Annotated in this window: 205 protein-coding genes, 3 tRNA genes and 1 riboswitch (1 of these 209 cut by a window edge); of the genes, 105 read left to right on the forward strand and 103 right to left on the reverse strand. The window is 60.3% G+C overall.

Annotation, left to right across the window (positions count from 1 at the left end):
- Positions 1–443: 443 nt before the first annotated feature.
- Complete coding sequence (locus OHL16_RS14930; protein ID WP_263367987.1) at positions 444–1,157, forward strand: tyrosine-type recombinase/integrase; 714 nt, start codon at positions 444–446, stop codon at positions 1,155–1,157.
- An 83-nt stretch (positions 1,158–1,240) separates the two neighbouring features.
- On the opposite strand, the gene OHL16_RS14935 is transcribed toward OHL16_RS14930, so the two are convergent.
- From OHL16_RS14935 to tyrS, 5 genes are all read right to left on the reverse strand, one after another.
- Positions 1,241–1,317: transfer RNA gene (locus OHL16_RS14935), tRNA-Pro, on the reverse strand.
- A gap of 88 nt (positions 1,318–1,405) precedes the next feature.
- Positions 1,406–1,678: an oxidative damage protection protein gene (locus tag OHL16_RS14940; protein WP_263367988.1), complete on the reverse strand. Its 273-nt coding sequence runs from the start codon at positions 1,676–1,678 to the stop codon at positions 1,406–1,408.
- Positions 1,679–1,751: 73 nt separating this feature from the next.
- A complete protein-coding gene (locus OHL16_RS14945) occupies positions 1,752–4,421 on the reverse strand; it encodes a ribonuclease R family protein (protein ID WP_263367989.1) in 2,670 nt (889 codons plus the stop codon).
- Positions 4,422–4,456: 35 nt separating this feature from the next.
- Entirely contained in the window at positions 4,457–5,293 is an 837-nt protein-coding gene (locus OHL16_RS14950; RefSeq protein ID WP_263367990.1) for a hypothetical protein, read from the reverse strand.
- 92 nt (positions 5,294–5,385) lie between these two features.
- On the reverse strand, positions 5,386–6,642 hold the full coding sequence (tyrS, locus tag OHL16_RS14955; RefSeq protein WP_263367991.1) for a tyrosine--tRNA ligase: 1,257 nt from the start codon (positions 6,640–6,642) through the stop codon (positions 5,386–5,388).
- Between the two features lie 313 nt (positions 6,643–6,955).
- Between tyrS and OHL16_RS14960 the strand changes: the two genes are divergently transcribed.
- On the forward strand, positions 6,956–7,384 hold the full coding sequence (locus tag OHL16_RS14960; protein WP_263367992.1) for a DUF2256 and DUF3253 domain-containing protein: 429 nt from the start codon (positions 6,956–6,958) through the stop codon (positions 7,382–7,384).
- Positions 7,385–7,448: 64 nt separating this feature from the next.
- Here OHL16_RS14960 and OHL16_RS14965 read toward each other — a convergent pair whose 3' ends face one another.
- Both OHL16_RS14965 and OHL16_RS14970 read right to left on the reverse strand, forming a co-directional pair.
- Entirely contained in the window at positions 7,449–8,003 is a 555-nt protein-coding gene (locus OHL16_RS14965) for a YybH family protein (protein WP_263367993.1), read from the reverse strand.
- Between the two features lie 231 nt (positions 8,004–8,234).
- Positions 8,235–9,248 carry a VTT domain-containing protein gene (locus OHL16_RS14970; RefSeq protein ID WP_263367994.1) on the reverse strand — a complete coding sequence of 338 codons (1,014 nt, stop codon included), beginning with the start codon at positions 9,246–9,248 and terminating at the stop codon, positions 8,235–8,237.
- Between the two features lie 117 nt (positions 9,249–9,365).
- Here OHL16_RS14970 and OHL16_RS14975 point away from each other — a divergent pair, with 117 nt between their 5' ends.
- Together OHL16_RS14975 and rpmB are read left to right on the forward strand one after the other, a co-directional pair.
- Complete coding sequence (locus tag OHL16_RS14975) at positions 9,366–9,806, forward strand: MmcQ/YjbR family DNA-binding protein (protein ID WP_263367995.1); 441 nt, start codon at positions 9,366–9,368, stop codon at positions 9,804–9,806.
- Positions 9,807–10,342: 536 nt separating this feature from the next.
- Positions 10,343–10,531: a 50S ribosomal protein L28 gene (gene rpmB / locus OHL16_RS14980; RefSeq protein WP_263367996.1), complete on the forward strand. Its 189-nt coding sequence runs from the start codon at positions 10,343–10,345 to the stop codon at positions 10,529–10,531.
- Positions 10,532–10,645: 114 nt separating this feature from the next.
- Here the strand turns inward: rpmB and msrB are convergent, their stop codons facing one another.
- Complete coding sequence (gene msrB, locus OHL16_RS14985; RefSeq protein ID WP_263367997.1) at positions 10,646–11,056, reverse strand: peptide-methionine (R)-S-oxide reductase MsrB; 411 nt, start codon at positions 11,054–11,056, stop codon at positions 10,646–10,648.
- Positions 11,057–11,090: 34 nt separating this feature from the next.
- The gene (locus tag OHL16_RS14990; RefSeq protein ID WP_263367998.1) at positions 11,091–11,498 is read right to left on the reverse strand and encodes a RidA family protein; all 408 of its coding nucleotides are present in this window, start codon (positions 11,496–11,498) and stop codon (positions 11,091–11,093) included.
- A gap of 129 nt (positions 11,499–11,627) precedes the next feature.
- On the opposite strand from OHL16_RS14990, the gene OHL16_RS14995 reads away from it, so the two are divergent.
- The 4 genes from OHL16_RS14995 to OHL16_RS15010 all read left to right on the forward strand — a co-directional run bounded on the left by OHL16_RS14995 (position 11,628) and on the right by OHL16_RS15010 (position 13,714).
- Positions 11,628–12,062 (forward strand): YidB family protein, encoded by a 435-nt coding sequence (locus OHL16_RS14995; RefSeq protein ID WP_396127206.1) that lies wholly within the window; start codon positions 11,628–11,630, stop codon positions 12,060–12,062.
- A 77-nt stretch (positions 12,063–12,139) separates the two neighbouring features.
- Positions 12,140–12,532, forward strand: a complete 393-nt coding sequence (locus OHL16_RS15000; RefSeq protein WP_263368000.1) for a LysM peptidoglycan-binding domain-containing protein — start codon at positions 12,140–12,142, stop codon at positions 12,530–12,532.
- Positions 12,533–12,710: 178 nt separating this feature from the next.
- The gene (locus tag OHL16_RS15005; protein ID WP_263368001.1) at positions 12,711–13,064 is read left to right on the forward strand and encodes a YXWGXW repeat-containing protein; all 354 of its coding nucleotides are present in this window, start codon (positions 12,711–12,713) and stop codon (positions 13,062–13,064) included.
- 227 nt (positions 13,065–13,291) lie between these two features.
- Positions 13,292–13,714 (forward strand): hypothetical protein, encoded by a 423-nt coding sequence (locus tag OHL16_RS15010; protein ID WP_263368002.1) that lies wholly within the window; start codon positions 13,292–13,294, stop codon positions 13,712–13,714.
- Between the two features lie 131 nt (positions 13,715–13,845).
- Here the strand turns inward: OHL16_RS15010 and OHL16_RS15015 are convergent, their stop codons facing one another.
- Positions 13,846–14,244 carry a VOC family protein gene (locus OHL16_RS15015; RefSeq protein WP_263368003.1) on the reverse strand — a complete coding sequence of 133 codons (399 nt, stop codon included), beginning with the start codon at positions 14,242–14,244 and terminating at the stop codon, positions 13,846–13,848.
- Between the two features lie 104 nt (positions 14,245–14,348).
- Here OHL16_RS15015 and OHL16_RS15020 point away from each other — a divergent pair, with 104 nt between their 5' ends.
- Both OHL16_RS15020 and OHL16_RS15025 read left to right on the forward strand, forming a co-directional pair.
- Positions 14,349–16,520, forward strand: a complete 2,172-nt coding sequence (locus OHL16_RS15020) for a prolyl oligopeptidase family serine peptidase (protein ID WP_263368004.1) — start codon at positions 14,349–14,351, stop codon at positions 16,518–16,520.
- Positions 16,521–16,696: 176 nt separating this feature from the next.
- Positions 16,697–16,879: a hypothetical protein gene (locus OHL16_RS15025; RefSeq protein WP_263368005.1), complete on the forward strand. Its 183-nt coding sequence runs from the start codon at positions 16,697–16,699 to the stop codon at positions 16,877–16,879.
- Here the strand turns inward: OHL16_RS15025 and OHL16_RS15030 are convergent.
- From OHL16_RS15030 to OHL16_RS15040, 3 genes are all read right to left on the reverse strand, one after another.
- The gene (locus OHL16_RS15030; protein WP_263368006.1) at positions 16,876–17,559 is read right to left on the reverse strand and encodes a phosphoribosylanthranilate isomerase; all 684 of its coding nucleotides are present in this window, start codon (positions 17,557–17,559) and stop codon (positions 16,876–16,878) included. The genes OHL16_RS15025 and OHL16_RS15030 overlap by 4 nt on opposite strands.
- A gap of 3 nt (positions 17,560–17,562) precedes the next feature.
- A complete protein-coding gene (trpC, locus tag OHL16_RS15035) occupies positions 17,563–18,369 on the reverse strand; it encodes an indole-3-glycerol phosphate synthase TrpC (RefSeq protein WP_263368007.1) in 807 nt (268 codons plus the stop codon).
- Between the two features lie 158 nt (positions 18,370–18,527).
- Positions 18,528–18,614: transfer RNA gene (locus OHL16_RS15040), tRNA-Leu, on the reverse strand.
- Positions 18,615–18,818: 204 nt separating this feature from the next.
- Here OHL16_RS15040 and OHL16_RS15045 point away from each other — a divergent pair.
- A complete protein-coding gene (locus OHL16_RS15045; RefSeq protein ID WP_263368008.1) occupies positions 18,819–19,082 on the forward strand; it encodes a hypothetical protein in 264 nt (87 codons plus the stop codon).
- Positions 19,083–19,100: 18 nt separating this feature from the next.
- Here the strand turns inward: OHL16_RS15045 and OHL16_RS15050 are convergent, their stop codons facing one another.
- Positions 19,101–19,688 carry a response regulator gene (locus tag OHL16_RS15050; protein WP_263368009.1) on the reverse strand — a complete coding sequence of 196 codons (588 nt, stop codon included), beginning with the start codon at positions 19,686–19,688 and terminating at the stop codon, positions 19,101–19,103.
- 321 nt (positions 19,689–20,009) lie between these two features.
- On the opposite strand from OHL16_RS15050, the gene infC reads away from it, so the two are divergent.
- From infC to OHL16_RS15075, 5 genes are all read left to right on the forward strand, one after another.
- Complete coding sequence (gene infC, locus OHL16_RS15055) at positions 20,010–20,588, forward strand: translation initiation factor IF-3 (RefSeq protein ID WP_263368494.1); 579 nt, start codon at positions 20,010–20,012, stop codon at positions 20,586–20,588.
- A gap of 346 nt (positions 20,589–20,934) precedes the next feature.
- Complete coding sequence (locus OHL16_RS15060) at positions 20,935–21,105, forward strand: hypothetical protein (protein ID WP_263368010.1); 171 nt, start codon at positions 20,935–20,937, stop codon at positions 21,103–21,105.
- 66 nt (positions 21,106–21,171) lie between these two features.
- A complete protein-coding gene (locus OHL16_RS15065; RefSeq protein WP_263368011.1) occupies positions 21,172–21,342 on the forward strand; it encodes a hypothetical protein in 171 nt (56 codons plus the stop codon).
- A 59-nt stretch (positions 21,343–21,401) separates the two neighbouring features.
- Positions 21,402–21,572, forward strand: a complete 171-nt coding sequence (locus OHL16_RS15070; RefSeq protein WP_263368012.1) for a hypothetical protein — start codon at positions 21,402–21,404, stop codon at positions 21,570–21,572.
- 138 nt (positions 21,573–21,710) lie between these two features.
- On the forward strand, positions 21,711–22,613 hold the full coding sequence (locus OHL16_RS15075; protein WP_263368013.1) for a hypothetical protein: 903 nt from the start codon (positions 21,711–21,713) through the stop codon (positions 22,611–22,613).
- A gap of 100 nt (positions 22,614–22,713) precedes the next feature.
- Here OHL16_RS15075 and OHL16_RS15080 read toward each other — a convergent pair whose 3' ends face one another.
- Complete coding sequence (locus OHL16_RS15080) at positions 22,714–24,621, reverse strand: 30S ribosomal protein S1 (RefSeq protein ID WP_263368014.1); 1,908 nt, start codon at positions 24,619–24,621, stop codon at positions 22,714–22,716.
- Between the two features lie 294 nt (positions 24,622–24,915).
- On the opposite strand from OHL16_RS15080, the gene OHL16_RS15085 reads away from it, so the two are divergent.
- On the forward strand, positions 24,916–25,530 hold the full coding sequence (locus tag OHL16_RS15085) for an HIT family protein (protein ID WP_317891074.1): 615 nt from the start codon (positions 24,916–24,918) through the stop codon (positions 25,528–25,530).
- Positions 25,531–26,003: 473 nt separating this feature from the next.
- Here the strand turns inward: OHL16_RS15085 and OHL16_RS15090 are convergent, their stop codons facing one another.
- From OHL16_RS15090 to OHL16_RS15100, 3 genes are all read right to left on the reverse strand, one after another.
- Entirely contained in the window at positions 26,004–26,567 is a 564-nt protein-coding gene (locus OHL16_RS15090) for a nuclear transport factor 2 family protein (RefSeq protein WP_263368015.1), read from the reverse strand.
- A gap of 86 nt (positions 26,568–26,653) precedes the next feature.
- Positions 26,654–26,938, reverse strand: coding sequence for a putative quinol monooxygenase (locus tag OHL16_RS15095; RefSeq protein WP_263368016.1), 285 nt, complete (start codon positions 26,936–26,938; stop codon positions 26,654–26,656).
- Positions 26,939–26,941: 3 nt separating this feature from the next.
- Positions 26,942–28,252 carry an adenylosuccinate synthase gene (locus OHL16_RS15100; RefSeq protein ID WP_263368017.1) on the reverse strand — a complete coding sequence of 437 codons (1,311 nt, stop codon included), beginning with the start codon at positions 28,250–28,252 and terminating at the stop codon, positions 26,942–26,944.
- 231 nt (positions 28,253–28,483) lie between these two features.
- Between OHL16_RS15100 and OHL16_RS15105 the strand changes: the two genes are divergently transcribed.
- The gene (locus tag OHL16_RS15105; protein ID WP_263368018.1) at positions 28,484–30,535 is read left to right on the forward strand and encodes a spermidine synthase; all 2,052 of its coding nucleotides are present in this window, start codon (positions 28,484–28,486) and stop codon (positions 30,533–30,535) included.
- Position 30,536: 1 nt separating this feature from the next.
- On the opposite strand, the gene OHL16_RS15110 is transcribed toward OHL16_RS15105, so the two are convergent.
- Positions 30,537–31,499: a YncE family protein gene (locus tag OHL16_RS15110; RefSeq protein WP_263368019.1), complete on the reverse strand. Its 963-nt coding sequence runs from the start codon at positions 31,497–31,499 to the stop codon at positions 30,537–30,539.
- Between the two features lie 107 nt (positions 31,500–31,606).
- Between OHL16_RS15110 and mutM the strand changes: the two genes are divergently transcribed.
- Positions 31,607–32,413 (forward strand): bifunctional DNA-formamidopyrimidine glycosylase/DNA-(apurinic or apyrimidinic site) lyase, encoded by an 807-nt coding sequence (gene mutM / locus OHL16_RS15115; protein ID WP_263368020.1) that lies wholly within the window; start codon positions 31,607–31,609, stop codon positions 32,411–32,413.
- 72 nt (positions 32,414–32,485) lie between these two features.
- On the opposite strand, the gene OHL16_RS15120 is transcribed toward mutM, so the two are convergent.
- Together OHL16_RS15120 and sthA are read right to left on the reverse strand one after the other, a co-directional pair.
- Positions 32,486–33,406: an ROK family protein gene (locus tag OHL16_RS15120; RefSeq protein ID WP_263368021.1), complete on the reverse strand. Its 921-nt coding sequence runs from the start codon at positions 33,404–33,406 to the stop codon at positions 32,486–32,488.
- A 43-nt stretch (positions 33,407–33,449) separates the two neighbouring features.
- Complete coding sequence (gene sthA, locus OHL16_RS15125) at positions 33,450–34,847, reverse strand: Si-specific NAD(P)(+) transhydrogenase (RefSeq protein ID WP_263368496.1); 1,398 nt, start codon at positions 34,845–34,847, stop codon at positions 33,450–33,452.
- 145 nt (positions 34,848–34,992) lie between these two features.
- On the opposite strand from sthA, the gene OHL16_RS15130 reads away from it, so the two are divergent.
- Entirely contained in the window at positions 34,993–35,613 is a 621-nt protein-coding gene (locus OHL16_RS15130; protein WP_263368022.1) for a thiamine phosphate synthase, read from the forward strand.
- Between the two features lie 26 nt (positions 35,614–35,639).
- Here the strand turns inward: OHL16_RS15130 and OHL16_RS15135 are convergent, their stop codons facing one another.
- A complete protein-coding gene (locus OHL16_RS15135) occupies positions 35,640–36,140 on the reverse strand; it encodes a hypothetical protein (RefSeq protein WP_263368023.1) in 501 nt (166 codons plus the stop codon).
- A gap of 37 nt (positions 36,141–36,177) precedes the next feature.
- On the opposite strand from OHL16_RS15135, the gene OHL16_RS15140 reads away from it, so the two are divergent.
- From OHL16_RS15140 to plsX, 5 genes are all read left to right on the forward strand, one after another.
- The gene (locus OHL16_RS15140; protein WP_263368024.1) at positions 36,178–36,687 is read left to right on the forward strand and encodes a PadR family transcriptional regulator; all 510 of its coding nucleotides are present in this window, start codon (positions 36,178–36,180) and stop codon (positions 36,685–36,687) included.
- Positions 36,688–36,719: 32 nt separating this feature from the next.
- Positions 36,720–37,295 carry a methyltransferase family protein gene (locus OHL16_RS15145; protein ID WP_263368025.1) on the forward strand — a complete coding sequence of 192 codons (576 nt, stop codon included), beginning with the start codon at positions 36,720–36,722 and terminating at the stop codon, positions 37,293–37,295.
- Positions 37,296–37,322: 27 nt separating this feature from the next.
- On the forward strand, positions 37,323–37,898 hold the full coding sequence (locus OHL16_RS15150; RefSeq protein WP_263368026.1) for a YceD family protein: 576 nt from the start codon (positions 37,323–37,325) through the stop codon (positions 37,896–37,898).
- Between the two features lie 70 nt (positions 37,899–37,968).
- Complete coding sequence (rpmF, locus tag OHL16_RS15155; RefSeq protein WP_263368027.1) at positions 37,969–38,154, forward strand: 50S ribosomal protein L32; 186 nt, start codon at positions 37,969–37,971, stop codon at positions 38,152–38,154.
- Between the two features lie 33 nt (positions 38,155–38,187).
- Positions 38,188–39,270, forward strand: coding sequence for a phosphate acyltransferase PlsX (gene plsX / locus OHL16_RS15160; protein ID WP_263368028.1), 1,083 nt, complete (start codon positions 38,188–38,190; stop codon positions 39,268–39,270).
- On the opposite strand, the gene pdxR is transcribed toward plsX, so the two are convergent.
- Positions 39,271–40,803 (reverse strand): MocR-like pyridoxine biosynthesis transcription factor PdxR, encoded by a 1,533-nt coding sequence (gene pdxR, locus OHL16_RS15165; protein ID WP_263368029.1) that lies wholly within the window; start codon positions 40,801–40,803, stop codon positions 39,271–39,273.
- A gap of 104 nt (positions 40,804–40,907) precedes the next feature.
- Here pdxR and OHL16_RS15170 point away from each other — a divergent pair, with 104 nt between their 5' ends.
- Genes OHL16_RS15170 through OHL16_RS15180 form a run of 3 tightly spaced genes read left to right on the forward strand, consistent with a single transcriptional unit; the run spans position 40,908 to position 42,410 of the window.
- Entirely contained in the window at positions 40,908–41,399 is a 492-nt protein-coding gene (locus OHL16_RS15170) for a cupin domain-containing protein (RefSeq protein WP_263368030.1), read from the forward strand.
- On the forward strand, positions 41,396–41,881 hold the full coding sequence (locus OHL16_RS15175) for a DoxX protein (protein ID WP_263368031.1): 486 nt from the start codon (positions 41,396–41,398) through the stop codon (positions 41,879–41,881). The genes OHL16_RS15170 and OHL16_RS15175 overlap by 4 nt, the downstream gene beginning before the upstream one ends.
- Before the next feature lie 52 nt (positions 41,882–41,933).
- Entirely contained in the window at positions 41,934–42,410 is a 477-nt protein-coding gene (locus OHL16_RS15180) for a carboxymuconolactone decarboxylase family protein (RefSeq protein ID WP_263368032.1), read from the forward strand.
- A 157-nt stretch (positions 42,411–42,567) separates the two neighbouring features.
- On the opposite strand, the gene OHL16_RS15185 is transcribed toward OHL16_RS15180, so the two are convergent.
- Both OHL16_RS15185 and OHL16_RS15190 read right to left on the reverse strand, forming a co-directional pair.
- Complete coding sequence (locus tag OHL16_RS15185; RefSeq protein WP_263368033.1) at positions 42,568–43,005, reverse strand: lysozyme; 438 nt, start codon at positions 43,003–43,005, stop codon at positions 42,568–42,570.
- Between the two features lie 522 nt (positions 43,006–43,527).
- Positions 43,528–43,995: a GatB/YqeY domain-containing protein gene (locus OHL16_RS15190; protein WP_263368034.1), complete on the reverse strand. Its 468-nt coding sequence runs from the start codon at positions 43,993–43,995 to the stop codon at positions 43,528–43,530.
- Between the two features lie 249 nt (positions 43,996–44,244).
- Between OHL16_RS15190 and OHL16_RS15195 the strand changes: the two genes are divergently transcribed.
- From OHL16_RS15195 to OHL16_RS15230, 8 genes are all read left to right on the forward strand, one after another.
- The gene (locus tag OHL16_RS15195) at positions 44,245–45,420 is read left to right on the forward strand and encodes a pyridoxal-phosphate-dependent aminotransferase family protein (protein WP_263368035.1); all 1,176 of its coding nucleotides are present in this window, start codon (positions 44,245–44,247) and stop codon (positions 45,418–45,420) included.
- A gap of 38 nt (positions 45,421–45,458) precedes the next feature.
- Positions 45,459–45,860 carry a hypothetical protein gene (locus OHL16_RS15200; protein WP_263368036.1) on the forward strand — a complete coding sequence of 134 codons (402 nt, stop codon included), beginning with the start codon at positions 45,459–45,461 and terminating at the stop codon, positions 45,858–45,860.
- Positions 45,860–47,038: a glutathionylspermidine synthase family protein gene (locus OHL16_RS15205; RefSeq protein ID WP_263368497.1), complete on the forward strand. Its 1,179-nt coding sequence runs from the start codon at positions 45,860–45,862 to the stop codon at positions 47,036–47,038. The genes OHL16_RS15200 and OHL16_RS15205 overlap by 1 nt, the downstream gene beginning before the upstream one ends.
- A 66-nt stretch (positions 47,039–47,104) precedes the next feature.
- Positions 47,105–47,401, forward strand: a complete 297-nt coding sequence (locus OHL16_RS15210) for a type II toxin-antitoxin system TacA family antitoxin (RefSeq protein ID WP_263368037.1) — start codon at positions 47,105–47,107, stop codon at positions 47,399–47,401.
- Between the two features lie 3 nt (positions 47,402–47,404).
- Positions 47,405–47,914 carry a GNAT family N-acetyltransferase gene (locus tag OHL16_RS15215; RefSeq protein WP_263368038.1) on the forward strand — a complete coding sequence of 170 codons (510 nt, stop codon included), beginning with the start codon at positions 47,405–47,407 and terminating at the stop codon, positions 47,912–47,914.
- Between the two features lie 66 nt (positions 47,915–47,980).
- Positions 47,981–49,609: a phosphoglycerate dehydrogenase gene (serA, locus tag OHL16_RS15220; RefSeq protein ID WP_263368039.1), complete on the forward strand. Its 1,629-nt coding sequence runs from the start codon at positions 47,981–47,983 to the stop codon at positions 49,607–49,609.
- Between the two features lie 129 nt (positions 49,610–49,738).
- The gene (locus OHL16_RS15225; RefSeq protein ID WP_263368040.1) at positions 49,739–50,380 is read left to right on the forward strand and encodes a hypothetical protein; all 642 of its coding nucleotides are present in this window, start codon (positions 49,739–49,741) and stop codon (positions 50,378–50,380) included.
- Between the two features lie 82 nt (positions 50,381–50,462).
- Positions 50,463–50,783, forward strand: a complete 321-nt coding sequence (locus tag OHL16_RS15230; protein WP_263368041.1) for an FmdB family zinc ribbon protein — start codon at positions 50,463–50,465, stop codon at positions 50,781–50,783.
- Positions 50,784–50,793: 10 nt separating this feature from the next.
- Here OHL16_RS15230 and OHL16_RS15235 read toward each other — a convergent pair whose 3' ends face one another.
- The 3 genes from OHL16_RS15235 to galU all read right to left on the reverse strand — a co-directional run bounded on the left by OHL16_RS15235 (position 50,794) and on the right by galU (position 54,458).
- The gene (locus OHL16_RS15235) at positions 50,794–52,329 is read right to left on the reverse strand and encodes a hypothetical protein (RefSeq protein ID WP_263368042.1); all 1,536 of its coding nucleotides are present in this window, start codon (positions 52,327–52,329) and stop codon (positions 50,794–50,796) included.
- An 81-nt stretch (positions 52,330–52,410) separates the two neighbouring features.
- On the reverse strand, positions 52,411–53,466 hold the full coding sequence (locus OHL16_RS15240) for an alkene reductase (RefSeq protein ID WP_263368043.1): 1,056 nt from the start codon (positions 53,464–53,466) through the stop codon (positions 52,411–52,413).
- A gap of 116 nt (positions 53,467–53,582) precedes the next feature.
- Entirely contained in the window at positions 53,583–54,458 is an 876-nt protein-coding gene (gene galU, locus OHL16_RS15245) for a UTP--glucose-1-phosphate uridylyltransferase GalU (protein WP_263368044.1), read from the reverse strand.
- 172 nt (positions 54,459–54,630) lie between these two features.
- Here galU and OHL16_RS15250 point away from each other — a divergent pair, with 172 nt between their 5' ends.
- A complete protein-coding gene (locus OHL16_RS15250; protein WP_263368045.1) occupies positions 54,631–55,656 on the forward strand; it encodes an acyltransferase family protein in 1,026 nt (341 codons plus the stop codon).
- Positions 55,657–55,665: 9 nt separating this feature from the next.
- Here OHL16_RS15250 and OHL16_RS15255 read toward each other — a convergent pair whose 3' ends face one another.
- The 4 genes from OHL16_RS15255 to mfd all read right to left on the reverse strand — a co-directional run bounded on the left by OHL16_RS15255 (position 55,666) and on the right by mfd (position 62,254).
- A complete protein-coding gene (locus tag OHL16_RS15255; RefSeq protein WP_263368046.1) occupies positions 55,666–57,447 on the reverse strand; it encodes a DUF885 domain-containing protein in 1,782 nt (593 codons plus the stop codon).
- A 63-nt stretch (positions 57,448–57,510) separates the two neighbouring features.
- Complete coding sequence (locus OHL16_RS15260) at positions 57,511–58,041, reverse strand: DUF3224 domain-containing protein (protein WP_263368047.1); 531 nt, start codon at positions 58,039–58,041, stop codon at positions 57,511–57,513.
- A gap of 10 nt (positions 58,042–58,051) precedes the next feature.
- The gene (locus OHL16_RS15265) at positions 58,052–58,531 is read right to left on the reverse strand and encodes a cupin domain-containing protein (protein WP_263368048.1); all 480 of its coding nucleotides are present in this window, start codon (positions 58,529–58,531) and stop codon (positions 58,052–58,054) included.
- Between the two features lie 48 nt (positions 58,532–58,579).
- Positions 58,580–62,254 (reverse strand): transcription-repair coupling factor, encoded by a 3,675-nt coding sequence (gene mfd, locus OHL16_RS15270; RefSeq protein ID WP_263368049.1) that lies wholly within the window; start codon positions 62,252–62,254, stop codon positions 58,580–58,582.
- A 145-nt stretch (positions 62,255–62,399) separates the two neighbouring features.
- Between mfd and OHL16_RS15275 the strand changes: the two genes are divergently transcribed.
- On the forward strand, positions 62,400–63,395 hold the full coding sequence (locus OHL16_RS15275) for a substrate-binding domain-containing protein (RefSeq protein WP_263368050.1): 996 nt from the start codon (positions 62,400–62,402) through the stop codon (positions 63,393–63,395).
- Positions 63,396–63,642: 247 nt separating this feature from the next.
- Positions 63,643–64,647 carry a substrate-binding domain-containing protein gene (locus tag OHL16_RS15280; protein WP_263368051.1) on the forward strand — a complete coding sequence of 335 codons (1,005 nt, stop codon included), beginning with the start codon at positions 63,643–63,645 and terminating at the stop codon, positions 64,645–64,647.
- Positions 64,648–64,678: 31 nt separating this feature from the next.
- Here the strand turns inward: OHL16_RS15280 and OHL16_RS15285 are convergent, their stop codons facing one another.
- Entirely contained in the window at positions 64,679–65,509 is an 831-nt protein-coding gene (locus OHL16_RS15285) for an O-methyltransferase (RefSeq protein ID WP_263368052.1), read from the reverse strand.
- 128 nt (positions 65,510–65,637) lie between these two features.
- On the opposite strand from OHL16_RS15285, the gene gatB reads away from it, so the two are divergent.
- The 14 genes from gatB to OHL16_RS15355 all read left to right on the forward strand — a co-directional run bounded on the left by gatB (position 65,638) and on the right by OHL16_RS15355 (position 83,088).
- Positions 65,638–67,116 carry an Asp-tRNA(Asn)/Glu-tRNA(Gln) amidotransferase subunit GatB gene (gene gatB, locus OHL16_RS15290; RefSeq protein WP_263368053.1) on the forward strand — a complete coding sequence of 493 codons (1,479 nt, stop codon included), beginning with the start codon at positions 65,638–65,640 and terminating at the stop codon, positions 67,114–67,116.
- A 506-nt stretch (positions 67,117–67,622) separates the two neighbouring features.
- Positions 67,623–68,117, forward strand: a complete 495-nt coding sequence (locus OHL16_RS15295) for a Dps family protein (RefSeq protein WP_263368054.1) — start codon at positions 67,623–67,625, stop codon at positions 68,115–68,117.
- 90 nt (positions 68,118–68,207) lie between these two features.
- On the forward strand, positions 68,208–69,161 hold the full coding sequence (locus OHL16_RS15300; protein WP_263368055.1) for a ring-cleaving dioxygenase: 954 nt from the start codon (positions 68,208–68,210) through the stop codon (positions 69,159–69,161).
- Positions 69,158–69,820: an alpha/beta hydrolase gene (locus tag OHL16_RS15305; protein WP_263368056.1), complete on the forward strand. Its 663-nt coding sequence runs from the start codon at positions 69,158–69,160 to the stop codon at positions 69,818–69,820. Before OHL16_RS15300 ends, OHL16_RS15305 begins: the two co-directional genes overlap by 4 nt.
- A 31-nt stretch (positions 69,821–69,851) precedes the next feature.
- Complete coding sequence (locus tag OHL16_RS15310; protein ID WP_263368057.1) at positions 69,852–70,709, forward strand: ATP-binding response regulator; 858 nt, start codon at positions 69,852–69,854, stop codon at positions 70,707–70,709.
- Positions 70,710–70,741: 32 nt separating this feature from the next.
- Complete coding sequence (locus OHL16_RS15315) at positions 70,742–72,334, forward strand: phytoene desaturase family protein (protein WP_263368058.1); 1,593 nt, start codon at positions 70,742–70,744, stop codon at positions 72,332–72,334.
- 84 nt (positions 72,335–72,418) lie between these two features.
- The gene (locus OHL16_RS15320; protein WP_263368059.1) at positions 72,419–76,036 is read left to right on the forward strand and encodes a hydantoinase B/oxoprolinase family protein; all 3,618 of its coding nucleotides are present in this window, start codon (positions 72,419–72,421) and stop codon (positions 76,034–76,036) included.
- Positions 76,033–77,298, forward strand: coding sequence for an MFS transporter (locus OHL16_RS15325; protein WP_263368060.1), 1,266 nt, complete (start codon positions 76,033–76,035; stop codon positions 77,296–77,298). The genes OHL16_RS15320 and OHL16_RS15325 overlap by 4 nt, the downstream gene beginning before the upstream one ends.
- 422 nt (positions 77,299–77,720) lie before the next feature.
- Positions 77,721–78,431, forward strand: a complete 711-nt coding sequence (locus OHL16_RS15330) for an LVIVD repeat-containing protein (protein ID WP_263368061.1) — start codon at positions 77,721–77,723, stop codon at positions 78,429–78,431.
- Between the two features lie 113 nt (positions 78,432–78,544).
- Positions 78,545–79,789, forward strand: coding sequence for a molybdopterin-dependent oxidoreductase (locus OHL16_RS15335; RefSeq protein ID WP_263368062.1), 1,245 nt, complete (start codon positions 78,545–78,547; stop codon positions 79,787–79,789).
- Positions 79,789–80,205, forward strand: a complete 417-nt coding sequence (locus OHL16_RS15340) for a hypothetical protein (protein WP_263368063.1) — start codon at positions 79,789–79,791, stop codon at positions 80,203–80,205. Before OHL16_RS15335 ends, OHL16_RS15340 begins: the two co-directional genes overlap by 1 nt.
- Positions 80,206–80,264: 59 nt before the next feature.
- On the forward strand, positions 80,265–80,567 hold the full coding sequence (locus tag OHL16_RS15345) for a hypothetical protein (RefSeq protein WP_263368518.1): 303 nt from the start codon (positions 80,265–80,267) through the stop codon (positions 80,565–80,567).
- Positions 80,519–82,912 carry a cbb3-type cytochrome c oxidase subunit I gene (locus OHL16_RS15350; RefSeq protein WP_263368498.1) on the forward strand — a complete coding sequence of 798 codons (2,394 nt, stop codon included), beginning with the start codon at positions 80,519–80,521 and terminating at the stop codon, positions 82,910–82,912. The genes OHL16_RS15345 and OHL16_RS15350 overlap by 49 nt, the downstream gene beginning before the upstream one ends.
- A gap of 17 nt (positions 82,913–82,929) precedes the next feature.
- Positions 82,930–83,088, forward strand: coding sequence for a hypothetical protein (locus OHL16_RS15355; RefSeq protein WP_263368064.1), 159 nt, complete (start codon positions 82,930–82,932; stop codon positions 83,086–83,088).
- A 91-nt stretch (positions 83,089–83,179) separates the two neighbouring features.
- Here OHL16_RS15355 and OHL16_RS15360 read toward each other — a convergent pair whose 3' ends face one another.
- Together OHL16_RS15360 and OHL16_RS15365 are read right to left on the reverse strand one after the other, a co-directional pair.
- Complete coding sequence (locus OHL16_RS15360) at positions 83,180–83,878, reverse strand: response regulator transcription factor (protein ID WP_263368065.1); 699 nt, start codon at positions 83,876–83,878, stop codon at positions 83,180–83,182.
- Position 83,879: 1 nt separating this feature from the next.
- Positions 83,880–85,334 carry a sensor histidine kinase gene (locus OHL16_RS15365; RefSeq protein ID WP_263368066.1) on the reverse strand — a complete coding sequence of 485 codons (1,455 nt, stop codon included), beginning with the start codon at positions 85,332–85,334 and terminating at the stop codon, positions 83,880–83,882.
- 382 nt (positions 85,335–85,716) lie between these two features.
- Here OHL16_RS15365 and OHL16_RS15370 point away from each other — a divergent pair, with 382 nt between their 5' ends.
- On the forward strand, positions 85,717–89,013 hold the full coding sequence (locus OHL16_RS15370) for a TonB-dependent receptor (RefSeq protein ID WP_263368067.1): 3,297 nt from the start codon (positions 85,717–85,719) through the stop codon (positions 89,011–89,013).
- A 938-nt stretch (positions 89,014–89,951) separates the two neighbouring features.
- A complete protein-coding gene (kdpA, locus tag OHL16_RS15375) occupies positions 89,952–91,670 on the forward strand; it encodes a potassium-transporting ATPase subunit KdpA (protein ID WP_263368068.1) in 1,719 nt (572 codons plus the stop codon).
- Positions 91,671–92,505: 835 nt separating this feature from the next.
- Here kdpA and OHL16_RS15380 read toward each other — a convergent pair.
- The 3 genes from OHL16_RS15380 to OHL16_RS20345 all read right to left on the reverse strand — a co-directional run bounded on the left by OHL16_RS15380 (position 92,506) and on the right by OHL16_RS20345 (position 94,968).
- Positions 92,506–93,300 (reverse strand): HD domain-containing protein, encoded by a 795-nt coding sequence (locus tag OHL16_RS15380; protein WP_263368069.1) that lies wholly within the window; start codon positions 93,298–93,300, stop codon positions 92,506–92,508.
- A gap of 106 nt (positions 93,301–93,406) precedes the next feature.
- Complete coding sequence (locus OHL16_RS15385; RefSeq protein ID WP_263368070.1) at positions 93,407–94,354, reverse strand: GlxA family transcriptional regulator; 948 nt, start codon at positions 94,352–94,354, stop codon at positions 93,407–93,409.
- Between the two features lie 317 nt (positions 94,355–94,671).
- Positions 94,672–94,968, reverse strand: a complete 297-nt coding sequence (locus OHL16_RS20345; RefSeq protein WP_396127216.1) for a peptidoglycan-binding domain-containing protein — start codon at positions 94,966–94,968, stop codon at positions 94,672–94,674.
- Positions 94,950–95,148, forward strand: a riboswitch (cobalamin riboswitch). Its footprint overlaps the gene before it by 19 nt.
- Before the next feature lie 145 nt (positions 95,149–95,293).
- Between OHL16_RS20345 and metE the strand changes: the two genes are divergently transcribed.
- Both metE and queD read left to right on the forward strand, forming a co-directional pair.
- Positions 95,294–97,573 carry a 5-methyltetrahydropteroyltriglutamate--homocysteine S-methyltransferase gene (gene metE / locus OHL16_RS15390; RefSeq protein WP_263368071.1) on the forward strand — a complete coding sequence of 760 codons (2,280 nt, stop codon included), beginning with the start codon at positions 95,294–95,296 and terminating at the stop codon, positions 97,571–97,573.
- A 111-nt stretch (positions 97,574–97,684) separates the two neighbouring features.
- Positions 97,685–98,062, forward strand: coding sequence for a 6-carboxytetrahydropterin synthase QueD (gene queD / locus OHL16_RS15395; RefSeq protein ID WP_263368072.1), 378 nt, complete (start codon positions 97,685–97,687; stop codon positions 98,060–98,062).
- A 483-nt stretch (positions 98,063–98,545) separates the two neighbouring features.
- Here queD and OHL16_RS15400 read toward each other — a convergent pair.
- Together OHL16_RS15400 and OHL16_RS15405 are read right to left on the reverse strand one after the other, a co-directional pair.
- A tRNA-Cys gene (locus OHL16_RS15400) sits at positions 98,546–98,621 on the reverse strand.
- Between the two features lie 51 nt (positions 98,622–98,672).
- Complete coding sequence (locus tag OHL16_RS15405) at positions 98,673–99,329, reverse strand: peroxiredoxin (RefSeq protein ID WP_263368073.1); 657 nt, start codon at positions 99,327–99,329, stop codon at positions 98,673–98,675.
- 317 nt (positions 99,330–99,646) lie between these two features.
- On the opposite strand from OHL16_RS15405, the gene OHL16_RS15410 reads away from it, so the two are divergent.
- Entirely contained in the window at positions 99,647–100,585 is a 939-nt protein-coding gene (locus OHL16_RS15410; RefSeq protein ID WP_263368074.1) for a PhzF family phenazine biosynthesis protein, read from the forward strand.
- A gap of 664 nt (positions 100,586–101,249) precedes the next feature.
- On the forward strand, positions 101,250–101,687 hold the full coding sequence (locus OHL16_RS15415) for a response regulator (protein ID WP_263368499.1): 438 nt from the start codon (positions 101,250–101,252) through the stop codon (positions 101,685–101,687).
- Between the two features lie 25 nt (positions 101,688–101,712).
- On the opposite strand, the gene recG is transcribed toward OHL16_RS15415, so the two are convergent.
- Complete coding sequence (gene recG / locus OHL16_RS15420; protein WP_263368075.1) at positions 101,713–104,043, reverse strand: ATP-dependent DNA helicase RecG; 2,331 nt, start codon at positions 104,041–104,043, stop codon at positions 101,713–101,715.
- 159 nt (positions 104,044–104,202) lie between these two features.
- Between recG and OHL16_RS15425 the strand changes: the two genes are divergently transcribed.
- The 6 genes from OHL16_RS15425 (at position 104,203) to OHL16_RS15450 (ending at position 111,970) form a co-directional block, all read left to right on the forward strand.
- A complete protein-coding gene (locus OHL16_RS15425; RefSeq protein WP_263368076.1) occupies positions 104,203–105,132 on the forward strand; it encodes an ABC transporter ATP-binding protein in 930 nt (309 codons plus the stop codon).
- The gene (locus tag OHL16_RS15430) at positions 105,125–106,363 is read left to right on the forward strand and encodes an ABC transporter permease (protein WP_263368077.1); all 1,239 of its coding nucleotides are present in this window, start codon (positions 105,125–105,127) and stop codon (positions 106,361–106,363) included. Before OHL16_RS15425 ends, OHL16_RS15430 begins: the two co-directional genes overlap by 8 nt.
- Before the next feature lie 49 nt (positions 106,364–106,412).
- Positions 106,413–107,084, forward strand: a complete 672-nt coding sequence (locus tag OHL16_RS15435; RefSeq protein ID WP_263368078.1) for a lysophospholipid acyltransferase family protein — start codon at positions 106,413–106,415, stop codon at positions 107,082–107,084.
- Positions 107,081–108,187 (forward strand): tRNA preQ1(34) S-adenosylmethionine ribosyltransferase-isomerase QueA, encoded by a 1,107-nt coding sequence (gene queA / locus OHL16_RS15440; RefSeq protein WP_263368079.1) that lies wholly within the window; start codon positions 107,081–107,083, stop codon positions 108,185–108,187. Before OHL16_RS15435 ends, queA begins: the two co-directional genes overlap by 4 nt.
- Before the next feature lie 40 nt (positions 108,188–108,227).
- Positions 108,228–111,062, forward strand: coding sequence for a DNA polymerase I (gene polA, locus OHL16_RS15445; protein ID WP_263368080.1), 2,835 nt, complete (start codon positions 108,228–108,230; stop codon positions 111,060–111,062).
- 173 nt (positions 111,063–111,235) lie between these two features.
- Positions 111,236–111,970 (forward strand): tetratricopeptide repeat protein, encoded by a 735-nt coding sequence (locus OHL16_RS15450; RefSeq protein WP_263368081.1) that lies wholly within the window; start codon positions 111,236–111,238, stop codon positions 111,968–111,970.
- 8 nt (positions 111,971–111,978) lie between these two features.
- On the opposite strand, the gene OHL16_RS15455 is transcribed toward OHL16_RS15450, so the two are convergent.
- On the reverse strand, positions 111,979–113,166 hold the full coding sequence (locus tag OHL16_RS15455; RefSeq protein WP_263368082.1) for a potassium channel family protein: 1,188 nt from the start codon (positions 113,164–113,166) through the stop codon (positions 111,979–111,981).
- A gap of 225 nt (positions 113,167–113,391) precedes the next feature.
- Here OHL16_RS15455 and OHL16_RS15460 point away from each other — a divergent pair, with 225 nt between their 5' ends.
- Genes OHL16_RS15460 through glmM form a run of 4 tightly spaced genes read left to right on the forward strand, consistent with a single transcriptional unit; the run spans position 113,392 to position 116,956 of the window.
- Complete coding sequence (locus OHL16_RS15460; protein WP_263368083.1) at positions 113,392–113,778, forward strand: response regulator; 387 nt, start codon at positions 113,392–113,394, stop codon at positions 113,776–113,778.
- On the forward strand, positions 113,771–113,995 hold the full coding sequence (locus tag OHL16_RS15465; protein ID WP_263368084.1) for a DUF2905 domain-containing protein: 225 nt from the start codon (positions 113,771–113,773) through the stop codon (positions 113,993–113,995). Before OHL16_RS15460 ends, OHL16_RS15465 begins: the two co-directional genes overlap by 8 nt.
- A gap of 40 nt (positions 113,996–114,035) precedes the next feature.
- A complete protein-coding gene (gene xseA, locus OHL16_RS15470) occupies positions 114,036–115,610 on the forward strand; it encodes an exodeoxyribonuclease VII large subunit (RefSeq protein WP_263368085.1) in 1,575 nt (524 codons plus the stop codon).
- On the forward strand, positions 115,607–116,956 hold the full coding sequence (glmM, locus tag OHL16_RS15475; protein WP_263368086.1) for a phosphoglucosamine mutase: 1,350 nt from the start codon (positions 115,607–115,609) through the stop codon (positions 116,954–116,956). The genes xseA and glmM overlap by 4 nt, the downstream gene beginning before the upstream one ends.
- Before the next feature lie 14 nt (positions 116,957–116,970).
- Here the strand turns inward: glmM and OHL16_RS15480 are convergent, their stop codons facing one another.
- Together OHL16_RS15480 and OHL16_RS15485 are read right to left on the reverse strand one after the other, a co-directional pair.
- Positions 116,971–118,275: a DUF3999 domain-containing protein gene (locus OHL16_RS15480; protein ID WP_263368087.1), complete on the reverse strand. Its 1,305-nt coding sequence runs from the start codon at positions 118,273–118,275 to the stop codon at positions 116,971–116,973.
- On the reverse strand, positions 118,272–120,470 hold the full coding sequence (locus OHL16_RS15485; RefSeq protein ID WP_263368088.1) for a DUF2339 domain-containing protein: 2,199 nt from the start codon (positions 120,468–120,470) through the stop codon (positions 118,272–118,274). The genes OHL16_RS15480 and OHL16_RS15485 overlap by 4 nt, the downstream gene beginning before the upstream one ends.
- Positions 120,471–120,558: 88 nt before the next feature.
- Between OHL16_RS15485 and OHL16_RS15490 the strand changes: the two genes are divergently transcribed.
- Genes OHL16_RS15490 through OHL16_RS15500 form a run of 3 tightly spaced genes read left to right on the forward strand, consistent with a single transcriptional unit; the run spans position 120,559 to position 123,102 of the window.
- Positions 120,559–121,320, forward strand: a complete 762-nt coding sequence (locus OHL16_RS15490; RefSeq protein ID WP_263368089.1) for a response regulator — start codon at positions 120,559–120,561, stop codon at positions 121,318–121,320.
- Complete coding sequence (locus OHL16_RS15495) at positions 121,313–122,020, forward strand: response regulator (RefSeq protein ID WP_263368090.1); 708 nt, start codon at positions 121,313–121,315, stop codon at positions 122,018–122,020. The genes OHL16_RS15490 and OHL16_RS15495 overlap by 8 nt, the downstream gene beginning before the upstream one ends.
- A gap of 50 nt (positions 122,021–122,070) precedes the next feature.
- Positions 122,071–123,102, forward strand: a complete 1,032-nt coding sequence (locus OHL16_RS15500; RefSeq protein WP_263368091.1) for a YpdA family putative bacillithiol disulfide reductase — start codon at positions 122,071–122,073, stop codon at positions 123,100–123,102.
- Positions 123,103–123,116: 14 nt separating this feature from the next.
- Here OHL16_RS15500 and OHL16_RS15505 read toward each other — a convergent pair whose 3' ends face one another.
- From OHL16_RS15505 to OHL16_RS15520, 4 genes are all read right to left on the reverse strand, one after another.
- Positions 123,117–123,923, reverse strand: a complete 807-nt coding sequence (locus tag OHL16_RS15505; protein WP_263368500.1) for an ABC transporter permease — start codon at positions 123,921–123,923, stop codon at positions 123,117–123,119.
- Positions 123,924–124,018: 95 nt separating this feature from the next.
- Positions 124,019–124,960: an ABC transporter ATP-binding protein gene (locus tag OHL16_RS15510; RefSeq protein ID WP_263368092.1), complete on the reverse strand. Its 942-nt coding sequence runs from the start codon at positions 124,958–124,960 to the stop codon at positions 124,019–124,021.
- Positions 124,961–125,035: 75 nt separating this feature from the next.
- Positions 125,036–126,238: an efflux RND transporter periplasmic adaptor subunit gene (locus OHL16_RS15515; RefSeq protein ID WP_263368093.1), complete on the reverse strand. Its 1,203-nt coding sequence runs from the start codon at positions 126,236–126,238 to the stop codon at positions 125,036–125,038.
- A gap of 42 nt (positions 126,239–126,280) precedes the next feature.
- Positions 126,281–129,502, reverse strand: a complete 3,222-nt coding sequence (locus tag OHL16_RS15520) for an efflux RND transporter permease subunit (RefSeq protein WP_263368094.1) — start codon at positions 129,500–129,502, stop codon at positions 126,281–126,283.
- A gap of 244 nt (positions 129,503–129,746) precedes the next feature.
- On the opposite strand from OHL16_RS15520, the gene OHL16_RS15525 reads away from it, so the two are divergent.
- A complete protein-coding gene (locus tag OHL16_RS15525) occupies positions 129,747–129,995 on the forward strand; it encodes a hypothetical protein (RefSeq protein ID WP_263368095.1) in 249 nt (82 codons plus the stop codon).
- Between the two features lie 18 nt (positions 129,996–130,013).
- Here OHL16_RS15525 and OHL16_RS15530 read toward each other — a convergent pair whose 3' ends face one another.
- The 3 genes from OHL16_RS15530 to OHL16_RS15540 all read right to left on the reverse strand — a co-directional run bounded on the left by OHL16_RS15530 (position 130,014) and on the right by OHL16_RS15540 (position 133,444).
- Positions 130,014–130,787 carry an SDR family NAD(P)-dependent oxidoreductase gene (locus OHL16_RS15530; RefSeq protein ID WP_263368096.1) on the reverse strand — a complete coding sequence of 258 codons (774 nt, stop codon included), beginning with the start codon at positions 130,785–130,787 and terminating at the stop codon, positions 130,014–130,016.
- A 65-nt stretch (positions 130,788–130,852) separates the two neighbouring features.
- The gene (locus tag OHL16_RS15535) at positions 130,853–132,511 is read right to left on the reverse strand and encodes an OmpA family protein (protein ID WP_263368097.1); all 1,659 of its coding nucleotides are present in this window, start codon (positions 132,509–132,511) and stop codon (positions 130,853–130,855) included.
- Positions 132,512–132,712: 201 nt separating this feature from the next.
- Complete coding sequence (locus OHL16_RS15540) at positions 132,713–133,444, reverse strand: GvpL/GvpF family gas vesicle protein (protein ID WP_263368098.1); 732 nt, start codon at positions 133,442–133,444, stop codon at positions 132,713–132,715.
- 561 nt (positions 133,445–134,005) lie between these two features.
- Here OHL16_RS15540 and OHL16_RS15545 point away from each other — a divergent pair.
- Positions 134,006–135,157 (forward strand): DUF481 domain-containing protein, encoded by a 1,152-nt coding sequence (locus OHL16_RS15545; RefSeq protein ID WP_263368099.1) that lies wholly within the window; start codon positions 134,006–134,008, stop codon positions 135,155–135,157.
- Positions 135,158–135,322: 165 nt separating this feature from the next.
- On the opposite strand, the gene OHL16_RS15550 is transcribed toward OHL16_RS15545, so the two are convergent.
- Positions 135,323–135,871, reverse strand: a complete 549-nt coding sequence (locus OHL16_RS15550; RefSeq protein ID WP_263368100.1) for a c-type cytochrome — start codon at positions 135,869–135,871, stop codon at positions 135,323–135,325.
- A 177-nt stretch (positions 135,872–136,048) separates the two neighbouring features.
- On the opposite strand from OHL16_RS15550, the gene OHL16_RS15555 reads away from it, so the two are divergent.
- The 3 genes from OHL16_RS15555 to OHL16_RS15565 all read left to right on the forward strand — a co-directional run bounded on the left by OHL16_RS15555 (position 136,049) and on the right by OHL16_RS15565 (position 141,119).
- Entirely contained in the window at positions 136,049–136,747 is a 699-nt protein-coding gene (locus OHL16_RS15555; protein WP_263368101.1) for an outer membrane protein, read from the forward strand.
- A 159-nt stretch (positions 136,748–136,906) separates the two neighbouring features.
- Entirely contained in the window at positions 136,907–138,442 is a 1,536-nt protein-coding gene (locus OHL16_RS15560; protein WP_263368102.1) for a fumarate hydratase, read from the forward strand.
- Between the two features lie 202 nt (positions 138,443–138,644).
- Positions 138,645–141,119, forward strand: coding sequence for a TonB-dependent receptor (locus tag OHL16_RS15565; protein WP_263368103.1), 2,475 nt, complete (start codon positions 138,645–138,647; stop codon positions 141,117–141,119).
- A gap of 581 nt (positions 141,120–141,700) precedes the next feature.
- On the opposite strand, the gene OHL16_RS15570 is transcribed toward OHL16_RS15565, so the two are convergent.
- Together OHL16_RS15570 and pgsA are read right to left on the reverse strand one after the other, a co-directional pair.
- A complete protein-coding gene (locus tag OHL16_RS15570) occupies positions 141,701–142,408 on the reverse strand; it encodes an FkbM family methyltransferase (protein ID WP_263368104.1) in 708 nt (235 codons plus the stop codon).
- A 174-nt stretch (positions 142,409–142,582) separates the two neighbouring features.
- Entirely contained in the window at positions 142,583–143,284 is a 702-nt protein-coding gene (gene pgsA / locus OHL16_RS15575) for a CDP-diacylglycerol--glycerol-3-phosphate 3-phosphatidyltransferase (RefSeq protein ID WP_263368105.1), read from the reverse strand.
- A 231-nt stretch (positions 143,285–143,515) separates the two neighbouring features.
- Between pgsA and OHL16_RS15580 the strand changes: the two genes are divergently transcribed.
- Entirely contained in the window at positions 143,516–144,718 is a 1,203-nt protein-coding gene (locus OHL16_RS15580) for an Ig-like domain-containing protein (RefSeq protein ID WP_263368106.1), read from the forward strand.
- A gap of 50 nt (positions 144,719–144,768) precedes the next feature.
- Here OHL16_RS15580 and OHL16_RS15585 read toward each other — a convergent pair whose 3' ends face one another.
- A complete protein-coding gene (locus OHL16_RS15585) occupies positions 144,769–146,034 on the reverse strand; it encodes a Glu/Leu/Phe/Val family dehydrogenase (RefSeq protein ID WP_263368107.1) in 1,266 nt (421 codons plus the stop codon).
- A 234-nt stretch (positions 146,035–146,268) separates the two neighbouring features.
- On the opposite strand from OHL16_RS15585, the gene trpE reads away from it, so the two are divergent.
- Positions 146,269–147,786: an anthranilate synthase component I gene (gene trpE, locus OHL16_RS15590; RefSeq protein WP_263368108.1), complete on the forward strand. Its 1,518-nt coding sequence runs from the start codon at positions 146,269–146,271 to the stop codon at positions 147,784–147,786.
- A gap of 43 nt (positions 147,787–147,829) precedes the next feature.
- Positions 147,830–148,405 (forward strand): anthranilate synthase component II, encoded by a 576-nt coding sequence (locus OHL16_RS15595; protein WP_263368109.1) that lies wholly within the window; start codon positions 147,830–147,832, stop codon positions 148,403–148,405.
- 3 nt (positions 148,406–148,408) lie between these two features.
- Here OHL16_RS15595 and OHL16_RS15600 read toward each other — a convergent pair whose 3' ends face one another.
- The gene (locus tag OHL16_RS15600; protein ID WP_263368110.1) at positions 148,409–149,041 is read right to left on the reverse strand and encodes a class I SAM-dependent methyltransferase; all 633 of its coding nucleotides are present in this window, start codon (positions 149,039–149,041) and stop codon (positions 148,409–148,411) included.
- Positions 149,042–149,153: 112 nt separating this feature from the next.
- Here OHL16_RS15600 and OHL16_RS15605 point away from each other — a divergent pair, with 112 nt between their 5' ends.
- The 4 genes from OHL16_RS15605 to OHL16_RS15620 all read left to right on the forward strand — a co-directional run bounded on the left by OHL16_RS15605 (position 149,154) and on the right by OHL16_RS15620 (position 151,799).
- Complete coding sequence (locus OHL16_RS15605; RefSeq protein ID WP_263368111.1) at positions 149,154–150,173, forward strand: nuclease; 1,020 nt, start codon at positions 149,154–149,156, stop codon at positions 150,171–150,173.
- 129 nt (positions 150,174–150,302) lie between these two features.
- Positions 150,303–150,863 (forward strand): elongation factor P, encoded by a 561-nt coding sequence (gene efp, locus OHL16_RS15610; protein WP_263368112.1) that lies wholly within the window; start codon positions 150,303–150,305, stop codon positions 150,861–150,863.
- A 108-nt stretch (positions 150,864–150,971) separates the two neighbouring features.
- On the forward strand, positions 150,972–151,253 hold the full coding sequence (locus OHL16_RS15615) for an acylphosphatase (RefSeq protein WP_263368113.1): 282 nt from the start codon (positions 150,972–150,974) through the stop codon (positions 151,251–151,253).
- A gap of 6 nt (positions 151,254–151,259) precedes the next feature.
- The gene (locus tag OHL16_RS15620; protein WP_263368114.1) at positions 151,260–151,799 is read left to right on the forward strand and encodes an adenine phosphoribosyltransferase; all 540 of its coding nucleotides are present in this window, start codon (positions 151,260–151,262) and stop codon (positions 151,797–151,799) included.
- A gap of 4 nt (positions 151,800–151,803) precedes the next feature.
- Here OHL16_RS15620 and OHL16_RS15625 read toward each other — a convergent pair whose 3' ends face one another.
- From OHL16_RS15625 to OHL16_RS15635, 3 genes are read right to left on the reverse strand one after another with little or no spacing between them, the layout of a single operon-like run.
- Positions 151,804–152,070 (reverse strand): hypothetical protein, encoded by a 267-nt coding sequence (locus tag OHL16_RS15625; protein WP_263368115.1) that lies wholly within the window; start codon positions 152,068–152,070, stop codon positions 151,804–151,806.
- 5 nt (positions 152,071–152,075) lie between these two features.
- Positions 152,076–153,284, reverse strand: a complete 1,209-nt coding sequence (locus OHL16_RS15630; RefSeq protein WP_263368116.1) for a lactonase family protein — start codon at positions 153,282–153,284, stop codon at positions 152,076–152,078.
- Between the two features lie 19 nt (positions 153,285–153,303).
- Positions 153,304–153,735, reverse strand: coding sequence for a hypothetical protein (locus tag OHL16_RS15635; protein ID WP_263368117.1), 432 nt, complete (start codon positions 153,733–153,735; stop codon positions 153,304–153,306).
- 113 nt (positions 153,736–153,848) lie between these two features.
- Between OHL16_RS15635 and OHL16_RS15640 the strand changes: the two genes are divergently transcribed.
- Positions 153,849–155,354: a multicopper oxidase family protein gene (locus OHL16_RS15640; protein WP_263368118.1), complete on the forward strand. Its 1,506-nt coding sequence runs from the start codon at positions 153,849–153,851 to the stop codon at positions 155,352–155,354.
- Between the two features lie 296 nt (positions 155,355–155,650).
- On the opposite strand, the gene OHL16_RS15645 is transcribed toward OHL16_RS15640, so the two are convergent.
- From OHL16_RS15645 to OHL16_RS15755, 23 genes are all read right to left on the reverse strand, one after another.
- Positions 155,651–158,314 carry a DNA translocase FtsK gene (locus tag OHL16_RS15645; protein WP_263368119.1) on the reverse strand — a complete coding sequence of 888 codons (2,664 nt, stop codon included), beginning with the start codon at positions 158,312–158,314 and terminating at the stop codon, positions 155,651–155,653.
- 210 nt (positions 158,315–158,524) lie between these two features.
- On the reverse strand, positions 158,525–159,409 hold the full coding sequence (locus tag OHL16_RS15650) for an undecaprenyl-diphosphate phosphatase (protein ID WP_263368120.1): 885 nt from the start codon (positions 159,407–159,409) through the stop codon (positions 158,525–158,527).
- 119 nt (positions 159,410–159,528) lie between these two features.
- A complete protein-coding gene (locus tag OHL16_RS15655) occupies positions 159,529–160,587 on the reverse strand; it encodes a hypothetical protein (protein ID WP_263368121.1) in 1,059 nt (352 codons plus the stop codon).
- The gene (locus tag OHL16_RS15660) at positions 160,584–161,612 is read right to left on the reverse strand and encodes a threonine ammonia-lyase (RefSeq protein WP_263368122.1); all 1,029 of its coding nucleotides are present in this window, start codon (positions 161,610–161,612) and stop codon (positions 160,584–160,586) included. Before OHL16_RS15660 ends, OHL16_RS15655 begins: the two co-directional genes overlap by 4 nt.
- A gap of 56 nt (positions 161,613–161,668) precedes the next feature.
- Entirely contained in the window at positions 161,669–163,939 is a 2,271-nt protein-coding gene (locus tag OHL16_RS15665) for a patatin-like phospholipase family protein (RefSeq protein WP_263368123.1), read from the reverse strand.
- A gap of 180 nt (positions 163,940–164,119) precedes the next feature.
- On the reverse strand, positions 164,120–165,784 hold the full coding sequence (locus tag OHL16_RS15670; protein ID WP_263368124.1) for a ribonuclease J: 1,665 nt from the start codon (positions 165,782–165,784) through the stop codon (positions 164,120–164,122).
- Between the two features lie 73 nt (positions 165,785–165,857).
- Positions 165,858–166,712, reverse strand: coding sequence for a 2,3,4,5-tetrahydropyridine-2,6-dicarboxylate N-succinyltransferase (locus OHL16_RS15675; protein WP_263368125.1), 855 nt, complete (start codon positions 166,710–166,712; stop codon positions 165,858–165,860).
- A gap of 44 nt (positions 166,713–166,756) precedes the next feature.
- Positions 166,757–167,674, reverse strand: coding sequence for a 4-hydroxy-tetrahydrodipicolinate synthase (dapA, locus tag OHL16_RS15680; protein WP_263368126.1), 918 nt, complete (start codon positions 167,672–167,674; stop codon positions 166,757–166,759).
- Between the two features lie 105 nt (positions 167,675–167,779).
- On the reverse strand, positions 167,780–169,042 hold the full coding sequence (locus OHL16_RS15685) for a pyridoxal phosphate-dependent aminotransferase (RefSeq protein ID WP_263368127.1): 1,263 nt from the start codon (positions 169,040–169,042) through the stop codon (positions 167,780–167,782).
- A gap of 269 nt (positions 169,043–169,311) precedes the next feature.
- Positions 169,312–170,586, reverse strand: coding sequence for an aminopeptidase (locus OHL16_RS15690; RefSeq protein WP_263368128.1), 1,275 nt, complete (start codon positions 170,584–170,586; stop codon positions 169,312–169,314).
- A gap of 30 nt (positions 170,587–170,616) precedes the next feature.
- Entirely contained in the window at positions 170,617–171,303 is a 687-nt protein-coding gene (gene dapB, locus OHL16_RS15695) for a 4-hydroxy-tetrahydrodipicolinate reductase (RefSeq protein ID WP_263368129.1), read from the reverse strand.
- Positions 171,304–171,315: 12 nt separating this feature from the next.
- Positions 171,316–172,731 (reverse strand): lysine-sensitive aspartokinase 3, encoded by a 1,416-nt coding sequence (lysC, locus tag OHL16_RS15700; protein ID WP_263368501.1) that lies wholly within the window; start codon positions 172,729–172,731, stop codon positions 171,316–171,318.
- 26 nt (positions 172,732–172,757) lie between these two features.
- Positions 172,758–173,867 carry an aspartate-semialdehyde dehydrogenase gene (asd, locus tag OHL16_RS15705; protein WP_263368130.1) on the reverse strand — a complete coding sequence of 370 codons (1,110 nt, stop codon included), beginning with the start codon at positions 173,865–173,867 and terminating at the stop codon, positions 172,758–172,760.
- Positions 173,868–173,948: 81 nt separating this feature from the next.
- On the reverse strand, positions 173,949–174,308 hold the full coding sequence (locus tag OHL16_RS15710) for a hypothetical protein (RefSeq protein WP_263368131.1): 360 nt from the start codon (positions 174,306–174,308) through the stop codon (positions 173,949–173,951).
- A 13-nt stretch (positions 174,309–174,321) separates the two neighbouring features.
- Entirely contained in the window at positions 174,322–175,134 is an 813-nt protein-coding gene (locus tag OHL16_RS15715; RefSeq protein ID WP_263368132.1) for a carboxypeptidase regulatory-like domain-containing protein, read from the reverse strand.
- Between the two features lie 25 nt (positions 175,135–175,159).
- Positions 175,160–176,203, reverse strand: a complete 1,044-nt coding sequence (locus OHL16_RS15720) for an isocitrate dehydrogenase (NAD(+)) (RefSeq protein WP_263368133.1) — start codon at positions 176,201–176,203, stop codon at positions 175,160–175,162.
- An 11-nt stretch (positions 176,204–176,214) separates the two neighbouring features.
- Entirely contained in the window at positions 176,215–176,688 is a 474-nt protein-coding gene (nrdR, locus tag OHL16_RS15725; RefSeq protein ID WP_263368134.1) for a transcriptional regulator NrdR, read from the reverse strand.
- A gap of 149 nt (positions 176,689–176,837) precedes the next feature.
- Positions 176,838–177,884, reverse strand: coding sequence for a lysylphosphatidylglycerol synthase transmembrane domain-containing protein (locus tag OHL16_RS15730; RefSeq protein ID WP_263368135.1), 1,047 nt, complete (start codon positions 177,882–177,884; stop codon positions 176,838–176,840).
- 40 nt (positions 177,885–177,924) lie between these two features.
- Positions 177,925–178,647, reverse strand: coding sequence for a lytic transglycosylase domain-containing protein (locus OHL16_RS15735; protein ID WP_317891076.1), 723 nt, complete (start codon positions 178,645–178,647; stop codon positions 177,925–177,927).
- A 182-nt stretch (positions 178,648–178,829) separates the two neighbouring features.
- Positions 178,830–179,816, reverse strand: coding sequence for an HAD-IIB family hydrolase (locus tag OHL16_RS15740; RefSeq protein WP_263368136.1), 987 nt, complete (start codon positions 179,814–179,816; stop codon positions 178,830–178,832).
- 624 nt (positions 179,817–180,440) lie between these two features.
- Positions 180,441–181,817 carry a hemolysin family protein gene (locus OHL16_RS15745; protein WP_263368137.1) on the reverse strand — a complete coding sequence of 459 codons (1,377 nt, stop codon included), beginning with the start codon at positions 181,815–181,817 and terminating at the stop codon, positions 180,441–180,443.
- The gene (ybeY, locus tag OHL16_RS15750; RefSeq protein ID WP_263368138.1) at positions 181,814–182,290 is read right to left on the reverse strand and encodes an rRNA maturation RNase YbeY; all 477 of its coding nucleotides are present in this window, start codon (positions 182,288–182,290) and stop codon (positions 181,814–181,816) included. The genes OHL16_RS15745 and ybeY overlap by 4 nt, the downstream gene beginning before the upstream one ends.
- Positions 182,291–182,345: 55 nt before the next feature.
- The gene (locus tag OHL16_RS15755; protein ID WP_263368139.1) at positions 182,346–183,389 is read right to left on the reverse strand and encodes a PhoH family protein; all 1,044 of its coding nucleotides are present in this window, start codon (positions 183,387–183,389) and stop codon (positions 182,346–182,348) included.
- Positions 183,390–183,803: 414 nt separating this feature from the next.
- Between OHL16_RS15755 and rpsT the strand changes: the two genes are divergently transcribed.
- The gene (rpsT, locus tag OHL16_RS15760) at positions 183,804–184,082 is read left to right on the forward strand and encodes a 30S ribosomal protein S20 (RefSeq protein ID WP_263368140.1); all 279 of its coding nucleotides are present in this window, start codon (positions 183,804–183,806) and stop codon (positions 184,080–184,082) included.
- Between the two features lie 79 nt (positions 184,083–184,161).
- Here the strand turns inward: rpsT and OHL16_RS15765 are convergent, their stop codons facing one another.
- On the reverse strand, positions 184,162–185,844 hold the full coding sequence (locus OHL16_RS15765; RefSeq protein ID WP_263368141.1) for a hypothetical protein: 1,683 nt from the start codon (positions 185,842–185,844) through the stop codon (positions 184,162–184,164).
- 174 nt (positions 185,845–186,018) lie between these two features.
- Here OHL16_RS15765 and OHL16_RS15770 point away from each other — a divergent pair, with 174 nt between their 5' ends.
- Both OHL16_RS15770 and OHL16_RS15775 read left to right on the forward strand, forming a co-directional pair.
- The gene (locus OHL16_RS15770) at positions 186,019–188,127 is read left to right on the forward strand and encodes a M13 family metallopeptidase (RefSeq protein WP_263368142.1); all 2,109 of its coding nucleotides are present in this window, start codon (positions 186,019–186,021) and stop codon (positions 188,125–188,127) included.
- 73 nt (positions 188,128–188,200) lie between these two features.
- Positions 188,201–189,121 (forward strand): DMT family transporter, encoded by a 921-nt coding sequence (locus tag OHL16_RS15775; protein ID WP_263368143.1) that lies wholly within the window; start codon positions 188,201–188,203, stop codon positions 189,119–189,121.
- A gap of 1 nt (position 189,122) precedes the next feature.
- Here the strand turns inward: OHL16_RS15775 and OHL16_RS15780 are convergent, their stop codons facing one another.
- From OHL16_RS15780 to OHL16_RS15800, 5 genes are all read right to left on the reverse strand, one after another.
- Positions 189,123–190,487, reverse strand: coding sequence for an MATE family efflux transporter (locus OHL16_RS15780; protein WP_263368144.1), 1,365 nt, complete (start codon positions 190,485–190,487; stop codon positions 189,123–189,125).
- A 350-nt stretch (positions 190,488–190,837) separates the two neighbouring features.
- On the reverse strand, positions 190,838–191,629 hold the full coding sequence (locus OHL16_RS15785) for an MOSC domain-containing protein (protein WP_263368145.1): 792 nt from the start codon (positions 191,627–191,629) through the stop codon (positions 190,838–190,840).
- A gap of 150 nt (positions 191,630–191,779) precedes the next feature.
- Entirely contained in the window at positions 191,780–192,322 is a 543-nt protein-coding gene (locus tag OHL16_RS15790; protein ID WP_263368146.1) for a hypothetical protein, read from the reverse strand.
- 182 nt (positions 192,323–192,504) lie between these two features.
- Entirely contained in the window at positions 192,505–193,779 is a 1,275-nt protein-coding gene (locus tag OHL16_RS15795; protein ID WP_263368147.1) for a threonine synthase, read from the reverse strand.
- Between the two features lie 521 nt (positions 193,780–194,300).
- Entirely contained in the window at positions 194,301–195,365 is a 1,065-nt protein-coding gene (locus OHL16_RS15800) for a rod shape-determining protein (RefSeq protein WP_317891077.1), read from the reverse strand.
- Between the two features lie 266 nt (positions 195,366–195,631).
- Here OHL16_RS15800 and ald point away from each other — a divergent pair, with 266 nt between their 5' ends.
- Genes ald through OHL16_RS15815 form a run of 3 tightly spaced genes read left to right on the forward strand, consistent with a single transcriptional unit; the run spans position 195,632 to position 200,544 of the window.
- Positions 195,632–196,744 (forward strand): alanine dehydrogenase, encoded by a 1,113-nt coding sequence (gene ald, locus OHL16_RS15805; RefSeq protein ID WP_263368148.1) that lies wholly within the window; start codon positions 195,632–195,634, stop codon positions 196,742–196,744.
- Between the two features lie 15 nt (positions 196,745–196,759).
- Entirely contained in the window at positions 196,760–199,159 is a 2,400-nt protein-coding gene (locus OHL16_RS15810) for a sensor histidine kinase (RefSeq protein ID WP_263368149.1), read from the forward strand.
- Positions 199,156–200,544, forward strand: a complete 1,389-nt coding sequence (locus OHL16_RS15815; RefSeq protein ID WP_263368150.1) for a sigma-54-dependent transcriptional regulator — start codon at positions 199,156–199,158, stop codon at positions 200,542–200,544. The genes OHL16_RS15810 and OHL16_RS15815 overlap by 4 nt, the downstream gene beginning before the upstream one ends.
- A gap of 34 nt (positions 200,545–200,578) precedes the next feature.
- Here OHL16_RS15815 and OHL16_RS15820 read toward each other — a convergent pair whose 3' ends face one another.
- Positions 200,579–201,115 carry a GNAT family N-acetyltransferase gene (locus tag OHL16_RS15820; RefSeq protein ID WP_263368151.1) on the reverse strand — a complete coding sequence of 179 codons (537 nt, stop codon included), beginning with the start codon at positions 201,113–201,115 and terminating at the stop codon, positions 200,579–200,581.
- Positions 201,116–201,230: 115 nt separating this feature from the next.
- Positions 201,231–202,280, reverse strand: a complete 1,050-nt coding sequence (gene era, locus OHL16_RS15825; protein ID WP_263368152.1) for a GTPase Era — start codon at positions 202,278–202,280, stop codon at positions 201,231–201,233.
- 140 nt (positions 202,281–202,420) lie between these two features.
- Between era and mreC the strand changes: the two genes are divergently transcribed.
- From mreC to OHL16_RS15855, 6 genes are all read left to right on the forward strand, one after another.
- The gene (gene mreC / locus OHL16_RS15830) at positions 202,421–203,656 is read left to right on the forward strand and encodes a rod shape-determining protein MreC (RefSeq protein ID WP_263368153.1); all 1,236 of its coding nucleotides are present in this window, start codon (positions 202,421–202,423) and stop codon (positions 203,654–203,656) included.
- 8 nt (positions 203,657–203,664) lie between these two features.
- The gene (gene mreD, locus OHL16_RS15835; RefSeq protein ID WP_263368154.1) at positions 203,665–204,189 is read left to right on the forward strand and encodes a rod shape-determining protein MreD; all 525 of its coding nucleotides are present in this window, start codon (positions 203,665–203,667) and stop codon (positions 204,187–204,189) included.
- A 45-nt stretch (positions 204,190–204,234) separates the two neighbouring features.
- Positions 204,235–206,160, forward strand: coding sequence for a penicillin-binding protein 2 (gene mrdA, locus OHL16_RS15840; RefSeq protein WP_263368155.1), 1,926 nt, complete (start codon positions 204,235–204,237; stop codon positions 206,158–206,160).
- A 30-nt stretch (positions 206,161–206,190) separates the two neighbouring features.
- Positions 206,191–207,291, forward strand: coding sequence for a rod shape-determining protein RodA (gene rodA / locus OHL16_RS15845; RefSeq protein WP_263368156.1), 1,101 nt, complete (start codon positions 206,191–206,193; stop codon positions 207,289–207,291).
- A 560-nt stretch (positions 207,292–207,851) separates the two neighbouring features.
- Entirely contained in the window at positions 207,852–211,118 is a 3,267-nt protein-coding gene (locus tag OHL16_RS15850; protein ID WP_263368157.1) for an Rne/Rng family ribonuclease, read from the forward strand.
- Between the two features lie 231 nt (positions 211,119–211,349).
- A complete protein-coding gene (locus OHL16_RS15855; RefSeq protein ID WP_263368158.1) occupies positions 211,350–212,327 on the forward strand; it encodes an outer membrane beta-barrel protein in 978 nt (325 codons plus the stop codon).
- 86 nt (positions 212,328–212,413) lie between these two features.
- Here the strand turns inward: OHL16_RS15855 and OHL16_RS15860 are convergent, their stop codons facing one another.
- Positions 212,414–213,781, reverse strand: coding sequence for an aminopeptidase P N-terminal domain-containing protein (locus tag OHL16_RS15860; protein ID WP_396127207.1), 1,368 nt, complete (start codon positions 213,779–213,781; stop codon positions 212,414–212,416).
- A gap of 11 nt (positions 213,782–213,792) precedes the next feature.
- Entirely contained in the window at positions 213,793–215,409 is a 1,617-nt protein-coding gene (locus tag OHL16_RS15865; RefSeq protein ID WP_263368160.1) for a cellulose synthase family protein, read from the reverse strand.
- Positions 215,410–215,542: 133 nt separating this feature from the next.
- On the opposite strand from OHL16_RS15865, the gene OHL16_RS15870 reads away from it, so the two are divergent.
- The gene (locus OHL16_RS15870; RefSeq protein WP_263368161.1) at positions 215,543–215,962 is read left to right on the forward strand and encodes a nuclear transport factor 2 family protein; all 420 of its coding nucleotides are present in this window, start codon (positions 215,543–215,545) and stop codon (positions 215,960–215,962) included.
- On the opposite strand, the gene mqnC is transcribed toward OHL16_RS15870, so the two are convergent.
- Genes mqnC through OHL16_RS15885 form a run of 3 tightly spaced genes read right to left on the reverse strand, consistent with a single transcriptional unit; the run spans position 215,959 to position 217,880 of the window.
- On the reverse strand, positions 215,959–217,005 hold the full coding sequence (mqnC, locus tag OHL16_RS15875; protein ID WP_263368162.1) for a cyclic dehypoxanthinyl futalosine synthase: 1,047 nt from the start codon (positions 217,003–217,005) through the stop codon (positions 215,959–215,961). The genes OHL16_RS15870 and mqnC overlap by 4 nt on opposite strands.
- A 16-nt stretch (positions 217,006–217,021) precedes the next feature.
- Positions 217,022–217,414 (reverse strand): hypothetical protein, encoded by a 393-nt coding sequence (locus OHL16_RS15880; protein WP_263368163.1) that lies wholly within the window; start codon positions 217,412–217,414, stop codon positions 217,022–217,024.
- Complete coding sequence (locus OHL16_RS15885) at positions 217,404–217,880, reverse strand: vitamin K epoxide reductase family protein (protein WP_263368164.1); 477 nt, start codon at positions 217,878–217,880, stop codon at positions 217,404–217,406. Before OHL16_RS15885 ends, OHL16_RS15880 begins: the two co-directional genes overlap by 11 nt.
- A gap of 438 nt (positions 217,881–218,318) precedes the next feature.
- Here OHL16_RS15885 and OHL16_RS15890 point away from each other — a divergent pair, with 438 nt between their 5' ends.
- The 3 genes from OHL16_RS15890 (at position 218,319) to OHL16_RS15900 (ending at position 220,923) form a co-directional block, all read left to right on the forward strand.
- Positions 218,319–219,188 carry an alpha/beta fold hydrolase gene (locus OHL16_RS15890; protein ID WP_263368165.1) on the forward strand — a complete coding sequence of 290 codons (870 nt, stop codon included), beginning with the start codon at positions 218,319–218,321 and terminating at the stop codon, positions 219,186–219,188.
- Between the two features lie 160 nt (positions 219,189–219,348).
- A complete protein-coding gene (locus OHL16_RS15895; RefSeq protein ID WP_263368166.1) occupies positions 219,349–220,266 on the forward strand; it encodes a metallophosphoesterase family protein in 918 nt (305 codons plus the stop codon).
- A 231-nt stretch (positions 220,267–220,497) separates the two neighbouring features.
- On the forward strand, positions 220,498–220,923 hold the full coding sequence (locus OHL16_RS15900; RefSeq protein WP_263368167.1) for a DUF4870 domain-containing protein: 426 nt from the start codon (positions 220,498–220,500) through the stop codon (positions 220,921–220,923).
- 274 nt (positions 220,924–221,197) lie between these two features.
- On the opposite strand, the gene OHL16_RS15905 is transcribed toward OHL16_RS15900, so the two are convergent.
- Positions 221,198–222,046 (reverse strand): DNA-methyltransferase, encoded by an 849-nt coding sequence (locus tag OHL16_RS15905; RefSeq protein WP_263368168.1) that lies wholly within the window; start codon positions 222,044–222,046, stop codon positions 221,198–221,200.
- 88 nt (positions 222,047–222,134) lie between these two features.
- Between OHL16_RS15905 and OHL16_RS15910 the strand changes: the two genes are divergently transcribed.
- From OHL16_RS15910 to OHL16_RS15920, 3 genes are all read left to right on the forward strand, one after another.
- Positions 222,135–222,968 carry a PP2C family protein-serine/threonine phosphatase gene (locus OHL16_RS15910; protein ID WP_263368169.1) on the forward strand — a complete coding sequence of 278 codons (834 nt, stop codon included), beginning with the start codon at positions 222,135–222,137 and terminating at the stop codon, positions 222,966–222,968.
- 31 nt (positions 222,969–222,999) lie between these two features.
- Complete coding sequence (locus tag OHL16_RS15915; protein WP_263368170.1) at positions 223,000–223,506, forward strand: GNAT family N-acetyltransferase; 507 nt, start codon at positions 223,000–223,002, stop codon at positions 223,504–223,506.
- Between the two features lie 124 nt (positions 223,507–223,630).
- Complete coding sequence (locus tag OHL16_RS15920) at positions 223,631–224,035, forward strand: helix-turn-helix domain-containing protein (RefSeq protein ID WP_263368171.1); 405 nt, start codon at positions 223,631–223,633, stop codon at positions 224,033–224,035.
- Between the two features lie 135 nt (positions 224,036–224,170).
- Here OHL16_RS15920 and OHL16_RS15925 read toward each other — a convergent pair whose 3' ends face one another.
- From OHL16_RS15925 to OHL16_RS15935, 3 genes are all read right to left on the reverse strand, one after another.
- Positions 224,171–224,992: a rhomboid family intramembrane serine protease gene (locus OHL16_RS15925; RefSeq protein ID WP_263368172.1), complete on the reverse strand. Its 822-nt coding sequence runs from the start codon at positions 224,990–224,992 to the stop codon at positions 224,171–224,173.
- A gap of 93 nt (positions 224,993–225,085) precedes the next feature.
- Entirely contained in the window at positions 225,086–225,565 is a 480-nt protein-coding gene (locus OHL16_RS15930; protein ID WP_263368173.1) for a hypothetical protein, read from the reverse strand.
- A 110-nt stretch (positions 225,566–225,675) separates the two neighbouring features.
- Complete coding sequence (locus tag OHL16_RS15935; protein WP_263368174.1) at positions 225,676–226,659, reverse strand: MBL fold metallo-hydrolase; 984 nt, start codon at positions 226,657–226,659, stop codon at positions 225,676–225,678.
- Positions 226,660–226,995: 336 nt separating this feature from the next.
- Here OHL16_RS15935 and OHL16_RS15940 point away from each other — a divergent pair, with 336 nt between their 5' ends.
- Entirely contained in the window at positions 226,996–227,682 is a 687-nt protein-coding gene (locus OHL16_RS15940) for a PEP-CTERM sorting domain-containing protein (RefSeq protein WP_263368175.1), read from the forward strand.
- Between the two features lie 82 nt (positions 227,683–227,764).
- On the opposite strand, the gene OHL16_RS15945 is transcribed toward OHL16_RS15940, so the two are convergent.
- From OHL16_RS15945 to OHL16_RS15960, 4 genes are all read right to left on the reverse strand, one after another.
- Positions 227,765–228,016, reverse strand: coding sequence for a hypothetical protein (locus OHL16_RS15945; RefSeq protein WP_263368176.1), 252 nt, complete (start codon positions 228,014–228,016; stop codon positions 227,765–227,767).
- Positions 228,013–228,474 (reverse strand): MaoC family dehydratase, encoded by a 462-nt coding sequence (locus OHL16_RS15950; RefSeq protein ID WP_263368177.1) that lies wholly within the window; start codon positions 228,472–228,474, stop codon positions 228,013–228,015. The genes OHL16_RS15945 and OHL16_RS15950 overlap by 4 nt, the downstream gene beginning before the upstream one ends.
- A gap of 496 nt (positions 228,475–228,970) precedes the next feature.
- Positions 228,971–229,867, reverse strand: a complete 897-nt coding sequence (locus OHL16_RS15955; protein ID WP_263368178.1) for a hypothetical protein — start codon at positions 229,865–229,867, stop codon at positions 228,971–228,973.
- 170 nt (positions 229,868–230,037) lie between these two features.
- Positions 230,038–230,686, reverse strand: the 3' portion of a protein-coding gene (locus tag OHL16_RS15960; RefSeq protein ID WP_263368179.1) for a 3-hydroxybutyryl-CoA dehydrogenase. The gene runs 206 nt beyond the window's last position; the window shows 649 of its 855 coding nt (coding positions 207–855); the start codon falls outside the window, past its right edge — the gene reads right to left on this strand; it ends in the stop codon at positions 230,038–230,040.

Here is a 230,686-nt window from a genome sequence, read left to right on the forward strand (position 1 = left end):
CAAGGAAGAGTTCGACTTGCGCTCGACGCCTTCTGCCACCCGAAATTCACGTCAAGTCTCACTCGTTCAACCGGAGGGAACAGGCAAAAAGCGCTCATTGAACCCGACTCTGCTCGTTCCGAGGATTAGTAACGACAAACCCGTTCGTGTTGAGTGAGGCGTTACTTATTAGGTCCGCAGTCCCATTTTCCAGAGTGCCAGCAACTTATCTGCGGCTAGCCCAGAGATGTTCTGATCCTTGGTTCTGCATTTGCGCCGAAAGGCTGCCAGTTCTACAAGCCCTGAGGATTCCGATAGCTTTTCAAAGAGCCGTGGATGCACTCGGCGGATATACGACCTCATGGCGCGGTCGTGAATGCCAAATCTAAACGGAATCTGCTGGCAACGCTTCAGCGATGTCCAGAAACTCAAGTCAGGACACCCGATATAAGACCAAAGGTGTCATGAGCATCTTGTTCCAACATGCGATGAGGTATGAATGGGCGACAACCAACCCCATTCGACTTGTCCGGCAGAGTGCTCTGCCGCTACAGGAAGAGATTGTTTTGGAACCTGTAGAGATTGCAGCACTCCTCGCGGAACTTCGTGACCCTTTCCGCACCCTCATCCTATTAGCATCCGTCACTGGACTGCGGCGAGGAGAGTTGTTCGGGTTGAAATGGGAGGACGTGGACTTCCACGAGGCAGAGATAAGAGTTGTTCGGTCAGTGGTGGATCAGGTCGAGGGACCACCGAAGACTCTAGCCTCACGTCGCCCACTGCCCTTGTCTCCCGAGTTGGCCGCGTCTCTTGAGAACTGGAAGAAGCAAACCAGCTACTCCGGCTCTGAAGACTGGGTGTTTGCTAGCCCACTTGCCCTTGGCAGAAAACCCTACTGGCCGGATGCCGTGCTCAAGCGGCACATCTTTCCAGCAGCGGTAAGGGCAGGGATCACGAAGCGGATAGGCTGGCATAGCTTCCGGCGAACGCTCGCAACCTTGCTGCAATCCTCGGGAGCGTCGGTAAAGACGACGCAAGAGCTTATGCGTCACTCTTCACCCGTGATGACCCTTGGAACGTATGCCAAGGCAGTGACAGCAGACAAGCGACACGCTCAAGACGCTATCGCTGCTTTGTTTGTAGGGAAGGCGGGTAACGCATCTATTGCTCAATCATGAGGTAACGAAGCCATTGGACCTTTATTGGACCTTCGCTTCAGCTTACTGGACCCAAATTACCGAGCTAACTGATTGAAAATAAATGGTCGGGACGACTAGATTCGAACTAGCGACCTCACCCACCCCAAGGGTGCGCTCTACCAGGCTGAGCCACGTCCCGACTTTGTTGGCGCGCCGTCCAGGGTGGACGACGCCGGGGTCATTTGCAGAATTCAGTTTACCACTAACCGGCCTGTTCGAGCCGGAGCCTACTGCGCAGGCGGGACGTACTCCTTCGGCAGTGCGCCGCCCTCGCCGAAGAAAAACTCGTTCATCTGCTCCACCAGAAACTCCTGTGCCTCGCGCGTCCACGGCTGCAGCCGGTACTCGTTCAGCAGCATCTTCTGGCGCTCCACCCACTCGCCCCAGGCCTTCTTCGAGACGTTCTTGTAGATCTTCTGGCCAAAATCAGAGTCGAACGGAGGCTCATCCAGCCCCTCCATCTCCGCCTTGTACTTCGTGCAAAACACCATGTGTGCCATTCGTGCGAATTAACTCCTTTAGGAACTTTAATTTTACGATGTTCCGCCATAATCTGCCCGGAGGCAGCCTCAATCAGCGCTGCTTGCCCTTTGCCTTCTTGTTGCGCGTTCGCGTCTTCGCCTTGGACTTCGGCCTCGGCTTCGCGGGCCGAACCTCGTCACCGTCGCGCGGCGCCTTCTTCGATCTCCGGAGCGACCGCGGTGCATTCGCATCGTCGTACTCGCTAGGCAGCAGGGCAAACTGCAGCCGGCGCTGCTGCCGGTCGATCCGGTCCAGCAGCACGCGAACCCTTTGGCCCATCCTGAAGACGCGCCCGTTCCGCGCACCCACGATCTGCCGGTCCGTATCGCGAAAGACGTAGCGGTCGTCCATCAGCGTGCCAATCGGCACCAGACCCTCGATGAACAGCTCGTTCAGCTCCACGAAGAAGCCGTACTTTGTGCACGAGAGGATGATCGCGTCAAAGTCCTCGCCGACGCGATCCTGCATGAACTTGATCTTCTTCCACTCGATCAGCTCACGCTCCGCGTCATCGGCGCGCCGCTCTGCCTCGCTCGACTCCCGCGCAATCGCCTCCAGCTCGTCTTCCGGCAATGGCCCGTCGTCTTCATGCCGCGCCGAATGCGTCGCAGCCTTCCCGCCCCAGGGCTGAGGCTCACTGCTTAGAATCGCTGCACCCCGCGGGTCTGCGCCTGCATGCAGCAGTTCGCGCAGCAGCCGATGCACAATCAGGTCCGGATAGCGCCGAATCGGCGACGTGAAGTGCGTGTAGCTCGGCGACGCCAGCGCGAAGTGGCCGACATTCTTCTCGCTGTACCGAGCCTGCTTCAGCGACCGCAGCATCAGGTACGCCAGAATCCGCTCCTCCGGCTTGCCCGCAATCTTAGCCGTAAGCCGCTGGTACATCTGCGGAGTCACGGCAATCGACTCGGCCACCTCATGCACCTTCGCCGCGCGCCCGCTGCCACGCGACTCCCTGCGGTCGGCCTTCATCTGCACACGCCGGACGGGAAGGTTGCCAAGGCCCAGCGTCTGACCGAACTGCGCCGCCGTCTCCTCAAACTCCACAATGCGCTTCGGATCAGGAGTCTCGTGAATCCGGTAGATTCCCGGAATCTCCTGCGCTTCGATCCAGTGCGCGACGCACTCGTTAGCCGACAGCATGAACTCCTCGATCAGCCGGTGCGACCAGCCGCGCTCCGACCGCACAATCGCCTCCATGTTCCCATCCGGGTCGAAGAGGATCACTGGCTCCGGAAGGTCGAAGTCAATCGACCCGCGCCGCTTCCGCTTCGCATTCAGCTTCAGCGCCAGTTCATGCATCCGCTCGAACTCCGGCACCAGTTCCATGAACTCTTCGCGCACGGCTGCATCGCCGTCTAGGATCGCCTGTACCTGCGTGTACGTCATGCGACGGGCGCTGCGAATGATGCCTTCGCCGACCGCATATCCCAGCACCTCGCCGCGGGCGTCGATCTCCATCACGCAGCTCAGCACCAGCCGGTCCTCATTCGGCCTCAGGCTGCACATATCGCTTGAAAGTTCCTGCGGCAGCATCGGAACCGCGCGGTCTGGAAAGTAAACCGAAGTCCCGCGCAGTCGCGCCTCCAGATCGAGCGTTGTCCCCGGCCTCACATAGTGGCCCACATCGGCGATGTGCACCTGCAGCTCCCAGTTGCCGTTCGCAAGCGGTCGAACCAGGACAGCATCGTCGAAGTCCCGTGCCGTCTCGCCGTCGATCGTCACAATCGGAAGCCCGCGAAAGTCCTGCCGCCGCGCTCGCTCGCTCTCACTCAGCGTCGCAACCGTCCTCTTCGCCGCATCCTCGGCCTCCACGAGCACATTCGCCGGAAACACATGCGGCAGACGATGCTTGCGAATCACGATCTCGACATCCACCCCAAACGCATCCGGAGGCCCCAGCACCTCGATCACTCTCCCACGCGCAGGCCGGCCCGGAGCAGGGAAGTCCATGATCTCGACATCGACCGCCAGACCCTCCAGTGAATCCTCATCGCCCGCATTCCACGCAAAGCCGCGACGGGCCTCGTCACCAAGCACACGATGCGGAGTCCCCAGCGGCGTCGCGACAACCTCCGCGCTCTCAGGAATCAGGATCGCCCCACCGCCTGGCGAGCCAGCCATCCGCTCATCGAGCGGAGTTACATAGTTTCCGCGTAGCAGTGTGTTCTCCCACGGACTCTGCCGATGCGTCCGCGCGTAGTGAAAGATCCCCACCACAGTAGGATTCCGCCGCGTCAGTACCCGCGCCACGCGTCCCGAACGCCTGCCATCGCGCCCGCGCTGCGCCTCGTCGACCAGCACCTCGTCGCCTTGCATTGCACCGTTCAGCTCATTCGGCGGAATGAAGATGTCGTCCTCGCGCCCTGCGCCATCGTTCGGCCGCACAAACGCATACCCATCGCGATGCAGATCGATCTTTCCCGCCACCAGCCGGTCGCGCGTCGTGCGAAATCCATCGCCCGCATCGCTCGCTGACGAACGTACCCGAGCCGTCTTCTCCGGAGCGGCCGAAGGGAGCGCCCACTGTTCGCGGTCCAGCTTCACCAGTGCACCTCGCGCCGTCATACGCGCAAGCTGCTCCAGCAGCAGCCTGCGCTCGCGGCCTCCACCCAGCCCAAGCTCGCGAATTAGCTGCTTGTACCCTGCGCGTTGTCCCGCCGAGCGCTCAATGCGCTGCAGCAGTTCGCGATCTGTCTGTTGATATGGATGTCCCGGCATTCCACCAAGAATAGCGCGTCGGAGTGGCCCCTACGTCACCGCTGTGCCGAAAGCGACGTCGGCTCTGCCTTCAGCATAGTCGCCGCCTGCTGCAGCGTCGTCGCGGGAGGCGTGGGCCTGAACTCGCTCTTCACCTCATCCTCCTGCTCGCTGATGCTCTTGAACAGCAGCGCTCGTCCGTTGATGTGCACATGCGACTCCGTAATCTGCCACACCCCGGGAGCAAGCTCGCGCCGCTCCACGTTGAACGTGCCGCCCTCATTCATCCTGCCCAGCAGGCCAAAGCCGAACTTCACGTCGTGGATCAGCCGGCCTTTGATCGTCTGAAGCCGATTCTGCGTCTTGTCCACGACAATCTCGCCCGCCATCGCCGCAAACACACGTGCCTCCATGCTCGGCGGGCTGAAGTCAGGATTCGGCGTGAAGCCCAGCGTCACCGCCTGAGGCGTCTCGCTCTTCACCGTCCACAAAAAGGCATCCGGCAGCATGCGCAACATATTCTCCGCGCGCTTGTCGTCCTGTTCGCTGTCTTTGTGCTGCTTCGCCTGCAGGCCCGGATCGTTCACAAACGACCTTATCCGTTCATCCTCCGCGCGAAGCTCATCCGGACTCAGTGGCCGCCCATTCGCCCGCAGCTTCTTCTTCACCGAACCATGGTCCGTCTCGACGACATGGTACAGCGCCTCGCCGTCAGGCTTGCGGTCCAGGTCGCGATACTGCCAGCGCGAGTGGTCATCACGATCGGCGACAAGCTCCGTCTGCACCGCCGTTCGCACGATCGCCTGGGCCTTCGCGTCCTGTCTCTGTTGCGCGTGCAGCAAGACCGGGAGAAAACAGGAAGCTAAACCAAATACAATCCAACCGGTTCGCATCGGGCTATCAGACTCCTCAAAACCGCTGCCTCTTGGATGCACTTTACCGCACTTTGTCACTATCCGCCCGTAAATCTTGCATTCCCCGCAAGTTACTCTACCCACTCCACGCGAACACTCCGCTTGCCCAGCCGCAGGATCGGGCTTTCACCCAGCGCGTTCCGGCTCAACAGCTTCCCGTTGAACTTCTCTCCATTCACGCTCACCGCGTTCTCCGTCAGCTTGCGCGTCGCCTCACCCGCCGACGCCGCCAGCCCAGCAAGATGCAGCAGTTTCGCCACCTTCAGCGCAGCGCCGTCGTCCGTTGCAGCCATCAGACCCTCCGCATTGAGCGGGATATGCACTACCGGAACATGCGTCGCCACGCCCTTTTGCTGAAACTGCGTCGCCCAGCCCTCCGCCGCAGCATCGGCCTCAGCCTGCGAGTGGAAGTCCGTTGTAATCGCATGCGCCAGGTTCTTCTTTGCCTGCATCGGATGCAGCCTTCCGCCCGCGACATCCTCCTGCATCGCGGCAATCTCCGACCCGCGCAGATCTGTCAGCAGCGTCCAGTACTTCCACATTAACTCGTCGGAGATCGACATCAGCTTCCCGTACATCTCCGCCGCCGGCTCATGAATCCCAATCGCGTTCCCCAGCGACTTCGACATCTTCTGCACGCCGTCCAGACCCTCAAGGATCGGCGTCATCAAAATAATCTGCTGCGGCTGGCCAAAGTGCCGCTGCAGATCGCGCCCGCGCATCAGGTTGAACTTCTGGTCGGTCCCGCCCAGCTCGACGTCCGCGCTTAGAGCGACGCTATCGTACCCCTGCGCAATCGGATAGATCATCTCGTGCAGCGAGATCGGCTGCTCCTCATTGAACCGCTTATGAAAGTCCTCGCGCTCCAGCATCTGCGACACCGTGAACTGCCCCAGCAACTTCACCATGTCGTAGTAGCTCAGCTTATCCAGCCATTCGGAGTTGTACCGCACCTCCGTCTTCACCGGGTCCAGAATCTTGAACACCTGCTCCTTGTACGTCTCTGCGTTCGCCGCAATCTGCTCCGGAGTCAGCGGCTTCCGCGTCACATTCCGCCCGGTCGGGTCGCCAATCAGCGCCGTAGAGTCGCCAATCAAGAAAATAACGGTGTGCCCCAGGTCCTGAAAGTGCTTCAGCTTCCGGATCAGCACCGTATGCCCCAGGTGCAGGTCCGGAGCCGTAGGATCAAACCCAGCCTTGATCCGCATCGGACGACCCGAAGCAATCGACTGCGTGATGCGCTCTTTCAGAGCCTCCAGCGGAACAATCTCCGCCGCACCCTTGGTAATAAGGTCAAGCTGATCTTCAAGCGAAGGAAACGTAGACATATCTCTCAAGTATAAAGACATCGAAAGAGCTCGAACGTCCACAAGTTAGTGAGCTTTACGACCTTGCTAAGGTAGGCAATCGCGCAGAGCGCGATCCGCTGTTGCCTTTGCTGTTGCTTGTTTCACGTTGTCATTCTGAGCAGCAGCCTACCCTGAGCGTAGTCGAACGGGAAGAACCCCCGCATTTTGCCAGAAGCGCCACAAATGTCGTAAGTAAAGTAAGGTCTGGAGAGCTAGCGCCGTCGTCTGTCGGAGTAGCCGAAATCTACTATGAGCAAATCGGTACACCAGCGCAGGCTCTTTAGTTGACTTCATGCCCGACCGCAAACCCAAACCGGACCGCCCCACTCCACACAAGGAAAAGCTCTGCAAGACCTGCAAGCGCCCATTCCATTGGACCGAGCAAAACGCCCGCGACTGGGACATCCTCAAATACTGCAGCGAAGCCTGCAGCGGCTACCACCCCGGCGAAAAAGACGCCGCCCTCGAAGCCGCCATCCTTGAGCTCCTGGCCGAACGTGATCCAGGCAAAACCATCTGCCCCTCCGAGGCCGCGAAACTGGTAGCCGGCAACGCCCGCGAAAAATCCCACTCGGCCCGCCGCGACTGGGAGTCCCTCGTGGAGCCCGCCCGCGCCGCCGCCCGCCGCCTCGTCGCCCAGGGCCGCATCCTCATCACGCAGCACAACCGCCCCGTCGACCCCGCCACCACAAAGGGCCCCATCCGTTTACGACTCCGCTAAAGCAAGATCTCTCGACAAGGCGGGTGCCCTATTCTTCGCGGATACTGACTTGCTCCCGACTCTCTTACTTCTTCTTCATATTCTTCGAAGCCGGAGCCTCAGGCACCGCCACCGGCAAGTCAGAGTTCCACGTATCCTGCACGGCCTTCCACTTGCCGTCCGCCTGCTTCTTCCATACGCATAGATACTTGCCGCGGTCAGAGACTGGTTTGCCCTGGGCATCCTGCATCGTCAGCGAATACGTCCCCATGGTGTAGGCAATATCGCCAGAAGCCGCGGCCTCCGCCTTCGTTGTCTGCCACGAGACGTTTCTCCCCGGCCCCACCATCCCGGCCCACCCAGCACGAATCGCCTGTTTATCCGTGAGCATCGGTCCATTCGGCGGCAATACAACAGCATCATCGCTGTAGTACGAGACCGTACCATCCACATCATGCGCGGCAGCAGACTTGGACCACTGCGAGTCAAGATCCCGAATCGCCTGCGCATCCGCCGCCCGCGTATCCGCCGGGGCCTGCCGATTGCATCCCGCGCCAAACACCAGCGCCGCAAAACACCCGCACAAAGCCGCCCCCAGAACCATCTTCGATCCCTGTCTCATTTCGCGACGAATCGTCATTTGTAGTTCCTCCGGCCATGCAAACTACCACAGCCCGGCCTTCGCAGTCAGAACAAATTACGCCGCGCGCGCACCCAAAGCACGGGTGCCCCATCGTTCGCAGCTTCATCGCGAATCGGGGTCCCCAGTGAGCTTGCTCACTGGGGTGAGGAAGGGTGGGAAAGCAAACCACCCACCCAGCCCCAACCTCGCCGTTGCCTTTGTCTTTTCCCTGAGCCCTAAGCCCTATACTCACCCGCCTACACCCGAAGCCGGAAGCGGCTGCCATTCCGGAGACATCTCGACCCCCAGTCGCGTCAGCTCCGTCCGTGGATCGGCAAACTGATCACTCAGTGGAAAACCGCGGGCCTTCCACGCCTCCAGACCGCCCGCCAGAACATGGACACGTTGAAGTCCGTGCTTACGCATCGCCGCCGCCACACGCGCGCTCACGAAGCTATTCTGGGAGCGGCAGTAGACCACCATGTCAACGTCGTCGGGCACACGGAAATGCTTCTTGCGCCGAATCTCGTTTGGAACGAGGCGCACTGCTCCCGGGATTCCGGACACTCCCTGAGGATCTTCCTCGAAGCGCAGCAGGTCGATGATGGCGATCTTATCGCCGTGATTCAGCCGTTCTTTCAGTTGTTCCGGAGTGATCTGCAGATGTTGAAGCGATTGAATCATTCGCACGAGCGGCACAAGCTTCCAGACGAAAAGCAGCACGAGGGGAACGCCGAACGCCAAAGTCAATGCAGTGGCGTAGACCGAGATATAACGCTCAACCCTGTACAGGCTCTCCGCGAAGAGAAAGCCGCAACTGATGTATGCGCCCGCCCAAAGTAATGCGCCTCCGCAGTCATGAACCAGGAAGGCCGTTCGCGAAGCTCCCAGCATCCCGGCCAGCGGGGGAGTGATGCCATCGAGGCCTGGAAAGAATTTGGCAATCAGAAGAAGCCGAACTCCCCTCTTCTCGAAGGCTGCCCTCCCACGTCGAATGCAGTAACTGGGGTCGTTCGCCAGAGTGCATAGCAATCGCACCACCCGCTTACCGCTTACACGGCCAGTTTCGAACCAGACTAGGTCAGCCAGAACACATCCCAGGATAGCCACCAGCAGAATTCCGACGTAGCTCAACTTGCCGGAGCCTGCCAACGTTCCTCCGGACAGGAGAAACAGAATAGCCGGAACCGGAAGCCAGAGCTGACGTGCGAGGACCGCAATAAAAATGATGGGATAGGTGATGTGGGCCAGATAGTAGTTCATACACATCCTGCCGCTGAAATTTCTTGGCCTGCCAGCTAAGTTTTCCGCGCCTCACTTCTCCATTTCGAAACGCGCGTGAAATGTTCAAATTGCCTCTCATACTTATACTCTCCTCAAATGGACGCCGAGCGCATCCGAGCCTTCCTCCTCACCCTCCCCCACGTCGCCGAGACCATGCAGTGGGGAGCCAACCTCGTCTTCTGGGCCGGAGACAAAGCCATCGGCGGCAAGATGTTTGCCCTCGTCAACCTCGATAGCGACGATCGACACGGAGCCGTCATCTCCTGGGCCGCCGGCCCCGAGCGCTACTCTGAACTCCTCGAACTCGATGGCCTCTTCCCCGCGCCCTATCTCGCCCGAGCCCACTGGGTCGCCGCCCAACGCTGGGACGTCTTCAGCCCCGCCGAGTGGCAGCACGAACTCACCCAGGCTCACCGGCACATCTTCAACAAACTCCCACCCCGCACCCGCGCCGTCCTCGCCATGCCCACCCGCGAGCGCAACCGCCTCATCGCCGACCGCAAGCGCCTCCTCAAATCCCAGGGCCGAATCCGCTAAACGCCTGTTCACGCTCACCGAATGACCTTGGTTGTCATTCCGACCGGAGCGCAGCGGAGTGGAGGAATCTGCTTTTTTCCAAGGCAAAAATCCTGTCAAGCCCCCAAACCAACTAAGTCACTCAAACAAAACGACATGCAAGTGGCAGAGTAGTTTCCTCCATTTTGCTAAAATGAAATCACAGGAAACGAGAGGGCCCCGGAATCAACCGGGGCCCTCACTTTTCCCCCCGTAAACCGCCTGTTTTCAATATTTTAACCCATAAATCCTGAAGAATGAATATTTTACGAAGAGTAAATCGAATAAGATATTGAATAAAAACCACTTATATCAAAGGTGAGGGGGAGGGGGTACCCATTAGAATGGTCCCAATTGAGCCTGCCGCCTCAGCGTGGTACGATAGAAAATCGGCAGACTACCGGGCACACCGGTAGAGGCCAGCGGATTTCCGCTCTTGCCTGCCACCTCCTGACATAAGCGCGGTTTTTTATCGCACCTCAGGATGTCTCTGCGATTCAAGATTGGAGCTCTTCGTCATGGCACAAGTATGTGAATTCTGCGGCAAGGGACCGCAGTTCGGAAACAACATCTCGCACGCCCACAACACCACCCGCCGTCGGTGGAACGTCAACCTGCAGGCCGTCAAGGCTGTCGTCAACGGTGCCAGCAAACGCGTGCGCGTCTGCACCAGCTGCATCAAGACCGGCAAGATCGTAAAGGGCTAAGCCAGGAAGTTCAGAGAAACAGAAACGCCCCATCGGCATCGCAGCCGAGTGGGGCGTTTTCCTGTCTTTCCAATTGTTTCATTCGCGCCGATCCGCGTTTAATCCGCGGTCGTCTTATTGCTTCTCGAATCCCAGCGAAGCGCTGTTGATGCAGTAGCGCATTCCAGTCGGTCGCGGCCCATCGGGGAAGACGTGTCCCAGGTGCGCGCCGCACTTCGCGCAGGTCACCTCGATCCGCTTCATGCCATGCGTGTTGTCTTCGTGCGCTTCAATCGCCTCTGCTGAGATCGGCAGCCAGAAGCTAGGCCAGCCGCTGCCGGACTCGAACTTCTTGTCCGACGTAAACAGTGGAGCGTTGCACGCCGCGCAGTGGTAGACACCAGTCTCGTGGTTATCCAGCAGAGCGCCGGTGAAGGCCCGCTCCGTGCCTTTCTCGCGCATGATGTGGAACTGCTCGGGCGTCAGCAACTCGCGCCACTCCGCCTCGGTCTTGTGGATCTTTTCAGCCCTTGTCGTCTCAGCCATTTGTCCCTCCTCGGATTAGATGCGGAGGCGCGAACTACGCTCCGGCTTCCTTGGCGATGACCTCAATCTCTACCAGCGCGTCCTTCGGCAGCGCCGCAACGGCGACGGTCGAGCGGGCCGGGGGAACGACTCCATCCGGAGCGAGGTACTTCGCATAAATCTCGTTCATCGCGGCGAAGTCGCCCATGCTTTTTAGAAAGACGGTCGTCTTGACCACATGCACAAGGTCGAGTCCAGCCTCGGCCAGTACGGCCTTCACGTTCTCGAGTACCCGTATGGTCTGCTCCTTGACGCCTCCGGCGACGAGCTGGCCGGTCGCCGGATCCAACCCTACCTGTCCGGAGGCAAACAGCGTGTCTCCCACGCGTACGGCCTGCGAGTAGGGGCCAATGGCGGCCGGAGCTTCTTTAGTCGAAATTGCAGTCTTATTCTGAGTTCCCATATCCGCAAGTCTATCGCTGAACGCTCGGCAAAGCACAGAGTCGGGCGCAGAGAGTTGCGGCAACCCGAAAGCCAGGACTTCGCTTCCAAGTGAAGACTCACAGCAACACAGGCCCCAAAACGCAGGACATTGATTCAACCCCGAGGTGACATAATGGGAATTCTCGATTCGCTTCAGTCTCTAGCAGGACAAGCCGGCGATGCTGCGCAAACAGACAACGCAAAGGTCGCAGGCGGTCTCATTCAGGCCCTTACGTCGCATCCGGAAGGCATTCAGGGCATTCTTAACAGCCTGACCGCGAATGGCATGGCGCAGCACGTCAGCGACTGGGCCAAAGGGCAGGGAACAACGGCCACACCAGAGCAGGTCCAGCAGGGTCTGGGCGGTTCGGGCTTCCTCGAGAAGATCGCCGAGCACGCCGGAGTCTCTCCAGCCGTTGCGACGACGGCGCTTGCCACAATCCTTCCAATGGCGATCCAGCAGTTCGCGCCTAACGGACAGGCGACCGAACAGAGCGCGCTTGGCGACCTTGCTAAGCAATTCCTTGGGAAGCTCGTCTCCTAGGCGCTGGCTGTCTCAGGTTTGTCTCTAACGAACGCAAACATCACAACAGGTTGGCGCGAGCCAATCGGAGGAACAACATGGCTAATCTCGAACAATTGAAGCAGAAGTATAGCCCCGTTATTTCAACGATCCAGGAGTTTGGCGAGTTCGGGGCCAAGCTCGATGCAGTGGATCTCGCCGGAGAGCAGTTGCACATCAAAGGGTCCGTCCCTTCACAGGTAATCGCGAACCGCGTCTGGGATGTGATCAAGCAGGTCGATCCCACCTACTCCGATCTGAAGCACGAGATCGCGACAACGGGCGGAGCGGACCAGCCGTACACGGTCAAGGCCGGCGACAGCCTCTCGAAGGTGAGCAAGCTGTTCTACGGAAACGTCAACAAGTACAACGAGATCGCGCGGGCCAATGGAATCTCTGACCCGAACCTGATCCGGGTTGGACAGCGGATCAATGTTCCGCCTCTGAGCTGACCTCACCTTTTCCAGAAAAAGCCGCGGCGTCCTGCCGCGGCTTTCTGTTGTTTTTGGTAGCGTCAGAATCGCGCAATCCGTGTTCCTTCCTTTGGGCTAGGGCAAATCAAGAGACACAGCCCGGTACGACGAGATGGCATTCAGATCAGGCAGCAACACAGTACTGGAGACTAAAACGATGAAAGCAAAATGGTTGTACGGCGGTATTCTGGCTTCGGCATTTGCGACTCCAGCATTTGGACAGGTGTCATTCGGCGTCACCATAGGTACTCCTCCGCCTCCGCTGCGTTATGAGGTACGCCCGGCGATTCCCGCACCGGGCTATGTCTGGCAGAGCGGCTACTGGGTGATTCGCGGCCACCGCTGGGTCTGGGTTCCGGGCGTGTGGGTGCAACCCCCTTATCCGGGAGCGTATTGGTCCCATCCCCACTACGACCGCTATTCCGACGGCTGGCATGTGCATGAGGGCCACTGGGACCGCGAGGACCACGACGACCATTATTGGGAGAACCATGGCCATCACGAGAGATAAGAATGGGAGGCCCGGCTTCGGTCGGACCCCTTTGCTTCTCGGCTGATATCAACCAGATGCGCAGCGTTCTGGCGGCTCAGTTGCAACAATTATCTGTAGCAGACACGTAATCAATAATTTAGCTGCCGTCTGTAGAAAATTGCACCGTACACCCGGAGAATTTTACCCAGTCTTCGAACGATGTTTCCGGGGCGGACGTCAGGCAAAATAAAGAAAGAAGGATAAGGATGAAAGCAACCTGGTTCCTCAGCACAGTACTGGCTGCCTCGGCGCTATCGGCTCCCGCATTCGGGCAAGTCTCAATTGGCGTCACCATCGGTACACCACCTCCGCCAATTCAATACGAGGTCGCTCCTCCGCCTCCTCAAGTGGGTTATGTTTGGATCGGTGGCTACTGGACGCCCAATGACGGCCGCTATGTTTGGTATCCGGGACGCTGGGTGCGGCCGCCCTACGAAGATGGGGAGTGGCGCGCGGCGCGGTGGGAGCACGGCGATCATGGCTGGCGCTACCGCGAGGGATACTGGGCTCATCATGACAACGGTCGTCACGAGGGTTGGGGCCACCACGGCGACTGGGACGATGAGGACGGCGACCATCACGGTCATGGTCATGCCTACGGTCATTACAAGCATGGCCACGACGATTAGCTGGTGAGGCTGTACCGCGGAGATTAACGAAACAAGGGAGCGGAAATTCGCTCCAGAGAGGCCCGGTTCCGACCGGGCCTCTTCTCATGAAAGGTGCTTATCTTCTCTTCGCAAGGGATACGCAAATGTGATTAGGCCAGATTAAGTTGCCACGAGACGCCGTAGCGATCGCTGACCCACGCGAATTTGCGGCTGAAGCCGTAGTCGTCGAGCGGCATGAAGGTACTTCCGCCCTCCGAGAGTGCCGAGGAGAGCCGGACGATCTCGCCCTCCGATTCGCAGTTAACAAAGAGCGAGAACGCCGGTGTGAAGGAGAATCCATGCTTGACGATGCTGTCGATGCAGAGGATTGTCTGGCCGCCGATGGAAAAGCTCGCACGCATCACCGAGCCTTCTTTTCCCGCCTCGTCAGGACCGTAGCGAAGGATCTCGAGGACCTGTGCGCCATCGAACAAGGAGACGTAGAAGTTCATCGCCTCTTCGGCTTTACCTTCAAACATGAGAAACGGCTGAACCCTGGTATTTGCCATTCTGTCCGCGCTTTCGTCCGGGTTGAGTCTTACCGCAAGCGATGAGGGTTGCGGTGAGCTATAGTCCGATTAACTACCTTACCTCCTGCTGAGGTTGTTGCGAGATGACACTGATGAAGATTGCTGCTGCTGCCCTGCTCTCTGCCGATATGACGATGAACGCAAGCGCCGCCGAGAAGGGAACTCTGCTGAATTACCCCAAAGCTCATACGGTCGAGCAAGTGGACGACTACTTCGGCACAAAGGTGCATGACCCGTATCGCTGGATGGAGAACGTGGACTCGCCTGAGGTGAAGAGCTGGGTCGAGGAAGAGAACACGCTGACGCAGAGCTGGCTGAACCAGGTTCCCGGACGCGAGGCGATGCACCGGCGAATGATGGAACTGGTGAACTTCGAGCGCTACACGGCTCCGGTGCGCAAGGGCGCGCGCTACTTCTACTCGCACAACAAAGGGCTGCAGAACCAGAACGTCCTGTACTGGCAGGAGGGCCTGAACGGCGAGCCGAAGGTGCTGCTCGATCCCAACACAATGTCCGCCGATGGCACGGTAGCGTTGAGCGGGATGAGCGTCACCGACGACGGCAGGCTCGCGGCCTACTCGATCGCCGACGCCGGCAGCGACTGGGTGAAGTGGTATGTGCGCGACGTGGCGACGGGGAAGGACCTGACGGACGTCATCGAGTGGTCGAAGTTCAGCTCGGCCTCGTGGCTCAAAGATGGGTCTGGGTTCTTTTACGAGGGCTACGACAAGCCCGGGGCTGACGCGCTGAAGGCGGCCAACTACTATCACAAGATCTTCTTTCACAAGCTGGGCACGCCGCAGAGCGACGACAAACTCATCTTCGACCGCCCGGACGACAAAGAGATGAACCTCGGCGCCGCAGTGACCGACGACGGGCGCTACCTGCTGATCTTTGAGAGCAAGGGCGCGAGCCCAGATAACGCGCTGGTGATCAAGGACCTCATGCATCCCGAGGTGCCTGTGATTACCATTGCGGCGACGCCCGATGCGCACTACTCCCCCATCGACAATGATGGCACGACGCTCTGGATGCACACGACGAAGGACGCACCTAACGGAAGGGTCGTCGCGGTCGACCTGAATCATCCTGATCGCGCGAACTGGAAGACAGTGATCGCGGAGACGAAGAATTCGCTCGACAGTGTGACGATGGTGAACGACACGCTGATCGCCAACTATCTGGCCGACGCCCAGAGCATGGTAGAGCTGCACACGCGCGACGGCAGACTGCTTGAACGGCTCGTGCTGCCGGCGATCGGGACGGCGGTGGGTTTCGTTGGCAAGCGCACCGACAACGAGACATTCTTCCAGTTCACGAACTTCACGACGCCGCCGACGATCTACCGGCTCGACATGAAGACGCGCACCGAGACGATCTACAGGCAGCCGAAGCTGAAGTTCGACCCGAACGAATACGAGACCACGCAGGTCTTTTATACGGGCAAGGATGGCACGCGCGTGCCGATGTTCATGAGCCACAAAAAGGGACTGAAGCTTGACGGCACAGCGCCGACGCTACTGTACGGATACGGCGGCTTCAACCTCTCGCTGCAGCCGGAGTTTTCCGCCGCGAACCTGCTGTGGATGGAGATGGGGGGCGTGTACACACAGCCCAGCCTGCGCGGCGGCGGTGAGTACGGCGAGGCGTGGCATCTGGCAGGCACGAAGCTGAACAAGCAGAATGTCTTCGACGACTTCATCGCGGCGGCCGAGTGGCTGATCGCGAATAAGTACACCTCGACGCCGAAGCTGGCTATCTCAGGCGGCAGCAACGGCGGGCTGCTCGTCGGGGCGTGTGAGATCCAGCGGCCTGACCTGTTCGGCGCAGCACTGGCGGCGGTGGGCGTGATGGACATGCTGCGATTCGACAAGTTCACCATCGGGTGGGCCTGGAAGACGGACTACGGAGCACCGTCGGAGAACGAGGCTGAGTTCCGGGCGATCTACAAGTACTCGCCGCTCCAGAACCTCAAGCCCGGCGTCGAGTACCCTCCGACCCTGATTACGACGGCGGACCACGACGATAGGGTCTTCCCGGCGCACAGCTTCAAGTTCGCCGCGGCGATGCAGGCGGTACAGGCCGGTCCGAATCCAGTGCTGATTCGCGTGGAGACGAGAGCTGGCCACGGCGGTGGGATGCCGTTGTCCAAGCGCGTGGAGCTGGCTGTCGACCAGTTTGCGTTTCTGGTGAAGGAGTTGAAAATGCATCCGGTTCTACGGGATCAGTCACTTTCGGGGACGTCCGGGGAGTGACCAGAGAGTTTACCCGAAGGGTTGATTCGTACTGACGGAACCTGTTTTGGGCCATACTAACCCCGTATCCCGTTCGCGATGTGGAGGCGTGTCTCTGCTGCAGGGGCAGACGGTGATTTTTGAATCCGAAGCCACTTCCGCCGCGTCCTATAAAACGAAGCGAGCGAAACACTTCTATGAGACGGAAGACACTCATTGCGATGTTGTTGGCACTGACGCCGGGACTGGCCTTCGCCAACTCGAAGACGTCCAGTGTGCATATGCGGCCGCAACTGTTCCATGACCGCTCTCCGAGGATTCACTCCCACGCGGCGCAGCCTCACCACGTCTCCGCTGTCGCGGTTCGTGCCGCGAGCTAACCTGGAACGCGACGCGGCTCCCGCGCATTCCTGAGAAAAGCAGCGAGTTTGTCCGGGCTTTTGCGGCCAGGCTCGGCCTCGACGCCGCTGGCAACATCGACTCCCCAGGGATCAAGCGCCTGAATCGCCTCAGCGATGTTTTCCGGACGTAGTCCTCCGGCGACGATCAGCTTTAGGCTGCCAGCGTTGGCCGCGAGCACCGCGCGCGCAGCGCTCCAGTCGAAGGAGACACCGGTCCCTCCCAGAGCCGCACCAACTTTTGAGTCCACAAGAACACGATCGACCACACCAGCAGCCGCAATCTCGCGAAGCTGACGGGCCACCTCACCCGCGCTCTCACCGCTCGCATCGACGATCCAGTGGATGGTCTGGATGAGCGTGATACCGCTGCCGAGGCGCGCTCTCAGTCTTGCGGCGAGCGCGGGATCAACTCCGCCGTGAAGCTGCACGCCGCTGAGGCCCGCCTGCTCGATGGTGCGAACGATATCGTCCTCGTCGCGGGTGTGAAAGACACCGACGCGCTCGACGGTCCTGGGCAGATGCGGAGTGATCTGCGCGATCTGTTCCACGGTGACGCGGCGTGAGCTGGGCGCGAAGACGAAGCCGAGAGCATCGGCGCCAAGACTCGCGGCCAACTGCGCGTCCTCAAGATTCGTATTGGCGCAGATCTTGATCCACATGGCTTATTGGTCGATGGAATAGTCGCGATCGAGCAGCGTGGCAAGCGCGGCAGCAGGGTCTGGCTGACGCATGAGCGTCTCTCCGATGAGGAAGGCCTGGTAGCCGGCCTTGCGAAGACGTGCGATCTCGGCGGAGTTGCGAATGCCGCTCTCGGCGACCATCACGGCGTCGGCAGGCTTCCAGAGAGCAAGCTCCAGCGGGAGCTCGGGGTTCATCGCAAAGGTGCGGAGGTCGCGGCTGTTGACGCCGATGAGCTCGAAGCCAAGCGCGACGGCGCGCTCCATCTCAGAGCGGCTGTGCACCTCGCACAGCACGTCAAGACCGAGGGCCTCAGCCTCGTCGGCAAGTGTGGTGAGGACCTTGTCGTCCTTGTGTGCCGCAACGATCAGCAGGATGGCGTCGGCTCCGGAGGCGCGGGCCTCGAGAATCTGGAAGGGGTCGAGAATGAAGTCCTTGCGCAGGCAGGGAATCTGAACGGCATTCGAGGCCTCTTCGAGGTTGGCAAGCGAGCCTTGGAAGAACTCCTCATCCGTGAGGACGGAGAGCGCGGCGGCTCCGGCGGCCTCGAGAGCCCTGGCGAGTGCGGCAGGATAGAAATCCGCGCGAATGAGCCCCTTCGAGGGCGAGGCCTTCTTGATCTCCGAGATGATGGCCGGGCCCGTTGCGGCTACAGTGCGCAGCCGCTCGGTGAACCCTCGCGGTGTGTGGGCGGCGGCCTTGCGCTCCAACAGGCCGTAGTCCGCTCCGGCTTTGCGGGCGTTCACCTCCAGCAGCGTATGGGCGAGAATCTGCTCAAGCTGTGTAGGCATGTTCTCCTTAGTCTACCGGTTATGGTCACTCATCTGCCGGTTTTCAGTGGTATGCGGCAGCTATCGTGCTCCAAAGGCGGAGCTTCTGGCGCAAGAGCCTGGCTGAAAAGGCAAAAGGGAGTAACCTGTCCCGGTCGCTCCCTTTTGCTCCAATCCTGTGGTGCCGAAGGGGGGACTCGAACCCCCACACCCTTGCGAGTACATGGACCTGAACCATGCGCGTCTGCCAATTCCGCCACTTCGGCAACGGTCATGAACGCCCCTGCCATGGATGGCCGAAACCGTTAACCGCGAGTCTTTAGTTTTTCAAAGATGCTCTATGATGTCAATTCGCCGAGCTCTCTCGATGCGTGTGGGCAAGGCTATTTGTTAGGTGTTTGGACTTCGGAAAGGAGACCAATTTTGTGACAACGGCGTCTATCTCTAGGAATGAGACCTATTTTCCCAAGATGACCGAACCCAGGAAGAATTCCAATCCAGGCTTGTCCGACAACGAGACGATTCCCGAAGATCTCGCTGTTGAGATTCGCAAGCTGGCACATGAGTTGAGTAATGCCCTTGAGATCATCGTCCAGACCAGCTATCTCCTGGGTACTACCGAGATGAAAGAGCCAGCCACCAATTGGCTGCGCATGATGGACGACGGTGTCCAGAAAGCAATGGACATCAGCCTGACGCTGCGCGGTTTCATCAAGGACCACACCGCAGACTAGAGAGCATGCGCCGATTCGCTACGGCTTTCGACTTGAGAGTTTCTTCCTCATAGTCTTTGCGGCTGCTCTCTGGACCGGCTTCTTCGCGAGTCCGGAGGCTGGAGCCTTCTTCGACGATTTTTTCGCAGACTTGGCGGGTTTGTGAGAGGACTGTGCGGACAGACTGGCGCGCGTCTTCTTCGTAGCCTTCTCAGCAGAGGAGCCTTCGGCCCGGGAAGGACCGGCTGAATTAGCCTTCGCAGCTTCGTGAACTGTCAGCAGATTTTCGATCTGCTCGAGCAGTATGCGCGTGTGCATGGGCTTGACCAGCATCTTGTCGGCTCCCAACTCCTGCCAGTCTTCGTCCGCGAGAGGGAAGGCGCTGAGCAGAGCGACCGCCGGCTGGCAGGCAGCAGCACGCGCAGCCTTGATCACCTCGGCGCCAGAAGCATCGCTCTCCATACGCATGTCGGAGATCACCATGTGGTACTCGTGTGAGCGCAGCTTGAGCTTGCCCTCCCGCGCTGAGGCGGCAGTATCCACGTCAAACCCGCTGATCTCGAGCACCGCCTTCAGAGTCAGCAGAACGGCCACTTCATCGTCCACGAGCAGGATGCGACGCTTCATGCGACTTCCTTTCACACAGTCGTTCCCTCGGGGCGACAAAGCCAATCCCACATGGGGTGAGAACTGTGACGCTCCTTACAATACAGATTTAGAGTCAGATTGGTATATGAGTCAACCAAGCTCGAGTGTGTAAAAAATCCTGGTCTCGGCACACATCGCGTGTTCATCCATTTGCATCTGACGAGGTGCTACACTACAGAGTACGAGCAGCCTGTTGGTCAGGCTGATCCTTAACCCCAAACCCAAAATGCATAGCGAGCCAGTGAGCCGCTGTGGAGGCGACCTATTCCACCGATCGATAAGCGTTCTGCCAAGTCATTCATCCGTACCAACGAACGTATCCGCGCACGCGAAGTCCGCGTGATTGACGAGAACGGAGAACAGCTTGGAGTAATGGCCCCTTTTGAGGCGCTGAAGATTGCACGTGAGCGCTCGCTCGATCTGGTTGAGATCTCGCCCAACGCCGTCCCCCCGGTGTGCAAGATTCAGGACTACGGCAAGTTCCTCTACGAGAAGGACAAGAGCGAGCGCGCCGCCCGCAAGAAGCAGAAGGTCATCACCATCAAAGAGGTTAAGTTCTCCGTCACGGTGGATGAGCACGACTACCAGACGAAGAAGAACCAGGCGATCCGCTTTCTGGGTGATGGTGACAAGGTCAAGGCCTCGCTGCGCTTCAAGGGCCGCCAGATGGCGCACCGCGATCTGGGCTACAAGATCATCAACCGGCTGATTATGGATGTCGGAGAGGCCGGATTGGTGGAGTTCATGCCTCGCATGGAAGGAACCACCCTGCATGCGATCCTAGCGCCAGCCAAGAAATCTGAGGCTGCTCCGAAGAAGCCTGCGGGCAAGCCGGGCGACGCCCCGGCAAGTCAGGCCCCCACAGCAGCGCAGGCCTGACCTTCAGGAAGCAGCGTGGCTTCCCGCTAAAACTCACTCCTAATCTCTTGTCAGCGCTTCAGGCGAAGCGCGCGCTTCCGTGCGTTTCAAAATGGGATCTTTAAGCCTCTTTGCAGGATTTTTCCCTGAAAAGTCCTGCCAGGATCACCATTACTGCCTGTGCGCTCCCCTGTCGGTGACCCAAAAAACAGGGTACGTAATGGTTACCTCAGTAACAAACGATGTTTAATACTTTCCTATATATCTCATTCTAATGGACTTACGTTCCGCATCATTTTATTGTCTTCCTATCTGGCGTGTCCAGAGAAATCTTCAGTCAGTAAATACAACTTTTGGGGTAATAACCATGAAGGTAATCATCCGCGCAGTCGTCGTCGCCCTCGTTCTTACCGGAGCCATTGCATCCACTCAGGTCTCCTCGGCCTCCACCAAGACCGTTGCCATCGCTAAGACCAGTGCTATGCCGATTCCTGTGTGCGCTCCCGACGATCCGAACGCGTGTGGATTGGGCAGGTAACTTTCCACCGCCCGTCAAGTTTCCGTAGGTATCTGGTAACCGATTTATTTACAAAAGGATAAATACATGAAGCACATTGTTCGCGCCACCGTCATCGCCCTCGTACTCACCGGTGCAGTTGCCACCACGCACGCCTCCTCGGCCTCCACCAAGACTGTGGCTGTCGCCAAGACCAGCGCGATGCCGATCCCTGTGTGCGCTCCCGACGATCCGAACGCCTGCGGATTGGGCCGATAGTCAGCCGACCAGTCTCTGGATTTCTCTTGTAACAGCTTTATTTTCATAAGGATAAATCAGTGAAGCACATCGTACGCGCTACCGTCGTCGCCCTCGTCCTCACCGGTACAGTTGCCTCCACGCATGCGTCCTCAGCTGCGACTAAGACTGTGGCTGTCGCCAAGACCAGCGCGATGCCGATCCCTGTGTGCGCTCCCGACGATCCGAACGCCTGCGGGCTCGGTAGGTAGCTGAGATTTAGTTCCGGCAAAGCGTGAAACAGGCGCTTCGGGTTAGGTGCTGCAGAATTTTGCATAGTTTTGCAAATAAAGGGTTGTATCCGCTTCGAGGATAGGCTAGCCTGACTGCTAGTCGAACGAGGACGGACCATGACCCAAAGCTTCCTGATCAATACGCTTTGCTATCTGGAACCGATTTTGTGTGCAGTTGCCCTTGTGATGCTGCTGCGTAGTAAGGCGGCCAGCAAGTTTGCATTTCTCGCAGCGTTATTGTCCGTCAAGATTTTGTCGGGGGCAGCGTGTAATTCGCTCCTCTATCTAGTTGATCGTGGTCTTGAACGCCACCTCGCTTATCAGGCCTACTTCTACATCTACTGGATCAGCTACGCCCTAGAGGCCATTCTTTCTCTTTTGGTCATTTACAGCATCTTCAAGCTGGCGATGGCTCCTCTGAAGGGACTTCAGACATTGGGAATGCTCATCTTCCGCTGGGTTGCGGCGATCTCAATTGCAGTGGCCATCGGTGTTGCAGTCAACCCGCACACCACAGGCACCAAGTTTATGGTGGCGATGGTCACTCAGCTACAGCAGACATCCAGTATTCTTACACTTTGCCTCCTGTTGTTCGTCTGCTTCGCAATTCGCCCGATGGGGTTGTCCTATCGCAGCCGTATCTTCGGAGTCAGCTTTGGGCTCGGCTTGATTGCGACGATCAGCCTGGTCGACTCGGCATGGATCGCACATAGCCACGCAGTGTACTCAACGATCAATATCGTCAACGGGATATCTGTCTGCCTGACGCTCTGTGTCTGGTCGGCGTACTTTGCCTTCCCGGAGCCAAAGCGGCGGTTCGTGGTTCTGCCGACCACGTCGCCCTTCCTTCGCTGGAACCAGATCTCGATGGCCTTGGGCGACGATCCCGGCTATGTGGCGATTGGCGGCATCGCGCCGGAGCTCTTCGCGCCGGCCGAGCTTGAGGTCATGCGCCGCGCCTCCGCAAAGATGACGTCGAATCTCGAAGCACCGAACGCGGTTCAGTCCATCTCGGCATAGAGGCCTTTCAAGCGGAGCTGCCGAGCCAGCCTCATCAGTAATATAGAAACAAGAAGGGCCGCCCAACCGGGCGGCCCTTTGATCTGCTCTTTGAGGAGAGTTACTCGCGCTCAGAGCGCTTCCAGTTGATGAGATCGCCCAGCGTTGTGCTGCTCGACGAGGACGAGGAGCTCTTGTGATCGCGCTCCTTGTAGCTCTCCACTTCGGCGCGGCTGGCCTCTTCGCCGACGGCGCGGATGCTCAGACCGACCTTCTTCTCGTCCTGGTTCATCTTGACGATCTTGAACTCGTGCTCCGAGTCCACATCAAGCTTGACCGGGATGTTGTTCTGGTCGACGGCCTCGGAGACGTGGCACAGGCCCTCGACTCCCTCGGCGATCTCGATGAAGGCTCCGAACTGCGCGGTGCGCAGAACCTTGCCCTTGACGACGTCGCCGACGCGGTGCTGCGCGAAGAACGTCTCCCAGACATCGGGCTGGAGCTGCTTGACGCCGAGCGACAGGCGGCGATTCTCGGGCTCGACACCCAAAACGACTGCCTTGACCTTCTCACCCTTCTTGAGGACCTCGGAGGGGTGCTTGATCCGCTTCGTCCAGCTCAGGTTCGAGACGTGGACGAGACCGTCGATACCGTCCTCGATCTCGATGAAGGCTCCGAAGTCGGTGAGGTTGCGCACGCGGCCTTCGACGACAGCACCTGTGGGGTACTTGTCTTCGAGCTGCTCCCAGGGGTTGTCCTGGAGCTGCTTCATGCCGAGCGAGATGCGGCGGTCGTTCGGGTTGACGCTCAGGATGATGGTCTCAACCTCGTCGCCGGGCTTAACCATCTTCGAGGGGTGCTTCATCCGCTTAGACCAGGTCATCTCTGAGACGTGAACGAGACCCTCGATGCCCTGCTCGAGCTCGACGAAGGCACCGTAGTCTGTCACCGAGAGGACGCGGCCGCGAACGTGCGCGCCGATCGGATAGCGCTCCGTGGCGTCGAGCCATGGATCAGGCGTGAGCTGCTTGAAGCCGAGCGAGACGCGCTGCTTGTCCTTGTCGAACTTCAGAACCTTGACCTGGATCTCGTCGCCGACGTTGACCAGGTCGCGGGGGTGCGTCAGGCGGCCCCAGCTCATATCCGTGATGTGAAGCAGGCCATCGATGCCGCCCAGATCGACGAACGCACCGTAGTCGGTGAGGTTCTTGACGGTTCCGGTCAGAATGTTGCCCTCCTCAAGGGTGGCGAGCGTCACCGACTTGCGGGCGGTCTGCTCCTCCTCGAGGATCTCCTTGCGGCTGATGACGACGTTGCCACGCTTCTTGTTCAGCTTGATGACGCGGACTTCGATCTCGGTGCCGATGTAGCCATCAAGGTTGCGAACGGGGCGAATCTCGACCTGCGAACCGGGGAGAAACGCCTTGATACCGATATCGACGGTGAGGCCGCCCTTGACGCGGCTGAGAACCATGCCCTTGACTGGGATCTTGTCGTTGGCTGCCTGCTCGAGCTTGTCCCAGACCTTGTGGCGGAGAGCTTTCTCATAGCTGACCAGATAGCCACCCTCGGGCTCCTCGCGCTCAACCACGACCTCAACCTGATCACCGGCCTGGAACTTGGGGGCGCCATTGATGTCAAGCACCTGGTCCAGTGGGATCAGGCCTTCCGATTTCAGCCCAATATCGACAACGACGTGTTTGTCGGTAATCTTGACGACGGTTCCCGTAACGATCACCTCTTCGGCGCTCAGGCTCTGAGCGGCGGCGGACTCGGCAGCCTGCTCGCGGTCAAAGTCGGCCAGAGCGGCAGCGAAGTCGGCAGAGTCGTAATCGGGTTCATCGTGGACGGCGGTCGCGGTGGCTGGCTTAGCAGCTTCACCCGATGCCGTGTGGGCGTTCTCGTGCGGTTGGGTTGCGGTGGATTCGGTCGACAGTTCGGTATGCTCCGCTGTCGCTTCGGGCGCTAGGACTTCCAGATCAGTGGTCAGGGGTTTGCTCTCGTGGTGGGGATGAAGGTTGTCTACCATGTGCATGCGGACTCCGGGAACCAAGGCTTCCTTCGATTGCGGGCGATGCTTGCTTCGGGAGCCATCACTGGTTAGATGACTCTGTCCCCGTCGCAGCTTCAGCTGGCAGGAAGGAGTACTTCAACGAGAGGAGCGGCTGCACTTGGTTCCCACACGCAGTGGCTCACCTATTAACGATAGAACTTCGTCTCCCGTACGTCAACCGAACGCCGGTAAACACGAGCATTTTAACCGCCACGTCATGACGCAGTGGACAGGTTTGCATGCAGTCTCAAGCTGAATGAAGACCCGTTCATGCATCGATGGTGGAAGAACGCCATTTATACTCCGCGATATATGGATCGTCTCTGGACTCCGTGGCGCTATGCCTACATCACCCGGTCAGACCCGCAATCACGCACCGGAGTGCCCCCTGAGTTGAGCGCCTGGCCGGCCGCTGAGGACAAGCATTGTGTCTTCTGCAACATGGTCGCCGCAACCGATTACGCCATCACGCACGGCATGCAGCCGGAGATCGCGGAGAAGGCCGCGCGCATCGTCCATCGCGGGAAGTTCTGCTTCATCTGCCTCAACGCCTACCCTTACTCCACAGGACACATGCTGGTGACGCCCTACCAGCACATCGATTCGCTCGCCAAACTGCCCGCCGATGCGGCCCAGGAACTGATGCGGCTGACCCAGCGCACTGAGGAGGTGCTCAACCGCGTCTACAGCCCCAATGGAATCAATCTAGGGATGAATCTCGGCGAGGCCGCCGGTGCCGGGATCGCCGGGCATATCCATCTGCACTCGCTCCCGCGCTGGATTGGAGACACCAACTTCATGACTGTGACCGCAGAGACACGCGTGCTGCCAGAGGCGCTGGATGTAACTTGGGATAGGATTCACGCAGGATTCATGGCACAATGATGCAACGCAAATACAGTCGAAGTCCGTCCTAGTACAGAAATGCCGGTTGAAAGCTTACCGCATGGGAGGAAGGACAATGAGCAATCTACCCCGCTCTGCACCTGCTTCTGATCGCCCCGGCTTCTCCTCCTTGCAGGCCCCGTTTGGCAGGCGAGGAGCTGAGCCTCGACCGTATCTCGTATCTACTCAAGCCCGTCGGGCTGGCGCGCCGCCGCCGTGTCCCCAACCGCTGTTTCCCCATGAGTCCGAGGACGCACGTCTGACCGGAACCACACGCTCCCTCTATCGCAGACTTCTTGCTCTGAATCTGCCTTGCAACCCACAGAGCCTCGTCGCCACCTCGGAGTCGATTGCGACCAAACCACCTCGAGCCGTATAGACGCGGACAAAATTCATCCACAGACGAGCAAAGCGACGATAAGAAAGGCCCTGATGGATGACAGGGCCTTTCCATTTTGCAGTGCGTCCGACTCTCAGTTGCTTCCTGGACCCAAGGGTTCCGCTCCGGCAGGCGGCATCGCGATCCCGCTGGACTGGTTGGTCCTATTCCGATGAGGCGCAATGCGCGTGGCCTCAAAACTTGTAACCTTCCATCCGTCGGAGGGGACTCGCCGGTAGATTCGCGTATAGCGGTACTGGCCTTTGACCGAGACGCCTTCATTGGTGCCTTCGAGGTCGGCAACCGAGGTGACGATGGCCACCGAGTCGACCAGCTTCACCTTCATGTCGCTCAACTCGAGCCTGGAGATCACAAACTTGCGGGTGCGGACGCGCTCCAGTTGCTGGGCCTTGGTGTTCAGCTGGCCAGACATCGAGATTCCGATGAAATCGTCGGCGAGCATCTTGTCCATGGCCGCGTAGTCGCCTGTCAGCAGCACCGTGCGCCACTTCTCCTCAAGGATCTCAACCTGCTTCTTCACGTCGTGTTTCTTCTCGTGATGCTGAGGTGCCGCGAAGGCGCGAGGAGTTCCTGCTCCTCCTGCAACCAGGCTGCAGAGAGCGATGGCCACGACAACAAGAGCGCGATTCGACCTCACACGGTTCACCATGGCGTACCGGATAGTAGACCGGTTCCGCCACAGTGTCAAAACAACTTTCGTTGTACCTCAGGATTGCAGGGTATTTAGCAGAGGGAGGTCAGGTTCTCGACTTGCCGGTCACGTGTCTTCAGGTAAAGTGCGCCGGTGGCGTACCGGCGGAAGTGAGGCGAGTTGCGGTGATGCTCCAGCGCCGCCTCGTCCACGTACTGCTCGTAGATCACGATCGTAGACGAGTCCTCAACGAAATGCGGGATATAGCTCACGCAGCCGGGCTCCTGGCGGGAGGCGGCCGTAAGCTTCTGCAGGATCTCGGCCACCTCGTCGCGGTCCCTGGCGTCGAAGGTCGAGCGGACTGTAAAGCTGATCATGCCCTATGCCTCCAGCGCCGCTTCGAAGCCGGGAAGCGTAATGGTGTGGTCGCGATCCGGCCCGGTCGAAACCATGCCGATCTTCGCGCCGGACTCCTTCTCGAGGAAGTGCAAGTACTCCTGCGCGAGCGGCGGCAGCTTGTCGAACTCAGTGATTCCCGCCGTCGAGGTCTTCCAGCCCTTCAGCTTCGTGTAGACCGGCTCGATCGTGTCGAATCCGCGCATGTCTGCCGGGATGACTTCGGTCAGCTTGCCGTCGACCTTGTAGTGCGTGCAGACCGGGATCTCCTCGCACTCATCGAGCACGTCCATCTTGGTGACGACAAGCCACTCGGTCGAGTTGATCATGTTGCTGTAGCGCAGCAGCGGCAGGTCGAGCCAGCCGCAGCGCCGCGGGCGGCCTGTCACAGCACCGTACTCCTGGCCGCGCGCACGCAGCAGATCGGCCGAGTTGTCGTGGATCTCGGTCGGGAAGGGGCCTTCTCCGACGCGCGTCACATAGGCCTTGGTCACTCCGATCACGGTGCCGATCGCGGTCGGTCCTACGCCCGTTCCCGTCACGGCTCCGCCGGCCGTAGCCGACGACGAGGTCACGAACGGATACGTCCCATGGTCGATGTCCAGCAGCGCGCCCTGCGCTCCCTCGAACATCACCTTGCCGCCGTTGCGCAGCTCATTGTTCAGGAGTACGGCGGTGTCGGTCACAAACGGAGCCACCTGCTCCGCGGCGCGGGAGTACTCCTCATACATCGTCTTCGGGTCGAGCGGCTCGGTGCCGAACAGCGCATGCGCGATGGTGTTCTTCTCGTGGCAGGCGTTCTCGATGTGCGTGCGCAGCAGCGCCGAGTTCAGCAGGTCAACGACGCGCAACCCGCTACGGTGCATTTTGTCCTCATAGGCCGGGCCGATGCCGCGGCTGGTCGTGCCTATCTTTGTGCGTCCGGGAGCGTTCTCCGCCGCCAGCTCGATCATGCGGTGATAGGGAAGAATCACCTGCGCGCGATTGGAGACGAAGAGTTGCCCGTCCACTGGCAGACCAGCGTCCTTCAGCTTCTTCACCTCGCTCAGAAAGGCCATCGGGTCCAGCACCACGCCGTTGCCGATTACGCCCTTGGTCTCCGGCCGCAGGACGCCGCAGGGGATCAACTGCAGGACGAACTTCTTGCCCTTGATGATGACCGTGTGGCCGGCGTTGTGGCCGCCCGCATAGCGCGCCACGACGGAGAACCTCTCCGACAGCACATCCACAATCTTGCCTTTGCCCTCATCGCCCCACTGGGCACCCAGAATGACCGCTGATTTGCGTTGACTCACGACGAATATGTCTCCAAAGAGGATGGATCCTGAACAGGAAGGCGTGCAGGCTGACCAGGCACACCATCTAGCATCATATCGTGTTCAGGGAGAGTACGAATTTCGGGCCCTTATCCCTGCAGAGTCCACAGGCAGGGAAGACGCCTGGGCCGCTCGAGCGTACAGGCTGAGGTTTTTTGCGAGAATCGCGGGGCAGGGCAGGGTATGCTCGTGAGGTTGTTCCCGGTCTCCATGCGCTCATCTCGTCTGTTGTACGGCACGGTCGCCGCACTCTCGGCCTTCCTGCTATTTGCCGTCGAACCCATCGCGGCGCGGCAGCTGCTGCCGGGTCTCGGAGGCTCTTCGGCGGTATGGATTACCTGCCTCGTCTTCTTTCAGGCCGTGCTGCTCGCCGGATATCTGTACGCGCACTGGGTCTCAAGGCTCGCGGCGGGCGCGCAGCGAGGAGTCCATCTGGCACTGCTGGCCGCTGCCGCTATCCAGACGATTCTCTCGGAGGCGCTGCGGCCGGGGACTGCCGGAGGAGCCACACATCCTGTCGCAACCGTTTTCGTGTTCCTGACCCTGACCATCGGGCTGCCGTTCCTGCTGCTCGCCTCGACCAGCCCCTTGTTGCAGCTGTGGCTCTACCGCAGCGAATCGCTCATGAGCACAAATGAGCGAGGTGTCTGGTACAGGCTCTTTGCCCTCTCGAACGCCGGGTCTCTTTTGGCGCTGCTTGCGTACCCATCGCTGATTGAGCCACACCTGACGCTCTACCACCAGCGCGTGCTGTGGAGGCTGGGGTTCGTCGTCTTCGCGGTGTCCTCGGCGCTGCTTCTGACTAAGATTCGCGCGGCTGCAGCCGTCGCAGCGAAAGGTGCGGTTGAAGCGCCACCAGCCTCAACGCGACAGAAGTGGCTCTGGTTTCTGCTCCCCATGGCTGCGGCGATGCAGTTGAGCTCTGTTACCAGTCATCTGACGATGAATATCGCCGCCATCCCGCTGCTCTGGGTGCTGCCGCTCGCCGTCTACCTCGTCACATTCATCGCCGCATTTGAGAGGCCGTCACTCTACCGGCGCGGCGTCGTCACGAGGCTTCTGATCGTCATGCTTGCAAGCCTCGGATACGCCCTCTCGAAGGCCGACTTCAGCCTTCCCATCGACCTCAGCATCCTCTTCTTCCTGCTTGAGTGCTTCGTCGCCTGCTTCTTCTGCCACGCCGAGGCCTACGCCCTACGTCCGCAGCGGGCCTCCCAGACGACGCTCTTCTACCTGCTGGTCGCAGCCGGAGGAGCCGCGGGGACATTCTTCATCGGCATCGCCTGTCCGCTGCTCTTTGCCGCCAACTACGACCTCGCCCTTGCGTTTCTTGCCACGGCTGCTCTCGCGCTTGTGGTGACCTGGAACGACGGCAGGACGCAGCGCCTGCTGTGGGCCACCGGCACGGTGCTGCTGCTCGCGCTGGCCCTGATGCTGCGTACCGTCTATTCGCGCCAGGCCCTCGTCGAGACGCGCAACTTCTACGGATCCCTCCGCGTGACCCAGAAGGACATGCCGGAGCAGCATGTGCCAATTCGCACGCTGCTCAACGGAGCCATTCAGCACGGCTCGCAGATCTTCGCGCCCGAGTTCGACAGGCTCCCTACGACCTACTACGCGAAGGACTCCGGCGTTGGACTTGTTCTGCGCCACTGCTGCGATGGCCGCGCGCGCCACGTGGGAGTCGTCGGACTCGGAGCCGGAACCCTCGCGGTCTACGGACGCCCAGGTGACCGCTTCCGCTTCTATGAACTCAACCCGGCAGTACGGCCCATCGCGCAGAACCTCTTCACCTACCTGCGCGACTCGTCCGCCAGCATCACCTTCGCTGAAGGCGACGCCCGCACGTCGCTGGCCGGCGAGCCTCCACAGGGCTTCGACGTGTTCGTCGTCGATGCCTTTTCCGGCGACGCGATCCCGCTCCATCTGCTGACGACGCAGGCGCTCGAACTCTACCGGCGTCACCTTGCTCCGGGCGGGGTGCTGGCGTTTCACGTCTCCAACCAGTACCTCGACCTCGCTCCTGAACTGGCGCAACTGGCTGACGCGGCAAGTATGCAGGCGCGCGCGATCGATACTCAGCCCAACGAGGTGAACGGCGAATTCCGCGCTGAGTGGATTCTGATGACCGCCGATCCTGCCTTCTTCCTCAAGCCGGAGATTGCTGCGGCGGCGACGCCGATCGCTCCCCAGCCAGGAGTGCGCCCATGGACCGACGACTACTCAAGCCTGTTGCCGGTGCTGCGCCTGGTGAGCCACTAGCTCAACGCACCCACGCGAGACCGTCGGCGTCCTTGCCTGCATCGATCAACTTGCTCACCTTCCATTGCTGCAGGTCGATGGCGGCAACCTGATCTTTGCCTGAGCACGACACATACGCCGTCCTGCCATCCGGACTCACCAGAACCTCGCTCGGCATGCTCGGCACGTCCAGTGTCCGCGCCACCTGCATCGTCTTCAGATCGACCACGGACACTTTGCCGTTCTGTCGCAGGCAGACCAGCAGCCAGCGGCCATCGGGAGTCGTGGCTGTGCCATAACCGACAAATGGCAGCGCGACCCACGACCTCACCTTGTTCGTCGCCGTGTCGATCACAGCCAATTGCGGCTTCGTCTGGTCCGCCGTAAACACCATGCTTCCATCACGCGACATCGAGATGCGCTGCGTCATCCCTGAGACAGGAATCACCGCAATCGTCTTGCGCCCCACCATGTCGAGCACCGACACCGTCCCCGGCCCCACGTTCGCCGTATAGCCTCGCTTGCCGTCTTTTGAAAGCACCAGCATGTGCGACTGTTCCTGCCCCGTAGGTATACTGCCGACAATCTTCAGCGACTTCGGATCGATAATGCTCACCGTCTTGTCCAACTCAGTCGTCACATAGAGCATGCCGTTGTTGGGGTCGTAGACGACGCAATGCGGCCGTACGCCGTGGCCGAAGTCGATCCTGCCGGTGATCTTTCTGCTCGCGAGGTCGATGACGGAGACGACCTGCCCATCCGTCCCCGGCCGCCCCACGCCGGAGTCGCCATAGATCGGCACAAACGCCGTCTTGCCATCCGGAGTTGCCACAACCTCGTGCCCAGTTACACCACCAACCTTGATCGCGAAGATCTGCTTACCGGCAACCGGATCGATCAGGCTAAGGCTCTGATCGTGCTGATTAGCAACCAGCAACGTCTGCGACATAGCTGCGAGAGGCAGACCAGCAACCAGACTTCCCATCAACACACACACCAACGAAGGCTTTCTCATAGTGGAGGAAAGTATAGTGAGCCTCGCCATAGAACGTCAGCTAAAACCTTGCCCGTGCCGACCTATACTCGAAATGCATGCCGGAACTACCCGAAGTTGAAACCATTGCGAACGGCGTTCACGCCCGCATACGCGGTCAGGCGATTCGCTCAGTCTGGACCAGCAACAAGCCCCAGACCTTCAAGTCCTCGCCCGAGACCATCGCCGAGACCCTCACCGGAGCGCGTATCGAGCGCGTCCATCGCGTCGGTAAGACAGTCGTCGCCGACCTCGCGCGCACCTCAGGCCCCGCGCAGTTCATCATCCACCTCGGCATGACCGGACGCCTGCTCGTCTCCGCACCTGAGACCCCCATTCCGCCGCACACGCACGCCATCCTTAAGCTGAGCGGCGGACAGGAGCTGCGCTTCGTCGATGCCAGGCGCTTCGGCCGCCTCTCCGTTCAGGACGCAGCCTACACGGGGCCAGGGAGCGAGCCGCTCACCATCCCGCTTGAAGATTTCATCGCGCTCTTTCGCAATCGCAAGACCCCCATCAAGGCCGCGCTGCTCAACCAGAGCCTGCTGCATGGCGTCGGCAACATCTACGCCGACGAGGCGCTCTTCCACGCAGGAATCCGCCCGCGCCGGCACGCCGGCCGCCTCACCCGCGCCGAACTCACCCGCCTCCGCGCCGCGCTTGTCAAAGTTCTGAAGAAGGCCATCAAGCTGGGCGGTTCATCGGTCTCCGATTACGTGGACGCCGACGGCGTCGCCGGATTCTTCCAGCTTCACCACTACGTCTACTCACGCACCGGAGAGCCCTGCCGCACCTGCGGCACGCCCATCGAGCGCATCGTCATCGGAGGGCGAAGCACCCACTTCTGCCCCACCTGCCAGCGATGACACCCGACCACCGATTGACACGGATGATCGCAGATGCCCTGTTGCGCAACGATCTACAAGACAAATCCGTGTTCATCCAACCAAATCCGCGGTCGCTCTACGACCGGCCGCCTGCTCCGCCGTGACCACCGACCCGATGACCCGCGTCTCGGGGCTCTCCTCGACGACCTCGATCGAGTAGCCCTGGAGCGGGCTCATCTTCACCATCTGCTGCATGTAGTCGCGCAACATCGGCAGATCGACGAAGTGCACGTTGAAGCCGGTGAGGAAGAATTTGCCCGGCCCGGCCATGTGGACTGAGGTCGCAGTGGCCGCGGCCAGCGCCTTGTGCCACAGCCGTTTGAAATCGAGGCAGCGCTGGTCGCCCTTCTTCGCGGCCTCAAAGACCTCTTCCGGCTCCATGTCGAGGAAGCGCAGCCGCATGGCCCTGTGGCCCATCACGCCCTCCAGATGCCCGCGCCCGCCGCAGCCACAGAACCGCTCCTTCTCGTCGAGAGTGATGATCGTGTGCCCGCCCTCCCAGACGCCCGGCGCAAAAGGATACAGCCCGAAGCCGATGCCGACTCCCAGCGTCCACACCCGGAGCATCGTGTCCAGCTTGCCGTGTTTGGCGGCGAGGCCTGCCGCTACCCCGTCGGCGTCGTTCAGAATCGTCACCGGCGCTCCGATGCCTTGCTGCCTCAACTGCGCACTCAGCAGGTCCTCGATCCGCGCGCCCTTCAACTGCGGCAGGTTCGGGGCCTCCTCGATGACACCGTTCTTTACCAGGCCAGGCACCGCGACTCCCACAGCCGCGATGTCCTTATCGCCATTGGCCAAGCGGAGAATCTCGTCGCAGATCGTCTGGACCAGGGTGTCGGTCGGCATCTCGATCAGCGCCCCGATGTCGTCCTCATCCGCCGGAAAGCGCTGCAACTCTCCCACGAGCTTATGGTCCACCACAAGCCCGGCCAGAATCTGTTCCGAAAGCGTGACCCCAATCGACTTTGCCATTGCTCATCCGCCTCACATGGACCGGCTTCGGCCGCGTGAAAAGCTATTCGAACTTGCTCACGCGGTTCAATCCGTTGAAAGCCGCCACTTTATAACATTCCGCGAGCGTTGGGTAGTTGAATACCGTATCCACGAAATATTCAATCGTCCCGCCGAGCGCCATGACGGCCTGTCCAATGTGTAGCAGTTCGCTGGCTCCCTCGCCTATGACGTGCACTCCGAGGATCGAGTGGTTCTCACGGTGGAAGATCAGCTTCAGCCTGCCCGTCGTGTCGCCGCGAATCTGGCCTCGCGCAATCTCGCGATAATATGCCACTCCCACTTCGTAGGGGACGTCCTCTTCGGTAAGCTGTTCCTCGGTTTTGCCAATAAAGCTGATCTCCGGGATCGTATAAATGCCGTACGGATAAAAGCTCGGGTTGGAAAGAACCGTCTCGTCCCCAAACGCCCGCGCCGCCGCAATCCGGCCCTGCTCCATCGAGACCGAGGCCAGCGACGGGAACCCGATCACGTCGCCCACGGCGAAGATGTTCGGAGTCTTCGTCCGGAAGTCCTTGTCCACCGGAATGCGGCCACGCTTGTCCGCCTCGATCCCTACCGCGGGCAGGTTCAGCTCGTCCACGTTGCCCTGTCGGCCTACGGCATACAGCAGCGCGTCACCCTGGACCTTCTTCTTGCTCTCGAGGTTCGCCACAACGGAACAGTCGGTAGTCTCTTCGACGCTCTCCACTTCTTCGTTCAACCGCATGGTCACGCGGGAATCGCGCAGGTGGTAGCTCAGCGCCTCAATGATCTCCTGGTCGGCAAACTCCAGCAGTTTTGGCCGGCGTTCAATCAGGGTCACGCGTACGCCCAGAGCGGCAAACATGCACGTGTACTCCACCCCGATCACGCCGCCGCCGACCACGATCATGGTCTTCGGCAGGTTCACGAGGTCCAGCACAAGGTCGCTGTTGATGATCGTCTTGCCGTTGATGGGAACTTTGGGCGAGGTCGCGGGCTTGGTCCCCGTCCCAATCAGCACGTTGGCTGTTTCGTAGACCGTCGAGCCCTTCGAGTTCGTCACCTTGACGTGGTTCGGGCCCTCGAAGCTCGCCACGCCGGTCAACATCTCAATGTTGTTCCGCGAGAGTTGCGCCTCGGTCACGTCGATCTCGGTCTTGATCACATGCTGCACGCGGAACGCCAGGTCCGCCATGGTGATCTTTTCCTTGACCCGGTAGTTCATCCCGTAGATCGACTTGTAGTTATAGCCCGAAAGATGAAGCACGGCTTCGCGCATCGTCTTCGAAGGGATGGTCCCGGTGTTGATCGACACACCTCCCACCACCTCGCGCATCTCTACCAGGGCCACCTTCTTGCCCAGCTTCGAGGCATAAATGGCGGCGCGCTGCCCGGCCGGACCGGACCCGATGACGATCAGATCGTACACACTACCCATAAGCTCCAGACTCGTGCGCCGTAAGCGCATCGGGGGCCAGTCTCGTTATCGTTGACGCGGTTCCCCTACCTAAAACCTACCACACAGAGATGAGTCTCCCGGCCTGCTGCGATGCCCCGACTTTTCTCTCGTTACACTTATCGGCATGCTCCGCTGCGCGATCACGGACCGAACCCTCTGGACCGGCGGCGAGGCCGAGCATCAGGCCGCCCTCGTCCGGCAGGCCGCCCTCTGGACGCAGCAGGGCATCGACCTCATCCAGCTCCGGGAAAAGGACCTGCCCGCCGAAGCCCTCGCCTCACTCGCCCGCCAGGTCCTTGAAGCCGTCCGGGCCGAACACGCCCCGCCCCGCCCCACCCGCCTGCTCATCAACTCCAACGTCGAAGTAGCGCTGGCGGTCGCAGCCCACGGGGTCCACCTGACGCCGCGCCCAGCCACCACGCCGGTCGAGATTCGCCGTCTCTACGCCGAGGCCAGGCTCCCCGCACCCGTCATCAGCATCTCGTGCCACACCCTCGCGGAGGTCGAGCAGGCCCGCGCCAGTCAGGTCGACGCCATCCTGTTCGCGCCGGTCTTCGGCAAGACGATCGAAGGCGAGGTCGTCACTCAGGCTGCGGGCCTGGAAGCCCTGAAGGCGGCCTGCCTCGCAGCAGCGCCTGTTCCGGTCTACGCGCTCGGTGGAGTCACCCACGAGAATGCCTCCCTGTGCCTCGAAGCCGGAGCCGCCGGAATCGCCGGCATCCGGCTCTTTCACCAGGCATCTTAGAACCGCTCGTCTGCCGAAGCTCATAGCTACTGCTTGTTGTAGACGGTCTTCGTGTCAAATTCGCCCGCGCTCATACTGACGTGCGTCTCCTTGCGGAGCACCTTGCCGTCCGAAGAGACCGTGTAGCGGGCCGTAACGGTGCCTTCTGAGCCCTGAAAGCTGACCTTCTGGGTTACGACCAGCGTCGAACCCTGCCACTCACCCTTCACGCTCAGGATGCGAAACGGAGCGTCGTCAGGAAAGGAACCGTTGGCAAGCGGCATGGCCTCGCCTCCCGCCTGGAAGCGCAGCGTGTAGTTCTGGCGGGTCTCTTCGCGCTCGAGCGTGACGGCAATGGCAAACTCATCGCCCGCCTGCGTGACGACCTCAACCTGCCGGATCGGCGGAGGGACGCTTCCGAAGTCACTCTGTGCGGCATTCAGCTTCCACGTGCCGCCCAGGTTGGGATGTGCCGAGGGCCGCGCGCTTGTCTGCGCTGGAGCGAAGGAAGCAGTCAACAGAACGGTGAGGGGGACGAACTTTTTCATTGACAACTCCGGCAAATAGGTAAATATTGACACTGTAATGAATGACATAATAATTCTGAGCCTGTTGCTCGAAGGTCCAAAGCACGGATACCGCCTCAAGCAGGACGCTGCCATGTTCACCTCGCAGGGACAGCTTCATAACAATACCGTCTATCCGCTGCTCAACCGCTTTTTGAAGAGCGGATGGATCACGCAGCGCGAGGCCGACGGAGAACGCGGACAGACGCGCCTTCTCTACGAGCTTACGGCTGCGGGCCGACAGGCGCTGACCGCGAGGCTCAATGAGTTCTCCGAAGCCGATGCTGCCAACGAGAACGCCTTCCGACTCCGCGTCGGGCTCTTCAGCGAAATAGAGCCCGTGGACCGCGAGCGGATACTTCGACTGCGGGATGCGTATCTTGCTGGAAGGCTCGAACGGCTGGAGCATATCGCCGGAGCGCACGCCCTGACAGGATGGCCGGCGAGGACCTTCGATTACGTCGCGAGCGAGGTGGCGGAGGAACGTAAGTGGATCGCTGGGCTGATGACGAAGATTCAAGAGGACTGACTTCGAGTACTGATTCAACCAAGGAGATCGTTATGGCAAATCTGATTCTCTGGAATGAAGCGAATACGCTGTGGATGGTCTTCGCGCTCTACTTTGCGGCGAGATATCGTCCAGTCCAGGTCAAGCGTGATGGCGGCTTCCACATCTTCTCGCTGGAGCGCATGTGGCTGTTGCTTGCTGCGTTGCTGATCTTCTTTCCTCGTAGTCACCTCTCTTACCTTGCTGCGCCGCTTCATGTGAGCAGAGCCCTTGCGATGGCCGGTTTCTGCCTTACAGTCGCCGGGCTTGCGTTCTCAGCCTGGGCGCGCGATGTGCTCGGCAGCAACTGGAGCGGGAGGGTGATCATTCAGGACCACCACCAGCTCATCACGGCAGGTCCTTACGCGTATGTGAGACACCCGCTCTACACGGGATTGCTGATTGCGATGGCTGGCACGGTGCTCATCTCGGGGGCGCTCGGAGCGGTCCTGGGATTCTTCTCCGCGATCATCTTCTTCAATGCCAAGGCCGGGCGTGAGGAGCGGATCCTCGAGTCCGAATTCGGCTCAATCTATACGAACTATCGCGCACACACCGGCAAACTGCTGCCTCGCATCGCGCACGTCTAGTTCGCCTATTTGACCTGCAGCGTGGACGTGCTTACGCTTAACAGTGTGCTGATTACTCCGATTCAACTCGTCGATGAGCCCCTAACGATTGACGAGACAATCTCCCCCGGAACGCTTGACTATGCCCCCGACGTTCGCCAGGTGAGCCCGATGCCTGTGACCGGAGAGGCTGACCTGATCGTCGAACACCGTGGGCCTGAAGGGGATGTCAACGACATCCGCCTGCGGGCCGGGTACAAGGGCGACTTTGAGATTCTGTGCGCCCGCTGCGTCGAGCCGGTGCCCCAGGCGCTCTCAGGGGAGTTCGACCTGCTCTTCCGGCCTGCCGAGGTGGACGAGAACCCCGGCGAGCATGCAATTACCCCGGAGGAGACCGAAATCGGGTATTATCAGGGGAGCGGTCTTTTGCTCGAGGATGTGGTTCGCGAGCAGGTGTTACTCTCCCTGCCGAGCCGCACTCTCTGCAAACCGGACTGCAAAGGGCTTTGCCCGCGCTGTGGCCAGAATCTGAATAACGCAACCTGTTCCTGTGGGGAGTCGCCGAGCGATCCACGCTGGAACACACTTGCGGATCTCGCCGGCAAGCTCGAGCTCAAGCACTAAGCCAAGTTTTTTTGCACCGTCGCCCTCGCCTTGCGCCTGGCCGCCGGGCGCGACTGAAAGGGATACTGCAATGCCTAATCCAAAACGGCGCCACTCCAAGCAACGGACTGCCAAGCGCCGCAGCCACGACTTCCTTACGCCGGCCGGCCTCTCCGAGTGCCCGAACTGCCACGAGCGCAAGCTTCCTCATCGCGCCTGCAAGAAGTGCGGCACGTACAAGGGCCGTGACGTCCTTGTAACCAAGGAAGCCAGCTAACCATCCCACAGCAACCCTGTTATCGTCTTCAAGATGCCAATTGACATCGTCGTAGACGCGATGGGTTCCGATAGGGCCCCCGAACCAGAGATTCGCGGGGCCATTCTGGCTGCGCGTCAGCTTGACGTCCGGGTCCACCTCGCTGGGCCCGAGGACGTTCTGCGCCCAATCCTTCGCCAACATCTTCATGGACAGCATCTCCCCGTCTTCATTGTTCCTGCGTCGGAGTGGATCACGATGGACGACAAGGCCGCTCAGGCGGTTCGGACCAAGCGCGACTCCTCGATGCGGGTTGGGCTGAAGATGGTCCGCGAGGGACTGGCGCCGTCCTCGGCTCCACATCACGGCCACCACGGACATCACCACGGGCCATCAGGGCCGGGCAAGGCTGCGGGTTTCTTCACCGCGGGCAATACCGGTGCGGCGATGGCTACGGCCAAGATGGTGCTGGGCATGTTGTCGGGCATCGACCGGCCGGCGCTGGCGACGATCATTCCGACGGTGCGCGGCGTTCCTTCGCTGCTGCTCGACGTTGGGGCCAATGTGGACTCCGATCCGGACAACCTCGTGCAGTTCGCGGTGATGGGGCACATGTATGCGAAGAACGTGCTGAAGATTCCGAATCCTCGCGTCGGGCTGCTCTCGATCGGCGAGGAGGATTCCAAAGGCAATGCGCTGACTCGCGACACGCTGCCGCTGCTGCGCGCGCTTCAGGGGATCAACTTCATCGGCAATGTTGAGGGGCGCGACCTGTTCAACGGCCACACCGATGTTTCTGTCTGCGACGGCTTTGTGGGCAACGTCACGCTGAAGAGCATCGAAGGCGCGGCGAAGCTGTTCAGCTCGTCGCTGCGTGAGAGTTTGAAGTCGACCGTTACCTCACAGGTAGGCGCGTTGCTCTCCCGCCGCGCCTTCGAGGACTTCAAGAAGCGGCTCGACTACTCGGAGTACGGAGGCGCTCCGCTGCTGGGAGTTCGCGGCGTGTGCATCGTCGGGCATGGATCGTCGAACGAGAAGGCGATCATGAACGGCATTCGCGTGGCCGCTGAGTTTGCCCATGCCGAAGTGAACGCGAACATCGAAGCGGCACTGAGCACTTCGGCGCCGACTGCCTGATCAGCCCGTCAGTCTCTCCACTGCTTGCGGCATGGTTTCGAGCACGCGTGCCAGCTCTTCAACGCCGCGTTTGATCTCTCTTTCGTCGATTGCGGCAAAGCCCAATTGCAGCCCTTCCTGCTCGTTGGGCTTCGTTGTTCGGCGCTCCTTGCCTTGTTTATTTCGGGAGTAGAGGCCGGGAATCGAGATCACCTCGAGCCCACGCTTCCACGCAGCCTCTGCGGCCTCGCGCCCGTTGACGCCCGGCCTGAGCCAGCCAACGGTCTGCAGGCCGGCCTCGATCTCGGAGATCTTCAGGAGCCCCGCAAGGTTGCGTTTGCCATTCTCGAGCAGCACCCCAAGCCGCTCCGAGTAAACCTCGCGCATCCGCCTGAGGTGGCGGCCGAGATGCCCCTCTGCGATGAAGTCGCACAGTACGGTCTGTTCCAATAGCGCGGAGTGGCGGTTGATGAGCGACTTCGCCGCAGCGAATCGGTCCACCAGATCCAACGGAACCACCATGTATCCCAGCCGTAGCGAGGGAAACAGGACCTTGCTGAAGCTACCGGCCAGCAACACAACGCCGTTCTGGTCGAGTCCCTGCAATACAGGAACTGGGCGGCCAGAGTAGCGGTATTCGCCGTCGTAGTCGTCCTCGAAGATCAGCGTGCCGGACCTCCGGGCCCATTCGAGCAGCGCGAGTCTTCGCGGCAGGCTCATCGTCATGCCGAGCGGGGCCTGGTGCGCCGGCGTGGTGTAGACGAGCCGCGCTCCGTGATGCCGCGCGCCCGGAAGCTTCATGCCTTCCTTGTCCACTGCGAGCGGGCAGATCTTCGCCCGCATTGCCTCGAAGATCTTCGTCGCACCGAAGTAGCCGGGATCTTCCATGCAGACCCGATCGCCGGGATTGAGCAACAGCCGTGCCGACAGATCGAGCGCTTCCTGTACGCCGGAGAGGACGATGACCTGCTCGGCGGTGCAGACGGCTCCGCGTGAGGTGGTGAGGTAGTGAGCGATGGCCTCACGCAGTGGCGGGTAACCTAAAGCATCGGTGCCAGTCAGCAGGCCGACCGACGTGCGTCTGAGTCGGCGGTTAGCGAGCTGCGCCCATAGCGTTACAGGAAACAGATCGACTGCGGGAAGGTTTGCGCGAAAGGCGCGTGTGGCGCGATTGGGAAAGTTAGGGAACGGCTGCACTAGCTTTCCGTAGTCGGTAAGCCGGCGGCGTGTCTGTTGCTGGGGCGCGGACCTTCGTGCTGTTTCGCGCCTCACTTCGAGCAACTCTTCCGGCAGCACTTTGCTGACGTAGGTCCCGGAGCCGATGCTGCCTTCGACGTAGCCTTCGGCCTTCAGCTCTTCGAATGCGGTGACGATGGTGCCGCGTGAGAGCTTGTACTGGCTGGCGAGATCGCGTGTTGCGGGAAGCCTGGTTCCTGGGCGAAGGCGGCCTTCGAGGATCTCATCGCGCAGCGAGCTGTACAGCCAGCGATAGGCCGGAACGCCCTTGTCGTGTTGAGGCAGCAGCATCTCGATTGCGGTAGAGCGCTTCGCCATGGCAGTTTCGGCCTTTGTAAAGTGGTACAGAGAGAATAGCGTAAATGGCTCTTCATAACAGGTCTACTCTCGCTTAATTTTGACTCCAGAGAAGGAGGGTTGTGATGGCTGTCTTCGATCACTGGGCTTACATCTTTGCGTTGATCCTGCATGCTCCGCTGCGGCTGGAGGCTGCAGTTGTTGCGCCGCCGCGGGAGGCTCAGGCAGCGCAGCATGGGTCCACTGCGCGCACCCGCACGGTCCTCTCGCAGCCGCTACCGAAGCTCGATGGGGACCATCTTGCCGTGCACATGGTCGAGGTCCGTTACGGCCCCGGTGAATCCAACGCAGCTCACAGCCACCCTTGCCCTGTCATCGGCTATGTCCTTACCGGCGCCGTGCGCATGCAGGTGCAAGATCCAGGGAGTGTGCAACCCGGCCCAGTCACCGTGTACCGCGCAGGCGAGAGTTTTTATGAGGCTCCCAACGGCCGCCATCTGGTCTCCGCCAACGCCAGCCAGACTGAGCCAACGACCTTCCTCGCTACCTTCGTCTGTGACCACCCCACAGAACTCAGCGTTCCTGCTCCGTCCACGAAAGGAGATTCACGTCCATGAGCACTTTTCCAGCGGCTCACCACATCGAAGCCTTTGCACTGCGGCTTCGGCGTCTTCAGCCGTTCGCCATCCGCTACGCCCAGATCGCCCTTGGGGTCACCTTCCTTTCTGCGGTTGCTGACCGCTTTGGTCTCCTCGGCCGCTACGGAGGATGGGGCAACTTTGCTAACTTCACGGCGTACACCGCTAAGGTCCTGGCCTTCCTGCCTGCGTCCACGATTCCCTTCTTCGCCTGGGCGGCCACTATTGGCGAGATCGTCTTCGGCCTCGCACTCATCCTCTACGGTGTTCTCCCTGCTCGCATTGTCCGCGCCAGTGCCTGGCCCCGCTACGTGGCGCTCGGCTCCTCCATCCTTCTTCTGCTCTTTGCCATTTCGATGGCCATCTCGCTCGGCCTAAAGAAGCCGCTCGACTACTCCGTCTTCTCTGCCTCAGCCGGAGCTCTTTTGCTCGCCGTCTTTCCAGACCGCACTTGTGAGTGACAAGCGAGACCGTCGGCCAATCAACCTTCTAAACCCACAAAGGAGAAGCACCATGCAGCCACGTTTCAACTACGCCAAGCTCTCCCCCGTCGGCTACCATGCCATGCTCGGCCTCGAAAAGTATCTCGCCCAGTGCGGACTTGAAGAAGGCCTGATCCACCTGGTCAAACTGCGCGTCTCGCAGATCAATGGCTGCGCCTTCTGCCTCGACATGCACTGGAAGGACCTTCGCGCCCTCGGAGAAAGCGAGCAGCGCCTCTACTCCCTCGACGCCTGGCGCGAGTGCCCCTACTACACCGATCGCGAGCGCGCCGCCCTCGCCTGGGCCGAGGCGGTGACCCAGATCACGAGCGGGCACGCCTCGGACGCGGTGTATGAGGAGGCTCGCGCGCACCTGAGCGAGAAGGAGATCTCGGACCTGACGTTTGCGATTGTGACGATCAATGCGTGGAACCGGCTGGCGATCTCGAACCGCACGGTTCCGGGAGAGTATCAACCGGCAAAACGGCACGAGACGGTCAGCGTCTAGCTGCCTTCATTCCCACCCGAGCAGCGGCGGAGCGGCAACGAAAAGCAGATTCCTCCGCTTCGCTGCGGAATGACAACCAGAAAAAATACGGAATGACAACCAGAAAGAATACGGAATGACAACCAGGAGAATGCGGAATAGCGGCAGGCAGAGCTCTTCACGAGCTGAAGAGCTTTGCTTCGGCTTGGCGGCGGCGCAGGAGGCCGGGGACGACGGTTCCGCGTATGTGGTCCCAGAGGATGAACTGGCCGGCGGCGGAGGCGAGGTCTCCGGCGTTGACTGCGCGCAGAAGCGTGGAGTGGGCGAGCGTCGCCAGGCCGAGGTTGAAGGTGAAGTCGACGAGCGCGTCGAAGTGGTTCTGGTGGATTGGCGCGGTGACGAGGCGGTTGACGCCGGTGACGGCGTGGGCGAGGTCGCTGAGGAGGAAGGTTGTGGCCTGGTCCTCGGTGATGGTGAGGCCCGGGTGGACGCCGCGGCCGGTGTGGCCGTAACCGATGGTCGAGACGCCTGCGGAGTCGGGGTAGGCGTTGAGTCGGAGGCCCTCGAAGGATTTGGTGAGGGCGAAGCCGGCCTCGCTGTAGGTAAAGTTCGACATCTGCATTCTCCTTTTTTGCAGGTTGAGGGGTACCCCCCCCGGGTTTTCTCGTAAAATATTCAATCGACGCGACTTAGGCTTGGATCTGTAGCGTAAAATATTCCATCCAAAGGACTTAATGCTCAAAATATTCAAAACAAATGGGTTATGGGTTAAATGGAAAAATCCCCGGATGTCCGGGGCTTACCTGTTTTCCTGGCTGTTTCTATTTTATCGGATTGAGGGAAACTACTCTGCCACGGCGATCTGGTTTGTTTTGTGTGGCTTAGGCTGTTTGGGGGCTTGACAGATTATCTGTGGAAAACTTTGACGGGGCAGCTTTCCCTAAGTGTCGGTGCCCTCCGGGAAGGAAAGCAGATTCCTCCACTCCGCTTCGCTTCGGTCGGAATGACAACTAGAACGGCAACGGCAAAGGCAAAGGCAACGGCAACGACGAACGCGAAGGACGCGAAGGGAAACGCGAAGGACGCAGAGGCGATGCGCGGCGGATTGGCTGTGTAGGGAGCGTTGTTTTGTTGTTGGCTACTTTGCGAGTTCGGCTTTGACGATTTCGCTGACCAGCTTGCCGTCGGCGCGGAGGCCGTTGGCGAGGATGTACTGCTGGACGACCCTCATGGCGGGTCCCATGTCTTTGGGGCCGGGTCTGACTCCGTTGACCGTAAGCTGGTCGATGACCTCGTGGACGACGGTGCGGATCTGGTCTTCGCTGGCGGCCTGCGGGAGGTAGGTTTCAATCATGGCGATCTCGTCCCGCTCCTTCGCGGCGAGTTCGGGGCGGTTGCCTTTGAGGAAGGACTCGACGGACTCCTTGCGCTGCTTGATGAGGGTGGAGAGGATCTGCGTCTCTTCTGCGTCGGTGAGTTCGGCGCGCTTGTCGATCGCCTTGCTCTTGAGAGCGGACTTGACCATGCGTAGGGTGGTGAGGCGGTGCTCTTCTTTGGCCTTCATGGCGGCGATGATGTCGGCGTCGATCTTTTTACTGATGCTCATTCTTAATCTCCCGTGATACAGCAAAGAGCCGGGGCTAAAGCCCTCTTTTGTGGAATCGCTAGTCGCAGGGCTGAAGCCCTGCGCTCCCTCCGAAAGAACAATGGTTCTTCGTAGGATTGGAAGCACCTGTGCTCCCTCCGAAAGAACAATGGTTCTTCGTAAGCATGGAAGCCCCTGCACTCCCTACTCTCACTCAACTCTTTATGATAGAACGCCGGGCGGTTGGGGCGTGGTCGATACAATGGAGGCATGATCCGGAAGACACGTCTGTTTACTCCAGGCCCTACGCCGCTGCTTCCTGCCGCCCAGTTCGCCATGGCGGCCGCTGATGTTCACCACCGTACTCCTGAGTTTCGCGCGCTGTACACCCGTGTTCTGGCGCAGCTGAAGGAGTTTGTGGGGACAAAGAATGATGTGATTATCCTGTCGAGCTCGGGGACGGGCGCGATGGAGGCTTCAGTTTCGAACCTGACCTCGCCGGGCGACCGCGTGCTGGTGTTGACGGCGGGCAAGTTTGGCGAGCGCTGGACGGCGCTGGCCAAGGCCTTCGGCTGCGAGGTGGATGTGGTGAGCGCGCCGTACGGCAAGACGTTCTCGCTGGATGAGGTGGCCGCGGCGCTGAAGCTGGAGACGCGCGCGGTGTTCATGCAGGCCAATGAGACCTCGACGGGCGTGCGCCACGATGTGCAGGGAGTGGCGAAGCTGCTGAAGGACAGAGGTAGCGAGGCGCTGCTGATTGTCGATGGCATTACTGGATTGGGCACGTCGCACCTGGATATGGATGGCTGGGGCGTGGATGTGCTGATCGGCGGCTCGCAGAAGGCGGTGATGATTCCTCCGGGGCTGAGCTATCTGGCGGTGAGCGATCGCGCGTGGGACCGCATGGAGGCGACGTACAATCCGCGGTACTACTTCGACCTGCGCAAGGAGCGCAAGAACGCGAAGAATGGTGAAAGCGCGTATACGCCTGCTGTGGCGCTGATTGCTGCTCTGGGCGCGGCGCTGGATTACATTGCCGCGCAGGCAGATGGCAACCTTGTGGAGGGTCGCAAGAAGCTGGTCGACAACGCGGAGACGATTGCCGCGATGACTCGGGCGGCTGTCGAGGCGCTGGGGATGAAGATCTTCTGCGAATCGCCAGGTGCTGCGGCTACGGCTGTGCTGCCTCCGGCGGGCGTTGATTCGGGAGTGGTGGTGAAAGAGCTGAAGTCGCGGTTTGCGGCGATCATCACGAACGGACAGGGCGAGATGAAGGGGCAGATCTTCCGGATTGCTCACCTGGGCTTCTTTGACTATCTGGATACCATCGCGCTGATTGGGGCGCTGGAGCAGGTGGTGGCGAAGTCACTACCGACTCCGGGGTTTGCGTTCGGCAATGGTCTGATTGCCGCGCAGAAGGTCTACGCCGAGAGAACCTCAAAATAAATTGCAACTGAAGTCGGTCGTTATGAAAGAATGCGCCGATGCGTAAGTCCAGACATGTTGCTGCACCTCTGCTTGCGGCGGCCGCCATTGCGATGATGAGCGGCTGCCACAAGCCTGAGATGCAGCGTTGTGTGGATGAGAACAATCGCGTGGTGGACGACAGCCTGTGCGCGAACCAGCCCCCGGGAGCGCAGAATCAAAATCCGAACGGCACCGGGTATTTTCCCAATATTTATCGCTACTACTACGGCGGGTGGGGCGGATATGACCGCGGGACGATGGTGGGAGGCGGCAGCTATGCGCCGGTTTCAGGCCACAGTTACGCAGACTCGTCGGGGCATGGGACGGTGCGGGGTGGCTTTGGGAGTTCGATGAGCGATAGCGGCGGGCATGACAGCAGCGCGCAGGGCAGCGGACGGGGCGGCGGGGCGGGGTCGTGATGCAGCGGATTGCGCTTGCGCCGAGGGACGGCTGGCAGCGGAAGGTGGAAGCTGCAGGGCTGGTGTTTCATTCGCCTGAGGGCGAGGGAATGGACCGGCCTTACTGGGATGAGTCTGCGGCATACCAGTTTTCGGCGGCGGAGATCGACCGGCTGGAGGCTGCGGGGAATGAGCTGCAGGAGATGTGTCTGGCGGCGGCGCAGCATGTGATCGATAACAAGCGGTATGCGGAGCTGGGGATTCCCGCGGAGGCCGTGGCGGCGATTGAGTGGGCGTGGGAGGCGGAGCCGCCGGCTATCTATGGGCGGTTCGATGTGGCGTATGACGGGGATGGGCCTCCGAAGCTGCTGGAGTACAACGCAGACACGCCGACGGCGCTGTTGGAGGCGGCGGTGATTCAGTGGTCGTGGCTGGAGGAGCAGTTTCCGAGCGCGGACCAGTTCAACTCGATCCACGACAAGCTGATTGCGAAGTGGAAGGATGTGGATCCGTATCTGTCGAAGCCGGTGTATTTCGCCGGGCTGGACAATGCGGAGGACCAGTTGACGCTGGCGTATCTGCGCGACACGGCGGAGCAGGCCGGGGTGAAGACGCGGCAGATGCTGATGGAGGAGATTGGGTGGAATGAGGAGCGGCAGGGGTTTGTCGATCCGGATGAGCAGCAGATGTTCTCGGTGTTCAAGCTGTATCCGTGGGAGCTGATGGTCGCGGAAGAGTTCGGGCCGGCGGCGCTCAGGACGTACCAGAGCATGCGATGGATGGAGCCGGTGTGGAAGATGCTGCTTTCGAACAAGGGGATTCTGCCGGTGTTGTGGGAGATGTATCCGGGGCATGAGCTGCTGCTTGAGGCGCACTTTGCCAACGAGGGGGGCCGCAATACGCATGGGATGAGGGACTATGTTCGCAAGCCGCTGTTCTCGCGGGAGGGCGAGAATATTACGGTGGTGCGCGATGGTGCGACGGAGTATTCGACCGGTGGGCGATACACGGGAGCGGAGATCGTGCAGGCGCTGGGGCCTGAGGCCGCGTTTGCGGACAATTTGAGGCCGGGGGCGACGCGGCATCCGGTGCTGGGGCTGTGGATGGTGGACCAGGAGTGTTGTGGGATGGGGATTCGCGAGTCTTCGGGGCCGATAACGAATAATCTGAGTTCGTTTGTTCCGCACTATTTTGTCTGAGCGCGAAAATGCGTTGAATCTACCAGGCCCGATTTTTGTCATACACTGTATGTACGGAGACTTTTCATGCCTTCCACATTACTCAAAACACGTTCTGAACGGCTCAACGTTCGTGTGACCGAAGCACAAGCCAGACTCATTAAACTGGCGGCCAAGCAGAGGAGCGCCAACGTCTCGAGTTTTCTTGTAGAGAGCGCCTGTCTTCGCGCCGAAGAGGAACTTGCCTCGCAGAGGCATTTTGTTTACACCGAGGAGCAATGGGCCGCCTTCACTGCTGCGTTGGATGCTCCAGCAAAGGTGAAGCCCCGGCTTCGTAAGCTGCTGACGGAACCAAGCGTGCTCGAACGGAGATCCCGTCGATAGCCCATGCTTGAGGAGTTTCAGATAGAGCTTCTTTCAAAGAAGCACGATTCAGGAGCCTTCGACTGTGGAGGTCATGAGTCATTGAACATTTGGCTCAAACGGCATGCCCTGCAAAGCCAGTCCAACGACAGCGCTCGAACCTATGTCCTTCATCGCCGAAACGTTGTATGTGGTTACTATGCCATCTGCGCCGCCAGCATTGAGCGCGATCGGGCAACGCTTCGCGCTGCTCAGGGGCAGGCGAGTCATCCCGTACCACTAAGCCTTATCGGACGTTTAGCGATTGACCGGCATGAACAAGGAAAAGGCTTTGGCAGCGCGCTCCTCAAAGATGCCCTGGTTCGCATCGAACGGGCAGCGGAGATAATCGGCATCCGCGCGGTGCTTGTCCATGCCATAGACGAAGCAGCACGAGATTTTTATGAGAGATTCGATTTTGAGCGATGTCCTGGCGACGATCTTCATCTGATGCTGCTGATGAAAGACCTTCGCAAGAGCCTTTTGGTCCGATGAGAAGCGATGACTCCGGCGATTCTCTAAAATGAACCTAAACCGACGTATCAACTCAAAGAGGTCATCTTGAAGATCGTTCTTGCTGAGAAAGTTTCTCCTGCCACCCTTGCTGTCTTCAAACAGGAACCGGGTTGGAATGTCGTGACCGCAGACCAGATTAAGAATGGTCTTGCGGCAGAGCTTGCGGACGCGGATGCGCTGGTTGTGCGCTCGGCGGTGCAGGTGGATGCAAAGCTGCTGGAAGCCGCGCCGAAGCTTCGGGTTGTGGGCCGGGCCGGCGTTGGCGTCGACAACATCGAAACGGACGCGGCGACGCGGCGGGGCATCGTGGTGATGAATACGCCAGGCGCGAATGCTGTGGCCGTCGCCGAGTTGACGCTGGGGTTGATGATCTCGCTGGCCCGGTCGGTGCCGCGGGCGAACGCGACGATGCACCAGGGCAAGTGGGAGAAGAAGTCGCTGCAGGGGCAGGAGCTGCGCGGCAAGACGCTGGGCATCGTGGGACTGGGGCGCATCGGGCTCGAGGTGGCGCGAAGGGCGCGGAGCTTCGGGATGGAGCTGATCGGCTATGACCCGTTTATCGCGCCGGTGATTGCGCGCGAGAACGATGTGACGCTGGTGCCGATCGAGGAGATCTTCAGGCGGTCGGACTATCTGACGCTGCATGTGGGGCTGACGACGCAGACCGAGGGAATGATTAACGCGACCTCGCTTGCGGTGATGAAGAAGGGCGTGCGGATCATTAATTGCGCACGTGGCGAGCTGATCGTCGAGAATGATCTGGCGCAGGCGTTGAAGGAGGGCAAGGTCGGCGGCGCAGCGCTGGATGTCTTCCACAAGGAGCCGCTGAAGGAGTCGCCGTTCTTCGAGCAGGAGAATGTGATTCTGTCGCCGCATATTGCGGGCTCGACAGATGAGGCGCAGGAGGCGATCGGGATTCAGCTGGCGATGCAGGTCCGCGACTACCTGAAGCTGGGTGTGGTGCAGAATGCGGTGAACCTGCCGTCGCTGACTCATGAAGAGTACAAGGAGGTTTCGCCGTATATCGAGATGGCGGAGCGGCTGGGACGGTTCCTCTCGCATGGGACTCCGGGGAATCTGGAGAATATTCAGATCGCCTATACCGGTCGGATCGCTGCTGGCAAGACGGACCTGATTCGCAATGCTGCGATTGCCGGGATCTTTGCGGGTTCGGAGGGCAACAACGAAAACGGCAGTACCGCGAACCGGATCAACGCGGCGGCGATTGCGCAGGAGCGCGGGATTCGGATTCAGGAGGACAAGAAAGAGTTTACGGTGGGCGGAGCGGGTTCGGTGCTGAAGCTGGTGCTGCACTCCTCGGAGGGCGATACGAGCGGATCGGCGACGGTGCTGCATGGCAACTCGCCGCGGCTGCTGACGTATGACGGGATCGACATCGAGGCCCCGTTGACGGGGACGCTGGTGGCGATTCGCAATCATGACGTTCCGGGTGTAGTGGGACGCATCGGAACGATTCTGGGCGACAACGCGGTGAACATCGCGAACTTCGCGCTGGGACGGTCGATCCGGTCTCAGCGGGTTCCGCAGGGACAGGCGCTGGCCGTGGTGCAGATCGATGTTGCGAATGCCGCGGCTGCGACCGCTGCCGTGGAGGCGCTGCGCAAGGTGGAGGCGATTGCGAGCGTACGCCTGATTGAGCTGGGCAAGCTGTAGGCTGCCCGTACAGTGCAGAAAGCAGAGGGCCGGCTGAATACCGGCCTTCTGTTTTTGGAATGGCGGGATTGGTTGGTATTCTAGGTTCAGAACATATTTCTTTTTTACTTTTTAGAGGTCATCTTTTTCGTGCCATCTACTGCTTCTTCCCCTGCAACTATTAGCGAGATTGAACAGACGATTCAATCCGGACTTGAGGCCCTTCGCCGTGCGCCCCTGAACGATACGATTACGGCGGCGTTGAAATTTCTGATTCCGGAGGGATTTGCTCCGGTCGTGCAGCTTGAGGAAGAGGGACGCAAGAAGCGGAGCAATGCTTCGGCGTCGCACTGGGACCCCAAGAAGGGCGAGATTGTGATTTACTTTGAGCCGATTGCGACGGCTCGGGTAGCGCGTCCGCAGAGCGCGCAGCCGGTGGCGACCGGACGGGTTGCGAAGCAGCAGGTGAACGAGCCGGCAGAGGCAACCGCAGAGGAGCTGAAGCAGTGCTGCGATGCGCTGGCGCAGGCAGAGAGCGAGGGCAAGCCATTCCTTTCGCTGAAATGGTTCCGCGATACGGCGCTGCCTTCGTACTCGTTCCCATGGACGATTGCGCCGGCTTCGCGGCAGCGGGTGCTGACGAAGGCGATTGAGAGCGGAGTGGTTGTACTGGGGAAGATCCCCAATCCGAAGTCGATTGAGTTTCCGACGACGACGATCAGCCTGAATCGCACGAGCGAAGGACAGGACAAGGACGCGGAGGACTGGGAGACGGTTTCAGTCGAAGAGTAGCCCGCGAGACCGATGCCCCGCGTTGATTTTTGATGGAACAGGCCTACGCCGGTTCCGGCAGTTGAACGAGAGGACTTTCGCAATGCCGCTTTACGAATACGAATGCACCGAGTGTCACGAACGCACCGAGAGGAGGCAGAAGTTCTCCGACCCGGAGATCACGATCTGCCCGCACTGCAACGGACACCTGGAGCGCGTGCTCTCGGTCCCGGCGGTGAGCTTCAAGGGTGGCGGGTGGTACTCGGACCTGTACTCGAGCGCGAAGCCGAAGGCTGCCGGCGATAGCAAGAGCACGTCGCCGGACTCGGCGAGCGCTTCGAGTGCGCCGGCCTCATCAACGGCGTCGTCTTCGTCATCGACCGCCTCCTCCACGACGACGGCAGCGAGTTCATCCAGCAAGTAGAGAGCCGCTCTTACTCCGCGCGGCGTCGGCGGAAGAGCAGGATGCCGAGAAGCGAGACGAGTCCGGTTGCTCCAATGAGGCGCAGGGTCATCTTACGAATCCATGAGGGCGTGCGTTCGAGTGAGCCATCCTGCCATGCGTCGTGGACGGTGACGAGATCGCCGGCGAGGCCAGGGATGGTGATGGCGTCGAAGTTGGCGGTAGGGAGCGAGCCAAAGATGCGCTCGGGGCTGGGCGGTACGCCGTTGCGGTCTGTGGGGAGGGCCTGAAGGAGCGCGTTGATCTCGCCGTCGCGAGGGTCGTTGAAGAGCGAGTCATCGGCAGTGTTGGGGAAGAGGGTGTCGTGGCCGGTCATCTTTCTCTCGATGGCGGCGACGCCATCCTGGCAGACGCCGAGGGTGTAGTAACCGCCGAAGGGGAGATCGGGGCGCGCGAGGTGCTGGCGCATATAGGCGACGACCATGAGGCCGGTGAGGCGTGTGACCTCGATGGCGTTGGCGTCGCGGTATTCGTGGGCGTGGCGGCCGAGGACCCAGGCCTGGTCGAGCGTGTCCATGGTGCGGAACTCGGCTTTGCCGTCGATGCCGAAGTAGTAGCTGACGTTGGCGTTGATGCCGGGCCTGTCTTTCGGGGCCCGAATCTGCCACTCGTACTCGGCATGGCTGACGGGGACGAGGAGCGAGCGTTTGGTTCCGGGGATGCCGATCTGGGAGTCGATCCAGAAGGGCATCATGACGTCATCGCCTTTGAAGTGAAAATGGCCGAAGTTGGCGAAGTAGCGGGAGTCGTAGACGAGGACGGTGTGGCCGGTGGCGGTGAGGGCTTCGATGAGCGCTTGCGGGGTGGTTGCGCTGTTGCCGCCGATCTGGGCGGTGACGGTTGCGGAGTTCTCGAGTGCGTTCAGGCTGAGGCGGTTGAGGACGTCGGCCATGCGCTGGCTCTCGGCGTGCATCGGTGCGAGGGTTGGGTTGGGACCGTCGCCGCGGACGACGCCGGAGCCGAGGTCGCTAACGATGCCATCGGCTGTAAAGCCTGGGAGGGTTGAGGGGTGGTCGAGGGAGACGGTCTCGGATTTGTCGAGGGTGTAGGGACCGAGGTCGATGTACTCCCTGGCGTGGCCAGGCTGTGTGGGGGCCGTGCTGACGGTTCCGGAGGGTGCGCCGGCGTGAAGGGCGGTTTCGGTCGCTGGATTGTTTTTTGAGACGGCTTTGCTGACGACGCGCACGGTGGGGTTGATCCCGGTCATGGTCCAGCCGGGGAAGCGGTCGAGGTGCTGCCAGTCCTTGCCGAGGATGAGCTCGCGCAGGCGATTGAGGAGTGCGGGCGTGAGGAGGGCCGGGCCCTGCTTGCCGTCTCGGTTGAGCTGGGCGAGGAGAGCTTCGGTGAAGCCGGGAGTCGCCGAGAGCTCGCGCATCATCTGTGCGAGGAGGACGGTGTTCGGTGGCATGGGGGCATCGGGAACCACGTAGGGCGCGTCTCCTCTGCATCCGAGCAGCGCCAACAGTAGTACCACATAGGCGTAGCGGGAGCGGGTTCCTGTTCGCATTTGCCTATTAAAGCCCAAATGAGGGGACCGAGCCTACACCTCAAGGGAAGAGCCGATCCTGTCAGAAAGGGAGCCGTCAGATCAGCCAGCGAGTGCGGGATAGTCGACGTAACCATGAGGACCGGAAGCATAGAACGTATGCGGCTCAGGATGGTTCAATGGAGCGTTCTTCGCGAATCGTGCCGGAAGATCGGGATTCGCGATGAAGAGCTTCCCAAATGCCACCGCGTCGGCCTTGCCCTCATCAAGCAGTTGCTGTCCGGTCTTCTGATCGATGGCTTCATTGGCGACGAAGATTCCGCCAAAGACCTGCTTGAGATCGGGGCCGAGGCTGTCCGGACCCACATGCTCGCGAGCAGCAATGAAGGCAAGTTTGCGCTTCCCGAGCTCGCGCGCGGCGTAGGTGAAGGTGGCGGTGGGGTTGGAGTCGGAGATGCCGTGCGCGTCGCCGCGCGGGGCAAGGTGCATGCCGACGCGGCCGGGGCCAAAGACGGAGATGGCAGCATCGGCTGCTTCGAGCATGAGGCGGGCGCGGTTTTCGATGGGGCCGCCGTACTCGTCGGTGCGGTGGTTGGAGCCGTCCTGAAGGAACTGGTCGAGCAGGTAGCCGTTGGCTCCGTGGAGTTCGACGCCGTCGAAGCCCGCGAGCTTTGCGTTCTGGGCGGCGCGACGGAAGGCCTCGATGGTCTGCTTGATCTCTTCGATGGTGAGGGCGCGGGGTGTGGGGTATGGGCGCTGCGGGCGGAGGAGGCTGACGTTGCCGGTGGCCGCGATGGCGCTGGGAGCGACGGGCTGGCGGCCGCCGAGAAGCTCGGGGTCGGAGATGCGGCCGACGTGCCAGATCTGTGCGAAGATCCGGCCTCCTGCATTGTGCACCGCTGCCGTAATCGGCTTCCACGCCTCCACCTGTTGCTGCGACCACAACCCAGGCACATTTGCGTAGCCGACGCCGAGCGGATCGACGGGGATGCCCTCGGAGATAATGAGGCCCGCCGAGGCACGCTGCGCGTAGTACTCCGCCATCATGGGAGTGGGGATGTGATCCGATGTGCCGCGAAGGCGCGTGAGCGGCGCCATGAAGATGCGGTTGGGAAGATGAAGGTCACCAAGCTGAATAGGGTCGAAGAGCGAAGGCATCCAGTTTTCTCCGTACGGTGGGTACGGCAGATTGGATGATTCAGGAAACGTGAAAGATGCTCCACAGGGAAGACCGGTTCGCGACGCTCGAACCGGTCAGTCCAGGCTGAGGATCCTTAGAACGGAAACGACTTGAGCCATGCGCGGAAGTCTGCGCCTAGCTGGTTGTTCTTGAGGCCGAACTCGACTGTCGCCTTCAGGAAGCCGAGCTTGTCGCCGGCGTCGTGACGTTTGCCCTCGTAGCTGAAGCCGTACACCTTCTCGTGCTGCAGCAGTGCCTTGATGCCGTCGGTGAGCTGCAGTTCGCCGCCAGCGCCAGGCGTAATACGCTCAAGCATCTCGAAGATGCGTGGCGTGAGAATGTAGCGGCCGATGATCGCGTTCTGCGATGGGGCCTCTTCCGGCCGTGGCTTCTCGACCATGTCCTTGACGGCAAGCAGCCGTGGATTCTTCGCATCCGGAGTGCAGTCGAGACATCCGTACGACGAGATGGCCGGTCCCGGAACAACTTCGGAGCCGAGAATCGTGGACTGCGTCTCGTTGAACGCCGCCACCATCTGCTTCATGCAGGGAATCTTCGCGTCCACTATGTCGTCCGGCAGCAGCACCGCGAAGGGCTCGTCGCCGACGAGCTCTTTGGCCTGCAGCACAGCGTGGCCGAGGCCGAGGGGTTCAGACTGCCGCGTGTAAGTAATCTTGGCAAGCTTCGAGACAGAGCGTGCAACCTCGAGCAGCGCAGTCTTGTTCTTCGCGGCGAGCGTCGCCTCAAGCTCGAAGGACTTGTCGAAGTGGTCTTCCATTGTCGTCTTGCCGCGACCGGTGACGATGATGATCTCTGTGCAGCCCGCAGCTACGGCCTCTTCGACACCGTACTGGATCAGCGGCTTGTCGACCAGGCACAGCATCTCCTTGGGAGTTGCTTTGGTTGCGGGGAGAAATCGTGTGCCGAGACCTGCGGCGGGAATTACAGCTTTGCGGATTTTTTGAGTCATGTATTCCTTGGATGCAATTCGATTGTTGAAATGCTAGCAAAGCCAGTGATGTGGAAGGCATAGCACCGTTGGGGCAGGGCAGTGGCATAAGAGTTCGCGCACTCGCTATCACCAGGTCGCGGGATGAATCGGTCCTTGTGCTGTGGTAGCTTAGGGCTTGGATCAACCCACGGTGAAGACGCAGACGCATGGACGTATTCCGCAGCTGGACGGTGTTCGTGCGGTCGCGATTCTGATGGTATTTCTGAATCACGCTTTTCGAGTCAAGCTCATGTGGATGGGCGTCGATCTGTTCTTCGTCCTCTCAGGTTTCCTGATCACCGGAATCCTGCTCAAGCAACGGACGAAGGAGATGGGGCGTTACTTCAAGGAGTTCTACGCGCGCCGCGTGCGCCGAATTCTGCCGCCGTATCTGCTGCTGCTGGTGGTGGCGACAGCGGTGTTCGGCTTCGCGTGGATGCGGCACATCTACCTTTACTTCGGCCTGATGAACTTCATGCTGGCATTTCAGCTTCCAATGCCAAGCAGCTTGTCTGTGCTCTGGTCGCTTGCGGTCGAGGAGCAGTTTTACCTGCTGTGGCCGTTTGCCGTGTATCTGCTGAGCGAGGCCGCGCTCGGATGGACGACCGTAGCGCTGATCGTGGCTGCCCCGATCCTCCGCTTCACGTGCACGCCGCTGTTTGCCAATTACTGGCCGATCTATTCGCTCACGCCCTTTCGCATGGACCTGCTACTGATCGGCGGGCTGCTGGCGATCGGCTGGCGCAACCACCGCGCGACCATCGAGCGTTACGGACACTATGGCCTGGCAATGCCGTTTCTCGCGGCCGCATTGCTGTACTACGCGGCGAACCGTTACCACTTTACGACCACGACCAACTCGCCGGGCGCGAATGCGCTGATCTACGAGTTGAGCCTTATAGCATGCGCTGGATTCGTCCTATGGGCGCTGAGCGGGCGGTGGGTGAAGGTCCTGACGCTGCCTCCGATCACCTACCTTGGGCGTATCAGCTATACGGTCTATCTCATCCACACCACCGCGCTGCTGCTGGCACACGAGCATCTGTCGCACTACCTGGCCGTCGTCGCAGGGACAACGGGCACACTGATCTACGCAGAGTTGTCGTGGCGCTTCCTTGAGGAGCCGCTGCTAGGCCGGCAGCCCAAGGAAGCTTCAGTTGTTGTGGTGGCCGACTAACCCGCCGGGCTAGAGTACTGGCGAGTCGTCGTGAAGCATGGTCTTACGGATGATCTTGACCGGAGCAAAACCCTGCCGCATGAACGCGTCGTGGAAGTTCTGAAGATTGAAGGCCGCTCCCTGCTTCTTCTTCACGTCCTCGCGGAGCTTCATGATCTCGAGCTTTCCGAGCGTGTAGTAAAGATAGGTTGCGTCGGCAGTCCCGCGCTTGGTCTCGACCAAGCCAACGGAGTGGGACTGGTATCCCTCTTTGACGAAGAAGTCCACGGCCTGATCGAAGGTGAACTGACCCGTGTGCAGCTTGATCGAATTCACGAAACGTGCGTCGCGCAGCAGCGCATCCTGCAACTGGCCGAGCTTGATCAGCCTGGCCTCGCGAACCTGCTCCGGAGTCGCGTTCGCAGGTGCCGCAGCGTATCCTTCATCGAGCATCATCTGTTCGGTGTAGTGGGCCCAGCCCTCAATATTGGTGTTCGCGCCAATCACTTTGCGGATGTTCGACGGAAACTGCGGCATCCAGAGGAACTGCGTGTAATGGCCGGGGTATGCTTCGTGCACTGAGGTCGAGACGATCGTGCCTACGTTGAAGCTGGCCATATGCTCGGCAAGATGCGCCGCTGTCCAGTTTTTCTCCGGCAGCGTCACGTTGAAGTACGCCTTTGTCGAATGGGTCTCAAACGGGCCCGGGGGATCCATTGAGGCAAGCGTAGTCGCGCGCATGAAGGGCGGTGTCTCCTCGAGCGTTGGCTGTACGGTCGAAGGGATCGTGATGATGTGGTGGGTGTTGATAAACGCGATCAGCGAGTCGAACGTGTTGTGGAACGAATCGAGCAGCTTGTCCGGCGCCGGATGAATCGTGGCCAGCTCAGCCAGAACCTCGGTCGGAGTCTTTGTCGGGTCGATCTCCTTCGCAATGCGCGCGAATTCAGCCTGGTTCTTGTGCAGATCGGCATACGCAATGTCGAGCAGGCGATCGAGCGGAATATCCACCATCTCGTCGTAGGAGAGCTTCTTCGCGAAGGTCTCTGCGCCAAATCGGAAGTCGCCGTTCGAGCGAGGCATAAGATCACTCTTCATCCACGCGCCGTACTCCCTGAGGGCCTGGATGACCGCCCCATTCGACTTGTCGAAGGCCGCGCGGGTGGCGGGATCCGTCACATCCTTGAAGGCCTTCGGAACATCGCTCACGAAGAAGCTCACGAGGCCCTCGATCTGCTCGAGTGCAATCTCGGTGTAGATGCGTGGCGGGTTCTTCAGGTTCCTGCGTGCCTCTTCCAGCACCTGCGGCATCTGCTTCTCGCGCTCGATCAACGCACGCAGCCGAACATCTGCGGGAGCATAGTTGCGTTCCATGATCACAAAGGCCGAGTTCGTAATCCCAGAAGAGTATGCGTCCGGGTTCTTCTCCCAGGGGCGAATCACCTCAAGCGTCAGCAGGCTCGAACGAATGCTGTTGAGCAGCATGGCATAGTCAGCCGCGGGACTGGCATCAAGCGCCGAGGGGTCGATCGCAGCGAGCTTCTTCTCGTACTCATGCAGCGCGGCGGTCTGTTTCTGAATGGTGGCCGGGGAGTAGTCCTCGAGCTGCGAGTCGTATTGATGCAGACCCGCCTGTGTTCCCAGCGTCGGCGAGAAGTGAAAGTAGACGTCGGAGAAGTACCGGTCTGCCAGAAAGCTGAACGACTGAGCGGCTCCGTCAGCCGAGAGGCTCTGAGCTGGTGCCGGAGCACATGAGGTCGATGCGAGCATAATCGCTCCAAGAATGGTTGTGGCGGCGTGTTTGCGGGTCATAGCCTGTACTGTGAGTCTACAGACTCCAAGCGGCCTCGCGCACGCTGGATCACTGCGTTTGCGCTACCGAGTTTCGGGCAGCGAGTAGTTGAAATCGTAAGAGTGCTTGCCGTCGACGATATTGATCGTCATCCTTCCCACCAGTCCGGTGAGTTGCCCAGTGCCGGAGTCGGGCACCACTGTTATCGAGAGCGACGGCACTCCCCGGTTCATCACGCCTGTGTGCTGCAGCACGAAGGTCCCGGTGTGTCCTCGCAGCGTGCCGCTGACTACCTCAATGGCGACATAGCCCGCTGAGCCCTTGGTTGCGGTCGAAGCCGAGAGCATCTCGCCCTTGCTTGTAGCCTCCAGATCGCCGTGGAAATGCTTGTCGATAGTCATGCGGCCGAGGCTGGGATCGATCCCGAGGCTGGGATCGATCTTGTCGTCCGCGGGTGCCAGCGTGACTTCGAAAAGTCCGGTAGCATGCATGGACATAGCGGTCTCGTTCCTGGTTGACATTGGGGCCGAGAAGCGGGTCTGCGCGTGCGCCGCGACGAGCGGGAGACAAAGAAGAAACGCAGCAATTGGCACCGCGCGGCGGCGCAGAAACATGGGGGCTCCGTCAAACGACGATGCGTCCAATATGATCCTTCGGTAAAGGGTATTCGTCATTGTGCGCACTGATTGAGGGGAAGACGCCGTACCGCACCATCACCTCGCTAATGCCAGCAATGTCCGGAGGCCCTTCAGGGTTGAAGTGCATGCTCAACTCGCGAAAGAACCCCGACCCCAAGACTCCGGGCGTATGCATACACATCATCCGGGCGGTGGTGTCCCCAAGATTTGTATAGAAGTGCGGGGTGCCCCTGGGAACAAAAAGCGTGTCCCCGGGCTCGACGGGAATCTCCTTGCCATCCAGAGTCCAGGTGACAACCCCGTTCATCCCGAAGACGGTCTCGTCATATTTGCGATGAATGTGAGGGAGGCGAACATTTGCATGCGGGGGAATCGTCACCTCGTACAGATCCAGGCTCCCCGCCGTTTCGTGCCTGGTCTTGATGAAGGTAATGCTCATCTCGCCAACGCGAATCGTCTCATGCATGGGAGCACCTCCAGATGAAGGAATCATACTCCTGCACCAGACTCGCAATCAGCGAACCGCTTTAGAGGTATCCAAGGCATCCAGCAGCTCGCGCGTTTCGACAAGAACATCCTCCGCCTTTGCGCTTGTAAGCGGCCAGCGCAGAACACCCTGCGGGCTGAACTGCGCGCCCCGCCTGGCGTTTCGGCTGACCAGCTTCATCAGCACGCCGGGATCGACAACGCGGCCGCTGTCAGTCGCTCCGTCTGCCGGTTCGGCAAATTTGATGTGGAGCATCTCCACGAAGCTCTTCACCTTGTTGTGTTCGACCTGCGTCCGCTTGCGGTCCATCTGCGCAATCCCGAGCTGCTGGCACTGCAGCCGCAATTCACCCGCCGCCAGCAGGTTGAGCACTGACTCCGGCGGCGTGCCATACCTGTCCTGCAACTCATCGCGAACCCCCGCAAGCTCTTCGAAGGTCTCCGCGCCAGCGATACGCTTGTACATCCGCAGCCGCTGGTTCTCCTCGGGAATGTAGTCCGAATCGATGCGCACACTGATGCCAAGATTGAGCACTGTCGCCGCATGCGCCGGCTTCTCTCCCTCGCCCTTGATCTTTCGCACGGCTTCTTCGAGCATCGTCGTATACATCTCAAACCCGATGGCCTCGATGTGGCCTGACTGTTCGCCGCCCAACATGTTTCCAGCGCCGCGAAGCTCCAGGTCGAGCGCGGCGATCTTGAAGCCCGCGCCAAGGTCAGAAAACTCCTTCAGCGCAGCTAACCTGCGCCGCGCAATCTCCGTCAGCTCTGTCTCCGGCGGAATCAGCAGATACGCGTAGGCGCGCCGGTTCGAGCGTCCAACACGCCCGCGCAATTGATATAGCTCCGAGAGCCCATGCCGGTCCGCGCGATTCACGACGATGGTGTTGGCCAGCGGAATGTCCAACCCGTTCTCGATGATCGACGTCGCCACCAGCACGTCGTACTCGTGGTTCATGAAGGCCAGCATCACGCGCTCCAGCTCTGCCTCAGGAAGCTGTCCGTGTCCAACTACGACGCGCGCCTGCGGCGCCAGCTCGCGAATCTTCGCGGCAAGGTCGTAGATCGTCTCCACGCGATTGTGAACGAAGTACGTTTGCCCGCCGCGCTCCAGCTCCATCTCGATCGCCGTCCGCACCAGCTTCTCATCGAACTTAGCGACGATCGTCTGGATCGCCATGCGGTCCTTCGGCGGCGTCTCGATCACGCTCATATCGCGCAGCCCGATGAGCGACATGTGTAGCGTGCGTGGAATCGGCGTCGCCGACATGCTCAGCACATCAATCGCAGCGCGCATGTGCTTCAGGCGCTCCTTGTGCCGCACGCCGAACCGCTGCTCCTCGTCGACGACGAGCAGCCCCAGATCCTGAAACTTCAGGTCCTTCGAGAGAATCCGGTGCGTCCCGATGAGAATATCGACCTTGCCCTGCTCGACCTTCTCAAGAATCTCCTTCTGCTCCTTCGCCGTGCGGAACCGCGAGATCATCTCGACCGTGACGGGAAAGTTCGCAAACCTCCGCTTGAAGCTCTCGTAGTGCTGGAAGCTCAGCACGGTGGTCGGCGTCAGTACAGCCACCTGCTTCGAGTCCTGTACGGCCTTGAACGCCGCACGCATGGCGACTTCGGTCTTGCCGTAGCCCACGTCGCCGCACAGCAGCCGGTCCATCGGCTGCGTCGACTCCATATCGGCCTTGATGTCTGCAATCGCCGAGAGCTGATCGTCGGTCTCGTTGAAGTCGAAGGCGTCCTCGAACTCGCGCTGCATATTCGTGTCAGCCGAAAATGGCGTGCCCTGTGTCGCCTCTCGCTGCGCATACAGCTTCAGCAACTCGGCGGCCATGTCGGCCATCGCCTTCTTCACGCGGGCCTTGGTCTTCTGCCAGCCCTGCGTGCCCAGCTTGTTGAGCTGCGGCGCAGGCCCCGTCTCCGTCGAGCGGTACTTCTGAATCAGGTCCAGCCGCGTCAGGGGAACATACAGCTTCGCTTCATCCGCGAACTCCAGGATCATCAGCTCCAGCGGAGGCGCGTCGTTTTCCTCAATGACTCGTAGCCCGCAGTAGCGTGAGATGCCATGCTCGACGTGGACGACATAATCGCCTACTGCAAGATCGCGGAAGTCCGAGATGAACGCGGCAGCCTTCGATCTCCCACGGCGAGCCGGCCGCACCGTAACATCCGCCTCGTCCGACAGATCCTGCGCGCCGAAGATCACCATCTGCCGCGCCGTCGCCTTGTCGAGGTCGAGAATCTGCACGCCCGCCGCAATCGTCGTCTTCACGATCACCGGTGTCCGCAGATCTCCCGCCAGATAGCTCGACTCTGAGTACACCGTGGAGGATCCATGCTCGATGCGGGACCCAAGCCGGTAGGGAATCTGGTACTCCTGCAGCATCCCGGCCAGCCGCTCCACCTCGCCCTGGTTCGGAGCCGTCAGCAGAATCCGCGCCTCCTGCCGCATTAGCGACTGCAGCGCATCCACCAGCGCCGGGATCGATCCGTGGAACCGCTGCGTTGGCCGCGTCGCAAAGTCCACCTCCGAGAGCTCGCTGCGGTCCGCCTCCAGCACATCCACCGCGCCGAGCTGATCGAGGTCGCACCCCGTCGTGCGCCGCAGCCGGTCCTCAAGGTCCCACGGCGAGAGATAGACATCCTCCGGCCGTACGAGCGACCCGATTCCGGAGCGGTCGTGCCGCTGCTCGACCTTGTTCCACCAGCGCTCGCCCTGGTTCTTCACCATCGCCGGCTCTTCGACGAAGACCCGCGTGGACGTCCCCATCAGGTCCAGGAGCGTCTGGTTTGCGCCTGCCACGGGAGCGAAAAACTCCCACCCCGGAAATACGGTCGCCTCGCCCGTCCGTGTGGCAACGTGCGTCTGCAACTCCACCGGCTCCTCGCCCCCCTCCAGCGCCGCACCGGCCGAGCCTGCGCGAGTCAGCCGCGCGTTGATCGCTCCGAGCACGCGTTCGTCGACAGGCACCTCCGTCAGCGGCAGCAGTAGCGCCTCGTCCACAGACGACGAAGACCGCTGCGTCTCCGGATCGAACCGCCGGATCGCCTCGATCTCATCACCGAAGAAGTCGATGCGCACCGGCCGCTCCTGCTCCGGGCTGTAGACATCGATGATGCCGCCGCGAATCGTTACCTGCCCGGGCATCTCCACGACGTCAACGCGTGTGTAGCCCACCGCGAGCAGGTGCTCTACCAGCATCTCCGGAAGGTGCTCCTCGCCCACGCGAATCCGCAACGCCAGCGCCGCGTAGAAGTCCCGGGCAAACAGCCGCATACACGCCGCCTCGATGGGCGCGATTACCAGCCGCGGCCCGTGTGCCGTCTGCGAGCAGATCTTCCAGAGGGTCGCCGCGCGCGTCTCCTGGATCTCCGGATGAGGCGAAAGATTTTCGAAAGGAAGCACATCGTGCGCCGGCAGCCGCAATACATCCTCTGCATTCAGCGCGCCGGTCAGCTCGCAGGCAGCGAGCACGCCCGCATGCAGGGCCTCAGCTGCCTTATTGTCCGAGACAATTATCAGCGCGGGAGTACTCGCCGCGCGGACAAAGTAGGGAAGGTAGAGCGCCCGCGCCGTTGCCGTCAGTCCAGAGACACGACGACGCCCCGATCCGCCGCTCAGATGGCGGCGTACTCGCTCAAACGGCTCACTGTGTTCCAAGTCCGCGAGTAACTCGCGGACGAAGGGTAAAACCATGCTGTTTTGATTTTAGTCGACCCCAAATGCCAATTATCCCCATATAGGAGTAATATTTCGCCGCCGTGGTTAATTTATCCTGCGGCGCTGCCCGATTTATCGGGTACGAGATAACTCGGATGGCATGTTTCGCTGGAGGTTTCCGATGCGGATGTGGACCAGAGTGATTCTCTTCGGACTGATCGCAGTCACGCTTCCTGTCCTGCAGGGCTGCACGCGCCACAGCAAGAGCGAGCGGTACTATATGGTCGCGACGAACACCGACCTTCCGTACTGGAAGACGGCTGCTGCCGGATTTCAAAAGGCAGGGGCGCGGTATGGCGTTACGACCGATGTGAGGGGGCCGACGAAGTTCGATCCACAGGCTGAGGTGGATGAGTTTCGCAAAGTTGTGGCGCTGAAGCCTACGGGGATACTTGTCTCAGTTGCAAGTTCGAAGTTGATGACTCCGGAGATCGATGCTGCGATTGCGGCGGGGATACCGGTGATCACGATGGACTCGGATGCACCGGAGAGCAAACGGCTGTACTTCATCGGGACGGAAAACCTGGAGGCGGGACAGCTGGGTGGCCATCGCGTGGCGGCACAGTTGAACGGCAAGGGGAATGTTGTGTTCATCACTAATCCGGGGCAGCCGAATCTGGATGAACGTTTGAAGGGCTATAAAGATGTGTTTTCATCGTACCCGGGGATCAAGGTGGTGGATGTCTTCGACATGCACGGGGACTCGGGAACGGCAATGGATAAAGCGCCTGAGTACCTTGCCCGAACGGGGGCCAACAAGGTGGATGCGATTGTGTGCCTTGAGTCCTCATCGGGTAAAGATGTGGGGGAGGTATTGAAGCGGACCAATACGAAGGACCGACTGCTAGTGACTATGGACGTGGCGGTTGGGACTTTGCTGCTCGTGAAGGACGGGATCATCGATTCGACGATTTCGCAGAAGCCCTACACAATGGGTCTTCTTGGTTTGAAGGCGCTGGATGAGGTTCATCACTACCCAGTGAAGCCGCTTTCGCAGGACTATGGGCTCGATCCGTTTTCGCCGTTCCCTTTTAATATCGACACGGGGGTATCGCTCGTCGATAAGACCAATGTGGATCCGCTTCTGGATCGGGTCCGTGCTGTAGAGCTGCAGTAGGATCTCTTGCCGGCACACTGGCCACGTGGCAGAGCGCTTACGTATGCGGTCTGGAACTTAGACGACTAGGTGTGCGGACCTGTGCTTTGGATTGCACGTAGCTGTGGGCCTCGACGATCTGTGAAAGGGAGGTTTTGTCGATACAAGGCTTGAAGGGACCGGTGGCGAGGTGGTCGAAGATGTGCTGCCTGGAGGAGACTGCGGGATCGCGTGGATTCGGACAGAAAAATCCAGATGGAGGATGATCATGAGCAAGTTGAGCGAACGGGTAATTTTTGCGCTTCTGGCAGGCGTACTTCCACTGCTTACAGGTTGCACGCGACACAGCAAAAGCGAGCATTATTACCTCATCACCGTGAACGTCGACCTGCCCTACTGGAAGACGGCCGAAGCTGGATTCCTGAAGGCCGCCTTCGTCCTCGGCGTCACAGCCGAGATGCTCGGCCCCAAGAATTTTGATCCCCAGGCCGAGGCCGACGAGCTCCACAGCATAATCGCGCGCAAACCTGCGGGAATCCTCGTCTCAGTCACCAACCCGAAGCTGCTTGGCCCTCAGATCGACGCCGCGGTCGCAGCGGGCATCCCCGTCATCACCATAGACTCCGACGCCCCCTCGAGCCACCGCCTCTACTTCATCGGGACGAACAACCTTCAGGCAGGGAGACTCGGCGGCGCGAGAGTCGCCGCCATGCTCAACGGCAAGGGCAATGTTGTCTTCTTCACCATGCCCGGCCAGCCGAACCTCGATGAGCGGCTCAAGGGTTACAAGGACGTCTTCTCCGGATTCCCCGGAATCAAGGTCGTCGAGGTTTTCGACATGAAGGGCGACGCAGGCCTCGCCATGGACAAGGCCGCCGAATACCTCGGACGCAAGGGCGCTGACAGGATCGACGCGCTCGTCTGCCTGCAGTCCTCCGCCGGCAGGGACGTGGGCGAGTCGCTGCGCCGCGTCGAAGCCAACGGCGATCCCGGCCGTCTGCTCGTCACCATGGACACCGATGAGGCAACACTGCAGCTCGTCAAGGACGGCATCATCGACTCCACCATCTCGCAGAAGCCTTACACCATGGCCCTCATGGGCCTCAAGGCGCTGGACGACATCCACCACTACCCCGTCAAACCCCTCGGCGAAGACTATGAGCTCGATCCCTTCGCCCCGTACCCCTCCTTCATCGACACCGGCGTCCTGCTCATCGACAAGACCAACGTTGAAGGCGTCCTCACCCGCCGGGAGACGGCAGGGCAGGAGTAGTCAGCGAATTTGGGGGCCCACAACCTGTTTTTTAGGCTTCGGCCGGATCGCGCCGGTAGATCACCTGCTGGCTTCCCGCAATGCGATAGAGCGGCAGTGTCTGGCTCAGTTCCATCAGGTACTGCTCCACGCCCTCGACAAACCAGCTGTAGTCATCCCACACAATGACGCCGGCGGGCGAAAGAATCTTGAGCGCCGTCTCCGTATCGGCCTTGATGCACTCGTAGGAGTGCCCGCCGTCGATGAAGCAGAGGTCGGTTCCGTTGAGAAAAGCAGGCGGCTGAAACCCGATGGAGTTGCCGCGAAGCTGGTGAATGCGCCGGGCGGCGGGATGCCCCTGAAACGCGAAGCCTGTCGAAGTGCGCGAGAGCCTCACCCACTCCTTGTCCCCTCGGCTCAGCGTGTTCACCTCGGACTCGCCGTACTCCTCCGGCAGATCGAGCGTATAGACCTCGGCTTCCGGAGCATTCAGGGCCATCGTCAGCGTCGAGACGCCGCGAAACGTCCCACTCTCAAAGATCTTGCGTGGTTTCAGCGCGCTGGCGATCGTGGCCAGCAGCGTATACGGAACCACGAAACCCAGCCCCGAGAGGCTGATCGTGTCGATAGGCGGCAGAACGATATTGGGCGGCTCCGCGCAGCCCAGGAACGACGCGAGTTCCGCGTGCTGGATGGACGGCAGCGGGTCGCGCGCATCGAAGGCGTGCTGCCGCACATTGCGCCCGAGCTGCACAACATATCCGCGTTTCCTGCGATCGGCCAACCGCACCGTTCCCAGCTCAACCAGGTCGCGAAGCATCGGAACCAGGTGGCGCGAATCCACTCCATAACTGCGGATCTTCGGGGGAGGTTGCTGCTTCATCGGAGGCCCTCACATCGCTGCTCGAATCTCTGGTCGATCTCTCACGACCGGCGATCTCTGGGCAATTTTCTCACAGCGACGCGACCCGCCTGTCGCGCCTGCAGCCGCTTGGTAGAATCATCCTGAGTATGTCCACCGCAACCGCGCTCTCGCCCGAGGTTCTCGCCAAGTATCAGCCCGTCATCGGCCTTGAGGTCCACGTTCAGCTCCTCACCGAGACCAAGGCCTTCTGCGGCTGCATCAACCAGTATGGCGGCGAGCCCAATACGCACGTCTGCCCCACCTGCCTCGGCCTGCCCGGCGCGCTGCCTGTGCTCAACCGCCGCGCAGTGGAGTTCGCCGTGCTTGCGGCCAAGTCCCTCAACTGCGAGATCCGCGAGACCAGCATCTTCTCGCGCAAGAACTACTTCTACCCCGACTCGCCCAAGGGGTACCAGATCTCGCAGTTCGACAGGCCGCTCGCCGAACACGGCTGGATCGAAATTCCCGACGCCAACGGGAACGCGAAGCGCATCGGCATCACGCGCCTCCACATGGAGGAGGACGCCGGCAAGAGCCTCCACGACGGTTTCGCCGACTCCATCTCGCGCACCTACATCGACCTCAATCGCTGCGGAACCCCGCTCATCGAGATCGTCTCCGAGCCCGACATTCGCACGCCCGACGAGGCTTACGAGTACCTCACACGGCTCAAGGAGATTCTGCTCTACACCGGCGTCAGCGACTGCAACATGGAAGAGGGGAGCCTGCGGTGTGACGCGAATGTGAGCGTCATGCTCAAGGGCGCCGACAAGTTCGGCACCAAGGCTGAGGTCAAGAATGTCAACTCGTTCCGCTACATACGCGCCGCGCTCGAGTACGAGATCGAGCGCCAGATCGGAGTTCTCGAAGACGGCGGCCGCGTTGTGCAGGAGTCGCGCCTCTGGAACAACGCCGAGGGCCGGACGTTTTCCATGCGGAGCAAGGAGCAGGCCCACGACTACCGCTACTTCCCCGAGCCCGACCTTCCGCCGCTGGTTGTCGGTTCTGACTGGCAGGCCGAGATCTTCAAGCAACTCCCTGAGTTGCCCGAGGCACGCCGCGCCCGCATGATCGCCGACTACGGCCTCTCCGAGCAGGACGCCGCCACGCTCGGCGCCACCCGCGACTTTGCCGACCGCTTTGAGGCCGCCGCGAAGAAGGCGAAGTCGCCTAAGCGCGTCGCCGCAATCCTGCTCTCTGAGATCACCATGCGTCTGCGCGCCGCCGGCCTCGCCGACGACCAGTCGCCGGTCTCGCTTGACGGGATCGTACTCGCCGCCGACCTTGCCGAATCCGGTGAGATCTCCAGCAAGATCCTCAAGCAACTGCTCGACACAAGCTTCGCCGAGGGCAAGGACTTCCCCGAGATCTACGAACGCGACAAGCCGCAGCAGATCTCCGACGCCTCAGCCATCGAGACGATGATCGATGAGGTCATCGCCGCCAATCCCAAGCAGGTCGAGCAGTACCGTGGCGGCAAAAAGACCGTCGCCGCCTTCTTTGTCGGCCAGGTCATGCGCCTCTCCAAGGGCCAGGCCAATCCTGCGCTGCTCAATGAACTTGTCGTGAAGAAACTCGACAGCTAGTCCGGCAGGGGAGCAGATTCCTCCCCATTCGGCTTCGCTCAGGGCAGGCTGCTGCGGTCGGCGGGTTGAGAATCATACGGCAGGGCAGGAGTGGCTCCGCAGAGGAATAGAGCGAGAGCGGCTCCAGCCAGGGTGTACAGACGTAGACGCATCTCCGTCGCTCCACAGGGGCTAAGAAAACAAGCCGGTGCCGCAGAGAGTACGACGGCACCAGCGATTAAGAGTAGCAAGGGCTAGAAGTTGGACGTGGACGGCCAGCTCAATCTCACGGTGGCTCCGGGGAACCTTCTTGTCGTGAACACGCAGAGCTCTTCGGTCAATATCTACTCCCCTCGATATCAAGTAGGGTTCAGGCTCAACCGATGGTGAGGCATGGGTTGCCGTTCGCCGGCCGTGCTTTGTATTGGCGTTGTATCGTTTCCTCCGACTTGTCGGGCTCCTGCCACCGTCGAAAATCCTTTTACAATCAGATGCATCCAATAGTCGCAGTGAGAGGAGATCCATTAATGAAAAGAGCGACGTCGCCCGGGACAGCTTCCAGTTTGAGCGCAGAGGGAATCGAAGAGATCGGCCGCACTCTCTATGCACTGCTGGCAGATGTGTTTGCGCTGTACCTAAAGACCAAGAATTTCCACTGGCATATGAGTGGCCCGCACTTTCGTGACTACCACCTGCTGCTGGATGAGCAGGGCGAACAGATCTTTGCCATGACGGATGACATCGCAGAGCGCGCACGGAAGCTTGGAACGACGACGATCCGCTCCATCAGCGACATCGCGCAGCATCAGCGCCTGGAGGACAACAACAAGGCGCAGGTGGCGCCTCGGGCGATGCTCACGGAGCTTTGCAGCGACAACGCGCGGCTCACCGGATTCATGCGCGAGGCCCACGATATCTGCGACGAACACAAGGATGTCGCCACCGCCAGCTTACTTGAGAACTGGATCGACGAGACAGAACGCCGTACGTGGTTCCTGGCGGAGACGCTCAAGGCAGTATGAAGCGATATTCCAGCGGCACTGCTTGTGTGGTGCTGAAGTCAACGAGTACGGCGATTCAGGTTTCGCCGTACTGGAAGAAAGAGGTCCGCAATGCCGAAACCTATCGTGGGTCTTCATCACGTGACTGCTATTGCGTCCGATCCACAGCGCAACCTGGATTTCTACACAGAGACCTTGGGGCTGCGCTTCGTCAAACGTACCGTCAACTTCGATGATCCGGGCACGTATCACTTTTACTTTGGCGATGATGAGGGCACGCCGGGCACGATTCTTACCTTCTTCCCCTGGGCAAGAGCAGCGCGCGGAGTGGCAGGCGCGGGCGAGGTGACGAAGACAGCCTACAGCGTTCCGCTGACGTCGCTGGACTACTGGGAGAAGAGACTGCGTGAGAATCACCTTCCGGTGGAGCGCACAGGGAAGCGGTTTAACGAAGAGGTGCTTACTTTTGCAGACCCGGACGGCATGAAGATTGAGATCGTCGGGCATGCGGATGCCCCTTCGGTGAAGGTTCCGCGATATGCCTCGGTGCCTGCGGAACATGCGCTGCGTGGATTCTTTGGCGTCACCCTGTATCTGCACAGTGCCGAAGAGACCGCGAAGATTCTTGGTGTAATGGGCTTCCGGAAGATTGCAGAAGAGGGAAACCGCCAGCGGTTCTCCGCGGAAGGCAACGCTCTGGGAAATCACATTGATCTTGTCATCGATCCGAAGGCGAGCCACGGCCGCATGGGCGCTGGCAGCGTGCACCATATCGCCTTTCGCATAGCGGATGATGCGTCGCAACTCGAGTGGAAGAGCGTGCTTGGGAAGTATGTCGAAGTGACGCCAGTGCAGGAACGGACTTACTTTCAGTCCGTTTACTTTCGTGAGCCGGGCGGGGTGCTGTTTGAGCTGGCGACCGATCCTCCGGGCTTCCTGTGGGATGAGCCGATTGAGTCGCTCGGCGAGGAGTTGCGCATTCCGCCATGGCTGGAAGGGCATCGCAGCGTGATCGAGCAGCGCCTCCTGCCGATCGAGCTTCACAAGGCAGTGACGACGGCATGAGCAACGATCCGCATCAGGCGCAGCCTGTACTCCATGCTGGCGTGCCGCTCGCGGAGGCCAGCGGAGCTGTTGTCTTAGTGCATGGGCGTGGCGGGTCGGCTGAGGACATCCTCAGTCTCTCGCAGCCCCTGTACCACTCGCAGCTCGCGTACCTGGCGCCGCAGGCGGCAGGACGTACCTGGTATCCGTATTCGTTTCTCGCACCGATTGCTGAGAACGAGCCATGGCTCACCTCGGCGATCAGGAAGATCGCAGCGACGGTCCAGACTGCAATCGACGCGGGCGTTCCACGGGATCGCATCTTTGTGTGTGGATTTTCGCAGGGGGCGTGTCTCGCGACGGAGTTTGTTGCGCGCAATCCTGCCAGATATGCGGGACTAATTGGGTTCACCGGCGGATTGATCGGACCTCCTGAGGCAGACCTCGCGCACGCGGGAGATCTCGCAGGGACTCCGGTCTTTCTTGGCTCGAGCGATCCGGACCCACATGTTCCATGGAAGCGGGTTGAGGCGACGGCAAAGAGATTGCGCGAGATGAATGCTGTGGTCACGACTCGTCGATACGAAGGAATGCCGCACACGATCAATCCCGAGGAACTGGAGTTCGGGAGGCGGCTTATTCACGACGTGCTTGAGGGAAAGATACCTGCGTCGAGATAGGCCGCATTAGTTCATTACCTCGGAGCACCATATGAGCCGGGTCCTTGTGATTGGAAGTGACACCCAGGTGAGCCGCGAGATCGGCGATGCGCTCTCTGCCGCCGCTTTCCCCATGGAGTATTCGGCCGGGCACGCCGACACCCTGCAGCGATTGCGTAAGCGATCGTTTGGGGTCGTAATCACCCATCCCGACAGCGCTGTCGATGAAGACCTGGCGCTGTTGGAGGAGATGCGCGGCATCAGGCCGGGGGTAAAGTGTATCCTCCTGGCTCGTCAAAGCACTCCGGACGACGTGATCGCGGCCCTGCGTGCTCGGGTATTCGCTTGCTTCACACCTCCGTTTGATCCTTGCGAGATCGCGAACCTGGCCTGTAGCGCGGCGTCTGACAGCCAATGGCGAGACGACATACATGTTCTATCGGCCAGGCCCGGCTGGGTGTCCGTCCGCATACATTGCCGCCTCATCACAGCGGAGCGCCTCATGACTTTTGCGAAAGAGCTTAACGCTCAATTGCCTGAGAACGCGCTGCAGGAGATGATGCTGGCGTTGCGAGAGATATTGATGAACGCCATGGAGCACGGAGCGGCGTTTAATCCTGAACAGATTGTCGAGGTCACCGCCGTTCGCACCGGAAGAGCACTAGTGTTTTACGTGCGTGACCCTGGGGCTGGCTTCCGCCCTGGATCTCTTACTCACACGGCTATCGCAAATCCGCCTCATGATCCCACAGCTCACCTTGTGCAGCGTGAAGCAGAAGGAATGCGCGTCGGGGGATACGGTCTTCTTGTGGCGGGCGGCACTGTGGACGAGTTGATCTACAGTGAGATCGGGAATGAGGTGTTACTCATTAAGTACCTGGATTCCGCCTCGGATGCCACTACTGCATAGCCACCCATCGTTTCCGTGTAGATACTGTGAGGATGAGTTCCCCCACAGCGGCTACTCTCGGCGAAATAGGCTTGCCGGCGCCTGTACATGAGCTGGCCTCGCGCGTCTGGGATGTAATCGTCGTTGGAGCAGGTCACAACGGACTTGCCTGTGCAACCTATCTGGCGCGGTCGGGCAAGCGCGTACTTGTGCTTGAGAGCCGCAGGCGTGTGGGTGGCGCCTGCACCATTGAGGAGCCTTTTCCCGGCGTGCGCATGTCTCCATGCGCTTATCTGGCCGGCCTGCTGCATCCGCTTGTCGTCTCAGAATTGGATTTGCCGAGGCGCGGCTTTCAGTGGACTGCAGCGGTCAATGGACTGTTCGTTCCATTTCTTGACGGCTCCAGTATTCAACTCTGGGACGATGATCCGCGGTGCGAGGAGGAGATTCGCAACTTCTCCCACCGGGATGTAGAGGGCTGGCGTGCAATGAGCGATGTCATTCGCAGGTTGCGCGATACCTTGCGGCCAGCGAGCGACAGAGACATGTGGATTGGCGAGCCTCCCACACGCGAGCAGATTGAAGAGCGGCTTCATGCCGACGAGGAGGCGAGGCACGTACTCTTCGACTGGTCGATGGCTGAATTCGTCGAACACTACCTGATCGATGAGCGCCTGCAGACCGCGTACTTTGGACAGGGAGTGATTGGTACGAACGCGAGCCCGTTCACCGCTGGTACGGCTTCAATTCGATTTCATCATTCTTCCGGCCGGCTTGGCGGAATGCCTGGTATGTGGGGCTATGTGAAAGGCGGCATGGGCATGGTCTCGTTTTACTTTTGCGATGCCGCACGTGAAGCGGGAGCGGTCGTTGCTACCGGTATTCCTGTCGCGCAGATCATTCCGGGAGATGGTGTCGTCCTCGAGGGCGGCGAACGTATCTCTGCCCCGGTAGTGATCTCAAACGCCGACCCGCGGCAAACGCAGAAATTGCTGGGAACTGCGGCGGACTCTGCGTGGAGCAAGCGTGTAGACGAGATTCCAATCGAAGGTTGCACCGTGAAAATGAATGTACTGCTTCGTGAACTGCCCGACTTCACGGCCCGCCCGGGAAAGGATCAGCCGCATCATTACGGGCAGATCAATGCGCCTCTTACCAAAGCTGAGTGGAAGGCCGCCTTCGCCGCTGCACAACGAGGTGAACTGCCAGAATCCCTGTGGTGCGAGTTGTACTGCCAAAGCGTCCACGATGCGACGGTTGCTCCAACTGGGCAACACACGATGAGTGTCTTTGCGCAATATGTTCCCTACACGTTTTCGCGCGGCACATGGGATGAACGGCGGGAAGAAGTGCGCCAACTCGTAGTGAGGTCTCTCGCGCGCTTTTGTTCCAATATGAGCAATGCGGTGTTGGACACGCAGGTATTGGGTCCTCCGGATATCGAGCGTAAGGTGGGTCTGACGGGCGGTCATATCTTTCAGGGTGAATGCCTGCCTGCATACATGTGGTCCAATCGGCTGTCTGTACGCACGCCGATGCAGGGCGTCTATCTTTGCGGAGCGTGCACGCACCCAGGCGGCAGCGTAATCGGCATCAACGGTCGTAATGCCGCGATGGCTGTGTTGAAGGACGCTGAAAAGAAATAGCTCCGCCCGCGCGAATTCCTCAAGTATTCTGCGCACACATTCCTTTAGCGTTTTTTCAACAGCAGTGGTTAGTAGAGGCGGCGAATGATTCGACTTGGTGTGGACACAGGCGGGACGTTTACCGATCTGGTGCGGCTTGATGCCCGCGGACTTACGGTTCACAAGGTGCGCTCTACCCCCGACGACCCGGCTCGCGCCATCCTCTCTGGTATCGGGGAGTTGATGGGGAGCGATCCGGTCTCCGAGGTGATTCACGGGTCGACCGTGGCCACCAACGCACTACTCGAGCGCAAAGGCGCCCGCGTCGCATTGGTAACTACGAAGGGATTTGAAGATGTTCTTGCGATCGGACGACAGACCCGAAACGAACTCTATAACTTCCAGGTACTCGGCAAACGGCCCATGATAGGTCCTGGCCTCACCTTTGATTTGGCCGAACGGCTTGACTGTCACGGCAATGTGCTGGAGGCCTTGCAAACGCAGGAACTGGAAGATCTGACCGAAAAGCTACATCAGGCCAAAGTGGACTGTGTGGCAGTGTGTCTTCTCCACTCGTACGCAAATCCGCTCCATGAGCAGCAGGTTGCGCGTCATCTTGAGCAAGCCGGCTTTGCTGTCTCAGCCTCGCATAGCGTTCTGCCGGAGTATCGCGAGTATGAGCGCTGGAGCACGACAGTGGTCAACGCCTACGTCACCCCCACAATGTCGCGCTATCTTACGACGCTGGAGAAGGGACTTGCTGGAACGCGATTGCACATCATGCAATCGAACGGCGGCTCCATCTCTGCTGCGCAGGCTCGCAGTTCCGCTGTGCGCACCATCCTCTCCGGCCCTGCCGCGGGCGCTATAGGAGCACAAGCGATTGCTCGCGCCTCCGGTTTTGATCGGGTGATTCTCTTCGACATGGGCGGGACCTCCACTGATGTAAGCCTCATCGACGGCCAGTTGGGTACGACGAACGAGTCCACCATAGGAGACTTTCCCGTCCGTCTGCCGATGCTCGACATCCACTCGGTCGGCGCCGGTGGGGGTTCGATCGCTTACGTGGATAGCGGTGGCTCGTTGCGTGTCGGCCCACGCAGTGCGGGCGCCGATCCAGGACCGGTCTGTTACGGCAAGGGAGACGAGCTTACCGTCACCGATGCGAACCTGCTGCTGGGCCGTCTCGATCCGATGTATTTTCTCGGTGGCCGCATGCCGCTTGATGTCGAACGCACCTCGGAACGCGCGAGGGTCTTCGCAGATAAGCTTCAGCTCACCCCCACACGGCTGGCGGAGGGAATCGTCCAGATTGCCAACGCCAACATGGAGCGTGCGATTCGGGCTGTCTCGGTCCAGCGCGGCTACGATCCGCGTGAGTTCGCGCTGCTGGCCTTCGGCGGGGCAGGAGGCATGCACGCTTGTGAGATTGCAGACACGCTTGCTATCGGGACGGTGATTGTTCCCGAACATGGCGGCGTCCTCTCGGCGCTTGGCATGCTGCTCGCAGACGTGAGAAGAGACTACTCGCAGACCGTCCTGAGGCCCTCCAACGTCATCAGCTTCTCTGATCTGCAGCAGTATCTGGCTCCATTGGTTCAGCAGGCCCAGGCAGACCTCGCCGGAGAGGGCTTTGGGCCGCCGAATATCGTCATTGAGTGCTCGCTGGATATTCGCTATCAGGGGCAGTCCTATGAGATCAACGTTCCCCTCACTCCCGCCTTCAACGCGGAGTTCAGCCGTCAACACGAGCGGCTCTATGGGTATTCAAATACCTCGCGCATCACTGAGGTGGTCAACGTCCGCGTCAACGCCGCCGGCATAACGCAGAAGCACACGTTTCCTTCTCCACAGGCTGTCCCCAAACCCTTGCCACCGCCAGTCAGCACGCGCTCCGCATGGTTTGCAGGCCGCCCGTGGGAGACGGCGATCTACCACCGAAAGACATTGCTCCCCGGCATGGAGGGACAGGGACCGGCGATCGTTACGAGCGGGGAGTCCACCGTGGTCATCACGCCGCACTATCGTTTCCGGATCGACGGCGTGGGAACCCTGGTTGCCACACGCATCGTAGCGGCTGGGAAGGATCAGCTCGCTGAGATGTCCGCAGCGGAGCGCAGTGAGCCCTCTCAAAAGACTCTTGATCCCATAGAATTCGAGATCTTCAAAAACATCTTCCTCTCCATCGCGGAGGAGATGGGAATTACACTCTGCCGGACCGGCTTCTCGCCCAACATCAAGGAGCGGTTGGACTACTCCTGCGCCATCTACGATGAGCATGGCCAGACCATTGCGCAGGGCGATCACATGCCCGTGCATCTGGGCGCCATGCCGCTCTCCGTGCAGGCTGCGATCCAGCACGTGAGCATGGAGCCCGGCGACGTCGTCATTCTCAACGATCCCTTCCAGGGCGGCACCCACCTTCCCGACATCACGCTGGTGCAGCCCATCTTTCTCGAGGGAGAGCCGGCCCCGGCGTTCTATGTTGCTAATCGTGCCCACCATTCCGATGTAGGTGGCATCAGCGCCGGCTCGATGCCGCTCGCTCAGGAGGTCTTCCAAGAGGGACTCATCCTTCCTCCGATCAAACTCGTGCGTCGCGGTGAGATCTGCCAGGATGTGATGGCGCTGATTCTGGCGAATGTGAGGACGCCCGCCGAGCGCGAAGGCGATCTTAGCGCGCAGATCGCATCGAACCGGGTTGCGGAGACCCGGCTGCGGGGGCTGGTTGCGCGTTATGGGCTCGAGCGCGTTCGCAGATATGCTCGCGCAACGCAGGACTACGCCGAGCGCATTCTCCGTCATACCATCTCCGCCATTCCTGACGGCGAATACAGCTTTGAAGACGTGATGGACGACGATGGCTTCAGCCGCCAGCGCATCGGCATTCGCGCCACAGTCCGCATCAAGGGCGACGAGGCTGAAGTAGACTTCACCGGAACCGATCTCCAGACAAACGGCGGCATAAACGCAAACTTCGCCATTACTCTTTCGGCAACGCTCTATTGTTTTCGCTGCCTCGTCCAGCAGGATGTCTTGTATAACTCAGGCATCTCGCGTCCTATCCGCGTGATCGCTCCCCGTGGGATGATCGTAAACGCAGAGCACCCGGCGGCGGTGGCAGGCGGCAATGTGGAGACCTCGCAGCGAATTACGGACGTTGTCCTCGGAGCGCTCGCGCAGGCGCTGCCCCACATCATTCCCGCAGCCAGCCAGGGAACTATGAACAATGTCACGCTGGGAGGAAGGCGGCCGGACGATGACTCTCCCTTCGCCTACTACGAGACCATCGGCGGCGGTATGGGAGGCCGCAACGGCCTGTCTGGTCTGAGCGGTGTTCACACGCACATGAGCAACACGCGCAATACGCCGATCGAAGCTATCGAACATTACCTCCCGGTCCGCATCCGCCGCTATTCGCTGCGACAGGGCAGCGGTGGGGCTGGCCGCTATCCCGGAGGAGAAGGCATCCTGCGTGAGTATGAGATGTTGACCGAAACGTCCATCACGCTGCTCAGCGAACGCCGCACCAGTCACCCCTACGGAGCGCAAGGCGGCGAATCCGGCGGCTGCGGACGGAACACGGTCCTGCATGCCGGCGGCTCCGTCGAGACGCTGCCCGCCAAAGTGCGGCTCGAACTCAAGCCCGGCGATCATCTTCGCATCGAGACGCCCGGCGGAGGCGGATTCGGGGCCGCGAATGCCGATAAGGTCGCCAGATGAGCGAAACTTCGCAGATGAGCGAACCCTCGCGGCCAGACTATTTTGATTGGTGGCGTCAGTCCACTCCCGAGGCACGACGCGCTCTGGCCGCGGCGTCTTTCGGCTGGATGCTGGACTCCTTTGACGTGATGCTTTATGCGCTCGTCCTGGCTTCGCTCATCGTAGATCTTGGGCTCAGCAAACTGACAGCCGGTGTCCTCGGTTCCATCACCCTGCTCGCCGCGGCAGCGGGCGGCCTGGTCTTCGGGGTTATTGCAGACCGCTACGGCCGCATCCGGGCCCTGATCGGCAGCGTACTCATCTACGCCGTCTTCACGGCGGCTTGCGGCTTCGCTCAAAACGTGGTCCAGCTTGCGCTATTCCGTATCCTGCTTGGCCTCGGTATGGGTGGCGAGTGGGCAAGCGGCGCCGCGCTCGTATCGGAGACATGGCCCGACAAACACCGTGGCAAGGCGCTTGGAATCATGCAGAGCTCCTGGGCCGTTGGCTATGCTCTCGCAGCTCTGGCCGCCGGTCTGATCCTGCCGTGGAAAGGCTGGCGCGCCGTTTTCTTTGTAGGAATTCTGCCTGCCTTCTTTACGTTGCTGGTGCGCCGTGGCGTGGAAGAACCTGAAGTATGGAAGCGCAGCGCAGTTTCCAGCGAAGGCTCCGTGCACCGCTTTCGCCGCATCTTTCAGCGTGACTTGCGACCCGTCACCATCGCCGTTACGCTCATGAATGCCTGCACGCTGTTTGCGTGGTGGGGCTTCAATCTGTGGGTTCCTGCCTATCTCTCATTGCCTCGCGATCGAGGCGGAGTGGGGCTCTCAGCTCATGCTATGTCCGGTACGGTGATCGGTATGCAGGTTGGCATGTGGCTTGGCTACGTTAGCTTCGGTTTTCTGAGCGACCTTTTTGGGCGCAAGCGCTGCTACGTCCTTTATCTGATATTGGCAGCACTCCTTATGTTTTTCTACGCGCGGGTACACACATCATGGTTGCTCATGGCACTCGGTCCGGTGGTGGCATTCTTCGGTACCGGTTATTACACCGGGTTCGCCGCGGTGACGGCGGAGATCTACGAAACCCGAATCCGCGCTACGGCACAAGGTTTTACCTACAACGCTGGCCGTATTGCAAGCGCTGCCGCTCCATTTGCGGTTGGGAGTATGGCTCAACGGCACGGATTTGGCATCGCATTTGCCATAGCTGGAACCGCGTTCGTTATGGCTGCGCTTTGTTGGATTTGGATTCCCGAGACAAAGGGTAGGCCACTGATATAGTGGCGCTCACCTCTTTGAGAAGGTGAACGGGGAATCCCCAATGCTGGCGACAGGTTCGGGTCGCCACGCACGCAACGCAAGCGCTTTCCCCTTGAACACGTACCTGCTATATCATCATGTGCGCGAGTGGTACTGTACTTCGTGAATGTCAGTTTGTGGGTGTCTTGTCCCCCACTTGGACAACCTGGTCAGACCGCACTCCGCGCTGGGATAAACCGTCAGCGCTGGAGGCGTCGATGATCGCAAATGACATGGGGCACGGAGAAGTGGGCAACCACTTCGTGCTTCCCACTCCTCCCCCCTCGACGACTGTTAACTATCAACGCCGATGACTGCGCCTCGCTGACTATCCACTGGGACAAAGGATCGGTTAGGCCAGATGTGTTCCATTCACACGAATACTCGTTTGAAAGGACAAAGCCATGAATACGAAATCCGCAACCTTCAGCATTGCCATCGCAGCTACCTTCCTGAGCAGTGCCCTTGTTGTGAGTACTGCCAAGGCCGAGATAGTCTCGCATTCCAAGGACATCATCGTTGACAAACCGGCCGATTTGCCTGAACCGACGCAGGTGCCTGGAATTGCCTTCCAACTGCATTCCGGAGTTAACGGCGGCACATATCTTTACATCGAACAGCACGGCGGTGATCACCTCGTTGTACTCGACGTTACCGATCCCGCGCAGACAAAGACGGTGAGAGTCGTCAATCTCACGGTTCCTGGGCCGTTCGATTTTGTGCGGCCACTGGGCGGCACGGCGATGCTAGTCCGCTTCCGCAACAATTTGGGAGTGGCCGTACTCGATTTACGGAACGCAAGGGAGCCTGTGCTCAAGACCGTAAGTGGTTTGCAATATCCCGGCCACACCGAACCACTTGGAGAAACGGGCTTTCTGATGGTGAATGAGCGCCACGTGGATGCACAGACGACTCCACGAGATTATCAAGTGGTTGACACCTCCAATCCCGCAGACCCTGTCCTTCTAGACACGGTAAAGCTGGTGAGCAATAAGGCTACTCGCGACGAGACAGGGACTACCTTCCTTCTCGGCTCAGAGGGGTTGACGATCATCCGCCGTCCACGCGTGGAAGCGGAGTATAAAGTCCAGCAGGACACCAAGAAGGCGAACTAGAAGTTCGTCTACTGGAGCGATTCGATGCTCTTCCTGGACGGGCAAGTACCCCAAACCGATGATTGTTTCCGTGGGTGACAACGCGGGTGTCACCCACATCGGGAGGGAGTTGTATGCGAGCGCAGACGAAATACCAAAGGCGGGAGTTTCTCCAGTCTTCGGGAATGCTTGGCTTCAGCGCGTTTCTCGCCGCGTGCAAGACTGGCTCGGTGGCGCGGACTGTGATCAATGCCGATCTATCTGACGACTATGGAGTGCGACATAACACCAGAACCTGGGCGAGGTATCCAGAGAAGTGTGACCTGATCATGCTGGCGGACCGGCCACCTCTGCTGGAGACGCCGATGCATTACTTCCTGCAGGATTTGACGCCTAACGAAGCCTATTTTGTGAGGTGGCACTATGCTGGACTACCGACGCGCGTCGATCTGCGAACGTTCAGGGTGCAGGTGATTGGCGCTGTCAATCGACCGCTACAGCTATCGTTCGACGATCTGCGCACCAAGTGTGAGCCCGTGACGATGGTTGCATTCAGTCAGTGTGCGGGAAACTCGCGCAGTTTCTTCAGGCCGCAGGTTCCGGGCGCGCAGTGGACGGACGGAGCCATGGGAAACGCTCGTTACGTCGGGGCTCGATTGAAGGATGTGCTGAAAGCCGCTGAGGTCAAGCCCGGAGCAGTCGAGGCCAGTTTTCGCGGGCTGGATGTTCCTCCGCTGGAATCCTCTCCGCACTTTGAGAAACCACTGACGATCGATTACGCGCTAAACGGCGATTCCATTATTGCCTACGAGATGAATGGCGAGCCAATGCCCATGCTGAATGGCTTTCCTGTCCGGCTTGTTGTGCCGGGCTGGTTTGCGACGTACTGGGTCAAGGCGCTCAGCCAAATCACTGTTCGCACAGAACCGCTGCACAATTTCTGGGTCGATACGGGATACCGCATCCCTGCCGCGCCAGAGCACTCCGAAGATCCAAAGCATCCGAGCGAGCAGACGATTCCGCTCACGGACTATCCAACCCGTGCAATCATCATCACGCCAGAAGCAACCACGAAGTTGAAGAGCGGCGCGACGGTCAAGATCGAGGGCATCGCAGTCGACAACGGCGCAGGCATCCGGCGCGTCGAGGTGTCAACAGACGGCGGACGGACCTGGACCGATGCGGCACTGGATCGCGTAATCGACAAATACTCCTGGAGGCGATGGCGGATGAGTTGGCAGCCAGCGCAGAGGGGGCGGTACAGCCTGCAGTCCCGTGCTACCAACGCATCCGGAGAGACACAGCCTGGCTACGAGTGGAATCATGGCGGATACCACCGCAGGACAATCCAAACGCTCGATGTGGAAGTGGTGTCGTAATGCAGACACTACGGGTTCTCGGGGTTTTATTCATTATCGCCGTAGCCATCCTGATCTATGCCCTTTGGGGGCGTGCAGGCCGCGAGCGAGACGCGGCGTCTACCGCGGCCGTTCCCGATATCCCGGTTTCCCGCCTTACTGAGATGCAGCCGGTGAAGACGATCGAGCTCGAGTACCACCAACCCGATCTGCCACCTGGACCGGGACACGATGTCTTCGCGACGCAATGCGTTATCTGCCATTCACCCCGCTATGTGGTGAACCAGCCGGTCTTTCCACGAAAGGTATGGACGACGGAAGTACACAAGATGGTGAAGTCCTATGGAGCACCAATCGATCCTGGTCAGGAGAAAGAGATTGTGAACTATCTGGTCAGTTGGCATGGCACCGAAGATCCGCCGCCCACGCCGTATTAGTCGTCCAATTCGCCATTCAAGCTTCGGGAGCCTCCACGCTTGCAAGCAGGAGACAGAAAGTGACTGATAGACAACAGGATACGGACGGCGTCCGCACCGCAGGTAATCCATCGTTGGCCTCAACGCTGCCGCGCACTGACTACGATTTGATTCGATGGCACGCGCATGCCGCGATGGTCACTGTGCTGATTGCTGCGCTCTTCGGAATTATGGTGGCAACGAAGTTCAATTTCCCCACATTTTGGGGGGCCACGCATGGGAGACATGGGGCAGACTTCGCTACAACCACACGCAAGGGATCTTCTTCGGTTGGCTGGGAAATGCATTCATCGCGTTCTGCTACTACGTTGTACCTCGGCTGACGAATCAGCCAGTCACGAGCCGCCGGCTAGGCTGGGGCATGTTCTGGCTATGGAATCTCGTTACCGTGCTGCCGGGATGGATCCTGGTTTGCGCGGGGTTTAGCCAGCCGCTTGAGTGGGCTGAGTTCCCGCTTATTGTGGACGTGTTCGTCGTCCTTGCCTTTGTACTGATTCTTGTGCAGTTCGTGAAGCCATTTTTGAGTGGGCCGGCAGGCGACCTCTACGTTTCGGGTTGGTATATCGTCGGCGGTCTCGTGTTCACGACCCTTGCCTATCCAATCGGCAATCTTGTGCCGGAGCTTGTGGCGGGAGCGAAGGGCGCTGCCTTCAGCGGATTGTGGATTCACGATGCGGTCGGGCTATTTGTTACACCGTTGGCTCTTTCGATGGCGTATTGCGTGATCCCCGCGGTGACGCGAAGGCCAATCTTCAGTCACTTCGTCTCGATGATGGGATTTTGGCTGCTCTTCTTCATCTATCCGCTGAACGGGACGCATCACTATGTCTACTCGGCAATTCCGATGAGCGCGCAGAGAGGCGCAATCATTGCTTCCGTTTACCTTGGACTTAGCGTGATTCTGGTTGTCACCAATCTGCTGCTGTCACTGCGTGGCTCCAGCGGCAAGGTGGGAGCCGACGTTCCGTTACGCTTCATCTGGTTCGGCGTTGTGGCGTACTTGATCGTGAGTCTGCAGGGATCGATGCAGGCCCTTATGCCGGTCAATCGCTTTATTCATTTCTCCGACTGGGTAATTGGCCACTCGCATTTGGCGATGATCGGCTTTGCGAGCTTCTGCGTTGCCGGCGCTCTGTCGCATATCTGGAGCAAACTGCCTGGAGTCCGGTACAACGCGCGAACGATGGGATGGGCCTATTGGCTCCTCGCCTTCGGTCTGGCACTGATGGTGTTCGATCTGACCGCAGCCGGACTGGTTGAAGGCCAAATGTGGGTCAGCCGCGCTCCCTGGATAGACTCGGTCCGGGCAATGTATCCATTCTGGCTTACTCGCGCCTTGTCAGGACTTCCGATCATCTCAGCCTTTGTGCTCTTCTGGATCAGTCTTTTAACCGGGCCGCGGAATGCATCAGCGCCCACCTCCATCGCGGGTAGCCTGCCCCCCGCTGCCCTTCATAGTGCCCCCTCCATCCTCGGGTATGCGTTTGTTATTGCATTTGTGGCGGGCGTTGGCTTCTTCGTTTTTTCGTTTGTTGTTCTCGGCATCATTCCCGCACAACAGCTTCAGGCGGATATCAATCGGACCGCTCCACATTCTATGCAACGGTTGACGGCTGCCGAAGAGCATGGCCGCCAGATCTACGGCCGCGAAGGATGTGCCTACTGTCATACCGAACAAGTGCGCGCGATCGCCGCCGATGTCCGTCGCTTCGGCGCTCCCACCGCGGCCTGGGAGACGCAGTACGACTATCCGCATCTCTGGGGAACACGGCGTATCGGACCGGATCTTTCTCGCGAACATGGACTTCGCACAGATGACTGGCATTATGTTCACCTTTTCAATCCTCGGGCAACTGTCCCTGACTCGATTATGCCTGGATACCCGTGGATGTTCAGCGGCTCTGCTGCGAAGCCGAACAAGGATGCTCTAGACCTGGTCTCCTATTTGCGATCGCTGGGGCGGGAGCGTGAGCTGGCCGGAGACAAAGGCGGTGCGCAGGTCGATCAGGGGATGGCGATGGAAATGAGCTCCAGCTACTCCGCACCAGGCATTCCCGATACGAGACCGCAGATCACCGTCGGCGGCATCGATACGGATGCTCCCATTTTCGCAATGGGTTCAATGCCCGATGCGACAAAGTACAAGCATGGAAGGGATGTCTTCCCGCACCATCGGCGTTCACTCCATGGCAGCCAGAGCAGTTGTGCAGGTCTACTGCCGCATCCGATCGATTTGCACGCAGAGCACTACTCTGACAGCCATCTGGCGACAGTGCTCTGGGACGGTGTCTACGGTTCCGCTATGCCGGCGTGGAGACAGCTTGATAAGGCTGATCTCGATGCGGTTGCCGCGTATGTGCAATCATTGCAGGCGAAGGTCGCAAAGGTTGCGCTTTCACAGCAGGAAATGGACGCAGCCTCGAGACTCTTTGCGGCCAATTGTGTGAGCTGTCATGGGAGCCATGGAGATGGCAATGGAGCGGCTGCCGGAGCACTCAAGCCGTCCCCCGTCAACTTCCATGCTCGTCAGCCTTCGAACGACAGAGCATGGACAGTGCTGGAGCAAGGCATCCCTGGCAGCGCGATGCCTGCATGGAAGAACCGCTTGAGCAGCGATGAGCGACGGCTGCTTGTCCAGTATGTTCAAAGCATCTACGACGGAGGCTAAAAGGAGGCGACAACGCAATGATCAACATCATCGTCGGCATCATTACCGCAATGGCGGTCGGTTTTCTCGTCTTCTGGATATTCCGGCCATCGTTTCGCAGGTGGGTGGAGTTACCGAAGTACAAGATGCTTGAGGAGGAGAGGCGATTCTCTGACGTTCGACGCGACCAAGACTAGTCCGCGCGAGCAACGATCCCGTCAGAAGGGGAATGCAGTGGTGACGGGAAGGGCTACTCCTACTCCCTAACTTCGCTGGGGAAGGCATGGGCTATGGCTCGCGAAAGCGGTATCCGATATGGCTGTCTGTCAGGAGATACATTGGGTCCGCGGCATTGTCTTCGAGTTTCTTACGGAGCTGACCGATGAGAACGCGCAAATACGCGCGGTCGTTTCCGGAGCCGGGGCCACGCAAGGCAGCAAGTAATCGAGCATGTGTAACCGGACGGCCCGCGTGTGTCATCAGAAGCTGAAGAGCATCGAACTCGCGCGGCGTCAGGTGTACCTCAACTCCGGCTCGTTCGACACGCCGTCGAACAGGATCGAGCATGATTGTTCCGTTGATGATTGCCATCTCTGCCGGTATCTCAGGTGCCCGAAATCGGCGAATAGCGGCACGGATTCTGGCTGTCAACTCGCGTGTCTGAAATGGCTTGGTCACGTAGTCGTCAGCGCCAACCTCCAATGCCTCAACCTTGTCATCTTCGCCATCGCGGACAGACAGCATAAGAATCGGTAGCCTTGTGAAGCTGCGCCGGATGCGCCGGCAGGTCTCGATGCCCCCGATTCCCGGCATATTGATGTCGAGGAGTACGGCCTCATAATCAACCATGCGCAGACGTACGAGGGCATCCTCTCCGGTGCTCGCCTCAGCTACATCGAATCCGAGAACATCGAGGGTAGTGCGTAGACTGCGTCGCAGCGCGGAGTCGTCTTCTACAATCAGTAATCTTCCTTGTGAATCGACCACCTCAGGCCTCCTTGCAAATATGCGGCAGAGCAAAAAAGAACGTCGTGCCTGTCTCCGGATCACTTTCAACCCACACTCTGCCGCGGTGGGCTTCAGCAATTCGTTTAGTCACAGACAGACCGATGCCCGTTCCGGATGCTTTATGTTGAGATCCTGGGGATCGATAAAAACGCTGAAAGATCCGCAACCTCTCTTCAGGGGCAATAAAGGATCCTTCGTTCTTTACGCAGAATAAGATCTCAGAGTCCGTTGACGTCACACGAAACGTTATTGGCGATGAGGGGCTTGCATATTTCGCAGCGTTGTCAAGCATCTGGAGAATGGCCATTTGGAGCAAATGGGCATCCGCCCACACATCGCTCCCCGACGTCTCGTCGATGAGATCCAAAAAATGCTCCGTCAAAGCTGGAGCGGTTTCCTTTCTACAGAACCGGAACAGTTGACCCAGGCAGATCCTCTCGTGATCCACCTCTAAATGTCCCTCATCCAATTTTGCAGTCTGCAGCACCTGGGTGGTCAGCCTAGCCAGGCGTGTTGCCTGTTCATCGATGAGAGACAAAAGTTCTCTCTCCGGGCATTCAAGCCTGTTGATCTCCAACAATCCCGAGCTTGCGCTCTGGATCGTTGCCAACGGCGTTTTGAACGCGTGGGCCAGTCCGTCGAGAACAGCGGATCGGAGCTGCTCGCTCCGCTTTGCGGCTTCAGCGTTACTCTCCGCTATAAAGGAATGCGCTCTTTCCAGGGCGATCGCCGAAAGCGATGCAATCGCGTCCACAGATCGCGGATCGAGTTGGCGTTCCTGAGACGAGCCTGCGATGTAAAGCGCACCGACAGGTCTGGTCCCAAGTCTCAACACCCGCTTGAATTTGCAAGCATCTAAGTCGTTCTCATGAAGTTCATTGAAATAGGTGGCGCGAACTTCGTCATCTGGGACGATATCTTTCCCCGCCTTGTCCATTCGCACTTCGCGTGCGTCCCACAGGGCCACAGCATCAACCTTAAAGGTGTCTGCGATCAGACTCGTAAGCTGTGCGCCGACTTCCTTGCGTCGGTCCAACATGATGATGTCCCGGCTCGTAAGGTAAAGCCTCTCCAATTTCGTTCGCTCGCTCTCGGTCTGTGCAGCTTTTCGCTTGATGCGATCCGCAAAGTGGCCAGCCGTCACGGCGATAACCACAAATATCCCTGACGAGATCCAGTCCTGAGGGTCCCGCTCGTAAAGAGAGAAGATCGGCGCCATGTAGAAGTAGTCCAGACAAGCGACCGCCAATACTGATGCGACAGCCGCTTCAGGAAATCCGCACAGGAACGCAATCAGCATCACGAGAACAAGTTCGACGAGACCTGCGGTCAATGCCTTGCCGTGGCCCAGGTAGACGACGCCGGTTAGCAATGGGACGATGGGGACGATTCCCGCGGCTCGCAGCAGGCGCTTGGCTACTTGCGTGTACTTCATCTCTAAAGATCAGGATACTGCTAATTTCTTGAGGCTTCCTCTCGGTGTTCGTTCTGAAATCAAAAAGTTGTAAGCAAACCGTAAAAGTCATGTTCTCAGTTATGCCGTAGTTACGGGAGGCGCTCTTTCATGAGATGTGTAGCCAGTTGTCATGGCAGATAGGAGAACACTCATGGCCTCTCCCAGAGGATCCATACGTCCCGTTTCAGAAGTAGCTTCGCATTCTTTGATGTGCTTGCATTTGGAGGCAGTACTTTTGCTTGAGCAGCAGACTGCGGTATCGCGTGAAAGAAACAGAGAGCACTCTCTGACGCCTCGTTCACGAGCAGCTCAGAAGCGTCGCCTACTAGGCGGGTTTGTTGTCGCGTTCGGACTGCTTTGCATGAGCCCCGCTCGTTCGGCGGCACAGTCTACGTTCGGGAGCATACGAGGAACCGCCCAGGATATCTCTGGCGCTGGAATCCCAGATACGCAGATTACGCTGCACAGCATTGATGAAAATACTGACCGTGTGGTGAAGACGGATGGTACGGGCAGCTATGCGTTTGAGAATATCCTTGCTAGCAGATACACCATCCAGGCGCAGCACGACGGATTTGCTGATACGGTGATCTCCGGCATCACCTTGGCCTCCAGGCAGGACCTTCGGTACACACTCTCGATGAAAATTGCCGAACAGTCTTCCACTGTGGAGGTGACCTCTTCTGCAAATCAGATCAACACCGAAAATGCAGTGCTCGGCGATTCGAAAGGCACCGCGGAGATCGGTCAGCTGCCGCTTAACTTCCGCGCCTCGAGCACTAGCCCTCTGGCAGCACTGGCAACGTCTGCTAATGTGCAGCAGGACAGCCAGGGAAATGTCGCCGTGGGCGGCGCAACGTCGAACATGGTCGGGTTTTCGGTCGATGGCATCTCGACGGCGAATGTCTTCAACGCTGCTGCGGGAGCCAACCCTTACCCGTCGTCCGAAGGAATTGCAGAGCTCAAGGTCACTGCCTACAACAATAATGCTGAGTTCTCGCAGGTAGGAGACGTGACATTCACGACCAAGGGTGGAACGAACACGTTTCATGGGAGCCTCTTCGAGTATCTCCAGAACGACGCGCTCGATGCTCACGTATATAACTTCGCACAGAAGGCCCCAAAGCGCTTCAACACCTTTGGCGGCAGTATCGGCGGCCCGTTGTTGATTCCGCACTTTTACAACGGGCACGACAAGACGTTCTTCTTCTTCGACTATGAGGGCAACCGGAGACGGACCGCGCAGGCGCAGCAGTATGCGGTGCCGAGCGTCCTGGACAGGATGGGAGATCTCAGAGATATGGGAGGTCCGGTAATTCCGCAGTCGAGAATCAACCCCTTCGCTACCGCGCTGCTGAATAAATATTACCCGCTGCCCAATCTGCCCAATGTGCCGGTTGGCCAACCTAATTACCAGACGCTCGTTCCTATTCCATCGAACACAGACGGCTTCGATGCCCGCATCGATCAGGTCATTAACTCGAAGCAGCAGGTGTATGCGCGCTTCAACCGGAAGAACCTGTTGGTGAATGTGGTCAACCCGTTGCTGCCCAATGACGTGGACACTGAGCATGACCGCAGCTTCCTGATCTCCCATAACTATGTGATCAGCAACCGGCTGCTGAATGAGTTTCGCTTTGGCTACACGGATACGACCCTCGCCCCAAACTTCCCGATCGTAGGTGCTGCAGCTCTCCAGGGGTTGAATCTTCAGGTAGGTGGCGATCAGGGTGTTGACGTTTCGAACCACCCAACCGATCAAGGCTTCCCCAGCATCAACTTCTCTGATGGAACAGGCTTCCAATCCATTGGTAGAGACCACGTCGGCCCCACGCAGTCTTTTACCAAGCAGATTGCGGACAACGTCACGTACAGCCGGGGTAGGCACACTATTCGTGCTGGAGTGGATGTCCGCTGGGTACGCTTTGTCGTGCCTGAGATCGAGACGCCTTCCGACGACTACGGCCTATTCACTTTCAATCAAGGCATCTTCACTGGAAACGCCTTCGGCGACCTCCTGATCGGCGCGCCGAACACCGCCTACTTTGCCGTGACGGGTCCGAAAGACGATGCCAGCGGCGTTCAGACCGGGATCTATGGCCAGGATCAATGGCAAGTCAATGACCGTCTTACGCTCAACTTCGGTCTGCGCTGGGAACTGCTCTCTCCCTTTGTCGACAAGAACAACATCTCGGCTAACTTCGACCCGAACTACCAGGGGCCCGGTGCGAACGGGCAGGGTGCAATCATCATTGGCAATTTCGGCCTCAAGCCAGCCCAAGCCTTCCTTGCTTCGTTCAATGCCTGTGGTCTCGGAGCGGTCAATCCGAACTACAATCCCGCTACTTGTACTCCAGTGGTGACTAACAGCCAGGCAGGACTGCCGGCGGGTCTTCGGCAGCGCTATCTTCGCAACTTCGATCCGCGGGTCAGCGTTGCATACCGTCCGTTCAAGGACAACAAGACAGTCGTCCGTGCTGGGTTTGGCATCTTTACGGTCACCGCGCTCGGACAGCTTCAGAACAATATGGAGAGCACTCCGCAGGCCTCTGTTTACAACTGGCAGAACAACAACGGAGGCACGCCGCTCTTCACGTTCCCACATGTTACCCCGCCAGGTGCCGGACTGCAGTTTGGCGGTGGACTGTTCGAACAAGGCGTCGATCCGCACTACCGCGATGCTCAATCGGCACAGTGGAACCTCACTGTCGAACGGGAGCTTACCTCCAATACCTCCGTCCGGATGAGTTACATCGGGATGAACTCCTACCGCCTCAACGTGAGCGTAAACCTGAACCAGGCGAAGCCCACTACTTCCAGCACTCCAAATCCAGTGCCGTTCCAGAACTGGGGCGTCATCTATTCGACCTATAACCTGGGCAAACAGAACTACCAGGGAATGGAACTCGAGGCAACGCACAGAATGGCCCGGGGCCTGTCTTATAAGGCGAACTACGCCTGGACGCATAACATCAGCGACGCACAGGGCGATGCACCCACTGCATTCCAGGGCGAAACCCGCTACGGACTTGCGGATCTGAATCGCTTCGACATCAACGCAAACCGCGGCAATGTCGTTGGAACGCGGCGTCAGCGCTTTCTGGTAACAGGAACGTATGAGCTGCCCTTCGGCAAGGGCCGGCAGTGGTTGAACTCTTCGCCTGTCGTGGGCGGTATCCTCGGTGGTTGGAGTGTCAACACGATCACGCTGTTGGAGACAGGGCCGTACCTGACCCCGACCGATAGCGTAACCGCTGACCAGACCAATACGAACCCTTCTGCAGCTGGATCGATTGTTCGCCCGGACCGGATCGGCAATCCGATTCCTGCTCACCGTTCGTCGAGCAATTACTTCAACCTCAACGCGTTTGAACACACGCCGGCTAATGCAGGGCGGGTTGGCAACGCAGGAGTCGGGAGTCTGGAGGCGCCTGGCACCATCGCAGTCAGTGCGGGTCTCGCGAAGCTCATTGCAGTCAGGGAGAGCTGGCGTCTGCGGTTCGAATCGACGTTCACGAACGTGTTGAACCGTACCAACTACGCGCCACCTGCGACGAACATAAGCAACCAGACCTCGTTTGGGGTGCTAAACCAAGCGCAGACGGCAGAAAATGCGGGTAACCGGACGGGTCAAGTCGCTCTGCGGCTTGAGTTCTAGGGCTCACTTGGGGGCAAAGCCAGCTGGTGCCGAGCTGGACCGGAGTATCGAGATACTCCGGTCCAGCCTGCGGCAGCCGCTTCAAATCCAGTGTTCTCCATCTTATTGGATGCAACCCTCCTTGATTTTGAGGTGAGTGATGAGTTTGTTATGGACAGGTGTATGCCGGATATATTTCAACGCCTACACAGAAGCGCCTTTGTTTTGGTCCGTTGATAACGGAGACAGTGCCACCGAGGTTAAGTGTCCGCGCGTAGAAATGACTGGCAACTTTGAGACTGTAGTGATGCCTGAGCAAAAAGTACAGCCGCGTGCGTGGCTTTGCTTCAAACAGGCGAGCGTCTACAAGCTACGTGACGGGGCTGTTGTCGTGATTGGCCGGGCGACTGCATCATTGAGCAGTCGGAGCGGCGATGAAACTGCGTCTCTGGGAAGAGCAACCTCTGAGACGTGTACGAACTCTTTATGACATTGCTACACCTTTTTTATGCAACGGTTGGTTGAATTGCGAAATATGGCGCTCACGCCCTGCCGCCACGGAGTTCCAGGTCGCCACAATAGTCCGGGCGCCACTGCTCCGCAGGCGTCCTCCGTCAGCTTTTCTCACCGTACAAGCCGAGACCGTCACCTCGGCCACCTTGTCCACACCGCTTTTCGCTCCAACTAGCCCTGAATGCCTTGCACAAATCAAAGCTCAGAAGCCTCATCTGGGCAGAGGATGTCAACGAGCCCGGTCGAAAGGCCTCTCATCCTCAAGAGAGGGAAGCCGACACCAGTAATTTGGCGCGACTGACAGCCGGCCTCGTGAGTTCCCTGAAAATCTCAGCTAATGAACAGCCGTTGCTAAATCTGACGGCGACAAGCATGAAACGTCCTGAGCCCAGGCTAGGGGCGCATCACAAAGAGCATAAGTTCTAGCCTGCTCCTGAGGAGCCACGATGGATTTCCATAGTATCTTGCAATACGTTATCTTCCTGGCTGTTGCAACCGCCCTGGTGAGGCCATTGGGCGGGTACATAGAGAAGGTCTTTTCCAGACAGACGACCGTGCTGGATCGACTATGCGTTCCAGTCGAGCGGCTTATATACCGTGTTGCGGACATTGATTCAAATGTGGAGATGACCTCCACTCAGTACGCAGTGTGTTTTGTGCTCTTTAGTCTGGCCGGCACGCTTTTGTTATATGCCATTCTCAGATTGCAGCGTTTCCTGCCATGGTTCTTTCCTCAGTACTTCACCACGCCGCTATCCCCGGATTTATCTCTCAATACAGCGATCAGCTTCTCGACCACCACGACCTGGCAAGCGTACGCCGGCGAGAACACGATGAGTTACTTCAGCCAGATGGTAGGTCTTTGCGCACAGAACTTCCTGGCCGGCGCAGCTGGACTCGCTATAGGTATAGCTTTCATCAGGGGCTTTGCTCGTCAACTCACAGACACGCTTGGCAATTTCTGGGTTGATACTACTCGCGCATTGCTTTGGATCCTTTTGCCGGGTGCTCTGGTCGGGGCCATGCTGCTCGTATGGCAGGGAGTTCCGATGAACTTCCACCATTACGTGGTTGCGTCTTCTCTCGAGGGCTCCAAGCAGGTGATTCCGCAAGGGCCTGTCGCAGCACTTGAGTTCATCAAGAATCTGGGGACGAACGGAGGTGGCTTCTTCAACACGAATGGTGCTCATCCCTACGAAAACCCCACACCGCTAACCAACTTCATGGAAATGCTGGCTATCGTGCTCTTGCCGGCGGCCTTAACGAACACCTTCGGCAGAATGATTCGCCAACCCCGCCAGGGCTGGTTGCTTTACTCCGTGATGGTCCTCCTGTTCACCATTGGATTGATCTCAGTACACCTCTTTGAACAACACGGAAACCCACGTCTCGGCGGCGTCGACTACCACAACAGTGTGTCTCAAGCCGGCGGAAACATGGAAGGGAAAGAGGTCCGCTTTGGCATCGCCGGCTCTACGTTAACCGCTGTCGTGACGTCAAACACCGCTACTGGATCGAACAACTCGATGCACGACAGTTACACCTCCTTTGGAGGGCTGGTCCTCCTAGTCAATCTTCTGCTCGGGGAACTTGTCTTCGGAGGTCTCGGCACAGGTATCTACAGCATGGTGATGATTGCTGCCATCGCCGTGTTTCTGGCGGGTCTTATGGTAGGTCGTACTCCGGAATATCTCGGTAAGAAGATAGGTCCGGCGGAAAACAAATTGATCATCCTCTACGCCCTGGCTGCCCCGGCGACCATCCTTTCGCTGACCGCGCTTGCTATTAGTACCAAAGCCGGACTCGCCGGCCTGACCACTAACGCGGGACCCCACGGTCTTACTGAAATTCTCTTTGCTTACTCGTCCTGCTTTGCCAACAATGGACAAAGTTTCGCAGGTCTCAGCGCCAATACCGTTTTCTATAACATCACTACTGCGCTGGCCATGATGGCGGGGAGGTTTGGATTGGCAGTTCCGGCCCTGGCTTGTGCGGGTTTGTTCGCACGGCAGAGAAATACACCCTCCTCAACGGGAACTCTTCGCACAGACGGTCTTACATTTGGGATTTTCCTGACCGTCTGTCTAATAGTGGTGACTGCGCTGAGCTATCTTCCGGTACTAGTCCTCGGCCCCGTGCTTGAGCATTTGATGTTCGGAATTTAGAGCGCGAGCATCGCACACAACTCTGGCGGTGGCTGAGAGGGAGGGCGGAGGACGGCGTGAACGGCTCTGTCAGCCTGTTCGATCCGTTTGGGACCGAGTTGAGTCTTGAGCTGTTCATACTGCTTATCGAGATCGACCACACAGGAAGAAAAGCTGGTGTGTTCGAAGGGCGCTGGCTCTGCTCCGAGTGTCTTTATATAGAGTGCAAGCCTCATGGCTGGGCCCCTGTTTATCTTGTGGGTAGAGTCAAGGCGATCTCATCTGCAGCGAGGCGGTGTAGGGGAGCGCCCCGCTGGGAAGTGAGAGTATAGGCGAATACGCAACCGAGGAAACAAGGCCCCAGTTGCCCCCCATGCTCTGTTTTGCCTATACAGCGGTCGGATTCTGAGAGCAGATTATATAAAATGGTGTTGAATGGTATTTTCTATAACAGGTATAAGTCATTATTTTGTTGGAGCACCGAATGGGATTTGAACAATCAAGCATGAGATGATAGTCGCGGAAGTGGGGGCCACTCATGTGCCAATGCAAATTCTTTGTCTTCAGATAGAGCGCGACAACATCTGCCAAGAGAGTTCTAAGTTCAACTGAGATCACCGAGACTCCAGCCGGTGTGATTTCAATGACTTTCTGCGTCTCCTTCGTCGATTTTGCTGCTGCAGCAGTCCTCATAACAGTTACTTGTTTCGGGTAAGGTATCCACAACGAGCGAAAGAACTTGCGCCAGACCTTTTTACCGTTTCAACTGGGAAATCGATCACAACTGAATCCCTTCGTCTTAAGCGCGAGACGGGAGTGTCGACTGGCACGTCACCCCCGTCAGATCGCGGTGCAACTAGGAGTTCTGAAACAGGGAGTTTTGAATCTGTTCGTGGAAGTTGCTCCGCTTGTAATTACGAATGAAGTGCGAGCAGATGTCCTCGTTGCAGGTGCCCTCGGTTGTCTGGGTCTTGTGCTCAAAACCGCCGAGGAATGCCTTCGCGATATCCTGCTTGAAGTTCACACGAGGATACTGCGCGACAATCTCCTTGCGCAGCTCTTCGGGAAATGTCTCGTACCCGATTCCGAGTACATCCAGGCCAACACCGTTGTAAAGAAGTTCTACCTCGATCGGCTTGTAGGCGGCGATGCCGGGCGTCGTGTGGAGAGAGATGGCGTCCCACGCCACCTGGATACGCGCGGCAGGTACATTGTGGTGTTCGAGGAACTGGCGAACGGCGTTCGCGCTGTCGACCTCGAAACGATCATCGGCGCTCGAGAACTTCTTCAATAACCCCATGTCGTGGAATGCTGCGCAAACAAAGAGCAGCTCCTGATCGTACTTGTGACCCGTCTGGCGGCCCAGTTCGTTCGCCCAGAAGAAGACGCGGTGCGAGTGATTGAACAGCAAAGGAGTGCTGAACTCATGAAGGAGACCGGTCGCCTCACGCGTCAATTGCGTGTCGGGAACGCCAGGCTGTGCGTGCTGATACATGGACTGCGGTGTCGGTACGGGAAGGATAACTTTAGGGCGGCGAAAAGTAGGACGGTTTTCTGCTGTCTGTGCTTCTGCGTCTTTGACCAATGTGCCGCCGATTGCACTTGCTCCCGCGGCAACAGTGGTCGTCTTCAAAAACGAACGTCGTGTCATCGTCTATCTCCTAAGCGGATCGTCACGCTTCAAGACAAGCTTAGGTTTGATAGGTCGAGGTAACAACGACGTCGTTCCGACACTTTCGGACATCGAGGAAGAGGAATTAGTGTTTCACGCGTTTGAATCGTTCGGTGTATTCACCGGCGGTAATGCCAATCACGCGCTGGAAGGTTCGACGCATCGAATCCGCAGATCTGAAACCGCATGCGTCAGCGATCTCCTTCAAGCCCATAGACGAACTATCGATCATCTGCTGTGCGGCTTCCACCCGCAGTCGATCCACAAACTGCCCTGGATTCATCTTCATCTCACGAAGGCAAACTCGTGAAAAGTGTCTTGGGCTCATTCCTATCCTGTCGGCCAGAGCTTCGACAGAAAGGTCTGCTCGTAGATTCTCAAGCATGTAGACTTGCAGCTCTCGTAGAGGTTCGTAGGTTGTCGCTTGGCGAGAGAGCATGTGGCTGTACTGTGCCTGACCGCCTGGTCGAACAAGGAACATGACCAGTTGCCGCGCCACCGCAAGGGCGGTCTGGTGCCCGTGGTCTTCCTCCACCAATGCAAGGGAAAGATCAATTCCAGCCGTGATGCCAGCCGAAGTATAGATTGGCCCATCGCGAAGAAAAATGGGATTTGGCAGAACGTTCACTTTGGGAAACTCTCGCGCAAGCCGGTCGCAGAAGCTCCAATGCGTCACAACGCGCTTTCCATCGAGGAGACCTGCGGCCGCAAGAATGAAAGCTCCTGTGCAGATCGAGGCTACGCGACGAGATCTGCTTGCTGCCTCCGAAATCCAGCGAAGATACGCATCGTCGTACTTGCCACACTCCGCTCCCGGACCACCTGCAACGACAAGGGTGTCGATTGGACCGGAGACACTGTCGTGAGGCACTGCGCCTCCCAGGTTAATGCCTCGATTGGTCTGGAGCTCATGCGAACCGTCGGTGGTGACAACCACCACCTGATAATCCGGAACATTCGAGAAGACCTCGAGTGGACCGGTCACGTCGAGGACCTGGACTGGCTGTGGACCGCTGATAACAATTCTTCGCATGATTGTGTCTCCGGGCTTTTCTTCATGCTTGCCAGCATTCATTCTGCAGGCTCCGTGCTCGCGATTCCGTACAAGGAATTACGAGAGATCCCACGTACGATAAACGAAGCAATTCCGGGGTGGGTAGCAGGGTGCGGAATCGGCTTGGGGAGGCCCCGGTGGGAGGGTGGAGCATGGAAATATCCAAGGGCAACGGGGAGAGGCGAGGAAGAAATCCACAGAGTGGGCGGGGGAAATTCGCTTCCGTACCACTTTCCGCATGCTGAAGGCTCAAAACCGACCCAGGCTTTCGTCTGGTGTGGCGGACTTGGCGGCGGTCATATCGGAGGCAAGGTGTTCCGAAGCTGCGCAACGGTTCCCGCGTCAATCGACGTCGTCACCGGCAAGTTGTTTAGTGATTGAAACTCCGCGAGTGCGGAAAGGGTTTGTCTACCTGCTACCCAGTCAACGGGTCCGGGGTGGAAACCTAGATAGATCAGGCACAGTCGCGCATCGCGGGCAAGGAGGTCAGGGAGCGGACCAACAGAAAACTTCTGAAACTCTCCGTTTAGTCGACTATCGTATCGCTTAGGTTCTGGGTATAGAGTGCCCGCATGTAAAATGAGCGAGTGCAGGTCAAACCCTGATTGGGGTTTGTTAAACGGGAAGCTGGTGTGAACCCAGCGCTGTCCCGCAGCGGTGATGGGAACGAAACGTTGCACGGCGAGAGCCACGCACTGTCTCAGTTGAGATGGGAAGCGGCAACAGAGTAGGTCGCCCAAAGTCCGAAAACCGGCCTGCCGCCACCACCATGGAAGCGCTGGACGCTGACCGTGGGTGCGTTGAGGACACCGTTCTCGTGGATTGGACCGGTAGCCACTGCATCTTCTGCCTGCGTTCTTGATTCAGGTGGAGCTTGCCTGCGCATAGGTGGTTCTTTCGTTGTGAGGAGAGAACCGAATGGTTGCAGACAGCAAAACATCACACTTTGAAAAACTGAGGAGCGCGAATCTGGGCTTTCCCAGGATGGGCCGTCAACGCGAACTGAAGTTTGCGCTGGAAGGCTACTGGGCGGGGAAACGCACGGAACAGGAGCTTCTGGACACTGCCTCTGCCCTGCGAAAAGAGCATTGGAAACTCCAGCAGGCGGCAGGTATCCATTTCATTCCGTCCAATGATTTCTCTCTCTACGATCAGGTGCTCGACGCCCTGGTTCTTGTGGGTGCGACGCCAGAGCGCTTTGGCAACGGGCCGGTAACGCTGGAGCGGTATTTCGCCATGGCGCGCAACTGTCGCGAACAGACGGCGATGGAGATGACGAAGTGGTTTGATACCAACTACCACTATCTCGTCCCCGAGTGGAGTGCAGGTATCTCCTTTCAAATAGATACGACGAAACTGCTCGGTGAAGTACGTGAGGCCCATTCGCTCGGTATCGAGACCAGACCCGTGCTTATAGGACCCCTGACACTGCTCCTGCTCGGCAAAGGGGTCGATGGCTTCGATCCGATGATGTTGCTGCCGAAGCTGACCGCCGCATATAAGCGAATTTTGAAAGCGCTTGTGGCAGAAGGTATCAAGTGGATTCAGATTGATGAGCCAATGCTCGTAACCGACCTGGAGGCAAGCGCGAGGGATGCTTATCGGCAGGTCTATGCAGAGCTGAAGTCAGTTCCCTTAAATCTCATGCTGACCACTTACTTCGATTCGGTCGGTGACAATCTGCAAACGGCAATCGAACTTGACACTGCCGGCCTTCATATCGATGTTGTCCGAGCACCGGAACAACTTAGGGTGACTCTTGGAGCGTTGAAGCCGGAACAGATCTTGAGCGTGGGCTGCGTCGAAGGGCGCAACATCTGGCTGACAGATTTCTCGTCCGTTACTCCATTGTTGGATGAGGCCGTCAGCCAACTTGGTCCGGATCGAGTGCTTATTGCCCCCTCCTGCTCTCTGCTGCATGCGCCTCATGATCTTCGTAGTGAAGTAAAGCTGTCACCGCGCATCAAGGGCTGGCTGCGCTTCGCGGAAGAAAAACTTGCGGAGATTGTCGCTTTGACCAGCCACGACGAGGCAGCATACCAGGCCAATGCCGCCGCTGTGGCCGATCGGGGGGTCGCAGAAACAACGAGCAATCCAAAGGTCCGTACTGCTCTGGCTGCGCTTCAGGATCAGGACTTCCGACGCAGATCACCGTACCCCCAACGCGCCCTTGTCCAGCGCAAGGAACTAGGGCTTCCTCTCCTGCCGACCACGACCATTGGCTCCTTTCCGCAGACGGCAGAGGTTCGCAAGCATCGTGCTGCCGCGAAGCACGGACACGAAACGGTTGAGACGTATGAAGCCTTCCTCAAGGAAACTATTGCACAGTGCATCCGCGAGCAGGAGCGTATCGGTCTCGATGTGCTCGTGCATGGAGAGTTTGAACGCAATGACATGGTTGAGTATTTCGCCGAGTTCCTGGATGGGTTCGCCTTCACAGAGAACGGCTGGGTGCAGAGCTATGGTTCGCGTTGCGTGAAGCCACCTGTCATCTATGGCGATGTATCCCGCCCGGCACCGATGACGCTGAAGTGGACAGACTACGCTCGTTCGCTCACGTCCCGCCCCCTCAAGGGAATGCTTACTGGTCCGATCACCATTCTGCAATGGTCGTTCGTCCGCAATGATATTCCACGCCGGCAGACGGCATGGCAGATTGCGCTTGCATTGCGGGACGAAGTTGAGGACCTCGAAGCGGCCGGCATCCGAATCATCCAGGTAGATGAACCCGCTCTGCGCGAGGGTCTCCCGCTCCGGTGCGCGGACTGGCCAGCCTATCTTGAATGGGCCGTCAAGGCGTTCAAGTTGGCTACTAGCGGGGTTGGAGACGAAACGCAGATTCACACGCATATGTGCTACTGCGAGTTCGAAGATATTCTCCCGTCCATTGCAGCCCTCGACGCCGATGTCATCTCAATGGAGTCGGCCCGTTCTCGGATGGAATTGCTCGAAGCGTTCCGCGCTCATAAGTATCCGAACGAAATTGGGCCGGGTGTGTATGACATCCATTCTCCAAGAGTGCCCTCCGCCGATGAAATGCGGGAGCTGCTCACGTTGGCCCTCGATGTCTTGAAGCCAGAACAGGTCTGGGTCAACCCGGATTGTGGACTCAAGACGCGCGGCTGGCCCGAGACCGTGTCTGCGCTCGAGAACATGTGCAGAGCCGCATCCGAGCTGCGGGTGCAGATCAGCGCGTAGCGAAAACGGCTGGACGGGGACCGGCATTACCTCGTCCGGCCCACCTTCGGATCGAGAGTGAGGGCATGACATGGGTCGCTGCAAGCCGATTGACAACACGAATCGAGGTCTATGTACGAAGTAACAGTCGAAGCAACATTCTCTTCAGGTCATTACCTGAGGGATTATCACGGAAAATGTGAAAACCCACACGGGCACAACTATAGGGTATTGGTCACATTGGTCGGAAAAGAGCTGGATAGTAGTGGGCTACTGCTCGACTTCAAAGAACTTAAACGACTCCTTCGTCCTATCGTTGAATACCTCGATCACAACATGATTAACGAACTGGAGCCGTTTACGGTGTTGAATCCGTCGGCGGAAAATCTGGCCCGGTACTTCTTCGACCAGACAAATACCCGACTCCTTGAATTGACCAGGGGACGTGTTCGGGTCGCCCAGAGCACCGTCTTTGAGACGGACTCATCGGCGGCAACTTACAGGGAATGATACCGCCTTGAAACAACGTCGGAAGGCTTAACTGGCGACTTCAGAGCAATGCACTCATTGAAGACGGCGCAGGCCGACTAGTCCTCATAAACGCGCTTGTGTTTACTTTCGCGGTGCGTTGCTTCTTTCTTATGTGTTTGGTGAATGACGTTCCAAGATCTCACTATGCAAAACACTCGTTCATCGCCTGCCCTTTGAGCAGCTTCCTGTGAGCCCGGGCGCTGTTCTTTATCTATGCATCACCCGCTCTGATACGATATCAATCGCACCCTCCACGGCCTTCTGAACTCGCAAACAGGTTGGCAGCCGCTTGGGACATCCACAGTCTCACTCGCAAGGACCTATCCGACCCTCGGCGTCTGATCCGTCTTCTCGGGCTTCCGGAGAATGTCCGTGTCTTGAGCTTGCGCGTCCCATTTACGGTAACGTGTAGCGAAACTCCCATGCAAAACGAGAGAAACGGATATAAGTGCTTTATTTTGTTGGAGCACCGAGAGGGAATTGAACCCTCGAATACTGGTTTTGCAGACCAGCGCGTTAGCCACTTCGCCATCGGTGCTCTTGCTCCGCCGCGCAGATTGCGCGGCAGAGTCGCTCTATGCAACTTAGTCTACTGCGGCTGGGACGTTGTGCGGAGATAAGGTTTGACGGTCTTATAGCCCGGGAAGATCTTCGCAGCCTCTTCGTTAGAGACCGCCCCGGTGATGATGACGTCCTCACCCTGCCTCCAGTTCGCCGGTGTCGCCACCTTATGCTTGGCTGTCAGCTGAATTGAGTCCAGTACGCGGATAATTTCGTCGAAGTTGCGTCCAGTGGTCATCGGATAGGCGAGCAGCAGCTTGATGCGCTTGTCTGGCCCAATCACGAACACCATGCGCACCGTGGCATTGTCGGCCGGTGTGCGGCCTTCGCAGCTGTCGCCGGCGTCGCCCGGCAGCATGTCATAGAGCTTCGCTACCTTCAGCTCCGTGTCGGCGATGACGGGGTAGTTGATGGTGGCGCCGGTCACCTCCTTGATGTCCTGAGCCCACTTGGTGTGGTTGTCGACGGGGTCGACGCTCAAGCCAATCACCTTGGCTCCGCGCGCCGCGAACTGCTGCTCGAGTGAGGCAACCACTCCCAACTCGGTGGTGCACACCGGCGTGAAGTCCTTGGGGTGGGAGAAGAGGACGGCCCAGTTGTCGCCGATCCACTGGTGAAAGCTGATCGGGCCCTGCGTGGTTTCGGCAGTGAAGTCAGGAGCTACATCGTTGATACGGAGTGACATGTCGAGTTCCCTCTGTGGGGTCTCCCCCAACGCTTCTTTCTTTAGGTATTAAACTTCAAATCAAAACCGGGTGTCTTAAACCTGAAACCCACCCGGCGCGGTGGCTCTGGTGGGCTCTGTGGTGCTGCTCGAAGATGCTTACTTCGATTGGCTCATCCACACACCCGTGCCGGGCTACAGCAACAGCAGCAGCGCATGGTGGTCGGGTTGGGCGTCATCGTCATTCGCTAAACTTTGTACCGCGGCCAGCGCAGGCTAGCATGGGGCAGGTTTGCCCCACTGCGGTCTAACCAAACCATAGACTTGAGGTGAGCGTCATGTCAACCTTTCCGCCCCCGCCCACTGCCCACACTGCCTACGACTTCGCCCAGGTCGATGTCTTCGCCGAGCGCCCGATGGAGGGCAATCAGCTCGCGGTATTCTGCGATGCACGCGGCCTCTCAACTGAGGAGATGCAGACGATTGCCCGCGAGACGAACCTCTCCGAGACGACCTTCATCCTGCCTCGCGAGGCTGCGGTGGAACGAGAGCGCGGCGTACGGGTCCGCATCTTCACGACGCAGGAAGAACTGCCCTTTGCGGGGCATCCCACGCTTGGCACTGCGAGCTGGCTCTACTGGAACCATCCTGTGCTCCGCGGTGCGGACGTGATCACGCTGGAGCTTGGCGTGGGGCCGATCCCTGTACGGTTCACTCCGTCCGAGCCCAACCAGCATGGCGTCTTTGGCACGATGCGGCAGAACGATCCCGTCTTCGGAGCGTTTCTTCGCGACCACGCGGCGCTGGCTCCCATCCTGCATCTCGGGACGGACGATCTCGATCCCGATCTGCCCATCCAGATGGTGACGACGGGCAACCCATTCTGCATCGTTCCGTTGCGATCGCTCGAAGCCGCCTCACGACTGGCCCTGTCGCAGAGCGCCGAGGTGCGCGCTTACCTGCAACGCACCGGTGCAAAGTTCTTCTACTTCATCACGCGAGCTGAAGCCGGCTCCGGCGCAGACTGGCACGCGAGGATGCAGTTCTACAACGGAGAAGATCCTGCTACTGGATCGGCTGCTGGACCCGCAATTGCTTACCTCGTTCGTAATGGAGCGGCGGCGAGCGGAAAGACGATCGTCATCGAGCAGGGAGTTGAGATGCTGCGGCCGAGCCGGCTTCATGTCTCCGCGACACTCTCGGGTGACAGTGTGACGAATGTGTTCGTCGGAGGGCGCACCATTCCTGTTGCAATGGGACGCCTTTTCCTGCCGTGATGCACGCGATTTCAACAGGGCTATGGCATGAATCCCCAGCAATGGCGCGCCTTTGGAAGAAGCGGTGGATGTGCAAGAGCTAATCTTGCGCATCTTCGCCCTAACTTCGCCATTGCAATGCGGTGCAAGTCTTCATACTCTTGGCAAGCGTCGATGATGATTTGCACGCAACATGAGCGTCATCACCGATGAGTTCTTTCGCCTGGTATTAACGACAACTTGAGTTGAGAGACGCTTGACTGTCGCACAGTCGCGACTCCGCGTGCGCATTATTACTCTGCCTGCAAAAGCAGCTGAGGTTGAAACCGGCCTTGCCGGCTTCGCCCCTGTTGTACTAGCAGCGGAACGATCTCTGCGCTAAGCGGAGCTCCGCGTGGCAACCTGCGCTGGCTCTTGCATCTCTCTCGCCCCGCGGTCCGGCGGCTTCGCCGCCGGACAGTGGCTCTGTTCCCTCTGGGAGCGGACAGGAGAGTCTTGTCTCTTCTGTCCGCCGACCTCGAGGGAGCGGTCGACCCAATGCGCTCTGGAGTACGCATCCGGCCGGACCGAGGGGCAATGTGTATGAACCTCCGGATCGGTGTGCCTGCAAACCAGCAGGTGCGCCGAGCTGGCTTATCGGCCGGAGCCGTCCACAAGGATGGCCTCTGGCAGAAGCGAGACTGAATTGCGTCCCAAGAAGACGATCCTCTGTGTAGATGACAACGAACAAGTCCTCTCTGTCCGCACCTTTCTACTTGAAACACGTGGCTACCGGGTGATTCCAGTTCTCTCGGCGCAACATGCGCTTGAGGTTGTGGAGCAGTCGCTTCCAGGCTCGATCGATCTGCTGCTCTGCGATCTGCTGATGCCGCAGATGGACGGCAACGAACTGGTTCGCCGCGCCAAGCAACTCCACCCGTCACTCCCTGCGATGATTGTCTCCGGCACGGTCGCCTCGTTCGATCGCGCCTGCTGCGCCGATGTCTTTCTTCCCAAGGGCGGTTGCTCGCCAGCCGAGATGATCGAGCGGATTCGCGTGCTCGTCGCCCGCAAGCGTGGCCCGAAGAAGGTTCACACCTTGCCGCAGGTTTCTCCTGTCCTTGCCAGTGCTGTCGCTTCGTAGAAGGAGTGCGTAGGGTTTAGAGGCCCTACGCTTCAACCAGGCCGTAGCGCCGCTGCCACTGCTGCTTTAGCCTGCTCCAGACGGCGTCGCGGTCTTCAGTCAAGAGCGCGGGATCTGGGTGGTGGACAAAACGCGCAGCCTCAACCTTGGCCAACTCCAGCAGCGCGCGGTCGCGCACGAGGTTGGCGACGCGGAACTCCGGCATACCGGCCTGCCGTGTGCCAAAGAACTCGCCCGGCCCGCGTTGCGCAAGATCAAGCTCGGCGAGTTCGAATCCGTTCTGCGTCGCGACCATGGCGTTCAAGCGGGCCTCGGCCTGCTCGCTTACATGGCCGCCGGTCATCAGGATGCAGTAGCTCTTTGCGGGTCCGCGGCCCACGCGTCCGCGGAGTTGGTGCATCTGCGCGAGACCGAAGCGTTCGGCGTGCTCAATGACCATCACGGAGGCGTTCGGAACATCGACGCCCACTTCGATGACGGTCGTCGCGATCAACACATCGATCTCGCCGCGCTGGAACCGGCGCATCACGATTTCTTTCTCGTCGGCGCTCAGTCTGCCGTGCAGGAGCCCGAGACGCAGGCCAGCGAGCGCTCCCTGGCGCAGCTCTTCGTGCATTTCTGTAGCTGCGCGCAGCGCCTTCTTCGGCGCGAACAGCTTTTCGGTCTTCGCCGCTTTGCCAGGCTTTGCCATGGCTGCCTTCGTGCCGCGACGCGTTTTTGAAGTGCTGGTGTTCTGCGGCTCCTGCTCTTCGGGCTCCTCTGGAGCGAAGTCCAGCTCAGGCTGATCGTCGCGCCCGCCCTCGATCACCGGATACACGATATAGGCCTGCCTGCCCGCTTCGACCTGCTTGCGGACGAAGTCCCAGACATCTCCGGCGCGCTCCTCAGTCGTGCGCCGCGTCACGATGGGCGAGCGTCCGGGCGGCAGTTCATCGATCACGCTTGCTTCAAGGTCGCCATAGAGAGTGAGTGCGAGGGTTCGCGGAATCGGCGTTGCCGTCATCACGAGGACATCAGGCTCCGATGCGCTGCCGTTGGGTCCGGGCTTCTTCATCAGCCGGAACCGCTGCTGCACGCCGAACCGATGCTGTTCGTCAACGATCACAAGGCCAAGGTTGTCGAAGTCAACCTTCTCTTCGATTAGCGCATGCGTTCCGATGGCGAGCTCCGTCTCGCCGCGATAGATTCTTCCTCGTGCTTCGCGCTTGGCTGCTTCGTCGAGCGAGCCCGTCAGCAGCGACACGCGATACGGTCTGCCTGTGCGCGGTGAGATGGCGTCGCCGAGCAGCTTGCGCGCCGAGAGATAGTGCTGCGTCGCGAGGATCTCCGTCGGCGCCATCATCGCCACCTGAAAGCCGTTCTCGATTGCGACCAGAGCGGCCTGCATGGCCACGATCGTTTTGCCCGAGCCAACGTCGCCCTGCAGCAATCGCCGCATCGGCTGCGGGCGCCGCATGTCCTCAACGATCTCGCCCAACACGCGCTTCTGCGCTCCGGTGGGGTGGAAGGGAAGCACCTGCTTGATCGCCGTGCGCACCTTTTCGTTCGTCTTGAAGGCCGTTCCCGCGCGCTCGCGCAGCCTTCTGCGCTTGAGCTCGAGGCCAAGCTCAAGGTAGAAGAGCTCTTCGAAGATCAAGCGCCTGTGTCCGGGCGTCGTCGCGGACATCAACTCAGTAATCGGAGTCCCTGCCTCGGGGAAGTGCACGGAACGCAGCGCCTCAAGCCTTCCGGGCAGATGCAGCCGCTTAAGCAGCGCCGGCGGAAGAGTCTCCGGCACACGGTTTTCGGCGGAGCCCAGCTCTGCAAGCAGACCCCACACGACTCGCCGCAGCCAACGCGAGGTCAGTTTCGCTCCCCAGGCCGTCGTGCCTCCCAGAAACTCGTAGACCGGAACGATGCGCCCCACCTCGAGCATCACAAACTCGGCTTCGGGCGAGTCAGCCGCCGGAAGAATCTCAAACTGCGGCTGGATCATCTTGAACTTGCCCGCGTTGGAGCGCGAGGCCTCCAGCTTGCCGTAGAGCGCGACCATCTGCCCCACGTGGAACTTGTCCTTCAGATAGCTGCCGTGGAACCACAGACATTTCACCGTGTCCAGCCCCTGGCCTACGGTCATCTCGAAGATGGGCATCGACCGCGTCCGCAAAAGCACCGTGCCGCGCACCTCACCGATCACCGACGCCATCGCGCCGGCCTTCAACTGGCTGATCGGCACTGGATTCAAACGGTCTTCGTAGCGAAAGGGCAGGTGGTACAGAAGGTCTTCGACGGTCTCAACGCCACGTTTCGCGAGCGCTTCCGCGACGCGCTCCCCAACGCGCTTGATGAATTTGATCGGAGTCGAAAGTTCCAGCACAGACCGATGCTACCAAGTCACCCGTGCGGTCGCCGCTTTATTGCTTGTCAGCCAACAGGTTATCCCGGTAAATTCGGCACGACAGGCCCGTCCGTCTTCTACCTGCCCCGCACGCCGGAGCCGAAGGGCCCTTAGAACGTACTGGTAAACTAGCCATTCATGCCTATCGTAGAACTCCAGCATGTCCGCAAAGCCTACGACACGAAGATCGCGGTAGACGATCTCTCCTTCCGTATTGAGCCGGGCAGCATGTTCGGTCTTCTTGGCCCCAATGGCTCCGGCAAGACATCCTCCATTCGCATGATGATCGGCATTACGGTGCCTGACTCCGGTAGCGTGCGCATCTTCGATCAGCCTTTTGATCGCAAGAACCTGCGCCGGGTGGGCTATCTGCCTGAGGAGCGAGGCCTTTACAAGAAGATGAAGGTCATCGACCAGCTCGCCTTTCTCGGCCAGCTTCACGGACTGGACGCCGGGACCGCCAACCGGCGGGCTCTCAACTGGTGTGAACGTATGGAGATCACTGAGGCGATCCCGAAGAAGACCGAAGAGCTCTCCAAGGGCATGCAGCAGAAGATCCAGTTTATCTCGGCGCTGCTCCACGAGCCTGAGCTCATCATTATGGACGAGCCATTCAGCGGTCTTGATCCTGTCAATGCAACGCTGCTGATGGATACGCTTGTCGATCTCCATCAGCAGGGCCGCACCGTGTTGTTCTCAACCCACCGCATGGATCAGGTTGAGAAGCTGTGCGACGCCATATGCCTCATTCATCGGGGCCGCCCAGTGCTGGGCGGCGGGATGCGCGAGATCAAGGCGCGCTATCCGGCGAACCGTGTCCAGATGGTCTTCACCGGCGACGCTTCGTTCCTCCATCATCCATCGGTGGAGAGCGCAAAAAATTACAACGGCATGGCGGAGATCAAGCTCCACGAGGGCGCCGATGCGCAGGCCCTGCTGGCCGAGGCCGTTCAGAAGGCGAGCATCACGCGGTTCGAAGTGATGGAGCCCACCCTCGAGGAGATCTTCATCGAAAAGGTGACGGCAGAATCAACGGAAGACACCGCCGGAGAGAGAGTCAATGCATAACGTCTGGCTGATTGCGAAGCGGGAGTATCTGGAGCGGGTCCGCACCAAGGCCTTCCTGATCTCCACGATCCTCATCCCGGTACTCATGGGGGGCGGCATCGTTGGCTCCATCGTGCTCGGCGACAGGACCAAGTCGACCTCGCACATCACCGTCGTCTCGCCGGACCAGCGACTTGCGACCGACCTGCAAGCCGAGCTGCAGAACGGCAGGGACAGCAGCATGAAGGTCGATGTGATCTCGCCCGGAAACAGCGGGACACGCGAGACCCTCGACCAGATGCTCTCCGAGAAACAGATTGACGGCTATCTGTGGATTATCCCCGCAGCCAGCCCCAAGGAGCGTCCGGCGTTCACCTTTACGCCGCGTTCGGCAGGTGATTACAGCACCAAAGGCGTTATTGTCTCGGCGCTCCATAATGTGTTGATCCGCGAGAGCCTCACTCATGAGGGCATGGTTGCCTCGGAAGTCGACTCGCTGATCGAGCCCGTCCAGGTTGACACCACGCAGGCCGGCAAAAATGCCGACACGACTTCGAGCTTCGTTGCCATCTACGTTCTTTTCTTCCTCATGTACATGGTCATTCTGCTGTACGGCATGAATGTTGCCCGTTCCATCATTGAGGAGAAGACCTCGCGGGTCTTTGAGGTTCTGCTGGCCACCATCCGGCCAGAGGAGATGATGGCCGGCAAGGTCATCGGCGTGGGATCAGTCGGGCTCACCCAGGTCGCTGTCTGGCTGCTCACTGCGGGCATTCTCACCAGCAGCTCCCTCGTGACCGCGCTCGCCGGCGACAAGGTCCACGTCACGCTGAATGCGATGCAGATCATCTTCTTCGTCGTTTACTTCCTGCTCGGCTACCTGCTCTACTCTTCCATCGCTGCCGCCCTCGGAGCCATGGTCAACTCCGAGCAGGAGCTGCAACAGCTAAACATGCTGCTCGTGATGCCCCTTGCGGGATGTTTCTTCGCGATGGTCCCTGTGATTACAAATCCCAGCGGCCCGCTCGCGCGTGCTCTTTCACTCATTCCGTTCTGCACGCCGCTCATCATGTACCTGCGTATCTCGCTGGCGACGCCGCCTGCGTGGGAGATTGCCCTCTCCATTGTCCTGATGATCGCAACCATCTACGCGATTCTCTGGGTCGCGAGCCGAATCTACCGCGTGGGGATTCTGATGTACGGCAAACGGCCGAACCTGCCGGAGATTCTTCGCTGGCTCAAATACAGCTAGACTTCGATCTTCTGCTCGGGAACAAGGGCAGGGAAGTAAACTCATTTTCGTGCCCCACGTCTACACGCTGAAGCAGCGCCTCACCCTCGCCATCGTTCCCCGGCTGGCGTACATGGCCATCTGCCTGCTTGGCGTTACGCTGCGCTTTGAAGATGTTTGCGAACCGGGAGCCTCCACTGCGTATCACACGCCGCCGCCCCTCATCTATGCTTTGTGGCATCGCTGCATGCTGGCCTGCGCGTGGCGCTTCAGAAACGGCGGCATACGAATCCTCGTCAGCCGCAGCTTCGACGGAGAACTGATCACCCGCACCGTCAAGCCGCTTGGCATTGTGGCAGTGCGCGGCTCAAGCTCCCGCGACGGCGCCGCAGGCCTGCGCAACATGCAGCGTGCCTACCTGGAGAACAACTACTGCGTCATCACCGCCGACGGTCCACGCGGCCCCGCCCAGGTTGCCAAGGCCGGAGTCGCGCAGCTGGGCAAGCTCGTTGATGCGCCTGTTGGGGCCATTTACGTCCACCCGCACCGTGCCTGGACGCTGCGCTCATGGGACCGCTTCCTGATCCCCAAGCCCTTCTCTCGCGTCACTGTTGCGTGGGCTGCTCCCGTTCCAGCCGAACAGGCCGCCGTTCAGGCCGCTCTCGATCGCGCCGTCAAGCTCGCTGAGGCGCGGAGTGAGAAGCGCGACGATTCATCGCAGACTAAACTTGTAACTGAGTGAGGGTCTCCGACTTCCATTTCGATCTTCCCGAAGGGCTCATCGCTCAGGAGCCGCCTCCCGTCCGTGGTTCCAGCCGCATGCTCGTCCTCGACCGGCAGGCCGGCGACTACCGCGACGACTTCTTCCGCAGCCTTCCAACATTGCTCCGCCGCGGCGATCTGCTCATCCTGAACGACAGCCGTGTCATTCCGGCCCGCCTGTACGCCACACGCGCCCGCAGCCGGCACACCCAGGCCAGCTCGCCCGACCCCAGCGGCCGCATTGAGGTCTTGCTGACTCAACACCTCGGCGCGGACGACTGGACCGCGCTCGTTCGTCCCGGCCGCAAGGTTCAGCCTGGCGATCGCCTCAACTTCACCTCACCCGGCGATTCTGTTCCGCTGCTTGAAGCTGAGATTCTCACCGCCGCAGACTTCGGCGAGCGCACGCTGCGCTTTACGCACACGCCTGACTTCCAGGCTATCCTCGAGCGCATCGGCCACATGCCGCTTCCTCCCTACATCCATCGCAACGATAGCCAGCAGGACCGCGAGCGCTATCAAACCATCTACTCCCACGACCCCGGCAGCGCCGCCGCTCCCACGGCGGGCCTCCACTTCACGCCTGAGATCCTCGCTCAACTCAAGCAACACGGCGTTCAGGTTGAGACCATCACTCTCCACGTGGGCCTCGGCACCTTCCAGCCGGTTCACGTGCAGAACGTCGAAGAGATCCACCTTCACGCCGAGCGCTATACTCTCCCCGAGGCGACCGCCGAGGCCATCAACACGGCCCTCCGCGAAGGCCGGCGCATCATCGCCGCCGGAACCACGACCACGCGCACGCTTGAGCACTGCGCTCACATCGCCAGCACGGACGCCTTCGAGCCGCACACCGGCCTCCGCCTTCACCCGCACTCCGGCGAGACGAGCATCTTCCTCAGCCCAGGCTACCGCTTCCGGGTCGTCAGCGGCCTTCTCACCAACTTTCACCTTCCGGAGTCGACCCTGCTGATGCTGGTCAGCGCGTTTGCCGGGCGGGAACTGGTGCTCGCCGCCTACGCCCACGCTGTGCGCGAGCGCTACCGCTTCTTCTCCTACGGCGACTGCATGCTCATCCTCTGAAAGAACCGCTGCCACGGGACGCGCTACCATCAAGAAGGCTATGGCAAAGACACAGACAAAGACCGCCAACACAGCAACGCAAAAAGCCGAAGAGAAGCCTCCTATCTATCTGCTCGACTCGATGGCCTTCATCTTCCGTGCCTACCACGCCATGCAGCGCCAGCGGCCCATGTCCACGCGCACGGGCATCCCCACGGCGGCAACGTATGTCTTCGTCAACATGATCAACAAGCTGCGCAAGGACTTTCAGCCGCAGTATCTTGCAGCCGTCTACGATCTCTCCGGCCCCGTCTTTCGCGACGAGCGCGCCAAAGAGATGAAGCCGCTGCGCAAGTTCAACGTGAAGACACAGCAGTTCGAGGAGGTCGATTACGCGGGCTACAAGGCGAACCGCACCGAGATGCCCGCCGACCTCACGCAGCAGCTTCCCTTCATCCGGCGCGCCCTCGAGTCCTTCCGGATTCCGATTCTCAGCTACGAAGGCTTCGAGGCCGACGATGTGATCGGCACGCTCTCGCACAAGCTCTCCGCGCTCGGTCACAAGGTCTTCGTCGTCTCCTCCGACAAGGACATGATGCAGCTCGTCAACGATTCGGTCAGCATCCTCAATCCAACGAAGGACAACCTCGTCCTCGATCCTGCCGGAGTCGAAGCGGCCCTCGGCGTGCCGCCCCAGCGCGTCATCGACGTCATGGCCCTGCGCGGCGACGCCATCGACAATATCCCTGGAGCGCCGGGCATCGGCGACAAGGGCTCCGTTGAACTGATCCAGCAGTTCGGCTCTGTCGAGGCCGCCCTCGATGGAGCGGACGAGGTCAAGCGCAAGACCTACCGCGAGTCTCTCAAGAACAATCGCGACAACATCCTTCTCTCGAAGGAACTTGTCACCATCCACACCGAGGTTCCCATCGAGTTCTCGCTCGACGAGATGCGCACGCAGTCGCCCGATATTCCAGCCTGCCGGGAGCTCTTCTCCGAACTCGAGTTCACCACGCTGCTCAAAGAACTCGCTCCCGCCGCCGACAACACTCCGGTTAACTACAACACGAGCCCGACTGAGTCTGAGATCAAAGCTCTGCTCGCCGAAGCGCGCGCTCTCAACAGCAACACCGGCAAGCCCAAAGGTTTCGCCCTCGCTCTCTTTGAGGACGCAAAGGCAATCGCAGCGGAGGTCGCTGCCGAGCCCGGCGAGGAAAGCGCCGAACCCGAACCGCCTCCCGCGGAAAACCTCTCGCTCTTTGGAGCCGCAGCCCCGACGCCTCTTGCGCTGGCCGGCACACCTGCTCCGCAGGACGCAGCCTACAAGCTCGGTCTTGCAGTCGACGCGACGACGGCGCTTGAGGTCTCACTCGACGGGCCCAGCGTTCGCGAGGCCCTGCTCGACCCATCACTGCCGAAAGACGTCCACGACCTCAAAGCGGTCCATCGCGCGCTCGAGCCACACGGCATCACGCTGGCTGGCGTTCGCGACGAGGTCATGCTGTTGAGCTATCTCGTCAACCCAACCCACGGCTCGCATACGCTTGCCGACGTCACCGCCCGTTTCACCAGCCGCGCCCTCACCCATGCGCCGGAGACGCTTCTTCCCGAGGCTGCCGATGCCGTCTGCCGCATCGCGCCCATCCTGCACGCTGAGATTGAGAACGCAAAGCTGACCGAGGTCTACCAGACGATCGATCTGCCCCTCGTCCCCGTTCTCCTGCGCATGGAACAGGCAGGCGTTCGCATCGATTCTGGCGTGCTTGGAGAGATGGCGAACCGCCTCTCCGTCGAGATCGACAATCTGGCCGAGCGCATTTATACGGAGTCCGGCCACCGCTTCAACATCAACTCGCCCAAGCAGCTCGGCGACGTGCTCTTCAACAAGATGCTCCTCCCCAAGCCGATGAAGTACGGCAAGGGCCGCGTCGTCTCCACCGCGCAGGACGTCCTCGAGGAGCTTGCCGAGCATCACACCGTCCCCGCGCTTGTGCTCGAATACCGCCAGCTCGCCAAACTCAAATCCACCTATCTCGACCAGCTACCCCAGCTCGCCGACCAGCAGGGAAGAATCCACACCACCTTCAACCAGGTAGGCACTGCTACCGGTCGCCTTTCGAGCACCAATCCCAACCTGCAGAACATCCCCGTGCGTACGGCTGTCGGCCGCGAGATCCGCGCCGCCTTCATCGCTGCGCCGGGAAACCTGCTTATGTCGGCCGACTACTCGCAGATTGAGCTGCGCTTGATGGCCCACTTCTCGCAGGACCCGCTGCTGCTCGACGCCTACCGCACCGGGAAAGACATCCACACTCTCACTGCCAGCGAAGTCTTCGGCGTCCCTGCCGACGCCATGGACAAGGAGACGCGCAATCGCGCCAAGGCTGTGAACTTCGGCATCGTCTACGGCATCAGCCCCTTCGGCCTCGCCGCACAACTCGGCATCGACCAGAAGACCGCCCGCGAGTACATCGAGCGCTACTTCGAGCGTTACGCCGGCGTCCAGCGCTTCATCGAGCAGACCCTCGAGACAGTCCGCCGCGATCAGGCCGTCCGGACCTTCTTCGGCCGCGTCCGCCCCATCCCCGACATCCAGTCGCGCAATCCCAACATGCGCGGCTTCGCCGAACGCACAGCGGTCAACACACCTCTCCAGGGAACAGCCGCAGACCTCATCAAGCTCGCGATGTTGCGAATCGACGCCGAAATCACCCGCCGCAATCTTCGCTCGCGCATGATTCTCCAGGTCCACGACGAGCTGCTCTTCGATGTCGCTCCTAATGAGTCTGGCGAGCTTCAGGCCATGGTCAAGCAGGAGATGGAGCACGTTGCCGAGTTCTCAGTTCCCATCGTCGCCGAGGTTGGGGTCGGCCAGAACTGGCGCGATCTCAAATAACGGAAGAGCGGTACCTGCAAGTTATGACTTCTCCAGCACTTCTGCCGCTGAAGATGTGGCACGCATTTGGGAGAGGTAACTGATAAACTTAAGGTTCTGCGCTGACTCTACGCGCAAACCTGTCTCGCGGACGTACCGACGCGCTGCGAGCCGACAAAGGAAGAATAGATCAAGTGGATCAGCAGACCCGCCAAGCTCTCAAGCACGATCAGTTCGTCGATACCGCCCAGCACGGCCTCGAATGGGCCAGCGAGCATCGCCGCTCCGTCATCACCTCCAGCGTGAGTGCGCTCGTCGCCATCATCGTCATTGTTCTCGGTGCGCTCCTGTACAACCATCGCGCCGACCAGGCCGCGACCGAGTTCGGCAACGCAATGCAGACCTACCAGACGCCTCTCGCGCAGCCCGGCCAACCCGTGCCTCCCGGCGTCAAGACCTTCCCTTCGGCCGCCGAGCGCGCCAAGGCAGCTAATCAGCTCTTCATGCAGGTGGCCGACCGCTACGGCATGACCCCCGGTGGAAGGCTCGCCCGCTACTTCGGCGGCCTAACCTATCTTGAGGAGGGGCAGAACGCCTCGGCCGAGAGCACGCTCAAGCAGGTCGCCGATGGCTGGAACAGCGATCTCTCTACGCTGGGCAAGCTCGCCCTCGCGCAGCTCTATCGCCAGACGGGCCGCTCTCAGCAGGCCATCGACCTCTACAACCAGATCGCCGCCAAGCCGTCAGCTTCTGTTCCCGCAGGTACTGCACAGCTGCAGCTCGCGGAGCTCTACGAGAGCCAGAATCAGCCCGAGCAGGCGAAGAAAATCTACGCTCAGCTGAAGGACAAGGACGCGAAGGGCCCTGCCGGAATGATCGCCGCGCAGAAGCTGAACCCCGCTCCTGCCGTTGGCCCGATGATGCGGTAACTTCTTCCTCAGTGGCCGTGGTCGTCGTGGTGCAGGAGGGCCCAGGTGCTGCGCTTTCCTGCACTGGCCTCGGCCTCCGAGCGCAGCTGCGTCAGCACAGACCACTGATCTTTATCCTTACGCTCCGGAACCCACGGAGGCAGAGGCATCCGCAGATAGTCTGAGAGCGCGCCTGCAGCCTGCTCGTAGCGTGCGCGGATTGTGTGCAGCCGGCGTGCCGAATCGGCGTCGCCGCATATCCGCAGGTTCGCATCTACAAGTGCGTGGCACAAACGTTCAAACTCTCCCGGCGGGAGCCTGTCCTTGCCCTCCTGCAGCTTCCAGATCTCCTTGTCCTGGACGTGAAAGACCTGGCCAAGATCAATCAGTGCGTGTCTCGCCATCACAAACGTAAGCTGGGCCTGCCGCGAGGGTGCTCCTTCCAGCACGGAGATCAGCAGCGCGCAGGTGTCCAGGATTGCCACCAGAGCCGAGAGCCAGCTCTGTGTGTCATGCTGCGACCGGTAGTAGCAGAGAATCGGATAGGAGATATGCGACTCCAGAATCTCGGCCGACCAGCGCTCCCACTCTTCGAGCAGCTTGGTCATGGCCTCTTCGCCACCCTCGAAACCATGCCTCCGCAGCAGCTCAGCAGCCGTCGGAGGAGACCCGGCGCGCGCATCCAGCAGTGCTATGTTCACCTCGCGCTTTGAGAATGACTGGTACAGCACCGGCAGGTAGCCGATGACGAGTGCAATAAATCCAAGTCCAACCCCCGACTCGAGGACAATCAGGCTCCTTGCCGCGAGCTTGTGCGGCAGCACGTCGCCAATCCCCAGCGTAAACAGCGTTGTTCCACTGACATATAGGTCTGTCTCGTACGGGGAGGAGGCTTTTGCCGGCCCTCCCATGGGATCGTGGAACGGCGACCCGAGGCCATAAAAAAGAAAGCTGAACCCGAAAACGAGCAGTGCGCCCCATAGCAGCAGGAGAAGAATCAGCGACAGCGGCCCAAATATGCTATAGATCTGCTCCCGGGCCTTCGCGTCCTTCATTCGCTGCCCCATCGCTGCCCACCACGCCCAGCCGAACGTGAGGAAGAGCCGGGTGATCCGGAAGCGCCCGGAAGGCCTGCGGGGTAGAACAATCGTCTGGAAGGCATCCACAAAGACGCTCAGGCAGCAGACCATTCCCGCAATTATTGCAACAAGATGCACGGAATCTCTCCTCTCCAATCGACGGCGTGCGTCAACCTTATCAGAGTGCCAACGTTTTCGACTTGGCTACGTCTGTCACAATAGATAAGCCTTCACTTCATTTTGATGTCCTTTGTCTCCACCAAATCTGCCGGAATTTCATTGGACATCATTCATGCTCTCAGCCTAAGCTTGCACCACATTGCAGCTTGGCAGCCTGAGTGATGAAGCACGAAGGGAGCCTCTATGCAGCGCGTTCTGGTCGTTGACGACGATCGTGTTGTCGCCGACACACTGGCCCTCATCTTCGAGAGGAGCGGCTTCAGCGTGCGGGTGGCTTACGGCGCCGAAGAGGCCATGTGCTTGGCCCATGAGTTCACGCCAGATCTTCTGCTCTGCGACATCGCCATGCCGGGTCGTGACGGCATCTCTCTTATGCGCGATGTGACCAGGGAGTTGCCCTCGTGCCGCATCATTGTCCTCACCGGCTTCTACTCCAACCTCAACCATGTGCGCGAACAGGCTGGCAAATTGCCACAGCCCGTCGGAATCTTCACCAAACCCTGCGAGCCCGCGGAGCTCATCCGCGAGGCCAACTCCATGCTGGCGTCACACCGTCGTAGTCATGTCTGAACTCGGCCGCATCTTCGTCTTCTTCGGCTTGCTCTTTCTCGTCGTAGGCCTCATCGCGATGGGGCTGGGTCGCCTCCATCTGCCGCTTGGCCGACTGCCCGGAGACTTCACCTGGCGGGGCCGTGGCTGGACGATCTCGGTTCCGCTGGCCACCTGTCTTGTATTCAGCCTCGTCCTCAGTCTCATCTTCTGGGTAGTCAACCGTTTGCATCGCTAGCGAAGAAACGGCCCGCCTCGTCCTGCTAGACTCAGGCGGTATGCCCCCGAAGGGAGACAAGCCGGGAGACAAGCCGCCGACTCTCGCCAGCCTCCGCGCCAGCCGCGGCCGGCAGCGCTCTGCTGCGCGCACGGCGACCTCATCGTCCCAGCATTCCGAGTCTCTCCAGACCGACTTTCTCTTCGAAGCATACGAGCAGACGCCTGAACCTCCTCCTCCGCCCCCGGTAAGCCCCGCAGTGCCGGCAGCCCCCGCTCTCCCCACCGAGCGCCTCATCTGGACTGTCCACGACCTCGTCAGCCGCATCCGCCTTCACGTCGAGACCACCTACTCCGACCTCTGGGTCGAGGGCGAAATCTCCAACTGCCGCTCCGCCCCCTCGGGCCATATCTACTTCACCCTCAAGGACGGCGAGGCACAGCTTCCTGTCGTCCTCTTCCGCCGCCAGGCGTCTCTGCTGCGCTTCCGTCCCGCCGATGGCCTTGCCGTGCTGGTGCGCGGGCGCATCTCGGTCTACGAGAGCCGCGGCCAGCTCCAGCTCATCGCCGAGACCCTTGAGCCACGCGGGGCCGGAGCCCTTCAACTCGCCTTCGAACAGCTCAAGGCACGCCTCCTCGCCGAAGGACTCTTCGACGCCGCGCGCAAGCGGCCGCTGCCTGCCTTCCCGCAGAGAGTAGGCATCGTCACCTCGCCCACCGGAGCCGTCATCCGCGACATCGTCACCGTCGTCCGTCGCCGCCACGCCCGGCTCAACCTGCTCGTCTACCCTGCGACCATGCAGGGCAGCTCGTGTCCAGGCTCGGTAGCCGAGGGTATCCGCTGGTTCAACCGCCACTCGTCGCTCGTCGATCTCATCCTGATCGCCCGCGGCGGAGGCTCTCTCGAAGACCTCGCAGGCTTCAACGACGAGGCCCTGGCCCGCGTCATCGCCGCCTCCGGGCTCCCCATCGTCTCCGCAATCGGTCACGAGACTGACTTCACGATCGCCGACTTTGTCGCTGACCTTCGCGCGCCCACTCCCTCAGCCGCCGCCGAGCTCATCACTGCTGCCCAGCACCGCATCGAGGAGCGCCTTGAAGCCCTCGACCTCCGTGCCCGCCGCGCCGTCAGCTTTCAGCTCATCGAAGCCCATCGCCGCTACGCCCGCCTCTCGGCCGAATCGGTGCTGCGCCGCCTGCGCGACTCCATCGGCGGCCGCGTTCAGCGCCTGGACGAGCTCGACCTCCGCCGCGACGCCGCCGCGCAACGCCGCCTCCGCGCTCCAACGCAAAGGCTCGCCGCCCTCACCGACCGTCTTCGCCACCAGGACGTCACCCTCCGCGCGGCCGCCTCGCGTCGTCGTCTCGAACGCAGCACCAGCAGGCTCGATCATCTCGCCTCACAGCTCACTGCAGAGCGGCGAAACCGCCTCAGTGCGGCCAGCGCGCGACTGCACGCACTCTCGCCCCTCAACGTCCTCGCTCGCGGCTATGCTCTTGTCTACGCAGCCGATGGAACCCTCCTGCGCTCCGCTGCCGACACGGCCCCCGGGCGGACCATCCGCGCTCGACTCTCGCAGGGCAGCCTCGAAGCGCAGGTAACCGACACCAAACTAACGGAGAAAAGCACCACATGAAGAAGCTCTTCGGCACCGACGGCATCCGCTCCGTCGCAGGCCAGTACCCCCTCGATCCCCCCACCGTCTACGCGATTGGCATCGCGTTGGCCCACTCGTTGGCGGTCACATCGCCCTCGCCGCGGGTCATTCTCGGCATGGACACCCGCGAGTCCGGCTCCTGGATCGCCGCCACGCTCACCGCCGGCCTCACCGCGGGAGGCGCCTCCGTCGAGAGCGCGGGAATCATCACAACTCCGGCCATCGCTTTCCTCACCCGGGCCCACAGCTTCTCCGCTGGCGTCGTCATCTCCGCCTCGCACAATCCCTGGGAGGACAACGGCATCAAGGTCTTCGGCCCCGACGGCTACAAGCTCCCCGACGCTACCGAGCTCGCTATTGAAGGCGAGATCTTCCGCCGCCTTCAGTCTTCGGGAGACGCCGAGCCTCCGAAGGCCACAGCTCCCGAGGTCAATGAAGCCGACCGCGCCGAATACATTCGTTTCCTCCTCGCCTCCGTCCCCGGCCTCTCGCTCGACGGCCGCCGCATCGTCATCGACTGCGCCAACGGTGCCGCCTCTGCCGTCGCTCCTCAACTCTTCACTGGCCTCGGCGGCGAGGTCATCATCACCCACGCCAGCCCCGACGGCCGCAACATCAACGAGCACTGTGGCGCTCTGCACCCCGAGATCGTCGCCGCGACGGTGAAGCACCAGAAGGCATCGCTTGGAATCACCTTCGACGGCGACGCCGACCGCTCGCTCTTCGCCGACGAGCATGGCAACGTCATCAATGGCGACGCCGTCCTCCTGCTCGCTGCGCGCGACCTGCAGGCACGCGGCCTGCTCACCAACTCCACCGTTGTCGCCACCACGATGTCCAACATGGGCCTCGAGGCCGCTCTCAAGCGCTCGAATATCCAGATGCTCCGCGCCCCTGTTGGCGACAAGTACGTCCTCGAGCAGATGCTCTCCACCAACGCCGCGCTCGGCGGCGAGCAGTCCGGCCACATCATCTTCTCCGGCCGCTCCACTACGGGCGACGGACTCCTCACCGCGCTTCTTCTGCTCGATATCGTCCATCGTAGCGGCAAGACCCTCGCCGAGCTCGTCGCCGATCTCAAGGTCTTCCCGCAGGTCATCGTCAACGTCAAGGTCCGCGAGAAGAAACCACTCGATGCCATTCCGTCGGTCGCTGCCGCCATCGCTGCCGCAGAAAAAGAGCTCGCCGACTCAGGCCGCGTCGTTATACGCTACTCCGGCACCGAGGCCCTCGCTCGCGTCATGATCGAAGCCGAGTCCGAACCGCTCATGCGCCACCACGCCGACACCATCGCCAACGCCATCCGCGCCGAGCTTGGCGTCTGATCCAGGTAAACGCGTTAGTGATGGTGGTGCAGATGCTTTGACGAGCGCAGGGCAACCAGTGCCAGCACGCAAATCACGGCCAGCAATCCAACCCAGAGCAGTTCCGGGTGTCGTTCCGTGATGGCCCGCGTGTCCGGACGCGTGTGAAACGCACGGTTCGCCGTCTCCGGGCCAAGCGTGACCGCGTGTGCTGCGCCCGAGGGAGAGAAGATGCGCGCGTAATCGTACTCAGGTGCAACCAGCGCGGGATCGCCATAGAAGAGGAGATAGTTCCCCGCCGCAGGAGCATCGAAGCAGAGCTCGCGCTCCCGCATCTCAAGCCGAACCGCTGTAATCGGTAGCGGAGCATCGTCGCCGTTGTTGACCGTCACCTCGACGCTGCCCGGCCCCTGCAGATTTGAGCCGAGCGTGGCCGGTACGCTGAGCTGCTGCTGGCGAATCTCGCGGCCGCCTTGATTCAGCCGGACCCGAAGGATCGTGCCGGCGATCCTCTCGCTGGCCGTCTCCGGCGTTCCCTCCGGACGATCCGAGACGACAACGTCGCGGCTGAAGTTGGCCTTGAACTCGGGCGCAAGCTCGAAGCTGACGCGCTCCACCGGCACACGCTCCGGCAACGCAAGCTTAGCGATGGTCTGGCGGCCCCTCTGCGTCACAGAGTGGGTCTCGGCAGAGAGAGCAAAGAGCGACTGCGCCTCGCGGCTGGGAGGAACGGTAGCTCCGCGAACCATCTGCGGCGTGGCCGTGAACGGATGCGCGCCAGAAGCAGGCGAGGCCGTCAGCTCAACATGCAGGTAAGGGAAGCTCGACTCCTGCAACTGCAGCGTCGTGCTCCGCGAGAGATGCTGCGAGCGAAGATCGAAGAGTGTAAACTCGCCGAGCCTTGTGAGTGAAGAAGAGTTGGCAGCGTTGCTCCCGGAGACGACAGCCGTCGCGAGGAAGTCCTGCCCCGCGAGGTCGAGCGCGACATCCGTATACGGCCGTTCAGGCATCACGAGATCGAAGACGATCCCTTGTCCGCGCTGCCCCAGGTTCATCACCGTAGCGGTCTCGCTGTCGGGCTGCACCGGCTCGCTCAAAGTAATGGCGTAAGGGATCTCTCGTTCCCTGGGGCCAGCAGAAGCAGCATAGACGCGAAGGTCTTTGAGCGAGGCCGCGGCATGGGCGAAGGTGGCCGCGTCGAGAACAGCGCAGCTCTGCCCGGCGCCAGGCACCGCAATCATCCGCTGATACCGAAGATACTGACGGTCGGCGGTTTGCACCGAGGCCACAGGAGCAACGGCCTGCCAAAGCAAAAGAGCTAGGACGGGAAAAATCTTCACTGGCTGGGTCCTGTGTCCTGTCGGGGCTTTGTGTTGGAGTCGTGACTCTCGCGCAGCGCGAGCCAGTCCTTCTGGTACGCGAAGCTGATGGCCATCAGCAGCGCGCCCAGTCCCATGAAGCTCACAACGCGATAGCCCTCATTGAGGTTGCGCATGTCATAGAGAAACGTCTTCAGAATGGTGAAGACGAGAAGCACGAGCGCCTGCCAGCGAATGAACGCCGTTCGCCGCCAGAAGCCCAGGGCCAGCAGCAGCCCGCCGTAGGCCATCAGGAAGGCCGAGACAGCCAGCGCCTGCTGCAACTCCGCCTCGAGAGAGGTCGCCGTATTCGGCCACAGCGCCTCAATCTCGCGCACACCTGCAATCACCGCAATCAGGTTGATGACGATCACTGACGCCCCGGCCAGTTGCTGCCAGAAGGCTGTGCTTTGATCGCTGCGCCCAATACGGTGCACCACCCAGGCGACCAGGCCAATCACTGCCATTGCAATCAGGCACATCGCAAAGTCAGGATTGAAGAATGGCACTTGCGCAACATATAGCGAGCGTCCGGTAACGATCTCGCGCAGGCACAGCAGCGCCGCGATCAGGTCAACAGCGAGCAGGCAGGCCACGCTGAAACGCATCCAGTCAGAAAACGCGGCCACGGCTGGCGTCATCGCCCCGCCGGTCCGTTGCGCATGGAATGCGACCCACGCCGCTCCGGCCAACGCCGCGATGCCGATCAACGCAGCCGAGAGGTCCGAGTTGAAAAGCGGGCGATGCACCGCAGCATCGAACCAGAACGGCGAGCTGATCAAACCGCTCAGCCCCAGCACAAAGGCTCCCGCAGAGAGCCATCGCAGCACGCGCGACGGGGAAGCGGCGCCGTCCTCAGACGCTGGTGCCGCGACCCGCGCAGCGACCCACGCCAGCGCAAGGCCCTCTACTAGCCAGGCCACTGTTATCCAATGGCCGCTGGCCTTTAGAGGAATCGCAATGGTCAGCAGGACGACCGCGATGGAAAGGTGGATCGCCGCCGCAACCTCGCTCTGCGGAAGGCGCATGAGGGCGAGGTAGAACGCGCCGAGAGCGACCATCAGCCACGGCAACCACGCGCTGTGGCCCGCGTCGTGAAACACGGAGTAGAACGCCAGAGCGCCGAAGGCGGCATTCCACAGGGGCAGAAGAATCTGCCTCTTGATGCGACCCGTACCGAGCCTCCCAAACGATTCCTCGGAGGGAGTAGGTACGATGGCCGCCACGCCCCTCTGGATCGGAACACTCGCAAAGACGAGAAAGAAGAGCCCGATGAAAATCGAGGTGACAGCAAACTCGCCCGCTGCAAAGAAACGTAAATCCCAGCCAATAAAGTACGCGACCGTCGCGGGAAAGGCTCCCAGCAGAAGGCGAGACCACGGTTTCACCCGAACCAGCGCGACGGTGGCAACATCGATCGCCAGGATATAGCTGAAGAGAAAAATCTCGTGGTTGCCGCCGGTCGAGAGCAGCAGAGGCGTCGCAAAGCCTCCTGCCAACGCATAGGCGGCCAGCAACTCTGCATCCTGTGCCCACGCCATATACGCGTTCCACGCGGTTACCAGAATCATCCCTGCCAGCGCCGCGTCCGCAGGCAGCAGGTGATAAAGCTGAAACGCCGCCCAGAGCGCGAGGTACAGCACGCCGCTGCCGACAGCCTTGAGCGAATACGAAAACGCCGGGAAGCCTTTGCGGCGAAAGCGCTCCGACCAGACGACCAGACCCGCCCCGGCGACAAGCCCGGCGAGGATGCGGCCGACCGGCCCGATCCAGTGCCTGCTGAAGGCCAGCTGCATGAACCCCGCAGCGCCGATGAGCAGGGCCAGAATGCCAATACGATTGAAGATCTGTGCGCCCAGCCTGCTCTCCAGCGACGGAGAGGGGGCCTGCATCGCTGCACGGTTCAATGAGGGAAGGGAAGGCGGCGGAGGAGCAGGCCTCGCTGCAAATGGTGGAGGCGGCGGAGGGACCGAACCCTGTTCTTCAACGCGCGGCGCCGGGGAAGGGAGAGCCTCAGATACAGGCCCGGCCGCCACCGGCGGCGCTGAAGCCTCACGCAGGCCAGCCAACTGCCGTTCCAGCGCGGCGACGCGGCCAGAGAGTAATGCCAGCTCGGCCGCCAGGTCTCGTTCCTTCCCGCTCTCGCCGGGTTGACGCTGAAGATCCTCCGGACCCATGGCAACTACTGTACCCCGTGTCCCTTTCGAGTGGCATGGAAAACATGCACTTGATACCCTTTGCGCGAAAGGAACTGTGAAGCCTTTGATGCGAGTGCTCGTTGTAGATGACGATATCGTGAGCCGGGAGCTTCTCATCCTGCTGCTCCGGCGACAGGGTTATTCGGTGGATGGAACCGACTCCGGTGAGCGCGCGCTCGACCTGCTGAAGTCAGCCAGAGTCTCTCCGCCCAACATCGTGCTCGCCGATCTTCAGATGCCTGGTATCACCGGCACGGAGCTCGCGGGCGCTCTACGCCACGTCTGCGGCAACGGGACAACGCTGTTGGCCATGAGTGGCAGCCCGCCCATCGGCACGGCCTCCCAGGGCTACGACGATTTTCTGCTGAAGCCATTCACGATGGAGACATTCACGGCCGTGGTGACCCGCGGCCGCAGCACTCAGCCCTCGAAACCGGTTCACAGTCATGTAACGGTGCTCGACGAAGCTACCTATGAAAAGCTCTCGCAATCGATGAAGCCGGAGAAGCTGAAGAGCCTGTACCATCTCTGTCTTGGAGACGCGAAGCAGCGAATCGCTGCGATGCGTCAGGCCGCTGCCGCCGGCGACAACGCGTCCTACAAGCGAGAGGCGCATGCCATCAAGGGAGGCTGCGGCATGGTCGGCGCGATGGAGTTGCAAAGTCTTGCAACTGCAATGGAAAACAAGGGGTTAGCTGCTAATCATGTAGCTACGCTCGATGAATTCCTTCTGGCCTGCGAGCGCCTGGAGGTTATGCTGAACGCACGCGAAAACGCAAGCATCACCACAAGTACCAGAGGTAGTTCAGGAGAAGCCGCGCATGAGTGAAGCCGAGAAAAAGTCCATCGGGGTCGCAGGGGCAGTAGCGCCCATCCGCATCGTCGTCGCCGACGACCATCCAGTCGTACGCTTCGGCGTCAAGAACATGCTGGAGAGCGAGCCGGGCTTTGAAGTGGTCGGCGAGGCCAACGATGGCGACGACGCCATCACGCAGTCCCTCGAACTCGAGCCCGACATTCTGCTCCTCGATCTTCAGATGCCGCGCCTTCCTGGTCTCGAAGCCATGCGCGCCATTATGAGCAAGTCGCCGCGTGTGAAAATTCTCCTCCTCACCAGCACCATCTCGACCCAGCAGATCATCGAGGCCCTGCAGATCGGCGCCCGCGGCATCGTCCTCAAGGATTCGGTCGCCGCGGACCTCCCCAAGTCGCTCCGCGCCGTCCTCTCCGGCGACTACTGGATCGGCGGCGAGCGTGTCGTCAATCTTGTCGCCGCGCTGAACGAGCTGATGAAGCAGGCTGCAGCCACCTCCGACAAGAAGACCTACGGCCTCACGCCCCGCGAGCTCGAAGTCGTGACCTGCATCGTCGAAGGCTGCAGCAACAAGGATGTCGCCAAGCAGTTCGCCATCAGCGAGGAGACGGTCAAGCGGCACCTGTCGAACATCTTCGACAAGACCGGCGTCTCAACGCGCCTCGAACTCGCGCTCTTTGCCATCGCGCACAAGCTGGTTACGCTCGAAAACTAAGCAACATCCCATCAACCGAGGCTCGCTCGACATTTCAGTAAGATGGAAGTATGAGCGAAAGCCACGCCAGAGACACCACCGAACCGCAGGCAGACCTTCTTGTCATCGGAGCCGGACCCACCGGCATGGCCTGTGCGATCGAGGCGCAGCGTGCCGGATTCAAAGCCGTGCTCGTCGATAAAGGCTGTCTCTGCAACTCGCTCTTCCACTACCCGGCGCACATGACCTTCTTCACCACGCCGGAGCTGCTGGAGATCGGTGACATCCCATTTTCCAGCCCCAACCAGAAGCCGAACCGCAACGAGGCGCTCGAATACTACCGCAAGGTCTCCGAGCATTATCACCTCGACGTGCGGCAGTACGAGAACGTCGAGCGCGTCACCGGCTCCGACGGAAGTTTCGTCGTCCACACCACCGATCGCTTCGGCCGCCCTCTCGCGCATCGCGCCCGCAAGCTCGTCATCGCGACCGGTTACTACGATCTGCCGAACTACCTCAACATTCCGGGTGAAGATCTGAATAAGGTGCGGCACTATTACGACGAGCCGCATCCGTTCTTCGGGCTCGACGTCGTCGTGATCGGCGGCAAGAACTCCGCTGCAATCGCCGCGCTCGATCTCTGGCGGCACGGAGCGCGAGTGACGCTCGTGCATCGCGGCCCCGAGATGCACCGTCACGTAAAGTACTGGATCCTGCCCGACATCAACAACCGCATCAAGAACGGCGAGCTCACCGCCTACTTCAACAGCAGCGTGACCCACATCGCAGAGGACGAGATCACACTCGCCACCCCACAGGGTCTACTGACGATTCCGAACCACTTCGTCTTCGCCCTCACGGGCTATCATCCTGACTTTGAGTTCATTGAGCGTCTCGGCATCAAGCTCGACGAAGACAACCATCGCACGCCGGTCTGCGATCCCGTAACGCTTGAGAGCAACGTCCCCGGAATCTACCTTGCGGGCGTCGTCATCGCAGGCGAGCGCACCAACGAGATATTCATCGAAAACGGGCGCTTTCACGGACAGCAGATCGCCGCCGATCTGCAGGCGAAAAACGTCTCCGCCTCGGTCTTCGATTAAGTCAGAACGACCCGCTACCCGATAATCCGGCGCAGGAACCCCCGAATCCCGAGCCACGTCAGCAGCACAAGGAAGAACACCAGCATGCCGAGAATCAGCACCGGTGACATATGCGGCAGCGCCGGCGTTAGCGCCGAGCGCAGGCCCTCGCTCATGTAAACGATCGGATTGACCAGGACTCCGAGCTGCAGCCATCGGATGTGATTGAGCGCAGCCCACGGATAGTACACGCAGCCCAGAAAGGTGATCGGCATCACGACGACGCCGAAGATCAAGCCGATCTGCTGCGGCTTGACCGTCGTGCCAATGGTCAACCCGAGCGCGCCCGAGGTCACGCTCGCCAGCACAAGCACCAGGATGAGGTAAGGCCAGCTCGCAACGTGCGCCACGACCGGCGTAGTCGGGATGTAGTAGGCCAGCGGAAAGACCACCGCTGCCGCGATGATGCTCTGCATCGCCGAGAAGCAGATCTTCTCGATCGCAACCGCCGCCACCGGCAGCGGACACATCACGCGGTCGTCAATCTCACGCGTAATGCCGAACTCCTGCGCCAGCGGAAGCGCAACCGCAGCAATCCCGCTGAACATAATCGCCACGGCCATCAGCCCGGGTAGAAGAACCGTGCTGAAGTTTCCTCCTGCCATCGCAGCCGTTGGGTTCATCGCCGCGCCGCCGCTCATGTGCGGCATGATGAACGTGAAGACGAACAGGAACAGCATCGGATTCATGCAGACGCGGATGACGAAAGGGAAGAGCTCGCGCCGCAGCACATGAAGATCGCGCAGGAACAGACCGGCAAACGCACGCGCATACTGCGTCATCGTTGAGCGTGAGCCGCCAGGGCCAGACGACGCCTGCAGTTGAGTGCGAGAGGCCTTCGCTCCGAGTGGTTCGAGTTGTGTCGTAGGCGTCATAACTACTCGCGAAGGTCTCTTCCCGTGAGCCGGATAAAGACCGTCTCCAGGCTGGTTTCCGTGATGGTCAGATCGCGCAGGCCGTAAGGGTCGGCGGCGTTGACGACCTCCGAGATCAAACCCTCGGTGCCCTCTGCAAGAATCCGAACTCCTGTAGCTGTCGTCTCAACGCTGGCGACTCCGGGGCGGCGTTCAAGCTCCTCAACCAGAACCGGAATCCCTTGCTGGCTGCGAAGATCAAGCTCGTACACCCGCTGCGCGCCAACCGAGTTCTTGAGCGCAGCAGGCGTGTCCTCCACCAGAATCTTTCCGTGGTCGATGATGGCGACGCGGTCGCAGAGCTCGTCGGCCTCTTCCATGTAGTGCGTAGTCAGCACGACGGTGATGCCCTCTTCGCGCAGGCCGCGCACCGCCTCCCACATCGCGATGCGGCTCTGCGGATCGAGCCCTGCGCTCGGCTCATCCAGAAAGAGCACCTTGGGATGGTGTGCGATTGCGCGCGCAATCTGAACGCGCTGCGCCAGGCCACCCGAGAGCTGTGACGGATACGCATCGGCGCGCTCCGTAAGGTGAAACTGCTCCAGAAGCTGGTTCGTCCGTTGCTTCGCATCCGCCCGCGAAAATCCGAAGAACAGGCAGTGGAAGTAGATGTTCTCGTAGATCGTGCACGCTCGGTCGAGTGTGTTGTACTGCGGCACCACGCCGATGCCCCGCCGTGCCGCCGCCGGCGCTTCGATCACATCGATGCCCGCAATCCGCACCCTGCCTGCGGTTGGCAGCGCGCGCGTCGTGCAGATGCTGATTGTCGTGGTCTTTCCCGCGCCGTTAGGCCCCAGAAGACCATACAACTCGCCTTCCTGCACGCCAAGGTCGATGCCGTCGACAGCGACAACGCGTTGTTTGCCGTCATACACCTTGCGGAGCCCTTCGATCTCAACAATCACGGTTATCTTTCCTCCGTAGCCCCTATGCGCGGCCTGCCGCCCCAACACTTCAGATTATATGCATCGCCGTGTCAATCAACGCTGCTGCGGCTGAACCTTCGCCCCATCCGTGACCGCGTCTCCCGGGCTCAGCACAACAACATCGCCGGCCTTCAATCCGCCGACGACTTCAGTCTGCGTCCCCAGATCCCGCCCCAGCACGATCGACCGGAAGTGAGCAATATTATTGCTATCCACCACTACTGCCTGCGGCCCCGAGGTGCGGATGACCAGCGCGTTTGCCGGAAGCAGCACAGGAGCCGGACCGCCTCGCGGCAGATCGAAGATGACCGTCGCATACATGCCCGGCAGAATATGCCCGTCGTTCCTCAGGTCCACCTCCACCAACAGTGTGCGCGTGCTGGGATCGATGCTCTGGCTCGTGCGCGCAACCCTCCCGGTATAAACCTTCCCGGGAAGCTCACGAAGCGCAACCCTGGCAAGGGAGTCCTTCCTCAGCCCCACAGCGCTGGCCTGCGGCACGCTCACGAAGACGCGGATGGTATCTGCCTGACCGATGGTAAACATCTGGGTCACGCTGTTCTGGCTGCCCGAACTGATTAGCGAACCGGTATCGACCGAGCGCGACAGAATAATGCCGTTGAACGGAGCGACCACGCGGGCGAACGAAACCTGTTCTGTAAGGCTGCGGACATTGGCCTCGCCCGCCGCAATGTTGGCCTGCGCGGCGGCGACGGAAGCGGCATCCGCCCCGGCCTGGGCATATCTCTGGTCAGCATCCTGCTGCGCCACCACGCCCTCCTTCTGCAGGTTCTGCCACCGTTCATTTGTCACTTTGGAAAGCGCCGCGTTGGCCTGCGCCTGAGCCAGCTGCGCCTTGTTCTGGGCAACCGTTGCCCTCGCCTGCATCAGCGCCTGGTCGGTCTGCGGATCGTCGATCACCGCCAGCAGTTGCCCCTTGTGTACGTGGTCGCCGATATCGACATACCGGGCCTTCAGGTAGCCGGAGGTACGCGCATAGATAGGAGTCTGATCAAACGCCTGCACGGTCGCTGGAAGCTCAATATGGCCACCGCTCTCGCCCTCCTTGAGGACCGTGGTCATCACCGTGGGCGGCCCTGCGGCCTCCTTGGCCTCAGCCTCCAGTGCATCTCTGTGGCGCAGCTTCGGCAGCAGGAACATAATGCCGACCAGAATCAGCATGAGAAAAAACGCCGCCGCACCAATGTAGGGTGCTCGGCTTGAGGATTGCGTTCCGGTCTGGGCGTTGTGCGTCATCGTTCTCTCTCAGGATAGGGTGTTTCGTGATATCTACGGTGGCTACTCCGGCAACTCTTCGATCCGCATCGTCTCCGGATCATGCCGGCGCAGACGGCTGTAGATAATGGGCACCACCAGCAGCGTGGTAAACGTAGCGACGATCAGGCCGCCGATCACCGCGCGTCCCAGCGGAGCATTCTGCTCACCGCCTTCGCCCATGCCCAGTGACATCGGCAACATGCCGATGATCATGGCCAGTGCCGTCATCAGCACAGGACGCAGACGCGTCACGCCCGCCGCCGCTGCGGCCTCCAGCGCATTCATACCGGCCCTGCGCTGGTCGTTGGCGAACGTCACGATCAGGATGGAGTTCGCCGTCGCCACGCCGATCGTCATAATGGCCCCCATCAGCGAAGGCACGCTGAAGGTCGTTCCCGAAAGGAAGAGCATCCATAGAATGCCGCACGCCGCGCCCGGCAGCGCCGTCAGGATGATGAACGGGTCCAGCCAGCTCTGGAAGTTGACGACCATCAGCAGGTAGACCAGCAGCACAGCAAAGATCATCCCCAGTCCAAGGCCCGTGAAGGAGTCGCGCATGCTCGAAACCTGCCCGCGCATCGTGATCTGCGTGCCCGGTGGAACCTGCTTGCGATACTTGTCGATGATCTTGTCGATGTCGCGCGCCACGCCGCCCAGGTCGCGTCTGCTCGCCGAGGCGAAGACGTCGAAGACGGGCTGCACGTTGTAGTGGTTCGTCACCGCCGGACTGGTCGCGCGATCCACGCGCGCCAGGTTGTTCAGCAACTGCGGCCCGGGAGCGAAGCTGCTCGTATTCGCGGCAGGACTGTTATTCGCCGTGATTGGGATGCTCTCCAGCGCGGCAAGTGAGTCCAGTTTGTACTGAGGAGTCTGCACCACTACCTGATAGTTGACGCCGTTCTCCGGGTTCAGCCAGTAGTTCGGGGTCGCCTGCCCGCTGCCCGACAGCGCATACAGCATGCTGTTGGCGACGCTCGCCTCCGTCAGGCCAATCGTCTGGGCGCGGCTGCGATCGACGTTCACGCGAAACTCCGGAGCGTACACCACCTGGTTGATGTGGACGTCGACGGCTCCCGGCACTCCGGCGACCTCCCGCCTGACTTTCTGCGCCAGAGCGTAGTTCGCATAAAACTGTCGTCCGCTGATCTGGATATCGATCGGCGCAGGCAGGCCGAAGTTTAAAATCTGATTAACGATGTCGGAAGCCTGAAAGTAGAACGTCACATCGGGAAACTTCTTGCGAAGAATCTCCCGCAGTCGTATCCGGTATCCCATTGTCGGATGGTGCTTCTCGTTGAGCGCGACCAGGATCTCGCCATCCTGCACATCGGTCAGGCTTCCATCGCCGAAGGCCAGATTGAAGCTGCCATTCGGGATGCCGATGTCATCGAGGACCAGGGACAACTCGCTGGCTGGAATCTCCTGGCGAATCGTCGCATCGATCTCGCCAAAGATGCGCTCGACCTCCTCAATGCGCGTCCCCGGAGCCGTGCGCACATGCAGGCGGAACGTGCCCGCATCGACGGCAGGGAAGAAGTCCTGCCCGATAAATGGAGCGAGGCAGGCCGAGAGCAACGCGAACAGCGCAAAGCATCCCAGCGAGAACGCGGCATGTTCCAGCACCCAGTGCAGCACCTTCTGGTAGCGCTGGCGAAACCGCTCGAACGCTGCATTGAAGCGGAAGTGAAGCCTCCAGAACAGGCCCGGCTTCGTCTTCTCCACGTAGCCGGCCTCGTGCTCCGCGTGGTCCTGATACATCTCCACCTCGCTGGCCAGCAGGAACTTGACCATCGTGGGAACCAGCGTGCGGGAGAGCAGATACGACGCCAGCATCGCAAACACCACCGCCATCCCGAGCGGAGTGAAAAGACTCTTGGCTGCGCCCGACAGAAAGACCACCGGCACGAAGACAATGCAGATCGCCAGCGTCGAGACAAAGGCGGGAACCGCGATCTGCGCTGCGCCATCCAGAATCGCAGGCTCGATCTCCTTGCCCAGTCCCAGATTGCGGTGGATGTTTTCAATCTCCACCGTGGCGTCGTCCACCAGAATGCCGACCGCCAGTCCAAGTCCTCCCAGCGTCATCGTGTTCAGCGTCTGGCCCAGGAACTTCAGCACGATGATCGACGTCAGGATCGACAGCGGAATCGAGATGGCAACAATCACCGTGCTGCGCCAGCTGCCGAGGAACAGCAGAATCATCAGCGCCGTGAGGGTCGCGGCAATCACGGCTTCCTTCACCACTCCCTGCAGCGCCGCGCGAACGAAGATCGACTGGTCGAACTGCAGATCGATCCTGAGGTCCCGTGACAGCCCTGCCTGGATCAGAGGCATCCGCTCGCGCACACGCTTGACGATATCCAGTGTCGATGCCGAAGCCGCTTTTAGGATGGTCAACAGTACCGCGCGTTGCCCGTTGACGCGCACGATATTCTGCTGAATCGCTGCGCCATCGTGCACCTGGCCGATGTCGCGTATATAGATCATCGCGCCATTGATGCTCTTGATAGGAAGCTCATTGAGCTGATTGAGAATCTGCGGACTCGCGTTCGTGCGGACAATATAGTCCGTCGTTCCCACCTTCGCCGTTCCCGCCGGCAGAATCAGGTTCTGCGCCGTCAGCGCATTGACCACGTCGGTTGGCGAAAGGCCCTTAGCGTATAGCTGCCCGAGGTCAAGGTCCACCATAATCTGCCGCGACTTGCCGCCATACGGCGCCGGAACCTGCGCTCCCTGTACCGTAGCCAGTTGCGTGCGCACAAATTGCAGGCCAAGGTCATAGAGGTCAGACTCGGAGAGCTTGTCGCTCGAAAGGACCGCCTGCAGAATCGGCACATTCGACGCGCTGAACTGCAGAATGAAGGGCGGCGTTGTGCCCGGAGGAAGGACGCGCAGAATCGTCTGATTCACCGCCGTCACCTGCGCGACCGCGGCCTCGATCTTCGTGCCCGGCTGGAAGAAGACCTTGATGATGGAGACACCGCTGACGGACTGCGACTCGAGGTGCTCGATGTCGTTCACAGTCGTCGTCATCGCGCGTTCACTTATGGTCGTGAACCGCTTCTCCATCTCGTCGGGGCTCGTTCCTGAGTAGCTCCATACCATCGTCACCACGGGAATATCGATGGTCGGAAAGATGTCCGTGCTCATCGTCTCGATGCTCACGATGCCGAGGACGAGAATCAACACTGACATCACGACGAAGGTGTACGGCCGCCGTAGCGCCAGTCGAACAATCCACATATCAGCTTCCTTGGTGTGTGCAGGTCTGACCTTACGACGAAACCTGCACCGGTTTGGTTTCAGCGAGAACTCAGCCCGAGAATCCAGCATTGGATCGATCGTGCGATTAACGGTTTCGCCGACCCGAATCGGCCCTGTTGGCCCGACACTCCCACGCATGAGTTCCTTAGAGGTTGCATCTTATTGTTTTTGCGGCACATCCTTTAAGCATAGGACTTTACATTCGACGGCGTAGAATGACTATATGTCGCGTGGATGGGAGAGCAAATCAGTGGAAGAACAGCAATCACAGGCAGACGCACCCAAGCCCGATAGTTCCGCCGCTCGCACCGAAGACGCCGAGCGCAAACGGCAGCGGCAGGCACTTGAGCTGCAACGCGAACGCATCCTCTCGGAGCGGACCTCCAGCCCGCACCGGCGATCGGCTTTGGCTTACGCCCTGGCCGACATCGAGGAGAAGCTTGCCGAACTCGGCTGGTCCGTGCATATGTAACTGTGGCGCTGCTGCGCTTCAGCTATGTCGATGAAAGACCACCGAGTTGGCCTGGTCGATCGTCGTCATAACTACCGTGTGGATGTTGACATGCGCCGGGCGCGAGGCCGCCCACACGATGGCATCCGCCAGGTCCTCCGGCTGAAGCGGCGTAATGTTCTGGTACACCTTCTCCGCCCGCTCCCTATCGCCACGAAACCTCACTTCGCTGAACTCCGTCTCCACCATCCCCGCATCCACTGACGTCACGCGCACCGGCGTTCCCATCAGATCGATCTTCAGCCCTTCGCTGATCGACTTCTCCGCCGCCTTCGTTGCGCAGTACACCGCGCCATTCGCATACGTAATATAGGCCGCCGTCGATCCCAGGTTGACGACATGGCCCCGGCCCCGCGACACCATTCCCGGCACGACGGCGCGTGTCACATACAGCAGCCCCTTAACATTGGTGTCGATCATCTCTTCCCAGTTCTGCGGATCGTCCTCGTAGACCTTGGTCAGCCCTCGGCTCAGGCCGGCGTTGTTCACCAGAACATCGATCTCGCTCCACTCGGCCGGCAGCGCCGCAATCGCTGCCTCAACTGCCGCGCGGTCCTGAACGTCGACCTCAAAGCTCGCAACAGCCTTTGCTCCAGCTGCCGTCAGTGAAGGCTCCAGCTCCTTGAGCCGGTCCACACGCCGCGCACACACTAGCACCCGCGAGCCCTCGCGTGCAAAAGCCATAGCGGTCGCCCGGCCAATTCCGGAGCTCGCGCCCGTAATCAAGACTGTCTTCCCTTGTAGAGATCCCATGCCTTCTTATAACCAAAAAACGAAGAGGCCGCACGAAGCGGCCTCTTCCGTCATTCCCCCGTGCATTACTGCGGCGGGGTTGAGGTTCCCGTCTCTGCAGCAGCACCAGGCGCAGCAGCGGCCTCCGAATCCTCCGGCGCGCTCGACTGCACGCCGATCGCGTCGCCTGAGACGACGAGCTGCACGCGCCGGTTCTGCGCGCGTCCTGCCGCTGTCTTGTTATCGGCGACCGGCTTGTTCTCGCCATACCCGGCCGCCGCAATGTTGCCCTCTGCGACGCCTTGTCCCACCAGGAACTCCCGCACGGCGCCGGCCCGGTTCTCCGAGAGCTTCTGGTTAAACTCCGGGGTGCCCGTGCTGTCTGTATAGCCCTCAACCTGCAGCTTCAGCCCTGGGTACGCCTGCAGAATGCCCGCCACCTTCGCCAGGCTGATCTGCGTATTCGGCTTCAGCGTGTACTTGCCCGTATCGAACAGCACGTCCGACATATTCACAATCAGGCCGCGCGCCGTCTCGCTCGTCGCAAGCACGCTGTTCAACTGCGAGCGCAGCTTCTCGCGGGCTTCGGTTGCGCTCTGTGCGCTCTTTGCAGACTCCGCGGCCTTGGCCTGGGCGGCTGCAGCTTCTGCCTCCGCGCGGGCGCGCTCGGCGTCGGCCTGGGCCTTGGCGGCCGCGGCGCGCTCTGCCTCAAGCTGGGCCTGTTGTGCCTGCAGTTGCGCCTGCTGTGCCTGCATCTGTGCCTGCTGCGCCTGCAACTGGGCCTGCTGCGCCTGAGTCTCCGCATCGCGCTTGGCCATCTCGGCGTTCATCTGACGCTCCGCAGCCTGCTTGCGCAGCGTCACCAGCCGGGCATCCTCGGAGCGTTGCACCGCCTGGCGCGCGAAGGTGATTTCCATCTTGCGGTCCGGTTTCTTGCCGCGATCGATATCAGCCGCATTCTTCAGGTCCTGCATCGCCTCGCGCAGGATGTCCGGAGCATATTTATCTGCCTCAGCCTGCTGCGCAATGCGAACTGCATTGTTGGCCTGGTAGAACTCAAGCGGAGACTTCTCATTCCGCGTAATCGGATTCGCGATCGTCTTCGCTCCATCGGTCTCCGCATACGTTCCACGCGGAAGCAGCAGATAGTGCGCGTTCACCTTCTCCAGAACGCCGTTTGTCTTGTCTTGAAGGATCTGGTTCTGCAGCACAACCACGTCGCTCGGCTGCGTCACGGAGAAGTAAGGCTCCGCCGTCACCACAAGCCCAAACGACTGCAGCGCCGTCGTCACCGTAATGTCGTTCTTCGTACCTGCCGGTAGAACCTCGCCCAGGTTACTCGGGCGGCCATCGGGAGTAATCGCCCACAGCACATAGGTCAGGTACTCCGCGCCAAAGCTATTGGCAGGCGGCAATCCCTGAAACCTTGCTTCGATCACAATGCCGCCGCGCTCGCTGGTCACCTTCGCCTCGCCCTTGGCCAGTGGCAGCAGAGTCGTTCCCTTGAACGCAAGCATCGTATAGCCGGTGCGATGCAGGAAGTTCACCGCGTCCAGATCGCGCTGCACCACCTTCACCCGGTACAGGTAGACGCCATCGTCCTGCTTTGTAATTGCATTCTCTTTTTGCTCCGGCGAGGTCTGCGCAGTTGGATTTGCTTCCTGAGCATGGAGGACGCCCGAGTAGTTGGGGAGGATCAGACCCATCAAAGCCAGGGCCGAAAAAAACCGTTCATTCGTTCTCATGGGGATGCTTTCTCCTTGGTAGTGCGGCAAGTGCCGCTTGTAAGGTACTAAGGTAATTTACTGACAGCAACCACTATTTAGATGCGATGCGTCTGCCGGGGGAAAAGGCAGCCTGCAAGCCCTACAAAATAAACGCCCCGCATTTCGTCGCCTGCTGGCGGCAAAATGCGGAGCGCGATATGTGAGCCCTGCGTAACGTTGTCAGGCCGAGTGTTGCGCGCCTGAGCGATGCACAAAGTGGTACGGAGGCCACGGGCCCGAAAGCTGCATCTGGCACTCCTTCATCTGCTGGGTCGCCGACGTGTACTTGTTCTGGTATCGCTCCACGGTCTTGTGGTCGATCAGGTGGGCGATGTCCAGAAGCATCTTGCCCGAATCCGTCCGCTTGCAGGTGATCTCCTCGGCGAGCGGAAGGAACATGCGGTGCATCTGGACCGAAAGCGCGCGCGCCTTCGACTGACGCTCTCGCTGGCGACTCGCGCTCTCACGAAGGCTGGTCAGGTACTGCTGACCCACCGTCATGTTGCGCGTCGTCGTGCCGGGGCAGGTGTCGTCGACGAGTACCTTCAGGTGCATCTCGGCCTTGCCACGCAGCCGCTCGACGTTGGCCAGGAAGTGCCGTTGGTTTGACCGCACCGAGCGACGCAGCGCGTCGTCATCTTCAAAGGTTGTACCAAAGCGGAAGGGAAGTACGGTTGAATGTTTGAAGCACTCAGCGATAACGCGGGCGTGGTCCTTCTGGGCCTGCTGGTCCAGGCGGGCACTGTCCTCGGCGTTGTGCTCCGAGACGACGATGGCTAACTCACTTGCGGGAAAGAGGAATGTTTGGTTTCCGAACAGCCCGGCGACCCCGGTCAAGGGCATCGGACGTCGGTGCCGGCAAAGTTCCGGAAAGGACTGTCTCTCTGCAATACAGTATGCGTACCATGCCATGTTTTTCTCTTCCTTCCAAAGCGCGCTAAAGGGTAGAACCGCCCCCTTCAGGGAAGTTGATAAGTAACTCAGACGGATACGAAAGTTGTCTGGAAACAATTCATTCGCAATGGTTTTGAATTCCCGGCCGGTTCGGGCATTTTCGAACCGTACCGTTCCGAGCAGGATAGTATGCCTATTCGAAGACGATTGGCAACAGTTCCCTTCAAAAAATCTCCGCCAGTCACGGGGCACTCTGCCCTCTAACTTCCCTCTGCAACCTGACTAAATTGCAGCCCACCATAAGATACGCAAATATCGAGCCCGGGCTTCGCTCTGCGTGTCTTTGCATTAATCTCACCCCTCCAGACCCCCGTTTTGTCCTGTCCGCGACTTGATTTTGAAGCCGCGACGAGTTCGCCCTCCCAGTCGTCTCGTGTCGATCAGGCGCGGCCCACCTGCCTGTCCCACGCAAAGTCTTTCCAGTAACACCAACAAGAGCCTCGGCGGGGAAGCTCCATAAGTCCCGTGCCGCGCTATCTTGGACGGATGAATTCACGCCAGGAACCGAAGCGATTCAGGATGCGTGCTCTCTGGAGCCTCGCCGCGTTGGGCCTTGCCTCGGCGCTCTTCTTTCAAACGGCGGTCGCACAGGCTCCCGCCCCGGACGAGATCGTCTTCAAGAACGGCGAGCGGCTCATGGGAACTCTCGAAAACGGCGTCGGCAACACAGTCATCTTCAAGAGCGAATCCGTCGGCGAGGTCACCGTCTCTCTCGACAAGGTCAAGGAACTGCGGTCCCGCGGCAACTTCGTCGTGCTCAAGGCTGGTGAAAAGATTACCCGCACCTCCAAGACTCCCGGCGCCATCGCCTTCGGCGAGTCAACCGTGACGGCCCGCCCCTCCGGTAGAGCGCCAGAGACCGTCGCCAACAAGGACCTCGCCTACATCATCGATAGCGCCACCTTCCAGAAAGAAGTCATCGAAAACCCCGGGCCCCTCCAGGGCTGGAACGGATCCATCACCGGAGGAGCCACCGTCCTCGACTCCTCCTCCTACGGCCAGACCCTCACCCTCGGCATCGGCCTCATTCGAGCCATCCCCTCAGTCCCCTACCTTCCTGCGCGAACCCGCACCACCTTCAACCTTCTCGAAACCTACGGCAAGCTGACCCAGCCCGTTATCCCGCAGACCAAACCACCCTCACCCGACTCCGTCGCCAAGACCAACATCTTCCACACCGACTTCGAGCACGACAAGTACCTCACCCCGCGCTTCTACATGCTCGGTGACCTCTCTTACGACCACAACTACTCTCAGGGGCTCGACCTCCAGCAGATCTACGGTGGAGGTCTCGGTTACACCGTCTTCCAGACCCCCATCCAAGAGCTCGACTTCAAGACTGACATCCACTACGAGCGCCAGAACTTCGTCCAGTACCCTCCGCCCAAGGTCTCCACCCCCAACCAGAACCTCATCGGCTCCACCTTCGGCGAGGCGTACAAGCGCAACCTGCCCTACAAGCTCCTCTTCACCGAGAGCGGAACCTACATCCAGTCCTGGAACAACACCCACGCCTACTCGGCGATCTTCGCTTCGGGCCTGACGCTGCCCACCTACAAGCGCCTCAGCCTCAGCGTGAACCTGCTCGACACCTACCTCAACAATCCGGCCTTCGGTTACCAGAAGAACAGCCTGCAGTTCGTCACCGGCGTCACCTACACGCTCCACTAGGGCGCGAATCACGGATCCATTCCAACATAAGGCTGTCATCCCGACCGGAGCGCAGCGGAGTGGAGGGATCTGCTGTTCGAGCAGCCCAGCTAGGGACGACACACCAACAAAAAGGCGAACGACCCAAGCCTCGGATCGTCCGCCTTCTCTCTTACAATCTCCGTCTCACTGCCCCTGCAAAATCTTCATCACCGGATCTGGCATCTCCTTGTCGGCATTCTTCAGCAGCAACGAAACCTGCCACATCTGCGTGTCCGACAGCACATGCCTGTACGACGGCATCCCCGTCAGCCGAATCCCATTCGCCACCTTCCAGTAGGTCTCACCCGGCGCATCATCGCTCACCCCGACGACGTTATTGCGCGCGTGCTTCTTCCACAATTGCGGCGCCGCAGGATACATCGACTTCGCAAACGGCACATCGTGTCCCGGAGTCCCATGGCAGCCCGCGCACTGCGTCTTGTAGACCTGCGCGCCGCCTTCAAACACATCCTCGCCGATGCCGAACGGCGCGTCTTTCTTCTCGCGTTCGATCCGCCCCTCGAGCGGCAACCGCACAATCTGCTTCTCCATCGGCAGCGGAGCATCCGCCACCGCCACCGGCAGCGGACCGAACCGCAGGTACAGAAACAGCCCCGCGGCCGCAGCTGCCACTCCCAGCAGAAAGCCCAGAAACACCTTGCCGAATCCACCGCCGCTGCTCTTCTTGGCCATAACCTATGTCACCTTTAATGAAGCGATTCTCTCCGCCGGCCGCCGCCGAAACCCTCTTCCGATGTTCTAATAAGAGTTGGCCCGCGGTTCGAGTCCAGGCGGCGCGCCTCAGGTTCCACAATAGCAAGAGCTCAGCATGTGCAGGAGTATTGGTTGATGTTCGGTTTCAGGATCAGTGTGAAGTCTGTAGCAACCCTTTTTATTGCGACCCTTGTCATTGGCGGAGCAGGCCACCTGCAGGCGCAGGTCAGCCGCCGGCCCCGCCACGAGTCCACCGCCAACCGCAAGGAACGCATCCAGCGCATCATCCATGACACCTACAGCCACCGCTATGAGGTCGCCGGCGGCGGCGGATACCTCCGCTTCCGCTCCGGCGAGACCCTCCAGAAGAACAACGAAGTCACCTTCTGGATGACCGGCACTCGCTACTTCAACCCCAAGCTCGGCATCACCGCCGACATCCGCGGGGCCTACGGCCACGCCAAGGTAGGCAACACCGCCTTCAACATCCCCAACCCGCAGATCTCCCAGTACAACTTCATGGCCGGCCCCACCTACCGCATCTACTCCAGGCAGAAGTACGCCGTCAGCATCTACGGAGTCGGCGGCGCCGCCCTCGGCAAGTTCGACACCGGCTCCAAAGGCATCCCCTCATCTGAACTCCACCTATGGGAGACCGGCTACCGCCCCGCCTTCAGCGTCGGAGCCAACCTCGACTACAACTTCTTCCCCAACTTCGCCATGCGCATCTCGCCCACCTACGTCGGAGGCCTCTACCGCCTCTCACCCAACGACACAGTCACCTCCAAGGGCTCTATCCAGAACAACGTCGGCTTCAACATAGGCCTCCTCTACCGCTTCGGCCGCATCAAGTAGCTCGCAGTCCATTCGAGCGGAGCTCGATCGGTCGCGCTTAAGGGCACGGCTTCAGCCGTGCCCTTAAGCGCACTCCCATGAAACATCCTTCGATAACCGCGCACCTGCGCCGATGTACGGCGACAATCGCTATATCAGCCGCCTAGAATTGATGGTGACATGGCCACCATCAAGCAATCCGACTTCATCCAGTCCGTAGCCGACGCCCTCCAGTACATCAGCTACTACCACCCCGAGGACTTCATCACCAACCTCACCCGCGCCTACGAGCTGGAAGAATCCCCCGCCGCAAAGGACGCCATGGCTCAGATCCTCATCAACTCGCGCATGTGCGCCGAGGGCCACCGCCCCGTCTGCCAGGACACCGGCATCGTCACCGCATTCATCAAGCTCGGCATGGAGACCCGCTGGGACAACGACGGCCAGCCTCTGATGACCGTCCAGCAGATGGCCGACGAGGGCGTCCGCCGCGCCTACCTCCTCCCGGACAACAAGCTCCGCGCCAGCATCCTCGCCGACCCTGCCTTCTCCCGCAAGAACACCGGCGACAACACCCCCTCCGTCGTCTCCGTCGAGATGGTTCCCGGCGGCGAGGTCGACGTCACCGTAGCAGCCAAGGGCGGCGGCTCCGAGGCCAAATCCAAGTTCGCCATGCTCAACCCCTCCGACTCCATCGTCGATTGGGTCCTCAAGACCGTCCCCACCATGGGCGCCGGCTGGTGTCCTCCCGGCATGCTCGGCATCGGCATCGGAGGCACCGCCGAAAAGGCGATGGTCATGGCCAAAGAGTCCCTCATGGACCCCATCGACATGCAGGAGCTCAAGGCCCGCGGCCCGCAGAACAAGATCGAAGCCCTCCGCATCGAGCTGCACGACAAGATCAACCGGCTCGGCATCGGAGCCCAGGGGCTCGGCGGCCTCACCACCGTCCTCGACGTCAAGATTCTCGACTACCCCACCCACGCGGCCAACCTCCCCATCGCCATGATCCCCAACTGCGCCGCCACCCGCCACGCGCACATCCACCTCGATGGCTCAGGCCCCGTCGCGCTCGATCCACCATCGCTCGACGCCTGGCCACAGCTCACCTACGACGTCTCCAAAGCCACGCGAGTCAACCTCGATGGCATCACCCACGAAGAAGTAAAGACCTGGAAGCCCGGCGAGGTCCTCCTCCTCTCGGGCAAGCTTCTCACTGGCCGCGACGCCGCCCACAAGCGCATGACCGACATGCTCAACCGCGGCGAAAAGCTCCCGGTCGACCTCAAGGGCCGCTTCATCTACTACGTCGGCCCGGTCGACGCCGTCCGCGACGAGGCCGTAGGCCCCGCGGGCCCCACCACCGCCACCCGCATGGACAAGTTCACCCGCCAGATGCTCGATCAGACCGGCGTCCTCGGCATGATTGGCAAAGCCGAGCGCGGCCCCGCCGCCGTCGAGGCCATCCACGACCACGAGGCCGTTTACCTCATGGCCGTCGGAGGAGCCGCCTACCTCGTCTCCAAAGCCATCAAGAGCAGCCGCGTCCTCGCCTTCGAAGACCTCGGCATGGAGGCCATCTACGAGTTCGACGTCAAGGACATGCCCGTCACCGTAGCCGTAGACTCCCGCGGAGTAAGCGTCCACAACACCGGCCCCGCCGAGTGGAAAGCCCGCATAGCCGGCGAACTCGCAGGGGTCCCCATCCTCCAGTAGCGCAGCCAGCCTTCTACGGCGGTCATTCTGAGCGAAGCGAAGAATCCCCGCAGTTCGCACAGCGCGCCACAGCAGATCGGGTGCACCATCCATCGCGGTTTCATCGCGATGGGTGGGAATGAATCCTGTCCGGACGCATCCGCAAAAATTTGTCTCAAATTCCAACCTGACAAACTACCTGCGAAGCGTTTACATAATCCTCATGCCGCCTTCCCGACTGGCAAGCGGAATCATCCTCGGACTCTCTCTCCTTTGCTGCACGGGCCTCGCAACGGGACAGACACCCGCACCCTATTCGCAGGTCGCCCTCGCCGTAATCGATGAGAACGGACTCCCCGTCCCCGACGCCCAGGTCATCATCTCTGAGCCGGGACGCAATGCCGTTCAACTCCAAACCAATTACGCCGGCCGCTGCGCCTACGCGTTACATCAGGACGCTCCTTACCAGATTCGCGTAGAAAAACCCGGCTTCTATCGAGCTCTCGAAGAGAACGCTGACGCGCACCAGAAAACCGCTGAGGTCATTCTGGCCCATGAACAGATCGTGCGTCAGGAAGTTGATGTCGTCGCCTCAACCACCGGAATCGATCCTCAGCAGATCTCTGACAACAGCACGATGAACACGCCCGAGATCGTCAACATCCCTTATCCAACCTCGCGCGACATTCGCAACCTCCTCCCATTCAATCCAGGTGTCGTGCAGGACAACTTCGGTCGAATCCACGTCGCCGGATCGGAGAGCTACGCCACCCTCGATCTCTTCGACGGATTCGACATTCGCTCGCCCGTAAGCGGCGCGCTGGCCATGCGCGTCAGCCCCGACGCCGTCCGCACCATCGACGTAGAAACAACACGCTACCCGGTCCGCTTCGGCCGAGCCACAGGAGGCGTCGTGGCCTTCTACACCGGCATGGGAGATAACCGTTTCCGCCTCAACGCCACCGACTTCATCCCTTCGTTTCACCAGATCAACGGAATTCGTTTCGACAAGTTCGTCCCCCGCCTCAGCTTCTCCGGCCCGATCGTCCGCAACCGCGCCTGGTTCTTCGATGGAGTTGAAGTCGAGTACGACAACATCTACATCAAGGAACTCCCCGCCGATGCCGATACAAACCACCTCACGCGCGGCAGCAACTTGCTTAAGGCGCAAGTCAACCTTACCTCGGCGAACATCCTCTCCGGCGGCTTGCTCTTCAACGGCTACCATTCCCCATACGACGGCATCTCGCCCTTAGTCCCGCAGCAGAGCACAACCAAACGCGACACCACCGCCTGGCTCCCTTACATCCGCGACCAGCACAGCTTCCACAACGGAGCCGTGCTCGAAGCAGGCTTCGGAGTCGTCCGTTTCCGCGACTCCTACGAGCCACATGGAAACAGCCCCTACCAACTCACTCCAGAAATCGCCAAAGGCAGCTACTTCGAAAACCAGACCTCCCATTCGCGCCGCGAGCAGGCAATCGCGACCCTGTATCTGCCGCCACGAAACCTCCACGGTCGTCATGACCTGATGGCCGGAATCGAACTCAACCACATCACCTTCGACAGCGAGACTTCCCGCGCGCCGGTCAACTACCTGCGAGAAGATGGAACCCTCCTCCGCCAAAGCACCTTCCCCACGATCTCCCCATATACTCGCCACAACCTGGAAACAGGTGCCTACATTCAGGACCGTTGGCTCGCCCACCCAGGGCTGCTCGTCGAACCCGGCCTGCGTTTCGACTGGGACGAGATCATCCGCCGCCCGCTCTTCTCGCCCCGCATCGCCTTCGTGTACTCGCCGCCCGGAGCCGAATCATCACTGAAGCTATCAGCCGGCATCGGCCTCTACTACGAACACACTCAGCTTGAATACCTCACGCGGTCTCTCGCCGGAGTTCGCTACGACACCTACTACGCCGCCAACGGAGTAACGCCAATCCCTCCTCCGCTGCCAACCGTCTTTACAACAACTCAGTCCTCGCTCACCCAGACGCACGCTCTCAACTGGAGCATCGGCATCGAGAAAAAACTGCCGCACGAGATCTACGCCAGCGTGAACTTCCTCGACAAGCGCATCTACGACGGCTTCGTCTACGCCAACCAGAACGGCCCAGCCGCGCTATCAGGCACCTACCTGCTGACCAACCAAAGACAAGACCACTACCACTCGATCGAAGTCGACGCGCGGCACACCTTCGCGCGGGATTACACACTCTTCGCCTCCTACACCCACTCCTCGGCCCGCACGAACGCCGCTCTCGACTACGTCCCCACCATCTCGGTCCTCGGTCCGCAGCAAAGCGCCCCTCTCCCATGGGATGTCCCCAATCGCCTGATCTCCTGGGGATGGCTGCCCTTCCCATTGCAAAGGCTCAAAAAGAGCTGGGACCTCGTCTACACCCTCGACTGGCACTCCGGATTCCCATACACCCCCGTCAACGCCAACCGCCAGGTCGTAGGAGCAGCAGGCTCAGGAAAATTCCCCGACTACGTCTCCTTCAGCCCCGGCATCGAATGGAAGTTCCACCTCCGCGGAGCCTACTTCGGACTGCGAGGAGTCATGGAAAACGCCACAGACAGCAAAAATCCATTGACTGTATACAACGTCGTCGATTCACCCCAATACGGAACCTTCAGCCAATATCTGGGAAGAGCCCTGACCGGCCGCATCCGGCTCATCGGAAGAGTGAAATAAAAATTCAGAGAGGGATAAGCGAGCGATCACCGTCGCCGTAAAAGACGTCCCTACGGAAGGGGACGGCTTCAGCCGCGCCGGAATTTCGCTTCTAGGTACCCCGAGGCTTTAGCCTCGGGTCTCTCAAGCACGCCGCGAAGCGGCAACCGCTCTGCCGAAGGCCTGAGCGAAGTCCGAAAGACGAAGCGACTAGATTTTGCCTCTAACGATGCCAAGAGCATACGAATCAGTAACTTGGAAAAGCATGCCCCAAAATCCCAGCAAACTCCATGTCAAGCCTCCAAACCACTCAACCCAATAAAAACAAACAACTTCCTCGTGGCAGAGCAGTTTCCCCAATTTGCTAAAATAGAGAAATAGATACAAAAGCAATAGAGAAATAGATACAAAAGCCCCGGGTATCCGGGGCTCCATTGTTTAACCCACAAATCTACGAGTTCGACGGACGGGATATGTCGGTGACCGTGGCAGTGGTCAGCAAGGGCACGAGCGTGCACAAGACGTGGCCAAGGGAGTGGTCGCGCAGGCGGGAACTCCGATTCTGCAGTGATGGAACTGGGGGTTGTCGGCAGGTAATCTCGCTAGTTTGCCAGTGTTGATAGCCGCTTGGTGGAGGAGCTTGAGAGCTGTCTATACCGCGAGTCGTCGAGGAGAAAGGTATAGTCGCCGCGACGTTTGTGGACAATTTTGTAGCCGGCTTTGCGCATCCTCGTGATCATCCTGGCGGTCTGCCGGGGCTTCAACCAGGGGTGAAACTCGACGCATATCTGCCGGACGGGAATTTGTTCGGACAATACCTGGTCGATCACTTCGTACTCGAATCCTTCGATATCCATCTTTAGGAGATCGATGCTTGTGTGACCGTTATCGGACATGATGGTTGATAGCTTTACGCAGGGAAATTGCACTTTATCGATCCCTTCCTGGGGGACGGAGTAGGAACCTTCCTCAAAATCCTTTGGTACTGAAAACTCAATGGCGCCAGTCTCTGCGGCAAGTCCGATTGGGAAAAAGTGCATGTTGCGCAGGTCGCTTTTCGCAATGGTGGCGCATCCGGTGGGAGAGGGATCGAAGAGTAGAACCGGCTCTTTCGTTGTCCTGGCAAGCTCAAGCTCGAAGGATATGCCCAGGCCGACTCCGGCGCAGTATGCCACCTCCGTTGGATGCCCGGTATTGATGAACCAGCCGCTGCTTTCATTGCCGACAAGCTGCATATCGGGAGATGAAGAACAGAAGAAGCTGTCAACCGTTTTGCGAGCCTTACTGCGTAGCCATGTTTCAAATCGCATGGCCTAATAGAAATAGACAAATGGCTCCGGGTTGTCCCAGGCTCCATTGCTTAACTCGCAACTCGTTTGTTTTTAATACTTTGCACGTAAACCTTTTAGATGGAATACTTTACCATCAAAGTCCAAGCCTAAGTCTTGTAGATAGAATACTTTGCGCAAAAACAGGGGGGAGGGTCACACAATCCGGGAAGGATGCTCCGGAGAAGGCGGAGCAGGCTTCTTCCGGCTGAGCACCACCCGCCGGCGACGCTGCCGCTCGGCCGCATGATCGATCTTCTTCCAGAAGGCGACAAAGTAGTCCACCGCCGAGATGATCGACACGGTAGTCATCCAGTAGATCGCCGTAAGCGCAATAAACCGCACCGCGATGATGAAGCCGCCGCCCAGACTCGGGAACCAGATCCAGTAGTCCCAGCGGTGCGCCAGAATCGCAGCCACAACCGAGACGATCTGGATCACCGTCTTCAGCTTTCCGATCTCGCTGGCTTCAATTGTGAATCCTTCGGCCGCTGCAATCGACCGCAGCCCCGAGACCAGAAACTCCCGCCCGATCACCAGCACGGCAATCCACGGCGGCACAATCCGCGGGTTATACGCCACCAGCACAATGTAAGCCGCCGAAACCAGCAGCTTGTCGGCCAGCGGATCGAGCAGCATCCCCATCGTTGTGATCTGCCCGCGCTTCCGCGCCAGATAGCCGTCGAGCCCGTCCGTGATGCTCGCAAGAATAAAGACGATCGAAGCGATGATCTCCTGCTCGCCGCCCTTCAGGCCCGCCTCGCCGTGGCCCTGAAACGGGAACACAGGCGACAGAATCCAGATGAGCAGCGGGATGCATGCAATCCGACTCATCGTGATGGAATTTGGCAGGTTCATCGGGGTGTCGTCTACGAACAAACCGGTGGCGAAAGTGTTCGCACCAGACAATAGCATTCTGCCACACTGAGCCGCGACTCGCGATGCACCAGAGATCGCACCGGGCGCAGCCGAACCTCGGAACGGGAATCCAGCAGCCTGGTTTCTTTGAAGGCCACTCTCACATTCGGCTCTCCAGCCGATAGAGACAGTGTCTGCCCAGCCCGCTGGGAGCCTTCAAGGGGATTTGCGATGCCGTTTCGACATCTTGCCTGTCTGTCCGCCGTTCTGCTTACCGCCTCGGCCGCACAGGCGCTGGAGCGGCCAGCCGCTCCGCGCAACGCGACGCTGACGCCGACCAACCTCGTCCTGACCATCGCGACACCAACGACGATGGTCTACGGTCAGGTCGTCGACGGCTCAGCCCAGGTCACAGCCAGCGACGGTAGCATAATGACCGGCACGATCACCTTCTACGACGGAGCGGTCAACCTCTGCGTCCTTGAGATCGCTCCGGCGGCAAGCTGTCCGGCAAGCGCTGGCGAGGGCTTCGCTGCCGGCGCCCACGTGCTCACGGCGGTCTACTCGGGAGATGCTACCCACGCGCCCTCGACCTCGAACGCCGTCACCATCACAGTCCTCCAGGACACAACCACGGCAACTCTCACCAGCTCAGCCAATCCCGCCACAGCAGGGCAGGGAATCGTCTTCACCGCAAGCATTCAGGGCACGCACGCCACGCCAGCCGGAACCGCCACCTTCCTCGACGGAGGCGCAGTACTCGGAACCGCCCCGCTGGATGCGACCGGCACGGCAACCCTGAACACCGCAGCGCTCGCCGCCGGAAACCACATGGTCACCGTGACCTATGCCGCGACTCCCAACTTCACCGCAGCCACCACCCTGCCGCTGAGCCAAACGATTCAACCGGCAGCCGTTGTTCCGCCCACCAAGCCGTCCTTCACAGTCGGCGTCGGCACCGTGACTGTGCGTGTAGGCGAGAAGGCCGCGGTCCCCGTAACAGTAGTGCCAGCCAACGGCTTCAGCCAGCCGGTGAATCTGGCCTGTACCAACCTGCCCGACGAGACGACCTGCGCCTTCGGAGCCGTGACGATCCCCTCCGGCGGTGGTGCGACGATGCTTACCCTGAGCACCGCTGCGCCGCACGACTGCGGTGCGACGGCTCCCTACGGAAGCGCGAGCCTGCCCTATGCAGCACCGGCCGCGGCGGGGCTGCTCGTGCTGCTCCTTCCCGGGAGACGCCGTCCGTTGCGTGGACTTGTGGCGACGTTGATAGCCTTGAGCGGCCTGGCCGGAATGACCGGCTGCGGGACCGGCAACTGCACCGACTTCGGAACGCGCCCCGGAACCTACACGATCTCGGTGACGGGAACCTCGACCGGAGCGACTCCGGCGACGGTATCGCAGAAGGTCGTCGTCAGGGTAACGATTTAAAACGGAAGAGGCAGCGCGAGGCCGCCTCTTCCGTCCAGCCGGGAACTTGCTTAGGCGTAGATTCCGCGCTGTTTGGTGGTATAGGCGACGCGGTCGATCGCGAGCATATAGGCCGCAATGCGATTGTTCACGCGGTGGTTCTCCGCGTAGGCGATCACATCGCGGAAGCTCTCCGACATGATGCTGTCGAGCCGCTGGTTGACCTCGGCCTCCGTCCAGAAGTAGCCCATGCGGTCCTGTACCCACTCGAAGTAGCTGGTGGTCACGCCGCCTGCGTTGGCGAGGATGTCCGGGATGATGAAGACGCGCTTGTCGCCGAGAATCTCGTCGGCAACCGTGGTCGTCGGCCCGTTGGCGCCCTCGCACAGGATGCGGCAGCGGATCTTGTCCGCATTGCGGCTGGTGATGACGTTCTCGGTCGCCGCAGGGATCAGGATCTCGCACTCGCGCGTCAGCAGCTCGGCGCTATCGATGGCCTCGGCCTCGCGGAAGCCGTTAATCGTACCGGCGTTCTTGCGGTGCTCGATGAGAGCGGGAATATCGATGCCCTTCGCGTTGTAGAGCCCACCGTCCCACTCGGCGATGCCGATGATGGTGTAGCCCTTCCTCTGCAGCAGCTTCGCGGAGTTGGAGCCGACGTTGCCGAAACCCTGGATGATGACGCGGCAGCCGTCAACGGCGATGCCCAGATGCTTCAGAGCTTCGTCGCAGACGACGGAGACGCCGCGGCCGGTAGCTTCGGTGCGTCCGCGCGAGCCGCCGATGTTCACCGGCTTGCCGGTGACGACGGAGGTGACGGTCTGGCGCATGTGCATGGAGTAGGTGTCCATGATCCAGGCCATCGTCTGCTCGTTGGTGTTCATGTCGGGAGCGGGGACGTCTTTTTCAGGGCCGATGAACTCGATGAGTTCAGCGGTGTAGCGGCGGGTCACGCGTTCGAGCTCGCCCTGCGACATCTTCTTGGGGTTGCAGATCACCCCGCCCTTGGCTCCGCCAAACGGGATGTTGACGACCGCGCACTTCCAGGTCATCCAGCTTGCGAGCGCGCGGACCTCGTCGAGCGAGACATCCGGGGAATAGCGGATGCCGCCCTTCGCAGGCCCGCGGGCGATGGAGTGCTGGACGCGGTAGCCGGTGAAGACTTCAATGGAGCCGTCGTCCATGGTGACGGGAATGTGAACGATGATCTCGCGAGAGGGATAACGAAGGACCTTCCAGATTCCCTGGTCGAGGTTAAGTTTCTTTGCTGCGAAGTCGAAGCGAGCTGCCTGGGCTTCCCAGGGATTGGTCTCCTGCTCAATGCTGAGAGTCTGCATAACTGGTTCTTGTTCCCTTTTCTTCTCTGTTGCTGGTATCAGCGATTCTCCGGCCATAGTCTTTGCCCTCGTGGAAAGCAAACATACAGCTTGTGCCAGGCCGGTCTGTGGCCCAAACCCGATGGAGTATAGGCCTCTAAAGTGACGATTCGCAAACGCCAGCCATAGCACAAACGGGGAATAGTAGGAAGTGGGCGGGACGTTGTCAAGCTGGCAGTTATCATGAGAACAATCATGCCTTCCGCTGAAGCCCGATCTCTGCCTTCCGCCCGCGACTTTGCAGCGTTGAGCCGCAAGCATACGCTTGTCCCCGTTTACCGAACCGTGACCGCAGACCTGGAGACGCCTGTGTCCGCGTTTCTGCGAATCGCGGCCGAGGAGCCGGAGGCGTTTCTGCTGGAGTCGGTTGAGGGCGGCGAGCACGTAGGCCGTTATACCTTCATCGGAATACAGCCCTATAAAAAGATGTTGGCGCGAGGCCACGAGATTACGGTTGAGGAAGGGAAGCGGCGGCGCAGCTTTACGGGAGACATCTTCGAGGAACTGAAGCAGGCGCTGGGTGGACATACGCCGGCGCGGCTGCCGGGTCTGCCGCCGTTTACCGCCGGGGCGGTGGGCTTTTTCGCTTACGATGTCGTGAGGCTCATCGAGAAGCTGCCCGCTACTGCGAAGGATGAGCTTGGCGTTCCCGACGCATGCCTGATGTTCTTCGACCAGGTACTCGCCTTCGACCACGTCAAGAAAGAGATTCACCTGATGGTGACCGCCGACCTTACGCGCGAGAAAAAGGAAGGGGCGTACCAGCGCGCTGTGCAGCGTCTGAATCGTCTGGAACGCAGACTCGCAGGCGCACTGCCGAAACCCAGCAGGAAAAAGCCAGGAGGCAAACTAAAGCTTATACCGCGAACCCCAAAGGCGACATTTCTCAAGTCGGTCGAGAAGACCAAGGAGTACATCGCCGCAGGGGATGTCTTTCAGTGCGTGCTCTCGCAGCGGTTCGACTGTGAGCCGGGAGTCGATGCCTTTGAGGTCTATCGCTCGCTGCGCATCGTGAATCCTTCGCCGTACATGTACTTTCTCCGCTTCGGGCTGGATGATGACTCCTCGAAGAAGAACGCCGCGACGCACCACATCGTGGGCTCGTCGCCGGAACTGCTGGTGCGAGTGCACGGCCGTGAGGTGGAGTACAGGCCGATTGCGGGCACGAGGCCGCGTAGCGCCGACGAGGTCGAGGACCGCGCCATTGAAGCTGAGCTGCGTTCCGACGAGAAGGAGCTCGCCGAGCACATCATGTTGGTGGATCTTGGCCGCAACGACGTTGGCCGTGTCAGTGAGTTCGGCAGCGTTAAGGTGAAGGACTTGATGTTTGTCGAGCGCTACAGCCACGTGATGCATCTGGTCACTGCTCTTGAGGGCAAGTTGAAATCCGGCCTCGGCTCCATCGACGCATTTCGTGCGTGCTTCCCAGCGGGGACCCTGAGCGGTGCCCCGAAGATCCGTGCCATGGAGATCATCGAAGAGCTCGAGCCGGCCCGCCGCGGCGTCTATGGCGGCAGCATCCTCTACGCGGACTTCAGCGGCAACCTTGATTCATGCATTACCATCCGCACGCTGTACATGAACGGCAAGCAGGGGCATATTCAAGCAGGGGCGGGGGTTGTTGCGGACTCGGTTCCGGAGAAGGAGTTTGAGGAGTGCAGGAACAAGGCGCAGGCGGTGGTGAGGGCGATTGAGCGCGCACGGCAGCAGTAGCGCAAACGCAGCAGCCGACGGTGTTGCGGCGTAAAATCAACCTATGGTCTTCGTCCTCGACAACTACGACTCCTTCACCTACAACCTGGTGCAGTACATGGGCGAGCTGGGCGCGGAGATCGTCGTTCACCGCAACGATGAGCTCACTCCCGCCCAGGTGGAGGCGCTGGGGCCGGACAGGATTCTCATCTCGCCGGGGCCATGCACTCCGCAGGATGCTGGCATCAGCATCGACCTTATTCGTCACTTTGCGCAGGCGAAGAAGCAGATTCCAATTCTCGGAGTCTGCCTTGGGCATCAAGCCATCGGCGCGGCCTTCGGCGGTCAGGTGGTCCGTGCGGCGAAGCTGATGCACGGCAAGACCAGCGAGATCGAGCACGACGGCAAGACCATCTTTCGCGGGATTCCCCCGAAGATGACCTGCACGCGGTATCACTCGCTGATTGTGGCCGACGAGGGACTGCCGAAGGAGCTTGAGGTCTCGGCGCGAACCCTCGACGGCGAGACGATCATGGCGCTGCGGCACCGCGATCTGCCGATTGAGGGTGTCCAGTTTCACCCGGAGAGCGTGCTGACGACGCACGGCAAGCAACTCATCGAAAATTTCCTGAAGATGTAGACGTCAGGGACGCTTGCAGTCCACACCGAGGCAGCCGGTCCAGCGTCCTTCAGACTCGACCTCGCTGAAGCGCGGGTCCGGCGAATCCCCGAGCTGCGCGCGGCGGATGTTGGTGAATCCTGCCTCGGCAAGCTGTTCTGCGATGCCTTTGTAGTCCCACATCCACAGATGCCGCGCGCGGCCGAAGAGGGCCGTCGGCATCGCCCGGAGACCGCGCGGGAGATTCGTCTCGCCGAGGTAGGTCTCACGCATGAAGCGCGAGGATGCCTCTGGACTGGGATCGTTTACATAGCTCTTGATGAGCTGTTCAAGATCAGGCAGGACCAGCCGGAAGGTTCCGCCCGGACGCAGGTAGTTGAAGACGTTCCGGACGGCGACGCGAAACTCTTCGAGGGTCATGTGCTCCAGAACGTGCGAACAGTAGACCGCGTCAGCCGACTGTGGCGGAACAGGCAGTCCCTTGATCACGTCGCCGTATTGAATGTTTCTGGGATAGTCAGGAAAACCTCGCTTCACGAGCAGCGGTGTGAGGAAGGGAAACCGGCTCTGTAACCAGAAAGCAGGGCCCGCATCGAAGTTTTTCCAGGTTGCCGGAGCACACATTCCACACCCAAACTGCACGTATTGGCGATCCATAGGCCGTATTATACAAAGCGTGAAGTAAGCTTCGAATGCTGTGAGTGTGTCGCGTTCCAACGTATTTCGATATGCTTCTGCAATGCACCACGCTGACGAAACGAGGGAAGGGATGAAGGCTGGTTGGTTCACGATCTGCCGGCTCGTTCCTGCTCTATTCCTGGTCGCCGTGGCGCGCGGGCAGCAGCCGATCGGCACGGTCGGAGTGCAGGATGCGACAGTTGCCGGCTCTCTCGAAGTGACCAATGGACGTGCGGTGCTGGTAGGGAGCACGACGGTAACGGCGCGAGAGCACACGGCTGAGGTCACGCTCAGCCGTGGCGGCGAGATTCGCGTCTGCGCTACCAGCGGATTGCACGTCACGGCAGGCAAGAGCGCAGAAGGTACCATGCCGTTGATGCTGGCACTTGATCGCGGAGCCATTGAAGTTCACATGTCCGCAACAGCAAACGATGTCGTGATGACGCCGGACCTGCGCTTTTCCATGCGCGTTGCCGGCCCGCTCGATCTGCGGATTCGCGTGGCTCCGAACGGCGATACTTGCGTGGAGAACCGAGGCGGGCAGGCTCCCGCTCTGAACATCGCAGACCAGTTTGGGGAGGCGTCGTATGTACTGCTTCCCGATCAGCACGTGTTGTTTGAGCACGGCAGCCTCAAAGAGGTAGTGGACCACGAGAGCTCGCCGTGCGGCTGTCCTCCCGATCCAGTGGTCTCGGTGGCGGACGGAGGTAACACTTCGGCCACGCCCGCCGCTCCAGGAGCCGCGGTGTCCACAAAGGCTGTCGAGGAGGAACATCCCTTCCCGGCGGCCATCAGCGACGGGCTCGCTCCAGGAAGTGCTGTGCCTCAGGCCGAGGCCGTTCACGCGCAGGTCACGACGACCATGAGCTACGGCACATCGGAAAGCGAAGGCGGGACGGGAGCGCCGCACGCTGCTGCCTCTGCTCCGTCCGGTGCCGGCGCGGGAGCCGTCCCGATAGCACCAGTCCCAAGTGCCGCCCCTGCAACGACGGCTACCGCCGTGGCGCCCGTGGAGACAACGGCCCAGGCGCCTCCGCCTCCGCCCGCCCCTGCGCCGCACGGCGTATTTCATTCGATTGGCCGCTTCTTCAAGCGGCTCTTTGGCGGCTGATCAGGAGCCTGACGACCGCCTTCGGTCCTCTAGCTGCGTTACAATAGAAGGGTTGTGGAGATGGGACTGCCGCCGTGGCGCGCCCTCCACGCACAACCAACACAACCGTTAGAGATCAGGGGTTTTCTTATGTCGATTCCCGCTACGCAGATGCGCCCGGGCATGATTATCAAGTTCAAGGACGACCTTCACCTCGTCTTCTCCGTGGAGCATCGCACGCCCGGTAACCTCCGTGCGTTCATCCAGGCCAAGCTCCGCAATATCCGCACCGGCGCGATGTTCGTCGAGCGCTTCCGCTCGCCGGACCCCATCGAGCGCGTCGTCGTGGACGAGGTCAAGATGGAGTTCCTCTACAACGACGGGGATGACTACTACTTCATGGACATGGAGAGCTTCGAACAGACGCACCTCAAGCGCGAGACGCTCGGCGACGCGGTGGACTATCTGCTGCCGAACCTGACCATCGCCGTGAGCTTCCACGACGGCAAGGCCGTAGGCATTGAACTGCCCGGCGTCGTCGAGATGACGGTGGTCGAGACCGAGCCGGGCATCAAGTCGGCGACGGCGTCCTCCGTCACCAAGCCTGCCAAGCTCGAGACCGGGCTGGTCGTGCAGGTTCCGCCGTTCATCAACGAGGGCGAGAAGATCCGCGTCGATACCGCCGAAGGCGCGTACATGAGCCGGGCGTAACGATTCGCAGAGGAATCACATACAGAGGCAGAGTGACAACTCTGCCTCTTCGCCTCTCATCAGCAGATTCTTGCAAGGCGAAAGTCGCTCTGCGACACTGAGGACTCCATGGTCTGCCATTACCTCGTCAAAGGCCGCGTTCAGGGCGTCGGATTCCGCTGGTTTGTGCAGCAGGAGGCCGCGGAGATTGGCCTGCGTGGCTGGGTGCGAAATACGGACGACGGCCATGTTGAGGTGGTCGCTGCCGGCAGCCCCGAGGATATAGCCGACCTGAAAGCCGCGCTCAGGAAGGGATCGCGAGGCAGCCGTGTGGACGCTGTCATTGAACATGAATTGACCGATAGCGAAGGCGAGAAACTCGGTCCATTTGAGATTGAAGGAGCCTGGTAAGAACGAATGTCGACCCCGATCAACTGCGATTCCCTCAAGCCGCTCATCAGGACAGTTCCGGATTTTCCCAAGCCAGGCATCCTGTTCTACGACATCACGACATTGCTCAAGGACAAGACCGGCTTCGCGCAGCTGATTGATGTCTTCGCCGCCTACTACATCGGCAAGGAGATCGACCTTGTGCTGGGCATCGAGGCGCGCGGCTTCATCTTTGGCCCCGCTCTGGCTTACCGTCTCAATGCCGGGTTTGTGCCGGTGCGCAAGCCGAAGAAGCTGCCCGCAGCAACTGCACGAGTGAGCTACGACCTCGAGTACGGCACAGATTCACTGGAAATTCATCTGGACGCGATTCAGCCCGGTCAGCGCGTGATCATCGTCGATGACCTGCTGGCGACCGGCGGAACGATGCAAGCGACCGTGCAGCTAGTCAGGCAGCTTGGAGGCGTCATCGCCGGTCTGGGATTTGCGATCGAGCTAGACTTTCTGAAGGGCCGTGCGAAGTTTCCCGAGTACGACGTATTCAGCCTTTTGCACTACGACGAGTAGAGACTCAAGCGGCCGTCTCGGTAATGCGGAGGCGGTCTTCCGGTGCGAGGTAGCCTTTGCGGCGGAACCAGTCTTCCATGCCTGTCTGCAGCCGCTCGAGCGGAACGCGATAGCCGGCTTCGAGAACGCCGTCCTCAACTGGCAGAGTATCGTCAAAGACCGCGTCGTTGGTGAAGTTCCGCATAGCAAAGCTATCGATCCACTTGATGGGGCACCGCTCGGCGCTGCCCGAAAGATCAACGCGTTCAACCACAAGACGGCGCGCAAACATAGCTCTCAGGCGAAGAGACTGAACATGGGTGAGTCGACGTTGACTGTCTGAACGGGCCCGGTAAGCTGCCCCGAGCCAGGATCGCGGCGGAAGACTGTCACCGTAGCCGAGTTCTGATTGCCGCAGAGGATCCAGCGCCCCGTCTGGTCCATCACAAAGTGGCGCGGTGTCTTGCCTCCGCAGGCGATGCGCTGCACGACTGACAGTGAGCCGTCCTTGGGACGGATGGCGAAGACGACAAGCGTGTCCTCGCCGCGGTTGCTGGCGTAGAGAAAGCTCCCGTCCGGAGAGACCGCGACTTCAGAGCCTGTGTTCTTCCCCGTAAAGTCCGGAGCCACCGTGCTGATGTGGAAGTTCGCGTTCACCAGCAGTCCCTTGGGGGTGTCGGTGGACTGCGTCGTCGACCACAGATAGTGGTCGATCGTGGAATCGAGCTCGCAGATGCCGTAGACCCAGCGACAGTTGGGATGGAACGCGACATGGCGCGTGCCGGAACCGGGACGGTTGTTGCGAAAGAGATACGGATCGCTTGTGGCCAGTTGCGCGGTTCGGGGATCGATCGAGAAGACGGCAATGTCGTCAGAACCAAGATCACTTGCCAGCAGAAATCGGTTGTCGGGCGAGATCGTGGCGGAATGGACGTGGGGCCCATCTTGTCGCGCTGCGTTCGGACCACGCTTGCCGAACTTCGAGGCATGAAAGTCGATGCGGTCGACCGGTTGACTCAGCGTGCCGTCGGGCGCAATCCGGTAGGACGCAAGCGTACCCCCGGAATAGTTCGCTACAAATGCGGATTTTCCGGTCGAGTCGACGGAGACGTAGCAGGGACCGGCGCCACCGGAGGGAACCTGCCCAATCTGCCGAAGCGCTCCTGTCTTCGGATCCATGGCGAAGGTCGTGACAGCATCGCTTGAGTCGTTCGTCTCGTTCACTGCATAAAGAAAGCGGCGTCCGCTCTGGGAGATTGGCGCGAGAGCAAGGTAGGAGGGCCGCGGCGTAACTGCCGCAAGGGTAGGAGGTGTAAGGTGGCCGCTTGCAGGATCGAATCGCGACTGATAGATCCCCTTGCTGACTCCTTTGCTCGTGTCGGTTCCAAAGTAGACAAAGACGGGGGCCGGAGGTGCAGGCGGCTTTTTCCTGAAGGGGAAAGCCGCGTCATGCATTACGGCGGCGAAGGCCGGAAACGTGACGAGGAATCGGCGGCGCGTGAGCATCAGGAGGGTCTCTCGCTGGTTAAGCTGGTTCGCCTGGCAGGTGAATCGACATCTCGTCTTCAGGACGAATGTCCGCGTTGATCACGGGAAGGCTGGGGAGCTTGGTCGTGTGGCCGGCCTCGTGAACGACGGCATCGGCGTGCTCCAGGACCTCATCGACCGTCATGGTGTACATCTCGCGCCCGTTGTCGTAGCCGGATTCGATGGCGTGCTTCAGGTAGCGGCCTGCGGCCTGTGCAGCCAGGTAGTCAGTGATGACGTGGCCTGTGCGGCGCTTCTGCTCGACCCATGCTGCATTCGGCATGGCAATCCACACCGGCTTGTCGTTGACGGAGAAGCGGATATCGGTCGCGTCGGCATGGCGGGTTGCGATGGCAACGATCGTCCCCTTCCAGGAACAGTGAAGCTGCTCCCCGGTCCAGCGGTCAGTCACTTCGAAGTCTTCATACATAGCAACTCTAGCTTAGTTGTATTGGGGAGGGATGGGCAAGGCGGGCCTCGGTGTCCCCGGCGGGCTATTCTTCCACTACGGCAAAAATCGTCTGGGCCGTAACGAGGAGTTTTATGTCGCCACCTGCATATTCCCGAAGGGACTTTCTTAAAGCCGCGGGAATCATCGCCGGAGGCCCTCTGCTGCCTCATGCGAGCTTCTGCCAATCGATCACCGATGCCGCGAAGGGATCTGTTCCACTCAACGACGGCCCCGCTGACTATGCTCTAACGATTGCAACGACGCCAGTTGAGCTTGCCTCCAACCGCATCCTCTCGACGAAGACCTATAGCGGTCAGTTCCCCGGTCCGCTCCTCCGCCTTAAGGAAGGGCAGAAAGTGACGATCGATGTTCACAACCAGACGGACACACCGGAGCAGTTGCACTGGCATGGTCAGTTCGTCTCTGGAGACGTGGACGGCGCTGCAGAGGAGGGAACTCCATTTATCCCCCCCCATGGCAGCCGCCGCATCACGTTCACCCCTGGGCCTTCGGGTCTTCGCTTCTACCACACGCACGTGCGCGCAGGAGCAGACCTGAACGCAGGCCAATACAGCGGGCTGGTCGGGCCTGTCTACATCGAACCAAGGGACAATCCAGGCGCGTACGACCGCGAGGTTTTTCTGACCATGAAGGAATTTCAGCCTGCGTTGAGCCGCGGCGGCGACATGGCGATGGACTTTTTGTCACCCGCAGCCGTCGTCAAAGAACTCAAAGATAGAGGCGAACAGGCGATGAACGCGTCCCTTGCGAAGGGCGCGGCCCATGGCTTCGAGGTCGGTTATGACGCGTTCACGATCAACGGCAGAATGCTCGGCCATGGCGAGCCTATCCGGGTGAAACAGGGCGAGCGAGTGCTGTTCCATGTGTTGAATGGAAGCGCTGGAGAGATACGCAGTCTCGCACTGCCGGGCCACAGCTTCACGATTGTTGCGATGGACGGCAACCGGCTTCCCAGGCCAGTCCGCGTGCCAGGGTTGTGGCTCGGAACGGCGGAACGCATCTCAGCCATCGTTGAAATGAACCACCCCGGCGTCTGGGTGATGGGTGATCTCTCAGACGATGACCGTCATCACGGCATGGGGATCGTAGTCGAGTACGCCGGATACAAGGGGAAGCCGCAGTGGGTCGCTCCCAGGCCATTCAAATGGAACTACGCGCACTTCGGCGTTCCAACTGACTCTGTGATCGAGCCGGACGAGACCTTCAACATGCTCTTCGAAAAGCAGAACGCCGCCGCGGACGGATTCAATCTCTGGACGATCAATGGCGTTGCATATCCCTCTGCCCAGATGATGGCTCCGGCGTTATTTCACGTGCGCGAAGGCAAACGGTATCGTCTGAGGATGCGTAATGCCAGTGACGATATCCACCCGATTCACCTGCATCGGCACAGCTTCGAGCTGAGACGCATCTCAGGACAACCCAGCTCGGGCGTGATGAAGGACGTCGTGATGGTCGGAGGCTTCCAGGAGGTTGAGGTCGATTTTGTAGCCAACAATCCCGGGCCGACTCTCTTCCACTGCCACCAGCAGCTGCACATGGATTTCGGTTTCATGGCGCTGTTCGACTACACCTAGCCAATCTTCCCAAGAGCTCCGATTTCCCACAGAAATCCTTGTCAAGCCCCAAAATCACTTAATTCGTTCAAAACAAAAAGGATTACAAGTGGCATGATAGTTTCCGTGGTTTGCTAAACTAGAAGTAGCAAAGAAACAGAGCCTCGGCACAGCCGGGGCTCTATCTTTTTCTGACAACTCATCTGCAATGAATACTTTAGGAGGAATAGCCGCAAAAAAGCTGTACTTCACGGTATAAGTCCAAACCTAAACAACCTATTATGAATATTTTGCGCAAATTGCACGGGTGTGGGAGTCTACCGCATTGCCGCATCCACCTCGCTGATCCAGTTCGGAGACTTCAGCAGTTCGCGCGGCTTCGAGCCATCGGCAGGACCCACTAAGCCGTCGTTGTACATCATGTCGATCAGGTGGGCGGCGCGCCCATAGCCGATGCGCAGCCTCCGCTGCAGCAGGGAAGTGCTTGCCTTGCCGAACTCGAAGACGAGGCGCACAGCGTCGTCGTACATGGGGTCGTCGGCCTCGCCTTCTGAGTTGCCGTCGATCTCCTTGCCGGCTTCATCCTTCGGGCCTTCGAGGAAGCCGTGGACGTACTCGGCCTCGCCCTGCGCCTTCCAGAACTCGGTTACAGCGGCGATCTCTTTCTCCGTGACAAAGGGCGCGTGGACGCGCTGCACACGGCTCGTTCCCGGTGGCAGGTACAGCATGTCGCCGCGGCCCAGCAGGCTCTCGGCGCCGTTCGAGTCGATGATGGTGCGCGAGTCAACCTTGGTGGCGAGGCGGAAGCTCATGCGCGTCGGTACGTTGGCCTTGATGAGGCCCGTGATCACGTCCACCGAAGGCCGCTGCGTCGCCAGCACCAGGTGGATGCCGACGGCGCGAGCCATCTGCGCGAGCCGCGTGATCGCCTCTTCCACGTTGGCGCGGTCGAGCATCATCAGGTCGGCCAGCTCGTCGATGACGATAATGATGTAGGGCAGCGGCTCCTGGTTGACATCCTCGAAGAGGTGTCCGCTGCCGCTGTCGAAGAGCTTGTTGAACTGGTCGATGTTGCGGACGTGGTTCGCCGCCAGCAGTTTCAGACGCCGCTCCATCTCGCGCACAGCGTTCCTGAGCGCGTTGGCCGCAAGCTTCGCTTCGGTGATGATCGGCGTGAAGAGGTGCGGGATGCCCTCGTACATGCCTAGCTCGACGCGCTTGGGATCGACGAGGATCATGCGGACCTGCTCGGGCGTCGACTTGAACAGCACGCTCATAATCATCGCGTTGATCGCGACCGATTTACCCGATCCTGTGGAACCTGCAATGAGAACGTGCGGCATCGCAGCGAGATCGGCCGTTACGATGCGGCCGTTGATGTCCTTGCCCAACGCGATCGGCAGCCGCGACTTCGACTGCGCGAAGCTCTCGCATTCGACAACGTCGCGCAGCCAGATCGTCTCGCGCTCACTGTTCGGAACCTGGATGCCGACCGTGCTCTTGCCCGCCATGCGCTCGATCAGGATGCTCTCGGCGGCCATGGCCAGACAGAGGTCGTCGGCCAGTCCGGTGACGCGCGCGTACTTCACGCCCGCGTCCGGCTTGAACTCGAAGGTCGTCACGACTGGGCCGGGGTTGATCTGCGTCACCTGCCCATCGACGTCGAACTCGGCGCACTTCTCCACCAGCACACGGGCCTCTTCGCGCAGTTCGTCCTCGCGCACGGTAGACTGCTCGTCGCTGTGGTAGAGCAGGGAAGAAGGCGGCAGCTTGTAGCCGCGAATGCTCTTGGGAGTAATTGCAACTGCCTTGATGTCCGCATCCGCGCGCTTGCCGAAGGAGATCCCATCCTCGGGTGCTGGGGCCGGTGCTGCGCCCGGTCTCATCTCGACAAGCTTCCTGGTCATACGCTGCTCTGGCTCTACAGCAGGCAGCGGAGGCTCCGGCTCGTCGTCTGCGCGCAGGTGGAAACCATGATCGTGGAAGTTCGAAGTATCGTCGATTGCGCGCACAGGAGCCGCAGCCTTTGCCAGCGCGTCGGCAAACGGAGCTGCCGCGGCGGTCGCTGTTCTCAGCGGCGTCACTGGAGGAGCATCCACCAGCGTCCGCGGCATGGCGTGCCACACGGAGGCGTCTCCGTCATGCGCGGCGGCCTCCTCTTCAGGCGTCATCTGGATCGGCTTCGTAATCTTCCTGCGGCCAAGCCAGCCGAAGAGACCTCCCAGCAGCGTCGAACTCCGCCGCTGAGCGTCTGCGTCAGCCTCGGCAGCCTTCTGCTCGGCAAGCTCGCGCGCCTGTTGCGCCTTCAGTTCGGCTCGCTCCCGCTTGCTGGTGAAGGCCTCAGCCGCATCAACCTCTGCGCCGCGACGGCTCGCGCGCCACTGCGACCAGCGGTCCCACATCCGCGCCAGGAAGCCGAAGCGCATCGTCGCCCACTCGCGCGCCGTATTGAAGGTGAAGGTCGTAGCCAGATAGAGCGACAGCGCAACCATCAGCGCCAGCACGATCGACGCGCCGGGCAAGTTGAGGTAGTGCACCATGACATCGGCGAGCAGGCGGCCAGTCGTGCCAGCAATTGGAAGAGCTCCACGCCACAGGAGGTTCCCGGGCAGCAGCGCGATGGCGGCCGGTCCGAAGACAACCCACATCGCAAGACCCACCGACTTGGCAAGCGGCGATCCTGCGGGCCGCGAGCGCATCCAGCACAGCCCCAGCCGGCCAATCACCAATGGCAGAAAGAACGCAGCTATGCCGATCAACTGCAGCATCGCGTCCGAGAGGTAAGCTCCCACGAGGCCGGTCCAGTTGTGCGCGGGACGGCCCACGGCATAGCCGCCCACGGTGTTGAACGAGCGGTCCGTCGGGGTATAGCTCGACAGCGCCAGCAGCAGCAGGCTTGCCGCCACCAGCATCATCAGGCCGAGAATCTCGTTCAGTCGGCGGTGGCGGGTCGGTGCGGAGACAAGTCTTAGGGTCTTCATCAGGGGTAAGCGCAGCCTCTCTCGCGCCGGCGCAGGCCCTCTGCACACGGGCGGTCTACACCGAGGCCGAGAACCACCAGAGCACCTCCGATTATCCCAGACGGATCTCGTAACCCCGTCTGCTAAAAAGGGAAAACTCCCGGTAGGTATCCGGTTACAAACCATCGGCCGGACCCGTGTGGGTCCGGCCGCATCCCCTTGCAAATCTTCTTAGTAGCCGATGTGGTGTAGGTAGAAGACGGCCACAGAGGCCACCACGCAGTAGATCCCAAACAGATACCAGCGCCCCGCCTCAAGCCATGCGCTCAGCCACCTCAGCGCCACAAGCCCGGCGAAGAAGGCAAACACCGCGCCCAGCAGGCTTGTGACCACGCTGCCGTGCAGATCGATCGGCGTCCCCGCCGCAGCAGCCTCGTGCGATGCCTTCAACAGCCGCAGCGCCTCGCGAGCGACGACCGGCGGAGTCAGCACCACGGCTAGCGCAAAGCTGAACCGTTCCGCCCGCTCCTTGCTCGCGCCCGTCAGCATGCCGGTCGAGATCGTCGCCCCCGAGCGCGAGAACCCGCGAAACGGCAGGCACAGCCCCTGCACGAAGCCCATCCATCCGGCCTGCCGCATCGTCACGCTGTCGCCGTAGAACTTCTGTTGCGCTGCGGCAAGGCGCCTCTCCATCAGTCCGGCGATCAGGATGAGAACTCCCGCCGCCAGCAGTGCCGGAGCAATCAACTCAAGATGGCTGAACAGGTCCTCGATCTGCGCCTTCGGTGCTCCCTTGAACACCGTCTTCTCAATTGCCTTCTGCAGAATGACGCCGATGATACCGGTCAGCAATGTCGCCCAGATTACGCGAATCGCAAATCGCTTGAAAGCATCCGAGCTTGCGAAGTACGTCCGCTTCCACTGGTTCCAGAAATACGCGATTACGGCGAACATCGTGCCCGTGTGCAGCATCACGAGCAGCAGCGTCATCTGTGGGGAGGAGGGATCAAGCCCCATCAGCTTCTCCGCTACAACAACGTGGGCCGAACTCGAGACGGGCAACAGTTCTGCCAGTCCTTGCACAATCGCAAGCACAATGACTTTCAAAATAGGCATAGTCCAATGCTACATGCTCCACCTCAAGACAAGATGAAGAGGATCGTAGCCAGGAGAGTACCTTTTCGAACACCGCCGAAGCCTCAACTCCGCGCCGCGGCCAACGTCACGACCTTGCCTCAGTCCCGGTCGTTGCCATAGATCGGAATCCCCTGCTGCACGCGATAAGCGATGCTGGCCCCGCGCGCAGCGTAGTCCGTCTGCGGATACTTCGCCTTCAAATCCTCGGCCAACGCCTGGGCCCGCGATGCGGCTGCGCCGGCCCTCTTCTTGTCGTCCTGAACTGTGTACATCGCCACCACCACGCCCTCGCGATAGATCGCGTTGTAGAGCGCCTCTGCGGCCTTCGGCCCGTCTGGATACTGTCGGGCGTACTTCTCATACAACCCTGCCTCCATCTCCGGACACTTCGGCAGGCCCTGCCAGTCGCCGCACATCTTGTTGTCGAGCAACTCGTAGGCCGCTAACGCCGCATACTTTGTCCCCTGATAATTCTTGATGACTTTCTTCATATCGCCGTCGAAGATCTGCGGCCGCAGGGAAGCATCCTGCTCCTTGGCCGAGGGCAGCGTGCTGATATCGCGCCGCTCAAGCTGCCAGCGAATATCCGCCGAGCGCCATGCCGCCTCAGCAGCCAACGGCGACTGCGGATAGTAGTCCGCCACACGCCGGTAGATCAGATGCGCAGCCATCGCCGCTCCCTTGCGGGCGTTCGGACGTGACGCCTCGTCTTCGAGGTTCGCCGCCGCTCCAAAGAGAATCGCATCGCCGCCAGGAGTCGTCGGTGTCACAATCCCTTTGTCGCGAATCCATCCCGAGGCTGGCGTTACAGTCTCATCTTCGCTGAACTCCGGCTTATCTTCCGCGTCGTCCTCGACGTCCGTGTTGGCAAACACCTTCACCCACGGCCCGCTGCGCTCAACAATCACGACCTCGTGGCCCGGCGTCACCAGCGAGACCCTCTGCGAGTCCGCGTCCGACGCAACGTACACATTTGCCTCGTGCAGCACTGTGGCCCGCGCAGAGCGATCGTAACCGGACTTGCTCTTGTCGGGCTTCTGCGCCCACGTCGCACCGCAACCGGCCAGCAAGGCCACGCCCAATGCTGCCCTCTTCAGCCAGCGATTCGTCATCAGTTCGTTAGACGCGGTCCGCACGCCTGTGGGGGCCATGGTCATCCGACCCGCTCCATCATCTCGCTCTCCAGGCGCTCCCGAAGGGAAGGCTCAAGATTGCCCCCGCTCAACACCACGGCCACCTTCTTCACGCTGGGCAATTCGCGTGCGTGATAAAGTGCTGCCGCAAGCGTCACCGCCCCGCTCGGCTCAGGAACGAGCTTCGTCGTGGTCAGCATCACCCGCATCGCCGCCAGAATTTCGTCTTCCTTCACGGTGACGATGCCATCCACATACCGCATCACGTGCTCGAAGTTCAGCACGCCCAGGCTCTGCGTGCGCAGCCCGTCACAAATCGTCCGCGTCGTCTTCTCCGCCGGCCACTCCACCAGCTTCTTCGAGTAGAAGCTCTCGTGCGCATCGGCGGCCAGCTCGGGCTCCGCGCCCCACACTTTCACGTCAGGTCTGGCGAGCCCTGCCCCTGCCGCCAGCTTCACGGCAGTTGCGATGCCGCTCAGCAAACCGCCGCCGCTTACTGGCGAAACCACAAGGTCCACATCGGGCAACTGTTCCACAATCTCCAGTCCGCACGTCGCCTGCCCGGCAATGATCTCCCGCGCATCGTACGGCGGAATCATCGCGTAGCCGAACTGCGCGACCAACTCCTCAGCCTTCAGCTTCCGCTCGGACGAAGCCGGCCCGACCTCCACAATCTCCGCTCCCAGCGCGCGCGTCGCGGCCTTCTTCACCTCAGGAGCGTTCGACGGCATCACAATCACCGCCTTCGTCCCCAGCGCCCGTGCCGCATACGAGACCCCCTGCGCATGATTACCACTGGAATAAGTGATCACGCCGCGCTTTAGAGCCTCCGGCGAAAGCTGCGACACCATGTTGTATGCCCCGCGCAGCTTAAAGCTGCCAATCGGCTGCTCGCTCTCTGCCTTGATGTAGAGATCGAACTCCGGCTCAGCAACCTTGGCCATGCGCAGCCGCGCGCGTTCCACGCGATAGAGCGGCGTCCTCACGGCGACTCCTGCAATCCGCTCTTTCGCGGTCCGAATCTCATCCAGCGTCACAAACTCAGTCATTTCAATCTCCGCTGAGGCAATGATAACGTTGCCCCGCGCGGAAGCGAATAATCCGCCTAGAACACACGCCCCACCCCGAAGTACCACTTCCTGTGGTCGCTGTCGCCGATGCTCAAGCCGCCATACACCGGCCCGATCAACGTCTTGATCACAACCAGCCCGGCAACGTCATTCGGCAGCGTCGGCGTCTGTGAATTGCCGCCGTACATCTTGCCGATCTCGTACAATCCGCCCGCATAGATTGCATCCGCAAACACAGGATTCAAACGCACCAGGCGATATAGATACCCCACCTGGCCGAGAACATAGTCCGTGCCAAGGAGCTCGTTCTGGCCGTAGGCACTCAGCCTCAGAGGCCCGCCCAGGGTCAGGCCGGCAAGGCCCAGATTATCAGTGCCAAAGCTCGTTCCTCCCTGGACGACCCCGTAAAGAATTCCCCGAGACCGGATCGGGACAAAATGGGCCAAAACCCCAATCATCTGCGAGTACCCACCTGAACCAAACGGGCGCTTCGTGTAGTAGCTATAAACGTTCTGCAGAATGGTTCCGCGCGTAGGTACGACCACATCGTCCTGACCCAGGTACTGGAACTTCACGTTCGTTGCAAGCGGCGTCAGCGTAAACGCCTGCTGAGCGGCTGTTCCGACTGTGGCTCGTTCGCTGAACCACTGGTAGTCCTCGCCAACGCGCAGTTCCGTTCGCGTATTGAACTGGTAGCCAAGGTCGACTCCCAGACCATTTCTTTTCTCTTTATATTGCTCCAGCTGAGTGCTGCCCTGATAATAGGCGTTGACCAGATGAGATAGGTAAGCGTGCGGAGCCACAAAGGCATGCGACCCGGTTTTCAGCGGCTTGTACAACTCACCGCTCAATCCGGCAATTTGCCCGACCATCCCGGTCACGCGCAACTCTGAGTCCGGCCCCGTCAGGCCGAAGAATGTTGCTCTGCCTCCTAATCCGAGCTGCACATTGTTGGAATCGTTGGCAAGAATCGTCACTCCTAAGTTCAGAAACGGCGGCCCGTAGCCCTTGTCCCGCGCACGTATCAGCAGGCCCGGCTTGCCATCTCTGTCCACGATGTTGTAGTTGATCGTCGAGAAGATTCCGGTTCCCTGCAGGTCGGCAATGCTCGTCTTGAGCTTGTCTGCATCGATCGGTTCGCCGACATACTTTTGAAACTCGCGTGCAACCCCGGACTGTTCAGCCCCGCTGATCCCATGGACCTCGACAAACTGCGGAACCGGGACCTTCGTCCGCCGACGTGCCTGCCTTTGTGCCATATAGGCCGCCCAGTCGGCATCGTTCAGCGCATACTTCTCTAACTTCGAAGCCTGTTGCGCAGCGGCCTTTTCCCCTAGCGGGATAATCTCGGAGCTCTTGGAGAACTCAAGCGTGGCAAACTTGCTCACGTCCGACGAGATGACGACGTCCGCGCTCTTCAGACTCTGCACCTCATTGGCCGCAACCATGATCGACACGTTCCTGCCGGCGATGCCAATCAGCGAGTTCAGGCCGCCCGGATCCGGAGGTCCCGAATTCAGGTACGACGCGATCACTACATCCGATCCCATCGATCGCGCCACATCCACCGGCAGATTATCTACCGCGCCGCCGTCCGAGTAGATATCGTTGCCACGCTGCACTGGCGCAAAGACACCCGGGATAGACATCGTCGCCCGCAGCGCCTGGGGAAGCGATCCGTCCGCAAACACATGTTTCTGGCCTGTCCTGATCTCCGTTGCCACGCACCGGAACGGGATAGGTAGGTCGTCAAAGCTCTTCAGATCGTAGTACGGCAGCATCGTGCGGTCGAATAGTAATCCCACCTCGGAGCCACTGTTCAATCCACTCGGCAGGCTGAACCCGCCCTTTAGCCCAAACTCCAGCCGGTTCGGAAACGCGAGCTTGTCTTCCTTGCGCCGGAAGTTCAACGCCTGAAAGGGCACCTGCCCGCTCAGCACTGTCTGCCAGTCGATGCGTGAGATAAACGTCTTGATCTCGTCCGTGCTCAGGCCAGAAGCATACAGGCCGCCCACAAGACCACCCATGCTCGTTCCAGACACATAATCGACAGGAATGTGATGCGCCTCAAGCCACTCGATCACACCAATGTGGGCAAACCCCAGCGCCCCGCCGCCCTCAAACGCGATTCCAATCTTTGGCCGCGGTTTGGGAGCATCCTGCTGCGCGGTTCGCGGCGATTCAGGCTGTACGCTGGACTGCGGTTGCGACGGCTGCTTCTGCGCTGGAGACGGGACACCCCAGACTCCAGCCACCGATCCGACCAATGCCAAAGCTGTGCGGCGGCACCATGTCAAACTCAACATCGGGTCCCTCGCCTTCAGGCCTTGCGGGCTGCCATTGCTGTGTCTGCTACCGTCCGGCTGCTGGCCGCATATTTTGACGACAATCTTACCCTTGCCGATGCGCTCGTCTCAACCGTCAGCATCCGCTTCGGTAACCTACAGCCTACGCCGCGTAACCCCCATCCCAGGTGCCGCCCTGGCTCAGATCTCCAGAATCACCGGCATGATCAACGGCCGCCGGCTCGTACTCTTCTGGATATACCGCTTCAGATCAGTCCGAATCTTCTCCTTGATCACGCCGTAGTCCGCCTTCTCCTCGCCCGACGAACCATCGAGCGTGCGCTGCACCACCTGACGTGCCTCTGCGATCAGGTCCTCCCCATCGATGGCCGTGCCGCGCATCACAATCTCCGGTGCGTTCTCCACCTTGCCTGTGTGCTTGTTGATTGCGATGATCGGCAATACGATTCCGTCCTCGCTGAGATGCTTGCGGTCGCGGATCACCATGTCCTCCACGACGTCCGTCGAGGCCCCTCCCGAGTCGATGCACACGCGGCCCACCGTCACCTTGCCCGTCTTCGTCGCGGAACTCCTGTCCATCTCGAGAATATCGCCGTCTTCCAGCAGAAGCGTCTTCTCGACCACTCCCATCGAGCCTGCCAGCTCGGCGTGCCGCTTCAGATGGCGGTAGTCGCCGTGCACAGGGATGAAGAACTTCGGCCGCACCAGGTTGATGATGAGCCGCAGCTCCTCCTGGCTCCCGTGTCCGCTCACATGGATCAGCCCCGAAGCTCCGTCGTCATAGATCACTTTTGCATCGCGCCGCTCCAGGTGGTCGATCATGCGGTAGATCGACTTCTCATTCCCCGGAATCACCCGCGAGCTCAACAGCACCGTGTCGCCCGGCTCAATCTGAGCGTGCTTGTGGTTGCTCACCGCTGCGCGGCTCAGCGCGCTCATCGGCTCGCCCTGCGTGCCCGTGATCATCACGCAGACCTTGTGGTCTGGAAGCTCCTTGATCTGTCCCGGATTGATGATCAGCCCCGGAGCAGGATCGAGATAGCCCAGGTCCTGCGCAATCTCGGTCGAGTTGTCGAGCGACCTCCCGACGATCGCAATCTTGCGTCCATGCTCAGCCGCCAGCTCCATTGCCAGCCGTATCCGGTGTATCGACGACGAGAAGCAGCTGAAGAACAGCTTCTTCTGCGTCTGCGAGAAGATCTCATCCAGTCGCGGCCGCACCGCCTTCTCGCTCGGCGTATATCCGCGCCGGTCCACGTTGGTTGAGTCCTGCAGCAGCGCCAGCACACCCTGCTTGCCCAGTTCAGCGAAGGCATGCAGGTCGAATGGCTTGCCGTCCGGCGGCGAGAGGTCCACCTTGAAGTCGCCGGTATGCAGCACCACGCCCACCGGCGTATGAATCGCCAGCGCAACGCAGTCCACCAGCGAGTGCGTTACGCGAATCGGAGTAATTGCAAACGGCCCCAGCGTAAACCGCTCGCCCGGCAGAATCTCGATCAGATCTGCATCGTCCAGCAGACCATGCTCCTCAAGCTTGCCCTCGACGAACGCAAGCGTGAACTCCGTCCCATAGACCGGAACATTCAGCTCCGAGAGGATCCACGGCAGTCCGCCGATGTGGTCTTCATGCGCGTGCGTCAGCACGATGGCGCGCACCTTGTCGCGGTTCTCGGTCAGGTAGCTGATATCCGGAACCACAATGTCCACACCAAGCAGCTCTTCTTCAGGAAACATCAGCCCGGCATCGATGACGATAATGTCATCCTGCCAGCGGAGGACCATGCAGTTCATGCCGAACTCGCCCAGGCCCCCCAGCGGAATCATCTTCAACTTATCTTGTGCCATGAAACTTAAATCTTAGCACTCGGGCCGCCAACACCTTAGGGCAGAACGTCTCTGTAGCGGGCAATCGGCTCCGTTACCGCAGCACATCCTCCAGCACCAGCGACAGCTCCGTCTTCTCATCGCGGTACTTCACAATCACCGGAGCCGCAATGCTCAGCCCCCAATCCGCGCCCTTGCCCTTGCTCACAGAGCGCGAGCCCGGCACGACCACCGCGCCTTCTGGAATCACCAGCGGCGCCTCCGACGTTGCCTTGTAGACCTCGCCCTTCACCAGGTCATACACCGGAGTTCCCCGCGTCAACACTGTGCCAGCCGCAATAACCGCGCGCTTTCGCACCACCGTGCCCTCGTAGACGCCCGTGTTTCCGCCCACAAGCGCATCGTCCTCGATAATTACCGGGCTCGCGTTCACCGGCTCCAGCACGCCGCCGATCTGTGCCGCCGCACTCAGGTGCACGCGCTTGCCGATCTGCGCGCAGCTCCCGACCAGCGCGTGCGAATCCACCATCGTCCCCTCGTCCACATACGCGCCGACGTTCACGTACGCCGGCGGCATCACAACAACGCCCTTCGCCAGATAAGCCCCGCTGCGCACGCTCGAACCGCCCGGAACCACGCGCACCCCGTCGGTCACGGCAAACCGCCGCGCGGGATACGTCCCCTTGTCCACAAACGAGAGCCCGTCCGTGCAGCCCATCTCCGTCATCGCGCCCAGCCGGAAGCCCAGCAGTATCCCGCGCTTCACCCATGCATTCACGCGCCAGCCAAGGGGAAGGGAAGCGTCCGGCTCCGCCGACCGCAGCGTGCCAGCCTCAAGCGCCCCGCGCAGTTCGAAAAAAGACGCTTCTGCCTCTGCATTCCCAACAACCGCCGCACCCTGCGCAAACCAGTGCTCAATCTTCTCCTGCAACGCTCCGCTCAAACTCACACAATCACCTTTTCAAGAACATGATCTTCAATCTGTTGGGATGCTCAGCGTGCCCGTGCCGCCTCACCTGCGGAAACACCTGCGAGCAGCCCCAGCTCACCAAGCATCTGCTCCAGCTTCCGCCGCAACCCATCCGACACAGGGACCATCGGCAGCCGCAGCACTTCTTCACCGCGCCCAAGCATCGCAAGCACTGCCTTTATCGGAGCCGGGCTCGGCTCCCAGAAGTGCGCCTGCATCAGCCGGAAGAACTTCCGGTTGAACTTCCGCGCCGTCACCCAATCGTTATCCAGTGCAGCATGCACCATCTGCGACATCTGCGCCGGAATCGCATTCGAAGCCACTGAGACGAGGCCCGCCCCGCCCAGCCCCAGCACCGGCAGCGCCATGCTGTCGTCCCCTGCAAGCACCTTGAAGCCCTGGGGCGCCGTCGTAATCAGCTCCGTAATCTGCGCAATATTGCCGCTCGACTCCTTCACTCCGATCACGTTCTTCAGCTCGGCCAGCCGCAGAACAGTCGCAGGCTCAAGGTTCGCGCCCGTTCGCCCGGGAATGTTGTACAGCAATACCGGCAGCTCCACCGCCTCGGCGATCGCCTTGAAGTGCTGGTACTGCCCCTCCTGCCCAGGCTTGTTGTAATAAGGATTCGCCGTCAGAATCCCTGTGAGTCTCGGCACCCGCGCCACCCGCTTCGCGCGGACGACCGCCTCATGGGTTGCGTTGTGCGTGCATCCTGCAAACACAGGAACCCGGCCCCCGGCGGCCTCAACCACAGTCTCCACTACCTGCAGCCACTCCGCCTCGCTCAGCGTCGCCGCCTCGCCCGTTGTTCCGCAGGGAATCAGGAAATCGATTCCGCTCTCGATCTGCCAGTTCACCAGTGCGCGCAGTGAGTTCGCATCCACGCTGCCGTCTCTCCCAAAGGGAGTGACCAGCGCCGTTCCACAGCCCATCAGATCCATAGTGCTTCAAAGTTTACCGCGCCAGAGCGAAGGATTTCAGGGCTTAGGCGGCAAGAAAAAGCCCCGGCGCGTCGCCAGGGCTCTTTCCTCTTGTGGCAGACTGAGTTAGCCGCGGTAGAGCTCCGAAGGAACGTGGAACTCGGGCAGGTGCAGATAAGCCGCTCCGTTCACAGTTCCCGGCGGAGTATCCATGCACTTCACGAAGGCAGTCTGGAACTTCTGCATCTCATCCTTCGTGCCCACAGTGACGCGAACGTAGTTCGGCATCGCGGCCCACGTGCGGCCAATCGCGACGTTCTCTTTCAGCATCGCCTGCTGGAAATCGCGGCCCGGACGCTTCACATCCACCATGAACATGTTGGCCTGCGAGCCCGGAACCGTCTTGTAGCCGTGCTTCTCCAGGAACTCTAGCGTCTCCGAGCGGACATCCGCGTTGATCTTCCTGCGCAGCGGAACCAGCTGCTTGTCCTCGAGGCTCGCGCGAGCAGCTGCAGCGCTCGTGATCGAGATGCTGGCAAGGCTGCGCGCCGGCGGAGCCACCGTGTTGAACTTCGCCAAAAGGTCGGGCCGCGCAACCGCCACGCCTGCCCGCAGACCCGCCATCCCGTAGATCTTCGAGAACGTCCGCAGCACGATGATGTCCTTGTCCTGCGCAACCAGATCAATCACGGACTCGTCATTCGAGAAGTGGTGGTACGCCTCATCGACAATCACCACCGACCCCGCCGGCTTGTTGTTCAGAAGCCAGACGATGTCTTCCTTCGGTGTCATCGTCCCCGTCGGGTTGTTCGGATTCACGATGTAGTACGCTCCCGGCGAGGGGTGCGCCTTCAGCATCGCCTTCACGTCGTGAGCGTAGGTTGCAGTCAGTGGAACGGGGAACTTCGGAGCCTTCATCGTATCGGCTGCGCGCGGCCCCTGCTCATAGCTTGGGTCGCCGTAGACCAGCGGCTTGTCCGGCCCGATGTTCGACATCAGCGCCAGGTCCAGCGGCCCGCCCGATCCCGGAGTCAGTGCCAAATAGCCCTTCTTCAGTCCGAACAGATCGTTGAAGACCGCGACCGTCTTCATCGTCTCCTCCTGGTGGTAGCGTCCGCCCATCGGAGCCGTCGTGCTGATCGCCGAAAGAGCCGACTGCGCCGGCCCAAGCGGGTTCTCATTGGAGCTGATGATCACCGTGTCAGCGGAGAGATGGCGCATCTCGCCCATGTCCCCGCCACCTAAGCCGCGGCGGCCCTGTGTCTGCGCCGGAGCGCCCGCGGCCTGCTGAACCGCTCCAAACGCCGGAAACGCGGTGGCCGCCGCCGAGGCAGCTCCCAGAATCCGCATGAAAGACCTGCGAGATACACCTGTATGGATCGAATTCATAAAAATTCTCCTCGTGACGCGTTCGAACGCGAAAAATGCGATTTGGGGTGTAGAGATGCGACGACGCAACGACAGAGCGTCGCGCGCCTGCTGCGAATTCGGCATCGTCTTGCCTGCGGAGCGTCGCGGCTCACGCAGTAACTACTTTGTGGTGGGAATTACCGGGTCTGACGGCTCAGACCTGCGATGAGTCTCAATTTACCGCGAAATTCTCGCTCGCGCACAAAAAATATCCGATCATGCGTCAAGAGTCGGGTAAAACATAGCATTCACTGCGAAACCCAAGCGCCCTTGCGGATCAGCGGCTCGGCCGTGCCATCGTTGGCGATGCCGTCCACGTCCATCTCGCCCGTGCCGATCATCCAGTCCACGTGGATCAGGCTCGAGTTTGCTCCACGCGCCGTCAACTCGGCGTCGCTCATCTTCTCCCCGCCGATCAGGCACGTCGAGTATGCCTGTCCCAGCGCAATGTGGCTCGCCGCATTCTCGTCAAACAGCGTATTCCAGAACAGCACGCCGCTCTGAGCAATCGGCGACGCATGCGGAACCAGCGCCACCTCGCCCAACCGCCGCGCGCCCTCGTCAGTCGAGATCAGCCGGTTCAGCACATCCTTGCCCGCCGTAGCCGTCGCTTCGACAATCCTTCCCGCCTCAAACCGCACCGTGATGTTCTCGATCAGCGTTCCCTGATGCGACAGCGGCTTCGACGCCCGCACCGTCCCATCCACACGGTCCTTATGCGGAGTCGTAAAGCACTCCTCCGTCGGAATATTCGGCTGGCAGTAGATCCCGTTGCCCGCCATCGTTCCTCCGCCCGCCCACAGATGGTCGTCGGCCAGCCCCACCGTCAGGTTGGTTCCCGGCGCCTTGAAGTGCAGCGCGTAGTACCGTTTCTCGTTCAGCATATCGACGCGCTTCTTCAGCCGCTCGCCATGCCGCTGCCACTCCCCAATGGGATCATCCACGTTGACGCGCGAGGCCGCAAAGATCGCCTCCCACAGCTTGGCAATTGCAATATCCTCGCGCTCACCCGGAAAGACCAGCTTCGCCCACTCCGGCGTCGCGCTCGCCACGATCGTCCAGTTGATCTCGTGCCGCGTAATTAGCTCCATCGCCGGCTTGCTGGCCTTTGACATCGCGACATTCGCCCGCGAGACCTTCGCCGGGTCCTGCTTGGCCAACAGCGCCGGATTCGCTCCCGAGATCGCCAGCCGCGCCGCGCCGCTCCTGAAGCCATTCGCGATCCCGTCCTGCAGCCACACCGGAGCAAAATCGAAGCTCGCATCCGGCCCATACTCATACCGCGCCAGCACGCTCGGATCGTCCGAGTACAGTGTCGTCACCAGCACCGCTCCAGCCTTGTAGGCCTGCTCCGTAATCTTCCGCGCCAGCGGCAGGGCCTCCATCGGAGCCGTCATAATCAGCTCCTGCCCGGCCCGCAGAGCCAGCCCCACCTTTACTGCTACCTCGGCCAGACGGTCGAGCTTCTCATCCAGCGTCAACCCGGCAAATTTCGTAGTTTTCTCGGCCACTGCAACGCGCATAACGGTTCCTTCTTTTTCGACGCAGAGATGTTATATCTGCGTGTAAACATCCTGAAAGTCATAGCAGCCGGTGCGCGTTGAAAGCCACTCCGCCGCCCGCACCGCACCCTCGGCAAACCCACGCCGCGAGTGCGACTCATGCCGCAGCACCAGCTTGTCCGCAACGCCCTTCGCCTCAAGCTCATGGACCCCCGCGGCGTCGCCAACCCGGTGCGCAGTGATGGGAATCTCCTGCAACCCAGTCGCGCCCTTTACCACATCTGCCAGCGTCAGTGCCGTCCCTGAAGGCGAGTCGAGCTTCGTCACATGGTGGGTCTCTTCGATGGAAAACGCATAGCCGCTGCTCTTCAGTAGCTCACTCATCTTCCTTGCGAGCTGCAGCATCACCTGCACGCCGATCGAAAAGTTCGTCCCATACAGCAGCCCTGCCTGCTTGCGTTCGGCCAGTCCACGCATGTCGTAGAGCTTGTCGTACCAGCCGGTCGTGCCAACGACCATCTTCGCCCCCGTAGCCAACACCGCACGCATGTTCTGGATCACTGCCTCAGGCGAGGTGAAGTCGATCACCACGTCGAACCCTGTAACAAACGGAGCCGTCAGCGCCGAAGCATTGGCATTCTCCTTCGCATCGAGCACGTGCACGCTATGCCCGTGCTCTGCCGCCACCTCAGCCACCAGCTTGCCTGTCTTCCCATGCCCCAGTACCAATACCCGCATTGCAGACCTTTCTTATGCCTTGCTCTCTACCTGGCCCCGCGCTACATCGCGCGCTGTCACGTCAAAGATCTCTTCATCGGGATCGGCAAAGAAGTGCCTGTGAAGACTGCGCACCGCCTCCTCCACGTCCTCTTCTTCGATCATGAAGCTCATATTGATCTCGCTGGCTCCCTGCGAGATCATCCGCACGTTCACATGGCTGATAGCTCCGAATACTTGGCCTGCGATGCCGTTATGCCCGCGAATGTCCTCGCCCACCATGCAGATCAGGGCCTTGTGGCCCTCCATCTTCACATCGGCAATCTTCGCCAGCTCCTCGCAGATCTCCGGCAGCCGCTCGTTCGAGTCCACCGTCAGCGAGATGCTCACCTCGCTCGTCGAAACCATATCGATAGCACACTTGTACCTGTCGAAGACGTCGAAGACCGACTTCATGTACCCGTACGACATCAGCATCCGGCTCGCGACGATATCGATGATCGTCAGCTTCTTCTTCGCTGCGATGCTCTTGAACGGATTCCTGCAGTGCGGAGCCACCGCCGTGATCTTCGTGCCTTCGTTCTCTGCGTTGCGCGAGTTCAGCACCCACACCGGAATGCTCTTCTGCACCGCCGGAAGAATCGTCGCCGGATGCAGCACCTTTGCTCCGAAGTAGGCCAGTTCCGCCGCCTCCTCAAAGCTGATCGACTTCACCCGCAGCGCATCCGGACAGATCCGCGGATCGGTCGTCATGATGCCGTTCACGTCCGTCCAGATCTCGATCGCGCCTGCGTGCAGCCCTCCGCCCACCAGCGCCGCAGTATAGTCGCTCCCGCCGCGTCCCAGCGTCGTCGTAATCCCGTCCACGGTCGAGCCAATAAACCCGCCCATCACCGGCGTCTGCTTCGCCTCAATCAGCGGCAGCACCAACTCGCGCAGCTTGGCTTCAATCGCCGTCTCCAGGGGAGCAGCCTTGCCGTAGTTGGCATCGGTCACAATGCAGGTCCTCGCGTCGACATGCACGCCGTTCAGCCCGCGCTGCGCAAACGCCGCCGCAACCATGCGGCTTGAGAGCCTCTCGCCGAAGCTCACCACCAGGTCGCCTGTTCTCGGCGTCAGCTCGCCGACTGCCGCGATTCCGCGCAGCAGATCATCCAGTGAATCAAACTCCGTATGGAGCGCGGCATGCATCTCGGCAAACTGCTCTTGCTGCAACAGGTCCGACGACGTGTCGATGTGCCGGTTTCTGAGCCGCGCGCTGAGCGCCAGCGCACCAGCCTTGTCTCCTCGTCCTGCCGCGGCTGCGGCCGCAATCAACTGGTCCGTCACCTTCGCCATCGCAGAGACGACGACGATTGCATCCAGGCCCTTTTTACGGCGTCCCGCCACGATGGCCGCGGTGCGCTCCATCGCCTTGGCGTCTTCCACCGACGTACCGCCAAACTTCATCACCACTAACGATTCATGCGCACCGCTCAAGCCAGCACCGCCTGTCGTTGTGCTGCATTTCCAGTCGGTACACCCAGCTTGTCCAGCTTGCCCATCCGCGCCAGCACCTCAGCGTTCAGCAGCGCCGCCCCAGCCGCTCCGCGAATCGTGTTGTGCGACAGCACGACAAACTTCCAGTCCAGCAGCGGGCACTCCCGCAGCCGTCCCACCGTCGATGCCATCCCGTGTCCGCGCATCCTGTCCAGCCGAGGCTGCGGCCGGTCAACAGAGGAGTCAAACTCCACCGGATGCTCCGGTGCCGAAGGCAGATGTTGTCCCCGCAGCGGAGCAAACTCGCTCCATGCCGCCAGAATCTCCTCGCGCGTCGCCTTCTTCCTGAACTTGATGCTCACGCACTCCGTATGCCCGTCTTCGACGGGGACGCGGTTGCAGTGCGCGCTCACCTTGGCGTCAAGCATCTCGATGCGGTTGCCGCGCGATCGGCCCAGCAGCTTGCCGACCTCTTCCTGCATCTTCTCTTCTTCATTCTTGATGAAGGGGACGACGTTGCCCAGGATGTCCAGCGATGCCACGCCCGGATACCCCGCGCCGCTCACCGCCTGCATCGTGCTCACAAACAGGCTCTCGATGCCGAACCGCTCCTCGAGCGGCTTCAGCGCCAGCACCAGCCCAATCGCCGAGCAGTTCGGATTCGTCACGATATAGCCGCCCGAATTCTTCCGCCACGCCTGCGCTTCCAGCAGGTCGAGGTGGCCGGCGTTCACCTCCGGAACCACCAGCGGAACATCTTCCACCATCCGGAATGCGCTCGAGTTCGAGATCACCGCGCACCCGGCCGCCGCAAACTTCGGCTCCAGTTCGCGCGCATGTTCGGCGTCCAGCGCCGCAAAAATAATCTTTGGAAGGTCGTCCTTGGCCAGCTCAGGAACGTTCGGTTGCACCGTCATGGCCCCAATATTTGCCGGAAGCGGAGTGTCCAGCTTCCATTTACAGGCCTCGGCGTAGGCCTTGCCCGCGCTGCGGTCGCTCGCGGCCAGCCATGTAATCTCGAACCAGGGGTGATTGTTCAACAACTGAATGAATCGCTGCCCGACCATTCCGGTCGCGCCCAATATGCCAACCTTACGCCGTTCCATAGTCCATTAAGAATACAGTGCTCTCCGGCCCCGCGTCACCGCCCGGCAGCGCGTTGCATCCACTGCCATCCCCTCACAACCTCAGGAGTCGCGACGCCGGCGGCCTATTTGTTGTCCGCCCCCACTCCATATCACCACCGCAACAGTAAGATGAATCAGAAACCACAGGCTCACCCCCTGATCCAGATAAATCAGAAAGAGCACCAGCGCCCGCGGCAGGAAGACCGCAAACAGCAGAGGAATCCATCCATGCAGTTCAAACGGAATCAGCAAACCCTGCAGCCACGAGACAGCCAGCGACACCCGTGGCAGAAACAGCGCAAACACCAGAAACCAGAACGGCAGCTTATTGATCACTAACGTGAAGCTGAATTCATGGTGACTGGATCCTCGTTCCAACGCCCACCCGAGAACCGCCGCACCCAGCGCCGCAGCCGCCATGCCAGCCTCCTGGTCATTTCGTCGAGTAGGTGAAATCCGTCGTCACCGTCTTCTTCGGTTCCACGGTCACCTTTACCGTCTGCTCCCCCATCTTCTCGTGCACTACGGCCAGCGTGTATGTCCCCGCCGGCAGCCCTGTGATCATGAATCTTCCGTCTGCCCCGGTCACGGCAAAAAACGGAGTAGGCGCAACATTGATGAAGGCATTCATCCACGGATGATTGTTGCACCGCACCGGAATCATCACTTCAGGCTCCTTGAACTGCTTCATCTGCGGTGCTCCCTTGGCCCCCTGAGAGACATCAATCGTCTCGTTGCCCACGACCGTCGGCATCGTGTGGATGTTGTGCATCGTCCCATCGGAGTTCCGGAACTCCACCGTCCCTCCGCGCATCACCGCGACCACATGCGGCGTATACCGGCAGCCCACCTGGTCCATCACCACCGCCTCCGTCGAGCGCACCGGCGCCGACATCGCCGCCGCCGGCCCATCCTTGATGTACACGTAGACGCTCGCCAGCCTGCCGTCCTTGACCTCATACTGCTCGGCATAGTTCGTCCCACCCGTGATCGCGCACACCGGGTCCATGCTCATGTCGATCTTCAGCCGCTCCGGAACCCTTCCGGCGAACTTGACTATTCCGGTAACCGATCCCAGCGTGGCCTCATCGAGCGGGGCCGCCGCCGGAGCAGCCTCTGCCGCCTTGGTGCCCTTGCCAATCAGTGCGCCGCGCTTCACCGCATCATCCGGCTTGCAACCCGTCACACCGGCAAGCGCGCCAACGGCCACTCCAGCCACGAGCACCCAACCCAACCTCTCCCGCATCCGACTCCGCTCCTTGATTTCGTCTCTAAGCCCGAACCGCCGCCGTCTCCATCGTCGCCAGCACAGCATCCGAGAACGCCTGCGTCCCGCTCTGGCCGCCCACATCGCGCGTCAGCACCTTGCCCTCGCGATACACCTGCTCCACGGCGGCCTGCACACGCTCCGCCGTCTCACCCTCGTTCAGGTGATGCAGCATCAGCACCGCGCTCTGCAGCAGAGCCGTCGGGTTCGCCATGTCCTTGCCCGCAATATCAGGAGCCGACCCATGCACCGCCTCGAAGATCGCGCACTCCGCTCCCAGGTTCGCTCCCGGAACCAGCCCCAACCCACCCACAAACGCGCTGCAAAGGTCGCTCAGAATGTCCCCATACAGATTCTCGGTGAGCAGAATGTCGTACTGGTAAGGATTCAGCACTAGCTGCATGCACGTGTTATCGACGATGTGCTCCTTGTACTCCACCTCAGGAAAGTCTTCTGCAACCTTCCGGCAGCACCGCAAAAACAGCCCATCCGACAGCTTCATGATGTTTGCCTTGTGGATCGCGTGAACCTTCTTTCGCCCATGCTTCCGAGCAAAGTCGAACGCATACTGCGCAATCCGCGTCGATCCCTTATCCGTGATGATCTTCAGCGACTGCACCACCCCCGGCACGATCTCGTGCTCCAGCCCCGCGTACAGGTCCTCCGTGTTCTCGCGCACCACAATCAGGTCGATGTCCGGATACTTCGTCTTCAGCCCCGGCAGGCTCTTCACCGGCCTGAAGTTCGCATACAGATCGAACTTCTTCCTGAGCGTCACGTTGATCGACGCAAACCCTCCGCCCACCGGAGTCGTCACCGGCCCCTTCAGCGCCACGCGGTTCCGCTCGATCGACTCATACAGCGCCTTCGGAATGTATTCGCCCGTCTGCTCGAAGGCCTCGGCACCGGCTGCAAACTTGTGCCACTCAAAGCCCACGCCCGTAGCGGCCCCGGCAGCCTCAAGAACCCTCACGACCGCGCCTGAAACCTCCGGCCCGATACCATCGCCCGGAATCAACGTAACCTTATGCGTCCTCTTTGTTGCCATCTTCCTTTTACCTACTTCCTTTTCTTTGAATCTCTTCCGTTCAGCAGTTCTTCCAGCTCCTGCTTGAACTCGCGAACGTCCTTGAAGTCCCGGTACACGCTTGCAAACCGGATATACGCTACCGTGTCGATCTCCTTGAGCCGCGTCATAATCAGCTCACCCACCTCGCTGGTCGAGCGCTCGCGCTCCGGTGAATCCACCACGTAGGCCTCCGTCTCATCGACGATCTGCTCCAGCTTCACCGCCGGTACAGGCCGCTTCTCGCACGCGTGCAGCAACCCGCTCAGGACCTTCTGCCGGTCGAACTTCTCCCGCCGGCCGTCCTTCTTCACCACCATGTAGGGAATCTCGTCGATCCGTTCGTACGTCGTGAACCGCTTGTTGCAGCCCTCGCACTCCCGCCGTCGACGAATCGAATCAGCCTCTTTGCTCTCGCGCGAATCGACAACTCGATCCTGGGTAAACCCGCAGTAGGGACACTTCATCGCAATGCCTTGATTCTACCAGCGTAAACGCTTGTGCCCGCGGTGCCTACTGAGCCAACGAACGCTCGGATGCCCCATCCATGTCGCAGCTCCATCGCGACATGGGTGGGAATGTAAGCCGCTACCCCAGCCAGTCGCCTTATTGAAGCCTACTGAGCCAGCGACTGTTCCCCGGCCGCAGCCTCGCTCTCCTCGGTCACCCTCTTCAAACTCACATGCTCCAGCCGCGCGCAGACGAGACCCGCAGGAATGATGCAGATGAAGGTCACCACCAGCAGTATCGCGCCGCACGCCGTCGCCGCTTCAATCGGCGCGCCATAGAACGCATGCATCGCCGTCGCCGTCACGGCAATCTGTGTGAACCACCCCACAATCGGCAGTTGCAGCGCCGAGCCGCCGATGCTCGCCGCCATCAGCAGCATCGTCCGCGAAAACGTCAGCCCCGCCAGCTCCGGAGTCTCCACGAACGCATGCGCCGTCTGCACATACGCCGACCCGATCATGCCCCACATCGCCAGCGAGATCGCCGCTACCACCAAAAACTCCCGCACCGAACTCAGCGCATTCAGCCCATCGCGAAAGCCCGTGATCTTCTCTGCAATCGACTCGGCTACCGGCTTTGACAGCGGCCTCAGCGCCACCTCGGCGAACCTCGCCACCGCGCCTCCCGCCACGCGCACCACCGCGGCAAACACGGCAATCGCCAGCGTCAACGCTAGGCTCACCACTCCTGCTCGCACAAACACCTCATGGTGTGGCAGGTCCTTCGGAGTGAAGGCCAGCGCGCTCGAAAAGATCAGCGCCGCCGCCCCCAGGTCGAACATCCTCTCGATCGTGTACACCGCCACCTGTGAGCTCAGCGGCAGCGAAATCCTTCGCGCCACCAGGTACGGCCGGGTCAGATCGGCCAGACGTCCAAACACCGCCACCGCGGTAAACCCGATGAACTGCGGGCCCAGCAGCGACTTCGCCGGAACCTTCTTCGTCGGAGACACAAACACGCTCCACCGCACCGCCCGCAGCCAGTACGTCGCATAGATCAGCGCGATCCCCGCGACGATATGCCCCACGCTCGCATGCCGCAACTGCTGCCAGAACGCGCCCCAGTCAAAGTGGATCCTGTCGCGAAAGACGATCACGATGATGGCGAGCACAACCACCACGCCCACCCACAACGCTCCACCACGCTTCTTCATCGAATGTCCTCTTGATTTTCCCCGGCGCTGTCCGGCCCGCTCACTTCGCCTGTGCGATCACGGTCCCGCGCGCTGCCTGTTTCCGCCGGTTGAACTCGCGAATCACCCGCGCCACATACGCTCGCGTCTCGCGGTACGGAGGCACGCCATGATACCGGTCCACCGCTGCCGACCCCGCGTTATACGCCGCCAGCGCCAGGGCGACATTGTCGTGATACCGCGTCAGCAGCTCATCCAGATACGCCGTTCCGCCCGCAATATTCTCCTCCGGGCGAAAGGCGTCCTTCACTCCCATCTCACCCGCAGTTCCCGGCATCAACTGCATCAGCCCCCGGGCCCCGGCACGCGAAACCGCACGCACCTGCCCGCCGCTCTCCGCCCGCACAACGCTGGCCAGCAAGTCTTCGTCGATGTTGTGTGCGTCACCCGCGAGCCCCAGCATCTCGTGCATCTCGGCCTTCGTAAGCGCAGCGACAGGAGCAGCAACAGCCGTCTTAGACGCAGGAGCTGCGACCAGTAGAGCATCGGGAACCGTCTCCACCCGCACCACCGCGTCCGAAGCCACTTCCAGATAACCCGCCTCGCTCCCCTGGGACGAATCCGCCAGATAAAGCCGCACGCGGTCCCCCACTACCTCACGCCGCGAGCAGTCCATCTCAAACCCGTTCTTTAGAGTCACATGTTCGGCCGCGCGCGCCGGCAAACCCATCGCCGCCAGCACGCCCACTACTGCCAATCCTCGCCGAACTGCAAAGTGCATCATCCCCTAAAAGCCTACCATCGGCCCACCGTGCTCGTTATCCCCCATCGGCACCAGCAAGGAGCGCAGGACGTTCGGGCACAATCTCCCTTAGCCAACCGATCCCCACCAAGGTTCCCGAGCCAAAGACTCGTCATTTCGGAGAAACCCGCTTCTCTACCCAAACCCCTTCCGGGCCAGAACCCTCAAACCCCGCGCAAAGCCCCATCCAGCACCATCGCCACTACCTCCGCCACCCCATCCTGATCATTCCGCCGCCCGATCATCCACCCGCGCCCTTCCGCAATCGACTTCAGGTCTTCAGGAGCGTTCGCCATCAGCACCGCGTGCCCCGCCGCCTCCAGCATCGAGATGTCGTTCCAGTTGTCCCCCACCGCCACAATCTCCTCGGGCTTCACTCCGCGGTCGGCCGCCAGCTGCAGCAGCGCCAGCCCCTTGCTGCAACCCGCCGGCAGAATATCCACAATGCTCAGGTCCCTCTCGGGGTACTCCGTCCGGTGCAGCGCTGCCTCTGCGTTCTCCGCCGCCTGTGGAACCGCCTGCATCCGCTCCGTAGTCTCCTCCGCTCGCTGCTCGTCACGAACCTCGTCCTTGCGCAGCGGAGTAAGCCCCACCGCCGAAACCTTCGGACTCTCCAGCAGCCGCGCCTCCGCCTGCCGCATCTTCTCCACCGGCCCCGTCAGCATCATCTGGATCAGCCCGCCGCTCTCGATCGCCCGCTCGATCGGAACCACCTTCTCGATGTACTGTGCATTGGCCGCCATCCATCGCGCGATGCTCCCGTTCAGCTCCTCCATCTCCTCCACCACCAGGGCCCCGCGCGCATCGTCGCCATCCGGCATCACGCGGTCGAAGGTCAGCAGAAGCGATCTCCTGTACTCCCCCAAATGCCCGCAAAGCCACTCCGCCGTCGGCCCCGGCAACAGAGTCCGCTCCAGCAGCTTCGCCCCCAGTGTCCGGGTCACCGCCCCATTTGAGCTGATCAGCGCATTCTCCTCATTCAACCCCAGCCCGCGCAGCACCCTCATCGCATAGCTGTGCCGCCGCCCGGTCGCGATCACGACCTCCACGCCAGCCCGTTCAGCCGCCTCTAAAGCCGCCAGGTTCCGCCGACTCACCTGCCCATCGAGTCCCAGCAGCGTCCCATCCATGTCCAGGGCCAGCATCCGCATCCGTCAATCCCTCATCCTCCCTATCCTCTCACCAGCGCAGCCGCCTCTTCCGCCACTTCCGCCCGAACCGGACACGAATCCACTACTGCCTTCCTTTGCGTTTGCAGCCACGGACGGGTGCCCCAAGTCTCGATTTTGAGACCTGGGTTTCGCAGGATGCATCCCTCGCCACAGACGTCATCTGGATGACGGAGCAGCAGACCGCCTCAAATTGTCTTTGCGGCCTTAGCGTTACCTTTGCGAACTCTGCGTTTGCAGTTGCGTTGTTGCCATTCCGCAGCGCAGTAGCAGGCCCTGAGCAAATCGAAAATGGGGAGGAATCCGCTTTCGCTGACTCCCCCCATGATTTCCACAGAAAATCCTGTCAAGCCCCTAAATCACTCAACCCACTAAAAACAAGCCACTTCCAAGTGGCAGAGTAGTTTCCACCAATCCGCTAAAATAAAAACAGACAGGAAAGCAGCAAGCCCCGGAAACCTCCGGGGCTTTTTCATTTACCCCCGCAACCCGTTTGTTTTGAATATTTTGACCTTTAAGTCCTTTGAATGGAATATTTTACGAGGAGAGGTTTCGATAAGACATTGAAGACAAGCGATTTACAAAAATACCCCCGGGGGGGATCCCTCAGGGCTCGGAGACATGCCCGGTCAGGCTGACCCTCACCCGGTCGATCCGGCGGTCGGTCGAAGCCAGAACCTCCAGGCGCACCCCGTCTTTCTCTACCACCTCGCCGGGCAGGGGAATATGTCCGGCGAGTTCTGAGACCAGTCCGCCCACCGTCGTCGACTCATACTCGTCAGCGAGCCGGGCAGGATTGACCTCCTCCTCGTGGGGCGTCTCCTCATCGCCGTCGGTTGGCTCGATGTCCTCAACCGGCCGCGTCGGCTCACCCATCTGGTCGGCGAACAGCTCCCGCAGCCGCGAGACCTCGAAGCCACCCGAAACCGCATACGCGCCGTCTGCCTCGCGCACAGGGGCCTCATCTTCTCCCTGCTCGTCGTGCTCGTCGGCGATATCGCCAACAATGGCCTCCAGCAGATCTTCGATAGTCACCAGCCCGGCCACGCCGCCGTACTCGTCGATCACCATCCGCATGTGCTGCTTCTCGCGCTGCATCTCGCGCAGCAGCTCGGCAACCTTCTTCGTCTCCGGCACGAACGCCACAGGCCGCTGCATCTGCGCCACCGTTCGCGTCCCTGCCTCGATGTCCAGCACCTTCAGCAGGTCATGGGCAAAGGCGATGCCGGTCACATGGTCCAGCGTCCCGTCAAACACGGGAACGCGCGAAAACGCATGCTCGTTGATCTCCGCCGTAAACTCGCGCAGCGTCAGCGTCCCGGGCACGGCAAAGATCTCCGGTCGCGGCGTCATCACCTCGCGCACTACCTTGTCGCCGAACTCGACCACCGACCGCACCAGCGCGCGGTCCGAAGCCTCGAGGATGCCCTCCTCCTGCCCCGCCTCGAGCAGAGCTTCCATCGCCTCCGAAGGATGCTCCTCAACCGCGACGTCCTCCGGCTCGGCCAGCGCCGCAATCGAAAGCAGCAGTCCCAGCAGCAGCGTCACCGGCAGAATCAGGTAGTACAGCACCAGCAGCAGCAGCCGGATACGCACAACCCATCGACCGCGCGTTCTTGCAAAAAGAATCTGCGGAACCAGCCGGTCGAAGGCCAGAAGCAGCAGGATCAGCTCAATCACTGCGCGCACAATCTCGCCCCAGCCCGGAGCATGCGCGGGGAACGGAGGCCCGTAAAAGAGCCTCACGCCCCACAGCAGCGCAATCGCCGCCAGCGTAAGCTGCCGCAGCACCGAGGCCGACAGCGCAATCGACTCGCGGCCAAGCCGCAGCCGAGGCTCCACCAGTTCCTCCCACGAGTCCACGTTGTCCTGGTACTCGCGGGCAAGAAACTTGCCCATCTCCGAGTAGATGCGGTCCACATACGCCGCCAGCGCTAGAATCGCCAGCAGCAGCGTAATCAGCGCGTTGTAGCCGTATGTCATCGCCGCCGCCTGTCGCGCGGTCTGCTCACGCGCTCGATCAGCGTCACCGGAAGCCGAAGCTCGCGCCGCAACTCCGCCTCGCGCGCGGCCATCTCGCCGTGATCGGTCTCGTGGTCCATGCCTGAGAGGTGCAACAAGCCATGCAGCATCAGCACGCGGACCTCATCGCGCAGCGTATGTCCGAAGCTCGCCGCCTGCCGCTCCGCGGTCTCAAGCGAGATCGCGAGATCGCCTGCATGTTCGCCGGCAATCTCCTCCGGTGAGGGAAAACTGAGCACATCGGTGGGTTTGTTCTTTCCCCTGAAAGCGCGGTTCAACCTCTTCAGTTCAGCATCCGAGGTCAGCAGCACCTCTACGTCGCCGGCAAGTTCCACCGCGCCCCGCGCGCGATTGAGAAACCGCGTCAGGCCGGCCCTGGAGAGTGCCGCCACCGCGGAGTTGGAGAGTGTACTTGGAGGCTCGATGGTAATCATCGCTTGCAGAAGATCGGCAGAGGGAACCGCAGGCTCCCTCTGCCACGATGTTACCTTACTGCGGCTTGGCGACAGGCTTGGTCTTGCTCGTCGCAGTCATCGGCGGCTCCGGCATGGCCGGCTCGCCCATCGAGAGCGGGAGTTCCTGCTGTGCCCGCCCGTAGCTGTCATAGGCGCGCACAATCCGCTGCACAAGGTGGTGCCTGACGACGTCGGTGTCCTCGAAGTGGCAGAAGCGGATGCCCTCGACGCCATCGAGAACATGCAGCGCGTCCAGCAGGCCCGACCTCTTCGGATTCGGAAGATCGATCTGCGTCAGGTCGCCTGTAATCACGGCCTTGGAGTTGTTGCCCATTCTGGTAAGGAACATCTTCATCTGCTCGCTGGTCGTGTTCTGCGCCTCGTCCATGATGATGAAGGCGTCGTTCAGCGTCCGCCCGCGCATGAACGCCAGCGGAGCCACCTCGATCACGCTGGACTCCAGCATCTTGTCCACCTTTGGCGGGTCCACCAGATCGTACAGCGCGTCGTACAGCGGCCGCAGGTAGGGATCGACCTTCTCCTGCAGCGAGCCCGGGAGAAAGCCCAGCCGCTCGCCCGCCTCAACCGCTGGACGGACGAGAATGATGCGGCTGACCCGCTTGGCCATCAGCGCCGAAACCGCCATCGCTACAGCAAGATACGTCTTTCCGGTACCGGCTGGGCCCAGCCCGAAGGTCATATCGTTCTGCTCGATGGCTTCGACATACTTCCGCTGGTTCGGAGACCGCGGCTGCACCATCCGCTTCACGCCGGACGAACGCTGCTTGCCTGAGTCCACCAGCGAGCGCAGCGTCACCGACGGATCGGCGACGACCACCTTGAGCATTCCGTGGAGTTCGCCATTGTGCAGATTTACGCCGCTCCTGCGCAATGCGTCGAAGTCGGCGAAGACACGCTCCACCCTCGCAACGCTGTCGGCGTTGCCTGTCACATGGATGGCGTCAGATCGAAGGTCGATGGTCACATGCAGGCCATCTTCCATCAGACGGAGGTTTTCGTCGTGGGTGCCGTAAAGCGGCTCGATACCGGGGGTGATTTCAATGGCTTGTCTGATCAAGTGTGTAGCTGACCTCCGTCAGGGAAAACGCGGTTAAGGTCTACTCCATTGGATACATGGCTGTGGGCAATAGTTGCGGGGGAAGTAGTCGGGCAGGTAGCGCGGGAAGCCCCCAATGCTTCCTGAGAGCCTGCGACCGGGATGGCGAAAGTTGCCAATCGTGTGCCGAAGATGGGCAAAGAGTAGAACGACACATCGCCCACGTCAAGCTCCGAATGAATCAGAGGAAATACACCGTAGGTTCGGCCAAGCCAGGCGCACCGAGCTCGTTTTTCACCCCAGGGCGGTTGATTTTATGCCCCACCTTCCGTAAACTTAAGGGATTGCAGGGGATGGGCAGGGCTGTGTTTCTGGCCAGCCTCCGGTCTGCATCCCGAATTCCCCGAAAACCACGGGTGAGAGAAAGAGTTCAGAATGGCAAATCATGTTTCTTCGTTGAAGCGCGCACGTCAGACAGAGTCCAAGACCGCGGTAAACCGCGCCAACAAGAGCAAGCTCCGTGGCACCCTCCGCTCGCTGCGTGAGGCCATCGCGAAGGGCGACGCCCAGAACCTCACGCAGGCCTATCGCGAGACCGTCTCGGTGCTCGACAAGAGCGTCCAGAAGGGCGTGATCCACAAGAACACAGCGAGCCGCTACAAGAGCCGCCTGAACGCCCGCGTCAAGGCGGCGTCCGCGAAGAAGGCTGCCTAAGTCCTCAAGCTGTAGAAAGACGAGATCAAGAAGAGGGCCGCTCACCGAGACATCGGGAGCCGGCCCTCTTCTATTTTTGCTATTTTTGCCGCTGCGGTGAGTCTTCGGGCTTGTCTCCCGGTAACGTATAGAGGGTAGGCGGCTTCCGTGGCGCACTCTGCTCGTCAGGCTTGATCTCGGGGGAAGCCGGAACTGCAGAAGACGTGGCGTCGGGCGCAGCAGACGCGGTTTCGCCTGCTGCGCTTGTCGTGGTCGCCGTGTTCGTGCTGGCTGCAGAGTTTGCTGTACCCGCGGCAGTGGTCGCGGCATCGACAAGCGGAGCCGCCGCGGCCTGGCTGTCACCATTCACAGTGCTTCCGGGCGAGGCGCTCGTCGCCGCAGAGTCCGCGGTTCGGCTCAGCGTCGCCTGCGATTCGGGTGCGTCCGAGGTAGCCCCGAACTGCACCGCTGCGTCGTTCGCCTCCGGAGCCGACTTTACCGCCAGTTCGACCGCCTTCTGCTCTTGACCGGTCAGCGGAGGAAGAGGGTAAACCTCAATGGCCTCGTTTCGGATGACCGCGAGGCTCATCCCGTCCGGCGAAAGCGCGAAGTTCTGTCCGGCCCGTTCAATCGGTGAGCTGTCCACGCGAAGAATCTGCTTGCCGCTATCGGTCTGATAGACCACGACAGTCTGCGGCCCGACGAGCTCCGGCAAGAGCGAGTCATCCATCGCAAACGCTGAGTCGCGCACAGCCAGCCGGCTCATCGCAAACCGTCCACCCACCGAAGCGAAGTCGAAGGTCGGCGCAATAAAGGCTTCCGAGATGTTCTGCTGCCACATCTCCTCTCCGCGCAGATTGAAGGCGCCGATGACCTGCTTCGTGTGCCCATTGTGGCAGCCGAAGGCGACGAACTCGCTGCGGCTCACCAGAACCGGAAATGGCCTGCAGTTTGAATCGAAACCTGCCAGCTCTTTCACTTTGCCGGTAAATAATCTGAAGTCGAAGGCCCAGTGCTGGCGTCCCTGGTCGAGAATCGCGACATACCCGGAGGAGTTCGCCGGCACTCTGCCTATACCCCGCGCAAAGATCTGTCCGGCGCGCTGCAGACGCACCTCATCGCCTGGACTCTGAGGCAGCGCGACGCGGAAGAAATCGACCTGAACCGGATCTGGCTCGGGCTTGCGCACCACAGCCACGTCCGGCACGCCCGGGTCAGGAAGAGCGTCAGTCTTGGGCTGTCTGGATTCGACGATCATCAGGTCCGAGTCCGGTGAAAACAGGATCGCTTCAACGCGGCGTCGAGTCGTCACCAGAGGCCGCTCAGCAAACGGATGTCCCGACGCCAGGTTCGCCAGCGGAGCGAAGGAGCTCACCGTATTCCGCACGCGGAGAAGAAAGCGTCCATGTCCCAGGTTCCACAGATACTGCTCGCGGTCGTGGACGCGCCACTCTGTCCGCGCCAGGACCTTGCCACTTGGCAGTTCCAGCAGCAGTGCAACAATGGTTCGGTCCTGATCGTCCGGTGGACAGTCAGACAGGCGCTTCAGCAGCCGTTTCGCGTTGTACGTCAGCAGGAGATGACGGTCGTCAACGAAGTGCACGGTCAGCATTGAGCTTCCGGCCAGCAGAAACTGCTTCGAAAGCGCCTCGTATCCGAGAGGTTCCAGCGGAATGCGGATGGCTTGCTGTGGTCCCCGCGGCCCGGACCCCGGCATCGCAGGCACCGCGAGCAGAGCGAGGCCGAGCATGCAAATGAGCCGGAGACGGGCGTGAGCGGTCATGGGAACCATCGCGACGCAGGACGCGTACCAACTCTCCTGAGGCAGGTATCAATACTGTTTCATAGACGCGGACTGCTCGCCAATAGTGGCAGCGGGCTGAAAAAGCGTATTTATCGGTTTGGGTGGCCAATGATACAAAGACTGAGGGATCTCTGATCCCCCTGGAGGAGAGGCATGAGGAACGGACAAAATTGGATGGGTACGCGCATGTGGCTCCGTCTCGGGGCAGGGATTGCAATTGCGTCGGCCGCGACAGGCGCGGGGCTCGCCCAGCAAAACCACCCAGCCCCGGCCGCAATTACCAAGCCCGTTGAGGTTTACAAGCCCATCCCAGGATTCGACTCCACATCCATCGACACTTCCGTCAATCCCTGCAACGACTTCTACAAGTTCGCCTGCGGTAAGTTTGCGAGCAACCATCCCATTCCTGCTGACCAGCCTGCGGTCGACGAGTTCTACGCCCTGTTCAACGTCAATACGCAGTCCCTCAACAGTATTCTCGCCAAAGCGGCGACCGGCGGCTCCGCGCGTACGCCCAATGAGCAGAAGATCGGCGACTACTACAAGAGCTGCATGGACACGGACGCCATTGAAGCCAAAGGCCTTGCGCCTCTCCAGCCGATGCTCGACGAGATCAAGGCCGTCGAGGATCTGTCCGAGCTTCCGTCGCTCATCGGCAGGCTGCAGCGGAATGGCGTCGATGTCTTCTTCGGCTTCGGCGAACAGCAGGATTACAAGGACGCCAGCAAGCAGATAGCCTTCATCGATCAGGGTGGGCTGGGGCTTCCCGAGCGCGACTACTACCTCAGGACGGGAGCCAAGGACGAGACGCTTCGCAAGCAGTACGTCGAACACGTTGCGAAGATGCTCACTCTGGCCGGTAGCACGCCCGAGCAGGCAACCACGGACGCGAACGCCATCATGGTCTTCGAGACGAAACTCGCAAAGGCCTCCATGCCTGTCACCGAGCGCCGCGATCCTGAGAAGGTTTATCACCTCCAGACCATCGAGGTCCTCGAGAACACGATTCCTGCCGATGCCTTCAATCCTTTTCTGGACGCTGTCGGCTCTGCACGTGTCTCGGAGCTGAACAACGCCAATCCGGAATTTTTGGCTGCGATGATGCAGTCTGTTCATGAGTCCGATATCACGACGATTAAGGCCTACATGCGCTACCATCTGCTCTCGGCTGCCGCGAACCGCCTGCCCAAGCGCTTCGACGACGAGAACTTCGACTTCTACGGTCGCAAGCTCAACGGCCAGCCCGAGCAGAGCCCGCGCTGGAAGCGTTGCTCGAATGCGGTCAACGGCGCGCTTGGAGAGGCTCTCGGTCAGGTCTACGTTGCGCAGTACTTCGCGGGCGACAGCAAGGCCAAGACGCTCCAGATGGTCTACGACATCGAGAACGCCATGGACCGCGACATCGACCAGCTCGACTGGATGTCTCCAGCGACGCGCGTCCGCGCCAAAGAGAAGCTGCATCTGGTGGCCAACAAGATCGGCTATCCCGACAAGTGGCGCGACTACACGAAGCTTGAGGTCAAGCCCGACGACGCGCTTGGCAACAAGTTCCGCGGTAATGCCTTTGAGAACGATCGCCAGCTCGCCAAGATCGGCAAGCCCGTCGATCACAACGAATGGGGCATGACTCCGCCGACGGTCAACGCCTACTACGACCCGAGCATGAACGACATCAACTTCCCGGCGGGAATCCTGCAGCCGGCCTTCTACGACCCCAAGCAGGATGACGCCGTGAACTACGGGCACATCGGCGCGGTCATCGGCCATGAGCTCACGCACGGCTTCGACGACGAGGGCCGCAAGTTCGACGGCAAGGGCAACCTGAGCGACTGGTGGACTCCCGAGGACGCCAAGAAGTTCGAGGCCCGCACCGACTGCCTCGTCAACGAATATGGTTCGTTTACTGCAGTTGATGACGTCAAGGTCAACGGCAAGTTGACGCTCGGCGAGAACACTGCCGACAACGGCGGCCTCGTCCTCGCGTACCTCGCTTACCTTGAACGCGCGAAGATCAACAACGTCGATCTTAAGGCCAAGGTCAACGGCTACACCGCGCCGCAGCGCTTCTACATCGGCTTCGCGCAGAACTACTGCGAGAACTCGCGCGATGCGATCATCCGCGAACAGGTCCTCACCGATCCGCACTCGCCCGATCACTTCCGCGTCACCGGAGCGATCGTCAACCAGCCGGGCTTCGCTGACGCCTTCGGATGCAAGAAGGGATCGCCGATGGTGCCGGTCAACAGCTGCCGCGTCTGGTAACAAAAACGTTGTGAATCAACATCGAGGGCGCGGCGCTGGCTGCGCCCTCGATGTTTTGTGCGACAGTGGAAGTATGGCTGCCCATTCGAACCAGCGTGCTCTTGGCTTTGCCGCTTGCGCGCTGGCAAGCTCGCTGTGGGGGTGCGGCTTCTTCTTCGGCAAGATCGCGCTCGCCGAGATGAGCTTCGCCCACATGGTCCTCTACCGTTTTCTCTTCGCCATGATCGTGCTCGTACCGCTCCTGGTGACGCATCGGCCGGGACTCAACCGGCGCGAGTGGGGAGTGCTGGCGGCGGCGTCGTTTCTCGGTGTGCCGCTGCAGTTTCTCTTCCAGTTCTACGGCCTTTCGCTGACTACGGTCAGTCACGCGGCGTTGATGGTCGGCACGATGCCGGTCATCCTCGCCGTCGGCGCAACACTGTTCGCGCATGAGCGGATGGATACGACTGGCTGGCTCGCGCTGGCGGCTTCAACGACTGGCGCGGCGATGATCGCGCTTGGCGGCACGCACCTCGCAGGAGCGGGGCAGGCCACGCTCAAGGGCGATCTGCTTATTGTTTTTTCGCTCGCGATCGCACTTTTCTGGATCCTCTTCAACAAGCAGCTCATGGAGCGTCACTCCCCTGTCGTCGTTACGGCGTATGGCATTCTGCTCGGAACATTGATGCTGGTGGTCTGGGTTCCTGTGCGCTACGGAATGCCTCCAGTTGAACACGTCTCGCACAAGGCGTGGCTGGCGCTTGCGGCGAGCGGCATTCTCTGCACTGCCACGACGACGCTGCTGTGGAACTGGGGAATGACACGCGTTCCTGCGTCGCAGGCCGGAGTGTTGCTCAACATGGAGCCGCTGATCGGCAGCCTGCTTGGCGTCTTAGTGCTCGGCGAGCACCTCGGCCCGACGGCCCGGGTTGGCGGCGCGCTCATTCTTGCCGCGGCCATTACGCTCACGACGCGCTCGAAGACCAAGGTACGCGAGCAGCTTCCTGTCACCTGAACTAAGCGACGAGGCTCTTCGACGCGAGAGACTTTGTTGTGCGGCTCCAGATTGTCGTGAGGGCTGTGCCTGCGACGATCAGCCCGGCGCAGAGGCCAAGCCATAGTCCGACGGCTCCGTGGTGGGAGCGGAAGCCGAGGATGTATCCCACGGGCAGGCCGATGAGCCAGTAGCCGATGATCTGGACGATGAGTCCGGCGTGTGTGTTGCCCGCGCCGCGCAGCGCTCCGGTGGCAGTGATCTGCAGGCCGTCGAAAAACTGGAAGGCGGCGGCGACGAGCAGCAGCGGAACGGCTGCGGCGATGACTGACTGGTCCGGCGTAAAGGCACGGGCGATGGTGTGCGGCACGAGGAAGAGCACCGCGGAGAACGTGGCCATGCACGAGGCGCCCAGTAGGATCGCGGCCCAGCCCGCTGCTGCGGCTTCGTCCGGTGTCTGGCGGCCGATAGCCTGGCCGACACGAACAGCCGCTGCAGCCGAGATGGCGAAGGGGACCATGAAGGTGAAGCTGGCGCAGTTGAGCGCGATCTCGTGACCGGCGAGCGGCAGCGGTCCCATGGTTCCGATGAGATACGTCACCAGGCCGAAGATGGAGATCTCGACGAAGATTTGGGCTCCGGCGGGCGCTCCGAGGAACGCGAGGCGGCTGAGGCGCGAGCTCTCGATGTGGCGCAACATGGAGCGAAGTCCATAGTTGTGGCTGTGCTCAACGCGCCAGATCGCAACGACAAGGAAAAGCGCAAGGTAGACGCGCGAGATGGAAGTTGCGAGGCCCGCGCCCGTGACGCCGAGCGCGGGGATGTGGATTGGTCCCCAGGAGTGGCCGTAGATGAGGAGCCAGTTGCCGACGACGTTGCAGAGGTTCGCGGTGATGAGCGCAGCAGCGATCGGGCGAACGTGGTTGAAGGCCTGCAGGTAGCGCCGCAGGGTGAAGTAGAGGAAGAGCGTTGGCGTTCCCCAGTTGAGGGAGCGCAGGAAGGCCTTCGCCCCGGTGAGTACCCGCGCGTCGATCGGCAGGCGCGTCATGAATAGCGGCGCGGCGGCGATGATGCTGTACAACACGGCGGCGAGCACGGCGGCGAGGATGAGGCCGTGATAAAGCCAGCGGTTGGCCTCGTCGTAGCGGCCCGCTCCGTGTGACTGCGAGAGGTAGGTGTCAAGGCTAAGCAGGACTCCGGCGATGCCGAAGGCGAGCGTGTTGTAGAGGACCTGTCCGAGCGCAGCAGCCGAGATGGAGAGCGCGGGGTTCTGCATGTGCCCAACCATGACGGTGTCGACGATGCCCATGGACATCCAGCCCAGCTCGGCTGCGATGAGGGGAAGGGCTAGGGTGAGGACGGGCCGGATTTGCTGGCGGACGGTCATGGCTGCGGTACCTCCCCCCCTACCTTTTGCGCAAAGTATTCGAAACAGAAAACTTAGCCTGGTACTTCGATGTGCCCAGGCTTGTGGAAGTCACAAAAAGAAAGCCCCGGAGTCCGGGGCTTCTGCCTTCGATTGATGTTCTTATTCTATCGGATCGAGTGGGGTAAATCGGCACTCTATAAGCCTTTCTTTTTGATTCAGATAGGCCCTTTGGGGACTTGACAGCGAGATTTGCTGAGGTTTCTGAGGCTTTTTCCTGTGAAAATTTGGGCGGGCGCAAATTTCGGCCTCTCGCGTTGGGTTGCGGTGATTGGAGAGCTGGGGGTCTTATCCTGCCGAAAAGTTCGATTTCAGTTGACGAGACGGATCTCGTCGCCGGGGCGAATCGTGCCCTCAACCAGAACCGCGGCGTAGATTCCGGCCTTCCCCTCGTGCTCTCGAGCGACCCGTTTCATAACCTCCGGGTTGGGCTCGACGGTGTCGGGGTCGAGGGTGATCATCTTGCAGCGTGGGTCCCGGTCCACGATAGCGAGCATGACCTTGTCGCCGATGCTGAGGGTGTGGCCGACGAACTGATCTTCGGTGAAGCCTTCGCTGCTGCCGAGGTCGAGGTAGAGATTGGCGCGGAAGCGGCGCTTGTCGAGCGGAATGCCCAGCTCATCGCCAAGCCGCTCGACGGTTTGGAGGGAGAAGAGCGAGAGCGGGCGGCAGTCGGTGAGGGAGCGGTCCGAGCGCATGAGGCGAAGGTGATGGCGTTCGCGGAGGCCCTTGCTCAACAGATGAAGGAGAGCTGGGTCATCGATGGCGATGGTGGTCCCATCGGGTGTCTGGACATCCACAGTGAGATCGTCCGGGCTGGCATAGACGGGAGTGACGCCGGGGGCGAGTGCCTCTGCCTCGTTTTGATTTTCGGGCTTCGTCGCCCGGTCGGGGTTGCGAAACCGAGGCTGGAAGAGGAGCATGTGTTCCCGTTCGCGGCCGGTGAGATAGGGAAATCCTGCGGGGGCTCCATCGTCGTGGAAGGCGTAGATGCGATCGCCGTAGATGCCGGAGAAGCCCGCAAAGGCGCTCTCCAGCTGTTGGCCGCGCATGCTCTTGACAGGGTAACGCCACAGGCTTTCAACCGTTCCTACGGTTTTCATAAGAGGCCCCTCCTGTGGGGAGCGATTTTAGACCTTTTTGCGGGACGGACGAGACTGTTACGAAACTCGTTTCACGGGTCTGGACGTCAGTCCTATTCGTCTCTGATCTGAATGACGAAGATCCCCAGAAAAATTGGGGGACTGAGTCATTCAGCTACATGCGTCGACATTATTAAAGGCCAAATCCTCGGCTGACATCAGCACCCAACCAATCTGGCCGGTGCACGTCTTGACCTTTGCCCACCATTGATACGAAGGGGGTGGTCCACCATAAGCGGGATCAATTTCGATGGCTTTTCCCTTAAACCATACCAGCCAATATCCCTCTCCGACCGGATGCAAGAGATACACGATAGAACCTGCAGGAATCATCTGACGCTTACCGGGAACACTATCAGCGTACGGACCATTTTCCGTAAGTTGAAAGCGCAGAGGCTTTGTATGGACTTCTCCAGTAATAGCTGAGACTTGTTCTCCATCGCCGATCCGAGCAATAGAACGCCCTCCTGGCTGATCCAGTAAACTCAGAGGTCGCAGGGCCGTCCAATTTCGATATACGCAACACTCAAACGGACATGCCCCCTTACTAACATAGACCTTTGGCGGTGCACTTCTCTGTTGAGAAAACACTACGTTTGCGGTCAATACAAACAGCAGTCCAACGTTGGGTAGTGTTTTCATTGCCTTGATCATCCAATGTATCTTACCCAAACTACTGTCACGGTGGTGCGCGAAAGGCGTTGAATTCCACCTTCGATGACGGCTCAATGAGATGAAACGCCGCCACCTGAGGACCTGTTCTCCATGCGCCTCTTATACCGCAGCTGCTGGCCCGGTAAAGGCGGCGGACCATCCCATTAGTAGTAATTCTGTAGTCACTGCGGCGTGATGATTCCTCCTACGGGGAGGCTTGTGGGCAGGGTTCCTGGTCGGCGGAGGTGCATGGCCTCGGCGGTCATGTCGGTGTACTTTAGGCCGGCTCCGGTGTTGAAGAGGACGACCTTGTCGGTTGGCTTGAGCTCGCCTGAGGCGAGGAGCTGGTCGTAGGCGGCGGTGGCGGCGGCTCCTTCGGGTGAAAGGAAGATGCCTTCGTGTTTCGCCCAGTCGAGGATGCTGGCAAGTATCTTCTCGTCGTCGGTGGCGATGGCTTTGCCGCCGGACTGGGCGAGGATGTCGAGGATGATGTAGTCGCCGTAGGGCTTGGGGACGCGGAGTCCGGCGGCGAAGGTGGCGGCGTTCTGGAAGAACTCGCTGGCGGGCTTGTGTTCGTCGAAGGCTTTGACGACGGGAGCGCAGCCGGAGGCTTGGAGGGCGTACATCTTTGGACGTTTGCCAGAGACCCAGCCGAGGGCTTCCATCTCTTCGAAGGCCTTCCACATGCCGATGAGGCCTACGCCTCCGCCGGTGGGGTAGAAGACGGCGTCGGGGTAGGTCCAGCCGAGCTGTTCGACTAGCTCGTAGCCCATGGTTTTCTTGCCCTCGACGCGGAAGGGCTCTTTGAGGGTCGAGATGTCGAACCAGGTTTCGCTGGCGGGTGTGCCCGCTTCCTTCTGGGCCTTGATCCGCTCGCCTACGATACGGGCGCAGTCGCTGATGAGGCCGTCGACCATGGTGACGTCGGCTCCGTAGGCGATGCCTTCGACGTAGTTGGCGAAGGGAACGTCCTGGGGCATGAAGATGTGGGCCGCGATTCCGGCGGCTGCGGCATAGGCGGCGAGGGCTCCGGCGGCGTTGCCCGCCGAGGGGACGGCGAGGTGCTTGAGGCCGTAGTGCTTCGCCATGGTGACGGCGAGGCCGAGGCCGCGGGCCTTGAAGGTTCCGGTCGGGTTGGCTCCTTCTTCCTTAATGTAGAGGCTGGAGTAACGCTTGCTCTTGAGCATGGGCGTCCAGCCTTCGCCGAGCGTGACCGGGGCGACCGGATTGTCAGGCGCACCGCTGGGCAGGACGCTCGAGTAGCGCCACATGCCGAGGCTCGCCGGGCTGGCGGCGGCCCTGGCGGCTATGTCGTCGCGCTTTGCGGTCTTTTTGAGCTGGTCCATGTCGTAGTGGACGTAGAGGGAGCCGGCGCAGACGGGGCAGAGCGTCTGCGGGGTGTCAGCCGAGACGTGGTGGTGGCAGCGAGAGCACTCGAGATAGGCGATTGTGGGCATAAGTTTCCATCGTACTAAACTGCTGTCCCCTCCACTGGTGTGGAATTGCGTAAAGAATTCATTGCAAGCACTTTATGCGTGGACTTCCCCTGTAAAGTATTCAATTCAAATGCCTTATGGGTAAAGTATTACAAATAAGCGGGTTGTTGGATTGAATGAGAGAGCCCCGGATTTGGCCGGGGCTTTCTGTTTCCTGTCTGTTTCTATTTTAGCGGGTTGATGGGAACTACTCTGCCACTTGGAAGTTGTTTGTTTTGATTGGGTTGGGTGGTTTGGGGGCTTGACAGGATTTCTGTGGAAATCTGGGGGAAGCGGGTTGCGAGTCAGCGGGTTAGTAAAAAGCAAAAGCAGATCCCCCGTTCGACTTCGCTCGGGGCAGGCTATTCGGGATGACAACAAGAAAAGCAAAGGCGAACGCGAAGGACGCAAAGGGAACGCAGAGTGCGCGAAGGTAACGACGGAAAAGCGAAGCCCACGCCGCTTGGTTGGGCGTGGGCTTTTGTGTCTAAGCGTGTATCCGGTTAGTCGATGGAGATCTTGCGCAGGAGTTTGAAGTCGGAGAGCATTTTGCCGGTTCCGAGGACGACGGAGGCCAGGGGGTCGTCGGCGATCGAGACGGGCAGGCCGGTTTCTTCGCGGATGCGGCGGTCGAGGTTCTTGATGAGGGCGCCGCCGCCGGTGAGGACGATACCGCGGTCGGAGATGTCGGCGGAGAGCTCGGGCGGGGTGCGCTCGAGGGCAACTCGAATGGCGTTGATGATTGTGGCAATGCACTCTGAGAGGGCTTCGCGGATCTCGGAGTCGTCGATAGTGATGGTCTTGGGTACGCCCTCGATGAGGTTGCGGCCCTTGACCTCCATCGAGAGCGGCTTGTCGAGCGGGTAGGCGGAGCCGAGTTGCATCTTGATCTGCTCGCCGGTGCGCTCGCCGATGAGGAGGTTGTACTTGCGCTTGAGGTAGGTGATGACGGCCTCGTCCATCTGGTTGCCGGCCATGCGGACGGAGCGGGAGTAGACGATTCCGGCGAGCGAGATGACGGCGATGTCGGTTGTGCCTCCACCGATGTCAACGACCATGTTTCCGCCGGGCTCGGTGATGGGAAGGCCGGCGCCGATGGCGGCGACCATGGCCTGTTCAACGAGGTGAACTTCGGAGGCCTTGGCGCGGTAGGCGGAGTCCATGACGGCTCGCTTTTCTACCTGGGTGATCTCAGAGGGCACGCCGATGACGATGCGGGGGTGCACCATCATCTTGCGGTTGTGCGCCTTCTGGATGAAGTAGTTCAGCATCTTCTCGGTGTGGCGGAAGTCGGCGATGACGCCGTCCTTCATGGGCTTGATGGCGACGATGTTGCCGGGGGTCCGGCCGAGCATTTCCTTAGCCTCTTTGCCGACGGCCTCAACTTCGTTGGTGACCTTGTTGACGGCGATGATGGAGGGCTCGTTGACGATGATGCCCTTGCCCGCGGCAAAGACGAGGGTGTTGGCCGTGCCGAGGTCGATGGCAAGATCGCTCGAAAAAAGGCTGAATAGGGACCGCATATTGTGGATGCGGGAGTAACGCGTCTGAAAGTTGTTGGAAGACATTCGGCTGGATCAATCCTGATGAACGAGGTATTACCGCTATTGTAAGGCCTGAGGGCAGAGGCCGCCCCAATGAGCCGCTTACGGAAGGCCACCTTATGGTTAGCACCGTTTGGATTGTGGAGCCAAGAAAATCCTGCGATTGTGCGAGGGGGAACCTGAGTGGTCAGGTTGACGTCTGGGTAGCTGAGAGAAACGGAGGCCCGCAGAGAGGGTGCCACAAGAACGTCCGGCAAGTAGATACAATCAGATGCGGAGTGTAATCAAAAATGATTATTGGTGTACCGAAGGAAGTAAAGGATCGCGAGAGCCGCGTAGGCGTAACCCCAGCCGGAGTCAAGGCGCTGGTTGAGGCCGGCCACAAGGTTCTGGTGGAGCACAATGCCGGAGCGCTCTCGGCGATGCCGGATGACGAGTATCAGGCGGCCGGAGCGGAGATTGTAGCCTCGGCGGATGACGTTTGGGCGAAGGCCGAGATGGTCGTGAAGGTGAAGGAGCCGGTCGAGGAGGAGTACAAGTACTTCCGCGAGGGCCTGGTGTTGTTTACGTACCTGCACCTTGCTCCGCTGACGGAGCTGACGAATGCTCTGCTGAAGAAGAAGGTCGTCGGCATCGCCTATGAGACGGTGGTCGACCGGTTTGGAGCGCTGCCTCTGCTGACTCCGATGAGCGAGGTCGCCGGGCGTATGAGCGTGCAGGTGGGTGCGGCATATCTGGAGAAGGAGCGTGGCGGCCGGGGCGTTCTGCTGGGCGGCGTGCCGGGAGTTCCTCCGGGGAATGTTTGCATCATCGGCGGCGGGATTGTGGGCACCAATGCGGCGAAGATGGCGCTGGGAATGGGCGCGAAGGTGACGCTGGTGGACCTGAACCTGAACCGTCTGCGCGAGCTGGACGATATCTTCAACGGGCGTGTGTTTACGCTGGCTTCGAACAGCTACAACATCGAGCGCGCGGTGAAGGATGCAGACCTGGTGATCGGCGGTGTGCTGATTCCGGGAGCTGCGGCTCCGAAGATCGTGACCAAGGCGATGGTCTCGAAGATGAAGAAGGGCGCGGTGATTGTGGACGTGGCGATCGACCAGGGCGGTTGCATCGAGACGGCGCATCCGACGACGCACAGCAATCCGTCGTACGAGGTGGATGGTGTGGTGCACTACTGCGTGACGAACATGCCGGCGGCAGTTCCGAATACTTCGACGCTGGCGCTGACCAATGCTACGTTTCCGTATGTGCTGAAGATTGCGAAGGTAGGCGCGAAGGCGGCGATCAAGGAAGACAATGGGATCGCTGAGGGCGTGAATACCTACGACGGCGTGCTGACCTACGGCGCTGTGGCTGCGGCGCAGAAGCGTGAGTGGAAGAGCGTGGCGGAGCTGGTTTAGCCCAGGAGCGCGGAGATGGCAGCGAGCGAGAACAGGCGGAAGTTGCTGAGCATTGCGTTGGGAACTTGCCTGCTTGTGGTGTTCGCCGCTCTCGCCACGCTGAACGCTTTCAATAAGCGGTTTCTGGATCCGGATACGACGGGAGAGATCTTCGTCTACACGGGTCTTTCGGTCGTAGCGTTTCTGCTGTTTGTAGCCGTGCTGGTTCTGCTGGTCCGCAATGTGCTGAAGCTGTATGCGGACCAGCGCAGCCGGGTGATGGGGACGCGGCTGCGGACGAGGATGCTGTGGGGAGCGGTGCTGGTGAGCCTGCTGCCGCTGGCGTTTATGTTCGCCTTCAGCTACCTGTTGATGAATCGCGCCGTGGACCGGTGGTTCTCGCAGCCGGTGACGGAGATGCGCGACTCAAGCAACCGGATGGCGTTTGAGCTCTCCCGCTATACGGCGGCGAACGCGCGGGCAGAGGCCGAGTCGATCGCGATGAGTTTTCCGGACTTCGGCGGCGCTGCCGGGCCGGTGACACAGAAAGACCGGAACCGGATCGAGGCGGTTCTGCGCCAGCATGAGATTACTTTGCAGGGGGGATTCGCGGCGGTCTACCAGGACCGCGGCGAGGTGGCGTCGTTTCAGATGCCGCGGCGCGATGGCACGAAGACGCAGGTGAAGAGCTGGCTGCCGGAGGCGAACTCCGGCGAGGACAGCGAAGGGGCGGCCGCACCTGCCCATGACAATCGAGTGGTGGGCGAGCCGACTGACGCTGCGATTCTGACGACGGCGCAACGCTCGGACGAACCGGTGTTCAGCGTGGGCGATACAGATTATGCGCTGGGCCTGGCGACAGCGAAGCCTGGGGTTACGGTCGTGGTTGGCGTGCCGATGCCGCGCGGCATGGCAGAGACGATGACCAATCTGCGCAAAGCGGCGGACGCTTACTGGACGCTGTTTCGCAGCCGGCGGCAGCTGAGAAATCTGTACATGCTCCTGCTGCTGATGATGACGGGCCTGGCGCTGTTTTCGACCAGCTGGCTGGCGCTGCATCTCTCCAAGCAGGTGACGAAGCCGGTGGAGTCGCTGGCCGATGCAATGGAGGCGATTGCGGCGGGAGACTATGGGCATCGCGTGAAGGAGAGCGCGACGGAGGAACTGGGCGAGCTGGTGCGCAGCTTCAACCACATGGCGGCGGACCTTGAGGGGAGCCGGCGCGCGGTGGAAGCGTCAACGGTGCAGTTGAGCGCGGCGAATACGGCACTGGAGGCCCGGCGGAGCGAGCTAGAGACGATGCTGGAGACGATTCCGAATGGCGTGGCGACGCTGGACCAGAATCGGCGGATCATTCTGGCGAATCGCGCGCTGGGCGAGATGCTCGATCCGGGAGGGCAGCGGCCGTTTCTGGGGCTGATGATGGAAGTGGCGTTCCCGGTGGAGCTTGCCGAGGTGTTGGACCGGCTGATCGGGCGCAGTCACAGGATGGGCTCGGCTTCGAGCGAGATCGAGATGACGAGCGGCAGCGACCGCTTTGGCGGGACGTTGAATCTGCTGGCGACGGTGGCGCTGCTTGAGACTCCGGCGAGCAACGAAGGCATGCGCCGCGAGCACAGGGGATACGTGATTGTGCTGGAGAACGCGACGGAGCTGCTGCGGGCTCAGAAACAGTCGGCGTGGAAGGAAGTGGCGCGCAGGGTTGCGCACGAGATCAAGAATCCGCTGACGCCGATCGGGTTGAGCGCGGAGCAGATTCGGCGGCATATCGACCGGCTGAGCGAGACCCTGGGATTTCATCAGATTGAGTCGCCTTCGCCGGTGGTGATCCGGCGCTGCAGCGAGGTGATCAGCTCGTCGGTGGAGACGATGCGCGCGTTGGTGGACCAGTTCTCGGCGCTGGCGGAGTTTCCGACGGCACGGCCGCGGCCCGCAGATTTGAACACGATTGCGGAGAACTCGCTGGCGATGTTCGCGGGCAGGCTTCAGAACATTCGCATCGTGCGGAAGATGGCGACGAACCTGCCGCTGGTGATGGCCGATCCGGAGGCGCTGAAGCGCGCGCTTGGCAACCTGATCGACAACGCCGCGGAGGCGATGCAGAACAGCCTGCTACGTGAACTGCGAATCGAGACGTCCCTGCTGGACAATGGCATGGTGGAGCTGACGGTTGCAGATACAGGCTCGGGGCTGACCGATGCAATGAAGGAGCGGCTGTTTCTGCCGTACTTCTCGACGAAGCAGCGAGGCACCGGGCTGGGGCTGGCGATTGCGGCGAAGATCGTTCAGGAGCACCAGGGGACGATTCGCGCGGAGAAGAATGTTCCGGCAGGAGCGAAGTTCATCATCGAGCTGCGCCCGGCGAGCGCGATGGACAGTGATTCGGAAGCGGGCGCGGTGGGCATGAGTGCGAGTGATGGCGGAGGGGTGGCTTGAATCATGTACTGATCGTCGATGACGAGGCGGAGATCCGCGAGTCTCTGGAAGGGATTCTGCGCGAGGAAGGGTACATCGTCACCACGAGCGCGACGGCGACTGAGGCGCTGGAACTGGTGCGCGATGCAGCTTACGACGTCGTTCTGCTGGATATCTGGCTGCCGGACCGCGATGGACTGGAGACGCTGGGAGAGATTCGCGCGATGGATACCGCGAATGCGCCCGAGGTCGTGATCATCAGCGGGCACGGCACGATTGAGTCCGCGGTGCGGGCGACGAAGCTGGGCGCGTATGACTTTCTGGAGAAGCCGCTGTCGCTCGATCGCACGCTGATTGTGCTGAAGAACGCGATGAAGGCGCGGCAGATGCGCGAGGACAACCAGGAGTTGATGCGTCAGCTCGCGGTTAAGGGAACCGTGACGGGACAGAGCGTAGCGATGAAGGCGCTCAGGCAGCAGATCAAGCTGATGGCTCCGACGAACGGGCGCGTGCTGATCTTCGGAGAGAGCGGGACGGGCAAGGAGCTGATCGGGCGCGCGATGCATGCGGCGAGCCTGCGCAAGGAGCGGCCGTTTGTAGAGTTGAACTGCGCTGCGATTCCCGAGGACTATATCGAGAGCGAGCTGTTTGGGTACCGGCATGGGGCTGCGCCTTCCGGGGCCAATGCGCCTAACGAGAAGCGTGGGACGTTTGAGCGGGCCGATGGCGGGACTTTGTTTCTGGATGAAGTGGGTGACATGAGCCTGAAGACGCAGGCGAAGGTCTTGCGCACTCTGGATGAGCAGAGGATTCTTCCGGTAGGCGCGACCCATCCGATTCATGTGGATGTGCGGGTGATCGCGGCTACGAACAAGGATCTGGAGGAGGAGATCGGGCGCGGGAACTTTCGCGAAGACCTCTTCTACCGGCTGAATGTGATTCCGTTTTACGTTCCTCCGCTGCGCGATCGCAAGGAAGACATTCCGCTGTTGGTGAAAGAGTTTCTGGCGGAGTTTGGCCAGCAGTATGGGCGGCCGCATGTGGAGATGACAGAGGACGCTCTGAGTGCGCTCAGGCAATACCACTGGCCGGGCAATGTTCGCGAACTGCGCAACCTGGTGGAGCGGGTGTTGATTCTGAACCCAAAGGTGCACCGCATCGAGCGCAAGCACCTGCCGATGCTGGTGTATCGGGGGCCGAAGCTGACGGAGTCGGGAAAGATCAACACGAAGACCGAGGAGTTCTCAAGCCTGGTCGAGGCTCGTGAGGCTTACGAGCGGGATTTTATTCTGAAGAAGCTGGATGAGGTCCACGGGAATGTGAGCCGCGCGGCGGAAGGGCTTGGGCTGGAGCGGAGCCATCTTTACCGGAAGATGAAGGCACTGGGTGTGACGGTGAAGGAGTAGGGTTGCTGCTTCGCTTCCGAATGACACTGCGGCTTCAGGGTAGAAGCCGCAGGCGGTAGCGGACGGTTCCTGTCTCGTGCCCGGGACCGTCGAAGGTGAGGCCGCACTTTTCCATGACGCGGATGGAGCCGGGCAGGGATGGAATGGTATCGGCGGTGATGCTGGTGATGCGCGGGTCCTGGCGAAGGAATTCGATCAAGGCTTTGATTGCTTCGGTGGCGATGCCTTGTCCTTCGAAGGCTGGGAGCAGGGAGTAGCCGATCTCGCACTCGACGGGAGGGTCGGTATGCGAGTGGGCTCCACAGCTGCCGACGAGGATGCGCGTTCCGTCGAGATGGTTGAGGACGATGTAACGCGGCCAGCCGAGCTGATCGGGAAAGTGCTCGAACTGGGAGAGCATGTAGTCGAAGACGTGGGTCTCCCAGTAGGGAGGCGGCCAGCTCTCGGGGATGGTGGAGCGAATCTGTTCTGCGAGGCGGCGTTGGTCGGTTTGTTCGTATCTGATGAGTTCGGGGGTGACGGCGATGAGCACGAGGCGCGACGTGCAGATGTCGTCCTGGGAGACGGGCATGCAGGGTACTCCTGAATCGCTCTTGCGGGGTGGTGCTGCCCGGTAAGATGGTTTTGGCTCAATCAGCGATGCATGCAGTTCAGGAAATCAAGGGCAGGCATGAAAGTGTACCAGCTTATTGCTTCTCGTCCGTCTGGCGGGCGGCGATTTCTTCGAGCTGGCGGCGCCAGTCGAGGTCTTCGACGAAGGTGTGGGAGCTTCGCCAGTCCTGCTGGACTTTGACGAAGAGCTCGAGGAAGACGCGAGTCCCGAGGAGGGACTCGATCTCCTTGCGGGAGGCAGTGCCGATGCGCTTGAGCATCTCGCCGCCTTTGCCAATCAGAATCGCCTTTTGTCCGGTGCGCTCGCAGAAGATGGCTGCGGAGATTTTCGTGACGGGGAGCTTGCCGTCCCTGGTCTTCTTCAGCGAGGCAGGCTCTTCGTACTTTTCGATGACGACGGCGGTGGCGTAGGGGACCTCTTCGCCGGTGAGGAGGAGGATCTTCTCGCGGATGAGCTCGGCGACGAGGAAGCGCTCGGGCTGGTCGGTGAGCTGGTGCTTGGGGAAGTATCGCTGGCCCTCTTGGAGGTGCGCGACGGTCTTGTCGAGCAGAAGCTCCAGGCCCTCTTTCTTGCGGGCAGAGATGGGGATCACGTCGGCGAAGGTGTGGAGTGAGGACCAGTGTGCGATGAGAGGGAGGAGGTCAGCTTTGGGGACAGCGTCGATCTTGTTGAGGACGAGGATGACTGGGCAGTCGAGCTTTTTGACGAGCGCGAGGGCGAAGTCGTCCTCGGCGGAGGAGAGGGCGCGGCGCGAGGCGGCGTGGGCGTTGCTCTCCTTGCCGGACGGCGAGGGAAGGCGGTGGGTGGCGTCGACGATGAAGAGGACGGCGTCGCGGGACTCGAGGGCGTCGTGGACCTCCTGCATCATGCGGCGGTCGAGCTGAGAGGTGGGCTTGTGGACGCCGGGGGTATCGACGAGGACGATCTGCGCGGCGGGATGGCCGGGGTCGGTCTTCGTCTTCTTGCGCAGAGGAAGTTCGAGGACTCCCTGGATGCGGGTTCGCGTCGTCTGGGGCTTGTGGGTGACGATGGCGAGCTTCTGCCCGAGGAGGGCGTTCAGGAGCGTGGATTTGCCGGCGTTGGGCCGGCCGATGATGGAGACGAAGCCAGAGCGGAAAGACATTCCTTTTATTATGCGCTGCCTGGAAGATGGCTGCCGGTGAAGGCGTGGGAGGCTCAGGCTGGATTTCGGGAATTGCGAAAGATGCACCAAGGCTGCCACGCTGCGAATCGAGCCTTCTCGCGGGATAATAGAAGTGGCGCATGGAATCCTTCTTTACGCGGTACAAGAACGTGTTGGTGCTGGTGGTTGTGCTGCTGGTGCAGACGATCGCGCTCGCCATTCAGGTGAAGCGGCCGGTGGAGTCTGGCGCGCCTGACGGCAACAATGTGACGCTGCTGCGGCACTGGGTCGTGGCGGTGATGACGCCTGCTGAGCGCTTTTTTCATGGGATAGGACATGGCGTACGCGGAGGATGGTCGAACTATGTGGACCTGCGGCGCACGCGGCAGCAGAACCGCGAGCTGACGGACGAAGTGGCGCGACTGCGGCTGGAGGAGGCAGAGCTGGCCGAGGACGCCATGCAAGGCCATAGACTGCAGTCGCTGCTGAGCTTCCAGCATCACTACGTGGCGTCGACTGTTGCGGCGCAGGTGATCGGGAGCAGCGGCTCGGATATGTCGCGGGTGCTGTATCTCGACAAGGGAGCGAAGGACGGACTGAAGCCGGACCAGGCAGTGATTACTCCGGATGGGATTGTGGGTAAGCTGCGGGATGTGTTTCCTCGGACCGCGCAGGTGCTGCTGATCAACGATTCCACATCGGGGGCGGGAGTACTGCTGGAGACGACGCGCATCCGGGGGATTCTGCGCGGTAGTCTCGGCGGGGCGATCCAGATCAACAACCTGACGGCGGATGCGCGGATCAAGCCGGGCGAGCAAGTGCTGACGTCGGGAGGCGATCAGGTGTTTCCGCGGGGGCTGCGAGTCGGGACCATCGAGTCGATTACGCCGGACCCGGATCATCAGCCGTATACGCTGATTCGCGTGAAGCCGGCAGTGAACCTCTTTCAACTGGAGGAGGTTCTGGTGATTACGGGAACACAGCCCGATCTTCCGGCGGAGTCGCAGAAGGACCTCGCACAGGGGCTTAAGACCGCGCAGGAGCAGGCCGCGGCCAAGACGGCTGCCGATGAAGCCGCGGCGGAGGCGGCGGCACGTACGACCGCGTCGCAGATCGTCGCAGAGCGGCTGCCGAGTCTGAACAACGGCCAGGATGCTAACGTCGCCAAGACGCCCGCAGGGGCAACTCCCGGAGGGACGGTTCCAAAGCCGCGGCCTACACTGCATCCGGACCGTTACACGCCTGGGGCGACGCCGCCTGCGTCTTCGCTCACTCCCGGCGGGGCGACCCCGGCTCCTCCCGCGCCGACAGTACACGACGAGGAACCCTCCTCGCAACGCAAGCCGCAGCCACAACCGGCGAACCAGGATAATTAGTCGCAACGATGCCCAGCCTCAGCTATACGTCACGCAGAGAACTCGAGGAGCACAGCTTCCCGCCAGCGGTCACGCTGCTGGTTCCGGTGGCAGCGATTCTGCTGCAGGTACTGATTACGAAGCTCTCGTGGCGGATGGGGATCGTCGATCTTCCGCTGCTGGTGGCAATCTTCTTTGCGGTCTCTCGGCGCAACCCGATGGCCGGGACGCTGACGGGGATGCTGATCGGGTTGTTGCAGGATGCGCTGACCGCTCAGCCGATTGGCGTGAACGGAATGGCGAAGTCGGTGATCGGGTACATCGCGGCGAGCATCGGCGTGCAGGTGGATGTGGAGAACCTGACGACCCGGGTGCTGATCAACTTTGGATTTTCGCTTCTGAACAGCGTGCTGTTGTTTCTGATCAACCGCCGGTTGCTGGACAACGCGGACTTTCACCTCCTCTGGCTGCATGAGTTGCTCCGCGCGCTGGTGAATACGCTGGTCGCGGTGCCGTTATTTTTGCTGCTGGATCGAACAAGGCGCATTGACTAAGGGGATTTTGGTACGTCGAACAGACGTACGTAGACTAAAGGCTGGATGGAACTGGCTCCCCAATACGAAGAGCAGGTTGGAGCGAACGGCAAGGCCGAGAAGCTTCCTGCGAACAAGCTGAACGCGGCGCAGTACCTGGTGGCGCTGGTGCTGGTGGTGTTGAGCGCCGGGCTGTGGCGGCTGCAGGTGCTGGGAGCGGACAACTTTCGCGCGCTGGCTGAGGCGAACCGCGTCCGCAAGGTCCCGGTACTGGCTCCGCGGGGGAGGCTGTTTGACCGCGAGGGGCGGCTGCTGGTGGACAACTATCCTTCGGTCTCGTGCTTTCTGCTGCGGGAGCAGGTGAAGGACCTGAACGCGGACCTGCCGCTGATTTCGCAGGGGTTGCACATTCCGGAGGAACAGATTCTGGCAGCACTGCGGCACTACCAGAGCGCGCCGAAGTATCAGCCGATTCCGCTGAAGCAGGACATCACGCCGGACGAGCAGGCGTTCATTGCGGCGCACACGTCGGAGCTTCCGGAGCTGGAGACGCTGGATGAGCAGCGGCGGCTGTATCCGCGAGACGGCTTTGCGGCTCACCTGATCGGATATGTGGGTGAGATCTCCGAGGACGACCTGAACAAGCCGAAGTATGCCTTCTACCAGCCCGGCGATGTGGTGGGGAAGTCGGGCGTGGAGGAGACCTACGACGCTCTGCTGCGCGGGGTCGATGGCAGCCGCGATGTGATCGTGAACTCGCACGGCAAGGAGATCGGACACCTGGGGCAGACGCTGGCCCAGCCCGGGCAGGACCTGAAGCTGACGATCGACCTCGATGTCCAGATGGCGGCCGAGAAGGCGATGGAGGGCAAGACCGGGGCGATGGTGGCGCTCGATCCGCACACGGGGGAGATTCTGGCGCTGGTGTCGCGGCCGACGTTCGATCCGAACCAGTTTTCCGTGCGAGTCTCGAAGAGCTACTGGAACGAGATCATCAACAACCCGGACCATCCGCTGCTGGATAAGGCGATTCAGGCGCAGTTGGCTCCGGGATCGACGTTCAAGATCATCATGTCGTATGCAGGACTGCAGGAGAATGCGGCACAGGACATGCATGTGATGTGCAGCGGCGGGGCATCTTTCTACGGACACTTCTTTGCCTGCGATAAACGTCACGGCATGGTGGATATCGAGCATGCGATTCCGTGGTCGTGCGATACGTTCTACTACACGCTCGCGAACAAGTTGGGGATCGATACGATTTCGAAGTATGCGACCGACCTTGGTCTCTCGCAGCGGACCGGAGTTGACCTGCCGGATGAGGTTACGGGCACGATGCCTTCGACGGCGTGGAAGATGAAAAACTTCCATGAGAAGTGGTATGCCGGCGAGGTGATCTCGGTGGGGATCGGGCAGGGCGCGGTGGCGGTGACTCCGATCCAACTGGCGCGGGCGATCGGGGGGATTGCTTCGGGAGGCGCTCTGCGCAGGCCGCATCTGGTGTTTCCGGATGAGGTGCCGGCTGAGGAGCTTCAGGCGGTTCACGAGACGTTTCCGGGGTCGGGCGATAAGACGGTTCAGCTCTCGACGGCAAACTGGCAGTTGATCACCGATGCCATGGCTCAGACGACGATCAGCGGGACGGCGGCCCCGGCGCATCTGGAAGGTATCGACTTTGCGGGAAAGACCGGCACGGCGCAGGTTGTGAGCCACAGCGCAGGCATGACCAGCCTGGGAACTGGAAAAGAGCGCGCCAACGCATGGTTCGTCGGTATGGCGCCGCGGCGAAACCCAGACATTGTCGTTGCGGTGCTGTGGGAGCACGGCGGATGGGGGGCCGGCTCCGCGCCCGTCGCCGCGCAGGTGATCAATGCGTTCGTAGAAAAGCAGCGGAAGCGGGCGAACAATCTGCGGATCGCGGAGACTCCCACGGTAACGCAGACGGCAACGGCAGAGCCGACGCCTGCACCTCAAAAGGACACCACGAACTAAGGCTTAACTGAGGCTAAACTAGCGACAAACATGCAGCGTCTCTCCTCCTACCGCGATTTTGACTGGGTTCTACTCGCCTTTGTGATGGTGTTGTCGGTCATCAGCGTGCTTGAGATCAAGTCGGCGACATTGCATACGAAGTTCCATGGGTTCGATCAGAAGCAGATCGAGTTTCTGGCCGCCGGCCTTGTGCTGATGTTTCTGATCTCCATGATCGACTACCATCGACTGCTGGATATTGTGCCGTGGGCGTACGGAATCAGCATTCTTTCTCTGCTGGTGGTAAAAGTCGCCGGGCAGAAGGTCCTTGGCGCGAGACGGTGGATCAACCTGGGCGGCGGCGTTCACTTTCAGCCGTCGGAGTGGGTGAAGTTGGTGCTGATCATCGCGGTGGCGCGGTACTTCTGGAACCTGAGCGGCAAGGAGCTGACGTGGGTCGATATCGGGAAGGCGTTTGCCCTGGTGGGAATCCCGATGGTGCTGGTGCTTACCCAGCCGGACCTTGGTACAGCCCTGACGTATTTCCCAGTGATGGTCTGCGGGCTGTTTCTGGGTGGGATTCGTCTGCGTCAGGTCGGAATCATTCTTCTGGCGCTCGCGCTGGTGGGCGGGCTTGCGTGGAAGAGCGGCAAGCGGCTGAAGCCCTACCAGCAGGCGCGCATCAATGCGTTCATCGATCCCGACTCCGACCCGAAAGGTTCCGGCTACCAGATACGGCAGTCACTGATTGCTGTGGGCTCCGGGGGGATCTGGGGCAAGGGAGCGAATAAAGGCACGCAGACGCAGGGCGACTTTCTGCCCATCCCCTACACGGACTTCATCTTTGCGGCCTTCTGCGAGGAGCATGGTTTTGTTGGCGCGCTTGGAGTGCTGCTGCTGTACTTTTTGATCCTGATGCGGCTAATCCAGAATGCGCAGACGGCCTCGGACCTGCCAGGGGCATATATCGTGATGGGGATCGTGGCGGTGATCATCTTCCAGATTGCGGTCAACGTGGGGATGGTCGTTGGGTTGATGCCGGTGACTGGAATTCCGCTTCCGCTGATGAGCTATGGGGGATCGTCGATCTTCTTTACTTTCCTGGCTTTCGGGATCGTGATGAACATCCGGATGAGACGGTTTGTGAACTAGCCGGACTGGTGGGGTTGGCGGCTAAGTGTCTCAAGGAAATAATGTTTCTCCGGGCTGGCCGCTGCTGAGGCTTTAGTGCAATACTAGAGACAGAACCTGACAGGCTGTAGATGCCACGTCAGTGTTCCATCCCGCTACTTCAGGCGCAGGGCGCCAGACAGCGGCAACAAGATTTGAAGAAAAGGCCGGCCAGGCGAGAGACATCGATCCCGTTGGCCGGACAGGTTTCAGGTAAATGAGAGCATCCGGATGGCAAACGGCCCCGCCTCAAATGATTGATTTTGAGGTTGTTCTGGTCACCAAGTCCGCATGCCTGCAGCAGTGCCTCGAAGGTTTCTCTGATGGTCCCGATATCTGCAGTGTTCCGCCCGCTGATTCAGCGCGCGCCCGGGTTGAGTTGTACTCCTACACTTCGCGTCGGTCATCGCTTCCTCGAGCTTTCGCATCCTGCATCCTGTCCGCACCCCCGGGTGAGCGTTAACTAGCTCTCCGATCGTCTCTCTGCCTCGTCTGCCGCCGCGATTCTCACAAATGGGGATCGGGCAGAAAGAGCAGAAGCAATGTCGAAGGAAATCTATATCTCCAGCACGCCGCATGAGACGCGGCTTGCAATCGTCGAAGACGACGCACTCGCTGAGATCTATTACGAGCGAGAGAACGAATACACCTTGGCCGGGTCGATCTACAAAGGCCGCGTAACCCGCGTGCTGCCCGGTATGCAGTCCAGCTTTGTGGACATAGGACTGGACCGCGATGCATTCCTGTACATCACGGACTTTATGGAGGAGGCCGGAGACTCGGCCGACTTCGAGGGCAACGGCGACGGACAGCGCTCCGGCCGCCGCGATGGCCGTGGCGACCGCAATCGCGAGCCCGCGACCCTGGAAGGGACAACGGGCGAGGAGGGCCGCGAGCGCGGCGGACGTGGCCGTCGTGACCGAAGAGACCGGGGCGGAAACCGCCAGGCGATACCGGAGTATTCGCAGACCCCGGAGGGACAGGGGCCGCAAGGCGAAGAGGAGTTTGCCCAGCCCTCTGAGGCCGAGTCGGGCGAGGCGCTGACCGAGCGCGCAGAGGGAGCCGGTGAGGCTGCCGCTGCTCCTGAGGGAGGCCGCCGCTGGCGTGGCCGTCGTGGCCGCCGTCGTGGACGTGGCGGCAATCGCGACGAGGCTCGGCAGGAGGCTGGCAGCGCGGAATCGACCCCTGCGCCTGACTTGATCGGCGATGCGGATGAACCGGCCCTTGAAATTGATGGCTCAGCGGAGCAGACCGCTTCGCCTGAGTCCGCTGCCGGGGCTGAGGACGAATTCCATGAGAGCTTCAGCCGCAGGCCGCGTGGAGACGACGGACGAGATGACCGCAATCGCGGAGATCGTGACCGGGGCGGACGAGATCGCGACCGTGGAGGCCGACGCATTCCGCGAGGTTTTGCTCCCAGGGCGTCGTTCTACGGCGTGGGCAACTCTCCCGCCGACGAGGGGACGCAGGAAGGCACAGAAGCGGCCCATGAGCCGATTGTGCTTCCGGGCGAGTCGCTCTCGAAGTATCGCAGCGGTGGAGAGCAGCAGGCAGCGCCGGCTCCGAAGGCGGCTGCTCCCACTGTGATTGTGCCCAGCGCGCCCAGCTATGAGATTCCGGCGGGATGGGATGGGGGCTCCGTGCTTCCCGGAGAGACACTTTCGCGCCACCGGCGCTCGGAGCCTCGGCAGGAGAGCCAACCGGTCGTTGAGGAACCGGCGGCCAGCGTTTCGGTGGAAGCGGTGCAGGAGCATGCAGCCGTGGTGCCCGAGGTTGTCGAACCGGTTGAGTACGAGCCGACCGAGGAGGCGTCGGTCTCCTATCGTGTCGATCCGATTCCTCCGAGTGAGTTCCGCCAGGGTGCGTCCATTGAGGTTGAGCCGGAGGTTGTGCACGCGGCATTTATCGAGGTCCCGGTTACAGAGACCTTTGAAGAGCAGCACGTTTTAGAGCACGTTGTCGAGCTGGCAGCCCATGAAGTGACTACGCTTCATGCGAGCGGCGAGATGGAGTCTGAGGCGCCTGTTGTCGATCTGGTTGAGGCAGAGGCCGCCCAGCAGGCGTTTGAGCCTGGCACGGGCGTTGTGGAAGTGGAAGAGGAGATTGTCGAGGAGGAGGACTTTCAGACGACGACGCTTCACGCCAGCTCGATTGAGGAGCTTGATGATCTCGACGAAGAGGAGACGCTTGAGGGCGCGGCCGATCTCGGCTCGATGATCCGCGAGATGTCGATCGACGAGATTACGCGCGTGGGCGACGGCGACGAGGAAGAAGATGACTTCATCGAAGAAGACTCAATCCACGGCCACCACGACGTTCTGGATGAGGCGGTCGAAGAGGGCGAAGAGCTTGACGAGTCCGACGAGACTGAAGACGAAGTCGCGCACGACGAAGATCGCGAAGGGTACGCCGAGGCGGGCGAGGGTGACGGCGCGGCTCCTGCGGAGCGGCGCGACTATGACCGTGGGGGTGACCGTGGACGCGGGCGTGGACGGCGCGATGGGCGTCGTGGCGATCGTGGACGGGGACGACACAACGGCTCGGGCGACCGTGAGCGTACCGGAGGGCGTGATCGCCGCGGAGTACGCAACTCTGTTCAGGCGACGAATCTGCCGGCGATCAGCGAACTGCTGAAGCCGGGGCAAGAGGTCCTGGTACAGATCGCGAAGGAGCCGATTGCCAAGAAGGGCGCGCGCATCACCTCGCACATTGCTTTGCCTGGGCGATTCCTGGTGTTTATGCCGACGGTGAATCATACGGGCGTCTCACGCAAGATCGAGTCGGATGGTGAGCGGCGGCGGCTGAAGGAGATTCTGCTCTCGGAGAAGGGAGATGCGGCGGGCGGCTTTATCGTTCGCACGGCGGCCTCGGGAGCGAGCGAAGAGGAGCTGCGGAGCGACCTGCGCTTCCTGCTGAATCTGTGGAGCGACATCAAGCAGCGGTCGGACAGCTCGAAGGCCCCGGCGCTGATCTATCACGACCTGAACCTTGTCGAGCGCGTGCTGCGCGACCAGGTGACGGACAACTTCTCGGCGATCTGGGTTGATTCGGAGGAGAATTACGAGCGCATTCTGCGCTTCCTGCAGCGCTTCCAGCCGAGCCTGATTCGTCGCGTGAAACTCTACACCAAGGAGATGCCGCTGTTTGAGCAGTTCGGTATCACCGAGGAGATCAACAAGGCGCTGCGCTCGAAGGTGTGGCTGAAATCCGGCGGGTCGATTGTGATCAACCAGACCGAGGCGCTGGTCGCGATCGACATCAACACGGGCAAGTATGTCGGCAAGACGGCGCGGCTCGAAGATACGATCGTGAAGACAAACCTCGATGCGATTCCTGAGATTGTGCGGCAGATCCGCCTGCGCGATCTGGGCGGCATCATCATCATCGACTTCATCGATATGGATGAGCGCAAGAACCGCAACCGCGTGATGGCCGCACTCGAAGAGGAGCTGAAGCACGACCGGGCTCCCTCGAAGGTACTTCAGTTCAACGATTTTGGACTGGTCGCCATCACGCGCAAGAGGGTGAAGCAGTCGCTGGAGCGGACGCTGTCGACGACGTGCAACGTCTGCACCGGCACCGGCATGGTGAAGTCGCCGGTCACGGTATGCAACGACATCTACATCGAGATGCGGAAGATGACCAAGCATCTTGACCGCGGCGATGTGATGCTGCGCGTGCATCCGGATGTGGTGAAGCAGCTGAAGTCATCGACGAAGTGGCTGCAGGAGATGGAGGAGATGGTCGGCAAAACGATTCTGGTCAAGTCAGACCCGAGCCTTCACCCCGAGCAGTTCGACATTCACTAATCCTCGTGTCTCTTGCGAAGAGACCAAACTGCAGCGGGCATCATGTGTGATGCCCGCTGTAGTTTTTAAGGACGTTCTGGGCGGTGTTTCGTCATCTCGGGCTGTTGGGGGAGGGTGCCTTCGGAGTGGCCTGTCATCCGAAACAAGTATTCACAGCTCCTACACAACAAGCAGGGAGTAGTAGGGTTAGAGAGAGACAGCAAGACGCATCGTCAAGGGGAGTTACGAAGTATGCACAAGACGGTCAAATTGAACCGCGCGTTTTTCACGATTACCCGCATAGCGGCCATCTGTCTGTTTGGATCCGGAGTTACGCTGGGCCTTCAGGCGCAGCAGCCGCAGGCCGCGGACTCGCAAGACAAGGTTCTTGATCTCAGGGCTTCTCTGACAGCGCCGCTCGATCTTCCCGCGCCGAGCGACCTGAATTACAGCAGCAGCGTGGGCGCAGCGGAGACCGAGGCCGCTGAGCGCTTCAATCTGAGCGGGCGCGAGGACCAGCCGCCACCGCGCCGCAGCTATGGCCGCCGCCCGAACTACAACGACAGCTGGCACAATTCCGATGGTTCCAACAAGTACACAGTCGTTGTTGGAGGCGGCTTTACACTGCCCACCGGCGGAACCCACAACTACGCGACGACAAGCTGGAAGTTCCAGGTGGGGGGCGGTCGTAACTTCAATAAGAGATTCGGCGTCCTGCTCCAGTTCGACTACGACCGCTTCGGCATGCAGACCAGTACCCTCAACCAACAGCTCGCCCTCTACAACAGCCTCGGTGCCGGTCTTACCCAGCTCGACGGCTACGTCAAGGACTGGTCATTTACGCTCAATCCCGTATACAACGTCTATCAGTCGGATGCCGTGGGAGCTTATGTTGTAGTAGGCCTCGGCTTCTACCACAAGTACACCAGCTTTACGACTCCCGTGACTGCCACGTGCTTCGATCCGTTCTTCGGTTATTACCTATGCTCGGCCAATGCACGTGTTGATTGGTACACCAGCAATGCTTTCGGGGTGAATGGTGGAATTGGTTTCACCTATAGACTGTCACGATTTGCTAGCGAGCGCTTCTATGCGGAAGCCCGCTACGTCTGGACTAACAATCAACGCCGCCCCTACGATGTCAGCGGGACCACTTCCTATTTCAACGCCTTCCCGCAGGCCGGCGCACCAACGACGTACATTCCTGTCACCTTCGGCATTCGCTTCTAATCTTTCTTTTACCTAAAATGCGAAAGGCCCGGCGATTTGCCGGGCCTTTCGCGTTACGAGCACAACCTATCGCAGCCGTTTTCCTCTCAATGCCGCATTGCCGCCTCAACATCGGCGGCCTCATGGGGTAGTTCCGCGATGAGATCGACGAGCTTGCCGTCGGCATCAACATAGAAGACGTCCTCGATGCGAATGCCGATGCCTTCCTCCGGAAGATAGATTCCGGGCTCAATGGTGAAGACCATTCCCTTGTCGAGTGGCTTGGTGTAGTCCCAGGGGTCGTGGACGTCGATGCCCACGAGGTGGCCGAGGCCGTGGACCATGTACTGGCCGAGCGGTTGCCCGTGGAGGTCCTTGCCGTGCGAGTTAATGTACGCGTAGGCGGCCTGGTCGAGCGAGTCGGACTCCTTGTGCTGCGGATCGTTGATCTTTGACTTACCCGCGACAAAGGCCGCTGCGGCCGCACGCTGTGCGCCGAGGACGACGTCGTAGAGCTCGCGCTGGCGAGGCGTGAAGTGTCCGTTGACCGGCATCGTGCGGGTGATGTCGCTGGCGTACATGCTGTACTCGCCCGCTGCGTCGATCAGCACGACGTCGCCGGACTTCATGGTCGCGGAGTTGTCACCGTAGTGGAGCGTGGCGGAGTTTTTGCCCGAGCCTACGATGGGCGCGTAACTTACGCGTTCGCAACCTTCTTCCATCAGCTTTTCGATGATGACGCCGGCGACCTTGCGCTCGGTGACACCTGGGTGGATGGCCTTCATCTCGGCGAACTGCGCTGCGATGGAGGCATTTGAAGCCTTGCGGAGCAGATCGATCTCAGCGGGAGACTTAATGGCGCGCAGCGGAGTCGTCAGATCGGCGACATCGTGGGTGTCGGGTGTCGCTCCCATGCCGAGCGTCGCTGCGGTGAACTCGGCGAGGGCGTGGGCATGCGGAGAGTCTCTCTGCGTGAAGATGTGGCGCATGCGCTGACGATCGCCTGCCACAAGCTTGTTCAACACCTCGGGCAGAGCAGTCATTGGCAATACTTCGTCGAAGCCCGTGGAGGCGGCCACGCCTGGCGTGTTCGCGTCCATCTTGGTGCCGGTGTACTTCTCGGTGCGCGGGTTACGCGTGGGGAGGAAGAGAATCTCGCGGTAGGCCTGCGCGGCGCGGCCGCCGAGCGCGGTGCCCGGCGTTTCGGCGACGGCCTCGGCTGCGGGAATGATGACCATCGCAGCGCCGGGCTCGTTCCATCCGCTGAGGTAGTAGAAGTCCTCGTCCTGGCGGTAGGGCATGAAGTCCAGGACTGGCTCCTCAGCCGCGAAGAGCACGGCGACGCCGCTACTCTTCATCTCGGTGGCGAGCGCGACGCGGCGCTGGTGGTACTCGGACTTGGGGACCGAGTCGAGGGCGTGGGCGGCCATGCTCGTAAAACAGCAGGCCAGCATCAAAATTCGTAGCGATCGCACGGGCATTCCTTTCAGATTCCTATTGGATAAGGCTTTTCGTGCATCTCCTGTCCGGCGGTTCCGAAGCGTTCGAAGCGTCCCTGCAGCAGGCTGAGCAGTCCGGTGTACCAGTAGCCGAGGACGAAGAGAACGAGGAACGGCACGGTGAAGAAGTTCTCCGTCGAGATTGCATACCAGACGGTGAGGGCGAAGTAGCAGCCGATGGCCAGCTCGATCCACGGAATGATGCCGAGGCGCTTTCTGTACTTCTTCGCCTGGCTTTTCTCGCCCTTCTGCTTGACGCGATACTTTGGCGTGCGCGCGAAGGCAGACTGGACGCCGAAGAGGGCTTCCATCACGGCCTTAGCGTTCGTGATGGTGAGGCCTACGCCGAGGGCCATGAGGACGGGGATGTAGAGGAGGGTCTTGCCCCAGCTCCTGGGGAAGAGTTCCTTCTGGCTGACGAGGTAGAACGAGGAGATCGACATCGTGCTCGCCATGAAGAGGGGCAGGTCAATCAGGAGCATCTGCAGGAGGCCCTGCCAACTGCGGATGACCATGGCCGGCATGAGCAGAACGCTGAGGATGATCATCAGCGGATAGCTGATATTCGCCGTGAGGTGGTACCAGGCCTCGAGCTTGGTATGCCACGGCGTGTCGCTCTTGAGGACGCGCGGCAGGATCTTCTTGCCGGTCTGAATGAGGCCCTTGGCCCAGCGCGCCTGCTGGGTCTTGAAGGCCGTCATCTCAATGGGCAGTTCAGCCGGGCACTCGACGTCCTGCAGGTATTTGAACTTCCAGCCGACCATCTGGGCGCGGTAACTGAGGTCGGTATCCTCGGTGAGGGTGTCGTGCTGCCAGCCGCCTGCGCTTCCGATGGCCTCGCTCCGCCACATACCGGCGGTGCCGTTGAAGTTGAAGAAGACCCCGGCGCGGGCGCGTCCGCCGTGCTCGAGGACGAAGTGGCCGTCGAGAAGGATGGCCTCAACCTGGGTAAGGAAGCTGTAGTCGCGGTTCAGGTGCGTCCAGCGCGTTTGCACCATGCCGATCTCGGGCTCCGCGAAGTGATGGATGACCTGCATGACCCACTCGTGCGGAGGAACGAAGTCGGCGTCGAAGATGGCCACGAATTCTCCGCGCGCAACCTTGAGCCCGGCGTCCAGGGCTCCGGCTTTGAAGCCGTAGCGATTGGTGCGGTGAATGTAGGTGATCGGCTGCGGGTCCATGCCGGCGAAGCCGCGGGCGTAGCGCTCGACGATCTGCTGTGCGACCACCGTCGTCTCGTCGGTGGAGTCGTCGAGCACCTGGATCTCGAAGCGGTCGCGGGGATAGTTCAGGCGGCAGCAAGCGTCGATGAGGCGGTCGATGACGAACTGCTCGTTGAAGATGGGAAGCTGAATGGTGACAAAGGGTAGCTCGCCCTCGGGAAAGCGCGCCGGCGGCTCATTCCATTTGGCTTCGTTCTTCTTGTTCTTGAAGTAGAGCCAGACGAGCTGGTAGCGATGTATGCCATAGAAGGCGAGGATCACCATGACGATGAAGTAGGGAATCAGCATCGCCGTGTCGAAGGCGTTCCAGCGGTAGAGCCCCTGGAAGGTCTTGTCCATGTAGTGCGACCGCCAGTAGTGGCCGAGGCCGTGCGGCGCCATCAGTAGACCAAGGTTGGTCGTCAGGAATTGAAGGGAAGAGGACAGATTACTGCTCCGGCAATGGTTTACATCTATCGAACCGATTTTACGCGATACTCCGGCGAACAGAGCCACAAGGAGAGAGTGCCGCCCGGTGTCCTATAATCTCCCCGTGTCCGCGAACGACAATCTCGCGTCGGTCCGCCGATATCTCAAGGCCATCTCATCCAACGTCCCTGTCGAAGATCTCCTCAGCTTCTTTTCCCCACTCGTGGTTCAGGAGGAGATGCCCAACCGCCTCAAGCCGCATGGCGGTCGAGGCGGCCTGGCAGAGATCCAGCTGGCCTACGAGCGCGGCCGGCAGATCATGGCCTCGCAGCAATACGATGTGCAGTCGTCTGTTGCAGAAGGGGACATGGTTGCCGTCGAGGTTGTTTGGACAGGCAGGCTCGCGATGGCAGTCGGCCATCTTCAGCCGGGCGCCGAGATGCGCGCTCAATGCGCATTCATCTTTGAATTTCAGGATGGCAAGATCCTGCGCCAGCGAAACTACGACTGCTTCGACACCTTCTAGTTCAGGAACATCGTCCTATAGAGCGTATCTCGCTGCACCGGCTTGAAGCCTGCGTCGCGGATGATGCGCCGCAGTTCTTCTTCCGTGGTGCAGTTCGACGTTCCGGCTGCCTTGACGACGTTTTCCTCGAGCATGACTGAGCCGACGTCGTTGCCGCCGAAGCGCAGACCCATCTGCAGCACCTTGAGGCCCTGGGTGACCCAGCTTGACTGCACGTTCTCGATGTTGTCGAGGTACATGCGCGAGATGGCCAGCGTCTTGAGGTACTCGACCGAGGTTGCCTCGTCCCACCCGCGACCACCAAGGGCCGTATTGTGCGGCTGAAAGGTCCAGGGGATGAAGGCGGTGAAGCCGCCAGTCTCTTCCTGCAGGCGGCGGACGACGTCGAAGTGGTTGACGCGCTGCTCGAGGGTCTCGCCGACGCCGAACATCATCGTGGCGGTGGTGCGCATGCCCAACTCGTGGGCGGTGCGATGGACGGAGACCCAGTCCTCGGTCTTGCATTTGAGCCGTGCGATGCGGTGACGAACCTCGTCGTCGAGAATCTCGGCGCCGCCGCCGGGGATGGACTGCAGTCCTGCGTCGCGCAGACGCATGATTGTGTCACGCAGGGACAACTCAGAGTACCCGGCGATGGCGAGGATCTCGCTCGCGCTGAGGCAGTGCAGCCAGATGGAGGGGAAGCGCTCCCTGATTCCGCGGAAGAGCCGCTCGAACCAGTCGATCTTGAGGTCGGGATGGAGGCCGCCCTGCATCAGCACGCCGGTGCCGCCCATCTCCAGCGTCTCGGCGATCTTCTGGTAGATGGTTTCGAAGTCGAGGATGTAGCCCTCGGAGGCCAGCTTCCCCTTAAGCGGCCGGTAGAAGGCGCAGAAGGTGCAGTACTCGGTGCAGAAGTTCGTGTAATTGATATTGCGATCGATGATGTAAGTGACTACGCCTTCGGGGTGCAGACGGCGGCGGATCGCATCGGCCTCCATGCCGATTCCGATCAGGTCGTCACTGTTGAAGCAGTCGAGCGCTTGCTGGCGGCTAATACCCATACCGATATCTTACGCCCTAGTGGGGACGGGCCAGCAGCCAGATCACCATGGCGAGCAGGACGAGAACCAGCAAAACCCCGGCCTTGAGCCACAGACGAACCGACGCGAGATTCTGTTCCAGCGCCTCCACTTTGTGGGCGTCCTGCTCGATGACAAGCCGGACGTGCTTTATGTCTTCGCTCAATTCGGCGATCTGGTTGCCCTGCTCCTGAAGCTGGCGGTAGAGCCCGGCGTGGGCCTTGGTGACCTGTCCCAGGTCACCGCGGACGCCTTCGGCCATTGCAGCGAGCGCGGCCTCGTTGGCCTTCTCGGCGGCGGTGCGGTGGGAGAGATATTTGTCGGCGATTGGGACCAGCCGTGTGATGTGAGGGAGCAGCTCGAACAACTGCATCAGGACCTTAGGCCACATGAGTTGACCTCACCGCCGCGGGCCTGTTCTCGGTCCGCCAGCGCATGATCAGAGCTGCGATGGTCAGCAGCAGAATCGTCGTGATGATCCCCTGTGACCAGAGACAGTAGATGCACCACTTCTCCAGAATGTATGCCTCGATGTAGCTCAGGAATGCAGCGAAGAAGAAGCCGATCTGCGCGGCCTCGAAGAGCAGCCACCAACGCCCGGCAAGCGCCAGCAAGGCGATGAGAGCGTAGCCGGCGATCCCAAGCGCAGCGACGGGCAGGTGGTGGCCGGCTCTCGGGTCTTCGTCGAAGGTCCGTGGAGGAAAGACGGCGAAGCGGCTGTGGTTGACAGCGCCGCAGTCGAACTTCTCTGTCACCGCGCATGGGGGAGCCTGAGACGGGTCCATGTTGTGAACGTGCAGGGCCATGGAGGAGACGACAATTCCGGCCACCGCGAGCAGAGCGATCAGGTACTTCATCGCACCATTCTACCGAGTGGTACCCCCTCCCCCCTGTTTTGCGCAAAATATTCATTTTATGAGAGTTAGATTCGGGCTTGGCCTGCAAAATATTCCATCTAAATGGTTTATCCGCAAAATATTGATTCTAAAATAGTTAGGCCGGACACTCGTCCGGCCTGATTTCGCTCTATCGCTGTTTTTATTGTAGCAAGTGGAACAAAACTAATATGCCACTTTGGGGAGATTTATTTTTGTGGCGTAAGATTTTTGTTTTGTTTAGCTTGCGGTGAAGCTGCGACTTCTCAAACGGGTTTTGGGGCTTGACAGACTCGAAGATGAGGTTGGTTTCCTAATCAGGGCAATCTTAAGGTTCAGGCAAGTTATTACTGTTTGCGCGCTTTCTTCCGAGAAAGTGCGATTTCTTGACTTCGGATTTTCTCATTCAGGAGAGCAGAGATGAATTGCGGTCTAAAGGCAGGTAGTGTCGCACTCAATGGGCTTTCGTTTAATACGCTCTCCACAGGCCCTGAAAATGGCGATGTTGTGTTGCTTCTACACGGTTTTCCGCAGTTTGGGGACGTTTGGTCAGGCCTTATGGCGACTTTGGCAGCGAACGGTTTTCATTCTGTCGCGTTTGATCAGAGGGGTTACTGTGCTGAGGCTCGTCCGCCCCATGTAGAGAACTATGATGTGGTTCACTTGACCTCGGATGTGCTGGCACTAGCCGACATCTTAGGTGCTGCATCGTTTCATCTTGTCGGCCACGACTGGGGAGGTTTTCTGGCTTGGAAATTGGCAGCTGAACACCCCGATCGCGTTCGATCAGTTTCGGTACTATCCACTGCGCATATCGATTCATTTTGCGAAGCGATTGCAAATGACCCAGACCAGAAGGCACGGTCGCAATATATCGATTTCTTCAAAATGCCCTGTAATGTCGCCGAGTCTTACTTTCTGAATAACGACGCCGAGCGACTTCGTGGCGTCTACCAAGGTAAGGTGCCTGACGTGCAGGTCTCCAACAATGTACGCCGTCTCTCCGAAACTGGTGCGCTGACATCTGTTCTAAATTGGTATCGTGCTCTCGATCTCAATGCTCGGGTCGGCAAAGTCAAAGTTCCTACTCTCTATATCTGGGGAAGCCAAGACATGGCGCTTGGAAGAACGGCAGCGACCAGAACCGCCGATTACGTCGATGCCGCTTACCAATTCGAAGTGCTAGAGGGCTGCTCTCATTGGCTCCTGGAAGAAGCACCGGATAGAATCAGCGGGCTCATCCTGAACCATCTCAAAACCAATGGCGCGCCCCTAGAGCTAGGAGAATAACTCAGGGGGTGGACTGGCGATCTTCGGAGTAGTGAACGTGCAGGGCCATCGAAGACACAACAATTCCTGCCACTGCCCGCAAAGCCATCAGATACTTCATCGGTTCATTCTACCTGTGAGTATTCTTCGTACTTTGACTCGCCGGACATAGAATCGTTGCATGACGACTCGCCGCCAGTTTCTCACAATGCTTGGGGCCACGGGTGTTGCCGCGGCTGCGCCACGTTCTCTCTTCGCTGCTGCGGCAGAGACGGAGGAGCCGTTCTCGTTCCTCTTTATCACCGATGCGCATCTGCAGCCTGAACTCAATGGCGTTGTCGGGACCGATATGGCGATGAAGAAGGCTCGCACGTTCAAGGCCGACTTCGCGATCAACGGCGGCGATCATGTCTTCGACTCGCTCGGCGTGCCCAAGCAACGGGCACTGTCGCTCTTTGATCTCTACGAAAAGACTGAGCAGGACCTTGGCCTGAAGGTCCACCACACCATCGGCAACCATGACGTCCTCGGCATCTACGCGTCGAGCGGTGTACCGGCGACCGATCCGCTGTATGGCAAGAAGCTTTTTGAGGAGCGCTTCGGCAAGCTGTACTACTCGTTCGATCACAAGGGGCACCACTTCGTCGTGCTGGACTCGATCGGCATCACGCCGGACCACGCCTATGAGGGGCGTGTCGATGACGCGCAACTCCAGTGGCTGGCGGCTGACCTTGCCGCGTTGCCGGCCGGGACGCCCATTATCGTCTCGGTGCACATTCCTCTGGTCTCGGCCTTCGCGTCCTACGTTCCGGAGCAGTCGACTTCTTCCGCGCACCACTCGCTTACGGTCGCTAATGCGAATCAGGTTCTCGATCTGTTTGCGGGGCACAATGTGCTCGGGGTACTGCAGGGGCATACCCATATCAACGAGCTGGTGGAGTGGAAGGGCGTGCCTTACATCACTAGTGGCGCGGTGTGCGGCAACTGGTGGAAGGGGGCGCGCATGGGAACACCCGAGGGCTTTACCGTTGCGACAGTCGCCAACGGCAGGCTGACAACACGGTATGAAACGTATGGCTTCAAGGCGGTTGCCAGCTAAGAGGCGGTAAGTCAACAGATGCGGCGACAAGGGATCCGCCGCAGCGCTTTCTTCTCAGGCGGAACACATCGGAGCCATTTTCTTCCGAAGTGGACAGCCTGCGCGATTTACATGGAAAAAGCGGGTTGATCTTTGCGAAATCCCGGTTATCCTTATGAGCGCTTTCGCGGTGTCGTCGCCCGCGTCTGTGTTCCCCGGGCCTTTCAGTTCGCGAAGCTGAGGAGACTATCCATGTCTGATCCTACGCAGAACCCGATTCCACCCCAAGCTCCACCACCTGCCTATATTCCTCCGGCTCCGCACGCTTCGTCCGGACTCTCGGACAATGTTGCCGCGGCCCTCGCCTATGTCACGATTATTCCGGCGATCATCTTCCTCGTGCTGGAGCCTTACAACAAGATTCCGCTTGTTCGGTTCCATTCCTTCCAGTCCATCGCCTTCTGCGTGGCGTCGGTTGTCGTGCAGATCGCTCTGGCGATTTTTGAGAGCTTCCTGCACTTCATCCCGCTCAGCTGGATGTTGTTCGGCGCGCTCAATATGCTCGTTGGCCTTGCGATATTCATCGCCTGGGTCGTCGTGATCCTCAAGGCCAGCAAGGGCGAGTGGTACAAGCTGCCAGTCATCGGCGACTTCGCTGAGAAACAGGCGCGCGGTTAGCCGCGCGACTCGAGCGGCGGCGACTCCTGGTGGTGTTCTTATGAAGCCAAATACTTGGGAATTTGTGCGCGATCCCGATGGGACATACTCAGTCTTCCATCGTGGTGAACTTCAACGGAAATCGATACCGGAAAGATGGTTTGCCGAGACAATCTGTACGAGATGGGGCTTTTGCGGATCGGAGTACGTCGAAATCAACCGACAGCTCGAAAGAACTGGACGCGCCACAATAACGCTCTGAATCCTCAAACTGAGACACTACCCGACTCCTCGTCTACTTGCCTTCGCGGCTGGAGGTATATCTTCCCAGCCGCTGCTTCATCACCGTGACTGCCTCTGGGCTCTCATCGACCAGTAGGAATTTCCTTCCGTTCTTTGCTGCTGCCTCGCCAGTGGTTCCGCTTCCCGCGAAGAAGTCCAGCACAGTATCGCCTGGGTTGGAGTGCACTTTGACGATGCGTTCGAGGATGCCCAGCGGTTTCTGTGTCGCATAGCCTGTCTTCTCTTTTCCCGTTGGGGAGACGATGGTGTGCCACCAGACATCGGTCGGGGTCTTGCCTCGCGCGGCCTTCTCTTCGCCCACCAGCCCTGGAGCCATGTAGGGGATGCGGTCGCACTCGCTCAGGTTGAAGGTGTAGCGCTTGGGGTCTTTTGTGTACCAGAGAATGTTGTCGTGCTTGGCTGGCCAGCGCTTCTTGGCGCGAGCGCCGTAGTCATAGGCCCAGATGATCTCGTTCTGAAAAGACTCGCGCCCGAAGATCTGGTCGAGCATCACTTTGCAGTAGTGAACCTCGCGGTAGTCGATGTGGAAGAAGAGGCTGCCAGTAGAGGTGAGTATGCGATGAGCCTGCTCCATGCGCGGACGCAGGAAGCCGAGGAAGTCTTCGAAGCTGTCGCCGTAACCCCTGCGGCCGTCTTCGACCAGCTCCGTTCGATAGCGGTGTCCGCCAAAGCCGACCCGGTCGCCGGATGCGTCCCGTATGGTCTTCATTTGTTTGCGCGTCTGGCGTTTGCCGGTGTTAAACGGCGGATCGACGTAGATCAAAGCGATGGAATCCGTCTCCAGATTGCTCAGGACTTCGAGATTGTCGCCCCGGATGATTCGGTTGCTACTATGGTTCATCCTTCTCCTCTCCTCCTAACACTAACGCCTCTTGGTCTGCGGCGCCTGACCGTGTATTGTTTTCTGCGGACGATTTTCTGGGGCCCTTGTGGCAGCAAACAAGCTCATCTACGCAATGCTCTCTCATCGCGGCCGTGTACGACGCATCAACGAGGATGCGTGCGCGGCATCGCCTTCGCAGGGCGCGTTTGTCATCTGTGATGGAATGGGTGGCGCCGCCGGCGGCGAGATCGCCAGCCACCTTGCGGCTGAGACCTTCCTGGCCCATCTCACACCAGAGACGTCGAACGGGGCTCAGCGTGTGCAGACGCGGCTGAATGCGGCGGTGCAGGCCGCCAATCAGGCTGTCTACCGGCAGGCCCGCCACTCGCCGCAACTGGCCGGCATGGGGACGACGCTGGTTGGTCTGTTGCACGCTCCGATCTCCAATGGCCCCAGTGGCCAAGGAGGAAAGCGTTCGGCGATCAATCACACGAACTCGCGCGCAAGCGATCCTCCCACGCTATGGCTCGCGCACGTGGGGGACAGCCGGTGTTATCTCAGGCGGCGCGGCAAGCTGTATCAGCTCACCTCCGATCATTCACTGGTTGCGGAGCAGGTCCGGGCCGGGCAGATTACCCCGGAGCAGGCGGCAGGGTCGCCCATGCGCAATTTCATCACCCGGGCCGTCGGCTCCTTTCCGACCGTCGAGGCGGAGATTCAGGGCTTCAATCCGCTTCCGGGTGACATCTACCTGCTTGCGTCCGACGGCCTGAATCGCGAACTGAACGATGAGGCAATCGACTCGATTCTTGCGGGCATGCCAGAGTCGGCGACCCAGACGAGTCTGAATGCCGCGTGCAAGGCGTTGGTGAGCGCAGCCAATGCCCACGGAGGCAACGATAATGTCACCGTGCTGCTGGTCGCGCTCAACCCTGAATAGAAGAAATTGAGCCGGTGATACGCTGCGGTTTATGGCGGAGATTCTCATACGGGCGGCATCCGGGGGCGACGTCGCCGCGGTTCGCGAGCTGATGCGGGCCTACGGTGAGCATTTGGCGGCAGACCCTCACGGCGCTGCGGGCATCTGCCTGGAAGACTACGCAAAGGAACTCGAAGGCCTGCCGAACCCTTATCTGGTTCTGCTTCTGGCGACGGTCGATGGGACGCCAGCCGGATGTGTTGCGTTGAAGGCGATCCCTTCCACGGCTGTTCCCGAGGCCCGCGCCTGCGAGATGAAGCGGCTGTGGGTGGATACGAGATTTCGCGGCACTGGGCTCGGTCGGCGTCTGGCGGAGGAGGCATTGGCGTGGGCGCGACGTGCAGGATTTGAGGCGATGTATCTCGATACGGTTCCGGCGGCCATGCCCGAGGCTAACCGGATGTATGCGGCCATGGGTTTTGAGCGGGTAGAACGGTACAACCAGAACCCGGTCGCGAATCTCGTCTTTCTTCGGAAGAGCCTGGCCAACTTCAAGTAAAAGTTCATGGTTTGTCCGGTAACTGGCTAAGGACGAACCTGCGCAGGTACAGGATTTTGAGACTTAGCCAACTTAGGGATTGACCAAGTCATTGCGCATGTTTACTTTGTGGCTAATGGCTGACATGCAAACAATTCCCGGCAATATGGAGAGCGAAGCAGTCGAGGACCTCTCTATCGCGATTAACATCGGTACGACGATTCGGGGTTACCGGCTGCAGAAGGGGATGTCGCAGGGCGACATCGAGAAGCGGACGGGACTGCTGCGGTGTTATCTGTCGCGCGTGGAGAATGGGCACACGGTGCCTTCGCTCGAGACGTTGCAGAAGATCGCGCGGGCGCTCGATCTGCAGTTGGCCGAGTTCTTCGCCGAAGAGGTCGTGGCGAAGGAGATGTCGTCTCTCCATCTGAACGAGGATGAGATTCGCTTCCTGACGCAGGTGCAGCGCTACTCCGCAAACTTGAGCGAGAGCGACCGCAGGTTGTTGCTGGCGATGGTCAGGAAGTTTGCTCAGACGACGCTGAGTTGATAAGGCAGTGAATAGGGAGTAGTAAAGACCACGCGAGATCACAAATCACAGGATCGACCAGCAAAAATGAAGGAAGGCCGAAATGGCCTTCCTTCATGCTTTCTACTCCCTATTCACTACTCCCTACTCCCTCCTTCACCGGAGATTGGCGATCCAGTAGCCGAAGAGAGCGAGAAGGAAGGCGGCGCCGGCGAAGGTCAGCTTCTGGCGCTCGAGGTAACGGGTGCGTCCGCTTGTCATGCGCGGCACAAGAGGAACCCCGAGGGCGAGGCCACAAAGGAAGCCTCCGACGTGGGCGCTGTTGTCAATGCGGATGACGGGAAGAAGAATCGTTCCGAGGCCAATGACAAGGTTGAGCAGTGCGAACTGAATGACGGAGCGGCGTAGACGCTTGAGCTCAAAGGCTGGGATCGGCAGTTTATGGTTTGACAGCAAAACGATGAGGATGCCAGCGATTCCGAAGACGGCGCCTGACGCTCCTGCGCCGACCGAGATATCGTCGCGCGTGAGGACGTTGTAGCAGAGACTGAGCAAGTTGCCGGCGATCCCGGTGAGCATGTAGACGGCGACCATGCCGAGGGGACCGAGAAGAGGCTCACCAAGAAGGCCGAGATTCCACAGACACCACATGTTGGTGGCGATGTGAATCAGTCCGACGTGGACGAAGGTGGCGGTCAGCAGACGGTACCACTGTCCGTGCAGAACGAGCCAGGCATTTGTTGCGCCGAAGTGTTTGAGCTGATCCGTCGTTGGATCGCTGGGCGAGACGCCGTGCATCACCATCCAGAGAAAGACGGCACAGTTGATGCCGACGAGCAGATAGGTTCCTGGAGCCGAGAGCGTACTGCGTCCGCGAGGGCGGGGCTGTGTCTGCTGGGCATAGTCGGAGTTAGGGCTGGTGCCGGCGTAGGGGTCAGGCGGAATGATCTCGCCTTCAGGTTGCGGGGAAACTGACATGGGTGTGTCTACTACGCTATCGCAAAAACGGGACTACAGCCTAGCGGAGGGTCAAAACGCTGATGGACCTCGATCATGAGGAGGTCCCGCTGGCTAAGCTGCTTTTGTGAATCGCTCGCGAAGGTCTTCCGGCAGACGCTGTTGGACGAAATCTCCCAAGAAGCCGGGAAGCGGTGTGGCGATTGCCACAAAGACCCAGAGGAGCGCGGAGAGGACGAGGCCGGTAATAGCGACGGCCTCTAGCGAGACGGCAACCGCGTGGGCCTGGTTGAGGTGAACCTGTACTCGCGCAATGTGAGTGGCGATCTCGACGCGACGGATGACGACGACAGCAAGCATGAAGGCAACGATGGAGAGTGTGCTTACGCTGATGAGTAGAAGGTCGATGGTGCGGGCGACACGCTGGCGGTGGCGGCAGTGGCCGCAGTCGGAGAGATGCTGCTCGTAGTCGGTGCGCATGGCCGGTGAAAGGCCTGAAATGTCATAGCGCCAGCCGGAAAGAATGCCGCCAACCACCTGGTCAATGCAGGAGGTTGAGCGCATGCGGCGATTGGCGAACCGTGATTTATTCATTGTTTTGTACGACTTCATTTTACCTTGGTTTGATAGCGCCGGGGAGAGAAAAAGATTCGCTCTGCAGCATCAGGGGTGGTTACCTGGTAGCGGGTCCCGAAGGCTCCAATTTAGAGACAGATCGGCTCCAGCGGAGCGGACTGGCCAGCCAGCAGAACGCGATTTCCGAGTAGTGTGGGGTGGTTAACCAGAGCTTGTTCAGCGGATAGGCGGGCCAGCTCCGGGGCGTTGTTCGACTCCGAGAGATGTCCGAGGACGATGAAGCTGGCGGTGCCGTCGTAGTCGTTCTGGAGGAATTCGGCCGTGGCGAGATTCGAGAGGTGGCCGACGCGGGAGAGGACGCGCTGCTTCACCGACCACGGATAGGGGCCGTCCTTGAGCATCTCGAGGTCGTGGTTGGATTCGAGCAGAAGCACATCGATGCGGCGTAGCGCAGCCTTGACGTTCGGAGGCATGTAGCCGAGGTCTGTCGCGATCGCCATGCGTGAACCTTCGGCAGAGAAGACGAAGCCGCAGGGATCGGTGGCGTCGTGTGGGATGGTGAAGGGGGTGATGTCGATGTCCCCGATAGAGAACTGCGCGCCGGCGTGGAAGTACTCGACGGCGGGAAGAAACGTGGGGTCGGCCTTTGTAGGCGCGGAGCTCTCAGGTTCGTCGGGGTCATCGAGTTGCGGCTCCGCAGTTCCGGAGGACTCGACGGCCGCGGACATGCTGTCACAGACCCCGGGAAGGGGATCGCCTGTCGCGGCGTTTGCGCGGGCAGCCTTCTCGCGCTGGACGTGCTCGAGCCACTGCGCATAGGACATGGTCTTGCGCGGGGTGAGCATGCGGACCCACGCGCGGTGCGTGGGCTCGGTGAAGTAGACCGGGATGCCCAGCTTGCGGGCGAGCACGCCGAGACCGGCGACGTGGTCCTGGTGCTCGTGGGTGATCAGGACGGCATTGAGGGTCGCGGGGTCTTCTCCGGAGAGCGCCATGCGCTTGAGGAGCTCGCGGCAGGAGAGGCCGGCATCGACAAGAACGCGGGTTCGCGAGGAAGAGATGACGGTGCTGTTGCCCTTGGAGCCGGAGGCGAGCACTGTCATGCGCATCATTCTTCTACGATACCCCCTTCTGCTGTGGAGATATCAGGACGGTACATAAGCCGGTACCCAATACCGGAGAGACCGAAGGGGAATTTCTTTTCCCTCGGTGTGGCGAATTCTTCTCCCTCAAATGTGCTTTCGATTGCATGTTCAGCAGTCTCTTGGGGAACGGACGCGTGTGAGCGCAAGCCATTTATTTGCAATGACATAAATGAATAATCTCCGGAGATGATCGAAAAGGCACTTGAAGTGCATGGAAGTATGCCAAACGCAATAAAGGAGATAGAGGCCCCTCGGGGTGAGGCGTGCTCTTAACTCTTCACAACGGGAAAGGGATTCATTTTGATGAAAAAGTCAATTCTTGCAGGCTCTCTGGCTTTGGTGTTCGGCGTCGCATCCGCTTGCGCTCATGCAGATACGATCTTCGAACTGACTCACAGTACATGCTCCTCTGGATGCAATGTTCTTCCGGCTGGAACGGTCGATCTTAGCCAGGTCACAACTAACGAGGTCGAGGTCACGGTGACGTTGACGAGCGACTACAGCTTCCGCCAGGCTCCGGACAGCAACCACTGGGCTCTCGTCTTCGACCTGAGCGGCGTGTCGGGTTCCGTAACCGCGTCGAACATCACCAGCGGCCCAACGTCGCAGACATTTGCCCTGCAGAGCCCTGGCTCTTACACCGATGCGGGGCTGGGCAGCTTCACGTACGCCTTCAAGTGCACGACCTGTGCCAAGGGAGCGACCGGGACGCCGACGCAGACGCTTAGCTTCCTTTTGACTGGAACTGGTCTGACCGAAGCCAGCTTTGTCTCGAACGGTTCGTACTCCTTCGGGGTTGACGTTGTCGGTCTCGATCAGGCTGCTGGATCAGGAACGGGCAACATCGGAGCGCCTGGACCGGGAACTCCGGGAGATCCGGGACCGACTCCTGTTCCTGAACCGTCGACCCTGCTGTTCCTTGGAACCGGCCTGACAACGCTTGGCGGACTCGTCCGCGTGCGGATGGCACCGGCTCGCAGCCGTCAGTAAGATCAACCGACTTCAATCACAAAAGCCCCGGACGCTTCTCCTTCTGGAGATTGCCCGGGGCTTTGTCTGTGTGGTCGATTCCTCAGGCGCGCGTCGCTGATGGAGGCGGCTGCACTGTGATGATGTCGGAGAGCAGGATGGAGTGCCCGGCGTTCTCCTTCTTCACGTAGGATCCGTCGGGCGCAGGCTCGACCTCGAGAAAGAAGAGGTCGGGTGTCTCGCCTTCGTCGAAGACGAAGAGGATCTGCGCGAGCAGGCGCTCGCCCCGAACGGTTTCGAGGACGACCACGTGATCGATCTGCGTCTTGAGAAACGCGCGCTCGGCGTCGGTCATGACTGGACGGGATGGCGCAGGGGTGCGAGGAAGTTGACGGTGGATCGCAGCACAACCTCGTCGTTCTGGTTGAAGGCCAGCGTACGGGTGCGGACGACGCCGTAGTCTTTGCGCGAGTTGGACTGGCGGACGCCGACGACCTCGATCTCGGTACGGATGGTGTCGCCTGGGCGCACGGGCGTGGTCCAGCGCATCTCCTCGACGCCGGCGCCGATCATGCCTCCGGCGACGGTGATGGATTGCACGCGCAGGCGCATGACGATGGCGGCAGTGAGCCAGCCGGAGGCGGCGAGTCCCTTGAAGAAGGAGCCTTCGCCGGCGGCCTCGTCGAGGTGGAAGGGTTGCGGGTCGTACTTCTGGCCGAACTCCTTGATCTCGTCGGCGGTGACCTTGGCGGCGCCGAGGGAGTTCATCTTCTGGCCTACGTAGAAGTCTTCAAAGTAAAGCTCGTTCGACATTGGTCCTGCTTTCGTTGATGAGTTTGATGGATAAGTTTATGAGGTAGATGCTGGAGCAGCGCAAGTGTCTCGCCGGTTTTCAGAAGGGTACCCCCCCTCCCCCTCACTTTGCGCTAAATTCACTGGTTTCATCAAGATGCATTTTCCCCACACGGTAAAATATTCGAAACAAATGGGATAACAGTCAAAATATAGAAAGCAAATGACTTAGGAGCTGAAAAAAAGAAAACCCGGACAAGTGCCCGGGGGTTTTCTTCTTTCTGATCTAGTTCTATTTTAGCAAATTCGGACAACTGGTATGCCATCGCTATCCGGTTTGTTTTCAGTTTGTTGGGTGGTTTTTGGGCTTGACAGGGGATTTTGCTGGGGGATTTGATGGAAAAACTTCTAAGTAACTGTTTTAAAAGGGGTATAGGCGTGGTGGCTGTGGATTAGTTAAATGAGTTTCCTGACATGCAGATTTGCATGGAAAAACGATGAGCTGATTCTGTAAGTATCAGTTATACAATGATTTGCTGTTTGCGTAACGGTCGGTGAAGGCTCTGACGGAGGTAATGCTCGGAAGGATGCACCGGACTGATTGATTTTGCCATTGGGCTGGCTGAAATCTCGTATTTTGAATGGATTCTACAAAGCGGGCAGTCGTATCCATGTTCTGCGTTGGGCTGAGAATCCAGATGTCTCTGACTCTCCCGGAGACGTCGATCAGCGCGGCCAAGGCTCCCCGATGAAAATCGGTCAGTTTGGCAAAGCCGTTGGGTGGAATAGGGTCACTTGGTTTTTCTATGGGGTTGCCGTCGTGATCAAGAGCGGTCGGGCGATGCAGATTAGGGTCGTCACCTGCTACGCGTTTCCAACCATTTGTGGTTTCGACGAGCAGGCCGGTTTGTGTGTGGAGTGTTTCGGCTCCGAGGGGAACAAGACCTCTCCAAACGGGAGGAACTGCTTTAGCGGCGGCCGCAGCGTCGGGGAAGAAAAGAGGATCCTCGACGTTTTGCGCGGTTTCTGCCGTGGGCGCCTGTTGGAATGTGATTTTGACGATTGTCTCCTGAGGATATGCGGACAGGACGATCTTCTGTGTCTCGCTGTCTAAGACCGCGATGAAGCATTTGCCGTGCATGGTGACTGCGGTATCGTCGCCTGTGATTTTGTGAGGGACGAAGGCGATGAGGGCGTGGACACTGACGGTCGTTGTCTCTTCGAGGTGATCGTCTTTCCAGATGAACTTCTGCTCTTTATCGGCGGAGAAGTTTCTAAGGAAGAGTTGCTTGCCGAGAAGGTCTGTTTTGAGGGAAGAGGCGATGGTGTCGGCTGCGTGAAGGTTTGGCGTGAGCAGGAGTAGAAGGCCGAGAAGGAATCGTGATGTTGATCTGGCAGAAAGAAGTGACGACATTGTTTATGGCTCCGAAGTGTACCTTAGAGCTCTGCTTCCTCGCGCATCTTTCAAACCCACATTTCAAAATCGAGATGTGGGGCACCCTATCCGTTTTGTGCTCGGCTTCGCTCGGAATGACAATCAAAAGATTTGGGCTGCGGAATGACAAACGAGAGATACAAGAGATATCAGGTGTAGGTGTAAAAGCCGCGTCCGGATTTGCGGCCGAGCCAGCCGGCGTCGACCATGCGGATGAGCAGCGGACATGGGCGGTACTTCGGGTCGCCGGTGCCCTCGACGAGGATGCGCATGATGTCGAGGCAGACGTCGAGGCCGATGAAGTCGGCCAGCGTGAGCGGCCCCATGGGGTGGGCCATGCCGAGCTGGAAGACCTGGTCGATGGCTTCGGGCGTGGCGACGCCTTCCATCGTGGCAAAAATAGCTTCGTTGATAAGCGGCATCAGCACCCGGTTGGAGACGAAGCCTGCGGCATCGTTCACCTCGACCGGCGTTTTGCCGAGCTGCTTTGAGAGTGCATGCACAGTATCGAAGGTTGCCTGCGAGGTTTGCAGGCCGCGGACGACCTCAACGAGCTGCATGACCGGGACCGGATTGAAGAAGTGCATCCCGATGACCTGCGCGGGGCGGCTGGTCTGAGCGGCGAGCTTCGTGATGGAGATGGAGCTGGTGTTCGAGGCGAGGATGGCCTCGGGGCGCAGGACGCGGTCGAGCTCCTTGAAGAGCTCGGACTTGATTTCGAAGCGCTCGGTGGCGGCCTCGATGGCGAGGTCGCAGACGCTGAAAGCTTCGCGGTCGAGCGTGGGGGTAATTCGGGCG

The organism is Edaphobacter bradus, from assembly GCF_025685645.1.
Taxonomy (GTDB): Bacteria; Acidobacteriota; Terriglobia; order Terriglobales; family Acidobacteriaceae; genus Edaphobacter; species Edaphobacter bradus.

Bases quoted from the DNA above. Each gene is read 5' to 3' on its own strand.
- OHL16_RS14930 (WP_263367987.1), top strand. From the start codon at position 444: ATGAGCATCTTGTTCCAACATGCGATGAGGTATGAATGGGCGACAACC.
- OHL16_RS14940 (WP_263367988.1), bottom strand. From the start codon at position 1,678: ATGGCACACATGGTGTTTTGCACGAAGTACAAGGCGGAGATGGAGGGG.
- OHL16_RS14945 (WP_263367989.1), bottom strand. From the start codon at position 4,421: ATGCCGGGACATCCATATCAACAGACAGATCGCGAACTGCTGCAGCGC.
- OHL16_RS14950 (WP_263367990.1), bottom strand. From the start codon at position 5,293: ATGCGAACCGGTTGGATTGTATTTGGTTTAGCTTCCTGTTTTCTCCCG.
- tyrS (WP_263367991.1), bottom strand. From the start codon at position 6,642: ATGTCTACGTTTCCTTCGCTTGAAGATCAGCTTGACCTTATTACCAAG.
- OHL16_RS14960 (WP_263367992.1), top strand. From the start codon at position 6,956: ATGCCCGACCGCAAACCCAAACCGGACCGCCCCACTCCACACAAGGAA.
- OHL16_RS14965 (WP_263367993.1), bottom strand. From the start codon at position 8,003: ATGACGATTCGTCGCGAAATGAGACAGGGATCGAAGATGGTTCTGGGG.
- OHL16_RS14970 (WP_263367994.1), bottom strand. From the start codon at position 9,248: ATGAACTACTATCTGGCCCACATCACCTATCCCATCATTTTTATTGCG.
- OHL16_RS14975 (WP_263367995.1), top strand. From the start codon at position 9,366: ATGGACGCCGAGCGCATCCGAGCCTTCCTCCTCACCCTCCCCCACGTC.
- rpmB (WP_263367996.1), top strand. From the start codon at position 10,343: ATGGCACAAGTATGTGAATTCTGCGGCAAGGGACCGCAGTTCGGAAAC.
- msrB (WP_263367997.1), bottom strand. From the start codon at position 11,056: ATGGCTGAGACGACAAGGGCTGAAAAGATCCACAAGACCGAGGCGGAG.
- OHL16_RS14990 (WP_263367998.1), bottom strand. From the start codon at position 11,498: ATGGGAACTCAGAATAAGACTGCAATTTCGACTAAAGAAGCTCCGGCC.
- OHL16_RS15000 (WP_263368000.1), top strand. From the start codon at position 12,140: ATGGCTAATCTCGAACAATTGAAGCAGAAGTATAGCCCCGTTATTTCA.
- OHL16_RS15005 (WP_263368001.1), top strand. From the start codon at position 12,711: ATGAAAGCAAAATGGTTGTACGGCGGTATTCTGGCTTCGGCATTTGCG.
- OHL16_RS15010 (WP_263368002.1), top strand. From the start codon at position 13,292: ATGAAAGCAACCTGGTTCCTCAGCACAGTACTGGCTGCCTCGGCGCTA.
- OHL16_RS15015 (WP_263368003.1), bottom strand. From the start codon at position 14,244: ATGGCAAATACCAGGGTTCAGCCGTTTCTCATGTTTGAAGGTAAAGCC.
- OHL16_RS15020 (WP_263368004.1), top strand. From the start codon at position 14,349: ATGACACTGATGAAGATTGCTGCTGCTGCCCTGCTCTCTGCCGATATG.
- OHL16_RS15025 (WP_263368005.1), top strand. From the start codon at position 16,697: ATGAGACGGAAGACACTCATTGCGATGTTGTTGGCACTGACGCCGGGA.
- OHL16_RS15030 (WP_263368006.1), bottom strand. From the start codon at position 17,559: ATGTGGATCAAGATCTGCGCCAATACGAATCTTGAGGACGCGCAGTTG.
- trpC (WP_263368007.1), bottom strand. From the start codon at position 18,369: ATGCCTACACAGCTTGAGCAGATTCTCGCCCATACGCTGCTGGAGGTG.
- OHL16_RS15045 (WP_263368008.1), top strand. From the start codon at position 18,819: ATGACCGAACCCAGGAAGAATTCCAATCCAGGCTTGTCCGACAACGAG.
- OHL16_RS15050 (WP_263368009.1), bottom strand. From the start codon at position 19,688: ATGAAGCGTCGCATCCTGCTCGTGGACGATGAAGTGGCCGTTCTGCTG.
- OHL16_RS15060 (WP_263368010.1), top strand. From the start codon at position 20,935: ATGAAGGTAATCATCCGCGCAGTCGTCGTCGCCCTCGTTCTTACCGGA.
- OHL16_RS15065 (WP_263368011.1), top strand. From the start codon at position 21,172: ATGAAGCACATTGTTCGCGCCACCGTCATCGCCCTCGTACTCACCGGT.
- OHL16_RS15075 (WP_263368013.1), top strand. From the start codon at position 21,711: ATGACCCAAAGCTTCCTGATCAATACGCTTTGCTATCTGGAACCGATT.
- OHL16_RS15080 (WP_263368014.1), bottom strand. From the start codon at position 24,621: ATGGTAGACAACCTTCATCCCCACCACGAGAGCAAACCCCTGACCACT.
- OHL16_RS15085 (WP_317891074.1), top strand. From the start codon at position 24,916: ATGCATCGATGGTGGAAGAACGCCATTTATACTCCGCGATATATGGAT.
- OHL16_RS15095 (WP_263368016.1), bottom strand. From the start codon at position 26,938: ATGATCAGCTTTACAGTCCGCTCGACCTTCGACGCCAGGGACCGCGAC.
- OHL16_RS15105 (WP_263368018.1), top strand. From the start codon at position 28,484: ATGCGCTCATCTCGTCTGTTGTACGGCACGGTCGCCGCACTCTCGGCC.
- OHL16_RS15110 (WP_263368019.1), bottom strand. From the start codon at position 31,499: ATGGGAAGTCTGGTTGCTGGTCTGCCTCTCGCAGCTATGTCGCAGACG.
- mutM (WP_263368020.1), top strand. From the start codon at position 31,607: ATGCCGGAACTACCCGAAGTTGAAACCATTGCGAACGGCGTTCACGCC.
- OHL16_RS15120 (WP_263368021.1), bottom strand. From the start codon at position 33,406: ATGGCAAAGTCGATTGGGGTCACGCTTTCGGAACAGATTCTGGCCGGG.
- sthA (WP_263368496.1), bottom strand. From the start codon at position 34,847: ATGGGTAGTGTGTACGATCTGATCGTCATCGGGTCCGGTCCGGCCGGG.
- OHL16_RS15130 (WP_263368022.1), top strand. From the start codon at position 34,993: ATGCTCCGCTGCGCGATCACGGACCGAACCCTCTGGACCGGCGGCGAG.
- OHL16_RS15135 (WP_263368023.1), bottom strand. From the start codon at position 36,140: ATGAAAAAGTTCGTCCCCCTCACCGTTCTGTTGACTGCTTCCTTCGCT.
- OHL16_RS15140 (WP_263368024.1), top strand. From the start codon at position 36,178: ATGAATGACATAATAATTCTGAGCCTGTTGCTCGAAGGTCCAAAGCAC.
- OHL16_RS15145 (WP_263368025.1), top strand. From the start codon at position 36,720: ATGGCAAATCTGATTCTCTGGAATGAAGCGAATACGCTGTGGATGGTC.
- rpmF (WP_263368027.1), top strand. From the start codon at position 37,969: ATGCCTAATCCAAAACGGCGCCACTCCAAGCAACGGACTGCCAAGCGC.
- plsX (WP_263368028.1), top strand. From the start codon at position 38,188: ATGCCAATTGACATCGTCGTAGACGCGATGGGTTCCGATAGGGCCCCC.
- pdxR (WP_263368029.1), bottom strand. From the start codon at position 40,803: ATGGCGAAGCGCTCTACCGCAATCGAGATGCTGCTGCCTCAACACGAC.
- OHL16_RS15170 (WP_263368030.1), top strand. From the start codon at position 40,908: ATGGCTGTCTTCGATCACTGGGCTTACATCTTTGCGTTGATCCTGCAT.
- OHL16_RS15175 (WP_263368031.1), top strand. From the start codon at position 41,396: ATGAGCACTTTTCCAGCGGCTCACCACATCGAAGCCTTTGCACTGCGG.
- OHL16_RS15180 (WP_263368032.1), top strand. From the start codon at position 41,934: ATGCAGCCACGTTTCAACTACGCCAAGCTCTCCCCCGTCGGCTACCAT.
- OHL16_RS15185 (WP_263368033.1), bottom strand. From the start codon at position 43,005: ATGTCGAACTTTACCTACAGCGAGGCCGGCTTCGCCCTCACCAAATCC.
- OHL16_RS15190 (WP_263368034.1), bottom strand. From the start codon at position 43,995: ATGAGCATCAGTAAAAAGATCGACGCCGACATCATCGCCGCCATGAAG.
- OHL16_RS15195 (WP_263368035.1), top strand. From the start codon at position 44,245: ATGATCCGGAAGACACGTCTGTTTACTCCAGGCCCTACGCCGCTGCTT.
- OHL16_RS15200 (WP_263368036.1), top strand. From the start codon at position 45,459: ATGCGTAAGTCCAGACATGTTGCTGCACCTCTGCTTGCGGCGGCCGCC.
- OHL16_RS15205 (WP_263368497.1), top strand. From the start codon at position 45,860: ATGCAGCGGATTGCGCTTGCGCCGAGGGACGGCTGGCAGCGGAAGGTG.
- OHL16_RS15210 (WP_263368037.1), top strand. From the start codon at position 47,105: ATGCCTTCCACATTACTCAAAACACGTTCTGAACGGCTCAACGTTCGT.
- OHL16_RS15215 (WP_263368038.1), top strand. From the start codon at position 47,405: ATGCTTGAGGAGTTTCAGATAGAGCTTCTTTCAAAGAAGCACGATTCA.
- OHL16_RS15230 (WP_263368041.1), top strand. From the start codon at position 50,463: ATGCCGCTTTACGAATACGAATGCACCGAGTGTCACGAACGCACCGAG.
- OHL16_RS15235 (WP_263368042.1), bottom strand. From the start codon at position 52,329: ATGCGAACAGGAACCCGCTCCCGCTACGCCTATGTGGTACTACTGTTG.
- OHL16_RS15240 (WP_263368043.1), bottom strand. From the start codon at position 53,466: ATGCCTTCGCTCTTCGACCCTATTCAGCTTGGTGACCTTCATCTTCCC.
- galU (WP_263368044.1), bottom strand. From the start codon at position 54,458: ATGACTCAAAAAATCCGCAAAGCTGTAATTCCCGCCGCAGGTCTCGGC.
- OHL16_RS15255 (WP_263368046.1), bottom strand. From the start codon at position 57,447: ATGACCCGCAAACACGCCGCCACAACCATTCTTGGAGCGATTATGCTC.
- OHL16_RS15260 (WP_263368047.1), bottom strand. From the start codon at position 58,041: ATGTTTCTGCGCCGCCGCGCGGTGCCAATTGCTGCGTTTCTTCTTTGT.
- OHL16_RS15265 (WP_263368048.1), bottom strand. From the start codon at position 58,531: ATGCATGAGACGATTCGCGTTGGCGAGATGAGCATTACCTTCATCAAG.
- mfd (WP_263368049.1), bottom strand. From the start codon at position 62,254: ATGGTTTTACCCTTCGTCCGCGAGTTACTCGCGGACTTGGAACACAGT.
- OHL16_RS15275 (WP_263368050.1), top strand. From the start codon at position 62,400: ATGCGGATGTGGACCAGAGTGATTCTCTTCGGACTGATCGCAGTCACG.
- OHL16_RS15280 (WP_263368051.1), top strand. From the start codon at position 63,643: ATGAGCAAGTTGAGCGAACGGGTAATTTTTGCGCTTCTGGCAGGCGTA.
- OHL16_RS15285 (WP_263368052.1), bottom strand. From the start codon at position 65,509: ATGAAGCAGCAACCTCCCCCGAAGATCCGCAGTTATGGAGTGGATTCG.
- gatB (WP_263368053.1), top strand. From the start codon at position 65,638: ATGTCCACCGCAACCGCGCTCTCGCCCGAGGTTCTCGCCAAGTATCAG.
- OHL16_RS15295 (WP_263368054.1), top strand. From the start codon at position 67,623: ATGAAAAGAGCGACGTCGCCCGGGACAGCTTCCAGTTTGAGCGCAGAG.
- OHL16_RS15300 (WP_263368055.1), top strand. From the start codon at position 68,208: ATGCCGAAACCTATCGTGGGTCTTCATCACGTGACTGCTATTGCGTCC.
- OHL16_RS15305 (WP_263368056.1), top strand. From the start codon at position 69,158: ATGAGCAACGATCCGCATCAGGCGCAGCCTGTACTCCATGCTGGCGTG.
- OHL16_RS15310 (WP_263368057.1), top strand. From the start codon at position 69,852: ATGAGCCGGGTCCTTGTGATTGGAAGTGACACCCAGGTGAGCCGCGAG.
- OHL16_RS15315 (WP_263368058.1), top strand. From the start codon at position 70,742: ATGAGTTCCCCCACAGCGGCTACTCTCGGCGAAATAGGCTTGCCGGCG.
- OHL16_RS15320 (WP_263368059.1), top strand. From the start codon at position 72,419: ATGATTCGACTTGGTGTGGACACAGGCGGGACGTTTACCGATCTGGTG.
- OHL16_RS15325 (WP_263368060.1), top strand. From the start codon at position 76,033: ATGAGCGAAACTTCGCAGATGAGCGAACCCTCGCGGCCAGACTATTTT.
- OHL16_RS15330 (WP_263368061.1), top strand. From the start codon at position 77,721: ATGAATACGAAATCCGCAACCTTCAGCATTGCCATCGCAGCTACCTTC.
- OHL16_RS15335 (WP_263368062.1), top strand. From the start codon at position 78,545: ATGCGAGCGCAGACGAAATACCAAAGGCGGGAGTTTCTCCAGTCTTCG.
- OHL16_RS15340 (WP_263368063.1), top strand. From the start codon at position 79,789: ATGCAGACACTACGGGTTCTCGGGGTTTTATTCATTATCGCCGTAGCC.
- OHL16_RS15355 (WP_263368064.1), top strand. From the start codon at position 82,930: ATGATCAACATCATCGTCGGCATCATTACCGCAATGGCGGTCGGTTTT.
- OHL16_RS15365 (WP_263368066.1), bottom strand. From the start codon at position 85,334: ATGAAGTACACGCAAGTAGCCAAGCGCCTGCTGCGAGCCGCGGGAATC.
- OHL16_RS15370 (WP_263368067.1), top strand. From the start codon at position 85,717: ATGAGCCCCGCTCGTTCGGCGGCACAGTCTACGTTCGGGAGCATACGA.
- kdpA (WP_263368068.1), top strand. From the start codon at position 89,952: ATGGATTTCCATAGTATCTTGCAATACGTTATCTTCCTGGCTGTTGCA.
- OHL16_RS15380 (WP_263368069.1), bottom strand. From the start codon at position 93,300: ATGACACGACGTTCGTTTTTGAAGACGACCACTGTTGCCGCGGGAGCA.
- OHL16_RS15385 (WP_263368070.1), bottom strand. From the start codon at position 94,354: ATGCGAAGAATTGTTATCAGCGGTCCACAGCCAGTCCAGGTCCTCGAC.
- metE (WP_263368071.1), top strand. From the start codon at position 95,294: ATGGTTGCAGACAGCAAAACATCACACTTTGAAAAACTGAGGAGCGCG.
- queD (WP_263368072.1), top strand. From the start codon at position 97,685: ATGTACGAAGTAACAGTCGAAGCAACATTCTCTTCAGGTCATTACCTG.
- OHL16_RS15405 (WP_263368073.1), bottom strand. From the start codon at position 99,329: ATGTCACTCCGTATCAACGATGTAGCTCCTGACTTCACTGCCGAAACC.
- OHL16_RS15410 (WP_263368074.1), top strand. From the start codon at position 99,647: ATGTCAACCTTTCCGCCCCCGCCCACTGCCCACACTGCCTACGACTTC.
- OHL16_RS15425 (WP_263368076.1), top strand. From the start codon at position 104,203: ATGCCTATCGTAGAACTCCAGCATGTCCGCAAAGCCTACGACACGAAG.
- OHL16_RS15430 (WP_263368077.1), top strand. From the start codon at position 105,125: ATGCATAACGTCTGGCTGATTGCGAAGCGGGAGTATCTGGAGCGGGTC.
- polA (WP_263368080.1), top strand. From the start codon at position 108,228: ATGGCAAAGACACAGACAAAGACCGCCAACACAGCAACGCAAAAAGCC.
- OHL16_RS15460 (WP_263368083.1), top strand. From the start codon at position 113,392: ATGCAGCGCGTTCTGGTCGTTGACGACGATCGTGTTGTCGCCGACACA.
- OHL16_RS15465 (WP_263368084.1), top strand. From the start codon at position 113,771: ATGTCTGAACTCGGCCGCATCTTCGTCTTCTTCGGCTTGCTCTTTCTC.
- xseA (WP_263368085.1), top strand. From the start codon at position 114,036: ATGCCCCCGAAGGGAGACAAGCCGGGAGACAAGCCGCCGACTCTCGCC.
- glmM (WP_263368086.1), top strand. From the start codon at position 115,607: ATGAAGAAGCTCTTCGGCACCGACGGCATCCGCTCCGTCGCAGGCCAG.
- OHL16_RS15485 (WP_263368088.1), bottom strand. From the start codon at position 120,470: ATGGGTCCGGAGGATCTTCAGCGTCAACCCGGCGAGAGCGGGAAGGAA.
- OHL16_RS15490 (WP_263368089.1), top strand. From the start codon at position 120,559: ATGCGAGTGCTCGTTGTAGATGACGATATCGTGAGCCGGGAGCTTCTC.
- OHL16_RS15495 (WP_263368090.1), top strand. From the start codon at position 121,313: ATGAGTGAAGCCGAGAAAAAGTCCATCGGGGTCGCAGGGGCAGTAGCG.
- OHL16_RS15500 (WP_263368091.1), top strand. From the start codon at position 122,071: ATGAGCGAAAGCCACGCCAGAGACACCACCGAACCGCAGGCAGACCTT.
- OHL16_RS15505 (WP_263368500.1), bottom strand. From the start codon at position 123,923: ATGACGCAGTATGCGCGTGCGTTTGCCGGTCTGTTCCTGCGCGATCTT.
- OHL16_RS15515 (WP_263368093.1), bottom strand. From the start codon at position 126,238: ATGACGCACAACGCCCAGACCGGAACGCAATCCTCAAGCCGAGCACCC.
- OHL16_RS15520 (WP_263368094.1), bottom strand. From the start codon at position 129,502: ATGTGGATTGTTCGACTGGCGCTACGGCGGCCGTACACCTTCGTCGTG.
- OHL16_RS15525 (WP_263368095.1), top strand. From the start codon at position 129,747: ATGTCGCGTGGATGGGAGAGCAAATCAGTGGAAGAACAGCAATCACAG.
- OHL16_RS15530 (WP_263368096.1), bottom strand. From the start codon at position 130,787: ATGGGATCTCTACAAGGGAAGACAGTCTTGATTACGGGCGCGAGCTCC.
- OHL16_RS15535 (WP_263368097.1), bottom strand. From the start codon at position 132,511: ATGAGAACGAATGAACGGTTTTTTTCGGCCCTGGCTTTGATGGGTCTG.
- OHL16_RS15540 (WP_263368098.1), bottom strand. From the start codon at position 133,444: ATGGCATGGTACGCATACTGTATTGCAGAGAGACAGTCCTTTCCGGAA.
- OHL16_RS15545 (WP_263368099.1), top strand. From the start codon at position 134,006: ATGCGTGCTCTCTGGAGCCTCGCCGCGTTGGGCCTTGCCTCGGCGCTC.
- OHL16_RS15550 (WP_263368100.1), bottom strand. From the start codon at position 135,871: ATGGCCAAGAAGAGCAGCGGCGGTGGATTCGGCAAGGTGTTTCTGGGC.
- OHL16_RS15560 (WP_263368102.1), top strand. From the start codon at position 136,907: ATGGCCACCATCAAGCAATCCGACTTCATCCAGTCCGTAGCCGACGCC.
- OHL16_RS15565 (WP_263368103.1), top strand. From the start codon at position 138,645: ATGCCGCCTTCCCGACTGGCAAGCGGAATCATCCTCGGACTCTCTCTC.
- OHL16_RS15570 (WP_263368104.1), bottom strand. From the start codon at position 142,408: ATGCGATTTGAAACATGGCTACGCAGTAAGGCTCGCAAAACGGTTGAC.
- pgsA (WP_263368105.1), bottom strand. From the start codon at position 143,284: ATGAACCTGCCAAATTCCATCACGATGAGTCGGATTGCATGCATCCCG.
- OHL16_RS15580 (WP_263368106.1), top strand. From the start codon at position 143,516: ATGCCGTTTCGACATCTTGCCTGTCTGTCCGCCGTTCTGCTTACCGCC.
- OHL16_RS15585 (WP_263368107.1), bottom strand. From the start codon at position 146,034: ATGCAGACTCTCAGCATTGAGCAGGAGACCAATCCCTGGGAAGCCCAG.
- trpE (WP_263368108.1), top strand. From the start codon at position 146,269: ATGCCTTCCGCTGAAGCCCGATCTCTGCCTTCCGCCCGCGACTTTGCA.
- OHL16_RS15595 (WP_263368109.1), top strand. From the start codon at position 147,830: ATGGTCTTCGTCCTCGACAACTACGACTCCTTCACCTACAACCTGGTG.
- OHL16_RS15600 (WP_263368110.1), bottom strand. From the start codon at position 149,041: ATGGATCGCCAATACGTGCAGTTTGGGTGTGGAATGTGTGCTCCGGCA.
- OHL16_RS15605 (WP_263368111.1), top strand. From the start codon at position 149,154: ATGAAGGCTGGTTGGTTCACGATCTGCCGGCTCGTTCCTGCTCTATTC.
- efp (WP_263368112.1), top strand. From the start codon at position 150,303: ATGTCGATTCCCGCTACGCAGATGCGCCCGGGCATGATTATCAAGTTC.
- OHL16_RS15615 (WP_263368113.1), top strand. From the start codon at position 150,972: ATGGTCTGCCATTACCTCGTCAAAGGCCGCGTTCAGGGCGTCGGATTC.
- OHL16_RS15620 (WP_263368114.1), top strand. From the start codon at position 151,260: ATGTCGACCCCGATCAACTGCGATTCCCTCAAGCCGCTCATCAGGACA.
- OHL16_RS15625 (WP_263368115.1), bottom strand. From the start codon at position 152,070: ATGTTTGCGCGCCGTCTTGTGGTTGAACGCGTTGATCTTTCGGGCAGC.
- OHL16_RS15630 (WP_263368116.1), bottom strand. From the start codon at position 153,284: ATGCTCACGCGCCGCCGATTCCTCGTCACGTTTCCGGCCTTCGCCGCC.
- OHL16_RS15635 (WP_263368117.1), bottom strand. From the start codon at position 153,735: ATGTATGAAGACTTCGAAGTGACTGACCGCTGGACCGGGGAGCAGCTT.
- OHL16_RS15640 (WP_263368118.1), top strand. From the start codon at position 153,849: ATGTCGCCACCTGCATATTCCCGAAGGGACTTTCTTAAAGCCGCGGGA.
- OHL16_RS15645 (WP_263368119.1), bottom strand. From the start codon at position 158,314: ATGAAGACCCTAAGACTTGTCTCCGCACCGACCCGCCACCGCCGACTG.
- OHL16_RS15650 (WP_263368120.1), bottom strand. From the start codon at position 159,409: ATGCCTATTTTGAAAGTCATTGTGCTTGCGATTGTGCAAGGACTGGCA.
- OHL16_RS15655 (WP_263368121.1), bottom strand. From the start codon at position 160,587: ATGACCATGGCCCCCACAGGCGTGCGGACCGCGTCTAACGAACTGATG.
- OHL16_RS15660 (WP_263368122.1), bottom strand. From the start codon at position 161,612: ATGACTGAGTTTGTGACGCTGGATGAGATTCGGACCGCGAAAGAGCGG.
- OHL16_RS15665 (WP_263368123.1), bottom strand. From the start codon at position 163,939: ATGTTGAGTTTGACATGGTGCCGCCGCACAGCTTTGGCATTGGTCGGA.
- OHL16_RS15670 (WP_263368124.1), bottom strand. From the start codon at position 165,784: ATGGCACAAGATAAGTTGAAGATGATTCCGCTGGGGGGCCTGGGCGAG.
- dapA (WP_263368126.1), bottom strand. From the start codon at position 167,674: ATGGATCTGATGGGCTGTGGAACGGCGCTGGTCACTCCCTTTGGGAGA.
- OHL16_RS15685 (WP_263368127.1), bottom strand. From the start codon at position 169,042: ATGAATTCGATCCATACAGGTGTATCTCGCAGGTCTTTCATGCGGATT.
- OHL16_RS15690 (WP_263368128.1), bottom strand. From the start codon at position 170,586: ATGCGCGTTGCAGTGGCCGAGAAAACTACGAAATTTGCCGGGTTGACG.
- dapB (WP_263368129.1), bottom strand. From the start codon at position 171,303: ATGCGGGTATTGGTACTGGGGCATGGGAAGACAGGCAAGCTGGTGGCT.
- lysC (WP_263368501.1), bottom strand. From the start codon at position 172,731: ATGAAGTTTGGCGGTACGTCGGTGGAAGACGCCAAGGCGATGGAGCGC.
- asd (WP_263368130.1), bottom strand. From the start codon at position 173,867: ATGGAACGGCGTAAGGTTGGCATATTGGGCGCGACCGGAATGGTCGGG.
- OHL16_RS15710 (WP_263368131.1), bottom strand. From the start codon at position 174,308: ATGGCGGCTGCGGCGCTGGGTGCGGCGGTTCTCGGGTGGGCGTTGGAA.
- OHL16_RS15715 (WP_263368132.1), bottom strand. From the start codon at position 175,134: ATGCGGGAGAGGTTGGGTTGGGTGCTCGTGGCTGGAGTGGCCGTTGGC.
- OHL16_RS15720 (WP_263368133.1), bottom strand. From the start codon at position 176,203: ATGGCAACAAAGAGGACGCATAAGGTTACGTTGATTCCGGGCGATGGT.
- nrdR (WP_263368134.1), bottom strand. From the start codon at position 176,688: ATGAAGTGTCCCTACTGCGGGTTTACCCAGGATCGAGTTGTCGATTCG.
- OHL16_RS15730 (WP_263368135.1), bottom strand. From the start codon at position 177,884: ATGAAGAAGCGTGGTGGAGCGTTGTGGGTGGGCGTGGTGGTTGTGCTC.
- OHL16_RS15735 (WP_317891076.1), bottom strand. From the start codon at position 178,647: ATGATGCACTTTGCAGTTCGGCGAGGATTGGCAGTAGTGGGCGTGCTG.
- OHL16_RS15740 (WP_263368136.1), bottom strand. From the start codon at position 179,816: ATGCGGATGCTGGCCCTGGACATGGATGGGACGCTGCTGGGACTCGAT.
- OHL16_RS15745 (WP_263368137.1), bottom strand. From the start codon at position 181,817: ATGACATACGGCTACAACGCGCTGATTACGCTGCTGCTGGCGATTCTA.
- ybeY (WP_263368138.1), bottom strand. From the start codon at position 182,290: ATGATTACCATCGAGCCTCCAAGTACACTCTCCAACTCCGCGGTGGCG.
- rpsT (WP_263368140.1), top strand. From the start codon at position 183,804: ATGGCAAATCATGTTTCTTCGTTGAAGCGCGCACGTCAGACAGAGTCC.
- OHL16_RS15765 (WP_263368141.1), bottom strand. From the start codon at position 185,844: ATGACCGCTCACGCCCGTCTCCGGCTCATTTGCATGCTCGGCCTCGCT.
- OHL16_RS15770 (WP_263368142.1), top strand. From the start codon at position 186,019: ATGAGGAACGGACAAAATTGGATGGGTACGCGCATGTGGCTCCGTCTC.
- OHL16_RS15775 (WP_263368143.1), top strand. From the start codon at position 188,201: ATGGCTGCCCATTCGAACCAGCGTGCTCTTGGCTTTGCCGCTTGCGCG.
- OHL16_RS15780 (WP_263368144.1), bottom strand. From the start codon at position 190,487: ATGACCGTCCGCCAGCAAATCCGGCCCGTCCTCACCCTAGCCCTTCCC.
- OHL16_RS15785 (WP_263368145.1), bottom strand. From the start codon at position 191,629: ATGAAAACCGTAGGAACGGTTGAAAGCCTGTGGCGTTACCCTGTCAAG.
- OHL16_RS15790 (WP_263368146.1), bottom strand. From the start codon at position 192,322: ATGATCAAGGCAATGAAAACACTACCCAACGTTGGACTGCTGTTTGTA.
- OHL16_RS15795 (WP_263368147.1), bottom strand. From the start codon at position 193,779: ATGCCCACAATCGCCTATCTCGAGTGCTCTCGCTGCCACCACCACGTC.
- OHL16_RS15800 (WP_317891077.1), bottom strand. From the start codon at position 195,365: ATGTCTTCCAACAACTTTCAGACGCGTTACTCCCGCATCCACAATATG.
- ald (WP_263368148.1), top strand. From the start codon at position 195,632: ATGATTATTGGTGTACCGAAGGAAGTAAAGGATCGCGAGAGCCGCGTA.
- OHL16_RS15810 (WP_263368149.1), top strand. From the start codon at position 196,760: ATGGCAGCGAGCGAGAACAGGCGGAAGTTGCTGAGCATTGCGTTGGGA.
- OHL16_RS15820 (WP_263368151.1), bottom strand. From the start codon at position 201,115: ATGCCCGTCTCCCAGGACGACATCTGCACGTCGCGCCTCGTGCTCATC.
- era (WP_263368152.1), bottom strand. From the start codon at position 202,280: ATGTCTTTCCGCTCTGGCTTCGTCTCCATCATCGGCCGGCCCAACGCC.
- mreC (WP_263368153.1), top strand. From the start codon at position 202,421: ATGGAATCCTTCTTTACGCGGTACAAGAACGTGTTGGTGCTGGTGGTT.
- mreD (WP_263368154.1), top strand. From the start codon at position 203,665: ATGCCCAGCCTCAGCTATACGTCACGCAGAGAACTCGAGGAGCACAGC.
- mrdA (WP_263368155.1), top strand. From the start codon at position 204,235: ATGGAACTGGCTCCCCAATACGAAGAGCAGGTTGGAGCGAACGGCAAG.
- rodA (WP_263368156.1), top strand. From the start codon at position 206,191: ATGCAGCGTCTCTCCTCCTACCGCGATTTTGACTGGGTTCTACTCGCC.
- OHL16_RS15850 (WP_263368157.1), top strand. From the start codon at position 207,852: ATGTCGAAGGAAATCTATATCTCCAGCACGCCGCATGAGACGCGGCTT.
- OHL16_RS15855 (WP_263368158.1), top strand. From the start codon at position 211,350: ATGCACAAGACGGTCAAATTGAACCGCGCGTTTTTCACGATTACCCGC.
- OHL16_RS15865 (WP_263368160.1), bottom strand. From the start codon at position 215,409: ATGGCGCCGCACGGCCTCGGCCACTACTGGCGGTCGCACTACATGGAC.
- mqnC (WP_263368162.1), bottom strand. From the start codon at position 217,005: ATGGGTATTAGCCGCCAGCAAGCGCTCGACTGCTTCAACAGTGACGAC.
- OHL16_RS15880 (WP_263368163.1), bottom strand. From the start codon at position 217,414: ATGTGGCCTAAGGTCCTGATGCAGTTGTTCGAGCTGCTCCCTCACATC.
- OHL16_RS15885 (WP_263368164.1), bottom strand. From the start codon at position 217,880: ATGAAGTACCTGATCGCTCTGCTCGCGGTGGCCGGAATTGTCGTCTCC.
- OHL16_RS15890 (WP_263368165.1), top strand. From the start codon at position 218,319: ATGAATTGCGGTCTAAAGGCAGGTAGTGTCGCACTCAATGGGCTTTCG.
- OHL16_RS15895 (WP_263368166.1), top strand. From the start codon at position 219,349: ATGACGACTCGCCGCCAGTTTCTCACAATGCTTGGGGCCACGGGTGTT.
- OHL16_RS15900 (WP_263368167.1), top strand. From the start codon at position 220,498: ATGTCTGATCCTACGCAGAACCCGATTCCACCCCAAGCTCCACCACCT.
- OHL16_RS15905 (WP_263368168.1), bottom strand. From the start codon at position 222,046: ATGAACCATAGTAGCAACCGAATCATCCGGGGCGACAATCTCGAAGTC.
- OHL16_RS15915 (WP_263368170.1), top strand. From the start codon at position 223,000: ATGGCGGAGATTCTCATACGGGCGGCATCCGGGGGCGACGTCGCCGCG.
- OHL16_RS15920 (WP_263368171.1), top strand. From the start codon at position 223,631: ATGCAAACAATTCCCGGCAATATGGAGAGCGAAGCAGTCGAGGACCTC.
- OHL16_RS15925 (WP_263368172.1), bottom strand. From the start codon at position 224,992: ATGTCAGTTTCCCCGCAACCTGAAGGCGAGATCATTCCGCCTGACCCC.
- OHL16_RS15930 (WP_263368173.1), bottom strand. From the start codon at position 225,565: ATGAATAAATCACGGTTCGCCAATCGCCGCATGCGCTCAACCTCCTGC.
- OHL16_RS15935 (WP_263368174.1), bottom strand. From the start codon at position 226,659: ATGATGCGCATGACAGTGCTCGCCTCCGGCTCCAAGGGCAACAGCACC.
- OHL16_RS15940 (WP_263368175.1), top strand. From the start codon at position 226,996: ATGAAAAAGTCAATTCTTGCAGGCTCTCTGGCTTTGGTGTTCGGCGTC.
- OHL16_RS15945 (WP_263368176.1), bottom strand. From the start codon at position 228,016: ATGACCGACGCCGAGCGCGCGTTTCTCAAGACGCAGATCGATCACGTG.
- OHL16_RS15950 (WP_263368177.1), bottom strand. From the start codon at position 228,474: ATGTCGAACGAGCTTTACTTTGAAGACTTCTACGTAGGCCAGAAGATG.
- OHL16_RS15955 (WP_263368178.1), bottom strand. From the start codon at position 229,867: ATGTCGTCACTTCTTTCTGCCAGATCAACATCACGATTCCTTCTCGGC.